The sequence below is a fragment of the Ensifer adhaerens genome, from assembly GCF_013283195.1.
Lineage (GTDB): Bacteria > Pseudomonadota > Alphaproteobacteria > Rhizobiales > Rhizobiaceae > Ensifer > Ensifer adhaerens_G.
On record NZ_JABEKT010000001.1, the window covers coordinates 856836 to 1080899 of the forward strand.

General features: G+C 62.4%; 209 protein-coding genes, 5 tRNA genes and 1 riboswitch (2 of these 215 running past the window's edge). Of the genes, 137 read left to right on the forward strand and 77 right to left on the reverse strand.

Annotated elements, in window-relative coordinates; genetic code table 11:
* The 4 genes from LPJGGPFB_RS04030 to LPJGGPFB_RS04045 form a co-directional block, all read left to right on the forward strand.
* A protein-coding gene (locus LPJGGPFB_RS04030) for a sterol desaturase family protein (protein WP_173418849.1) crosses the window boundary here: on the forward strand, positions 1-222 show its end. Its footprint begins 570 nt before the window's first position; only the last 222 of its 792 coding nucleotides appear in the window; its start codon lies beyond the left edge, outside the window; the stop codon is at positions 220-222.
* Positions 223-302: 80 nt separating this feature from the next.
* Entirely contained in the window at positions 303-1217 is a 915-nt protein-coding gene (locus LPJGGPFB_RS04035; protein ID WP_173418850.1) for a DMT family transporter, read from the forward strand.
* 75 nt (positions 1218-1292) lie between these two features.
* Positions 1293-2372 (forward strand): bifunctional transcriptional activator/DNA repair enzyme AdaA, encoded by a 1080-nt coding sequence (locus tag LPJGGPFB_RS04040; RefSeq protein ID WP_173418851.1) that lies wholly within the window; start codon positions 1293-1295, stop codon positions 2370-2372.
* On the forward strand, positions 2369-3136 hold the full coding sequence (locus LPJGGPFB_RS04045; RefSeq protein WP_173418852.1) for an isocitrate lyase/PEP mutase family protein: 768 nt from the start codon (positions 2369-2371) through the stop codon (positions 3134-3136). The genes LPJGGPFB_RS04040 and LPJGGPFB_RS04045 overlap by 4 nt, the downstream gene beginning before the upstream one ends.
* Positions 3137-3211: 75 nt before the next feature.
* Here LPJGGPFB_RS04045 and argB read toward each other — a convergent pair whose 3' ends face one another.
* Positions 3212-4099, reverse strand: a complete 888-nt coding sequence (argB, locus tag LPJGGPFB_RS04050; RefSeq protein ID WP_077502945.1) for an acetylglutamate kinase — start codon at positions 4097-4099, stop codon at positions 3212-3214.
* Positions 4100-4255: 156 nt separating this feature from the next.
* Between argB and LPJGGPFB_RS04055 the strand changes: the two genes are divergently transcribed.
* The 4 genes from LPJGGPFB_RS04055 to msrB all read left to right on the forward strand — a co-directional run bounded on the left by LPJGGPFB_RS04055 (position 4256) and on the right by msrB (position 6992).
* The gene (locus LPJGGPFB_RS04055) at positions 4256-4795 is read left to right on the forward strand and encodes a sigma-70 family RNA polymerase sigma factor (protein WP_173418853.1); all 540 of its coding nucleotides are present in this window, start codon (positions 4256-4258) and stop codon (positions 4793-4795) included.
* Positions 4792-5514 carry an anti-sigma factor gene (locus LPJGGPFB_RS04060; protein ID WP_173418854.1) on the forward strand — a complete coding sequence of 241 codons (723 nt, stop codon included), beginning with the start codon at positions 4792-4794 and terminating at the stop codon, positions 5512-5514. Before LPJGGPFB_RS04055 ends, LPJGGPFB_RS04060 begins: the two co-directional genes overlap by 4 nt.
* A 200-nt stretch (positions 5515-5714) precedes the next feature.
* Positions 5715-6272 (forward strand): fasciclin domain-containing protein, encoded by a 558-nt coding sequence (locus LPJGGPFB_RS04065; protein ID WP_173418855.1) that lies wholly within the window; start codon positions 5715-5717, stop codon positions 6270-6272.
* A gap of 219 nt (positions 6273-6491) precedes the next feature.
* Entirely contained in the window at positions 6492-6992 is a 501-nt protein-coding gene (gene msrB / locus LPJGGPFB_RS04070; RefSeq protein ID WP_173420944.1) for a peptide-methionine (R)-S-oxide reductase MsrB, read from the forward strand.
* A 60-nt stretch (positions 6993-7052) separates the two neighbouring features.
* Here the strand turns inward: msrB and LPJGGPFB_RS04075 are convergent, their stop codons facing one another.
* The 6 genes from LPJGGPFB_RS04075 to rpmH all read right to left on the reverse strand — a co-directional run bounded on the left by LPJGGPFB_RS04075 (position 7053) and on the right by rpmH (position 11865).
* The gene (locus tag LPJGGPFB_RS04075) at positions 7053-7592 is read right to left on the reverse strand and encodes a DUF1269 domain-containing protein (protein ID WP_173418856.1); all 540 of its coding nucleotides are present in this window, start codon (positions 7590-7592) and stop codon (positions 7053-7055) included.
* A 119-nt stretch (positions 7593-7711) separates the two neighbouring features.
* Positions 7712-8365: a ribosome biogenesis GTP-binding protein YihA/YsxC gene (yihA, locus tag LPJGGPFB_RS04080; RefSeq protein WP_173418857.1), complete on the reverse strand. Its 654-nt coding sequence runs from the start codon at positions 8363-8365 to the stop codon at positions 7712-7714.
* A 78-nt stretch (positions 8366-8443) separates the two neighbouring features.
* The gene (locus LPJGGPFB_RS04085; RefSeq protein ID WP_173418858.1) at positions 8444-9358 is read right to left on the reverse strand and encodes a DMT family transporter; all 915 of its coding nucleotides are present in this window, start codon (positions 9356-9358) and stop codon (positions 8444-8446) included.
* 157 nt (positions 9359-9515) lie between these two features.
* Entirely contained in the window at positions 9516-11312 is a 1797-nt protein-coding gene (gene yidC, locus LPJGGPFB_RS04090; protein ID WP_173418859.1) for a membrane protein insertase YidC, read from the reverse strand.
* On the reverse strand, positions 11312-11710 hold the full coding sequence (gene rnpA, locus LPJGGPFB_RS04095) for a ribonuclease P protein component (RefSeq protein ID WP_025425750.1): 399 nt from the start codon (positions 11708-11710) through the stop codon (positions 11312-11314). Before rnpA ends, yidC begins: the two co-directional genes overlap by 1 nt.
* A gap of 20 nt (positions 11711-11730) precedes the next feature.
* The gene (gene rpmH, locus LPJGGPFB_RS04100; RefSeq protein WP_077502936.1) at positions 11731-11865 is read right to left on the reverse strand and encodes a 50S ribosomal protein L34; all 135 of its coding nucleotides are present in this window, start codon (positions 11863-11865) and stop codon (positions 11731-11733) included.
* Between the two features lie 385 nt (positions 11866-12250).
* On the opposite strand from rpmH, the gene LPJGGPFB_RS04105 reads away from it, so the two are divergent.
* From LPJGGPFB_RS04105 to LPJGGPFB_RS04125, 5 genes are all read left to right on the forward strand, one after another.
* A complete protein-coding gene (locus LPJGGPFB_RS04105) occupies positions 12251-14254 on the forward strand; it encodes a methyl-accepting chemotaxis protein (RefSeq protein WP_173418860.1) in 2004 nt (667 codons plus the stop codon).
* A gap of 244 nt (positions 14255-14498) precedes the next feature.
* A complete protein-coding gene (locus LPJGGPFB_RS04110) occupies positions 14499-15299 on the forward strand; it encodes a TVP38/TMEM64 family protein (protein ID WP_173418861.1) in 801 nt (266 codons plus the stop codon).
* A gap of 16 nt (positions 15300-15315) precedes the next feature.
* The gene (locus LPJGGPFB_RS04115) at positions 15316-16740 is read left to right on the forward strand and encodes an FAD-dependent oxidoreductase (RefSeq protein ID WP_173418862.1); all 1425 of its coding nucleotides are present in this window, start codon (positions 15316-15318) and stop codon (positions 16738-16740) included.
* Between the two features lie 22 nt (positions 16741-16762).
* Positions 16763-18244, forward strand: coding sequence for a sensor histidine kinase (locus LPJGGPFB_RS04120; RefSeq protein WP_173418863.1), 1482 nt, complete (start codon positions 16763-16765; stop codon positions 18242-18244).
* 160 nt (positions 18245-18404) lie between these two features.
* Positions 18405-18481: transfer RNA gene (locus tag LPJGGPFB_RS04125), tRNA-Arg, on the forward strand.
* A 613-nt stretch (positions 18482-19094) separates the two neighbouring features.
* On the opposite strand, the gene LPJGGPFB_RS04130 is transcribed toward LPJGGPFB_RS04125, so the two are convergent.
* From LPJGGPFB_RS04130 to LPJGGPFB_RS33670, 7 genes are all read right to left on the reverse strand, one after another.
* Positions 19095-19529, reverse strand: a complete 435-nt coding sequence (locus tag LPJGGPFB_RS04130) for a DUF1810 domain-containing protein (RefSeq protein ID WP_173418864.1) — start codon at positions 19527-19529, stop codon at positions 19095-19097.
* 89 nt (positions 19530-19618) lie between these two features.
* Complete coding sequence (locus tag LPJGGPFB_RS04135) at positions 19619-20605, reverse strand: aldo/keto reductase (RefSeq protein ID WP_173418865.1); 987 nt, start codon at positions 20603-20605, stop codon at positions 19619-19621.
* Between the two features lie 93 nt (positions 20606-20698).
* The gene (locus tag LPJGGPFB_RS04140; protein WP_173418866.1) at positions 20699-21283 is read right to left on the reverse strand and encodes an IMPACT family protein; all 585 of its coding nucleotides are present in this window, start codon (positions 21281-21283) and stop codon (positions 20699-20701) included.
* A 326-nt stretch (positions 21284-21609) separates the two neighbouring features.
* Entirely contained in the window at positions 21610-25317 is a 3708-nt protein-coding gene (putA, locus tag LPJGGPFB_RS04145) for a trifunctional transcriptional regulator/proline dehydrogenase/L-glutamate gamma-semialdehyde dehydrogenase (RefSeq protein ID WP_173418867.1), read from the reverse strand.
* Between the two features lie 189 nt (positions 25318-25506).
* On the reverse strand, positions 25507-25821 hold the full coding sequence (locus tag LPJGGPFB_RS04150; protein WP_173418868.1) for a YkgJ family cysteine cluster protein: 315 nt from the start codon (positions 25819-25821) through the stop codon (positions 25507-25509).
* 40 nt (positions 25822-25861) lie between these two features.
* Positions 25862-26668: a 2', 3'cyclic nucleotide phosphodiesterase SpdA gene (gene spdA / locus LPJGGPFB_RS04155; RefSeq protein WP_173418869.1), complete on the reverse strand. Its 807-nt coding sequence runs from the start codon at positions 26666-26668 to the stop codon at positions 25862-25864.
* A 278-nt stretch (positions 26669-26946) separates the two neighbouring features.
* Positions 26947-27807 carry a tetratricopeptide repeat protein gene (locus tag LPJGGPFB_RS33670; RefSeq protein WP_173418870.1) on the reverse strand — a complete coding sequence of 287 codons (861 nt, stop codon included), beginning with the start codon at positions 27805-27807 and terminating at the stop codon, positions 26947-26949.
* A 231-nt stretch (positions 27808-28038) separates the two neighbouring features.
* Here LPJGGPFB_RS33670 and LPJGGPFB_RS04165 point away from each other — a divergent pair, with 231 nt between their 5' ends.
* Complete coding sequence (locus tag LPJGGPFB_RS04165; RefSeq protein ID WP_173420945.1) at positions 28039-28656, forward strand: FecR family protein; 618 nt, start codon at positions 28039-28041, stop codon at positions 28654-28656.
* A 112-nt stretch (positions 28657-28768) separates the two neighbouring features.
* Here LPJGGPFB_RS04165 and LPJGGPFB_RS04170 read toward each other — a convergent pair whose 3' ends face one another.
* A complete protein-coding gene (locus tag LPJGGPFB_RS04170; RefSeq protein WP_173418871.1) occupies positions 28769-30643 on the reverse strand; it encodes a CHASE2 domain-containing protein in 1875 nt (624 codons plus the stop codon).
* Positions 30644-30648: 5 nt separating this feature from the next.
* Positions 30649-31353 carry a Crp/Fnr family transcriptional regulator gene (locus LPJGGPFB_RS04175; protein ID WP_173418872.1) on the reverse strand — a complete coding sequence of 235 codons (705 nt, stop codon included), beginning with the start codon at positions 31351-31353 and terminating at the stop codon, positions 30649-30651.
* A 199-nt stretch (positions 31354-31552) separates the two neighbouring features.
* On the opposite strand from LPJGGPFB_RS04175, the gene LPJGGPFB_RS04180 reads away from it, so the two are divergent.
* On the forward strand, positions 31553-32044 hold the full coding sequence (locus LPJGGPFB_RS04180) for a DoxX family protein (RefSeq protein WP_345791033.1): 492 nt from the start codon (positions 31553-31555) through the stop codon (positions 32042-32044).
* Positions 32045-32111: 67 nt separating this feature from the next.
* Here the strand turns inward: LPJGGPFB_RS04180 and LPJGGPFB_RS04185 are convergent, their stop codons facing one another.
* A complete protein-coding gene (locus LPJGGPFB_RS04185; RefSeq protein WP_173418874.1) occupies positions 32112-32540 on the reverse strand; it encodes an RbsD/FucU family protein in 429 nt (142 codons plus the stop codon).
* Positions 32540-33772 carry an ROK family transcriptional regulator gene (locus LPJGGPFB_RS04190; protein WP_173418875.1) on the reverse strand — a complete coding sequence of 411 codons (1233 nt, stop codon included), beginning with the start codon at positions 33770-33772 and terminating at the stop codon, positions 32540-32542. The genes LPJGGPFB_RS04185 and LPJGGPFB_RS04190 overlap by 1 nt, the downstream gene beginning before the upstream one ends.
* A 284-nt stretch (positions 33773-34056) precedes the next feature.
* Here LPJGGPFB_RS04190 and LPJGGPFB_RS04195 point away from each other — a divergent pair, with 284 nt between their 5' ends.
* The 7 genes from LPJGGPFB_RS04195 to LPJGGPFB_RS04225 all read left to right on the forward strand — a co-directional run bounded on the left by LPJGGPFB_RS04195 (position 34057) and on the right by LPJGGPFB_RS04225 (position 40850).
* Positions 34057-35082, forward strand: a complete 1026-nt coding sequence (locus tag LPJGGPFB_RS04195) for a sugar ABC transporter substrate-binding protein (RefSeq protein WP_173418876.1) — start codon at positions 34057-34059, stop codon at positions 35080-35082.
* Positions 35083-35385: 303 nt separating this feature from the next.
* Positions 35386-36471, forward strand: a complete 1086-nt coding sequence (locus tag LPJGGPFB_RS04200; protein ID WP_173418877.1) for an ABC transporter permease — start codon at positions 35386-35388, stop codon at positions 36469-36471.
* Positions 36471-37253, forward strand: a complete 783-nt coding sequence (locus tag LPJGGPFB_RS04205; protein WP_173418878.1) for an ATP-binding cassette domain-containing protein — start codon at positions 36471-36473, stop codon at positions 37251-37253. Before LPJGGPFB_RS04200 ends, LPJGGPFB_RS04205 begins: the two co-directional genes overlap by 1 nt.
* A complete protein-coding gene (locus LPJGGPFB_RS04210; protein WP_173418879.1) occupies positions 37250-37870 on the forward strand; it encodes a nucleoside triphosphate hydrolase in 621 nt (206 codons plus the stop codon). Before LPJGGPFB_RS04205 ends, LPJGGPFB_RS04210 begins: the two co-directional genes overlap by 4 nt.
* Positions 37871-38073: 203 nt before the next feature.
* Positions 38074-39111 (forward strand): dihydroorotase, encoded by a 1038-nt coding sequence (gene pyrC / locus LPJGGPFB_RS04215; RefSeq protein WP_173418880.1) that lies wholly within the window; start codon positions 38074-38076, stop codon positions 39109-39111.
* 28 nt (positions 39112-39139) lie between these two features.
* Positions 39140-39832 carry an orotate phosphoribosyltransferase gene (locus tag LPJGGPFB_RS04220; RefSeq protein ID WP_173418881.1) on the forward strand — a complete coding sequence of 231 codons (693 nt, stop codon included), beginning with the start codon at positions 39140-39142 and terminating at the stop codon, positions 39830-39832.
* A gap of 91 nt (positions 39833-39923) precedes the next feature.
* Positions 39924-40850 carry a carbohydrate kinase family protein gene (locus LPJGGPFB_RS04225; RefSeq protein ID WP_173418882.1) on the forward strand — a complete coding sequence of 309 codons (927 nt, stop codon included), beginning with the start codon at positions 39924-39926 and terminating at the stop codon, positions 40848-40850.
* An 18-nt stretch (positions 40851-40868) separates the two neighbouring features.
* On the opposite strand, the gene LPJGGPFB_RS04230 is transcribed toward LPJGGPFB_RS04225, so the two are convergent.
* Both LPJGGPFB_RS04230 and LPJGGPFB_RS04235 read right to left on the reverse strand, forming a co-directional pair.
* On the reverse strand, positions 40869-41084 hold the full coding sequence (locus LPJGGPFB_RS04230; RefSeq protein ID WP_025425777.1) for a helix-turn-helix domain-containing protein: 216 nt from the start codon (positions 41082-41084) through the stop codon (positions 40869-40871).
* 3 nt (positions 41085-41087) lie between these two features.
* Positions 41088-41642, reverse strand: a complete 555-nt coding sequence (locus LPJGGPFB_RS04235; protein WP_173418883.1) for a DUF2975 domain-containing protein — start codon at positions 41640-41642, stop codon at positions 41088-41090.
* Between the two features lie 81 nt (positions 41643-41723).
* On the opposite strand from LPJGGPFB_RS04235, the gene LPJGGPFB_RS04240 reads away from it, so the two are divergent.
* Positions 41724-42317 carry a hypothetical protein gene (locus LPJGGPFB_RS04240; RefSeq protein ID WP_173418884.1) on the forward strand — a complete coding sequence of 198 codons (594 nt, stop codon included), beginning with the start codon at positions 41724-41726 and terminating at the stop codon, positions 42315-42317.
* 36 nt (positions 42318-42353) lie between these two features.
* On the opposite strand, the gene pgi is transcribed toward LPJGGPFB_RS04240, so the two are convergent.
* Complete coding sequence (gene pgi, locus LPJGGPFB_RS04245) at positions 42354-43979, reverse strand: glucose-6-phosphate isomerase (RefSeq protein WP_173418885.1); 1626 nt, start codon at positions 43977-43979, stop codon at positions 42354-42356.
* 128 nt (positions 43980-44107) lie between these two features.
* On the reverse strand, positions 44108-45808 hold the full coding sequence (locus LPJGGPFB_RS04250) for a long-chain fatty acid--CoA ligase (protein ID WP_173418886.1): 1701 nt from the start codon (positions 45806-45808) through the stop codon (positions 44108-44110).
* A gap of 339 nt (positions 45809-46147) precedes the next feature.
* Between LPJGGPFB_RS04250 and LPJGGPFB_RS04255 the strand changes: the two genes are divergently transcribed.
* The 8 genes from LPJGGPFB_RS04255 to LPJGGPFB_RS04295 all read left to right on the forward strand — a co-directional run bounded on the left by LPJGGPFB_RS04255 (position 46148) and on the right by LPJGGPFB_RS04295 (position 56970).
* Positions 46148-47371, forward strand: a complete 1224-nt coding sequence (locus tag LPJGGPFB_RS04255) for an MFS transporter (protein WP_173418887.1) — start codon at positions 46148-46150, stop codon at positions 47369-47371.
* Positions 47372-47539: 168 nt separating this feature from the next.
* Positions 47540-48706: an AI-2E family transporter gene (locus LPJGGPFB_RS04260; protein ID WP_210264349.1), complete on the forward strand. Its 1167-nt coding sequence runs from the start codon at positions 47540-47542 to the stop codon at positions 48704-48706.
* A gap of 230 nt (positions 48707-48936) precedes the next feature.
* Positions 48937-49023, forward strand: a complete 87-nt coding sequence (kdpF, locus tag LPJGGPFB_RS33675; RefSeq protein WP_173420947.1) for a K(+)-transporting ATPase subunit F — start codon at positions 48937-48939, stop codon at positions 49021-49023.
* 108 nt (positions 49024-49131) lie between these two features.
* Positions 49132-50841: a potassium-transporting ATPase subunit KdpA gene (gene kdpA, locus LPJGGPFB_RS04275; RefSeq protein WP_173418888.1), complete on the forward strand. Its 1710-nt coding sequence runs from the start codon at positions 49132-49134 to the stop codon at positions 50839-50841.
* An 11-nt stretch (positions 50842-50852) separates the two neighbouring features.
* Positions 50853-52979 carry a potassium-transporting ATPase subunit KdpB gene (kdpB, locus tag LPJGGPFB_RS04280; RefSeq protein ID WP_173418889.1) on the forward strand — a complete coding sequence of 709 codons (2127 nt, stop codon included), beginning with the start codon at positions 50853-50855 and terminating at the stop codon, positions 52977-52979.
* Between the two features lie 2 nt (positions 52980-52981).
* Complete coding sequence (gene kdpC, locus LPJGGPFB_RS04285; protein ID WP_173418890.1) at positions 52982-53551, forward strand: potassium-transporting ATPase subunit KdpC; 570 nt, start codon at positions 52982-52984, stop codon at positions 53549-53551.
* Positions 53552-53584: 33 nt separating this feature from the next.
* Positions 53585-56281, forward strand: a complete 2697-nt coding sequence (locus LPJGGPFB_RS04290; RefSeq protein ID WP_173418891.1) for a sensor histidine kinase — start codon at positions 53585-53587, stop codon at positions 56279-56281.
* Positions 56278-56970, forward strand: a complete 693-nt coding sequence (locus tag LPJGGPFB_RS04295) for a response regulator (protein ID WP_173418892.1) — start codon at positions 56278-56280, stop codon at positions 56968-56970. The genes LPJGGPFB_RS04290 and LPJGGPFB_RS04295 overlap by 4 nt, the downstream gene beginning before the upstream one ends.
* 77 nt (positions 56971-57047) lie before the next feature.
* On the opposite strand, the gene LPJGGPFB_RS04300 is transcribed toward LPJGGPFB_RS04295, so the two are convergent.
* From LPJGGPFB_RS04300 to LPJGGPFB_RS04315, 4 genes are all read right to left on the reverse strand, one after another.
* Positions 57048-58274, reverse strand: coding sequence for an alpha/beta hydrolase (locus tag LPJGGPFB_RS04300; RefSeq protein WP_234902764.1), 1227 nt, complete (start codon positions 58272-58274; stop codon positions 57048-57050).
* A 336-nt stretch (positions 58275-58610) separates the two neighbouring features.
* Positions 58611-58961, reverse strand: a complete 351-nt coding sequence (locus LPJGGPFB_RS04305; RefSeq protein ID WP_173418894.1) for a hypothetical protein — start codon at positions 58959-58961, stop codon at positions 58611-58613.
* A 117-nt stretch (positions 58962-59078) separates the two neighbouring features.
* Positions 59079-59154 (reverse strand) — tRNA-Thr (locus tag LPJGGPFB_RS04310).
* A 78-nt stretch (positions 59155-59232) separates the two neighbouring features.
* Positions 59233-60243: an NAD(P)H-dependent flavin oxidoreductase gene (locus LPJGGPFB_RS04315; protein WP_173418895.1), complete on the reverse strand. Its 1011-nt coding sequence runs from the start codon at positions 60241-60243 to the stop codon at positions 59233-59235.
* 413 nt (positions 60244-60656) lie between these two features.
* Here LPJGGPFB_RS04315 and LPJGGPFB_RS04320 point away from each other — a divergent pair, with 413 nt between their 5' ends.
* Entirely contained in the window at positions 60657-61832 is a 1176-nt protein-coding gene (locus tag LPJGGPFB_RS04320; RefSeq protein WP_173418896.1) for a biotin transporter BioY, read from the forward strand.
* 32 nt (positions 61833-61864) lie between these two features.
* Here the strand turns inward: LPJGGPFB_RS04320 and ppk2 are convergent, their stop codons facing one another.
* The gene (gene ppk2, locus LPJGGPFB_RS04325; protein WP_173418897.1) at positions 61865-62764 is read right to left on the reverse strand and encodes a polyphosphate kinase 2; all 900 of its coding nucleotides are present in this window, start codon (positions 62762-62764) and stop codon (positions 61865-61867) included.
* 147 nt (positions 62765-62911) lie between these two features.
* On the opposite strand from ppk2, the gene phoR reads away from it, so the two are divergent.
* The 7 genes from phoR to phoB all read left to right on the forward strand — a co-directional run bounded on the left by phoR (position 62912) and on the right by phoB (position 70775).
* On the forward strand, positions 62912-64168 hold the full coding sequence (phoR, locus tag LPJGGPFB_RS04330; RefSeq protein WP_210264429.1) for a phosphate regulon sensor histidine kinase PhoR: 1257 nt from the start codon (positions 62912-62914) through the stop codon (positions 64166-64168).
* 194 nt (positions 64169-64362) lie between these two features.
* Positions 64363-65397, forward strand: a complete 1035-nt coding sequence (locus LPJGGPFB_RS04335; RefSeq protein WP_173418899.1) for a substrate-binding domain-containing protein — start codon at positions 64363-64365, stop codon at positions 65395-65397.
* A gap of 96 nt (positions 65398-65493) precedes the next feature.
* Positions 65494-66978, forward strand: coding sequence for a phosphate ABC transporter permease subunit PstC (gene pstC / locus LPJGGPFB_RS04340; RefSeq protein WP_173418900.1), 1485 nt, complete (start codon positions 65494-65496; stop codon positions 66976-66978).
* Entirely contained in the window at positions 66975-68297 is a 1323-nt protein-coding gene (gene pstA, locus LPJGGPFB_RS04345; RefSeq protein WP_173418901.1) for a phosphate ABC transporter permease PstA, read from the forward strand. The genes pstC and pstA overlap by 4 nt, the downstream gene beginning before the upstream one ends.
* Before the next feature lie 13 nt (positions 68298-68310).
* Positions 68311-69126: a phosphate ABC transporter ATP-binding protein PstB gene (gene pstB / locus LPJGGPFB_RS04350; protein WP_115418563.1), complete on the forward strand. Its 816-nt coding sequence runs from the start codon at positions 68311-68313 to the stop codon at positions 69124-69126.
* 53 nt (positions 69127-69179) lie between these two features.
* Entirely contained in the window at positions 69180-69893 is a 714-nt protein-coding gene (phoU, locus tag LPJGGPFB_RS04355; RefSeq protein ID WP_112809004.1) for a phosphate signaling complex protein PhoU, read from the forward strand.
* A gap of 198 nt (positions 69894-70091) precedes the next feature.
* Complete coding sequence (phoB, locus tag LPJGGPFB_RS04360) at positions 70092-70775, forward strand: phosphate regulon transcriptional regulator PhoB (protein ID WP_025425800.1); 684 nt, start codon at positions 70092-70094, stop codon at positions 70773-70775.
* A 61-nt stretch (positions 70776-70836) separates the two neighbouring features.
* Here phoB and LPJGGPFB_RS04365 read toward each other — a convergent pair whose 3' ends face one another.
* A complete protein-coding gene (locus LPJGGPFB_RS04365; RefSeq protein ID WP_173418902.1) occupies positions 70837-71361 on the reverse strand; it encodes a GcrA family cell cycle regulator in 525 nt (174 codons plus the stop codon).
* Between the two features lie 420 nt (positions 71362-71781).
* Here LPJGGPFB_RS04365 and LPJGGPFB_RS04370 point away from each other — a divergent pair, with 420 nt between their 5' ends.
* The 3 genes from LPJGGPFB_RS04370 (at position 71782) to LPJGGPFB_RS04380 (ending at position 75258) form a co-directional block, all read left to right on the forward strand.
* Positions 71782-72981: an aspartate aminotransferase family protein gene (locus LPJGGPFB_RS04370; RefSeq protein ID WP_173418903.1), complete on the forward strand. Its 1200-nt coding sequence runs from the start codon at positions 71782-71784 to the stop codon at positions 72979-72981.
* A gap of 128 nt (positions 72982-73109) precedes the next feature.
* Positions 73110-74027 (forward strand): ornithine carbamoyltransferase, encoded by a 918-nt coding sequence (gene argF / locus LPJGGPFB_RS04375; RefSeq protein WP_173418904.1) that lies wholly within the window; start codon positions 73110-73112, stop codon positions 74025-74027.
* 241 nt (positions 74028-74268) lie between these two features.
* Positions 74269-75258 (forward strand): Hsp33 family molecular chaperone, encoded by a 990-nt coding sequence (locus LPJGGPFB_RS04380; protein WP_173418905.1) that lies wholly within the window; start codon positions 74269-74271, stop codon positions 75256-75258.
* Between the two features lie 104 nt (positions 75259-75362).
* On the opposite strand, the gene apaG is transcribed toward LPJGGPFB_RS04380, so the two are convergent.
* Positions 75363-75755 carry a Co2+/Mg2+ efflux protein ApaG gene (gene apaG, locus LPJGGPFB_RS04385; RefSeq protein WP_173418906.1) on the reverse strand — a complete coding sequence of 131 codons (393 nt, stop codon included), beginning with the start codon at positions 75753-75755 and terminating at the stop codon, positions 75363-75365.
* Positions 75756-75866: 111 nt separating this feature from the next.
* Between apaG and LPJGGPFB_RS04390 the strand changes: the two genes are divergently transcribed.
* A complete protein-coding gene (locus LPJGGPFB_RS04390; RefSeq protein ID WP_173418907.1) occupies positions 75867-76481 on the forward strand; it encodes a CDP-alcohol phosphatidyltransferase family protein in 615 nt (204 codons plus the stop codon).
* Between the two features lie 40 nt (positions 76482-76521).
* On the opposite strand, the gene LPJGGPFB_RS04395 is transcribed toward LPJGGPFB_RS04390, so the two are convergent.
* The gene (locus tag LPJGGPFB_RS04395; RefSeq protein ID WP_173418908.1) at positions 76522-77706 is read right to left on the reverse strand and encodes an O-succinylhomoserine sulfhydrylase; all 1185 of its coding nucleotides are present in this window, start codon (positions 77704-77706) and stop codon (positions 76522-76524) included.
* Positions 77707-77750: 44 nt separating this feature from the next.
* A riboswitch (SAM riboswitch) is annotated at positions 77751-77829 on the reverse strand.
* 74 nt (positions 77830-77903) lie between these two features.
* Here LPJGGPFB_RS04395 and LPJGGPFB_RS04400 point away from each other — a divergent pair.
* From LPJGGPFB_RS04400 to LPJGGPFB_RS04410, 3 genes are all read left to right on the forward strand, one after another.
* Positions 77904-79001, forward strand: a complete 1098-nt coding sequence (locus LPJGGPFB_RS04400; protein ID WP_173418909.1) for a 2'-deoxycytidine 5'-triphosphate deaminase — start codon at positions 77904-77906, stop codon at positions 78999-79001.
* Between the two features lie 80 nt (positions 79002-79081).
* Positions 79082-79156 (forward strand) — tRNA-Gly (locus tag LPJGGPFB_RS04405).
* Between the two features lie 185 nt (positions 79157-79341).
* On the forward strand, positions 79342-80175 hold the full coding sequence (locus LPJGGPFB_RS04410) for a transporter substrate-binding domain-containing protein (protein WP_173418910.1): 834 nt from the start codon (positions 79342-79344) through the stop codon (positions 80173-80175).
* Positions 80176-80230: 55 nt separating this feature from the next.
* On the opposite strand, the gene LPJGGPFB_RS04415 is transcribed toward LPJGGPFB_RS04410, so the two are convergent.
* From LPJGGPFB_RS04415 to LPJGGPFB_RS04430, 4 genes are all read right to left on the reverse strand, one after another.
* Entirely contained in the window at positions 80231-81043 is an 813-nt protein-coding gene (locus LPJGGPFB_RS04415; protein ID WP_173418911.1) for a sterol desaturase family protein, read from the reverse strand.
* Between the two features lie 97 nt (positions 81044-81140).
* A complete protein-coding gene (locus LPJGGPFB_RS04420; protein WP_173418912.1) occupies positions 81141-81551 on the reverse strand; it encodes a tellurite resistance TerB family protein in 411 nt (136 codons plus the stop codon).
* A 50-nt stretch (positions 81552-81601) separates the two neighbouring features.
* Positions 81602-82435: a thermonuclease family protein gene (locus tag LPJGGPFB_RS04425; RefSeq protein WP_173418913.1), complete on the reverse strand. Its 834-nt coding sequence runs from the start codon at positions 82433-82435 to the stop codon at positions 81602-81604.
* Between the two features lie 13 nt (positions 82436-82448).
* Positions 82449-83093, reverse strand: coding sequence for a S24 family peptidase (locus tag LPJGGPFB_RS04430; RefSeq protein ID WP_173418914.1), 645 nt, complete (start codon positions 83091-83093; stop codon positions 82449-82451).
* 182 nt (positions 83094-83275) lie between these two features.
* Here LPJGGPFB_RS04430 and LPJGGPFB_RS04435 point away from each other — a divergent pair, with 182 nt between their 5' ends.
* Positions 83276-84364, forward strand: a complete 1089-nt coding sequence (locus LPJGGPFB_RS04435; RefSeq protein ID WP_173418915.1) for a calcium:cation antiporter — start codon at positions 83276-83278, stop codon at positions 84362-84364.
* A 3-nt stretch (positions 84365-84367) separates the two neighbouring features.
* Here the strand turns inward: LPJGGPFB_RS04435 and LPJGGPFB_RS04440 are convergent, their stop codons facing one another.
* Complete coding sequence (locus tag LPJGGPFB_RS04440; RefSeq protein WP_173418916.1) at positions 84368-84877, reverse strand: winged helix-turn-helix transcriptional regulator; 510 nt, start codon at positions 84875-84877, stop codon at positions 84368-84370.
* 147 nt (positions 84878-85024) lie between these two features.
* Here LPJGGPFB_RS04440 and LPJGGPFB_RS04445 point away from each other — a divergent pair, with 147 nt between their 5' ends.
* Positions 85025-85498 carry an SRPBCC family protein gene (locus tag LPJGGPFB_RS04445; protein WP_173418917.1) on the forward strand — a complete coding sequence of 158 codons (474 nt, stop codon included), beginning with the start codon at positions 85025-85027 and terminating at the stop codon, positions 85496-85498.
* Between the two features lie 18 nt (positions 85499-85516).
* On the opposite strand, the gene LPJGGPFB_RS04450 is transcribed toward LPJGGPFB_RS04445, so the two are convergent.
* Positions 85517-86098, reverse strand: a complete 582-nt coding sequence (locus LPJGGPFB_RS04450) for a LysE family translocator (protein WP_173418918.1) — start codon at positions 86096-86098, stop codon at positions 85517-85519.
* 304 nt (positions 86099-86402) lie between these two features.
* On the opposite strand from LPJGGPFB_RS04450, the gene LPJGGPFB_RS04455 reads away from it, so the two are divergent.
* Positions 86403-87305, forward strand: coding sequence for a DMT family transporter (locus LPJGGPFB_RS04455; protein WP_173418919.1), 903 nt, complete (start codon positions 86403-86405; stop codon positions 87303-87305).
* Positions 87306-87364: 59 nt separating this feature from the next.
* On the opposite strand, the gene LPJGGPFB_RS04460 is transcribed toward LPJGGPFB_RS04455, so the two are convergent.
* Both LPJGGPFB_RS04460 and LPJGGPFB_RS04465 read right to left on the reverse strand, forming a co-directional pair.
* Positions 87365-88201, reverse strand: coding sequence for a methyltransferase domain-containing protein (locus LPJGGPFB_RS04460; protein WP_173418920.1), 837 nt, complete (start codon positions 88199-88201; stop codon positions 87365-87367).
* A gap of 203 nt (positions 88202-88404) precedes the next feature.
* Positions 88405-89037 (reverse strand): TetR/AcrR family transcriptional regulator, encoded by a 633-nt coding sequence (locus LPJGGPFB_RS04465; RefSeq protein ID WP_173418921.1) that lies wholly within the window; start codon positions 89035-89037, stop codon positions 88405-88407.
* Between the two features lie 99 nt (positions 89038-89136).
* Here LPJGGPFB_RS04465 and LPJGGPFB_RS04470 point away from each other — a divergent pair, with 99 nt between their 5' ends.
* Positions 89137-89835 carry a DAPG hydrolase family protein gene (locus LPJGGPFB_RS04470; protein ID WP_173418922.1) on the forward strand — a complete coding sequence of 233 codons (699 nt, stop codon included), beginning with the start codon at positions 89137-89139 and terminating at the stop codon, positions 89833-89835.
* 78 nt (positions 89836-89913) lie between these two features.
* On the opposite strand, the gene LPJGGPFB_RS04475 is transcribed toward LPJGGPFB_RS04470, so the two are convergent.
* The 4 genes from LPJGGPFB_RS04475 to LPJGGPFB_RS04490 form a co-directional block, all read right to left on the reverse strand.
* Positions 89914-92130: an FAD-dependent oxidoreductase gene (locus LPJGGPFB_RS04475; protein WP_173418923.1), complete on the reverse strand. Its 2217-nt coding sequence runs from the start codon at positions 92128-92130 to the stop codon at positions 89914-89916.
* 11 nt (positions 92131-92141) lie between these two features.
* Positions 92142-92555, reverse strand: coding sequence for a YbaY family lipoprotein (locus LPJGGPFB_RS04480; RefSeq protein WP_173418924.1), 414 nt, complete (start codon positions 92553-92555; stop codon positions 92142-92144).
* Positions 92556-92557: 2 nt separating this feature from the next.
* A complete protein-coding gene (locus LPJGGPFB_RS04485; protein WP_077502872.1) occupies positions 92558-93766 on the reverse strand; it encodes an acetyl-CoA C-acetyltransferase in 1209 nt (402 codons plus the stop codon).
* 64 nt (positions 93767-93830) lie between these two features.
* Positions 93831-95627 carry an acyl-CoA dehydrogenase C-terminal domain-containing protein gene (locus LPJGGPFB_RS04490; RefSeq protein WP_173418925.1) on the reverse strand — a complete coding sequence of 599 codons (1797 nt, stop codon included), beginning with the start codon at positions 95625-95627 and terminating at the stop codon, positions 93831-93833.
* Between the two features lie 433 nt (positions 95628-96060).
* On the opposite strand from LPJGGPFB_RS04490, the gene LPJGGPFB_RS04495 reads away from it, so the two are divergent.
* From LPJGGPFB_RS04495 to LPJGGPFB_RS04510, 4 genes are all read left to right on the forward strand, one after another.
* Positions 96061-99828, forward strand: coding sequence for a peptidoglycan-binding protein (locus tag LPJGGPFB_RS04495; protein ID WP_173418926.1), 3768 nt, complete (start codon positions 96061-96063; stop codon positions 99826-99828).
* Positions 99829-100075: 247 nt separating this feature from the next.
* Positions 100076-101002 carry a sulfite exporter TauE/SafE family protein gene (locus LPJGGPFB_RS04500; RefSeq protein WP_173418927.1) on the forward strand — a complete coding sequence of 309 codons (927 nt, stop codon included), beginning with the start codon at positions 100076-100078 and terminating at the stop codon, positions 101000-101002.
* A complete protein-coding gene (locus LPJGGPFB_RS04505) occupies positions 101002-101805 on the forward strand; it encodes a TIGR02186 family protein (protein WP_173418928.1) in 804 nt (267 codons plus the stop codon). Before LPJGGPFB_RS04500 ends, LPJGGPFB_RS04505 begins: the two co-directional genes overlap by 1 nt.
* A 184-nt stretch (positions 101806-101989) precedes the next feature.
* A complete protein-coding gene (locus tag LPJGGPFB_RS04510; RefSeq protein WP_053248765.1) occupies positions 101990-102226 on the forward strand; it encodes an Lrp/AsnC ligand binding domain-containing protein in 237 nt (78 codons plus the stop codon).
* A 7-nt stretch (positions 102227-102233) separates the two neighbouring features.
* On the opposite strand, the gene pdeM is transcribed toward LPJGGPFB_RS04510, so the two are convergent.
* Both pdeM and LPJGGPFB_RS04520 read right to left on the reverse strand, forming a co-directional pair.
* A complete protein-coding gene (gene pdeM, locus LPJGGPFB_RS04515) occupies positions 102234-102959 on the reverse strand; it encodes a ligase-associated DNA damage response endonuclease PdeM (RefSeq protein WP_173418929.1) in 726 nt (241 codons plus the stop codon).
* 150 nt (positions 102960-103109) lie between these two features.
* Positions 103110-105653, reverse strand: coding sequence for a ligase-associated DNA damage response DEXH box helicase (locus LPJGGPFB_RS04520; protein WP_427858198.1), 2544 nt, complete (start codon positions 105651-105653; stop codon positions 103110-103112).
* 110 nt (positions 105654-105763) lie between these two features.
* Between LPJGGPFB_RS04520 and LPJGGPFB_RS04525 the strand changes: the two genes are divergently transcribed.
* Positions 105764-106267, forward strand: a complete 504-nt coding sequence (locus LPJGGPFB_RS04525) for an Rrf2 family transcriptional regulator (protein WP_173418931.1) — start codon at positions 105764-105766, stop codon at positions 106265-106267.
* Positions 106268-106299: 32 nt separating this feature from the next.
* Positions 106300-106764 carry a carboxymuconolactone decarboxylase family protein gene (locus LPJGGPFB_RS04530; protein ID WP_173418932.1) on the forward strand — a complete coding sequence of 155 codons (465 nt, stop codon included), beginning with the start codon at positions 106300-106302 and terminating at the stop codon, positions 106762-106764.
* 65 nt (positions 106765-106829) lie between these two features.
* Here LPJGGPFB_RS04530 and LPJGGPFB_RS04535 read toward each other — a convergent pair whose 3' ends face one another.
* Positions 106830-107465 (reverse strand): YitT family protein, encoded by a 636-nt coding sequence (locus LPJGGPFB_RS04535; protein WP_173418933.1) that lies wholly within the window; start codon positions 107463-107465, stop codon positions 106830-106832.
* A 107-nt stretch (positions 107466-107572) separates the two neighbouring features.
* A complete protein-coding gene (locus LPJGGPFB_RS04540) occupies positions 107573-108511 on the reverse strand; it encodes a class I SAM-dependent methyltransferase (RefSeq protein WP_173418934.1) in 939 nt (312 codons plus the stop codon).
* A 153-nt stretch (positions 108512-108664) separates the two neighbouring features.
* Between LPJGGPFB_RS04540 and LPJGGPFB_RS04545 the strand changes: the two genes are divergently transcribed.
* From LPJGGPFB_RS04545 to LPJGGPFB_RS04555, 3 genes are all read left to right on the forward strand, one after another.
* Positions 108665-108931, forward strand: a complete 267-nt coding sequence (locus tag LPJGGPFB_RS04545; RefSeq protein WP_077502863.1) for a DUF6460 domain-containing protein — start codon at positions 108665-108667, stop codon at positions 108929-108931.
* Positions 108932-108933: 2 nt separating this feature from the next.
* A complete protein-coding gene (locus LPJGGPFB_RS04550; RefSeq protein WP_173418935.1) occupies positions 108934-109437 on the forward strand; it encodes a CAP domain-containing protein in 504 nt (167 codons plus the stop codon).
* Positions 109438-109787: 350 nt separating this feature from the next.
* Positions 109788-111146 (forward strand): MATE family efflux transporter, encoded by a 1359-nt coding sequence (locus LPJGGPFB_RS04555; RefSeq protein WP_173418936.1) that lies wholly within the window; start codon positions 109788-109790, stop codon positions 111144-111146.
* Here LPJGGPFB_RS04555 and LPJGGPFB_RS04560 read toward each other — a convergent pair.
* Both LPJGGPFB_RS04560 and LPJGGPFB_RS04565 read right to left on the reverse strand, forming a co-directional pair.
* Positions 111122-112210 (reverse strand): quinone-dependent dihydroorotate dehydrogenase, encoded by a 1089-nt coding sequence (locus LPJGGPFB_RS04560; protein WP_173418937.1) that lies wholly within the window; start codon positions 112208-112210, stop codon positions 111122-111124. The genes LPJGGPFB_RS04555 and LPJGGPFB_RS04560 overlap by 25 nt on opposite strands.
* Entirely contained in the window at positions 112207-112554 is a 348-nt protein-coding gene (locus LPJGGPFB_RS04565) for a DUF952 domain-containing protein (RefSeq protein WP_173418938.1), read from the reverse strand. The genes LPJGGPFB_RS04560 and LPJGGPFB_RS04565 overlap by 4 nt, the downstream gene beginning before the upstream one ends.
* A gap of 122 nt (positions 112555-112676) precedes the next feature.
* Between LPJGGPFB_RS04565 and LPJGGPFB_RS04570 the strand changes: the two genes are divergently transcribed.
* Entirely contained in the window at positions 112677-113096 is a 420-nt protein-coding gene (locus tag LPJGGPFB_RS04570; protein WP_173418939.1) for a hypothetical protein, read from the forward strand.
* Positions 113097-113171: 75 nt separating this feature from the next.
* The gene (locus LPJGGPFB_RS04575; protein WP_173418940.1) at positions 113172-113822 is read left to right on the forward strand and encodes a response regulator; all 651 of its coding nucleotides are present in this window, start codon (positions 113172-113174) and stop codon (positions 113820-113822) included.
* A gap of 17 nt (positions 113823-113839) precedes the next feature.
* On the opposite strand, the gene LPJGGPFB_RS04580 is transcribed toward LPJGGPFB_RS04575, so the two are convergent.
* Positions 113840-117343, reverse strand: a complete 3504-nt coding sequence (locus tag LPJGGPFB_RS04580) for a PAS domain-containing hybrid sensor histidine kinase/response regulator (RefSeq protein WP_173418941.1) — start codon at positions 117341-117343, stop codon at positions 113840-113842.
* A gap of 274 nt (positions 117344-117617) precedes the next feature.
* On the opposite strand from LPJGGPFB_RS04580, the gene mscL reads away from it, so the two are divergent.
* The 3 genes from mscL (at position 117618) to galE (ending at position 120663) form a co-directional block, all read left to right on the forward strand.
* Complete coding sequence (gene mscL, locus LPJGGPFB_RS04585; RefSeq protein ID WP_173418942.1) at positions 117618-118046, forward strand: large conductance mechanosensitive channel protein MscL; 429 nt, start codon at positions 117618-117620, stop codon at positions 118044-118046.
* 247 nt (positions 118047-118293) lie between these two features.
* Complete coding sequence (locus LPJGGPFB_RS04590) at positions 118294-119460, forward strand: pyridoxal phosphate-dependent aminotransferase (protein WP_173418943.1); 1167 nt, start codon at positions 118294-118296, stop codon at positions 119458-119460.
* Between the two features lie 180 nt (positions 119461-119640).
* Positions 119641-120663, forward strand: a complete 1023-nt coding sequence (gene galE / locus LPJGGPFB_RS04595) for a UDP-glucose 4-epimerase GalE (RefSeq protein ID WP_173418944.1) — start codon at positions 119641-119643, stop codon at positions 120661-120663.
* A 9-nt stretch (positions 120664-120672) separates the two neighbouring features.
* On the opposite strand, the gene LPJGGPFB_RS04600 is transcribed toward galE, so the two are convergent.
* The 8 genes from LPJGGPFB_RS04600 to LPJGGPFB_RS04635 all read right to left on the reverse strand — a co-directional run bounded on the left by LPJGGPFB_RS04600 (position 120673) and on the right by LPJGGPFB_RS04635 (position 128483).
* Positions 120673-120993, reverse strand: a complete 321-nt coding sequence (locus LPJGGPFB_RS04600) for a chorismate mutase family protein (RefSeq protein ID WP_173418945.1) — start codon at positions 120991-120993, stop codon at positions 120673-120675.
* Positions 120994-121385: 392 nt separating this feature from the next.
* Positions 121386-122390, reverse strand: coding sequence for a cytochrome d ubiquinol oxidase subunit II (gene cydB / locus LPJGGPFB_RS04605; protein WP_173418946.1), 1005 nt, complete (start codon positions 122388-122390; stop codon positions 121386-121388).
* A complete protein-coding gene (locus LPJGGPFB_RS04610) occupies positions 122380-123783 on the reverse strand; it encodes a cytochrome ubiquinol oxidase subunit I (protein WP_173418947.1) in 1404 nt (467 codons plus the stop codon). Before LPJGGPFB_RS04610 ends, cydB begins: the two co-directional genes overlap by 11 nt.
* A gap of 328 nt (positions 123784-124111) precedes the next feature.
* A complete protein-coding gene (locus tag LPJGGPFB_RS04615) occupies positions 124112-125281 on the reverse strand; it encodes a M20 aminoacylase family protein (RefSeq protein ID WP_173418948.1) in 1170 nt (389 codons plus the stop codon).
* A 1-nt stretch (position 125282) separates the two neighbouring features.
* Positions 125283-126107, reverse strand: a complete 825-nt coding sequence (locus tag LPJGGPFB_RS04620) for an ABC transporter permease (protein ID WP_173418949.1) — start codon at positions 126105-126107, stop codon at positions 125283-125285.
* Positions 126104-126829, reverse strand: a complete 726-nt coding sequence (locus tag LPJGGPFB_RS04625; protein WP_115418528.1) for an ABC transporter permease — start codon at positions 126827-126829, stop codon at positions 126104-126106. Before LPJGGPFB_RS04625 ends, LPJGGPFB_RS04620 begins: the two co-directional genes overlap by 4 nt.
* Before the next feature lie 60 nt (positions 126830-126889).
* Positions 126890-127672, reverse strand: a complete 783-nt coding sequence (locus LPJGGPFB_RS04630) for a transporter substrate-binding domain-containing protein (RefSeq protein WP_077502847.1) — start codon at positions 127670-127672, stop codon at positions 126890-126892.
* A gap of 37 nt (positions 127673-127709) precedes the next feature.
* The gene (locus LPJGGPFB_RS04635; protein WP_173418950.1) at positions 127710-128483 is read right to left on the reverse strand and encodes an ABC transporter ATP-binding protein; all 774 of its coding nucleotides are present in this window, start codon (positions 128481-128483) and stop codon (positions 127710-127712) included.
* Positions 128484-128769: 286 nt separating this feature from the next.
* On the opposite strand from LPJGGPFB_RS04635, the gene LPJGGPFB_RS04640 reads away from it, so the two are divergent.
* The 8 genes from LPJGGPFB_RS04640 to LPJGGPFB_RS04675 all read left to right on the forward strand — a co-directional run bounded on the left by LPJGGPFB_RS04640 (position 128770) and on the right by LPJGGPFB_RS04675 (position 137947).
* The gene (locus LPJGGPFB_RS04640) at positions 128770-129393 is read left to right on the forward strand and encodes a TetR family transcriptional regulator C-terminal domain-containing protein (RefSeq protein WP_173418951.1); all 624 of its coding nucleotides are present in this window, start codon (positions 128770-128772) and stop codon (positions 129391-129393) included.
* 17 nt (positions 129394-129410) lie between these two features.
* Positions 129411-130601, forward strand: a complete 1191-nt coding sequence (locus LPJGGPFB_RS04645; RefSeq protein ID WP_173420948.1) for a pyridoxal phosphate-dependent aminotransferase — start codon at positions 129411-129413, stop codon at positions 130599-130601.
* Positions 130598-132202: a 5-guanidino-2-oxopentanoate decarboxylase gene (locus LPJGGPFB_RS04650; protein ID WP_173418952.1), complete on the forward strand. Its 1605-nt coding sequence runs from the start codon at positions 130598-130600 to the stop codon at positions 132200-132202. Before LPJGGPFB_RS04645 ends, LPJGGPFB_RS04650 begins: the two co-directional genes overlap by 4 nt.
* A 171-nt stretch (positions 132203-132373) precedes the next feature.
* On the forward strand, positions 132374-132787 hold the full coding sequence (locus LPJGGPFB_RS04655; RefSeq protein ID WP_173418953.1) for a hypothetical protein: 414 nt from the start codon (positions 132374-132376) through the stop codon (positions 132785-132787).
* A 111-nt stretch (positions 132788-132898) separates the two neighbouring features.
* Complete coding sequence (gene secD, locus LPJGGPFB_RS04660; RefSeq protein ID WP_173418954.1) at positions 132899-135439, forward strand: protein translocase subunit SecD; 2541 nt, start codon at positions 132899-132901, stop codon at positions 135437-135439.
* Between the two features lie 510 nt (positions 135440-135949).
* A complete protein-coding gene (locus LPJGGPFB_RS04665) occupies positions 135950-136162 on the forward strand; it encodes a hypothetical protein (protein WP_077502841.1) in 213 nt (70 codons plus the stop codon).
* A 173-nt stretch (positions 136163-136335) separates the two neighbouring features.
* Positions 136336-136791: an RrF2 family transcriptional regulator gene (locus LPJGGPFB_RS04670; protein WP_053248737.1), complete on the forward strand. Its 456-nt coding sequence runs from the start codon at positions 136336-136338 to the stop codon at positions 136789-136791.
* 145 nt (positions 136792-136936) lie between these two features.
* Positions 136937-137947 (forward strand): KpsF/GutQ family sugar-phosphate isomerase, encoded by a 1011-nt coding sequence (locus tag LPJGGPFB_RS04675; protein WP_173418955.1) that lies wholly within the window; start codon positions 136937-136939, stop codon positions 137945-137947.
* A 33-nt stretch (positions 137948-137980) separates the two neighbouring features.
* Here the strand turns inward: LPJGGPFB_RS04675 and LPJGGPFB_RS04680 are convergent, their stop codons facing one another.
* From LPJGGPFB_RS04680 to LPJGGPFB_RS04700, 5 genes are read right to left on the reverse strand one after another with little or no spacing between them, the layout of a single operon-like run.
* Positions 137981-139309: a capsule biosynthesis protein gene (locus LPJGGPFB_RS04680; RefSeq protein WP_173418956.1), complete on the reverse strand. Its 1329-nt coding sequence runs from the start codon at positions 139307-139309 to the stop codon at positions 137981-137983.
* A gap of 13 nt (positions 139310-139322) precedes the next feature.
* Positions 139323-140957, reverse strand: a complete 1635-nt coding sequence (locus LPJGGPFB_RS04685; RefSeq protein ID WP_173418957.1) for an LTA synthase family protein — start codon at positions 140955-140957, stop codon at positions 139323-139325.
* A 55-nt stretch (positions 140958-141012) separates the two neighbouring features.
* Entirely contained in the window at positions 141013-141831 is an 819-nt protein-coding gene (locus tag LPJGGPFB_RS04690) for an SDR family oxidoreductase (protein ID WP_173418958.1), read from the reverse strand.
* Positions 141832-141880: 49 nt separating this feature from the next.
* Positions 141881-143296 carry an aminotransferase class I/II-fold pyridoxal phosphate-dependent enzyme gene (locus tag LPJGGPFB_RS04695; protein ID WP_077502836.1) on the reverse strand — a complete coding sequence of 472 codons (1416 nt, stop codon included), beginning with the start codon at positions 143294-143296 and terminating at the stop codon, positions 141881-141883.
* Positions 143293-150837: a type I polyketide synthase gene (locus tag LPJGGPFB_RS04700; RefSeq protein ID WP_173418959.1), complete on the reverse strand. Its 7545-nt coding sequence runs from the start codon at positions 150835-150837 to the stop codon at positions 143293-143295. Before LPJGGPFB_RS04700 ends, LPJGGPFB_RS04695 begins: the two co-directional genes overlap by 4 nt.
* Before the next feature lie 405 nt (positions 150838-151242).
* Here LPJGGPFB_RS04700 and LPJGGPFB_RS04705 point away from each other — a divergent pair, with 405 nt between their 5' ends.
* From LPJGGPFB_RS04705 to pncB, 3 genes are all read left to right on the forward strand, one after another.
* On the forward strand, positions 151243-152430 hold the full coding sequence (locus tag LPJGGPFB_RS04705; RefSeq protein WP_173418960.1) for a polysaccharide biosynthesis/export family protein: 1188 nt from the start codon (positions 151243-151245) through the stop codon (positions 152428-152430).
* A gap of 181 nt (positions 152431-152611) precedes the next feature.
* Positions 152612-153211 (forward strand): bifunctional nicotinamidase/pyrazinamidase, encoded by a 600-nt coding sequence (gene pncA, locus LPJGGPFB_RS04710; RefSeq protein WP_173418961.1) that lies wholly within the window; start codon positions 152612-152614, stop codon positions 153209-153211.
* Positions 153212-153341: 130 nt separating this feature from the next.
* Positions 153342-154646 (forward strand): nicotinate phosphoribosyltransferase, encoded by a 1305-nt coding sequence (gene pncB, locus LPJGGPFB_RS04715; RefSeq protein ID WP_173418962.1) that lies wholly within the window; start codon positions 153342-153344, stop codon positions 154644-154646.
* A 578-nt stretch (positions 154647-155224) separates the two neighbouring features.
* Here pncB and LPJGGPFB_RS04720 read toward each other — a convergent pair.
* Together LPJGGPFB_RS04720 and LPJGGPFB_RS04725 are read right to left on the reverse strand one after the other, a co-directional pair.
* Positions 155225-155434 (reverse strand): cold-shock protein, encoded by a 210-nt coding sequence (locus tag LPJGGPFB_RS04720; RefSeq protein WP_025425871.1) that lies wholly within the window; start codon positions 155432-155434, stop codon positions 155225-155227.
* Positions 155435-155716: 282 nt separating this feature from the next.
* A tRNA-Thr gene (locus tag LPJGGPFB_RS04725) sits at positions 155717-155791 on the reverse strand.
* A 158-nt stretch (positions 155792-155949) separates the two neighbouring features.
* Between LPJGGPFB_RS04725 and LPJGGPFB_RS04730 the strand changes: the two genes are divergently transcribed.
* The 10 genes from LPJGGPFB_RS04730 (at position 155950) to LPJGGPFB_RS04775 (ending at position 162114) form a co-directional block, all read left to right on the forward strand.
* On the forward strand, positions 155950-156189 hold the full coding sequence (locus tag LPJGGPFB_RS04730; RefSeq protein WP_173420949.1) for a hypothetical protein: 240 nt from the start codon (positions 155950-155952) through the stop codon (positions 156187-156189).
* Between the two features lie 160 nt (positions 156190-156349).
* On the forward strand, positions 156350-157642 hold the full coding sequence (gene murA, locus LPJGGPFB_RS04735) for a UDP-N-acetylglucosamine 1-carboxyvinyltransferase (RefSeq protein ID WP_173418963.1): 1293 nt from the start codon (positions 156350-156352) through the stop codon (positions 157640-157642).
* A gap of 106 nt (positions 157643-157748) precedes the next feature.
* A complete protein-coding gene (locus LPJGGPFB_RS04740; protein ID WP_173418964.1) occupies positions 157749-158189 on the forward strand; it encodes a DUF2948 family protein in 441 nt (146 codons plus the stop codon).
* Positions 158190-158226: 37 nt separating this feature from the next.
* Positions 158227-159531, forward strand: a complete 1305-nt coding sequence (gene hisD / locus LPJGGPFB_RS04745) for a histidinol dehydrogenase (protein WP_234902765.1) — start codon at positions 158227-158229, stop codon at positions 159529-159531.
* On the forward strand, positions 159528-160004 hold the full coding sequence (locus LPJGGPFB_RS04750) for a UPF0262 family protein (protein ID WP_115418517.1): 477 nt from the start codon (positions 159528-159530) through the stop codon (positions 160002-160004). Before hisD ends, LPJGGPFB_RS04750 begins: the two co-directional genes overlap by 4 nt.
* A gap of 14 nt (positions 160005-160018) precedes the next feature.
* Positions 160019-160486: an arsenate-mycothiol transferase ArsC gene (locus LPJGGPFB_RS04755; protein WP_173418966.1), complete on the forward strand. Its 468-nt coding sequence runs from the start codon at positions 160019-160021 to the stop codon at positions 160484-160486.
* A 267-nt stretch (positions 160487-160753) separates the two neighbouring features.
* Positions 160754-160972, forward strand: coding sequence for a translation initiation factor IF-1 (gene infA, locus LPJGGPFB_RS04760; RefSeq protein ID WP_004435948.1), 219 nt, complete (start codon positions 160754-160756; stop codon positions 160970-160972).
* 49 nt (positions 160973-161021) lie between these two features.
* A complete protein-coding gene (locus LPJGGPFB_RS04765; RefSeq protein WP_025425878.1) occupies positions 161022-161642 on the forward strand; it encodes a Maf-like protein in 621 nt (206 codons plus the stop codon).
* A 5-nt stretch (positions 161643-161647) separates the two neighbouring features.
* The gene (yacG, locus tag LPJGGPFB_RS04770) at positions 161648-161857 is read left to right on the forward strand and encodes a DNA gyrase inhibitor YacG (RefSeq protein WP_173418967.1); all 210 of its coding nucleotides are present in this window, start codon (positions 161648-161650) and stop codon (positions 161855-161857) included.
* Positions 161858-162038: 181 nt separating this feature from the next.
* Positions 162039-162114 (forward strand) — tRNA-Phe (locus LPJGGPFB_RS04775).
* A 665-nt stretch (positions 162115-162779) separates the two neighbouring features.
* Here the strand turns inward: LPJGGPFB_RS04775 and LPJGGPFB_RS04780 are convergent.
* The 6 genes from LPJGGPFB_RS04780 to LPJGGPFB_RS04805 form a co-directional block, all read right to left on the reverse strand.
* Positions 162780-163166, reverse strand: coding sequence for a DUF930 domain-containing protein (locus tag LPJGGPFB_RS04780; RefSeq protein ID WP_173418968.1), 387 nt, complete (start codon positions 163164-163166; stop codon positions 162780-162782).
* A gap of 121 nt (positions 163167-163287) precedes the next feature.
* Positions 163288-163749: a YbaK/EbsC family protein gene (locus LPJGGPFB_RS04785; protein WP_173418969.1), complete on the reverse strand. Its 462-nt coding sequence runs from the start codon at positions 163747-163749 to the stop codon at positions 163288-163290.
* 94 nt (positions 163750-163843) lie between these two features.
* Positions 163844-164032 (reverse strand): hypothetical protein, encoded by a 189-nt coding sequence (locus LPJGGPFB_RS04790; RefSeq protein WP_077504366.1) that lies wholly within the window; start codon positions 164030-164032, stop codon positions 163844-163846.
* Positions 164033-164109: 77 nt separating this feature from the next.
* Positions 164110-164364, reverse strand: a complete 255-nt coding sequence (locus LPJGGPFB_RS04795) for a GlsB/YeaQ/YmgE family stress response membrane protein (RefSeq protein WP_053250496.1) — start codon at positions 164362-164364, stop codon at positions 164110-164112.
* A 381-nt stretch (positions 164365-164745) separates the two neighbouring features.
* Positions 164746-166038 (reverse strand): L-rhamnose catabolism isomerase, encoded by a 1293-nt coding sequence (gene rhaI / locus LPJGGPFB_RS04800; RefSeq protein WP_173418970.1) that lies wholly within the window; start codon positions 166036-166038, stop codon positions 164746-164748.
* A 13-nt stretch (positions 166039-166051) separates the two neighbouring features.
* Positions 166052-168151: a bifunctional rhamnulose-1-phosphate aldolase/short-chain dehydrogenase gene (locus LPJGGPFB_RS04805; RefSeq protein ID WP_173418971.1), complete on the reverse strand. Its 2100-nt coding sequence runs from the start codon at positions 168149-168151 to the stop codon at positions 166052-166054.
* 202 nt (positions 168152-168353) lie between these two features.
* On the opposite strand from LPJGGPFB_RS04805, the gene LPJGGPFB_RS04810 reads away from it, so the two are divergent.
* The 21 genes from LPJGGPFB_RS04810 to visR all read left to right on the forward strand — a co-directional run bounded on the left by LPJGGPFB_RS04810 (position 168354) and on the right by visR (position 189380).
* A complete protein-coding gene (locus tag LPJGGPFB_RS04810) occupies positions 168354-169166 on the forward strand; it encodes a DeoR/GlpR family DNA-binding transcription regulator (RefSeq protein ID WP_173418972.1) in 813 nt (270 codons plus the stop codon).
* Positions 169167-169291: 125 nt separating this feature from the next.
* The gene (rhaS, locus tag LPJGGPFB_RS04815) at positions 169292-170281 is read left to right on the forward strand and encodes a rhamnose ABC transporter substrate-binding protein (protein ID WP_077504362.1); all 990 of its coding nucleotides are present in this window, start codon (positions 169292-169294) and stop codon (positions 170279-170281) included.
* A 257-nt stretch (positions 170282-170538) separates the two neighbouring features.
* Positions 170539-172035 carry a sugar ABC transporter ATP-binding protein gene (locus tag LPJGGPFB_RS04820; protein ID WP_173418973.1) on the forward strand — a complete coding sequence of 499 codons (1497 nt, stop codon included), beginning with the start codon at positions 170539-170541 and terminating at the stop codon, positions 172033-172035.
* Positions 172032-173012 carry an ABC transporter permease gene (locus LPJGGPFB_RS04825; RefSeq protein ID WP_173418974.1) on the forward strand — a complete coding sequence of 327 codons (981 nt, stop codon included), beginning with the start codon at positions 172032-172034 and terminating at the stop codon, positions 173010-173012. The genes LPJGGPFB_RS04820 and LPJGGPFB_RS04825 overlap by 4 nt, the downstream gene beginning before the upstream one ends.
* Positions 173012-174016, forward strand: a complete 1005-nt coding sequence (locus tag LPJGGPFB_RS04830; protein ID WP_173418975.1) for an ABC transporter permease — start codon at positions 173012-173014, stop codon at positions 174014-174016. Before LPJGGPFB_RS04825 ends, LPJGGPFB_RS04830 begins: the two co-directional genes overlap by 1 nt.
* Positions 174017-174023: 7 nt before the next feature.
* Positions 174024-174338, forward strand: coding sequence for an L-rhamnose mutarotase (gene rhaM / locus LPJGGPFB_RS04835; protein WP_173418976.1), 315 nt, complete (start codon positions 174024-174026; stop codon positions 174336-174338).
* A gap of 4 nt (positions 174339-174342) precedes the next feature.
* Positions 174343-175755, forward strand: a complete 1413-nt coding sequence (locus LPJGGPFB_RS04840) for an FGGY-family carbohydrate kinase (RefSeq protein WP_173418977.1) — start codon at positions 174343-174345, stop codon at positions 175753-175755.
* Between the two features lie 677 nt (positions 175756-176432).
* On the forward strand, positions 176433-178055 hold the full coding sequence (locus LPJGGPFB_RS04845; protein ID WP_173418978.1) for a globin-coupled sensor protein: 1623 nt from the start codon (positions 176433-176435) through the stop codon (positions 178053-178055).
* A gap of 41 nt (positions 178056-178096) precedes the next feature.
* Complete coding sequence (locus LPJGGPFB_RS04850; protein WP_077504355.1) at positions 178097-178390, forward strand: STAS domain-containing protein; 294 nt, start codon at positions 178097-178099, stop codon at positions 178388-178390.
* Between the two features lie 3 nt (positions 178391-178393).
* Positions 178394-178759 (forward strand): response regulator, encoded by a 366-nt coding sequence (locus LPJGGPFB_RS04855; RefSeq protein WP_065784641.1) that lies wholly within the window; start codon positions 178394-178396, stop codon positions 178757-178759.
* A gap of 19 nt (positions 178760-178778) precedes the next feature.
* On the forward strand, positions 178779-181076 hold the full coding sequence (locus LPJGGPFB_RS04860) for a chemotaxis protein CheA (protein ID WP_173418979.1): 2298 nt from the start codon (positions 178779-178781) through the stop codon (positions 181074-181076).
* Positions 181077-181081: 5 nt separating this feature from the next.
* Positions 181082-181552, forward strand: a complete 471-nt coding sequence (locus tag LPJGGPFB_RS04865) for a chemotaxis protein CheW (protein ID WP_173418980.1) — start codon at positions 181082-181084, stop codon at positions 181550-181552.
* Positions 181549-182457, forward strand: a complete 909-nt coding sequence (cheR, locus tag LPJGGPFB_RS04870) for a protein-glutamate O-methyltransferase CheR (RefSeq protein ID WP_173418981.1) — start codon at positions 181549-181551, stop codon at positions 182455-182457. The genes LPJGGPFB_RS04865 and cheR overlap by 4 nt, the downstream gene beginning before the upstream one ends.
* Complete coding sequence (gene cheB, locus LPJGGPFB_RS04875) at positions 182454-183512, forward strand: protein-glutamate O-methylesterase CheB (protein WP_077504352.1); 1059 nt, start codon at positions 182454-182456, stop codon at positions 183510-183512. The genes cheR and cheB overlap by 4 nt, the downstream gene beginning before the upstream one ends.
* The gene (locus LPJGGPFB_RS04880; protein WP_025425902.1) at positions 183512-183901 is read left to right on the forward strand and encodes a response regulator; all 390 of its coding nucleotides are present in this window, start codon (positions 183512-183514) and stop codon (positions 183899-183901) included. The genes cheB and LPJGGPFB_RS04880 overlap by 1 nt, the downstream gene beginning before the upstream one ends.
* Positions 183898-184452, forward strand: coding sequence for a chemoreceptor glutamine deamidase CheD (gene cheD, locus LPJGGPFB_RS04885; RefSeq protein ID WP_173418982.1), 555 nt, complete (start codon positions 183898-183900; stop codon positions 184450-184452). Before LPJGGPFB_RS04880 ends, cheD begins: the two co-directional genes overlap by 4 nt.
* Before the next feature lie 72 nt (positions 184453-184524).
* Complete coding sequence (gene cheT, locus LPJGGPFB_RS04890; RefSeq protein WP_173418983.1) at positions 184525-184917, forward strand: chemotaxis protein CheT; 393 nt, start codon at positions 184525-184527, stop codon at positions 184915-184917.
* A 461-nt stretch (positions 184918-185378) separates the two neighbouring features.
* Positions 185379-187055 carry a flagellar basal-body MS-ring/collar protein FliF gene (gene fliF / locus LPJGGPFB_RS04895; RefSeq protein WP_173418984.1) on the forward strand — a complete coding sequence of 559 codons (1677 nt, stop codon included), beginning with the start codon at positions 185379-185381 and terminating at the stop codon, positions 187053-187055.
* Positions 187056-187648: 593 nt separating this feature from the next.
* Positions 187649-187861, forward strand: a complete 213-nt coding sequence (locus LPJGGPFB_RS04900) for a hypothetical protein (RefSeq protein ID WP_173418985.1) — start codon at positions 187649-187651, stop codon at positions 187859-187861.
* A 22-nt stretch (positions 187862-187883) separates the two neighbouring features.
* Positions 187884-188624 (forward strand): transcriptional regulator VisN, encoded by a 741-nt coding sequence (gene visN / locus LPJGGPFB_RS04905; RefSeq protein WP_173418986.1) that lies wholly within the window; start codon positions 187884-187886, stop codon positions 188622-188624.
* Positions 188625-188636: 12 nt separating this feature from the next.
* Positions 188637-189380 (forward strand): transcriptional regulator VisR, encoded by a 744-nt coding sequence (visR, locus tag LPJGGPFB_RS04910; protein WP_173418987.1) that lies wholly within the window; start codon positions 188637-188639, stop codon positions 189378-189380.
* 12 nt (positions 189381-189392) lie between these two features.
* Here the strand turns inward: visR and LPJGGPFB_RS04915 are convergent, their stop codons facing one another.
* The 6 genes from LPJGGPFB_RS04915 to motA all read right to left on the reverse strand — a co-directional run bounded on the left by LPJGGPFB_RS04915 (position 189393) and on the right by motA (position 194735).
* The gene (locus LPJGGPFB_RS04915) at positions 189393-189833 is read right to left on the reverse strand and encodes a hypothetical protein (protein ID WP_173418988.1); all 441 of its coding nucleotides are present in this window, start codon (positions 189831-189833) and stop codon (positions 189393-189395) included.
* A gap of 5 nt (positions 189834-189838) precedes the next feature.
* Positions 189839-190918, reverse strand: a complete 1080-nt coding sequence (gene flhB, locus LPJGGPFB_RS04920) for a flagellar biosynthesis protein FlhB (protein WP_173418989.1) — start codon at positions 190916-190918, stop codon at positions 189839-189841.
* Positions 190919-191153: 235 nt separating this feature from the next.
* Positions 191154-192185, reverse strand: coding sequence for a flagellar motor switch protein FliG (gene fliG / locus LPJGGPFB_RS04925; protein WP_173418990.1), 1032 nt, complete (start codon positions 192183-192185; stop codon positions 191154-191156).
* A gap of 29 nt (positions 192186-192214) precedes the next feature.
* On the reverse strand, positions 192215-192844 hold the full coding sequence (gene fliN / locus LPJGGPFB_RS04930; protein ID WP_173418991.1) for a flagellar motor switch protein FliN: 630 nt from the start codon (positions 192842-192844) through the stop codon (positions 192215-192217).
* Between the two features lie 60 nt (positions 192845-192904).
* Positions 192905-193852, reverse strand: a complete 948-nt coding sequence (locus tag LPJGGPFB_RS04935) for a FliM/FliN family flagellar motor switch protein (protein WP_173418992.1) — start codon at positions 193850-193852, stop codon at positions 192905-192907.
* 4 nt (positions 193853-193856) lie between these two features.
* Positions 193857-194735: a flagellar motor stator protein MotA gene (motA, locus tag LPJGGPFB_RS04940; protein WP_077504340.1), complete on the reverse strand. Its 879-nt coding sequence runs from the start codon at positions 194733-194735 to the stop codon at positions 193857-193859.
* Positions 194736-194919: 184 nt separating this feature from the next.
* Here motA and LPJGGPFB_RS04945 point away from each other — a divergent pair, with 184 nt between their 5' ends.
* The 14 genes from LPJGGPFB_RS04945 (at position 194920) to fliP (ending at position 204666) form a co-directional block, all read left to right on the forward strand.
* Positions 194920-195699 (forward strand): DUF1217 domain-containing protein, encoded by a 780-nt coding sequence (locus tag LPJGGPFB_RS04945; protein WP_173418993.1) that lies wholly within the window; start codon positions 194920-194922, stop codon positions 195697-195699.
* A 2-nt stretch (positions 195700-195701) separates the two neighbouring features.
* Complete coding sequence (gene flgF / locus LPJGGPFB_RS04950) at positions 195702-196427, forward strand: flagellar basal-body rod protein FlgF (protein WP_173418994.1); 726 nt, start codon at positions 195702-195704, stop codon at positions 196425-196427.
* Between the two features lie 18 nt (positions 196428-196445).
* Entirely contained in the window at positions 196446-197846 is a 1401-nt protein-coding gene (fliI, locus tag LPJGGPFB_RS04955) for a flagellar protein export ATPase FliI (RefSeq protein ID WP_173418995.1), read from the forward strand.
* Entirely contained in the window at positions 197846-198403 is a 558-nt protein-coding gene (locus LPJGGPFB_RS04960) for a flagellar protein (RefSeq protein WP_173418996.1), read from the forward strand. Before fliI ends, LPJGGPFB_RS04960 begins: the two co-directional genes overlap by 1 nt.
* A 173-nt stretch (positions 198404-198576) precedes the next feature.
* A complete protein-coding gene (flgB, locus tag LPJGGPFB_RS04965) occupies positions 198577-198957 on the forward strand; it encodes a flagellar basal body rod protein FlgB (RefSeq protein WP_173418997.1) in 381 nt (126 codons plus the stop codon).
* Positions 198958-198962: 5 nt separating this feature from the next.
* The gene (gene flgC, locus LPJGGPFB_RS04970; protein ID WP_053250468.1) at positions 198963-199382 is read left to right on the forward strand and encodes a flagellar basal body rod protein FlgC; all 420 of its coding nucleotides are present in this window, start codon (positions 198963-198965) and stop codon (positions 199380-199382) included.
* Positions 199382-199723, forward strand: coding sequence for a flagellar hook-basal body complex protein FliE (fliE, locus tag LPJGGPFB_RS04975; RefSeq protein WP_077504336.1), 342 nt, complete (start codon positions 199382-199384; stop codon positions 199721-199723). The genes flgC and fliE overlap by 1 nt, the downstream gene beginning before the upstream one ends.
* A 10-nt stretch (positions 199724-199733) precedes the next feature.
* Complete coding sequence (gene flgG / locus LPJGGPFB_RS04980) at positions 199734-200522, forward strand: flagellar basal-body rod protein FlgG (RefSeq protein WP_115420949.1); 789 nt, start codon at positions 199734-199736, stop codon at positions 200520-200522.
* 17 nt (positions 200523-200539) lie between these two features.
* Positions 200540-201052 carry a flagellar basal body P-ring formation chaperone FlgA gene (gene flgA / locus LPJGGPFB_RS04985; protein ID WP_173418998.1) on the forward strand — a complete coding sequence of 171 codons (513 nt, stop codon included), beginning with the start codon at positions 200540-200542 and terminating at the stop codon, positions 201050-201052.
* Positions 201049-202164: a flagellar basal body P-ring protein FlgI gene (locus tag LPJGGPFB_RS04990; protein ID WP_173418999.1), complete on the forward strand. Its 1116-nt coding sequence runs from the start codon at positions 201049-201051 to the stop codon at positions 202162-202164. The genes flgA and LPJGGPFB_RS04990 overlap by 4 nt, the downstream gene beginning before the upstream one ends.
* Positions 202164-202697 (forward strand): MotE family protein, encoded by a 534-nt coding sequence (locus tag LPJGGPFB_RS04995; protein ID WP_173420950.1) that lies wholly within the window; start codon positions 202164-202166, stop codon positions 202695-202697. Before LPJGGPFB_RS04990 ends, LPJGGPFB_RS04995 begins: the two co-directional genes overlap by 1 nt.
* Positions 202694-203404, forward strand: a complete 711-nt coding sequence (flgH, locus tag LPJGGPFB_RS05000) for a flagellar basal body L-ring protein FlgH (protein WP_173419000.1) — start codon at positions 202694-202696, stop codon at positions 203402-203404. Before LPJGGPFB_RS04995 ends, flgH begins: the two co-directional genes overlap by 4 nt.
* A gap of 18 nt (positions 203405-203422) precedes the next feature.
* Positions 203423-203920: a flagellar basal body-associated FliL family protein gene (locus LPJGGPFB_RS05005; protein WP_077504330.1), complete on the forward strand. Its 498-nt coding sequence runs from the start codon at positions 203423-203425 to the stop codon at positions 203918-203920.
* Positions 203921-203928: 8 nt separating this feature from the next.
* Positions 203929-204666 (forward strand): flagellar type III secretion system pore protein FliP, encoded by a 738-nt coding sequence (gene fliP, locus LPJGGPFB_RS05010; RefSeq protein WP_173419001.1) that lies wholly within the window; start codon positions 203929-203931, stop codon positions 204664-204666.
* Between the two features lie 381 nt (positions 204667-205047).
* Here fliP and LPJGGPFB_RS05015 read toward each other — a convergent pair whose 3' ends face one another.
* Complete coding sequence (locus LPJGGPFB_RS05015) at positions 205048-206973, reverse strand: O-linked N-acetylglucosamine transferase, SPINDLY family protein (RefSeq protein WP_173419002.1); 1926 nt, start codon at positions 206971-206973, stop codon at positions 205048-205050.
* A 392-nt stretch (positions 206974-207365) separates the two neighbouring features.
* On the opposite strand from LPJGGPFB_RS05015, the gene LPJGGPFB_RS05020 reads away from it, so the two are divergent.
* The 17 genes from LPJGGPFB_RS05020 to flhA form a co-directional block, all read left to right on the forward strand.
* Positions 207366-208283, forward strand: a complete 918-nt coding sequence (locus LPJGGPFB_RS05020) for a flagellin N-terminal helical domain-containing protein (protein ID WP_173419003.1) — start codon at positions 207366-207368, stop codon at positions 208281-208283.
* A gap of 263 nt (positions 208284-208546) precedes the next feature.
* Entirely contained in the window at positions 208547-209464 is a 918-nt protein-coding gene (locus LPJGGPFB_RS05025) for a flagellin N-terminal helical domain-containing protein (protein WP_173419004.1), read from the forward strand.
* A 330-nt stretch (positions 209465-209794) separates the two neighbouring features.
* Positions 209795-210763 carry a flagellin N-terminal helical domain-containing protein gene (locus tag LPJGGPFB_RS05030; RefSeq protein WP_077504326.1) on the forward strand — a complete coding sequence of 323 codons (969 nt, stop codon included), beginning with the start codon at positions 209795-209797 and terminating at the stop codon, positions 210761-210763.
* 452 nt (positions 210764-211215) lie between these two features.
* Positions 211216-211869 carry a hypothetical protein gene (locus LPJGGPFB_RS05035; RefSeq protein ID WP_173420951.1) on the forward strand — a complete coding sequence of 218 codons (654 nt, stop codon included), beginning with the start codon at positions 211216-211218 and terminating at the stop codon, positions 211867-211869.
* Entirely contained in the window at positions 211866-213080 is a 1215-nt protein-coding gene (locus tag LPJGGPFB_RS05040; protein ID WP_173419005.1) for a MotB family protein, read from the forward strand. The genes LPJGGPFB_RS05035 and LPJGGPFB_RS05040 overlap by 4 nt, the downstream gene beginning before the upstream one ends.
* A 5-nt stretch (positions 213081-213085) precedes the next feature.
* The gene (motC, locus tag LPJGGPFB_RS05045; RefSeq protein WP_173419006.1) at positions 213086-214396 is read left to right on the forward strand and encodes a chemotaxis protein MotC; all 1311 of its coding nucleotides are present in this window, start codon (positions 213086-213088) and stop codon (positions 214394-214396) included.
* A complete protein-coding gene (gene fliK, locus LPJGGPFB_RS05050) occupies positions 214393-215850 on the forward strand; it encodes a flagellar hook-length control protein FliK (RefSeq protein ID WP_173419007.1) in 1458 nt (485 codons plus the stop codon). Before motC ends, fliK begins: the two co-directional genes overlap by 4 nt.
* Positions 215801-216358 (forward strand): transglycosylase SLT domain-containing protein, encoded by a 558-nt coding sequence (locus LPJGGPFB_RS05055; protein ID WP_173420952.1) that lies wholly within the window; start codon positions 215801-215803, stop codon positions 216356-216358. Before fliK ends, LPJGGPFB_RS05055 begins: the two co-directional genes overlap by 50 nt.
* Before the next feature lie 270 nt (positions 216359-216628).
* On the forward strand, positions 216629-217300 hold the full coding sequence (gene rem, locus LPJGGPFB_RS05060; RefSeq protein ID WP_025425938.1) for a transcriptional activator Rem: 672 nt from the start codon (positions 216629-216631) through the stop codon (positions 217298-217300).
* A 92-nt stretch (positions 217301-217392) separates the two neighbouring features.
* Complete coding sequence (locus tag LPJGGPFB_RS05065) at positions 217393-218625, forward strand: flagellar hook protein FlgE (RefSeq protein ID WP_173419008.1); 1233 nt, start codon at positions 217393-217395, stop codon at positions 218623-218625.
* A 23-nt stretch (positions 218626-218648) separates the two neighbouring features.
* The gene (gene flgK, locus LPJGGPFB_RS05070) at positions 218649-220064 is read left to right on the forward strand and encodes a flagellar hook-associated protein FlgK (RefSeq protein WP_173419009.1); all 1416 of its coding nucleotides are present in this window, start codon (positions 218649-218651) and stop codon (positions 220062-220064) included.
* Between the two features lie 2 nt (positions 220065-220066).
* Complete coding sequence (locus LPJGGPFB_RS05075; RefSeq protein ID WP_173419010.1) at positions 220067-221119, forward strand: flagellar hook-associated family protein; 1053 nt, start codon at positions 220067-220069, stop codon at positions 221117-221119.
* Positions 221120-221154: 35 nt separating this feature from the next.
* Positions 221155-221502 carry a flagellar biosynthesis regulator FlaF gene (flaF, locus tag LPJGGPFB_RS05080; RefSeq protein WP_025425942.1) on the forward strand — a complete coding sequence of 116 codons (348 nt, stop codon included), beginning with the start codon at positions 221155-221157 and terminating at the stop codon, positions 221500-221502.
* Positions 221499-221948 (forward strand): flagellar biosynthesis repressor FlbT, encoded by a 450-nt coding sequence (flbT, locus tag LPJGGPFB_RS05085; RefSeq protein ID WP_034800746.1) that lies wholly within the window; start codon positions 221499-221501, stop codon positions 221946-221948. Before flaF ends, flbT begins: the two co-directional genes overlap by 4 nt.
* Positions 221939-222349 (forward strand): flagellar hook assembly protein FlgD, encoded by a 411-nt coding sequence (flgD, locus tag LPJGGPFB_RS05090; protein WP_173419011.1) that lies wholly within the window; start codon positions 221939-221941, stop codon positions 222347-222349. The genes flbT and flgD overlap by 10 nt, the downstream gene beginning before the upstream one ends.
* Before the next feature lie 7 nt (positions 222350-222356).
* Positions 222357-222623 (forward strand): flagellar biosynthesis protein FliQ, encoded by a 267-nt coding sequence (fliQ, locus tag LPJGGPFB_RS05095; RefSeq protein ID WP_025425945.1) that lies wholly within the window; start codon positions 222357-222359, stop codon positions 222621-222623.
* Between the two features lie 111 nt (positions 222624-222734).
* Positions 222735-224064, forward strand: partial view of a flagellar biosynthesis protein FlhA gene (gene flhA / locus LPJGGPFB_RS05100; RefSeq protein WP_173419012.1) — the 5' portion only. It continues 758 nt past the right edge of the window; the window shows 1330 of its 2088 coding nt (coding positions 1-1330); it begins with the start codon at positions 222735-222737; its stop codon lies beyond the right edge, outside the window.

The window sequence follows — 224064 nt, forward strand, 5'->3', positions numbered from 1 at the left end:
ACGGCGCGCTATCCGTCGCCCCTGTTGTGCACCACGTTCCATGACCAGCATCATTCCAGCTTCCGGTACAACTACGGAAACTATTTCTCCTTCTGGGATCGCCTGCTCGGCACGATCGCGCCGACCTACGACCAGAGCGTGAAGTTCTTCGAAGAGGAGGGCCCGCCGCTCATCCTCCGGCGGGCCGGCGAACTGGCGGACGTTCAGGAAAAGCCGGACTGATATCGACCAGCGCTGGTATAATTCGCCTTGGCTGTACGGAGTTCTTGGCAATCTCAGGATCGGCATGCTAGCTCGCAGCCATGGAAACCTGGGTACTCATCACCGTCGCTGCGGCCTTCCTTCAGAATGTCCGCTCCGCCATGCAGAAACACTTGAAGGGCGTGATGGGCACGACGGGCGCGACCTTCGTGCGCTTCGGTTTCGGCCTGCCCTTTGCGCTTCTTTATCTCTTCGTGCTCTGGCAGGTGGTGGGCCGTCCGCTGCCGGTGCCGAACGGCACCTTCTTCCTCTGGGCGGTGATCGGCGGGCTTGCGCAGATCGCGGCGACCTTCCTGCTCGTCCATCTGTTCTCCTTCCGCAATTTTGCGGTCGGCACCGCCTATTCGCGCACCGAGCCGGCACAGGCCGCCCTCTTTGGCCTCATCTTCCTCGGAGAGCATGCGAGCCAGGGCACGCTGGTGGCGATCGCCATCTCGGTCGTCGGCGTGATGCTGATCTCGGTCGCGCGCACGACACTCAGCCCACGCTCGCTGGTCACGTCGGTTTTCAGCCGCACCGCCGGCATCGGCCTTCTCTCGGGAACGTTCTTCGGGCTTTCGGCCGTCGCCTATCGTTCGGCTTCTCTGGCGCTGGCGCCCAGCCTGCCGGCGCCCGACTACATGATGCAGGCGAGTTTCACGCTCGGCTTCGTCATCCTGCTGCAGACGATTGTCATGCTCATCTGGATCGTGGTGCGCGAGCCGGGCGAACTGAAGCTCATCGCCGCCGCCTGGAAGCCGGCCTTCGTCGTCGGCTTCGTCGGCGCCTCCGCCTCGTTCGGCTGGTTCATGGCGATGACCTTGCAGCAGGCGGCGATCGTCAAAGTGGTGGCGCAGGTCGAGATGCTATTCACATTCGCCTCGTCCTTCTTCATCTTCCGCGAATGGATCAATCGTCTCGAACTTCTCGGGTGCCTGCTGATCGTGCTCGGCGTGGTGACGCTCGTCCTGATCTGACAACGTGCTGATCTGAAAAAATAGACGCCCGAAAACCGGCGTCTCTTCGCCCTGCGGTCGTGGTAGAACCACGCCATGTTGTTCGATCTTCCTTCCGATGAAACGCTCTACGACGCCCTGATGGCGCGAAGCACCGAGTACGAAGGTTCAGCCTTCGTCTGCGTCAAGACGACAGGCGTCTTCTGCCGCCTGTCCTGCCCAGCCCGCAAGCCGAAGCGGGAAAACACCATTTTCGTGGGCTCGATCGGCGCCTGCCTGGAGACGGGGTTCCGTCCCTGCCAGCGCTGCCGGCCGCTCGCCACCTTCGGCGCCAAGGATCCGCTGGTGCAAGAGCTGCTGCAGGCGCTGGAGGCAGCACCTGAGCGGCGCTGGAGCGAGGATGATATCGTGCGCCGCGGGCTCGATCCGTCGACTGTCCGACGGGCGTTCAAACGCAATCTCGGCATCACCTTTCTCGATCTGGCGCGGTATCGCCGCCTGGGGCTTGCTGCCCGCCAACTCGCCGACGGAGGGCGCGTGATCGACGCCCAGCTCGAAGCCGGCTACGAATCGCCGAGCGGCTTTCGTGCCGCCTTCCAGCGATTGCTTGGCGACGCGCCGGCCGCCGCTTTCGGGCGGGAGCTGCTCTCCTTCGATTGGCTCGAGACGCCGATCGGCCCCATGGTCGCAATCGGCGACGCCACACATCTGCATCTGCTCGAGTTCCATGATCGCAAAGCATTGCCGACGGAACTCGCGGCGCTGAAGCGCGCGACACGCTCGGCGATTGTCCCCGGCAGGACGGCGCCGATCGACAGGATTGAAGGCGAGTTGAAGGCCTATTTTGCGGGCGATATGGGCGCATTCCAAACGCCGCTTGCGCCCGGCGGGACGCCTTTCGAGCGCAACGTCTGGGAGAAGCTTGTCAAAATTCCCGCCGGTGGGACGCGGTCCTATGGTGACATTGCCCGCGAGGTCGCTACGATCCAGTCCGCGCGTGCCGTGGCCAGTGCCAACGGATCCAACCGGATCGCCATCGTCATACCCTGCCACCGCTGCCTTGGCGCAGACGGTTCGCTCACGGGTTACGGCGGTGGGCTCTGGCGGAAACAGTGGCTGTTGCGGCACGAGGCGAAAGCGAAACCTGTCAGCCCGTTCGTGGAGGAAACGCAATGAACCAGAAGGAAAAGGCGCTCGCCTTTGCCGCCCTGCATAAAAAGGGCGATCCGGTGGTGCTCTACAACATCTGGGATGCCGGCAGCGCCAAGGCGGTCGCCGAGGCCGGAGCCAGGGCGCTTGCGACCGGCAGCTGGTCGATTGCCGCCGCCCATGGCTTCGGCGATGGCGAGAAGGTGCCGCTGGCGCTGCTGACTGATATAGCCCGGCTGATCGTCGGCTCGACGGAACTGCCGGTGACGGTCGATTTCGAGGGTGCCTATTCCGACGATCCGGCAACGGGGGCGGCCAACGTCTCGCGCTTGATCGACGCCGGCGCCATCGGCATCAATTTCGAGGATCAGGTGGTCGGCAAGTCAGGCGTGCATGCGATCGAGAAGCAGGCGGCCCGCATCCGTGCGATCCGCGAAATGGCGGACCGCCGCGGCGTGCCGTTCTTCATCAATGCCCGCACCGACCTGTTTCTGCAGGCAAGCGATGCGGCTGAGCACGCCGGCCTCGTCGATGAGGCGATTGCGCGTGGAAGGGCCTTTGCCGAAGCGGGCGCCAACGGCTTCTTCGTGCCGTGGCTGGTCGACGCGGACCTGATCGCCAAGGTCTGTGCCGCCTCGAGCCTGCCGGTCAATGTGATGATGCGGCCCGGCGCACCGGATCCGAAGACGCTGGCGGGCGCCGGCGTCGCCCGTGTCAGCTACGGGCCGTTCCCCTATCGGGCGATGATGGAAAAGTTGAAACAGGACGCTCAGGCCGTCTATCAGGCCTGAGCCAGGCGAAAAATGAAAGCGGGACACGGCCCGAAGGTCGTGTCCCGCTTTTTCATACGTCCTGGGTCGCGCCGATCAGGGAACGATCAGCGTGCCGGCGCCGCGCTCGGTGAAGATTTCGAGCAGCACCGAATGGGCCGTCTTGCCGTTGAGGATGACGACGCCCTGGACGCCGGCCTTGATGGCTTCGATGCAGGTCTCGACCTTGGGGATCATGCCGCCGGAAATGGTGCCGTCGGCGATCAGGGCGCGCGCCTGCGCCACCGAAAGTTCCTTGATCAGCTTTCCGTCCTTGTCGAGCACGCCGGGAACGTCGGTTAGGAACAGCAGGCGCGTGGCGTTGAGCGCGCCGGCGATCGCACCGGCAAAGGTGTCGGCGTTGATATTGTAGGTGTGTCCGTCGCGGCCGGGCGCCACCGGGGCGATCACCGGGATCATTTCCGAGCGGGCCAGCAGATCGATCAGCGTGCGGTCGACCTCGACCACTTCGCCGACGAAACCCAGATCGAGCACACGTTCGATGTTGCTATCCGGGTCCTTGATGGTCTTGCGCGCCTTTTCGGCGAAGACCATGTTGCCGTCCTTGCCGCAAAGGCCGATCGCCCATTCGCCGGTCTGGTTGATGAGGGCGACGATCTCCTTGTTGATCGAGCCGGCGAGAACCATCTCGACGATCTCGACGGTCTTCTCGTCGGTGACGCGCAGGCCGCCTTCGAACTTCGATTCGATGCCCATCTTGGTCAGCATGGCGCCGATCTGCGGGCCGCCGCCGTGCACGACGATCGGGTTGACGCCCGACTGCTTCAACAGGGCGATGTCGCTGGCAAAGGCGCGGCCGAGCTCGGCATTGCCCATGGCATGGCCGCCATATTTGACGACGATCGTCTTGTTCTCGTAGCGCTGCATGTAGGGCAGGGCCTGGGTGAGCAGGCGTGCCTGGATTTCACTTTCATTGGCGGACATGGCGGACCCTCGAAAAATACCGGCTGCTGTTTAACGCATGTTTCCCGTCGATGGAATGATCGGGGAGCAACATAAAACAGCAATGACGATGCACGCTGGCGGATGGCGATTTGTGCCCTATGTCCTGTCTCAAGAATGCATCGGGTCGGGTAGGCAATGATCGACGAGGAAATTTCCGGACTGCTCGGCCGTGTTTCGCTCAGGGATCGCGCGGCCTTTGCCGAGCTTTACCGGCTGACCAGCCCGAAACTTTTCGCCATTTGTCTGCGTATCCTGAGAGACAGAGGTGAAGCGGAAGAAACACTGCAGGAAGTCTACGTCAGAATATGGCAGCATGCCGACCGTTTTTCTCCGGGCCAGTCAACGCCGATGTCCTGGTTGGCAGCGATTGCGCGCAACCGCGCCATCGACCTGATCCGGGCACGCAAACCCATCGCCAACGCGATTGACGAAGCCTATGATTTGGCTGATCCTGCTGCCGATCCGGAAAAATCGGCAGTGGTGAGAGCGGAGGGCAGGCGGATCGATGCGTGCATGGAGGAGCTCGAGTCCGACAGGGCAAATGCCGTGCGGCGCGCCTATGTCGAAGGTCTGAGTTATCAGGAGCTGGCCGAAGTGTATGCTGTGCCGCTGAACACGATGCGAACCTGGCTGAGGCGCAGCCTGTTGAAGTTGAGAGAGTGCATGGAGCGATGACAGCGTCCACCCCAGACAAGGGAGACTTCCGCCGCGACGAGGTGATCGCCGGGGAATATGTGCTGGGCGTGCTGTCCGCCGACGACCGCCGCAAGGTCGAGGCTCGCCTTGCCTCCGACCGCAACTTTGCCGCCATGGTCACGCGCTGGCAGAACAACCTGTCGACCTTCGACGAAGCCTATGATCCCGTCGCGCCGCCCGCCCGGGCCTTTGCCGCGATCGAGCGCCGGCTGTTCGAAACCGGATCGCCGGTCGGGGCCCCGGTGCGCCCAAGTATCTGGCAATCGCTGGCGCTCTGGCGCGGGCTGGCACTCGCTTCGCTGGCTGTTGCCGGCATCCTGGGCGCCTCGCTGGCCGGATTGTTTGCGCTGCCATCGGGCGGCCGTCCGCTTGTCGCCGAGATGGCCGGCAAAGGCATCTCTGTCGATCTCGTTGCCCGTTTCGATCGGGATACGGGCCACCTCCGGGTGACGCCCGTTGCTACGCGACAGGCCGAGGAGAAATCGCTGGAGCTCTGGCTTATCAACGGCGACAACCCGGCCCTTTCGCTTGGCGTTCTGCCTCAGACCGGCGAGGGCGAAATCATCATCGCCCCGGCGATGCGCGAGAAGTTCTCGCGCGGCTCGGTCCTTGCCGTCAGCATCGAGCCGCTTGGCGGCTCGCCGACTGGTTCGGCCACCGGGCCGATCATCGCGCTCGGCAAGGCGCGCGACCTCTGACTGAGCACGTGCTGTTCTTCGTGCGCCTGTGCCGCGATCAGGACGCGTTTTCGCCCGGACGACCGGCAATCTGAAAAATTCCTGAAACTCTTTTTCGAAGGCTTCCGTTGCTTGTCATGTTCCCGAGGAGGGAATGGCAGTTTCAACGAGGCGGCTTGTTCGTCGCCTCCCTGACAGGTTCAACAGGAAGGAAGACTACGATGTTCACCTCTGGACTCCGTTCGTTCGCTACGATCGCCATACTGACGGCAAGTGCTGCAATCGCCCAGGCCGAGAACCCGATGGTCGGTGGCGCTGCGATGTATGCGGACAAGAATATCGTCGAAAACGCTGTCAACTCGAAGGATCACACGACCCTGGTCGCCGCGGTCAAGGCCGCCGGACTGGTCGAAACCCTTGAGGGCAAGGGCCCGTTCACGGTCTTTGCGCCGACGAACGAGGCTTTCGACGCCCTGCCTGCCGGCACGGTCGACACGCTCTTGAAGCCGGAAAACAAGGACAAGCTGGCGAAGGTGCTCACCTGCCATGTCGTCTCCGCCGACGCGATGTCTTCGGCCATCGCCAAGATGGTCAAGGACGATGGCGGCGAACACGATGTCAAGACGGTCGGCGGTTGCGTTCTCAAGGCCAAGGATGACGGCGGCAAGATCACGCTCACCGACGAGGCGGGCGGTACGGCCACGGTCACCATCGCCGACGTCAAGCAGTCGAATGGCGTGATCCATGTGATTGACAAGGTGCTCCTGCCCAAGGGCTGAGGTCTCTCTTCCTCCGGATCGCCGCGGCAGACATTCGCAGGCGATCCGTCGCCGGTGGTCTCATCCGTGGCACCGGCGCTCCTGCCACCGATCGCTTGCGATCGGTGGCCTTTTCAACTGGGCGCCATCACGGCGCTTTGATCGGTCTTGTTTTGCCGCCTGACCGGACGATGGTTATCTTCGACACGGCAGCGTCAGGGGCATGAAACGGAGGGTTCGATTGTGAACCGGCGGAACTTTCTGATCTTCGGCGGAACGCTGAGCGTGATCGCGATCGCGGCGGCGAAAGGGTTTCCGCTACCGGCGCGTGCGGCCTCTGGCGAAACCTTCGCGGTCACCAAGACCGACGCCGAATGGCGGGCAATCCTGACCGACGAGCAGTACCGGATCCTGCGCCACGAGGACACCGAGCGGCCGTTTACCAGCGCGCTCAATAACGAGAAGCGCAAGGGCATATTTCAATGCGCCGGTTGCGCGCTCCCGGTCTACTCATCCGAAGCCAAGTATGACAGCGGCACCGGTTGGCCGAGTTTTTGGCAATCCCTGCCCGGTGGCGTGGCAACGCGCGAAGACAAGTCGCTGTTCATGACACGCACGGAATGTCACTGCCATCGCTGCGGCGGGCATCTCGGTCACGTCTTCGACGATGGCCCGCCGCCGACAGGCATGCGCCATTGCATCAATGGTTTCGCGCTGACATTCGTGCCGGCAAGCGCCTAGCGGGCTGTTCCTGCGGGTTACTACTGTCGCCCGCAGGAAAGATCACACGGCCGAAGCGCCTCAGAACGTTCCGGCTTGCGGCGAAGGCGTCTGGGCGTCGGAGAGAGCCGCCTGGAGCTTCTGCTCCTGCTCGGGCGACAACGATGTTTTCAGCACACGGCCGCGCAGGCCCGAGAATTCCGCGAGAACCTTTTCCGGTTGGACCTTGCGCACCAGGATGAACAGCGCCGACGAGTTGTTCGGAATGGTGTTGCCGAGCGATTTGATGAAGTCATCGTCGATGCCATAGTCGGTGAGCGAGCCGGAGAGCGCGCCGGCGCCGGCGCCAAGCGCGCCGCCGATGGCAAAGCCGGCGAGCGGATTGAGGAACAAGAGCCCGACGAGCCCGCCCCATATCGAGCCGGACAGGAGGCCGGATGTCGCCCCGATCGCGGTCAGGTTGAGGCTCTGTTTCAGGTGAACCTTGCCTTCCGCGTCGCGCACGACGACGACGGCGTCCTCGAGGTCGATCAGATATTCCTTCTTGAGGCCGGCGAGCTTGACGAGAACCTTGTCGGCTTCGTCAGGCGTATCGAATCCCACAACGATCAAATCGGACATGTGTCTCTCCTATCCTTGACGCCATCGCGCAAGGAAACGCGCGACCGCACGGCAGAGATAGAGCGGTTTGCATGTCAGGGTAGTGACGGAGATCAAAGACTTGTCGGAGGTTTCCGCTATCAGCGCGAAAGTGCGAGCTCGATCGTCGCGCGCAGCTCGTCGATGCCCTCACCCTTTTCTGACGAGGTGGAGAGAACCTCGGGAAAGGCGGCAGGATGCTTCTTGATCTTCTCGAGCGTTTCGGCAATTAGCCGCGGCACGCCGGCGGCCTTGATCTTGTCCGTCTTGGTCAGGATGATCTGGTAGGACACAGCCGCCTTGTCGAGCAGTGACAGCACGTCCTCGTCGTTCTTCTTGATGCCGTGGCGGGAATCGATCAGCACATAGACGCGCTTCAGCGTCGCGCGACCGCGCAGGTAGTCGAACACCAGCTTGGTCCAGGCATCCACCTGTTCCTTCGGCGCCTGAGCATAGCCGTAGCCGGGCATGTCCACCAGCGCCATCGGCGGCAAGTCACCCGCCTCGCCGGAAAAGCCATCCGGCACGAAGTAGTTGAGTTCCTGGGTGCGTCCGGGGGTGTTGGAGGTACGCGCCAAACCCTTCTGGCCGACCAGCGCATTGATCAGCGACGACTTGCCGACATTGGAACGGCCGGCAAAGGCGATTTCGGTCGGGCCTTCCGGCGGCAGGAACTTCATCGCCGGGACGCCGCGAATGAAAATCCACGGCCGGCCGAACAGCGGCTTGTCGTCTTTTGTCTTTGTGTCGGCCATCGATGTCAGTTCCTTCGTCGAGATTGGACTTGGCTTCACGGTTTTGGCCGGCGATGTCAAGCTTTCGGCGGGCTGCGGCTACCGAACGGGCCGGATTTGCTCGCGCAGGAGCTCAACCGTCAGGTAAACCAGGAGGGCCGCAAGGACGATCAGTCCGCCGACGATGGTGTTGGTGCGCGGGATCTCGCCGTGGATCGCGGCGACCCAGAGTGGTGCCAGCACGGTTTCGAGCGTGCCGAGCAGGGCGGCAAGCGCCGAGGGGATGAGCCGTGCGCCAGTGACGAACAGTGCTAGGCCAAGGCCGAAGTTGAGAGCGCCGAAGGCGACAAGGATGGCAAGGTCGATCGTGGTGACGGCAAAGCCGGAAGCCTGCGTCGCCGCAATTGTGCCCGCGACGATGGTGCCGAAGCAAGCGGCCGGTGCCATGCGGACATGGGCGTAGCGGCGGGTGATCACAGTGGCCGAGGCAAAGGCGAAGGCAATCAGCAGCGCCAGTGCATCGCCGACCGGCGAGACGCCGCCGCCAATCGAATCCGATACCATCACGACGACGCCGGCGATCACCGCGGCGATTGCCGCCCAAGTGGTGGTCGAAATACGTTCGCGGAAGAGCAGCCAGCCGATGAGGGCTGCGATCAGCGGTACGCCGGCCTGGATGAGCACGATGTTGGCGACCGTGGTGTAGGCGAGCGCCAGGATGAAGCTGGTCGAGGCGATCGCAAAACAGCAACCGACCGCAATGCCCGGCCAGCCCATCTCGCGAAACAGCCGCGCCATGTTGGCGGCGCCATCGCGCACCAGCATGAAGCCAACCAGGAAAAGGGCCGCGAAGGTCGAGCGCCAGAAGACAATCGTCCAGCCGTCGGTGATATTGAGGAACCGCGCCAGCGTGCCGCCGAAGCTCCAGACAATGGCTGAGCCGAGCACGAGCAAAACGCCGCCTGTACGGCTTTGCGCTGGCGTCGTCGCTGGGCGGAGGGTCGACTGCGACATCGTCAGGATCCGGATGGCGATGGTCGGAGAATAAAGCACGATGTGCGCGCAGGCTCAGGTATCCGCGACAAAGGCTCGTCGCAAACAGGGATAGGTACCAACGAAAAAGCCCCGGACCTTTCGATCCGGGGCCTTGCAAGCGCTCTGTCTGCCGGCGTTATTCCGCCGGCTTGGGTTTCTTCGAGAACAGGTTCTTCAGATTGTCGAACAGCTCGATCTTCACGCCCTGGCGCTTCATGATGATCGACTGCTGCGCCACCGAAAGCGTGTTGTTCCAGGCCCAGTAGATGACCAGACCGGCCGGGAAGGAGGCCAGCATGAAGGTGAAGACCACGGGCATCCAGGTGAACAGCATCGCCTGGGTCGGATCGGGCGGTGTCGGGTTCATGCGCATCTGCACGAACATGGTGATGCCCATGATGATCGGCCAGACGCCGAGGTGCAGGAACGACGGTGCGTCGAACGGCAAGAGGCCGAAGAGGTTGAAGATCGTCGTCGGGTCCGGCGCGGAGAGATCGTGGATCCAGCCGAAGAACGGTGCGTGGCGCATTTCGATGGTGATGTAGATCACCTTGTAGAGCGCGAAGAACACCGGAATCTGGATCAGGATCGGCCAGCAGCCTGCAAGCGGATTGATCTTCTCTTCCTTGTAGAGCTGCATCATTGCCTGCTGTAGGCCCATGCGGTCGTCGCCGAACTTCTTCTTCAGCTCTTCCATCTTCGGCTGAACCTTCTTCATGTTCGCCATCGAAGCGTACTGCTTATTGGCGAGCGGGAAGAACAGGAGCTTGACCACGATCGTCGTGATCAGGATGGCGATGCCGAAATTGCCGATCAAACGATAGAAGTAATCCATCATTTTGAACATCGGCTTGGTGATGAAGTAGAACCAACCCCAGTCGATCAGCTTGTCGAAGTTGGGGATCGAATAGGCGGCTTCATAATTGTCGACGACGGGAACTTCCTTGGCGCCGGCAAAAACGAGGTTCTTGAGTTCCGAGGACTGGCCGGGGGCAATGGTGATTGCGTCGCTCTTGTAGTCGCTCTGGAAGCGGGCGCGACCGTCGGTGAAGTGCGAGAAGCGGGTCTCGAAAGGGGTTGCCTGCGGCGGAATGACCGCTGCGGCCCAATATTTGTCGGTGATGCCGAGCCAGCCGCCAGTCGCCTTGCCGGGCTCGATCGCCTTGTCGTCCTCGATCTTGGAATAGCCGACTTCCTGCAGGCCATGCTCGCCGATGTAGCCGATGAAGCCTTCATGCAGAACGTAGACGCTCGGTGTCGTCGGCTTGTTGAAGCGCGTCACGCGGCCGTAGGACGACAGCGATACAGGTTCAGCCGTAGCATTCTTGATGCTGTCGACCACCTGGAACATGTAGCGGTCGTCGATCGAGATCGTGCGGTTGAAGGTGATGCCCTTCTCGTTGGTGTAGGTGAGCGTCACCGGTGTCGCGGGCGTCAGCTTGTCGCCGCCCGAAAGCGTCCAGACGGTCTGCGGACCTGGCACGCTGCCGCTTGCCGCGTCGCCGACATAACCGATTTCGGTGAAGTAACCGTCGGTGGTCTCGGCCGGGCTGAACAGGGTGATGATCGGGCTCTGCTTGCTGACGGTCTCGTGGTAGGCCTTGAGCTTGAGATCGTCGAAGCGCGCGCCAGTCAGGTTGATGGAACCGGAAACCGCAGGCGTGTCGATCGCAACGCGGGCCGACTTTGCCAGCGCCTGGTCGCGGTTTTCGCCCGTACCGGGAACTGTGCCACCAGGCAGGGCCTGTCCGGTCGCCGGCTGTTGCGCCGTTGTACCCGGCTGCGATTGGGCCTGCTGAGCCTGTTGGGCCTGCAGCGCTTCCGCAGCGATGCGTTCCTTTTCAATCTTCGGATTGACGTAAAGGAACTGCCAGGCGACGAGGATCAGCACGGACAGGCCAATCGCCACGAAATAGTTGCGGTTTTTTTCCATCATTGTTTCCTGGAACCGGCCGGCGGCCGCTTCTGTTTCGGCTTGTTTTCGATGCGCTCGCCAAGCCCCCGGGTCAAGGCGTCGAAGGGGGCATTCAGGAGATCGCGTCGGGCGACAATCACATAGTCGTGTCCGGGTTTCATTGCAAACCCGGCGGAAAGCCGCACCGCCTCTTTCAGGCGTCGGCGCATCCGGTTTCGCTCGACGGCATTGCCGTGTTTCTTGGTGACGGTGAAGCCGACGCGGGCTTCGCCCTCCGGATCGTTGCGGTCGAGCACTTCGAGGAGAAACAGCGGGCCTCTACGGCTTTCTCCTGCCCGAACGGCCAAAAACTGCGGACGGCTTTTCAGCCGCCCGACAGTCGTTTTGTCTTTATCTGACGTCATGTGCCCGGACACTGGTTTCGGGCAACTTCGGCTTAAGCCGAAAGACGCTTGCGGCCACGAGCCCGGCGGGCTGCGAGGACCTTCTGGCCACCAGCGGTGGACATGCGTGCGCGGAAGCCGTGACGGCGCTTGCGAACAAGCTTGGACGGTTGGTAAGTACGCTTCATTTATTTAATACCGCGGTGTGCGGCCCTTCTTGGGTTTGCATGTAGCAAGGAGCGTTTACGTTCAGGACATAGCTCCGCCTGTCGGGCAGGCAGGCTTGGCCGGACGTGGGCGGCTTATAAAGGCAATTTTCCCGGAAAGTCAATCGCGCGGGCCGGTCCAACAGGCAAAAGTGATCGTAACCCGGTGTCGGCGCGACCTCGATTTCGCGCGCATGCACCGCGGCGCGCTATCTCACGTTGGTAAACAGAGAGCTAACACGCCCTCCCTAGAATGCCTGCTGTCCACGATGATCTTTATTAACCATGGATGTTTTAGCGTGGCCGCGGTGCAATAGCCGCGACCTTCCGATAACCGGGCAAGTCTCGCGGTGTCGTGGAGGCAGGGATGAAAATACGCGGTAAGATCAATCTGATCGTTGGGGTCATGAGCCTCCTGGCGATCGCGGTGACCGGCATGTCACTGTTGGTCGTTTCTCAATACAACAGCCGGTTCCATCAGTATCAGAACGCCTCAGAGCGTGCCTTCAACGGCGAGCACCTCAATCGACTGGTCACCGGCGTCGTGATGGAAGCGCGCGGAATTTACGCAGCGCCGACCACCGAAAAGGCAAAGCCCTTTGCCGAGGGCATTCTGAAGAATCTCGAAAAGATCGATGTGCTGTTCAAGGAATGGCGCCCGCTCGTGCCGGCCGACAAGCTCGGCTCGTTCGATGCGCTGACCAAGCGCGCCGAGGAATTCAAGGCGTTCCGCGTCGAAACCGCGCGTCTTAGCCAGGAAGTTTCGCCGCAGGCGGCCAACGAACAGGGCAACAACGACGCCAACCGCGCCAACCGCAAGGCCTTCCAGGCCGAGATCGACGCCGTCGTCGAAGCGAACCTCGCAACGCTTCAGACCGTCCAGGCCGACATCGCCTCGTTCGAGCGTTCTGTCATCGTCATCATTCTCGGCATCGCCGGGCTCGGGCTTGCCGTCGGTATCGGCACCGCCTTCTATATCGGCACCAACCATCTGAGCCGGCCGATCCTCGACCTGACGGGCAAGATGAAGCAGCTCGCCGGTGGCGACCTCTCCGCCGACGTGCCCTTTGCCGACCGCAAGGACGAAATCGGCGAAATGGCTGCGGCCGTGCAGATCTTCAAGCAGAACGGCCTTGCCGTTCGCGATCTCAACGCCCAGGAAGCGGCGCTGCGCGAAAAGAGCGCCGACCTACAGACCAGCATTGGCGTCGTCGTCTCGGCCGCCGCCGCCGGTGACTTTACCAAGCGGATCGGCAAGGACTACGAGAACGACGATCTCAACCGCTTTGCGTCGAGCGTCAACGAGCTCGTCGGCAGCGTCGATGCCGGCATCGCCGAAACGCGCCGCGTCATCGCCAGCCTTGCCGGCGGCGACCTGACCCAGAGCATGAACGGCCAGTTCCAGGGCGCCTTTGCCGAACTGCAGAAGAACGTCAACGAGACGCTGTCGACGCTGCAGAAGACGCTGCGCGAAGTGCGTGTCACCACGGACTCGATCAACGGCAACTCGTCCGAGCTTCGCTCTGCCGCCGATGACCTGTCGAAGCGCACCGAGCAGCAGGCGGCGGCCCTTGAAGAGACCTCGGCGGCACTCGACGAGATCACCGTGGCAGTGCGCAGTTCGACCGAGCGGGCGCAGGAAGCGACCGTGATGGTCAACGAAGCCAAGGAGAGCGCTGCCGAATCCGCCGCCGTCGTGCGCAATGCGGTCGAGGCCATGGGCCGCATCGAGCAGGCATCGAGCGAGATCGGTCAGATCACCAACGTCATCGACGAGATCGCCTTCCAGACCAACCTGCTGGCGCTGAACGCTGGCGTGGAAGCAGCGCGTGCCGGTGATGCCGGCAAGGGCTTTGCCGTCGTCGCCCAGGAAGTCCGTGAGCTTGCCCAGCGTGCGGCAAGTGCGGCCAAGGACATCAAGGCTCTGATCTCGAAGTCCGGCTCGGAAGTCGCAACCGGCGTCCGGCTGGTGCAGGAGACCGGCTCGGCGCTTGGAGAGATCGAGGAGCGCGTCCTCAAGATCAACGACCATATCCACTCGATCGCCACGGCCGCGCGCGAACAGTCGACCGGCCTTGGCGAAGTCAGCACCGCCGTCAACCAGATGGACCAGGTCACCCAGCAGAACGCCGCCATGGTGGAAGAGGCCAATGCCGCGACCCACAAGCTGTCGGCGGAGGCCAACAACCTGGCGAGCCTGATCGCCTACTTCAAGCTCGACGGGAACCAGGCCGCGCGCACGATCGCACCGGCGCGGGAAACCAGCCGTCCGGTGGAATCGCCCGCACGTCGGATGATGGGCAACGTCGCCCGCGCCTTCAGCGGCGGATCCTCGGCCGCTGTCGCCAGGGACAACTGGGAAGAATTCTGATCCGTCCGGTTTGACGGATCGCCGCCATCGACGCCCGCGGACGGTTGACGCCTCCGCGGGCGTTTTTCGTGGATAAACAGCGATCCTGGTACTGCCGTTGACGCAACGGCTTTCGTCTCACGGCAACGTGAGTTGTCTTGCCGGCCCGTTCACGCTGACGTTTTGCGACGCGACCATTCGTTATTGGTCGCCGGCGCGGATTGCCGATACTGCAAGGACAGAGTTTTCCAAGAAACGAAATCACATGTACCGAAGCGCCACCAACAGAGCCGGGGATACCCCTCCAACGCCATCACAGGCGCTTGACGAGGGTTCGTCCGAAGACCGCGGCAGGATTGCGTGGCGACTGGTACTGCTGATGCTTCTCGTCGCCGGCGGTTTTGCCGCCTACGCGTTCGGTCTGCAGCGCTATTTGTCGCTGGGCGCACTCGTCCATCACCGCGAGGCGTTGCGTCTCTATGTCGAAGCCTATCCTGCCCAGGCGGCCGGTCTGTTTTTCCTCGTCTACATCGCGGTCGTCGTGTTTTCGATCCCGGCCGCTTCGGTCCTTACGATCTTTGCCGGCTTTCTCTTCGGCTGTGCCGGCGGCGGGCTTCTTGCCGTGGGCGCCGCGACGCTCGGCTCCTGCCTCCTGTTTCTGGCGGCCCGCAGCATGTTCGGCGATCTCTTGCGCCGACGAGCCGGGCCATTCCTCGCACGCTTTGCCGACGGGTTCTGCCGCAATGCGTTTGTCTACCTTCTCGTGCTGCGGCTGGCGCCGATCTTTCCCTTCTTCATCGTCAATATTGCGCCGGCATTCTTCGAGGTGAGATTGCGGACGTTCGCCATGGCGACCTTGATCGGCATCATCCCCGCCACCTTCGCCTATGCCTGGCTCGGCGGTGGGCTCGATGAGGTGATCGCGCGCTCGGCCGCCGCCGGTCGCGAGCTGTCTTTGTCGGATTTTGCAACGCCGAAGCTGACCCTGGCGCTCGTGGCACTTGCGCTCATTGCGGCATTGCCACTCGCCTTCAAGCGGGTATGGTCGCGTCGCAAGGCTGTTTGAAGGGCATGGGGCAGGCGTGGCGAAGGTCATCAATCCGGATATCTGCGTGATCGGTGGCGGTGCCGCCGGACTTTCCGTTGCGGCTGGTGCCGCCGCCTTCGGCGTTCCGGTGGTCCTGATCGAGCGGGGCCTGATGGGCGGCGATTGCCTGAACCATGGGTGCGTGCCGTCGAAGACGCTGATTGCCGCTGCCAGGCACGCCCAGGCGATCCGCACGGCCGGCCGGTTCGGCCTGACGGCAAGCGAGCCCGTCGTCGACTATGAACACCTTCATGCTCGCATCCACGAGGTCATCGCCGGCATCGCCCCGCACGACAGCGTCGAGCGCTTTGCCGGCCTCGGCGTCGAAGTGCTGCAATCCTCCGCCCGGTTCGTCGATGAAAACACCATTGCAGCGGGCGACCACCTCGTCCGCGCCCGGCGGTTCGTGATCGCGACCGGTTCGTCTCCCGCGATCCCTGATGTTCCGGGCCTCGACAAAGTGGCGTTCCTGACCAACGAAACGCTGTTCGATCTGACCCGGCTGCCGGCTCATCTGATCGTTGTCGGTGCAGGTCCTGTTGGCACCGAGATGGCGCAGGCCTATCGCCGCCTCGGTGCTGAAGTCACCGTGATCGAAAGCCGACGGGCGTTATCGGGTGCCGATCCGGAACTGGCCGCGATCGCGATTGCCGCGCTTCGCAGCGAAGGCGTGGTCCTGCACGAGGCAACGACGATCCTGGAGGCCGTGCAAAGTGGCGGGCGGATCGTTCTGCGATGCGAGAATGGCACCGGCGCTTTCCAGGTCGAAGGCAGCGATCTCCTGCTCGCCGTAGGCCGTCGCCCGAACCATGCATCGCTCGGCTTGTCTGCAGCCGGTATAGACCACGACGCCAAGGGCATAGAGGTCGGGTCGAACCTTCGCACCAGCAATCGCCGCGTCTATGCGATCGGCGATGCTGCCGGCGGGCTGCAGTTCACCCATGTGGCGAGCTACCATGCTCGGCTCGTGCTGCAGCAGATGCTGTTCCGATTGCCGGCGCGGGAAGACCGCGCGATCGTACCGAAGGTCACCTACGCCGATCCTGAGATCGCCGAGGTCGGATGGAGCGAGACCAAGGCGCGGGAGGAATTCGGCGCCGTCGGGATCATCAGGACCGACCTCGCCCTGAGCGATCGCGCCCGCACGGACGGGGCCGAAGCCGGCCTGATCAAGATTATCGTCGGCCGCCGTGGACGCATCCTCGGCGTCGGCATTGCCGCCCCCGGCGCGGGAGAGTTGATCAACATGTGGTCGCTTGCGGTCGCGAATGCCATGACGCTCAAGCAGGTCCGCGGCTATGTCGCACCCTATCCGACCCTTTCCGAGATTGGAAAACAGGCGGTCATCTCCTATTATGCGCCCCTGGCGAAGAATGCCGTCGTGCGGTCCGCCATCAGGGCCTTGCGGGTTTTCGGCTGACGGACAGGGAATTTTCGGAACGATGAGCGAAGAGCCGCAGCCGACGACGGGGAGGGAAGCGCCGCGGGCTGCCGCGGGTTTCTTCCGTGGGCTCTCGGGCAAGCTGCTGCTTTTGACGATCGTTTTCGTCATGCTGGCGGAGGTGCTCATCTTCGTGCCCTCGGTTGCCAACATGCGCATTCGCTGGCTTCAGGATCGGCTGAACACGGTTGCCGCCGCCGCCGTCGTCGTCGACGGCCTGCAGAATGTCGAGCTGCCGCGCAACGTCCAGGACGACACGCTGATGGCGACGGGGACCAAGGCAATCGTCATTCGCCGCAAGGACGCCTCGCGGATGATCGCCGCCGCTGACATGCCATCGGAGATCGACGGCGAATACGACACGGCCAATTTTACCGCCTTTGCGGCAATCCACGATGCCTTCGATACGCTGCTCTTCGGCGGCAACCGCGTGGTGCGCGTCTACGGGCCGCTCGGCGAAAGCGACGCGGTGATCGAGCTGGTCATGGCGGATGCCAGCCTGCACAAGGCGATGCTGGTCTATTCCCGCAATGTCTTCTTCCTGTCGATCATCATCTCGCTGATCACCGCGACCTTGATCTTTCTTGCCATCAACCGGATGCTGATCGCGCCGATCCGCCGGATGACGGCGAGCATGCAGGAATTCTCAGACGACCCGTCCAATCCGGCGCGCGTGCTCGTTCCGCCGGAGGGACGTGACGAACTGGCGGTGGCCGGCCAGCATCTGGCCAGCATGCAGCGCGAGCTGCAGAAGACGCTGAAGCAGCAGAAGAGCCTCGCTGAACTCGGTCTCGCCGTGTCGAAGATCAACCACGACATGCGCAACATCCTGTCGTCGGCGCAACTGATCTCCGACCGTCTCGCCGATGTCGACGATCCCGTCGTCAAGCGCTTTGCGCCGACACTGCTGCGGGCGATCGACCGCGCCGTCGGCTATACCCGCGAAGTGCTCTCCTACGGGCGCACCACCGAGGCCGAGCCGCATCGCCGCTTCGTTGCTCTGAAGCCGCTGGTCTCGGATGTCGCCGAGCTGCTTTCGATCGACCCGCAATCCGGCATCGAGTTCCAGATCCAGGTGCAGGACGACCTCGAGGTCGATGCCGACAGCGAGCAATTGTTCCGCGTGGTGCACAATATCTGCCGCAACGCCGTCCAGGCGCTAACGAATCACGAGGCCGAGGATGGTCGGCCGCGTGTGATCAGTGTTTCGGCGATGCGCATGGGCAGCGTCGTCACCATTTCCGTCGATGATACCGGCCCGGGTATGCCGCCAAAGGCCCGCGAGAACCTTTTTGCCGCTTTTCGCGGCTCGGCGCGCTCCGGCGGCACGGGTCTCGGGCTGGCGATTGCCCGCGAATTGGTGCTCGCCCATGGTGGCACCATCGCCCTTGTGGAAAAGCCGACGCCGGGAACGCTGTTTCGCATCGAACTACCGGACCGCCCGGTTCCACTCGATGCATTTCGCTCCAAAGCCCGCCATTGAAGGGGTTTGCGGGTGAGATCGCGCGCCGATTTCGCCGTGAAAATCCACAGCTTGAAACCTCGCCGTCGTAAAAATGAAACTTTTTTGCCGAACGGCGCTTGCAATCCCCGAAAGGACTCTTTAGAGAACCGCTCACGCAAGCGGTTCGCCGCTTCGAGACGCACCCGTAGCTCAGCTGGATAGAGCACCAGACTACGAATCTGGGGGTCAGGAGTTCGAATCTCTTCGGGTGCGCCATTCTTCTCAATAACTTAGCAGTTCAAGTGATAGCACCGCAAGGTGCGGTGGCGGCGCGTTTGCGCCCGGGGTTCTGCCAACATTCCATTCCGTCTACCTCTCCAAGCTAATCCACTTGAGCGCGATACGTCTTTCGGCCGGCGGGCAAAAACGCCTGTGACAATCCTATATATATTAGTATAATGTGATTTATAAAAGTCGATTGCGTCGCGCCTGAGCAAGGGGCGGGCGGATACGATCCGGAGGCGCTTGCAGCGACCGGAAAAGGGAAGCGACCTCACAATTTTTTGAAGTCGGCGTGTCAAAACCGCCGCGTGCGATTCCCATATAGAGGGTGACACATCGCGGCTGCGTGAGTCTCCAGATCGGTTTCGATTGGAAGAAAAAATCATGCAGCGGGTGGAGCGTTGCCGTACCCGTCGCGCATTGGGTTTGCCGTGCGACGGCGGAATGGAAAGGAGGTGCCCGATGTATCGTTACATGATGAAAGAGCTGCTGGTGATTGTTGCCGGGCTATCTGTCTGCGCTTTCGTGATCCTGTTCTTCCTGGCGAGCGCCGCACACGGCGTCTGACGGGATGCGCGGGGCCGAAGCCCGTTGCGCTTGTGCGCACTCATGCCGAAGGCTGGCCGAGCAGGTCGAGCGTCCGCCGATCCATTTCCCCCGCGAAGTAAAGCTCAAGTGCCTGATCGAAGACGCTGCCGGCGGCTGAGGCCTTCGAAAACAGGGTCATCGACGAGCGAAACTTCATGTCGTCAGGGCTGGAGAAGATGTCGAGTGCTGAACGCCCGGTAATGCCGTTGACGGTCTCGGTGCAATCGATGAGCCTTGGCCCGAGGATCGACTGGGCGAGGTAGGCGCGAGCCTCCGGAAGGCCTGAAATGGCATAGCGCTGGGCCATGGGCGAGTGTCCGAGGCCCGCAAGCTGGGGGAAGATAAACCACATCCAGTGGGTCTCCTTGCGGCCGCGCCGCAGTTCGTCGAGCGCCGCCGCGTAAATGCGGTCCTGGGCGTCAACGAAGCGTTGCAGCGTGAAAGGGTCGGTCATGGTCCCTTCTTTCGCCCTGGCGCGTCTGTGTGCCCGCCAGGGCCGTGTCAATTGCCGCCGGTCATGCCCATTGGCGGCCGCGGTGCATTCTACCAGCGATGATGAACATGAACCTTGACCTGCCGCTCGTAAAGCGCAGCGATGGCGGCCTTGGTTTTCTCGTCGATGGCAGGCAGTGCGCTTGCAGCCGCATTGGACTGTGCCTGCGCCTCGTTGCGCGCGCCGGGGATGACGACGGAGACCGCCTCCTGCTCCAGGATCCAGCGTAGCGCGAACTGTGCCATCGGCACGCCTGCGGGCACCAGCGGGCGCAACTGCTCGACGGCGTCCAGTGCCGCGTCAAAGGGCACGCCGGCAAAGGTCTCGCCGACGTCGAAGGCTTCGCCGTGGCGGTTGAAGTTGCGGTGATCGTCGGCGGCAAAGGCCGTGTCACGGCTGATCTTGCCCGACAGCAGCCCGGAGGCGAGCGGCACGCGGACGATGACACCGACATTCTTCTTCTTCGCCTCGGCGAAGAACAGGTCCTGAGGCCGCTGGCGGAAGATGTTGTAGATGATCTGGACGGTGGCGACACCCGGATACTCGATCGCCTTCAGCGCTTCCTCGACCTTCTCGACCGAGACACCATAGTGGCGGATCTTGCCCTTGGTGACCAGCTGGTCGAGCGCGCCGAACAGGTCCGGACGGTAGTAGACCTCGGTCGGCGGGCAGTGGAGCTGCACGAGATCCAGCGTTTCCACACCGAGATTGCTCAAGCTGCGGTCGATGAACGCCTCGATGTTGGCGCCGGTGTAGCCTTCTGTCGCGTGCGGGTTCAACCGGCGCCCTGCCTTGGTGGCGACGAACGGCTTTTCGCCGCCACGTTCCTTCAGGACGGCGGCGATGATCTTTTCGGAGCGGCCGTCGCCATAGACGTCGGCGGTATCGACGAAGGTGACGCCGCTGTCGAGGGCCGCGTTCAGCGCGCGCTTGCCGTCCGCTTCGCTGACATCGCCCCAGGAGCCGCCGATCTGCCAGGCGCCGAAGCCGATTTCAGAAATCGTCGCGCCCGTCTTGCCCAGAACTCTCGTTTTCATGCTGATCATCTCCTTGGCGAACCTGTTACAGGATTGAATATTATCGAGTTTGTCGGTCGTTTTTATGATGATTTGGCCTGCAAAGGAAGCCGTTCAGTCTTCGGTCGAAATGACCGCACGGCCTCGGCTGAGGTCGGTGACCATGGCGAGAATGCCGTCCGCTTCGTCCTTGCGCATGTCGACCGTCATCACCGGCCCCTTGTCAGTGAAGGTCTCGCTGGCAATCGTCACGTCGCGGGCAAGCAGCCTTGCCTTGATCAGTGCCAGATCGGCAAAGTCGCAGGCGATGGTGGCACGCACCGTCTCGATCATCTCGATCTTCTCGGCTGCCCGCAGGCAGAGCGCAGCGGTGCCGCCATAGGCGCGGATCAGGCCGCCGCTGCCAAGCAGGATACCGCCGAACCAGCGGGTGACCACGACAACGACGTGATCGAGTGCCTGACCGTCGATTGCCGCGAGGATCGGCTTGCCTGCGGTGCCGCTCGGCTCGCCGTCGTCGTTGAAGCGGTACGCCTGGCCGATGCGCCAGGCCCAGCAATTATGATTGGCCGTCGGGTCGGAATGCTGAGCGAGGAAAGCCTTTGCCGCCTGCTCGTCGGGCACGGGGGCGCAGATTGCCACAAACCGGCTCTTCTTGATTTCCTGCGTCGAGGTTTCCGTGCGCTTGAGGGTGAACATCCGCTGCTTCCGTTTGGATAACGCTGATAACGGATTGTGCGGATTGGCGCCATCGTGGTTCGGCTTCGACCGGACGCGGGCATGCACATCAGCCTCACCAGCCCTCATTGCTGTGCCACGGCGCGTCTGCGCCGTGAGAAGATTCGGTTTGCGGTGTCGCGTTGAAAGGTTCTTTCGCGCCGCCGACACGGCGCAGCTGGATCTCTGTGACAAGCACAGAGATGAGGAGGAGAGGGGAGGGCCATCGCCACCGGGTTGACCCCAGCCCCTTCATCGCCTCTCCCGCGTTCGGGAGAGGCAGTCTTGTCTCGTGGACCCGGTTTTGATCAGCCGATCGCCATCAGGCTGGCGTTGCCGCCGGCAGCGGCCGTGTTGATCGAGGTGGAGACCTCTTCGAGCAGCCAGTTGAGGCAATAGGCGTCGGGGTTGCGGCCGATCTCGTCGGTTGAGGCCGCCTGGACCAGGACCAGCGGACCCGGCAGGCCGGCAATCACCTTGCTGACCTGACGGACGCGCTCGCCGTCGCCTTCGACCAGTGCCCCGGCGAATGGACCATCGGCAGACCAGTCCTTCGACCAGGACAGCCGGGTGGAAACACTGGCCGGCAGGCCCTTCAGTGAAGGCTGCAAGCCGGAAGCCGCGTCGATGACGACGGTGTTGCCAGTCGCAAGCGCCGCGCCGAGCTGGCGATAGAGGCCGGTTTCGGTCGCCGGCACCAAAAGCACGCGGCCGCGCGGATGAAGCGCATAGAGGTTGCGCTCGCCAACCGGCCCCGGAAGCTCGGAGATGAGGCCGAGGGCCGAGTTGCTGCCGGCGGTACGGGCGGCTTCCGCCTCGTCCTTGGCGCCTTTGCCGTCGAGCCACTTGGCGAAGTCGAGCAGCGCCGGATCGGTGTGCACGGAGCTGTGCTGCGGCGGCACCGGGGCGGTTGCGACCAGGCGGCCGAGATAGAGCGGGCCGCCGGCCTTGGGGCCGGTGCCCGAGAGGCCACGACCACCGAACGGCTGCACACCGACGACGGCGCCGATGACGTTGCGGTTGACGTAGAGGTTGCCGGCCTTCACCCGCGACGTAACGTGGGCAATGGTTTCGTCGAGGCGGGTGTGCAGGCCGAAGGTCAGGCCGTAGCCGGTCGCGTTGATATCGTCGATCAACCGGTCGAGATCGTCGCGGCGGTAGCGGATGACGTGCAGGACGGGGCCGAACACTTCGCGCTTGAGGTCGGCGAGCTTTTCAAGCTCGACGATCGTCGGCGGTACGAATGTGCCGAGGCCGGTTTCGGATGCGAGGCCGATCTGCTCGACCTTGCGGCCCATGCCGCGCATGGTCTCGATGTGCTTCTCGATGATCCCTTGTGCTTCTGCGGTGATGACAGGACCCACGTCGACGGAAAGCTTGTCCGTGCGGCCGATCTTCAGTTCGTGCAGTGCCCCCTTCAGCATTGCCAGAATGCGGTCGGCGACATCTTCCTGCAGGCACAGCACCCGCAGGGCCGAGCAACGCTGGCCGGCACTGTCGAAGGCCGAGGCGATCACGTCGCCGACGACCTGTTCGGCGAGTGCCGAGCTGTCGACGATCATGGCGTTCTGACCGCCGGTCTCTGCGATCAGCGGGATCGGCCGGCCCGACGGCGACAGCCGGTCGGCAAGCTGCGCCTGGATCATACGCGCGACTTCGGTCGAGCCGGTGAACATCACGCCGGCGATTTCAGGGGCAGCAACCAGTGCCGCACCGATGCGTCCGTCGCCGGGCAGCAGTTGCAGGGCGTCGGCCGGAATGCCGGCTTCGTGCAGGATGCGCACGCCTTCGGCGGCGATCAGCGGTGTTTCCTCGGCCGGCTTTGCCAGCACCGGGTTGCCGGCAACGAGGGCTGCGGCAATCTGGCCGGCGAAGATCGCCAGCGGGAAGTTCCAGGGGCTGATGCAGACGATGGGCCCAAGCGCCTTGTGGGCAGGACCAAGCGTGCGGCGGGTCTGTTCGGCATAGTAGCGCAGGAAGTCGATCGCTTCGCGCACTTCGGCAATGGCGTTCGGCAGCGACTTGCCGGCTTCGCGCACGATCAGGCCGAGCAGCGTCGGCATGCGGGCCTGCATGATGTCGGCGGCGCGCACGAGGATCGCCGCGCGCTCTCCCGGCGCAACCGCCGACCAGCTTGCAGCTGCCTTCGAGGCAAGGCTTGCCGCCTGGCGGGCGTCGGCTTCCGAAGCCTCGGTGACAGTGCCGACGACATCGCGGTGGTCGCCTGGGTTAAGAACGGGACGGGTCTCGCCGGATGCGGGGCCTGTTGCCAGCTGCGGAACGGCACGCCAGTCGACGGCAGCGCTTGCCTGCAGAGCCTCGGTCAACGACGCGAGCGAGGTTTCGTTGGAGAGGTCGAGTCCGCTGGAGTTCGGGCGTGCGTCGCCGAACAGGCCGACGGGCAGGGCGATCTGCGCATGCGTTGCGCCGACGACCGGCATGGCGCGAACGATGTCGACGGGATCGGCGACCAGTTCGTCGATCGAGACCTTCGGGTCGGCGATGCGGTTGACGAAGGAGGAGTTGGCGCCGTTTTCAAGCAGGCGGCGCACCAGATAGGCAAGCAGCGTCTCGTGCGTACCAACTGGCGCGTAGATGCGGCACGGCCGGTCGAGATTACCCTTGCCGACGACTTCGTCATAGAGCGGCTCACCCATGCCGTGCAGGCACTGGAACTCGTACTTGCCGACCTGGAAGTCCTTGCCGGCCAGTTCGTAGATGGTGGCGAGCGACTGGGCGTTGTGGGTGGCAAACTGCGGGAAGATCACGTCCGTTGCCGCCAGCAGCTTGCGGGCGCAGGCGATGTAGGAAACGTCGGTGTAGATCTTGCGGGTGTAGACAGGGAAGTCTTCCAGGCCGTCGAGCTGGGCGCGCTTGATCTCGGCGTCCCAATAGGCGCCCTTGACCAGGCGAACCATGACGCGGCGACCCGAACGGCGGGCAAGGTCGATGATGAAGTCGAGCACGAAGGGGCAGCGCTTGCCATAGGCCTGGACCACGAAGCCCATGCCTTCCCAGCCGCTAAGGTCCTTGTCGAGGCAAAGCTCTTCGAGCAGGTCGAGCGAGAGCTCCAGCCGGTCGGCTTCCTCGGCGTCGATGTTGAGGCCGATGTCATATTTCTTGGCGATGACGGCGAGCGCCTTCACCTTCGGCAGCAGCTCTTCCATGACGCGGGCGGATTGCGCGCGCACATAGCGCGGATGCAGCGCCGAAAGCTTGATGGAGATGCCGGGCCCCTCATAGATGCCGCGTCCGGCCGAAGCCTTGCCGATGGCGTGGATCGCGGTTTCGTAGTCCTTGTAATAGCGCTCGGCGTCTTCGGCCGTGGTCGCGGCCTCGCCCAGCATGTCGTAGGAGTAGCGGAAGCCCTTCTGCTCGAGCGCGCGCGAGCGGCGCAGCGCCTCGTCGATGGTTTCGCCGGTGACGAACTGTTCGCCCATCATGCGCATCGCCATGTCCACGCCGCGGCGGATCACCGGTTCGCCGCAGCGGGCGATCAGGCGCGTAAGGGCCGCCGAAAGGCTACGGTCGTTGACGGTCGACGTCAGCTTGCCGGTGACGACGAGACCCCAGGTCGCGGCGTTGACGAACAGCGAGCGACCGCCGCCCAGATGCGACTTCCAGTCGCCGTCGGCGATCTTGTCACGGATCAGCGCGTCGCGCGTTGCTTTGTCGGGAATGCGCAGAAGCGCTTCGGCCAGGCACATCAGCGCCACGCCTTCCTGGCTCGACAGCGAGTATTCGTGCACCAGACCTTCGACGCCGGAACCCTTGTGCTTTGCGCGCAGCGCTTCGATCAGCTTGCGGGCCGTCCGTGCGGCCGCCTTCTGTGTCTCGACCGGAAGCGTCGCGGCCTCGACGAGCGATGGCAGGGCTTCGGTTTCAGGACGGCGATAGGCGGCGGTAATCGCCTGGCGCAGCGTGCTCTGCGCACGGATCGGCGGCGCGAAATCGGCAAAGGGTGCCGGGGCCTGATCGGCCTTTGGGCTGGATTTGTGAAGCTGGTTCTGGCTCATCGAACGCTGTCCTTTGGAAGGCGGTGACAAGGCGCAATGCGCCCTGGGTATCGTGGGCAGAAAATACGCGTCGTTTCGCCGAACATCCATCCGGCAAATTTCGTGAATCTCGGAATGTTTCACTAGTCGCGTGTCCCAAAACCGATGGGAATGCGGAATGTCCGCTCGGGTGCCGGATGATCCGAAGTCTTAGGCGGCTTTCCCGAAGTGCCGTTCACGCGCCATCAGACACTCGTCGTCACCGGGCATGCAGGTGCGACAGACGATCGGCCTCACCGCGTAGATCTTGCAGGCGACGTGAACGCCGAGCTTGCCGCCGAGCGCTGTGCAACGGTCGTCCTCGCAGCGCATGCCGCCGAGATCGGCGGCGACATATTCCTCCGGTATCAGATCGAGTTCCTCATCCGTCTCCATCGAGAAACGCGGCCAGTCGGAGGAATAGGCGCAACAGGCGCCGCAGCTCTGACAGTCGAGGGTTTCATCGGTCGCGGTCAATTGGGTCATGCGCCAACCTAGCATGAAGGCCGGCCGGCCGAAATGCCCCTCAGGCGATGGCGGCGTCCCTGCAGGCGATTTCATAATCTTCGGTGTGAACCAGCACGCCGTCCCTCGTCACCACGGCAATGCCGTACGCGGCGGGTTCATCGACCGAGAGCGAGGGATCCGGCGCATCGAACGGCATCGGCTGCTGGTGCACAGGGCTCTTGAAAACGGAGAAGGGTATGCCGCGGCAAGAGCCACCGATCGTGCGATGCACGTGGCCGGCGAAGATGTGGCGCACATTGCCGTGCTTCTTCGCCAGCGCATAGAATTCCACCTCGTTGACCAGGCGGATCATGTCCATGCCGGTAAAGCCGGTCGCATGTGGCGGATGATGCATGAAGATCAGCACTGGCCTGTCGCCGGCATCAGCCAATTGCCGGTCGAGCCAGGCAAGGCGCTTCTGGCACAACAGGCCGGCATGGCTGTTGGGGTAGTCGTAGGGCGGCGCAAACAGCGTGTCGAGCAGGATCGCCCGGCAGTCGTCAAAGTCGATCACCTGTTGCACGAAGCCATCGTCGTCCGTCACAGCGTCGGTAAAGACGTCCAGGAACACATCGCGCCGGTCGTGGTTGCCGACCATGATCGCCGCGGGTGGGCCCAATTGATCGACAAGGGTCTTCAATCGCTCGTAGGAAACACGATCGCCGTGGTGGGCGAGGTCGCCGGTGAAGATCACCCGATCGGCATCCCCATGGTAGCGGTTCACATGGGCGATACCGTTGGCCAGTCGTTGATAGGGGTCGATGCCGATGATGGTCGTGCCTTCTGGCACCATGTGCAGATCGGTAAAGATAATCAGCTTCGTCATCGCATTTCCAGGGGCGGGGGTGTCTTCCCGTCCAAGCTGTCGTGCGCCCGGCTGGCCGTCAAGCTGCATCTTTGGGTGGGATTTGCTGGTCGCTCATCGCTGGCCGATGGCCGCTGAACGGAGAGCATTTGCTCGCCAGCCGGCCGACATAGCGCGATACGGACCCGCAAAATTCGCGCATTTTCGTAGGCGAGGCAGGATTTTCAGGGGGAGGCACCCAAGAGCGCTTGCGGGCAGTAGGCTTTGCGGGCCGACCCTTGCAGGTCGCCCCGCAAACATCACTTGATGCGGCTCGTCTTGTCGAGCATGGCCGTCTCGAAATCGCTGGCGCCACTCAGTTCGGCGACCTTGCGCTCCGCATAGGCGTCGCCTTCGGCTGCCGCCTTGCGGAAGACGGCGCGGGCTGCGGGCAGATCCCTTACAACACCTTCGCCGGTTTCCAGCATCAGGCCGAGGTTGACCATGGCGTCGACATTGCCGCGCTCGACGGCGAGACGATAGAACCGGGCCGCCTTGGTATTGTCTTCTGGTACCAGCTTGCCTTCATCCAGGATCACCGCGAGGTTGAACGCCGCGACGCCATCGCCTGCAAGTGTCGCCCGCTCGAACCATTCGATCGCAAGTCTGCCGTTTGCCGCGGTGCCCATGCCGTCGCGATAGGCGACGCCGAGATTGTAGGCGGCCAGGATGTTGCCGGCAGCCGCGGCCTTCTGGTTGAGCGCGAATTCGGTTTTGGTATCGCCCTGTTCGCCGACAAGCACCGCATAGTTGGTCATGGCCAGCGCATGACCATGGTCTGCCGCTTCGCCGAGAATATGGTGCGACTGGGTCTTCTGACCGGCCTTGTCGAGAACGCGCGCCAGCTGGAACGCGGTGCGGCCACCGGCATGCTGGTTATAGGCCTCGCGGCAAGCCGAAAGGGCGATGCCGATCTTCAGATCTTCGGTGGCAACGGCCGGGTAGGCCTGATTGCGCTGCAGGTCGAAGATGCTGCCCGCTTCACGGTCGCAGATGTCGGCGGCCGAGAGATCGGCCGCACGCGCAGAGGGGAGCGCGATCGCTGCCAGTGCCACGACGCTGACAATGGCAAGAAGCACGGCGTTGACGATGCGAATGCCTGTTTTGCGCTGGTTTTCCATGATGCTCTCCCGTCTCGTGAGGTGAAACTAGCGCGACGGGTTCCACCTGCCTGTTCCGGCGGGAACAGCCGGATTGTGAGGGCTCTGGCGAAATGACGGACACTGTCGGGCAGACCACCAAACGGCTGCGGCTTGTTTCCCCTGATATCGGGGATATCCTCTGGGATAGTCTGACGCTCGAAGGCACGACCACATCGAAAAGGAAGGTGGACCATGAAGGACCGGGAGCCGATGCGGCAGGTGCTGGTGAAGAGGCGCGTCGTGGTTGGCGGCCTGTTGCTGGCCGCCTTGGGCGGCGGCGTCGCAACGACGAGGGCGAGCCCCGTGATCGGCAAGGCGACGGAAATCCGTGGCGATGTTCGTCGCCGGCAGGCAGAGCAGGAAGACGCTCTGGCCGTCGGAGCACAGCTTTTCGACAACGACCATGTCCGCACGCAGGCCGAGAGTTTCGCCACTCTGGCGCTGGGTGCCGACACCCGCGTTCTGCTGGGTGCTGAGACCGATCTGCTGATCGATCGTTTTATCGCCGGCCAGGGCGGGACACTGGAACTCGGCACCGGCCGAATGGTGTTCGATCGCCCCGAGGGGCTGCCCAAGGTCGATGTTGCCGTCAGGACCGCCTTCGGCATGATCGGCGTTCGCGGCACCAAGTTCTTCTGCGGCCCGAGCAAGGTCGCCTTTGCCGTTTTCGTCGAGCACGGCAGCGTCGCGGTTGCGGCGGGCGGTGTCACGCAGATTGTCGCCGCCGGGCAGGGCGTCGAGTTCAAACAGCGAGGCGACGCGCCCAGCGCCCCGGTCAACTGGGGACAGGCGCGGATCCGCGAAGCCTATGCCAGCGTCGGGCTGTAGCAGTTCGTGAGGCACCGCAAGCGGAATGCGGCGAGGCGGCAACGCCACGACGCTCTAAATCTGCCCTCTGTCTTCCGTCAGATTTCCTGCCCCTTGCGCGGCGACTGGCACGCTAGACCTGTTCGGGATCGGCGACGGTGAAGAGCTCCATCGGGGCAAAGCCGCGGATCTCATGGCTGCCGAGCGAGCGAAGGTGCTGCTTGCTTTGCGCCGCGGCCGCCGGGCCGACGCAGATGGCCGTGCCCAGAAACTTGTTGGCCTCCTGCAGCCGCGCCGCAAGGTTGATGGCGTCTCCATGGGCGGTGTAGTCGAGTTTGCCGCCGGCGCCGACTTCGCCAACGACCGCCTGGCCTGTCTCGATGCCGATGCGCGTGCGGCCGAAATCCCTCATGGCAAACTGCGGCCGCCGCCGCATTTCCTCGGTCAGCGCGTGGATCGCCTTGGCGCATTCGATCGCCTTGTCGACATGATCGGCGAGATCCTCCGGCGCGTTGAAGAAGGCGTGCACGGCATCGCCGACCACCTTGTCGACCATGCCGCCATAGTGCGCCACCAGCGCGTTGACCTCGGTGAAATAGATGTCGAGCAAGGCGATGAGGTCACGCGGACCGAGCTTCTGCGACAGCGTCGAAAAGCTCTCGATGTCGGTGAAGAGCGCTGTCACCGCCCGTTCCTCGCCCGCAACCCGCTCAGCACCCGGATTGTCGATGTAGCGCGCGACGACGGATTGCGGCAGATATTGCGAGAATTTCTCCCGCGCCGTCGCCTCCGCCCGCCGGATATGGGCAAATTGCAACGTGCTCGTCACCGCCAGCACCGCGGCCAGCGCGACCGAAATGCTGACGGCATCCACCAGCCAGCCGCTGGTCCGGTAGATGGCCATCGTTGCCGCGACGACCGCTGCAACCGCGATGATGCCGAGCGCTGCCGAGGTCATCGGTCTGAGCCTTGCCGCGCCGTAGGCGGCCGCAATTCCGGCGGCAAGCGAGAACAGGGCTTCGATGACGGGAAGCCGTGCGTCGCGCCGGGGAACGAAGCCGGTGGCGATGGCGTTGGCGATATCGGCGTGGATCTGCACCGAGGGCTCGAGGGGCATCGAGGCGCTGGGCCTGAGGCCGCCGAGATTGGGCAGGCTGCTGCCGACAAAGACGAGTTTTCCCGAAAGCCTGTCCTTGCCTGCCGTCCTTGCCAGAATGTCGGCCGCGGAAATCGTCCGCGCGGCAATCCTCTCGGGATCGCTCGCCACGAAGCGCAGGCTACCGGTATCGTCGAGTGTCACCACTTGATGGTCGAGGCGCAGCCAGGCCGGGTCGCCGCCCAGGATCGGCGTTCCGGCGCCGACCATCAGCCGGGTCGCTTCGATGCCAAGCGTTGGAAAGGCTTCCTCGCCCAGGACCGCGAACGCTTGCACTCGCCGGATGCGGGCGTCTTCATCGCCGACCAGAAACGATGCGGCGGCCGCCTTGGCACGGTCCATGAAGCCGGGACAGGAGGTCTCCGCGCCGTCAAGGAACCAGAGTTCGGGGGCTGCGAAAGGGCGGCTCAACGCCAGTGGCGGAACGGGGCGCGGGCGCTCCTGCAGCGTGTCGGCAATGAGAAAGCCGAGGACGACGGGTACCTTCGAAAGCGCTTGCGAAAGCGGCCCGTTGCCCGGCAGGTCTGCCGCGCAATCGGAACTGAAGACGAAGTCGACGGCGACGATCTTGGCGCCGGCGTCGGACAGTGCGGACAGAAGCTCGGCCGTTGCCGCCCTGTCCCAATCGCCGCCCGGCCTGCTTTGATAGGCGGCGCGGTCAATGTCGACGACGACGATGTCAGGCGACTGGGGTGAGGGCACCCATTGGGTGAGGCTGTCGAAGAACAGTTCCCGCTGCGTTTCGAATACCGGTTCCGCATAGAAATAGAGTGCCAGTGCGACGACCAGGCTCGTCAGGATCCCGCCGGCGAGCGGTGTGAAGCGAAAGCGCCGGCGAGATTGAGCGGTCATGTCGCCTAATCCTCTTCCGGATCGGCGATGCTCAAGAGCTTGCCGACCTTGCAGGCGATGATGCCATCCATCCGTTTGATCGCGCCGCTTTCCTCGAGCCACAGGATGGCCCGGTTGACCTTGGGGCGGCTGGCGCCAAGCACGCCGGCGATATCCGTCTGGCTCATGGTCAGCCTGAGGTTGGCGCTTTCGGGAAGTTCGTTGCCGTGGATCTGACGGAGCGTGGCCAGGAAGAACCGGGCGACGCGGGCATTGAGGTCGTAAAGCGCAATGGTTTCCAGCCGCTCGGTGGTGTCGCGCAGCTGGGCGCAGAGAAAGCGGACGACGGATTCGGCTGCGGCCGGCCGGGTGGTCACCATGTCGAGAAACGCCTTCTTGCCGATCACATAGCCTTCCGCAGCCGTTTGCGCCGTGGCATCGGCCGACCGCGTCTGGCCGTCGAGCACCGCCATCTCGCCGAAGATCGCGCCAGCCTCGTGCTGGCGCAGCATCAGTTCGCGGCCCTGCGGCGTGATCAGCGACAGCTTGATGCGGCCCGATACGACAACGATCATATAGTTGCCTTCGTCGCCGCGCTGGAAGATCACCGTGCCCGCCGGCCACTTGCGATAGGTGGCGATCTCGGCAAGATCCTCGATGGACTTCTTGTCGAACCCTTCAAAGATCGCGAATGAGCGCCAGAAGGCCGGGCTCCTGTTGATTTCGTTCATGAGATGCCCCCGAGCGGCGTCCCCTGCCGCGCCTGAAATTCTTCGCCCACACGACCCGTCCTTGCAACAGAAAAGAACGTTCCGGGCCTGAGCAGGGGGTATGGTGCCGAAAAGGACTGCACAGATCGCGGCGTGACGCAAATGTCGGTTGACGATAATTCCCGGTTGTCTCTAGGTTGTGAACGATCTGTCGCCGGTCGTGCGGCTAGATGAATTTGAAAATGCTGATACTTCTGCTGCCAACACTCGTTTCTCACAGGAGCCTCGCATGTCTCAGAATGTCGTCGTCCTCATCGGGCGCATTCTTCTTTCGATCATGTTCATCACCGCCGGTTTCGGCAAACTGACAGATCCCGCCGGCACCGCCGGAATGATCGCCAATGCCGGCTGGCCTGCGCCGACAGTGCTCGCCTATCTCGCCGGTATCTTCGAATTGGTTGCGGGTCTCGCCGTTCTTGTCGGCTTCCAGACCAAAATCGCGGCTTACCTGCTGGCGGCGTTCACGCTTGTCACCGCTTTCGTCTTCCACAGCGGTGCGATCAACATCCCGACCTTCCCGCCGGAAGCAAACGGTCTGCTTACCGTCTTTAACGGCCTGATGATGATGAAGAACATCTCGGTCGCCGGTGGTTTCCTGGTGCTTGCAGCCTTCGGCCCGGGCGCACTGTCGATCGACGCACGTCGCGCCTGAGACATTTCAGACTTCAAACAAAAAACCCGCCGGTTCCGCCGGCGGGTTTTTTGTTCGTCTTGCGAAGTTACGGATAGATCACGCCCTTGCGCAGGATGACATTGCCGTAAAGCCGCGGCTCGCTGGTCTGTACCACCGTGTGAGCTCCCTGCACCCGGGGATAGAATTCGGGGCCGAGCAGGGGAACAACCGTTCGTGCGGGTTCATGCTTGCCGCAGCAATCGATGATCTCCCGGTGCACCGGGTCGAGCGCGTCCCGGTCGTGCTTGACCGTGGCACGGAAAATCGCGGCCGGCACGAAATCGTCGATCGGCATGACGCTCAGAATAGCGTCTAGCACCGGGATCAGCCCGTGGCCGTCCAGCCGAACCAACCGGCGGGCATGTTCCTGCCCGGGATAGTTGCCGTCGACCAGCGCGATCTCGTCGCCGTGGCCCATGGCTCGAAGCGTCGCCAGCAATTCGGGGCTGAGGATCGGGTCTATGCCTTTCAGCATCAGCTGAGCTCCTTGAAGAGGACATTGGTGTCGAGCAGGTAGCGGGAGAACAACGGCAGGCTGGCGCCGCCGATGGCGCGGGCGTGGCTGCCGACCATGCCTTCCACCAGTTCCGGGATCGTCACGCCCTGGAGGTCGAGTTCGTGCAGGGCCTTGCGCGTCGCCGTCAGCAACCGCGCGCGCACCCAGGGCGGGAAGCCGCCGTCGATGACGACGGCCGAGAAGTCGACGATCGAGACGGCGGAGACGACGGCCTGGGCAAGGGCCGCGGCGCTGTCGTCGATCCACACGGTCAGCGGTTGGCCGAAATCGATCCAGTCGTCGGCGGAGTACCAGAGCGGCTTCGGGTCGATGCCGCGATCGCGCAAGAGGTTTTCGAGCACGAACACCGAAGCGATCTTCAGGAGCTGGACGGTCTTGCCGTCTTTGCCCGACACCGGCAGCGGACCGACGGCACCGGCGGCGCCTGTCCGGCCGGAAAACAGCGCGGAATTGATGACGACGCCGCCGCCGATGAACGAGCCGATGTAGAAATAGACGAAGTCGGGATAGCTGGCGCCGACGCCGAAGGCGAGTTCGGCGCCGCAGGCGCTGGTTCCGTCATTCTGCAGAAACACCGGGTGACGGGTGCGTTGCGCAACGATCGCCTGCAGGTCGATATCGCGCCACCGGTTCATCTGTTCCCGCGGTGCGCCCACTTCTTCCGCCCAGTTCCAGAGCTCGAAAGGTGTGGCGATGCCGATGCCGGCGATCCGCTTGCGCTCGTCCGGCCTCAGTTGCTGCTCGAGCTTCTCGATGCCGCCGATGATGAAGTCGACGAGGTCGCCGGGCAGGGGATAGGCGTGGATCTGGTGCAGGTGCAGGCGGATGTTGCCGACGAAATCCATCAGCACCAGGTCCGCACTGCGCCGGCCGATCTTCACGCCGAAGGAGAAAACCGCATCCGGGTTGAGCCGCATCGGCGTCGAGGGCTGGCCGACGCGGCCGCGCACCGGTTCGCCGCGCACCAGCAAGCCATCGCTTTCGAGGGCGCGCATGATTACGGAGACCGTCTGCGCCGAAAGGCCGGAGCGCCGGGCGATGTCTGCCTTCGAGAGCTCGCCGTGACGACGCACCAGCGACATCACCAGCCGTTCGTTATAGGCGCGCACGCGTGTCTGGTTCGCCCCGCCGCTGGGGTCGATCACTTCAGGTTGCATCGGTCCCCTGTCGGGGCCGTCTGTCAATGACATGCCACCGTCTCCTCCCGTTGGCATTAGTGCCCGCTTGGCGCGGGTCTGTTGTTTCCGCTCTGGGCGGGCCTGTCAATTTGCGTGTCGGCCCGGATGGCTCCGGACCGGCGTTATCCCAAGAATGACACATCGAAATAATAATTCAATTTGATTTATTTATTGACACCCTCGAAATTTAGTGTTTGTTTTTGATCCGGAAGCGCCTGTTGCAGCGGAGGAGAAATGCTGCGGCGGCGAGGCCCCTGCCGGTCCGCCGGCGCGTTTTTCATCCTTGGGAGGATTACATGAAGAAGACTGTTCTCTCCGCCGCGTTCGGCGTGCTGTCGCTCGGCGTCGTTTTCGCCGCCCCGGCACAGGCCGCCGATGTCAGCGCCTGCCTGATTACCAAGACAGATACCAATCCCTTCTTCGTCAAGATGAAGGAAGGCGCTGCCGCCAAGGCCCAGGAACTCGGCGTCACGCTGAAGTCCTACGCCGGCAAGATCGACGGCGACCATGACAGCCAGGTGGCTGCAATCGAATCCTGCATCGCCGATGGCGCCAAGGGTATCCTGATCGCCGCTTCCGACACCAAGGCGATCGTCGATCAGGTGAAGAAGGCGCAGGAAGCCGGTCTTCTGGTCATCGCGCTCGACACGCCGCTTGATCCGGCAACCGCTGCCGACGCGACCTTCGCCACCGACAACCTGCTTGCCGGCAAGCTGATCGGCCAGTGGGCCGCCGCCACGATGGGCGAGGGCGCCAAGACCGCCAAGGTCGGCTTCCTCGATCTGACGCCGTCGCAGCCGACCGTCGACGTCCTGCGCGACCAGGGCTTCATGATCGGCTTCGGCATCGACCCGAAGGACCCGGCCAAGATCGGCGATGAAGACGATGCCCGCATCGTCGGCCACGACGTCACCAACGGCAACGAAGAAGGTGGCCGTAAGGCGATGGAAAACCTTCTGCAGAAAGACCCTGATATCAACGTGATCCACACCATCAACGAGCCGGCAGCCGTCGGCGCCTATCAGGCGCTGAAAGCCGTCGGCAAGGAGAAGGACGTGCTGATCGTGTCGGTCGACGGCGGTTGCCCCGGCGTCAAGTCGGTCGCAGAAGGCGTCATCGGCGCGACCTCGCAGCAGTATCCGCTGATGATGGCAGCGCTTGGCATCGAGGCGATCAAGAAGTTTGCCGACACCGGCGAAAAGCCGAAGCCGACCGAAGGCAAGGACTTCTTCGACACCGGCGTTTCGCTGGTCACCGACAAGCCGGCTGCCGGCGTCGAATCGATCGACACCAAGGTCGGCACGGACAAGTGCTGGGGCTAATCGCCTCAACTCTTAGAACGCATGGCTGAACAACGGAAGGGCGGCCCCGGCCGCCCTTCGCATAAGCGCCGATGTCTTTGACAAGGCGGCGAAAACCGCGCAGCTTCTAGAGCGCCGTGCGTTCCTATGAACGCACAAAGGACGCTCTAGCACTTTAGTTCTGGAGCACCTTTCTGCCCTCACGTGATTCCACTTGAAGACAGGGTGCTCTAGAGTGAGTGCTGATGCCCGCCACTGGTGGGCGGGCTGTGCACCAGATTGCATCGCAACCCCTTGGGAGTGGGGTTCACCGGAGGAAGGTCCATGGGCGAGCCCAACGCAGCCGCACAGCCATCCCAGGAATTCGAAAAAGTCCTGGTCAACAGTTCGACGCAGGTCGCGTCGTTCGACACGCATGACAAGACGCCGATCCAGAGGATCCAGCATTTCCTGCATTCGACGCCGGCGGCCGTGCCGTTCATCGTGCTCGTTGCAGCGATCCTAATCTTCGGTCTGGCGATCGGCGGAAAGTTCTTCTCGTCCTATACGCTGACGCTGATTTTGCAGCAGATCGCCATTGTCGGCATCCTTGGGGCTGCGCAGACATTGGTCATCCTGACGGCCGGCATCGACCTTTCGATCGGCGTGATCATGGTGCTTTCCGCTGTCATCATGGGCAACAGCGCCGTGACCTACGGCCTTCCGGCGCCGATCGCGATCTTTCTCGGATTCCTCGTTGGCGGTGCCTGCGGCTTCCTCAACGGTTTCCTCGTTTCCAGGGTCAAGCTTCCGCCGTTCATCGTGACGCTCGGCACCTGGTACATCATCATGGCGACGAACTTCATCTATTCGGCCAATGCGACGATCCGCGAGGCCGACGTGACGGCTGTCACCCAGATGCTTCACGTCTTCGGCGTCAGCTTCAAGATCGGCTCCGCCGTCTTCACCCTCGGCGTGGTCATGATGGTCGTCCTGGTTCTCGGCCTCTGGTACGCGCTCAATCACACCGCTTGGGGGCGGCATCTCTATGCGGTCGGCGACGACCCGGAAGCGGCCAAGCTTTCCGGTATCCGCACCAGTCGCGTGCTGCTCAGCGCCTATACGCTCGCCGGCCTGATTGCAGCACTTGCCGCCTGGGTCTCGATCGGCCGCAACGGCTCGATCTCGCCGTCGGCAGCGGTCACCGACTACAATTTGCAGGCCATCACCGCGGCCGTGATCGGCGGCATCTCGCTCTTCGGCGGACGTGGGTCGATCCTTGGAACCCTGATCGGCGCGATGATCGTCGGCGTGGTCTCGATGGGCCTCAACATGCTGGGCGCCGATCCGCAATGGAAAGTCTTCTTGACCGGCGTCTTGATCATTACCGCCGTTGCAATCGACCAGTGGATCAGAAAGGTAGCAGGCTGATGGCTCAGGAACCCCTTCTCACCGCACGCGGCCTGGTCAAGCGCTATGGCCGGGTTACGGCTCTCGACCATGCCGATTTCGACCTCTACCCGGGCGAAATCCTTGCCGTCATCGGCGACAACGGTGCCGGCAAGTCCTCGATGATCAAAGCGATCTCGGGCGCCATCACGCCCGATGAGGGCGAGATCCGGCTCGAAGGCCAGTTGATCAATTTCCGCTCGCCGATGGAGGCGCGCTCCGCCGGCATCGAAACGGTTTACCAGAACCTGGCGCTATCGCCGGCGCTGTCGATCGCCGACAACATGTTCCTCGGTCGCGAGATCCGCAAACCGGGCATCATGGGTAAGCTGTTCCGCACGCTCGACCGGGCGGAGATGGAGAAGCGGGCGCGGGCAAAGCTCTCCGAGCTTGGCCTGATGACGATCCAGAACATCAACCAGGCGGTGGAAACCCTTTCGGGCGGCCAGCGCCAGGGCGTGGCCGTGGCGCGTGCTGCGGCCTTCGGCTCCAAGGTGGTGATCATGGACGAGCCGACGGCAGCGCTCGGCGTCAAGGAAAGCCGGCGCGTGCTGGAACTGATCCTCGACGTGCGTTCGCGCGGCCTGCCGATCGTGCTGATCTCGCACAACATGCCGCATGTGTTCGAGGTCGCCGACCGCATCCACATCCACCGGCTTGGCAAGCGCCTCTGCGTCATCAACCCGAAGGAACACACCATGTCGGATGCCGTCGCCTTCATGACCGGCGCCAAGGAACCGCCGCGTGAGGCGCTCGCGGCATGACTGTTGTGCCGTTGGTTGACGAGCTTCTGGAACGGGCGGCAGGTGCTGCCCGTTTCATCGTCGCGATTGCCGGCCCGCCCGGCGCCGGAAAATCGACCCTGTCCGACGCGCTCGCCGAAGCGCTGGTGGCAGTCGGTGAAAAGGCGGCGGTGCTGCCGATGGACGGCTTTCACATGGACAACGCAGTGCTCGAGCAAAAGGGCCTGCTTGCCCGCAAAGGCGCTCCCGAAACTTTTGATCTGAGGTCGTTTCTGGCGACGATCGCGGCCGTCAGGGCCAATGACGGCGAGGTGCTGGTGCCGGTCTTCGATCGCTCGCGCGAACTGGCGATCGCCTCGGCGCGGGTGGTGGCCGCCGATACCCGCATCATTCTCGCCGAAGGCAATTATCTGCTGCTCGACGAGGCGCCCTGGACGAAGCTCGATGGCGCCTTCGACTTCTCCATCTTCATCAATCCCGGCATCGAGGAGTTGGAGCGGCGCTTGCTGAAGCGCTGGCGCGATCATGGTTATGACGAGGAGGCGGCGCGGCGAAAGGCGCTCGGCAACGATATCCCGAACGCCCATCGGGTGGTCGGTCATCAGCGCCCTGCCGACCTCGTGCTTGCGGATTTCTGAGCGATGGTCGGATTGCGGATTGTGTTTTCGGGCGCATTGGTGATATCGAGACGCGGTTTCACCACATGAGTAACCACCCGCCACCCGCACCTGCCGGCTCGCAAAGCCGCGCGCGCGGATCGGGTGCGAGCCGAGAGCGGGATGAGGAAAAATGTCTTCGGTTTTCCATCGGCATTCCGCTCTGACCTAGGAGAACGCTGACCATGCAAGACCTCGTTATCCGCCGGCCGGATGATTGGCACCTTCACCTGCGCGACGGCGACATGCTGAAGGGCGTCATCGCCGATACCAGCCGCCATTTCGCCCGCGCGATCATCATGCCCAACCTCGTGCCGCCGGTCGTCACCGCGGCGGATGCTGAGGCCTATCGCGAGCGGATCGTTGCCGCCATTCCGGCCGGCGACCGCTTCGAGCCGCTGATGACCCTTTATCTCACGGCGGGTACCAACCCCGACGACGTCGAGGCTGGCCACAAGAGCGGCCTCGTCAAGGCGGTCAAGCTTTACCCGGCTGGCGCCACCACCAATTCGCACAGCGGCGTTCGCAACATCGACGAGGCTATGCCGGTACTGGAGCGCATGGCGAAGATCGGCCTGCCACTCTGCGTCCATGGCGAAGTCACGGCGTCGGATGTCGACATCTTCGACCGCGAGGCAGTGTTCATCGAAACCGTGCTCGACCCCTTGCGCAAGCGCCTGCCGGAACTGAAAGTGACGATGGAGCACGTCACCACCAAGGACGGCGTCGACTACATCAAGGCGTCGAAGGCCAATCTCGCCGGCTCTATCACCACGCACCACCTGATCATCAACCGCAACGCCATTCTCGTCGGCGGTATCAAGCCGCACTACTATTGCCTGCCGGTCGCCAAGCGCGAGAACCACCGTCTGGCTCTGCGCGCGGCTGCGACCTCGGGCGATGCCCGTTTCTTCCTCGGCACCGACTCGGCGCCGCATGTCGATCCGCTGAAGGAATGCGCCTGCGGCTGCGCCGGCATCTACACCTCGATCAACACCATGAGCTGCCTTGCCCATGTGTTCGAAGAGGAAGCAGCACTCGACAAGCTCGAAGCCTTCGCGTCGTTGAATGGTCCGGCCTGGTACGGCCTGCCTGCCAATGACGAGACGATCACACTTCGCAAGCAGGCGGACGCCGTCAGCTATCCCGCCAAGATCGACACCGGCGCCGGCCCCGTCACCGTTTTTGATCCGATGTTCCCGCTGCACTGGGCCGTCGTCTGATCACCCGAAGTATTTGAAGGAGAGTTTGATGTTTTCCAACGCGTTCACCGACAAGGCCGTGATGGCCGAACTGGTCGCAAAGATGCTCTGGGAGATCAAGGCGGTGCATTTCAGCGCCGACAAGCCCTACAAGCTGTCATCCGGCATGGCGAGCCCTGTCTATATCGACTGCCGCAAGCTGATTTCCTATCCGCCCATCCGCTCGGCGGTGATGGATTTTGCTGCCGCATCGATCCTGCGCGAGGCGGGCTTCGAGCAGTTCGACGTCGTGGCCGGTGGCGAGACGGCGGGCATTCCCTTCGCCGCCATGCTGGCCGAGCGCCTGGGCCTGCCGATGATCTACGTGCGCAAGGCGCCGAAGGGCCACGGCCGCAACGCCCAGATCGAAGGTCACATGCCGGAAGGCGCCCGCGTTCTCGTCATCGAGGACCTGACGACGGCCGGCGGCTCGATGTTCAAGTTCATCGACGCCATTCGCGCTGCCGGCGGCGTCGTCGATCACGGCATCGCGCTCTTCTACTACGACATCTTCCCGGAAGCGGTCGGCGAGATGAAGGGCAAGGGCGTCGACCTGCACTGGATCGCCACCTGGCGCAATGTCCTGGCCGTTGCCCGCGAGCAGGCGCTGTTCGACGAAAAGACGCTTGGCGAAGTCGAGGCCTTCCTCAACGATCCGCTGGCCTGGTCCGGCCGCAATGGCGGCGTCAGCGCTCTTGCATAAAGTCTGGCGAGGCCCCGGTTATGCCGGGGCCCCGCAGCTCTCGATATCCAGTCTTTAAATCGATTGAAATTCTACCGAGGAGGAAGAGCCGATGATCGTATGTTGTGGTGAAGCGCTGATCGACATGCTGCCGCGGGATACGACCGCGGGCGAGAGTGCCTTTGCACCCTATGCCGGCGGGGCGATCTTCAACACGGCAATCGCGCTCGGCCGGCTTGGCATTCCCACCGGCTTCTTCACCGGCCTCTCCGACGACATGTTTGGCGATATCCTGCGCGAAACGCTGAAGGCGGCGAATGTCGACTTCGCCCCTTGCGCGACCTTGTCGCTGCACACGACGCTCGCCTTCGTCAAGCTCGTCAACGGCCATGCCACCTATGCCTTCTTCGACGAGAACACGGCCGGCCGGATGATCACGAAGGACCATCTGCCAGCGCTCGGCGACTTCTGCGAGGCGCTGCATTTCGGTGCGATCAGCCTGATCCCCGAGCCATGCGGCTCGACCTACGAGGCGCTGATGACCCGCGAACACGAGAAGCGGGTCATCTCCTTCGACCCGAACATCCGGCCCGGTTTCATCAAGGACCGGGACGCTCATCTCGCGCGGATGAACCGCATGGCGGCGATGTCCGACATCATCAAGTTCTCGGATGAAGACCTCGACTGGTTCGGCATGGTCGGCAGCCACGATGATCTCGCTGCCGAATGGCTGACGCGCGGGCCGAAGTTGGTGCTGATCACTAAGGGTGCCGATGGCGCCGTTGGTTACACCGCTCGCCACAAGGCGGACGTCGCCGGCGAACGCGTCACGGTCGTCGACACGGTCGGCGCCGGCGATACCTTCGATGCCGGTGTACTGGCGTCGCTGAAGCTGAGCGGGCTCCTGACGAAGGATGCCGTTGCGAGCCTCTCGGAAAGTGCCGTCCGCGATGCCCTGGCGCTGGGCGCCAAGGCCGCTGCCGTCACCGTTTCGCGCGCCGGCGCCAATCCGCCATGGAAACACGAAATCGGGCTCTGAGAAGAGCCCGATTTCAGTTCAATCCTTTTCCTCCGGGCGGTATTCGAGGATGTCGCCGGGCTGGCAATCGAGAACGGCGCAGATCTTTTCCAGCGTGTCGAAGCGCACGCCTTTGACCTTGCCGGATTTCAAGAGAGATATGTTCTGCTCGGTGATGCCGACCTGCTCGGCAAGGTCACGTGAGCGTACCTTGCGTTTTGCCAGCATGACATCGAGGTTTACGACGATCGGCATCCGCTAGACGAAGCTCCGGTTCTCGGCTTCGATCCCCGATGCGATGACCATGACGTGACCAAGCACCAGAAGCAGCCCGGCCATCAGCATCAAGATCAGCGTTCCGCCGTTGATGTCGATGAAGACCGAGTGCCCGGTTGCCGCCGGATTGTCGTAGGTGACGGCCATTATGCCGATCGCATTGCTGATGATCATGCACACGGATCCGATGATTGAGATGATCCCGATCCGTTTCAATAGCACGCCATTGCGGCTGGAGAGAATTTCTCCGCGCTCGAAGCCGTCGAACAACTGCCAGGCAAAGGCAAGCCCGGCGATAACCAGCGCATTGTTCAAGGCGGTCAGAAACACGACGGTTGCGATCGCGCGATAGGAGAGCGTGATGGCCGAGACCCTCGGGAAAACCACATCGCGGATGCCTTGCTCGAAGCCGGCTCTGTCGAAGAAGATCTGCCAGTGGCCATAGACCACGGCCGAGCAGAACAACGCGCCGCACAGGACGACCATCAGCTTCATGATGCGGCTCAGCTTCCGCAGTCGCTCCGGGGATCCGGTCATTAGAAAATTCCTTATCGGCTCACTTGTTTTTTTAATGTAAAACGATAATTAATTCGCGTCAATTGTGATTTGGTGCTTTTCATGTCGTTCCGTATTTTGATGAATCCCTGCCTTTTCCTGTCGCTCAATGTGCTCGCCGCCTGCGCAGCGCTCAATGTCGGCTCGTTTGAAAAACTGTCTGGTATCGATCCGCTCAGGTCCGATCCCGCGGAACTGCGCGTCGCGCTGTTGGTGCCGGAAGCGCTCTCGCTCAGGCGGGGCGATGCGACGCTCGGGATCTCCTGGAAGGCGGATGGTTCGCCGCTCGACACGCGCCGTTTCGCGCTTCAGGTCCAGTCCGGCAATGCCGGAGCGCCTGATCTGACAGAGCGGATGCGGGATGGCCAGACGCTCTATGTCCTGACCTTGACGCCTGCCGATGAAGAGCGCCTGCGCGATATGCAGGAGAAGATTGCGGCGACCAAGGGGACCGAAACAAAAGGCCGAGGCAGCCTTTCGGTCGGTTTTTCCGGCGGCTGCTGGACGGGTGCGTTCCCCACCGACCGGAAACTTACCGTCGATGCATGGATCCGCACCCGCTCAGACGAAAGCTATTTCCAGATCCTGTCGGGACTGGATGTGATGGACCTGCTCCACCAGTCCGGCGTAAAGGCATTGCCCGCCTGCGCCGCGTGAGAGGACAGGGCGCGCCACGCGCCCTGTCATTGGTTTTTAGCGGGCAGCCTTGAGCAGCACGGCCACAAGGCCTGCCGTCGACGAATCATGACCGGCAGCACTTTCCTTGCCCTCGACAACCGGCAGAAGGCCCGTTGCCAGCTCCTTGCCGAGCTCGACGCCCCACTGGTCGAAGGAGTTGATGTTGAAGAGCGCACCTTCGACGAAGACGCGGTGCTCGTAGAGGGCGATCAGACGGCCGAGCGCGAAGGGATCGAGCTGGTCGTAGACCAGCGTCAGCGACGGGCGGTTGCCGGCGAAGACGCGATGCGGCGCAATCTTATCCGCCTTGGCGTCCGCCATGCCCTTGGAGGTCAGCTGCGCCTTCGCCTCGGCAAGCGTGCGGCCCTTCATCAGGGCTTCGGACTGCGCAAGGCAATTGGCGATCAGCAGCTCGTGCTGGTGGCGCAGGGTCTTCTCGTGACCGTTGGCGGCGATCATGAACTCGGCCGGGATGACATCCGTGCCCTGGTGGATCAGCTGGTAGAAGGCGTGCTGGCCATTGGTGCCGGGCTCGCCCCAGACGACCGGGCCGGTCGAAAACTCGACCGGCTTGCTGTCGAGCGTGACGGCCTTGCCGTTCGATTCCATGTCGAGCTGCTGCAGGTAGGCCGGAAAGCGCGACAGGCGCTGGTCGTAAGGCAGGATCGCGCGCGAGGGGTAGCCGAGGACGTTGCGGTTGTAGAAGCCGAGGAGGCCGAGCAGCATCGGCAGGTTCTCACGGATCGGCGCGGTGCGGAAATGCTCGTCGATGGCGTGGCCGCCATCGAGGAAGCGGCCGAAATTCTCCTTGCCGATGGCAATCATCAGCGGCAGGCCGATCGCCGACCAGATCGAATAGCGGCCACCGACCCAGTCCCAGAAGCCGAAGACGCGCGCCTGGTCGATGCCGAAGGCCGCGACCTTGTCGAGTGCCGTCGAGACGGCAGCGAAGTGATGGCCGACGGCTGCTTCGCCGAGCTTGTCGGCGATGAAGGCGCGGGCCGTTGCCGCATTGGTCATCGTTTCGATGGTCGTAAACGTCTTGGAGGCGATGATGAAGAGCGTCGTTTCCGGTTCAACGAGCTTCAGCGTGTCGGCGATATGCGCGCCATCGATGTTGGAAACGAAATGCAGGCGCGGGCCGTCATGGAAGGGTGCGAGCGCCAGCGTCGCCATGACAGGCCCGAGGTCGGAGCCGCCGATGCCGATATTGACGACATCAGTAATCTTCTTGCCGGTCGCCCCCTTGAGCGCGCCGGAACGGATGCCGTCGGCAAATGCGCCCATGGTTTCGAGCACGCCGTTGACGTCGGGCATCACGTCCTTGCCGTCGACGAGCACAGGGTGATTGCCGCGGTTGCGCAGCGCCGTGTGAAGCACAGCGCGCTCTTCGGTGATGTTGATGATATCGCCGCGGAACATCGCGTCGCGCTTCTCTTCGACCTTGGCGGCTTTCGCCAGCGCTTCGAGGCCGTCGAGTACCTGTTCGTTCACCGCGCATTTCGAATAGTCGAGCAGCAGATCGTCGAGTGAGGTGCTGAAGCGCGAGAAGCGTTCGGCATCGCTCGCGAAGGCGGCGCGGATATCGGTCGCATTGGTTTGCGCGGCGGTTGCTTTGAGTTGATCGACAAGCGCTTTCATCGCGGGGCTCCTTGTGTCGGACAGTCGCCTGCGTAGCTATTCGCTTTGCATTGTCCGAATCAAGCCCGCAAAACCGCCGGAGTGGCGGTTTTCAGGATTTTTTAAATCGTTTTAAGTCGGGGCGGCCCTTAGCCCCGGAGGTCCTTGCGCAGGATCTTGCCGACATTGGTTTTCGGCAACTCGGTGCGGAACTCGACGAAGCGCGGCCGCTTGTAGTTGGTGAGATTGGCTGCGCAGTGCTTCTTGACGTCCTCTTCGGTCAGGGCCGGATCCTTGCGGACCACGAACAGCTTGACCGCCTCTCCCGAATGTTCGTCGGGAATGCCGATTGCCGCGCATTCGAGAATGCCGGGGTGCGTCATCGCCACTTCCTCGACCTCGTTCGGGAAGACGTTGAAGCCCGAAACCAGGATCATGTCCTTCTTCCGGTCGACGATCTTGACGAGGCCGACGGCGTTGATGAAGCCGATATCGCCGGAGCGGAAGAAGCCGTCAGGCGAGATCGCCTTGGCGGTCTCGTCCGGGCGCTGCCAGTAACCGGCCATGACCTGCGGTCCGCGAATGCAGATTTCGCCGACGTCCCCGATCGGCAAGGTGTTGCCCTGGTCGTCGCGGATCTCGATCTCGGTCGAGGGGATCGGATAGCCGATCGTGCCGGTAAATTCGGTCGAGTCGAGAAGGTTGGCGGTGGCGACCGGCGATGTCTCGGAAAGGCCGTAACCTTCGGCGATCGGGCATCCCGTCATCTTCTGCCAACGTTCGGCAACAGGTCTCTGGATCGCCATGCCGCCACCGAAGGTCAGCATCAGCGACGAGAAATCGAGCTTCTGGAATTCGGCGTTGTTCATCAGCGCGTTGAACAGCGTGTTGAGCCCCGGGAAGATGTTGGTCTTGTACTTGCCGAGTTCCGCGACGAAGCCTGGAATATCGCGCGGGTTGGGGATCAGGATGTTGTTGCCGCCGGTGGCAAGGCCCATCAGCGAGTTCACCGTCAGCGCGAAGATATGATAAAGCGGCAGCGCGCACATGAAGACGAGATTGTCGGGACGCGGGCGCGAACGGAACGCCGTGTCGAACCAGATTTCCATCTGCGCCATGTTCGACAACAGGTTGGAATGGGTGAGCGTCGCGCCCTTGGAAACGCCTGTGGTGCCGCCGGTATATTGCAGGAAAGCGACGTCACCAGGAGCGACATTGGGCTTGGTCAGCTTCCGACGACCGCCTTCGGCAAGCACGGACCTGAAGGAGTGATGGCCGGGGATCGACCAGGCGGGCACCAGCTTCTTCACCCGGCGCACGACCAGATTGACGATCACGCCCTTGAAGCCGAGCATGTCGCCCATCGTGGCGACCACCACATGCTTGACGCTGGTCTTGGCCGCAACTTGCTGGACGGTATGGGCGAAGTTTTCGAGAACGAAGATCGCCTTGGCGCCGGAATCGACGAGTTGATGCTCCAGTTCGCGCGGCGTGTAGAGCGGGTTGACGTTGACGACCGTGAAGCCTGCCCTGAGGATACCGTAGACGATGACGGGGTTTTGCAGGATGTTCGGCATCATCACCGCGACGCGGTCGCCCTTCGACAGCCCGCGTGCCTGCAGCCAGGCGCCGATCTTGGCGGATTCGGCATTGAGTTCTGAGAAGGTCAGCGACTTGCCCATGCAGGTAAAGGCGAAGCGGCGCGAATAGCGCGCGACGGCATGGTCGAAGAAATCACCGATCGATCTGTAGGGCAGTGGGCCGATCTCGGCAGCGATGCCCGGCGGATAGGACTTCAGCCAGATTTTCTCCGGGCTGGTGCCTGTTGGTTGCGTGTTGAGTTCCGCCATGACCTCTCTCCCTCTGGTCGCCACAGGCTGGCCTTGCTTGCGGCCAGAGAAGAAACCCTCCCGGTCTTCTCTTGCCGATGAAGATGATGCTTTTGCGACACCTCTTCAAGCCGAGATTCGGAATTATATAACTTTGACGTAAACGTCAACTCAGCTAACGGTTAACCGGCCTGCTGCGCGCGCACGAAAAAGTATGATGAGTGCCGCAAAGCCTTTGCTATCAGGGGTCAAAGCCTGTATTGCATTGCAACATACCCCCATCGGACTCCATCCGATATCTGCTGCCAGCACCCACAGATTTGTTCCGCTCCCAGAGAGCGGACGACACAGGTATTGCTCATGTGTGACGAAGCCTATTCTTCCGCCGTCGATCCGCGCCGGAGCCGCATTTCCGTTGCCGAGATTGCGCTCGCCGTCGGTGGGTTCGGGATCGGCACGGGAGAATTCGCCATCATGGGCCTGCTGCCGCAGGTGGCCGATGACGTCGGCGTTTCGGTGCCGAAGGCCGGCGCCGTGATCAGTGCCTATGCGCTCGGTGTCGTCGTTGGCGCGCCGCTGATTGCTGTGCTTGCGGCGCGGTTTTCACGTTTCCGGGTGCTTCTCGTGCTGATGCTTCTGTTTGCGATCGGCAATTTCGCCAGTGCCATCGCGCCGGATTTCTACACGCTGGTTGCCGCGCGCTTCTTTGCCGGTCTTCCGCACGGCGCCTATTTCGGCGTGGCGGCGCTGGTCGCCGCCGGGCTTGCCGCACCCAACCAGCGGGCGAGGGCCGTCGGGCGGGTGATGATGGGCCTGACGATCGCCACCCTGTTCGGAACGCCGCTGGTCGCCTGGTTCGGTCAGGCGCTCGGCTGGCGCTCGGCCTTTGCCATCGTCGGCGCCATCAGCCTTCTGACCATTGCGCTGACCTGGTCTTACGTGCCGCGCGACAAGGGCAATCCGCAGGCCACGCCGCTGCGTGAACTCGGCGCCTTGGGCAAATTGCAGGTCTGGCTGATGCTCGGCATCTGCGCGATCGGCTGCGGTGGCATGTTCGCCGTCTTCAGCTACATCGCCCCTGCACTGACAGAGGTCGCAGGCGTTTCCGTCGCCAATGTGCCGATCATGCTGTCAGTGTTCGGTGCCGGCATGATCCTCGGCAACATCGTCGGTTCGCGGCTTGCCGACTGGGCGCTGCTGCCGGCGATTGGCATCGCGCTCGCCTTCAACATCCTCGCCTATGTGCTGTTCTATTTCACCATGGGCAACCCGTGGATCGCCATCGTCAACGTGCTCTTCATCGGCGGCGGCTTTGCCGTCGTGCCGGGTGTGCAGACCCGGTTGATGGACGTGTCGGGCGAGGCGCAGACGCTTGCCGCAGCGCTCAGCCATTCGGCCTTCAACCTTGCCAATGCGCTTGGGGCTTGGCTTGGCGGCTGGTCGATTGCCGCAGGCTACGGCTGGACCTCGACCGGCCTCGTCGGCGCCGTGATGGGCGTTGCCGGTTTCGGCATCTTCCTCGCCTCGGTTTTCGTCGACCGCGCCGAGACGATCAAGCGCGCCACGATACGTGCGGCAGAATGACCGCCGCGATCAAATAAGGCCTTGGAGCTTGCGCGCCGCTAAATTTTTCTGTCATGTCCCGCCGCTAGCCTCGGTCGCGGCCCTGAAACTACCGTAAACCAGGGGCATGGGGCAGCCGAAGGCTGGCAAGGCCTCGGGTTTGCTGTAAAGTCGTTTGAAGACGGAGGAATGTTGGTGCAACTGGGCAATCGCGAACGAGAAAACCTTCCCGCAGAGCCGCGGCTCTTCGGGTATCCGGCGACGTCGCGCTCCGCACTTGTTGGACCGATCACGGCGGCGCGCTGGATGCTCGTCTTCGTTCTTCTTGCCGGTGTCTATTTCTTCAACGGTTTCGTGGTTCCAGTTCTGGCCGCCGTTGTCATCGGTTTTGCCAGCTGGCCGATCTACCGTCGGCTGCTGACGGCGGTCGGCGGCAATCGGACGCTCGCAGCGACCATCGCCATCATCAGCGTCGTGGCCTTCATCGTCGTGCCGATCTCGGTTGCTGCCGTCTATGCGGTCGACGAAGTGCGCGACTGGCTGGTCTGGGCCGTTGAAACCAATGCCAACGGCGCGGGCGTGCCAGTCTGGCTGACGACGATCCCGGTTGCCGGCGTCTGGCTCGGCGAACAATGGGTGAAATATGTCGGCCATCCCGGTGCGCTCGGCGAACTGGTCCAGCTCGTCAGCGGTTCCAACATCGGCAACATCTATCGCGGCGTGCTGGTCATCGGCGCTTCGGCGTTTCACGCCTTTCTGACACTGCTCTTCATGCTGATCACGCTGTTCTTCGTCTATCGCGACGGACATTCCTTCTCCAAGCAGCTCGACCATCTTGGCGAGCGCATCTTCCCGATGCGCTGGGAGCGGCTGTCGCGCGTGGTGCCGCTGACGATCAGCTCGACGGTAACAGGCATGGGCATCATCGCGATCGGCGAGGGCATCGTGCTCGGCGTCGCCTATTGGCTGGCGGGCGTTCCCTCACCGGTCACGCTCGGCATCATCACCGGCCTGATGGCGCTGATCCCCGGCGGTGCGCCGCTCTGCTTCACGCTGGTTTCCGTCTATCTCGTTGCCAGCGGTTCGCCGGTTCACGGCATCGCGCTGTTTGCCTGGGGCACGACGGAACTCTTCATCGTCGACAAGACCTTGCGTCCGCGCCTCGTCGGCGGCCCGATCAAGCTGCCCTTCCTGCCGACCTTTTTCGGCCTTGTCGGCGGGGTGAAGACTATGGGCTTTCTCGGCCTGTTCGTCGGCCCGGTGCTGATGGCGCTGCTCGTCGCCATCTGGCGCGAGTGGATGCGCGAAGTGACCAGCGAAGCCGCACCGACGGTCAGCCCGATCATCAAGGGCTGATGGTGCCGATCTGCCAGCCGCCTTTGGGCGGCGGCAGTGTCCTTATCTTTTCCTTATGCCCGCGCAAAACCATCCCAATCGATAATTGACCCGCCGAGGGTGCATCATCCGGCCATAACCAGTCCCGGAGAATGCACATGTCCGATCTACTTTTTCTCGCCGCCGGCATCGGCGGCCTTGTCGTGTTTGCGCTCTATGCGCGCACGCTCAGCCGGCTCTAGGAGGCATCGATGTTCGAAGCCTTCGTTGGCATCTCCGTCGCGGCCGCACTGGCGGTCTATCTCATCGTGACTCTCGTTCGGCCGGAACGGTTCTGACCCCAGGGTCGAGACTTCGTACCCGGGTCGAGACTTCGTACCCCGGTCGAGGCTTTGTACGGGGTCGAGACTTCGTACCGTCCGGTCGTCTTTCGTGGAGAATTCCTCATGTCTATTATCGGGTGGCTGCAGATCGGCCTCCTCTTTCTCGCCGTCTTGCTTGCGATCAAGCCGCTTGGCCTCTACATGGCCCGGGTTTTCGCCGGCGAGCGCAACTTCCTCTCTCCGGTGCTTGGACCCGTCGAGCGCGGGCTCTATCTGGCGGCCGGCGTTGATGCGAAGAAGGAGCAAGGCTGGCTCGCCTATACGCTGTCGATGCTCGCCTTCAGCGCTGCCGGCTTCGTGCTTCTCTACGCCATCCTGCGCTTCCAGGGGTCGCTGCCGGTGAACCCTCAAGGCTTTGCCGACGTGCCGGCGGACCTCGCCTTTAACACGGCGGTCAGCTTCCTCACCAACACCAACTGGCAGTCCTATGGCGGCGAGACCACCATGAGCCATTTCAGCCAGATGGCTGGGCTCACGGTGCAGAACTTCGTCTCTGCAGCGACCGGCATCGCCATTGCGCTTGCCGTGACCCGTGCCTTTGCCCGTTCCGGTGCGGCAACGCTCGGCAATTTCTGGGTCGATCTGACCCGTTCGACGCTCTACGTCCTCCTGCCGCTGGCCGTCGTCGTTGCACTCGCCTTCGTGGCGATGGGCATGCCGCAAACCTTCAATGGTTCCGTCAGCGCCACCACGCTCGAGGGCGTACAGCAGACGATCGCGCTCGGCCCGGTCGCAAGCCAGGAGGCGATCAAGCAGCTCGGCACCAATGGCGGCGGCTTCTTCAACGCCAATGCGGCGCATCCGTTCGAAAACCCGAGCGCGCTCAGCAACTACCTGTCGATCTTCGCAATGCTGTCGATCACCTCGGCACTGGTCTACACCTTCGGCCAGATGGTCGGTGACCGCCGCCAGGGCTGGGCCTTCATCGCCGCCATGGCGACCCTTCTGATCGCCGGCATCGGCGTCATCTATTGGGCGGAAAGCTACGGCAACCCGATCCTGCACGGCCTCGGCCTCGAAGCTTCGCTCGGCAATATGGAAGGCAAGGAAGTTCGCTTCGGCCAAGCGATGTCGGCAGCCTATGCCGGCGTCACCACCGGTATCTCGACCGGCGCGGTCAACGGCATGCACGGCTCCTTCACCGGCATCGGCGGTCTCGTTCCAATGCTCCTGATCCAGCTTGGCGAAGTGCTGCCAGGCGGTGTCGGCTCCGGCCTTTACGGCATGGTCGTCTTCGCGATCCTCGCCGTCTTCGTCGCCGGCCTGATGGTCGGGCGCACGCCCGAACTGCTCGGCAAGAAGATCGAGGGGCGCGAGATGAAATACGCCATGCTGGCGATCCTCATCCTGCCGGCCTCGATACTCGGCTTCACCGCGATCTCGGCTGTCATGCCCTCGGCCGTCGCCAGTATCGGCACCTCAGGTCCGCATGGTCTGTCGGAGATCCTTTACGCCTACACCTCGGCCACCGGCAACAACGGCTCCGCCTTCGGCGGCCTCTCGGCCAACACGCCCTGGTACAACACCACGCTCGGCTTTGCGATGCTGCTCGGCCGCTTCGCCTATGCGATCCCGGTTCTGGCGATTGCCGGCTCGATCGCCGCCAAGACCCGCGTTCCAGCTTCCACGGGAACCTTCCCGACGCACACGCCGCTCTTCGTTGGCCTGCTCATCGGCATCATCCTCATCCTCGGGGGCTTGCAGTATTTCCCGGCCCTCGCGCTCGGTCCCATCGTCGAGCAATTCGCCATGCTCTCGGGCCAGACCTTCTGAAGGAACAGACCATGTCTTCGAAACCCGTCGCCCCGAGCTTACTCGATCCGGCGATTATCCTGCCGGCCTTCAAGGCCGCATTCACCAAGCTCGACCCGCGCCAGCTCATCCGCAATCCGGTGATCTTCGTCACCGAGGTGGTGGCCGCCATGGTCACGGTCTTCTTCATCCGCGATCTGGCTACCGGGACCGGAAGCCCGCTGTTCTCAGGGCAAATTGCCGCCTGGCTGTGGTTCACGGTGCTGTTTGCCACCTTCGCCGAGGCCGTCGCCGAAGGGCGCGGCAAGGCGCAGGCCGACAGCCTGCGTCGCACCAAGTCCGAGTTGATGGCCCGCAAGCTGGTCTCGGCGGAAGGTCGTGAAACCCAAACGATCGCCGCCACCTCGCTGAAGGTCGGCGACCTCGTGCTCGTCGAAGCCGGCGAATTGATCCCCGGCGACGGCGACGTCGTCGAGGGCGTCGCCTCGGTCAACGAAAGTGCGATCACCGGTGAATCCGCGCCTGTGATCCGGGAATCCGGCGGCGACCGATCCGCCGTCACCGGCGGCACCCAGGTGCTGTCCGACTGGATCAAGGTGCGCATCGGCACGGCACCGGGCGACACCTTCGTCGACCGCATGATCGCGCTCATCGAAGGCGCGCAGCGCCAGAAAACCCCGAACGAGATCGCGCTGTCGATCCTGCTGTCCGGCCTGACGCTGGTCTTCCTCGTTGCCGTCGTGACGCTTTGGGGTCTTGCCGGCTACTCCGGCACGGTTCTGTCGGTCACGGTTCTTTCGGCCCTGCTCGTCACCCTGATCCCGACCACCATCGGTGGCCTCCTGTCGGCCATCGGCATCGCGGGCATGGACCGGCTGGTGCGCTTCAACGTCATTGCCACATCAGGCCGCGCAGTTGAGGCGGCCGGTGACGTCGACACGCTGCTGCTCGACAAGACAGGTACCATCACCTTCGGCAACCGAATGGCCGCCAATTTCATGCCGGTTCCAGGCGTCACCGATGCCGAACTGGCCGATGCGGCGCTGCTGGCAAGCCTTGCCGACGAGACGCCGGAAGGCCGCTCGATTGCTGCGTTGGCAACCGGTGAATTTGGCCGCCAGACGCCATCTGTCACTCTGCCCATTTCTGGTAAGCAGGCGAACCGTGAGGTCGTGGCTCTGGCCGTCGGTGGCGGCTCCGTTCAGTCAGGGGCATTGGCAATCGATGCTGTCGTGCCCTTTGCCGCCGAAACGCGCCTGTCGGGCGTCGACTTCGCCGGTCGTCGACTGCGCAAGGGGGCTGTCGATTCGATCCTGAAGTTTGCAGGCGTTCGCGACGAGAATGTGCCGGCCGAATTCCGCCGCGCCGTCGACCAGGTCGCACGCACCGGCGGCACGCCGCTCGCCGTTACCGACGGCAACCGCCTGCTCGGCGTCATCCACCTCAAGGACGTGGTCAAGCCCGGCATCAAGGAGCGTTTTGCAGCCCTTCGCGCCATGGGCATCCGCACCGTCATGGTGACCGGCGATAACCCGGTGACGGCAGCGGCGATCGCGTCGGAAGCCGGTGTCGACGACTTCCTCGCCGAGGCGACACCGGAAGACAAGCTTGGCTATATCCGTAAGGAGCAGCAGGGCGGCCGCCTGATCGCCATGTGCGGCGACGGCACCAACGACGCGCCGGCGCTTGCCCAGGCAGACGTCGGGGTGGCGATGCAGACCGGCACGCAGGCGGCGCGCGAGGCGGCCAACATGGTCGACCTCGATTCGAGCCCGACGAAGCTGATCGAGATCGTCGAGATCGGCAAGCAACTGCTGATGACGCGCGGCTCGCTGACGACCTTCTCGATCGCCAACGACGTGGCGAAATACTTCGCCATCATCCCGGCGCTGTTCATCACCACCTATCCGGCGCTGGCGGCCCTCAACATCATGGGCCTGACATCGCCGCAGTCGGCGATCCTGTCGGCGGTGATCTTCAACGCCTTGATCATTGTCGCGCTCATCCCGCTGGCGCTGAAGGGCGTCAAGTACCGCCCTGTTGGTGCCGCAGCACTCCTGCGCCGCAACCTGCTGGTCTACGGCCTCGGCGGCCTGATCCTGCCCTTTGCCGGCATCAAGCTCGTCGACGTCGTCGTCTCCGCTCTCAATCTGGTGTAATCATGTTGAACCAACTTCGCCCCGCAATCGTCATGGCCCTGCTGTTGACCGCGATCACCGGCCTTGCCTATCCCTTCGCCATCACCGGCGTCGCCCAGGCCTTGATGCCGGCGCAGGCCAATGGCAGCCTGATCCGCATCGACGGCACCGTCGTCGGCTCCGATCTGATCGGGCAGAATTTCGCCGCCGACAAATATTTCTGGCCGCGCCCCTCCGCGACTGGGCCCGAACCCTACAATGCCGGCGGCTCGACCGGCTCCAACCTCGGCCCGACCTCGGCCAAGCTGAAGGAGCGGGTGGCCGCCGATGTCGAGAAGCTGCGCGCCAGCGGTGTAACAGGCGAGATTGCCGCCGATGGCGGCACGGCGTCGGGCTCCGGCCTCGACCCGCATATTTCGCCGACCTTCGCCCGCGAGCAGGTGTCGCGTGTTGCCAAGGCTCGAGGGGTTGCCGAAGCCGACGTGGTGACGTTGGTGGAACAGGCAACGGAAGGTCGTCTGTTCGGGATCATAGGCGAGCCGCGCATCAATGTGCTAGAACTCAACCTTGCTCTGGATGCCCGGAGAAGCTGAGTGCGAAGCCTGAGATGCCACCAGAGATCTTGAATGCCTGAAACCGATCGCGAATCGAAAAGCCGCCCCGACCCGGATGCCCTGCTGGCGCTGGCCGGGCAGGGGCGAAGGGGAAAGCTGACGGTTTTCCTCGGCGCAGCCCCAGGCGTGGGCAAGACCTATACCATGCTGACGCGCGCGCGTCGGCTGAAGTCCGACGGCGTCGACATCGTCATCGGTCTGGTGGAGACCCATGGGCGCGGCGAGACCGCTGCGCTCGTCGAAGGACTGGAGATACTGCCGCGCCGCGATGTGAACCATCGCGGCCGCGTGCTTTCTGAATTCGACCTCGACGCTGCGCTCGCCCGCCGCCCGAAGATCATCGTCGTCGACGAACTGGCGCATAGCAATCCGGAGGCCAGCCGCCATCCCAAGCGCTTTCAGGATGTGGAAGAGCTGATTGCCGCCGGCATCGACGTCTGGACGGCGCTCAACATCCAGCATCTGGAAAGCCTGTCCGATGTCGTCGCCCAGATCACCGGTGTTGCGGTGCGCGAGCGCGTACCCGACACGGTTCTCAGCCGTGCCGACGACGTGTTGCTGGTCGATCTGCCGCCGGCCGAACTCATCGAACGGCTGAACCAAGGTAAGGTCTACCTACCCGACAGCGCCAAGCGCGCCACCGAGCGCTTCTTCCGCCTCGGCAATCTGACGGCGCTGCGCGAGCTGGCGCTCAGGCGCACCGCCGACCGGGTCGATGACCAGATGGTCGACTATCTCAAGCAGAACGCCATCGAAGGGCCCTGGGCCAGCGGCGAGCGCCTGTTGGTCTGCATCGGCCCCGATCCGCTGTCGGAAAAGGTCGTGCGCACTGCCAGCCGCCTGGCTTCCGGGCTGAACGCACCCTGGATCGTCGTCTTCATCGAGCGGGCCGACCGTGAAAGCGGCGACGGCGAGGCGGCGAAAAGGCTCGACGAGACCTTCCGTCTTGCCGAACAGCTCGGTGCGGAGACCCGCCGCATCGTCGGCAACGATTTCGTCGAAGAGATCCTCAAGCTTGCGCGCCGTGAGCACGCGACGCAGATCGTCATCGGCACGAAGCGCCAGCCTTTCCCGATGCGTCTCTTCCGGCAATCGCTTCCCGATGCACTGGCCGAGCGCATCACCGGTGTCGGCATTCATCTCGTGACCGACAAGGAACAGCCGCGCGCGAAGCGAAACGTCACCGGCAAACGGAAAATGCCCGAGGGTTTTGGGCGGGCACTTGCCATTGCCGCCGCCACCGTGGCAGCGGCAACGGCGCTCGGCGTGCTCATCGAGCGTTTCATCATCCTGCCGAACATTTCGCTGCTGTTCCTCCTGGCGGTGCTGGCATCGGCAACCTATGCCGGCCACGTCTCGGCAATCGCGGCAGCCCTTCTTTCGGTGCTTGCCTACAACTTCTTCTTCATCAATCCGGTCGGCACCTTCACCGTGGCGGAGCCGCACGAAGTCTTCGCGCTGTTCATTTTCCTGGTTGCCGCAGCCCTTGCCGGCAGCCTAGCTTCCCGGGTGCGCGAACAGGCAAAATCCGCCCGGCGCCGTGCGGCGGCAACGCAGGCGCTCTATGACTTCTCTCGCAAGCTCTCGGGCACGGCAAATGTCGACGACGTGCTCTGGGCAGCAGTCACCCAGATGCAGACGACGCTGAAGCGCAATGTCGCGGTGCTGCTGCCGGAGGAGGGAGACCTGCGCCTGAAGGCCGCCTGGCCGCCGGATACCGAGCTTGATGTCACCGACACCATGGCCGCACGTTGGGCCATGGACAAGAAGGAGGCGGCCGGAAACGGCACCGGTACGCTACCGAACAGCCCGTTCCATTTCCGGCCGCTGACGAGCCCGCACGGCGTCGTCGGCGTCTGCGGTTTCGCGCAGGCCGGCAAGCCGCTGGAGATCAACGAGGAGCGGGCGCTCGCTGCCATCCTCGACCAGACGGCGATCGCGATCGACCGGGCTCGCCTTTCGCGCGAAAGCCTGGATCACGCCGCCAAGCTGGAAGGCGAGCGGTTTCGCGCCGCCCTTCTGTCATCGATCTCGCACGATCTGCGCACGCCGCTTGCCACCATAACCGGCGCCGTTACCAGCCTGCGCCAGCTCGGCGACCGCATGCCGCCGGAAAGTCGCGATGACCTCTTGCAATCGATCGAGGAAGAGGGTGGCCGGCTCACCCGTTTCGTCGCCAATCTGCTCGACATGACCCGCATCGAAGCGGGCACGGTCAATGCCAAGCGCGATTGGGTGGATGTCGCCGATGCGGTGCGCGCTGCCGTTGATCGGGCGCGCAAGTATTTTCCGGACCGCGAGATCGAGACCAGCATCGCGCCGGAACTGCCGTTGATGCGCGGCGACAGCGTACTTTTGGGCCAGGTACTCTTCAACCTGCTCGACAATGCCAATAAATACGGCGGCGACGAGCCGATCAGCATCTATGCCAGACGCGACGGCAACGACATCGTCTTGTCGGTCACCGATCTCGGCAAGGGAATCGCTGAGCGCGATCTCGAACAGGTCTTCGAAAAATTCTTCCGCCGGGGCAAGGTGGACGGCCGCACACCGGGCACCGGTCTCGGACTGTCGATCGCCAAGGGATTCGTCGAGGCCATGGGTGGCCGCATCAAAGCCGAAAGCCCGGCATTGAGACGTCGCGGTACGCGCATCTCCATGCGCTTCCCTGCCGCCGAAGCTGAAATATCTGAAAAGGACCGTGCATGAGCGTGGAGCGCATCCTCGTTGTCGACGACGAACCCCAGATCCAGCGCTTCCTGCGACCGGCCCTGAGCGCTGCCGGATATGACGTGCTGGAGGCCTTGACCGGAACCGAGGCGCTGAAGGCGGCCGCGACCACCGCGCCCGACGTGGTCATCCTCGATCTCGGCCTTCCCGACATGGACGGCAAGGACGTCATCGCCAACATCCGCGCCTGGTCGCAGGTGCCGATCATCATCCTGTCGGCGCGCGACCGGGAGAGCGAAAAGATCGCCGCCCTTGACCTTGGCGCCGACGATTACATCGAAAAACCCTTCGGGATCGGCGAGCTGACGGCGCGCATCCGCGCTGCCCTTCGCCACCGCATCCAGATGGAGGGCGGGCATACCCAGCTTTCGGCCGATGGCGTGGCGATCGATACGATCAAGCGTCTGGTGACGCGTGATGGCGAACCGGTGCGTCTGACGCCGAAGGAATATGATCTGCTGGTCATGCTGGCGCACCATGCCGGACGCGTCGTCACCCACAAGACGCTGCTGACCTCGGTCTGGGGCGCGGCGCACGGCGAAGATCTGCATTATTTGCGCGTCTTCATCGGCCAGTTGCGCGGCAAGATCGAGCGCGACCCGGCCGATCCCAAGATCATCCGAACGGAACCGGGCGTCGGCTACCGCTTCGTCGGCGACGGCGACTGATATCAAGTCTCGATGTTCTATCATCGAGACTTGATACGAGGCCGCCAGGTCCGCCCAGCGGTCAGGCGCCATGGGGATCAGTTGGCCGCAACCGGCTTTGGTTTCTCGCCTGCGAGCGTTTCGCCGACGACGATCTTTTTCTTCGCTGCCGGCCGCGGATTTTCGATGATGTTGACCGGTGCGGACAACGTCGTCGCGGCGACATTGCCGACGCCTCTCGCCGTGCCGGCGACAACGGCGGCGATGCCTGTTCCCACGGAAATGTTCGAGTCGGTCAGCGTCTGGCCCTTGATCAGGCGTTGGCCGATCAGCTGCACGATTTCCGGGCTCTCGGCGAATTTTCCATGGTGCAGCCCGTCGTCGGTCTCGACCTTGGTCAGGTCGATGGCGGTGATGCCGGATTTTTCAAGGTCCGTACGATAGGGTTCCTTCGACGGGTCGATGGCGCCAAGGCGCGAAACGTCACCGGAAATGAAGCTCGAAAGCGCCAGAGCACGATCGTCCTGCGAGACGAAGATGGTGAATTTCGGCTTCTTCTTGCCCATCTCCACCCATTGCTTGGCAAAGACGTCGAGGTCGATATCCGGCGAGGCCAGGATCACGTTCTGGATCTTTGACGGCACGTTGCCGTCGCGAATGCCCATCTGCCGGAGCGATTCCATCGTCAGCCATGTACCCATGGAGTGGGCGAGGATGGTGATGTCCTTGACGTTGGGGGCCTGCGAAAGGATGCGTAGCGTGTCCTCGAGCGCGGTGCGCGAGTAGTTGGTGCTTTCCTTGTCGTAATTGTACTCGAACACATTGGCGCGCGAAGGCCACGTGAACAGGATCGGCGTCGTCTGGGCGCCGGAATCGTGGATGATCTGCGCCAACCGGAAGACCGAATCCTCGTAGCGGTTGTTGAAACCGTGAACGAAGACGAAGGCGTGGCCGCCGACATTGTGCTGCTTGAACCATTCACGGCCGTCGGCGAGCGTGTCCAGTTCCCGAACCCGCGTCACCGCAAAGTCGGTCGCCGGATCGGGCGGCAGCTTGCGCGGCCATTGCACCGTGCCGGCCTTGCGCACGGTGTCGGGCGGGATCGAGACCGCGACGTCGGTCATGAAGGTGTTGGCGTCCCGCTCGCCCGAAAACAGTGTCGCGGGGTCGCCCGAAGGCTGCCTTGTGGTTGCGACCAGCATCTCCACCTGCGCGGTTTTCGGTGTCTGTGCGGTGAGCGCAACCGGGGTCATGACGCCCTCGGGTTTTCCGGCGCAAGAGGAAAGCCCCAGCGACAGGGCAACAGCCGCCGCGATTGCCATCATTCTTCGCGTCCGTGCCGACGAGATCGTAACACGCGCATTGTCAATCATCGGCGCCCCACGCAGAAACAAGACCGAGCCGCATCAGACTGTGCGTTCGCGACAGCGCGATGACACCACTCCATGCCGGCAGATGCAAGCGGGTATTTCGCCATGTCTCGCGCTATGGTTTTGCTTTGAGATTGCGCCGGCTCGGCCGGGTCTCTCTGCGTGGCGTCTCCATCGGTCTCGCCGGGCAGGTGACCGCGGTATCTGCCGCGACAGGGCGAGCGTCGCCCACGAAATGCATTTGGTCACCGTCGGCGGCGTGAGCGGTTCGGGCGGCGCCTTTGTTGCCGATCAGGACGCGGTGGCAGGCAGAGGCAGGTTGATCGCCGGGCCGGGGCCGACGCCGTGCTGTCGGCGGACCTGCCGCGACGCGCTGCCGTCGAACAGTGACATCGGCAAGGTCCCGGTCAGGATCCAGCGATAGGGCGAGCGGGCATCCGGCTCGCGCACCTGATACGGTATTGAATTGAGCGGCAACACGTATTCCGGCCGGCGCAGGCCAGCCTCCCTGTTGCCGAGCCATGTCAGCACGACCAGCACTTCGCCGCCGATCTCAAGCGCTGACAAGGAACAGGTCCGGCCGGCGACATTGGCCTGAACGGCATCCTCGTGAACTTGAAAACGGCTAACTTTAAGCGACATCGTTCGGCTTCCTTGAAATGGACCTCTTGCCAGCCGCTCGTTCGCAGCAAGGCGCGCCGGCCTTCGGCCAGCTTCAGACTTTCATCCCGCTACAGTGCTCATTTCTTTGAAGGAAAATGGTGCCGCTTAGCAGACTCGAACTGCTGACCCCATCATTACGAATGATGTGCTCTACCGACTGAGCTAAAGCGGCCCTGAGGCGGTTCCGCGAAAAGACCGCGGAACGAAGTGTGAGGCGCTGATAAACGCAAAGCGCCAAGATTTCAAGCCATCAGTTTCGAGAACTTGAAAATTCCTTGTTGGCAGCGATCGTCGGCGCGGGGTGGAGCCCGAGACGGGCGCGTGCGGCATCGTATTCGCGCTCCCAGCGATCGACCATATGTGCGACCGAGGTGATCTTGCGCACGGCGCCGATGCCCTGGCCGCAGCCCCAGATGTCCTTCCAGGCCTTGGCGCCCTCGGTTGCCTGGGCAAAATCCATCTTCGACGGATCCGCTTCCGGCAGGTTTGCCGGGTCCATGCCGGCGGCTGCGATCGATGGTTTCAGGTAGTTGCCATGGATTCCGGTGAAGTAGTTGGAATAGACGATGTCGGCGGCATTGCTGTCGACGATCATCTGTTTGTAGGCGTCGCTGGCGCGCGCTTCTTCCGTGGCGATGAAGGGCGAGCCGATATAGGCCATGTCGGCGCCCATGGCCTGGGCGGCGAGGATGGCGCCGCCATTGGCGATCGCGCCTGAGAGAAGCAGAGGGCCGTCGAACCAGGAGCGGATTTCCTGGACGAGGGCGAACGGGGAAAGCGTGCCGGCGTGGCCGCCGGCGCCGGCGGCAACGGCGATCAGCCCGTCAGCACCCTTGCGGATCGCCGAATTGGCGTGGCGATTGTTGATGACGTCATGCAGCACAATGCCGCCATAGGAATGAATGGCGGCGTTGACCTCCGGCACGGCGCCAAGCGAAGATATGACCACCGGCACCTTGTACTTGATGCAGAGCATCAGATCGTGCTCAAGGCGGGTATTGGATTTGTGGACGATCTGGTTGACGGCAAAGGGCGCGGCCTTGCGGCCAGGGTTCCGGGTGTCGTGGTCGGCGAGCGTCTCGGTGACTTCGGCAAGCCACTCGTCGAGTTGCGATTGCGGGCGGGCGTTCAATGCCGGAAAGGAGCCGACCACGCCAGCCTTGCACTGCGCGATCGTCAGCTTGGGATGCGAGATGATGAACAAAGGTGCGCCGACAACCGGCAGTCTCGTCGTTCCGGAAAGAATTGGCGGCAGCGACATCGAGTTCTCCATCCCGTAGAAGTTTTGACGTTTGCGTAAACGTCAAAATAGATAGCAGCAAGTTGCGCGCTTGCAAAGATGCGGATTTTCGTGGCGGCGATGGTGGTCGGGCAGTTTTCCCCGACGTTGCCGGGGTCGCCCGCGCGTCGGACTTGCGGATTTTGAAAGCAGCGGTTACGCAATTGTTAACAAAACCAACGGCGTGCATCCGGAATTAACCGATAAGAGCTTGCGGATGACAAAGAAGGCGCCGATCGAAATGACGAGCGCCGGCGGGGCTACGGCATAATCCTTTAAATCGGATCCGATTTAAGGCTAGGATTATGCAGCAGATTTAAAGCGTTACAGCGTCCTTTGCGCGCCAGATTTGACGCGCGGTGTTGTAAGGCCCGGTATGCACAGAAGGATTTGACGTGAGCGGACTCGAGACTGCAATCCGAAATGCGCTGGAGCGCTCCGACAGGACCAACGCCGAGACGCGGGCGCGCATCTATCAATCCGCGCGCCAGGCGCTCGAAACCGGGCTGCAGAAGCAGGGGATCGAGGACCAGAACGTCGTCGCCCAGCAGCGCCATCGGCTGGAAGCGGTCATCCACGCGATCGAGACCGAGGAGCGCGCAGCCCTGAAGGCGCGCCCGGCGCCGGCCCCGTCTGTCAGCCTCGATGATGCTGTCGCACCGCGCGCTGCGGCAGCGGCAAGGTCCGAGCCGCAGCCGTCCGCGCCTTCCGATGGCCGCCGCGAGCCGGCTTTTGCCGGCCAGACGCCGCGCGACGGACAGAATGACGGTGGACTTGGTGGCCTTCGTGCCGACCGCGACGGCCCTGTTGTCTCTACGGCTGCGGCCGGCGAGGTTGCGGCCAGGCAGTCGAATGAAGGCAGGGGAGCGGTCGCGCCGGACGTGCGCGCAACCGACGGCCGCAAGCGTCGACGCAAGCGCGGCAGCCTGCTGTCGCTCGCCATGGTCGTCGCGACGCTGCTGGCTGCTGTCGTCGCCGCCGTCTGGTGGGTCGAGACCAACAATCTTCTGCAGTCGCCGGCCGCGCGCGACACCAATGTCGCCAATCCGCCGGCAACCGTGGCGTCACAGGATTTCGACGGGGCTGCCGGTCTGCCGACGCTCGGCGCCCAGGAAGGCTTCACCGGCGATTGGGTCGAGGTGTACACGCCCGGCAAGACAGGGGCGATCACGCCCGGCCCGCAGGCGACTGCCGAGCCTGTCAATGACGACGGCGGCCAGCGCGTCTTGTTGACCTCTGGCGATGCCGATGCGGACGGCGACGTGACCATCGAGATTCCGGCGGCGATCCTGGCCGAACTTTCGGGCAAGACGTCGACGCTGGCGCTGACGGTACAGGCCACGCCCGGCAAGTCGACAGAGTTCGCGGTGGAGTGCAACTTCTCTTCACTCGGTGAGTGCGGCCGACACCGTTTCACCCTGCATGATGAGCGGGTCGACATGCTGTTCAAGGTGACGTTCGACCGAAGCCTCGCGCCAAGCGCTGCCGGGCAGATCGTCATCAACAGCGACATCAGCGGCGGCGGCAAGGGCTTGAACCTTTACGCCATCCGCGTCCTGCCGGGCCAATAAGCCTGCACGAAAGGCCGGCTCGCGGGCTTCGGCTATTTCAGGAAGCCGGGGCCTGAACCGACGATCTTGTCGTCGATCTCGCCGATTGCATCCTTGTCCTTGCCCTCGTAATCGAGCTTGGACAGGATGTGGCGAATGAGATTGATCCGTTCGCGTCGTTTGTCGTTGCCTCGCACGATTGTCCACGGCGCATGGTCCGTGTGGGTCGCCTTCAGCATCTGGTCGCGCTTCTCGGTGTAGTCGTCCCATTTGTTAAGTGCTGCGATATCCATCGGCGACAGCTTCCAGATCTTCAACGGATCATGGCGACGGTCGTGAAAGCGCTTGAGCTGCATTTCGCGGCCGATATCGATCCAGAATTTGAACAATTGAATGCCCTCGTGCACGATCATCTTCTCGAAGCGCGGCACCTGCTTGAGAAATTGTTCGTGCTGCTCTGGCGTGCAGAAGCCCATGACCGGCTCGACGCCGGCGCGGTTGTACCAGGAGCGGTCGTAGAGCACGAGTTCGCCCGCTGTCGGCATGGTCGCGATGTAGCGCTGGAAGTACCATTGCCCACGCTCGGTCTCGGTCGGCTTCGTCAAGGCGACCACGCGGGCCCAGCGGGGATTAAGGTTGCTGCTGGTGGCATGGATGGCGCCGCCCTTGCCGGCCGCGTCCCGGCCCTCGAACAGCGCGATGATGCGCTTGCCGGTCGCCTGCTGCCAGAGCTGCAGCTTGACCAGTTCGATCTGAAGCGTTTCCAGCGTCTTCAGGTAGTCGTCGTCGTCGTCGAGCTTCTTCTTGTAGGGAAAGCCGCCGGAGGCAAAGGCCGCCTCGTCGATCCACTTCGGCAATTCCGGGTTGTCGACGTCGAAGAGCCGCTTCTTGCCGCCGATATCGAGCTCCACCGCCCGGCTTTCGGTCTTCGTTGCCGCCTGCGTTGACGCCATGTGGTCTTCCTCCAGCCCGAGCGATTTCCTGTGAGGAGGCCACAATTGCATTGCGGATTCAAGCGCGTCGTGAAAATCATGTCATGAAGCGTCGTTATCTCTCGACCATTTGAGGCCGGGAGGAAGACCAAAGTGATTCATGAGGATATGGTGCTGGACGGTTCCAAGGCGTTCTGGCGGACGCTCGTGCCGCGGTTGAAGGCGGAGCGCTGGCTGCTCGGCCTGACGGCGCTGCTGGCAGTCCTTGCGACCATTGCTGGCATTCATTTTCTCGCTGTCCTGCCGTTCTGGATCGTGCTTGCCGCCGCCCTGCTCAACCGCAGTGCGCCCTCGGCGCTGCCAAAGGCCGCAAAAGCGGCCAAGGTGGCAGCCGTGACGGGTGGCGCCAGCGACGCGCTGATCCCGGCCTTGAACGCGCTTGATATGCCGGTTCTGGTCGTGGCGGTCGATGAAACCGTCGTCTTCCAGAATATCGCGGCCGAAAAGGCTTTCGGCACCATTCCGCCCAACAGCTATCTCGCAGCCCGCGTCCGTTCGCCCGGCATTCTCGATATGGTTCGCGAGACGATCGCGACCGGCAAGATCAACCAGATCGAACACACCGAGCGTCTGCCGTCCGATGCGGTCTACGTGGTCAGGGTGGCGCCCGCCGAAATTGGCGGCGACGGTCCGTGGAGCCGGGTCTTCCTGCTCACCTACCGCGACATCTCGCAGGCCCGCCGCATCGATCGCATGCGCTCGGATTTCGTTGCGAATGCCAGCCACGAGCTGCGCACGCCGCTGGCATCGTTGCGCGGCTTCATCGAGACGATGCAAGGCCCGGCGCGCAACGATCTGAAGGCGCAGGAAAAGTTCTTCGGCATCATGCACGAGCAGGCGACGCGCATGAGCCGGCTTGTCGACGACCTCCTGTCTTTGTCGCGGCTGGAGCTGAAATCCCACATCGCACCTGACGATACGATCGACCTACGCCCGCTGCTCGGCCATGTCCGTGACAGTCTTGCGCCGCTTGCGAGCGATCTCGACGTGACGATCACGCTGACGATGCCGGATAGTCCCGTTGTCGTTCAGGGGGACCGCGACGAGCTGACCGAGGTGTTCGAGAACCTGATCGAGAACGCCTGCAAATACGGCCAGGAAGGCAAGAAGGTCGATGTCGAGCTTTCCGGCGGCGAAGGCGGGCAGGCCGAGGTCGTCGTCAGAGACTATGGCCCCGGCATTCCTGCCGAACATGTGCCGCGCATCACCGAGCGGTTCTACCGCGTCAATGTCGAGGCGAGCCGCTCGAAAAAGGGTACCGGTCTCGGCCTTGCGATCGTCAAGCACATCCTGACCCGCCATCGCGCGCGGCTCCTGATCCACTCGGAGCTGGGCAAGGGCACGGTGTTTACCGTGCGTTTTTGACATATTGGCGCTGGATAACGTTGCGCTGTTCATTTTTCATTATGATTTTCAATGACATGAGCTGTCATAAATGTTTCGCGAAACTGACATAAAAGGTGTGGCTATCGGCGGCTAGTTAGGGGCAGCCGATCAGACGGCGAAGAGCGCTGCAACGCTTGGCGCACTCAACACAAGCCCATTCCGGGAGAACTTTTATGAAAGCTCTTAAACTCACTGTCGCGGCGCTCGTCGCATCCGCCGCGTTCGCTGGCGTGGCTGTCGCGCGCGATCAGGTTCAGGTCGCCGGCTCCTCGACGGTTCTTCCCTACGCAAAGATCGTCGCCGAGACGTTCGGCGAGACCTTCCCGGACTTCAAGACCCCGGTTGTTGAATCCGGCGGCTCCTCGGCTGGCCTGAAGGAATTCTGCAAGGGCGTCGGCCCTGACACCATCGACATCGCCAACTCCTCGCGCAAGATCAAGGACAGCGAAGTCGAGGCCTGCAAGGCCGCCGGCGTCACCGAAATCCAGGAAATCCAGATCGGTTACGACGGTATCGTTTTCGCAACCGACGCCGGCAATGCCGACCTCGCTCTGAAGCCCGTCGATCTCTACAAGGGTCTGGCTGCTGAAGTCGTCGTCGACGGCAAGCTCGTCGCCAACCCCTACAAGAAGTGGTCTGAAGTCAACGCCGCTCTGCCGGACGCCGATATCGCCGCCTTCATCCCGGGCGAAAAGCACGGCACGCGCGAAGTCTTCGAAGAGAAGATCCTGGCTGCAGGCTGCAAGGAAGCCGGCGCCCTCGACGTCATCAAGGCTGCCGTTGCCGATGAAAAGCAGCAGCACAGCAAGTGCGTCGCAGTCCGCAAGGACGGCCTGGCTGTCGACATCGACGGCGATTACACCGAAACGCTGGCGCGTATCGCCGCCAACAAGAACGGCATCGGCGTCTTCGGCCTGTCTTTCTATGAAAACAACGCCGACAAGCTGAAGGTCGCCACCGTCAACGGCATCGTTCCGTCGACCGAAACGATCGCTTCCGGCGAATACCCGGTTTCGCGCCCGCTCTACTTCTACGTCAAGAAGGCGCACCTCGGCGTTATCCCGGGCCTCAAGGAATATGTTGAGTTCTTCCTCGACGATCAGATGATCGGCCCGGAAAGCCCGCTTGCCGAATACGGCCTCGTCGCTGCTCCGGATGCCGAGCGCGAAGAGATCCGCAAGGCTTTCGCAGCCGGCAACATGCTCTGATACTGACAAGCCCCGGCGCGACATTGCTCGCGCCGGGGCATGCCTCCATCCGAACTGCCGGCAGCGCCTTGAGCGCCACGCCGCGGAGACGTGCCGATGAGTACTTCATTTCTTCTTTTGCTCATTGTTTTAATTGGCTTTATTTCTTATTTTGCGGGCCGTGCGCGCTCCTTCGCGCAGGCTGGCGGCAAGCTCTCCAATCTGCATTCCTTGCCCGGCTATCATGGCAGTTACGTTGCGATCTGGGCGATCCTCCCGGCAGCCCTGGTGCTCGGTGCCTGGCTCGTCGCTGCACCTGTCTATATCGACTCCAGCACCCGGGCGGTGTTGCCAGAAACGGTGCAGGCGCAGGGTGGCGCGACTGTCGAACTGGCACTTGGCCAGGTCAAGTCGGTTGCCGGTGGACTGAAGCGGCTGACGGCCGAAGAAGTTTCCGCGCTTGAAAGCGGTTCGGCCAATCTTCGCTCCACGCTTGCTGCCAAGGGCGTGGCCCTGGCGGGTGAGGGTGAGCCCTACATGATCACTGCTGCCCAGCATTTCAACGCGATGACCGTCACCAATCGCTGGCTGATGAGCGCGGTCGTGCTGCTGATCGCCATTGCCGGCGGCGTTTATGCCATCCGCAACATCGCCACCCGTTTCCGCGCTCGCAATCAGGTCGAGCGCGTCATGCTCGGCGCACTGGTCGTCGCCTCGTCGATCGCCATCCTGACCACGGTCGGCATCATCGCTTCGATGCTGTCGGAAGCGGGCCGCTTCTTCACCATGGTTTCGCCCTTCGAGTTCTTCTTCGGCACCGTCTGGGACCCGCGGTTTGCGGCTGCAGGCAGTGGCGGCGCCTCCGGCCAGTTCGGCCTGATCCCGCTGCTCGCCGGCACGCTCTACATCGCCTTCGTCGCCATGCTCTTCGCGGTGCCGATCGGTCTTTTCGCAGCCATCTACATGGCGGAATATGCAAGCCCGCGCCTACGTTCGACGGCAAAGCCGCTGCTGGAAGTGTTGGCGGGCATCCCGACCATCGTCTACGGTTTCTTCGCACTCGTGACCGTCGGCCCGTTCCTGCGCGATATTTCCGCCCAGCTGAACGGTCTGGTCACCGGCAACTATCAGAACTTCATCCAGGCACAGAGCGTCCTCACCGCCGGCATCGTCATGGGCATCATGCTGATCCCGTTCGTTTCCTCGCTGTCGGACGACATCATCACCCAGGTGCCGCGGGCGCTGCGTGACGGATCGCTCGGTCTCGGTGCCACCCGTTCCGAAACGGTCAAGAAGGTCATCCTTCCCGCAGCACTTCCGGGCATCGTCGGCGCACTGCTGTTGACCGCCTCGCGCGCCGTCGGCGAAACGATGATCGTGGTGCTGGCCGCCGGTGTCGCCGCCCGCATGCAGATCAATCCCTTCGAGCCGATGACGACGGTGACGGTCAAGATCGTCAACCAGTTGACGGGCGACCTTGAGTTCACCTCGCCGCAGACGCTGGTCGCGTTTGCGCTCGGCATCACGCTCTTCGTCATCACGCTCGGCCTCAACATTTATGCGCTCTACATCGTGCGCAAGTATCGGGAACAGTACGAATGACCGACATCGCTTCCCCGGCCGTCCGGATCTCCACCCGTCCCGCATCCGCAAAGCGTGATATCGGCATCAAGCGCCGCTACGCCGCCGAGCGTCGGTTCCGTGCCTATGGCATCGGCGCCATAAGCCTCGGTCTATTCTTCCTCGCCCTGTTGCTGTGGACCGTGTTCTCCAACGGCTACACCGCGTTCCAGCAGACGACGATCACGCTGCCGATCGAATTCACCGAAAAGGTCATCGACCCCAAGGGTGAGCGTACGACCGACGGCAAGGTGCTAATGACCGCCAACTATCCGCTCCTGGTGCGCGATGCGTTGATCAAGCAGCTCGGTATCGACGCAAGCAAGCGTCCGCTGGTCAAGCAGGCGACCGACATGGTCTCGGCGAGTTCCCGCACGCTGTTGCGCGACATCGTTGTCGCCGACCCCTCGGTCATCGGCAAGACCATACCGGTGACGTTGCTCGCAGAAGCCAATGTCGACTCCGCCTTCAAGGGGCAGATCGACCTGGCGGTCGACCAGAGCAAGCGCAAGGTCAAGGACCAGCAGGTCACCTGGATGAACGAGCTGGCCAGCGCCGGCGTCCTGAAGAAAAGCTTCAACACCGGCATCTTCACCTTCGGTGCGTCCAGCCGTCCGGAAGCCGCCGGTGTGGGTGTTGCCGCTCTGGGCTCTCTCTACATGATGCTGATCGTGCTGGTGCTGTCGCTGCCGATCGGTGTCGCCGCCTCGATCTATCTCGAAGAGTTTGCGCCTAAGAACAGGCTGACCGACCTGATCGAGGTCAACATCAACAATCTCGCTGCCGTGCCGTCGATCGTCTACGGTCTCCTCGGTCTGGCAGTCTTCATCAACTTTGCCGGCATGCCGCGGTCTGCGGCGGTCGTCGGCGGTCTGGTGCTGACGCTAATGACGCTGCCGACGATCATCATCGCCACCCGCGCGGCGTTGAAGGCGGTGCCACCGTCGATCCGCTCGGCAGCTCTCGGTCTCGGTGCGTCGAAGATGCAGACCATCTTCCATCACGTGCTTCCGCTGGCGATGCCTGGCATTCTGACCGGCACGATCATCGGCCTTGCCCACGCACTTGGCGAAACCGCGCCGCTGCTGTTGATCGGCATGGTCGCCTTCGTCGTCGACTATCCCGGCTCGCCGATGGAACCGTCAACGGCCCTGCCAGTGCAGATCTACATGTGGGCCAACGAAGCGGAACGCGCCTTCGTCGAGCGCACATCCGGTGCAATCATCATTCTTCTCATCTTCCTCGTCGTCATGAACCTTGGCGCCATTCTGTTGCGACGTCGCTTTGAGCGCCGTTGGTAGTGAGGTAATTACTATGAACATCATGTCAGAAGCAGCAGTCGAAAAAGCCTTGGATCAGAAAATGAACACCGTGCCCTACAAGATGATCGGCAAGGATGTGTCGGTCTATTACGGCGAGAAGCGCGCGCTTTTCGACGTCAATCTCAACATCCGCGAGAACACGGTGACCGCGCTGATCGGCCCGTCGGGCTGCGGCAAGTCGACCTTCCTGCGCACGCTGAACCGCATGAACGACACCATCGAGAACTGCCGCGTCACCGGCAAGATCACGCTCGATGAAGACGATATCTACGATCCGACGATCGACGTCGTCGAACTGCGCGCCCGCGTCGGCATGGTGTTCCAGAAGCCGAACCCGTTCCCGAAGTCGATCTACGACAACGTCGCCTACGGCCCGCGCATCCACGGGCTTGCCCGCACCAAGTCGGAGTTCGACGATGTCGTTGAAACCAGCCTGCAGAAGGCTGGCTTGTGGAACGAGGTGAAGGACCGCCTGCAGGAGCCCGGCACCGGGCTTTCCGGTGGCCAGCAGCAGCGTCTGTGCATCGCGCGCGCCGTTGCCGTCAGCCCGGAAGTGATCCTGATGGACGAACCGTGCTCGGCGCTCGACCCGATCGCGACGGCCAAGGTCGAGGAGCTGATCCACGAACTGCGCACAAACTTCACCATCGTCATTGTCACCCACTCGATGCAGCAGGCAGCGCGCGTTTCACAGCGCACCGCCATGTTCCATCTCGGCAATCTTGTCGAGGAGAACGATACCGACAAGATGTTCACCAATCCGGATGACCAGCGTACCCAGGACTACATCATGGGCCGCTTCGGCTGATCGCCGAAGCTCGCCTTCACCCCGTTTCCTGAACGCGCCCGCAAGGATCACAGATTATGTCCATGCACATAATGTCCGCCTATGACGAAGAACTGAAATACCTGACACGCCGCATCTCCGAGATGGGCGGCATTGCCGAGCAGATGGTGGGCGAATCCGTCCGCGCGCTGGTCAATTCCGACCTCGCCTTGGCGCAGAAAGTGATTTCCGACGACACCATCCTCGATGAAGCCGAGCGCCAGATCGGCGAAAAGGCGATCATCACCATTGCCAAGCGTCAGCCAGTCGCTGCCGACCTGCGCGAGATCATGGGGTCGATCCGCATCGCCTCCGATCTGGAGCGCGTCGGCGACCTCGGCAAGAACAACGCCAAGCGCGTCATCGCCGTTGCCGGCTCCGGCATCCCGCGCAAGCTGGCGCGTGGCCTCGAGCACCTGGCCGAACTTGCGCTCGTGCAGCTCAAGGAAGTCCTCGACGTCTACGCCTCGCGCTCGCCGGAGAAGGCCAACAGCATCCGTGAGCGCGACGAGGAGATCGATGCGATCTACACCTCGCTGTTCCGCGAGCTGCTCACCTACATGATGGAAGATCCGCGCAACATCACGCCCTGCACGCATCTTCTGTTCTGCGCCAAGAACATCGAGCGCATCGGCGACCATGCCACCAACATCGCCGAGACGATCTATTACATGGCGACGGGCGCCCAGCCGGAAGGCGAACGTCCGAAGGACGACAATACGTCGACGCTGGGTGCCGTAAAGGACTAAGCCCGGATACGTTCGAGTGCCTGCTTTTGAACCTCATCCGGTCGCAGCCACGGTTGCGGCCCCGCTTTGCTGTGTCTGTAGCCACCCGATTTCGCGCGTGCGTTTGAAATCGCCCGGAACGCTTCAGATGCTATATGTTCGAGCATCACGTCGCGTTCGATCGAACACGGGATGCTCTGGGTAAGGAGACGTTACCTGATGTTGCCGAAAATCGCCGTTGTCGAAGACGAAGAGGCGCTGAGTGTGCTCTTGCGCTATAACCTCGAAGCCGAGGGTTTCGATGTCGATACGATCCTGCGTGGGGATGAGGCCGAGATCCGTCTGCAGGAGCGCCTGCCGGATCTCTTGATCCTCGACTGGATGCTGCCGGGTGTTTCCGGCATCGAGCTTTGCCGACGCCTTCGCCAGCGCCCGGAGACCGAGCGCCTGCCGATCATCATGTTGACGGCGCGGGGCGAGGAGAGCGAGCGGGTTCGCGGCCTTGCCACCGGTGCCGACGACTATGTGGTCAAGCCGTTCTCGACCCCTGAGTTGATGGCCCGCGTCAAGGCGATGCTGCGGCGTGCCAAGCCCGAAGTTCTGTCTACGCTGCTGCGCTGCGGCGATATTGAACTCGACCGCGAAACCCACCGGGTGCATCGCCGCACGCGCGAGGTCCGCCTCGGTCCGACGGAATTCCGCCTGCTCGAATTTCTGATGTCCTCTCCGGGTCGGGTTTTCTCGCGGTCGCAGCTTCTCGACGGCGTCTGGGGCCACGATATCTATGTCGACGAGCGCACCGTCGATGTGCATGTCGGCCGCCTGCGCAAGGCGCTGAATTTTTCGAGCATGCCGGATGTCATCCGCACCGTTCGCGGTGCCGGCTACTCGCTCGAGAGCTGAGCCATTCATCCAATAAAAAAGGGGCCGCGCGGCCCCTTTTTCATGTGTTGTCTTCGAAGCCTTAGCGAGCGCGGCGGCGCTCGGCGGACGGCTGGTAGGCAAGCCGCGCATGGAAAGTGCAATAGGGCGAAGCTTCCGGAGAGTCGTTGCCGCAGAAGTGGAACTCTTCCTTCAGCGGGTCGCCGATCGGCCACTTGCAGGTGCGCTCCGTCAACTGCGTCAGCTCAAGGCGGCGCGACATCGGCACGACCACATCCGTCCGAACGCTGAAATCCTGTTCGGCAACGAAATCGACTTCGACCTCTTCCTTGAGGACGGTGGCGCCAGCCGGGCGGGTAACCGTGCGGGTGGTGACGCGCGAAGCGTAGTTCGGAGCGCGCGGCGCCGAGGTGGCCGGGCGCTGCTTCGGCCGGGTCGCGGCGGCTGTGCCGCCAGCCTTGGCCCTGCCGGGCAGGCTCAGCCGGTGAACCTTGCCGATGACCGCATTGCGGCTGACGCCGCCAAGCTGTGCCGCGATCTGGCTCGCGCTCAGGCCCTCGGACCAAAGCTTCTTCAGTTTTTCCACCCGCTCGTCAGTCCAGTTCATTTCTGCACTCTCCGTTCTCAGCGTTGGCGATGACAGAATCCCTCACCACGCTCCGGACAGGCTCCGGAGCTGCAACGCGATAACACTTTTGGTGACTAGGTCCGCCGCATGCGTCTAGTAATTGAACGTTAACCTACTGACCGGCGGACTCCGTGGCAAGAGTCCGCGGAATCACGCCGAATCGATTTCTTGGTTTTCCCCAACTTGCTCGGTGGGCGTTGTATTTTTGCAAGCCCTGCCGGGTGATTTTTTCGTCGCATGGATGAGCCCGGTCCGACCGCACTGCAAGGCTTGGTTTTGTTGACATTGCGCTGCGAAATAGGAATAGTGCCTGCGCCGCCGCAAGGCGGCATTTTTAATTTTCTGCCGCGCTTAACAGGGCGCGGATCGATGCCGATAGCAATGAAGGAGAGGCTCGCCATGACTGCAACCACGCCGCTTTACGACACCTACATGCGTGCGCCGTTGCGTTTCGAGCGAGGAGAGGGCGTCTGGCTGATTGCCGAAGACGGCACGCGCTATCTCGACTTCGCCGCCGGCGTCGCCGTCAACTCGCTTGGCCATGCGCATCCGCATCTGGTCGAGGCGCTGAAGGCGCAGGCCGAGAAGGTCTGGCATCTGTCGAACCTCTACGAGGTTCCCGGCCAGGAGAGCCTCGCACGCCGGCTGGCGGCAGTGACTTTCGCTGATCGTGTCTTCTTCACCAATTCCGGTGCTGAAGCGCTTGAATGCGCGATCAAGACCGCTCGTCGCTACCACTATGCCAAGGGCAATCCGGAGAAGTTCCACGTCATCACCTTCGAGGGCGCCTTCCACGGACGCACGATCGCGACGATCGCCGCCGGCGGCCAGCAGAAGTATATCGAGGGATTTGGCCCGAAGGCTCCGGGTTTCTATCAGGTGCCCTTCGGCGACATCGCGGCGGTCAAGGATGCGATCACCGACGAGACGGCGGCGATCCTGATCGAGCCGATCCAGGGCGAGGGCGGCATCCGCCCGGTCACCAAGGAGTTCATGCAGGAACTGCGGGCCCTTTGCGACGAATACGGCCTGTTGTTGATCCTCGACGAGGTCCAGACCGGCGTCGGCCGGACCGGCAAGCTTTTCGCCTATGAATGGGCTGGCATCCACCCGGATATCGTCGCTGTCGCCAAAGGCATCGGCGGCGGCTTTCCGCTCGGCGCGTGCCTCGCGACGGAAGAGGCGGCTGCCGGCATGGTCGCCGGTACACACGGTTCGACCTATGGCGGCAACCCACTTGCCATGGCGGTCGGTAACGCCGTGCTCGACGTCATCCTGGCCGACGGTTTCATGGAGCATGTCCGCGACGTCGCCCTGGTCTTCCGCCAGGGGCTCGCGTCGCTCAAAGATCGTTTCCCCGATGTGATCGAGGATATCCGCGGCGACGGGCTGATGCTCGGCATCAAGGTCAAGGGGCCTTCGGCGGATCTCCTGAAGGCAATCCGTGCCGAGAAACTGCTGGCCGTTCCGGCCGGCGAGAACGTGTTGCGTCTGCTGCCGCCGCTGACCGTGACGGCCGAAGAGGCGCGTGAGGGTCTGGCGCGCATCGAACGCGCAGCTGAAGCGGTGAGAAGCGCGAGCGGCACTGCCGCAGCCTAATTTTTGAACCCGGAGATCGGCAGCGATTTTCCTAAGGGTCCATGCGTGAACCCGAGGCGTCGAAGCGTTTTTTAGTCTTCGACCCCGGCCGCGCTTCAGGACCATTCTGAGGACAGGAATTGACTACGATGGCAGGCACAAGACACTTCATCGATCTTTCGGCCATGACGGCAGCGGATCTCAGGACGATCATTGACGACGCGCGCGTGCGAAAGACGGCGACCAAGGCCGGAACCGCCGAAAAGCCGCTCGCCGGCAAGATGCTGGCGATGATCTTCGAAAAGCCGTCCACCCGTACCCGCGTTTCCTTCGATGTCGGCATGCGCCAGCTCGGCGGCGAGACCCTGTTTCTCTCTGGCACCGAGATGCAGCTCGGCCGCGCCGAGACCATCGGCGATACCGCCAAGGTGCTGTCGCGCTACGTCGACGCGATCATGATCCGCACCACCGATCACCGCCGGCTTCTCGAACTTGCCGAACACGCGACCGTGCCTGTCATCAATGGCCTGACCGACGACACGCATCCCTGCCAGATCATGGCCGACATCATGACCTTCGAGGAGCATCGCGGCCCGGTGAAGGGCAAGACCATCGCCTGGACCGGTGACGGCAACAATGTGCTGCATTCGCTCATCGAGGGCTCGGCCCGTTTCGGCTACCGCATGAACATGGCGGTGCCGCTCGGCTCCGAGCCGCATGACAAGATCCTCAACTGGGCGCGCAACAACGGCGGCGAGGTCCTGCTGTGCCACGAGGCCGAACAGGCCGTTGCCGGTGCCCACTGCGTCGTCACCGACACCTGGATCTCGATGAACCAGGAGCATCGCGCCCGCGGCCACAACGTCTTCCAGCCCTTCCAGGTCAACGAGGCCTTGATGAAACACGCCTCGTCGGACGCCCTGTTCATGCACTGCCTGCCGGCACACCGCGGCGAGGAGGTGACCGACGAGGTCATCGACGGCCCCCAGTCGGTGGTGTTCGACGAGGCGGAGAACCGGCTGCATGCGCAGAAGTCGATCATCGCCTGGTGCATGGGGCTCGTCTGACCGGCGAGCGCGCCCCTTGAAATTTGCCGCGTGCGACCCGATTTAGGCCGCATGCGGGACGTTCCTGGGTCGAAACCACGGACGCACCCTGACGACAGGCAGGGCATGACGGGCCGGAAAATGGCACATGCCTGCTGGACAAATCCGTTTATGGCGGGATCAAATAGGATGACGGGCAGGCTGCGCCGGGGGATGTTCATGTCCTTCGCGCGGCCTTCTCCGGTTACGTAAGGAGCTGCAGATGACTGAGATGGCGCCCGGACTTGGCGAATTCGATTTTGCCGGTGACGACCATGTCGTGCCCTTCCAGGTGGAAGGCCTCGATGTTCGCGGCCGCGCGGTCCAGCTCGGCCCGATGCTCGATGCCATCCTTGAGCGCCACAACTATCCGCTTCCGGTCGCCCGGCTCGTCGCCGAGACCGTGGTGCTGACTGTGCTGCTCGGCACGTCGCTGAAGTTCGACGGCAAGCTCATCGTCCAGACGAAGAGTGACGGTCCCGTCGATCTCGTGGTCGCCGATTTTGCCACGCCCGACAAGGTGCGCGCCTATGCCCGCTTCAACGAGGAAGCGCTTGCCGATGCCTTGAAGGACGGGCGCACGCAGTCGCACGAACTGCTCGGCAAGGGCATTCTCGCCTTCACCATCGACCAGGGCGCCCATACCCAGCGCTATCAGGGTATCGTCGCGCTCGATGGCGCCACGCTCGAGGAAATTGCCGGCGTGTATTTCCGCCAGTCGGAGCAGATCCCGACCAAGGTGCGCCTCGGCGTCGCCGAATTGCTCGACCGCGACGAGAACGGCAAGCCGCGCCATCGCTGGCGTGCCGGCGGCATGGTCGCGCAGTTTCTGCCGGATGCACCGGACCGCATGCGCCAGCCGGATCTTTCGGGCGGCGACGGTGACGACAACGACGATCTCTTCGACGAGGACGATCTGTGGGCGGAAGCCAAGGTCATGGTCGAGACGATCGATGCCGACGAGCTGACCGATCCGATGGTCGGCACGGAGCGCCTTCTCTATCGGCTGTTCCACGAACGCGGCGTTCGCGTTTATCAGCCGCAGGCCGTCTATGATCGCTGCAGCTGCTCGCGCGAAAAGATCCGTTCGGTACTGACCGGGCTGCATGCCGACGACATCGAGAGCACGATCGAGGACGGCTTGATCAAAGTGACGTGCGAGTTTTGTTCGACCACCTATCGCTTCGAGGCGAGCGAAGTCCGCCAGCAGTAAGACCAGAGCATTTTCAGGAAAAGTGCGAAGCGGTTTTCCGTACGGAAATGCGCCAGAGCAGACATGTCGAGCGGCGTTTCCGTTCAAATCGGAAACGCTCGATCCTAGTTCAGGGTTCGCACGAGCCCTGGTGAATCGAGCGAGAAGGCGGGGATGGCCACGTTGAAGTGTTCTCCGCCTTCCGATTCCATGCTGTAGTGGCCGAACATGACGCCAGACGGCGTATCGAGCGGGCATCCGGAAGAGTATTCGTAGGTGTCGCCCGGGTTCAGCAACGGCTGCTCGCCGATGACGCCGGGTCCGCTGACCTCGTCCACCTGACCGTTCTCGTCGGTAATATGCCAGTAGCGCGTCATCAGCCGGACCGCCTCGGTCGAATGGTTGGCGATGACGATGCGGTAGCCCCAGACATAGCGGCTGTCATCCGGATCAGATTGCTCTTCCAGATAGTACGGCTCCACCGTAACTTCTATGTCGCGAGTGAGCGCGCGATACATGGGCAACACCTTGTTTCAAGTCTTTCAGGGTATTCTACAGCAATATGGTTTCGTCAAGAATAACGGCAGGATTGCATGCGTTGCCTGCAACACGGCGGGAAGGCTGCGCCGATGCTTGATGGCGCGGTGAGAAAACATCTGGATCCGATGCTGGATCGCGTGGGCGCCGCGCTCGCCCGCGGGGGTATCAGCGCCAATGCTGTCACGATCGCCGGCCTGGCGCTCGGCCTCGTTGCCGCTGCCCTGATAGCCGGGCAATTCTATCTCGCAGGCGCCATCCTTATCGTCGTCAGCCGGCTTTGCGATGGGCTCGACGGCGCCGTGGCGCGAGCAACGCGCAAGACGGATTTCGGCGGTTTCCTCGATATCGTGCTCGACTTCGTCTTCTATGGCGCCATCCCGCTTGGCTTCATCCTCACCGATCCGCAGGCCAATGGGCTCGCCGGCGGGCTGCTGCTCTTCTCGTTCTACGTCAATGGTGCGAGTTTTCTTGCCTATGCCATCATGGCCGAGAAGCGAGCGATGACGACGGATGTGCGGGGGGAAAAGTCGCTCTACTTCACCACAGGGCTCGCCGAGGCGACCGAGACGATCGCCGTCTTCCTGGCCTTCTGTCTGTTCCCGGCGTGGTTTTCGGTACTGGCGACGCTGTTTGCCGTCGTCTGCCTCTACACGGCGCTCTCGCGCATCATGCTCGCGCGAATGGGTTTTCGCGACCGGCAGTAGTGGCCGCCCGCTGTCTGGGCGGCCATCCTGTCCGTCGATGTCAGGCCTTGACGCTCTTCAGCGCGCGGGCAAAGTCCTCGACGATGTCGTCGCTGTCCTCGATGCCGGCGGAGAAACGCACGGTGCCGGCGGAGATGCCGAGTTCGTCGCGCGCCTCGTCGGTCAGGTTCTTGTGCGTCGTCGTTGCCGGATGCGTGATCAGGCTCTTGCTGTCGCCGAGATTGTTGGAAATGCGGGCGATCTGCAGTGCGTTCTGCAGCGCGAAGGCCGCGTCCTTGCCGCCCTTGAGTTCGAAGGCGACGAGGGTCGAGCCGCCGGTCATCTGCTTGGCGATGATGTCGGCCTGCGGGTGGTCCTTGCGGCCCGGGTAGATCACCTTGGCGACCTGAGGCTGCTCGGCCAGGAAGTCGGCGACGCGGCGGGCATTCTCCGTCTGCTGCTTGACGCGCAGCGGCAGGGTCTCGATGCCCTTCAGCAGCGTCCAGGCGTTGAACGGCGACATTGCCGGGCCGGTGTGGCGGAAGTAATCGTGCAGATGCTCGTTGATCCAGTCCTTGTCGGACAGCACCACGCCACCGAGGCACCGGCCCTGGCCGTCGATATGCTTGGTGGCCGAGTAGACGACGATATGAGCGCCCAGTTCAAGCGGCTTCTGGAACAGCGGCGTGGCGAAGACGTTGTCGACCACGACCTTGGCGCCGATCTGGTTGGCCAATATGGCAACGCCGGCAATGTCGATGACTTCGAGCGTCGGGTTGGTCGGGCTTTCCAGGAAGAAGACCTTGGTGTTCTTCTGGATTGCCTTTTCCCAGTTGGCGAGATCGCGTCCATCGACCAGCGTGCATTCGATGCCGTATTTCGGCGCCAGCGTCTCGACCACCCAGCGGCAGGAGCCGAAGAGGGCGCGAGCAGCAACGATGTGATCGCCGGCCTTCAGCTGGCAGAGAATGGCGGCGGCGACTGCGGCCATGCCCGATGCCGTGGCGCGCGCATCTTCGGCGCCTTCCAGCATGCACATGCGCTTTTCGAACATGTCGTTGGTCGGGCTGCCGTATCGGGCATAGATGAAGCCTTCGGTCTCGCCCTTGAAGCGCGCTTCCGCCGCCTCGGATGTCTCGTAGACGAAGCCCTGGGTGAGGAAGATTGCTTCGGACGTCTCGCCGTGCTGGGAGCGGGTCGTTCCGCCGTGGACGAGTTGGGTTGCCGGGCGCCAGTTTTTGCTCATGTGACGGTCACCTTCAAAAACAAAAAAACCGGCCGCGTGAAGGGCCGGTTTGATACCCGGCCTTTTTAGCTACTTGTTTAACGTGGCTGCAAGCCGACCGGCCAAATCACCACGGGATAAAGCTCCAATACTGCTTGGGTGCGCTTGCGTCAATTCCTGGAGTTTGGTTTTGTCTCGCAACTGAAAAGAGGATCGAAATGGGCCGCGAGACTGGGATTTTGGCCGACCGCGCGATCGCCGCGCTGTTTGAAGCCGGACGCTTGAAAAGCGAGAAGGCGCTGGATGCCGATCAGATCCAGCCGGCAAGCCTCGATCTGCGCCTCGGCGCCAAGGCGTTTCGCGTGCGTGCAAGCTTCATGCCGGGCCCGTCGCACCTCGTTGCCGACAAGCTTGATCGGCTGAAGCTGCATGTCGTCGATCTCTCCGAAGGTGCGGTGCTGGAGACCGGCTGCGTCTATATCGTGCCGTTGATGGAGAGCCTGGACCTGCCGGAAACCATGTCGGCGTCCGCCAACCCGAAGAGCTCCACCGGTCGCCTCGACATCTTCACCCGCGTCATCACCGATCGCGCCCAGGAGTTCGACAAGATCCCGGCCGGCTATCGCGGACCGCTCTATCTCGAAATCAGCCCGCGCACCTTCCCGATCGTCGTCAGGCGTGGTTCGCGCCTTTCGCAGATCCGCTTCCGCACCGGCCAGGCGCTGCTCTCCGAGCAGGAACTGCTGGCGTTGCATGAAAGCGACGTGCTGGTTGCAAGCGAAAAGCCCAATGTCAGCGGCGGCGGCATCGCGCTGTCGATCGATCTCAAGGGCACCGGTCCGGACGGGCTGATCGGCTATCGCGGCAAGCACCACACCGCCGTCGTCGATGTCGACAAGAAGGCGCAGCACGCGGTCTTCGACTTCTGGGAGCCGCTCTATAGCCGCGGCCGTGACGAGCTGATCCTCGATCCCGACGAGTTTTACATTCTGGTGTCGCGCGAAGCCGTGCACGTTCCGCCGCTTTATGCTGCCGAGATGACCCCGTTCGATCCGCTGGTCGGCGAGTTCCGCGTGCACTATGCCGGCTTCTTTGACCCGGGCTTCGGGCATGCGTCAGCCGGCGGAACCGGCAGCCGCGCCGTACTCGAAGTGCGCAGCCACGAGGTGCCCTTCATCCTCGAGCATGGCCAGATCGTCGGTCGGCTGGTCTATGAGCATATGCTTGAACGTCCGGCAGGGCTTTACGGCCTCGGTCTCGGCTCCAACTATCAGGCGCAGGGCCTCAAGCTCTCCAAGCATTTCCACGCGGAGTAACAGAAAAAGTGCCGTTGCGCGTCGGCGCGGCGCAACGGTGCTTGACAGATGCATGCGGTTGAGGAAGTTTCCGAAACGCTGCGGGTGTAGTTCAGTGGTAGAACGCCAGCTTCCCAAGCTTGATGTCGTCGGTTCGATCCCGATCACCCGCTCCACTTTTCTCTTCAATAACAGCCAGCCCGGCTTTAAGCCGGCATCCCTGCGTGCGACGGACCGACCCGCAGCGCGCCGAAGCCAGTAGCCAGCCCGGTTCCATCCGGCTAATCTCCGCGTCACCCATGAATCATCCGCGGCTTTGCAGGCCGTATGGCATCACGAAGAGACGCGCTGGCCCTTGCCCATGAAAATTCACCGACTGCTGGCCCTCTGCGTCTATCTGATCGCGGCGCCGCTTGCCGCCCAGCCCAAGGACCTGCCCAATCTGTTCGATGCGCGTGAGCGCATCGCTAAGCCGGACCTTACCGGCCTTGCGCGGCTCAGGTTCCTGACGACGGTGGATTTCCCGCCGTTCAACTTCATCGACCAGTCGGGCAAGCTTTCGGGCTTCCATGTCGACCTGGTGCGCGAGATCTGCCGCGAACTCGATATCGAAGCCAAATGCCAGATCCAGGCGGTGACCTATGCCGAGCTGCTGCCGGCGCTGGAAGAAGGCCAGGGCGAGGCGGTCGCAGCCGGCATCGCCGTCAGTCCGGAACTGCGCCAGCGCTTCGGCTTCTCCAGGCCGTTCATGCGGCTTCCCGCGCGCTTCGCCGTCAACACCAAGGCGGCCGGCGCGGTCACGGACCCATCGGGCCTCAAGGGCAAAGTGGTCGGCGTTGTTTCCGGCACCACCCACGAGGTGATGTTCAGGGCTTTCTTCCCCAAGCTCGAGGCCAAGGTCTTTCCGGATCGTGATGCGATGCTCGCCGCCCTGCAGAAGGGCGAGGTAGCGGCCGTCTTTTCCGACGGCATGCAGCTTTCCTTCTGGGTGTCGGGCGGCGCTGCTGCGGGATGCTGCGGGCTTGTCGATGGTGCCTATTTCTCACAGCGCTTTCTGGGGGAAGGCCTGACGATCATGAACCGAAAGGCCGAGCCGGCGCTGACGCAAGCGATCGATCACGCCCTGCTGGCTCTTTCACGCAGCGGCAGGCTCGACGAGATTTACCTGCGCTATTTCCCGAACGGCATCTACTGAAGCCCGTATGTCGTCCGCGCAAAACCGCTGCGCACTTTTGCGCAACATGTTTTGATCAGTTACGCCGGAACGGCAGGAGCAACGACCACAACAACCTGGTCGGCGCACTGCGCCCATAGTCGGTGAGCCCCGTTTCGATCGCCTCGTCGCCCCGTCTGGGCCGGTCGGTATAGGTCGAGAACAGCCGGTCCCAGATCGCCAGGTTGAAGCCGTAGTTCGAATCTGTCTCCGAGCGCTCGGTCGAGTGGTGGATGCGGTGCATGTCGGGGGTGACGATCAGCGGCCGCAGTGCCCGGTCGAGGCGGGGCGGCAGCCGCAGATTGGCGTGGTTGAACATGGCAGCAGCGTTGAGCACGATCTCGAATAAGAGAACGGCGACGGCAGGCGCCCCGAGCGCGACGATGATCGCGATCTTCCAGGCCATCGAGACGATGATCTCCAGCGGATGAAACCGCAAAGCCGTGGTCAGATCGACGCCCGGGTCGGCGTGATGGACCCGGTGCATCCGCCAGAAGAGCGGAACCTTGTGAAAGGCGACGTGTTCCAGCCAGATGGCAAAGTCGAGCACGACGAAGGCGATCACGCCGGCGACGAGCGGGGGAATGCTCAGTGCAGGTAGCAGACCGTATCCCCGCGCCCCGGCCCAGAGTGCCGCACCGGTCGCCGCAGCCGGGAAGATCAGCCGCAGCGAAAGCGAAGACAGGACCAGAATGGAGAGGTTGGTAAGCCAGCGGCGTGCCTTCAGCGCCTTTTGCAACTCCGGCCGCTCCAGCCGCGGGTGCCAAAGTTCGAGCACCGCCATGGCGGCAAAGACCGAGAGAAAGGCCGCAAGGCGCCACAGGGGTTCTGTCACGCCGAAAAGCTGCATCCGTTACGCCCTCGCTGCCGTCTTTCTGTGAAGCGATATCATGCTTCGGCGGCGCTGCGCCAAGACACGTTGACGTGAGCAGGTCGCGTGGGCGCCGTTACTTGCGAAAACGGGCAAGAGCACCGCGCTCGATTGCAGCGCAGGTAAGCTTGTCGAGGCCCAGGCGATCGCGCAGCAGCTGAAGCAAACGGATTTCCTCGTTGCGGATGCGCTGGTCTGCGGCCGCAATCTCGACGGCAAGTGCATAGGCGGTTTCGTGCAGCCGCTCGGGCAGGGCTTCGCGCACGATCTCGAGCACGATGTCGAGACCCTCGGGGGCGGCGAGTTGTGCGGCGCATTCGTGGCCGACGAGCACGAGCTGGTCCTCGTCGAAGCCTTCGAAGGCGGGAAGAAACTGCACCAGCCTGCCGATGCGCGCGAACTCGTCGTCGCTCATCTCCCGGTCGACCGCCGACATCATCACCATGACATAGACAAGGGCTTCGTGCTGGCTGAGGCTGGGGGGCATGACGGCTTTCCGGCAAGTGGTTGCAAAGAACTGGTGTGCTTCGCCGTTCCTTACAAGTCCGGTGCCGGTTCGTCCATCGTCGCTGCCGCGCTCGGATCGTCGAACGGCATCGGCGTCTGGCGAAAATCGCGCGGATCGTCGCCGTAAAATCCGACCTTTGCCTTGCGCGCCGCTTCGGCTTGCTCTTCGAGCGCCGAGCCGGCCAACGGCGTCGCCCAGCCGTTGGCGACGAGCCAAGCTGCCAGGTCCTGGCCGCCGACGGTGCAGTGCGCGGTGACGGTGTCGCCCGTTCCGTCGCCGGGAATGTCGCAGCTGACCGCCCGGGCGCGCAGGAAATTGCGAAACGCCGTGCGGGCGACCATGCCGCAGGGCCAGCTCTTGCCGCCGCTTTCGCAGGTCCGTTCCGCCGCCTCCGGCTCGATGCTGTCGAGCTGCAACGTCATCTTGTCGAAGCGGATGAGACCGGCGGCGAGCGCCACCGGCTGCAGGAGGATCGTCGGCGCCTGCGGCTTGTCCTTGGACGTGTCCGACAGTGGTTTGCGCGGCTCGATGCGTTCGAGCGGCTTCGTCGTCACTTCGTCGGGCAGCCCGAACTGCTGCGGTTCGATTGCGCGGGCTGTGGTCTCGGTAGCGTGGGAGCTGCTTTTGCCTTGGCTGCCTGCATCGGGCGCCGTGTCGGCTCCCTGGGGGTCGGACATGTCGAACGGCACGTCTTCAGGCGCGACCGAAGGTTCCGCTTCCCCCATGTCGGGCGTTTCCAGCACGAAGTCCGGCGAGGCAGAACTTTCGCGGTCGCGGATCGTCGCAGCACCCGCATAGAGGATGCCGGTATAGAGCGCCAGGGCGGCAATCCCGCCTGCAAGAGTGATCAGTTGCTGCCGCATCAGGAAAGATGTCCTATTGGCTGGCCCAGATGATTCGGGCGATCCATTCGACTTCGCTCATTTCGAAACTCCGGTTGGGATGTTCCGGGTTGAGCGATAGCAGTTCGATGTTGCGCGGAGTATGCCGCACCAGGATTTTCGCCATGACCTCGCCTTCGCGGGTCTTGACCACGACGCGGTCGCCGCGCCGGACCTGCGCGCCAGGGTCGACGATCAGGACGTCGCCATCGCGATAGAGCGGCAGCATGCTGTCGCCCTGGATCTCCAGCGCATAGATGCCGTCGCGCCGCTCGGCGCCCGCCGGGAAATCGACGACGTCCCAGCCCTGGCCGGCGGGAAACCCGCCATCGTCGAAGAAGCCGCCGGCGCCGGCCTGGGCAAAGCCGATCAGCGGTATGGCGCCCTTGTAAGGTTCGCTTCGGATCGCGTCCGGCCGCATCAGCGCCATGAACTGGTCGATGGTGGCGCCGGTGGCATCCAGCACCTTGGCAATCGATTCCGTCGACGGCCAGCGCTCGCGGCCATCGGCGGACTGGCGCTTGGATTTGTTGAAGGACGTCGGGTCGAGCCCGGCGCGGCGCGCAAGCCCTGATGGCGAGAGCTGATGGCGCTCGGCCAGGGCGTCTATGGCGTGCCAGATTGTGTTGTGTGACAGCATGAATGTCTGGTCCGGGCAGGTGAGCGACGGCCGCTATGCCTGTGTTGGCCAGTAGATTAGCCAAGCGCGCCGGGATGGTAAAGAACAAGGAGGAAAATAATCCTTGTCCGCTCCGATTGAAATAGAGTTTCCTGCTTCTATAGTCCTTATCGTTGCTTGGGTTTGGCCGGCGAGGGGCTGATGTGTTGGCGGTGCTGAAATCCGAACGTCTGCTGCTCGCCGCGTTCCTTGCCGCGGTCGCCGGTTTTGTGCTGGAACACCGCGTGCTTGAGATGGGGCAGACCGCTTCCCTTGTCGGGGCGGCAGCGCTGGTGGCCGCCATCGTGCTGGCGTCGATGCGGGTTGCGCACCATGCCGAAGTTCTGGCGGCAAAGGTCGGCGATCCCTATGGCACGATGATCCTGACGCTTTCCGCCGTGCTGGTGGAAGTGATCATCCTGGCGATCATGATGACCGGCGAGAGCTCTCCAACGCTGGTGCGCGATACGATCTATTCCGCTGTGATGCTCGATATCAACGGCATTCTCGGTCTCGCCGCATTGCTTGGCGGGCTGAAACATGGCGAACAGCCCTACAACGACAATTCGGCGCGCACCTATAGTGTCATGATCCTGACGGCGATGGGGATTTCGATGGTCGTGCCGGAATTCGTGCCGGCCTCGAAATGGCATTTCTATTCGGCCTTCACCATCGGCGCGATGATCATGCTCTACACGCTGTTCCTGCGCATGCAGGTGGGGGTGCACAGCTACTTCTTCAGCTACAGCTATCCCAGGGAAAAAAGTGACGGAAATGCCGCTGCCGACGAACCTGACGAGCCGGTCGTGCCGTCGATCATCATCCTTCTGCTCGGCGTGGTGGTGATCGGCGTGCTTGCTGAAATCATGTCGGGGCTTCTGAATTCAGGGCTCAAGGGAAGTGGTGCGCCGCCGGCGATCGCCGCCATTGTCGTTGCGGCCATCTCGGCATCCCCGGAGATCATGACGGCCATGCGCGCGGCACTTGCCAATCGCATGCAGGCCGTCGTCAATATCGCGCTGGGCGCCTCGCTATCGACCGTTATCCTCACCGTTCCGGTGATGGAAGCGATCGCTCTTTACACCGGTCAGCCCTTCATCATGGCGATGTCGCCGGCGCAGACGGTGATGGTGGCGATCACGCTGATCGTCGCGGCGATCAACCTCAATGACGGCCAGACCAACGCCATAGAGGGCATGACGCATTTCGTGCTGTTTGCCGCCTTCGTCATGCTCTCGATCATCGGTTTGTAGCCGTCAGGCGACAACGCCCTCCAGGGTCTTCCTTGCGATGACATCCTCATAGGCTGCCTGCAGGGTGGCGCGCACGCGCGGCGGGCCGTCGAGGGGCAGGCCGAGATGCTCACATCGAAGCTCGTCCATGAAGCGGTCCCAGAGATCGGGGCCGCCGGTTTCCATCAGTTCGGCCCGGATGCTGAGCTCTTCGCTGACAGCTAAGTAGCGTCGCCCCCAGGCGCCCAGATGCGCCATGATCGGCACCAGCGCGATGGTCATTTCGGTGAGGCTGTAGATCGCCTTCTGCTTGTGCGTCGGGTCGTCGGTCTTGGTCAGCATGCCCTCGTCGACCAGCATCTTCAGCCGATCGGCGAGAATGTTCGAGGAGATGCCTTCCTGCGATCGCAGCAGTTCGCGAAAATGCCTTTTGCCGCCGAAGATCATGTCGCGGATGATCAGCAGGCTCCATTTGTCGCCGAAAACCTCGAGCGAGAGATTGATCGGGCAGCCGGAGCGATGATCGTCTTTCATGGGGACCTCTTCAAAACTGCTTGCATTATTGCAGCAGTGGAATTATCTTGCAACTGCTTTTGAAATGAAAGCAGTTTTCGATGGGGCGAATGCGGGCGATGGAACGCGTGCGCCGGCCCTTCAGGACGGAGCGTGGAGGAGACAATCATGAGCGTAAATTCCGTGGAACATGCGAGCTTCACCATCGAGCGGGTTTTCAAGGCGACGCCCGAGCAGGTCTTTCGTGCCTTTGCCGATCCGGCAGCGCACGACCGGTGGTTCGTCAAGGCCGATGGTTGGCCCGTTGCCGAATACAGCCACGACTTCCGCGTCGGCGGACGCGAGAGCGGCCGGTTCAGCAAGGACGGCAAGACCTTCTATACCAACGACACTATCTACCTGGACATCGTCGAGAACCGGCGCATCATCTCGGCCTATACAATGGCGGAGAACGAGCGGCGGATTTCTGCTTCGGTGGCAACGGTCGATATCCAGCCGCATGGTGCCGGCGCGCGCATCGTCTTCACCGAGCAGGCGGCCTTTCTCGACGGGTTCGACAAGGTTGAGTATCGCCGGCAAGGTTGGGAAGAATTGATCTCGGCGCTTGGCACCGAACTGGGCGAGGCTCAGGCTGCCGCCTGATCCGATTGGCGGCTCGTGTCAGGCGAGGGCGGCCAGCGCGCTGCCGGCAATGCCGAAGGAAAACACGGCGAGGCAGACGGCGGCAATGCGGCGCGGCAGACGCGACGTTCGCGCGCCACGCGAGAGCTGCACGAGCATCGCTCCGGCGCCGATCCAGAGCGAACCGCCGACAACGACCAGCAGCGAAAACCCGGCAATCCAGGGCAGCGTCGCTGCAAGGCCCGTCTGCGGCAGAAGCACCAGTGCCACGATCAGGGCCTTGGGATTGAGCAGCGTCGTCACGAACACGTGCCGAATGGTGATCTCGGTCGAGGTCCGGCTGTCGTCGCCGGTGGTCCAGAGTGCGTAGGCAAGGAAGAGCACCCAGCAGGCCGCAACGATCCTGAGCGCCAGCCCGATCTGCGGATGTGCCGCCAGAAACGGTGCCAGCAACGCCACGGCCGGAATGATCACCGAGAGATAGCCGCCGAGTTCGCCCAGAAGCAGCGGCGTCGAGCGCTTGAAGCCGGCGGATGCTCCCGAAAGCCAAAGCAACGTGTTGGTCGGGCCGGGTGTGGCCAGAAGCACGAGGGCGGCGAGGGTGAAGGCGAGCGGCTGCATCTTTGAAGACCCGGTTTCGCGGCAATAGAGCCGTCATCTACAACATTGCGCGTCAATCTGCATACCGTCCAGTTGGCGCGGGACTGAGACATTCTGCGGCACCCGGGACGGGCGACCCCGCCCCGTTTCTCCCTCTGTAGCGACGAGGTCGGCCCGAGGTCTTGATCTCCATCAAGTCCTGGCCGTAGCGCCACACCAAGATTTCGCGACAGGGCTGGCTGTCGGCACCTCTTCCACGCGCAACGGCGGCACGCTATCAGACGGGCGCTGCCGCCTTCTCTCCCGGCTGCCTTCGGGGTTTTCCATGAACAAGACAGTGCTTTCCGGCATCGTGATGACGACGTTTTCCTATTTCCTGTTCTCGCTGCAGGATGCGTCGGTCAAATGGCTGGTGGTCGGCTACTCGGTCTGGCAGATCCTGTTCACCCGCAGCATCACCATTCTCCTGCTTTGCCTGGTGATCGGCCGGGGCAAGCTCGTGCGCCGGGCGATCTCGTCGCCCGTCATCAAGCCGCTGTTCGTGCGCAACCTGTTGCTGCTCGCCGCCTGGCTCTCCTATTTCAATGCCGCCCGCGATCTCGGTCTCGCCGAGATGACGACGCTCTACTATGCCGCGCCGATCGTGGTGACGCTCTTGGCCGTGCCGATCCTGAAGGAAGACGTGCCGCCGATCCGCTGGTTCGCGGTGCTGCTCGGCTTCGTCGGCGTGTTGATTGCCTGCGATCCGCTCGGAACCGGCATGAAACTGTCTCTGCCGGTCTTCCTGGCGCTGATGGCCGCCGTCTTCTGGGCGATTGGCACGGTGATGCTGCGCAAGACCGCCCTTCAGGAAACGACGCTGACGCAGATGACGATCTCCAACGTCTTCTTCATCGGCATGACCGGTGTTGCCGTCGGCTTCTTCTGGACGCCGCCGGCGCTGTTCGACGTCGCGCTGATGGCGGGTACCGGCGTCATTGCCGGCATCGGGCAATATGCGATGTTTGAGGGCATGCGGCGGGCACCGATCTCGGTGATTGCCCCGTTCGAATACACCTCGCTCGTCTGGGCCTTCGGGCTCGGCTTCCTGATCTGGGGCGATATTCCCGCCACCAACGTCTTTGCCGGCGCCGGGCTGATCTTTATCGCGGGGGTGACGATCATCGTCGGCGAGCGTCTTGCGCATCGGCGTGCTGTTGCCGTTCAGGGTGTAGGCCCCCAGGCGTAACGGCCGACGCCTGCAGGCGTCGCATCAAAAAAGGAAAAGCAGCCGGGGCTTCTGGTCTTTCAGCGTCCCGAGGCCTCCCGCATGCCGGGAATATGACCGCTCACCCGGAAGAACAGGTGCGAGATGACTAGGACCGAGGGATCGGCGAGGTGCCGATCCAACGCCTGTAGTTCGACTTCGAGTTCGGCGCGGCCGATGAAGCCTTCATCGACAAGGCCCTCGCGGACATTGGCGATGAAATCGCGCAGGATCGGCCGCCGGTCATGCCCGGGCGGATAGACGTGGACGACCGCATCCGTGCTGAGCGCCTCGACGCCAGCCTCGCGGAAGAGCCGCTGTGTGCGGCGGCCGATATGCAGGTCGATGCCGCGCGCCGCCGAATACGCGACATAGGCGGCCAGAAGCCGATCCCAGGCGGCAAGCGGCGGATCGCAGACATGGGCGAGGAAATCGGCCTCGAAGCTGGCGATCCAGCCGCCCGGTTTCACCAGGGAAACCATCTCGCGCACGATGCGTTCCGGCTCGGGCACGTTTACGAGCACCAGGCGCATATGGGCACCATCGAAGGAACCGCGCGGCAGGCCGGTGGCGTAGGCGTCACCCTCTCGCACCTCGACCTGTCGCAAGGCATGGCTCGCGACGAACCGACGCGCCAGCTCGACGAAGTGGGCGTCGCGCTCGATGCCAAGCACAGAGCCGGTCGGCCCCACGCGTTTGCCGAGCAGGTGCAGCACGCCGCCGGGACCGCAGCCGAGATCGAGCACGCGTTCACCCGGTCGAATACCGATCCGCTCGAGCTGTTGGTCCGAGTCTGGGGCGAGATTGGCGATCTGCCGTTTCAACCGTTCTTCCTCGGGCCCGGCGCGTCCAAGCAGATAGAGATCAGGCTCGCTCATGGCGTCTCCCCCTCTGGTCGAGAGCAGGATGCGCCTGCACAATTCGCCCGTCAACGTTCGCGGCGTCGGCGGATTCTGGTTAGTGCGAAGGTCGTGGCGCACTGCTCGCGCGTGTCTCTGGGCCCGCAACTCCTTGCTCCGTTCGGAGGCCAAAGCCGCGTTGACGACAAACAAGCCGAGCGTCATGGCTTGCTCGTTTGGTCCTAGAGGCGCAGGAGCGCCAACGCCGCCTTGATCCGCGGACGGATATCCGTCGCCGGAACCGGGGCCACCAGACCGAGTGCCATGCGTCGCAGTGGTTCGGCGATCACCATGGACAGGATCAGGTCGCTCGCCATCGTCGCATCGGCCACATCGAGGAGGCCGCGCGCCTTGTGACGGGCGAGCCAGTCGGCCAGCAGCGCTCGCGAACGCTCGACCCCGTTGCGATCGTAGATCGAAAGGATCTCCTCTCGCGCCGGGATGTCACCGACGAGCAGCCGGAACAGTCCGACTGCGTCCTCGCAAAGCACCCGCTGCGCAATGGTCGACAGGATCGCCTCCAGGATCGCCGGCACCTCTTCGGCACTTGCCGCCTCGGTCGTGAAAGCGGGCAGGAACGTATCCGTCCAGTTTTTCACGATCAGGCCGAACAGCGCCTCACGATCGCCGGCAAAGCGGTAGACCGTCTTCTTGGCGACGCCGGCCTGTCTGGCGACCGCCTCCATCGTCATCGCGGCATAGCCGTGCTGGAGCATCAATTTCGTTGCGGCAGCGATCACGGCTGCGGCGAGTGCCTCTTCCGGCCTTGCCGGCCGGCCCCGTCGTTTTTGCGTCTCCGCCTCTGTCGTCGGCAAAGCATGGCTCCGTTTGACAAATCTCGCCGACAGGCATAGTGGATATTTAGGAAACGTTCAACGTTTCCTAAATGGATTTCTCACATAAGAGGATGAAACATGTCTGTCAGTACCGATCACGCCCGCGCCGGTATCGGCTTTGTCACCGACTTACTGGATCCTGCGCCGATGCGGCTCGAAACCGGCATCAGCCGGCTCGAGACCGGCGCCCTCGTGGTCGCCGTCAGGACCGAGCTTCCCGGCTGCAAGGGCCGAATGCTCGATTGGTGGTTCAAGCATTTCGACACAACGGAACATCTGTCCTGGTGGCACCCGCTCGATCACGTCGCCCACAACGGCTGGGACGCGCATCGCATCAAGGGAGAGCGTTATGTCGGCGCCACCATCCGCGCGGTCGAGAGTCTCGGCGATATTCCGCCGGTGCCCGCAGTCATCAAGTTTCATGAACCGGGCGAGGTTTTTGGTCAGAGAATGTTCGACCAGGCGATGACGACCGGCCGCGCCTCCGCCGCCGTTTACGCCCGCATTGGGTTCGGCGAGCAAGTGCGGCTGGATGAAAACGGCGATCCGCGCGACGGCCAGATGGTGCATGTCGTGCGCGATACCGACCAGGGCGCGGTGCTGCGCAGCCGCTTTGTTCTCGGCGTGGACGCTGGCGTAAGCCATCCTGTGCCGGATGCCATAGGCCTCGGCCTCCTGCAGCACTGCTACACCGAGTTCAGCTATCTCGCCAAAGTGCTGCCGTCGCTCTACTGGGCCGATCCGGCCAATCGCGCTGATGTGCCGGTATTGTGGTAGCCGAGGGCAGGTTATCCGTGCCCCGAAACGAAAACAGGCTCCGCGAGGAGCCTGTCTGCATGTTTGCCCAGAGGCTGCTTACGCCGCCTGCTTCTTTTCTCCATAGGGGTCGAAGCGGCCGTAGAAGGTCTCGCCACGCTCGGCCATTTCCTTCAAGAGCGCTGTCGGCTTGAAGTGGCTGCCATAGTCCTTGGCAAGCTTCTCGCACAGCGCGACGAAGGCCTTGGCGCCCATGCCGTCGATATAGGAGAGCGTGCCGCCGGTGTAGGGCGCAAAACCGAAGCCGAGGATCGAGCCGACGTCGGCTTCGCGCGGGTCGGTGACGATGCCTTCTTCCATGGTGCGGGCCGCTTCGAGCGCGATCGTTGCGAGGAAGCGGCTCTTCAGCACCTCGACATCGATCTTGTCGGCGTTCTTCTGCGGATAGAGCGTCTTCAGCTCCGGCCACAGATACTTCTTCGCCGGCTTTGCCGGATACTCGTAGAAGCCCTTGCCGTTCTTGCGGCCGCGGCGGTCGAGATCGTCGACCATCTTGTTGATCAGCGCCATGTGCTTGGGATCGACGGCCTTTTCACCGAGATCGGCGACGGTGGCCTTCAGGATCTTCTGGCTGAGGTCGATCGCCACTTCGTCGTTGAGCGACAGCGGCCCGACCGGCATGCCGGCCATCTTGGCGGCATTTTCGATCATCGCCGGCGGCACGCCTTCGATCAGCATGTCATAGGCTTCGTGGATGTAGCGGAAGACGCAGCGGTTGACGTAGAAGCCGCGCGTGTCATTGACGACGATCGGCGTCTTCTTGATCGCGGCGACATAGTCGAGGGCGACGGCGAGCGCCTTGTCGCCGGTTTCCTTGCCGAGGATCACTTCCGTTAGCATCATCTTTTCGACTGGCGAGAAGAAATGGATGCCGATGAACTGGCCGGCGCGCTTGGAGTTCTTCGCAAGGCCGGTGATCGGCAGCGTCGAGGTGTTGGATGCAAAGATCGTGCCTTCGCCGATCACAGCCTCGACCTTCTCGATCACGTCCTTCTTGACCTGGCGGTCTTCGAACACGGCTTCGACGACGAGGTCGACAGTCTTCAGGTCGTTGTAGTCGGCAGATGGCGTGATGCGGGAAAGCAGCGCTTCGCCCTCTTCCTTGGTCAGGCGGCCCTTGCCGACGGAATCCTTGACCAGGCCTTCCGAATGAGCCTTGCCCTTTTCGGCCGCTTCCATGTCGCGGTCGATCAGCGTCACGGCGATACCGGCGGCAGCGGTCACATAGGCGATCGAGGCGCCCATGAAGCCGGCGCCGACGACGCCCACATGCTTGAACTCGGATTTCGGCACGCCGGCGGGGCGGCGGGCGCCCTTGCCGAGTTCCTGCATCGAGACGAACAGCGAACGGATCATCGAGAAGGCTTCGGTCGTCTGCAGGATCTCGGTGAAGTAGCGCTGCTCGATCTTGAGCGCGGTGTCGAAGGGAACCTGCAGGCCTTCATAGACGCATTTGAGGATCGCGATGGCGCCGGGATAGTTGCCTTGCGTCTCGCGACGCAGGATGCCGGAAGCGGCCGGCCAGAGCTGGGCGGACGCCGGCGTCCAGATACCGCCGCCGGGCACCTTGTAGCCCTTTTCGTCCCAGGGCTGGACCGGCTTCAGGCCGTTCTTGATCATTGCCTTGGCGGCATCGACCAGCTTGTCGGGGTCGGCCACTTCATGCACCAGGCCCATCGCCTTGGCGCGGGCTGCCGTCAGCGACGAGCCTGTCGTCATCATCTGCAGCGCGTCCTGCGCATTGGTCAGGCGCGGCACGCGCTGGGTGCCGCCGGCGCCCGGGAAAATGCCGACCTTGACTTCCGGCAGCGCGATCTTGACCGACTTGGAGTTCGAGGCGACACGGCCGTGGCAGGCGAGCGAAAGCTCGAAGGCGCCGCCCATGCAGGTGCCGTTGATCGCCGAAACCCATGGCTTGCCGCAGGTTTCGAGCTTGCGGAAGAGACCGGTCATCCGGCCGACGAGGTCGAAAAGCTTCTGGGCGGCATTGGCCGGATCCTTCTTCTTTTCTTCCTGCTGGAAGGTGAACATCGACTTGATCATCGAAAGGTCAGCGCCGCCGGAGAACGACGACTTGCCCGACGTGAAGACGACGCCCTTGACGGCGGCATCGGCCGTCGTCGCGTCGACGATGGCGTTCAGCTCTTCCATCACCTCCTGGGTGAAGACGTTCATCGACTTCTCGGGCATGTCCCAGGTGACAAGGGTTATGCCGTCGGCATCGGTCTCGATCTTGAAATTGGTATAATTCGTCATGGTTCTCCCCCTCAGTAGAGAATGGGTTCGATGCGCAGCGAGATGTTCGATCCGCCGCTGTAACGTTGTTTGGTGGTGTTGGTGGCGATCAGCCTGCCGTCGCGCTCGACGCGGATGGTGAAGCCCGCATCGACCGCCTTGTCGAGTTCGGGTTTCGGCACCTGCAGCACAAAGGGCACGCGGTTCGCCTTGCCGTCGCTCGACACGGAAGTCTCGGCAATCAGCTTGGCGGCCACATCCATCACGCCCTGCTCCTCGAGCCGGATGGTGACGGTGCCGGCCGGAACCGGGCCATTGGCGACATTGGTGATCGCACCGGTCAGCGTGAAGCTGTCGCCGCCTTCCTCCTCGTCGGACACGCAAGCCGAGACTGCAAGCAGCCCCAGGCTCATCAGTCCGAGAAGTGTGCGGCGGGTCGCATCCATCGTCAGACCCTTTCGATGATCGTGGCGGTGCCCATGCCAGCGCCGATGCACAGCGTCACCAGCGCGGTGTTGAGATCGCGCCGCTCCAGCTCGTCGAGCACGGTGCCGAGGATCATTGCGCCGGTCGCGCCGAGTGGATGGCCCATGGCGATCGCGCCGCCGTTGACGTTGATCTTGTCGTGCGGAATGTCGAAGGCCTGCATGTAGCGCAGCACGACCGCGGCGAAGGCCTCGTTGAGCTCGAAGAGGTCGATGTCGGAGAGCTTCATGTCGGCGCGCTTGAGCAGCTTCTCGGTCACATCGACCGGGCCGGTCAGCATCAGCGCCGGATCGGAGCCGATATTGGCGAAAGCGCGGATGCGGGCGCGGGGTTTGAGCCCCATGCTTTCGCCGCCGGCCTTGGAGCCGAGCAGCACGGCGGCAGCACCGTCGACGATGCCCGAGGAGTTGCCGGCATGGTGCACGTAGTTGATCTTCTCGATTTCCGGATGTGCCTGGATCCCGACGGCTTCAAAGCCGCCCATTTCGCCCGGCATCTGGAACGACGGGTTGAGCGAGGCGAGCGCCTGCATGTCGGTGCCGGGACGCATGTGCTCGTCGCGGTCGAGAATGGTGAGGCCGTTCTGGTCCTTGAACGGCACGACCGATTTCTTGAAGTAGCCCTTTTCCCAGGAATGGGCGGCGCGCTTCTGGCTTTCGACGGCATAGGCATCGACGTCGTCGCGGCTGAAACCGTATTTGGTGGCGATCAGGTCGGCGGATACGCCCTGCGGCATGAAATAGCCCGGCAGGTTGACGGAGGGATCCATGAACCAGGCGCCGCCGGACATGCCGAGACCGACGCGCGACATCGATTCGACGCCGCCGGCAATGACAATATCGTCGGCGCCCTGGGCGATCTTCGCCGCGCCGAAGTTGACGGCATCGAGACCCGATGCGCAGAAGCGCGAGATCTGCATGCCCGGCGCGCGGGTGGAGTAACCTGCCTCGAAGGCGGCTGCCTTCGGGATCACCGCGCCCGCATCCATCACCGGATCGACGCAGCCCATGATGATGTCGTCGACGGTCGCCGTATCGAGCCCGTTGCGGTCACGCACGGCCTCCAGCATCTTGGCCGCAAGGCGAACGGACGGCACTTCGTGCAGCGATCCGTCCTTCTTGCCACGGCCGCGCGGCGTGCGCACGTGGTCGTAAACGAAGACTTTCGTCATGTCTCATCTCCCTTTCGGCAGCACCATCCGGTGCCGCCCGTCAAACAGTTTGAAATCGAACGGCTCAGAACGCGGCCGCGTCGAGCGCCATCACGGTGTCGGCGCCGGTCTCGATGCGGGCCTTGCGCAGCGCCGTTTCCGGCAGGATCCTTTCCATGAAGAAGGTCGCGGTGATCAGCTTGTTCTTCAGATAGTCCGCGCGTGCTGTTTCGCCAGAGGCCAGTTTTTCCTCTGCCGTCTTGGCGATCTTCGCCCACATGTAGCCGAGCACCACGAGGCCGAAGAGGTGCATGTAGTCGGTCGAGCCGGCACCCGCATTGTCGGGCTTGGCCATGGCGTTCTGCATGAACCACATCGTGGATGCCTGCAGGTCGTTGAGGCCCTTCTTCAGCGCCTTGGTATAGGTGGCGAGCTTCTCGTTGCCGCGGTTCGCCTCGCAGAAATCGCCGATTTCCTTGAACAGCGCCATGACGGCGCGGCCGCCGTTCAAGCCCAGCTTGCGGCCGACGAGGTCGAGCGCCTGGATGCCGTTGGCACCTTCGTAGATCATCGCGATGCGGGCATCGCGGACATACTGGCTCATGCCATGCTCTTCGATGTAGCCGTGGCCGCCGAACATTTGCTGCGCCATGACCGCGTGGTCGAAGCCTTTGTCGGTCAGCACGCCCTTGAGGATCGGCGTCATCAGGCCGAGGATGTCGTCGGCCGACTGGCGGTCCGCCTCGTTGTCGGAACGGTGGGCGATATCGGACTTGAGCGCGGTCCAGAGCGTGAAGGCGCGGCCCGCTTCGTTGAAAGCGCGGATCGTCATCAGCGTGCGGCGCACGTCCGGATGGACGATGATCGGATCGGCCTTCTTGTCGGGCGCCTTCGGGCCGGAAAGCGAGCGGCCCTGGATGCGGTCGCGGGCATAGTTGGCGGCGTTCTGGTAGGCGGTTTCGGCGATCGACAGGCCCTGGAGGCCAACGCCGAGCCGGGCTTCGTTCATCATCACGAACATGGCGTTGAGGCCCTTGTTCTCCGTGCCGATGAGGTAGCCCTCGGCTTCGTCATAGTTCATGACGCAGGTCGAGTTGCCGTGGATGCCCATCTTGTGCTCGATGGCGCCACAGGAAACGCCATTCCGCTCGCCCGGTTCGCCGTCACCGTTCAACTTGAACTTCGGCACGATGAACAGCGAAATGCCCTTCACGCCTTCCGGCGCGCCCTCGATACGGGCGAGCACCAGGTGGATGATGTTGTCCGACATGTCGTGTTCACCGGCGGAGATGAAGATCTTCTGGCCGGAAATCTTGTAGGCGCCGTTCCCATTTGGAACGGCCTTGCTGCGCAGGAGACCGAGGTCGGTGCCGCAATGCGGCTCCGTCAGGTTCATGGTGCCGGTCCAGGTGCCGTCCACCATCTTCGGCAGATAGGCCTGCTTCTGCTCATCAGAGCCGTGCACCAGGATCGCGGCGATCGCGCCCTGGGTGAGGCCGGGATACATCGTCAGCGCCATGTTGGCGGAAGACATGTATTCGCCGACGGCGGTGTGCAGCGTGTAGGGCAGGCCCTGGCCGCCGAATTCCTCCGGCACGGAAAGCCCGAGCCAGCCGCCTTCGCGGTAGAGGTCGAAGGCCTGCTTGAAGCCCTTGGGCACGCTGACCGAACCGTCCTCACGCCGCTTGCAACCTTCCTGGTCGCCGGAAAGGTTGACTGGGAACAGCACTTCTTCCGCAAGCTTGGCAGCTTCGCCGACGATCGCCTCGATCATGTCGGGCGTCGCATCGGCAAAGCCGGGCAGGTTGTTGTATCGCTCGATGCCGAGCACGTCGTTCAGAATGAAGAGGGTATCGTCGACCGGTGCCTTGTAGGTGGGCATTCTTTCCTCGCCTTTTTCGCTTTCGGATCGCCGCCTCCACGTGGCCGACGTCCGGTTGCAACATGCCGGATGCACCGCCATCGAAGGGCGGCCTCGCATCGTTGGCAGGATGCTACAAAATTTTGACGTTTGCGTAAACGTCAAAAATACCGCCCGATCGAAGTTTCGTTTTTCGCTGGTCGGGCGCTGAAGTCGCTGCCACGCCGCACTCTCCATCGCCTACCCCTGCCAAATCGTTAAAAAATCCGCAGCGGTTAACCGGTTGTTTACCACGTTTAATGAAAGGTGCGTGTTGAGATGGTCAAAGCTGCAACCGGTCCGGTCCTCGCATTGTTGTAGCTTTGCCCACGTCGGAAGTGCCGCAGGGGTGAAGGAAGCCGTTTCCTTCCGTGGCGACTTTCGAGATGGCCGACGGACAGGGGCGAAGAGCACAATGAATGGATCGCGATCAAATCCTCAGCGCGCTGGCACCCAGAGCTATGGCGAGCGACCCTCGCTGGACGCCCTGAACCGCACGATCGAGGGTCTGGAGGCCCGGATCGAAGGGTTGATGAACAGCGCGAGCCGTGAACAGCCGGCCCGTCCGGCCGAGCGCGAACGTGTCGCTCCCCGCGACATCCCGTCCCCGCGTGATGCCGTTTCCGAGATCATGCAGCGCCAGCGGGCCTTGAGCACGTCGCGCGAGCGGCCGCCTCTGAGAGACCGCGTGCCGCAGCGCGAGCCGGAACGCCTGGCCCATCGTGAGCCCGAGCGTTACGTCGACGATATCAGGTCGCAGCCTGCCCGCGCCCCCGTCGCCCGGCCACAAGCTGCCGTCAACGATATCGCCGAGGCGCTTGTCGGCCTGCGCCAGGATCTGAAGCGCGACATCACCGATGGCCTCACCCGCGAAATGAACTCCCTGCGCGCCGAAATTCGCGGCATCAAGGCGCAGGCCGAGGATCACAGCTTCGCCGAGGACGTGCGCGGCGACATGCAGCGCCTTGCCGACAGCATCCAGCAGCTCGGCCGCCAGGCATCGCCCGCCCAGGCCGATGCGCTGCGTGGCGATTTCGACGATCTGCGCACGATGATCGACGGGTTGGCGCGCGAAGACAGCGTTCGCCGGATGGAAAGCCGCTGGAACGGCGTCGAGGATCGGCTGATCGCCTTCGATCAGAACCGCGATGACGAGCTGGTGGCGCTGGCCTACAGGCTCGACGAAATCAAGTCGCAGATTGGTGCGCTCGGCAACAGCTCTGCAGTCGACGTGCTTGAAGACAAGATGATCGCGGTTGCCCAGGCAATCGAGATGCTCGGCCGCCAGATACAGCCCGATGACCGTCGTCTGGTGTCGCAGTTTGCCGATCTGGATGCGCGCCTCGACGAAATCAGCCGGGCGATCGCCGCCAACAGCCGCACCGCCAGCAGCGCGGACAGCGGGTTTACCAATCGCCTGGAGAGCCGCCTTGGCGATCTCTCGCGGCAGATCGACGGCCTTTCACGCCCAGTTGACACCGGTCTTGGTGCCCGCCTGGAGGCGCTGGCTGCCCGCGTCGAGGATCTCGCCAGCGAGAAAGCGGCCGCCGGCCTCGAAGAGCGCCTGGATCAGCTTTCCCTGATGATGGAGCGCAGCCACCGCAACGCCCAGCCGGATCTGACCGGTTACCTCAACGACATTTCCCGCAAGATCGAGGCCCTCGACCAGGGCAGCGTCAACGACGCGCTGGCCGAGCGGCTCGACTATCTTGCCCGCCGCATCGACGACCTCGACACGCTGAGCGCCCAACCGGTCTCCGATCCGCGTTTCGACCGGCTGGAAGACCGTCTCGCCGGCATCGCCCAGCGGCTGGAAGAAACCTATGCGGCGCCCTTCGACGACCGCGCCGCCCTGCACAATCTCGAAGCGCAGATCGCCAATCTGTCGACCCTCGTCAGCCAGCCTCGTGCCGAGGCCGCTGCCATGCCGGTGGAATTCGAGAGCCGCATGAATGCGCTCGAAGATTATTTCGCCACCAGCGACGAGTACATCGTCGAGGCCGCCCGTCAGGCGGCCGAAGCGGTGATGGAGGCCTACTCCAAGCGCGGCATGCCGCAGTCGTCAGGTGGCGGCGATCTCGCGGCGATCTCGGCCCTCGCCGACGACCTGCGCACCCTTGAAGATCTGAGCCGCTCCAGCGAGGAGCGCACGGCGCGCACCTTCGAGGCGCTGCACGAAACCCTCGTTCATATCGCCGACAAGCTCGAGCGTATCGAGGGACGCGAGCCCGCCATGGCTTCGGCGCATTACGAGGCGCCGGTGGCGCGCGAAATGCCTGTCATGCCCAAGGCGATGCAGCCGGAATTCACCGATCCGTTCACGGGCGCCGACCTCGATGATCGCTATCAGGATCTGAAGCGCAATGTCCGCGCCCTGCAGGCGGAAGACGACGGCGTCATCGCCGCCGCGACCGCCTTTGCCGGCGACGACGGCCAGGTTTCGACCATCGAGCCCGATGGCGGGCGCGAACAGCCGGCTTCCCCCCGCACCGGCCTGCTTGCCGGTCTGACCCGGCGCTTCTCGGCAAAGCGCGCCGAACCGGCTCCGGAGCAGACAAGACAGCTGGTCGAGCCCGCCCCGTCCATCGACCCCTCGGAGATGCTTGCGCCGGAAGAGGCCAATCAGTTGCTGGAGCCCGGCTCCGGCGTTCCCGACGTCAAGAAGATCCTCGAGCGCGTGCGCGCCGGCCAGATGAACCGTGGCGGCAAACAACCTGCTGACGGCGACAAGGCCGACTTCATTGCAGCGGCCCGCCGGGCAGCACAGCTGGCGGTCGAGGAAGCCGATACGCTCAACAAGACCAAGGACGGTGGGGCTGCCAGCGGCATCGGTGGTGCCTTTGCCCGTCATCGCAGGCCGATCCTGATGGCCGTCGGCGCCGTGCTGCTGGCGATCATGTCCTATCCGCTCGTCGGCACCATGCTGAAGGGCAGCAATGCGCCCGCTGCCGAACCGGTGGCGATCATCGAACAGAACGCAAGCCCCGTCGTCGAGCAACCAGCTGTCGCCAAGCCAGCGGAGATCGCCGGCAACGAGGCGCCGGCAGCCGCCGCCGTTGCGACCCAAACACCGCTCGAGGCGTTGCCGCCACTTCCAGGCGCGGCGCTCGATGAGGTCGAGCAGTCGTCCAGCGCCGTCCAGACACCTGCCGTCTCGACCCTGCCGGCAGACACACCCGCATCGACGACGGTGGCTCACGAAGCGCAGGCTCCGCTGCTTCAGCCGGTGCCGGAGGTCAAGCAGCCGACGGCCGCTTCCACATTCCAGGCAGCCCCTGCCGATGCCACGCGGGCAGGAACCTTCGCGCCGGTCACTAAGCCCGCCGACGTCGTTCTGCCTGAGGGCTTCGGCCCCGTTGCACTGGTGACGGCTGCCAAGGGCGGCGACCCGCTGGCATTCTATGAAATCGGCGCGCGCTTCACCGAAGGTCGCGGCGTCAAGGAAGATCTGGCGGAAGCCGCCAAATGGTATCAGCGCGCTGCCGACGCCGGGGTCACCCCGGCCGATTATCGCCTTGCCAGCATGTACGAAAAAGGCTCCGGCCTGACGCGCGACGCGGCCAAGGCCAAGGCCCTTTATCTGAAGGCCGCCGGTCAGGGCAACGCCAGCTCCATGCACAACCTCGCTGTCATGCTGGCCAGCGGTCGCGATGGTGCGCCGGATTTCGCCGAGGCGACAAAGTGGTTCGCCAAGGCGGCCGAACTCGGCGTTCGCGACAGCCAGTTCAACCTCGCTGTCCTCTATGCCCGCGGCAATGGCGTGCCGCAGGATCTCGAATCTTCCTACAAGTGGTTTGCCGCTGCCGCCCGCGAGGGCGATCTCGACGCAGCCGCCAAGCGCGACGAAGTCGCCAAGGCGATGAAACCCGAGCAGCTTTCGAGCGCCAAGGCCAAGGCTGACGCCTGGAAGCCGCAGGCGGTCGACGCCAAGGCGAACACGGTTGACGTGCCGGATGCCTGGGTCGGCCCGGCCAACAAGACCGCCTCGATCGACATGAGCAAGGCCATCCGCAACATTCAGGCGATCCTCAACAACAACGGCTTCGACGCCGGCAAGCCGGACGGCCAGATGGGCAAGAAGACGGTTGCCGCGATCAAGGCTTTCCAGACATCCGTCGGCCAGGAGCCGACAGGTGAAATCACCGACCAGCTGGTGAAGGAATTGCTCAAGCGCAATTCCTGATCCGGCAGGGTTCGACGCCGCAATAAAGCCGCAGAACCGGGCCACAGGCTCTGCGGAGCCGAAGCTGTCCGCCATGTCGCTGAAAAGGTTGACAGCTCCGGTTGAGGAGCGCATGACGGAAGCCTATGCCACCTCGCCTTCGGGAGGGGTGTCGGCTTTCTAAGATAATCCCCCTTCTGTGGTGAATAGCTTGCCACTGTGACGTTTTCGCCCGCGCCGCGGGCCGTTGGCATATCGAGGTCCCGGCGTGTCGATCTATCTGCCCATCGCAGAGTTGTCGGTGAACATACTCATCATCCTCGGCATGGGTGCGGCCGTTGGCTTTCTGTCGGGCATGTTCGGTGTCGGCGGCGGATTCCTGATCACGCCTCTCCTGATCTTCTACAACATCCCTCCCGTCGTCGCCGTTGCGACCGGCGCCAACCAGGTTGTGGCCTCCTCGATCTCCGGTGCCATCACCCACTTCCGCCGCGGCACGATCGACATCAAGCTCGGCACGGTGCTCTTATGCGGCGGTCTGGCGGGTGCGACGGTCGGCGTCTGGTTGTTCTCGCTGCTCCGCCGCGTCGGCCAGCTCGATCTCGTCATCTCGCTGCTCTATGTTGTACTGCTCGGTTCGGTCGGCAGCCTGATGCTGTGGGAGAGCGTGCGTGCCATGCGCAAGGCGGCCAACAACCAGGCGACACCGCTTCGCCGTCCCGGGCAGCACAATTGGGTGCACCGGTTGCCGCTGAAGATGCGGTTCAAGAAATCGAAGATCTATCTGAGCGTCATTCCCGTCGCGACCCTCGGCTTCTGCATCGGCATCCTGACGTCGGTCATGGGTGTCGGCGGTGGCTTCATCATGGTACCGGCGATGATCTATCTGCTGCGCATCCCGACCAACGTCGTCGTCGGCACCTCGCTTTTCCAGATCATCTTCGTCTCCGCCTACACGGTCATCGTCCAGGCCTCGACCAACTACACCGTCGATATCGTTCTTGCCTTCGTGCTGATGATCGCAGGTGTTATCGGCGCGCAATATGGCGTTCGCGTCGGCCAGAAGCTGCGCGGCGAGCAGCTGCGCGCGTTGCTGGCGCTGCTCGTGCTTGCCGTCGGCATCCGCCTGGCGATCGAACTGGTCATTCCGCCGAAGGACGTCTACTCCGTCGTATCCGCGGGGTTCGGCTTCTGATGCTCCGTCTCGCTCGCATCGTCCTTGCTGTCACGACGTTCGCCTTCGCCGCTCCGACCTTCGCCCAGCTGCAGGACGAGAATGCCAACGACTTCACCGAAAAGCTGGAGATCGGCATCTCGACTGACGAGATCGCCATTACCTCGGATTTCCGCGGCGCCGACCTGACGATTTTCGGTGCGGTCGACGGCTTCGACCCCAACCTGCTGGCGCAGGGCAAGTACAACATCATCGTCTCGCTCGAGGGCCCGAAGGACAATGCGACGGTGCGCAAAAAAGAGCGCGTCTTCGGCATCTGGGTAAACACCAGCTCCATGACCTTCGAGCTGGTGCCGGAATCCTATTCGCTGTCGAGCACGCGTGACATCGAGACCATCGCGCCCCCGGGCGAGATGGGCAACATGGGCATCGGCGTCGACCATATGCGGCTGGTGCCGCTCGGTTTCGTCGGCGACGGCAGCAATCTCGGCGAATTCCGCAATGCCTTCCGCCGTATCCGCGAGACCAGCGGCGTCTATGAGCGCGATCCGGGCGGCGTGCAATTCATCAGCTCCAGCCTGTTCAAGGCATCGGTGCGCCTGCCGGCCAACGTGCCCAACGGCGTGCATGTCGTGCGCGCCTATCTCTTCCGCGACGGCACCTTCGTCGCCGCCAAGGCGCTGCCGCTCCGCGTGGTCAAGACGGGTGTGGAGCAGGTGATCACGCAGACAGCGCATGAGCAACCGTTCTTCTACGGCCTGTTTGCGGTGCTGCTCGCCGTCATCACCGGTTGGGGCGCAAGCCTGCTCTTCCGCAAGGATTAGTCCCTGAGGTCGCCGGCCGCCGTTCCCTTTTGTGCGATGGACGGCTAAAGAAGGCCTGCTGCATCTTTCCTTAAGTCGGAATCGATTTAAGGAGAAAATCATGCCGCAGGTCTAGAGTGCTACAGCGGCCTTGGTGCGTCATATTTGAAGCGCGGCGTTGTAGGGCAGAAACAGAGGAAATTCCATGAAACCGATTTTCGTCCAGTTGCAGTGCGCTCCCGGCAAGACCTACGAGGTTGCCGACGAGATCTACCGCAAGGAGATCGTTTCGGAAATGTATTCGACAAGCGGCGACTACGACCTCTTGCTCAAGATCTACATCGAAGAAGGCCAGGATATCGGCAAGTTCATCAACGACAACATCGCCACGGTTCCGGGAATCTCGCGGTCGCTGACGACGCTGACCTTCAACGCATTCTGACGGATGCTCAAGCGATCAGGTTCGTAAAGCGGACCGAATAGATCCGGTCGCGGCCGAGCATATGCGCGACCAGCCTGGCGCGGTCGAACAGGCCGGTCATCGCCCGATGGCGCAGGTCGAGACCGCCGGTAGTGACACCGAAGGCCGGCATCAGCATGCGCGTTCCGTCGGTGGCAAAACAGGCGCGCCGCACCGACTTCTCCCGCCGGACGACGGTTGCCGCCGGATGCAGATGGCCGGCGATTTCGCCCGCGGCCTCGCCTCGCGACGGTTCATGGCGAAAGATAAGACCGGCGTGCCGGAACTCGTCCAGCGAAATGCCGGGCAGGCAACAGGCGCCATCGGGGTCGTGGTTGCCGTTGATCCAGATCCATTCCCGCCCCATGGCCATCGCGGCGATCATGTGACGGAACGTCTCGGGCATGGCAACGGATCCGACCCGGTCATGAAAATTGTCGCCGAGGCTGATCACCAGTTTCGGATCGTGGCGGCTGATCGCCGCTTCCAGAACGCGCAAGGTGGCAAGCGTGTCGTAGGGCGGGAGCATCATGCCGCGTCGCGCGAAGGCCGCTCCCTTTTCCAGATGCAGATCGGAAACGACGAGTGTTCTCGTCTCGGGCAGATAGAGGCTGCCGAGCGGATCGCAGACCGCTTCGACGCCGTGGACGATGGCGCGCGCCGAAACCAGCGTGCTGTCTGCGGGAGCTGATAATGCGTGGGCCAGCCTGTGCATGCGTTTCTTCACTGTCCTTCCAGCGCCGCGCGTCGGATAGGACGCGCAAGGGACGCTGCAACATTTTGGATCTGCTGCCTACTTCCCTAGATCGGATCGGATTCAAGGAACTATGCAGTCGTGTGTTCACGAGAACACGGGGGGCGCATCCTATAGTGGTTCGGCGCCCATCGCCTCGTTGATCAGGTCGTCGGCGGCCTCCGATAGCAGGAAGTCCTGCGCCTCGCCCTGAACCGCCTCCTTGCCGATTTCGAGCATCACGGGCACGGCGAGCGGCGAAATCCGGTCGAGCCGGCGATGGGTGATGTGGCCCTTGATTCGCTTCAGCATATCCCCGAGACGGCCGATGTCCAAAAGCCCCGTTGCCGCATCGTTGCGCGTTGCCTCGAGCAGCAGGTGGTCGGGCTCGTGCGCGCGCAATACGTCGTAAATGAGGTCGGCCGAGACGGTCACCTGGCGGCCGGTCTTCTCCTTGCCGGGATGTCGCTGGTCGATCAGCCCGGCAATGACGGCGCAGTTGCGGAAGGTCCGCTTCAAGAGAAAGGATTCGTTCAACCAGGCTTCGAGATCGTCGCCGAGCATGTCCTCGTCGAAGAGGTCGGCAAGCGCTTTCCGCCGCAGCTGGAACGTCGCGCCGAGATCGTCCAGAGCCCAGACGGCAAGCGAGTAGTCGGTGGCGACGAAACCGAGCGGCTTCAGGCCGGCACGGTCGAGCCGGCGGGTGAGCAGCATGCCGAGCGTCTGGTGCGCCAGCCGTCCCTCGAAGGCGTAGATCACCATGTAGTGGCGGCTGCCGCGGGGAAAGGTCTCGATCAAAAGCTCGTCTTCGCGCGGCAGCATCGAGACATTCTTCTGCAGCGACAGCCAGTCGCGCACCTGTTCGGGCAGGGCCGCGCGCCGCGCCGGATCGGCGAGCATCTTGCGCACCTGCTCGGCGAGGTAGGTCGACAGCGGAAACTTACCGCCGGCATAGCTCGGCACCTTCGGGTCGAAGGAAAACGCCTGGCTGACGAGACACTCGCTTTCGCGGATGCCTTCGAAGCGCAGCACCTTGCCGGAAAACAGGAACGTATCGCCCTGCGACAGCATCTCGAGGAAATACTCCTCGACCTTGCCGAGCGACATGCCGCCACGGCCAAGCGAGCCGCGCTGGTTGCGCTTCACCATGCGCACGTTCAGCATCGGCGATTCGACGATGGTGCCGACATTGAGCCGGTATTGCTGTGCGACCAGCGGGTTGGAAACGCGAAAGAGGCCCTCCTTGGTCCTGCGGATACGGGCATAACGCTCATAGGTCTTCAGTGCATAGCCGCCGGTCGCGACGAAATCGATGACGCGCTCGAAGGTTTCCCAGGGAAGTGAGGCATAGGGCGAGGCGCTGGTGATCTCTTCGTACAGCGACAGCGGATCGAAGGGGGCTGCGCAGGCCATGCCGAGCACATGCTGGGCAAGCACGTCGAGCGCGCCCTTGCCGACAGGAGGCGTATCCTGCGCGCCGATATAGTTGGCGTCGAGGGCCGCCTGGCACTCCATCACCTCGAAGCGGTTGGCCGGCACCAGGATCGCCTTGGAAGGTTCGTCCATGCGGTGATTGGCGCGGCCGATGCGCTGGGCAAGTCGGCTTGCCCCCTTCGGTGCGCCGACATGGACGACGAGGTCGACATCTCCCCAGTCGATACCGAGGTCGAGCGTCGAGGTGGCAACGACCGCGCGCAGGCGGTTCTCCGACATCGCCGCCTCGACCTTGCGCCTCTGGGCGACATCGAGCGAGCCGTGATGAAGCGCGATCGGCAGGTTGTCTTCGTTGATGGTCCAGAGTTCCTGGAACAGAAGCTCCGCCTGACTGCGGGTGTTGACGAACAGCAGGGTGGTGCCGTGCTCCTTGATCGCTTCGTAGACATCCGCAATGGCGTAACGTGCCGAGTGTCCCGCCCAGGGCACGTGCTCGTCGGTGCGCAGGATGGAGATCTGCGGTTTGGCGCCGCCCTTGACGGTCACGAGGCCGGCCAGGCCGGCTGTGTCGGGCGACTGCGGCGCCAGCCAGTGCTGCAGATCCATCGGATCAGCAACCGTCGCCGAAAGCCCGATCGTCTGCAGCGACGGCGCCAGTCGGCGCAGCCGGGCAAGGCCGAGCGACAGCAGATGCCCACGCTTCGACGTGACCAGCGAATGCAGCTCGTCGAAGACGACGTAACGCAAATCCTTGAAGAAGCGCTCGGCCTCGCCGTTGGCAAGCAGCAGCGCCAATTGCTCCGGCGTCGTCAAGAGAATGTCGGGCGGGTTGAGTTTCTGGCGCTGGCGCTTGGCCTGCGGCGTGTCGCCGGTGCGGTTTTCGACGCGCACCGGCAGACCCATCTCGTCGACCGGCTTCATCAGATTGCGCTCGATATCGACGGCCAGCGCCTTCAGCGGCGAGAGATAGAGCGTGTGAATGCCCCTGAAGGCCGAGCCCGGCGGAATTTTTCCGCGACGGGTAAGGTCGACGAGGGAAGGGAGAAAGCCTGCGAGCGTCTTGCCCGCTCCGGTCGGCGCGATCAGAAGCGTGCTTTCGCCAGCCTCCGCCCGTGCCAGCAGTTCCAGCTGATGGGCGCGGGGTTGCCAGCCCTTTTCGCCGAACCAGCGAAGGAAAGGGGTGGGCAAGGTTAGCGCATCGCCTTGCGGGCGCGGGGAATCGATCCTGTTCACGGAGAACAAAGGTAGATCAAATCCGGCAAAAGAGAAGACCGGAGCCTGGGCGATCATGCGGCGATTGACCAGTTGTCGAATCGCGGATAAAAAATATCCATGATTAAGAGGGTGGGCGAATGAAACTCGGGGACGGTGTCGAGCAGGCAATCCACAGCGTGACCATGCTGAGCTGTCTTCAGCCCGGCAGCACGCTGTCGGCGGCAGCTCTTGCCGAATTTCATGGGGTGTCCACGAGCTATCTCCTGAAGCACCTGCAGGCGATGTCCGGGGCAGGGCTGCTTGAAGCGGTCCCCGGCCCGAAGGGCGGCTATCGGCTCGCTCGCCTTCCGGCAAAGATCAGCCTGCTCGATATCGTGCTCGCGGTCGAAGGGCCGGAACCGGCGTTCCGCTGCAACGAGATCCGATTGCGCGGTCCCAATCCCTATGCCTGCAAGCCGAAGGCGCCGTGCACGATCAACGTCGCGATGCTGAAAGCCGAGCAGGCTTACCGTGCCGAGCTTCGGCGCGTGACCATCGCCGACATCAAGCAAGATCTGGGCGCCCTGGACGACGGCAGCATCTCGGCGCGAACCAACACATTCCTGGCGGCCAACGAGCGCAAATCGGCCGCCGGCGCCTGAAACCTCGATCCAGCTACCTGAAGGAGAAGACCATGCATCCGCGTTTGAACCCCGTCAAAGCCGCCCCTGACGCTTACAAGGCTGCGGCCGCTTTCGACAACTACATCATCAAGGACTCAGGGCTGGAGCCGCGCCTGATCCACCTGATCAAGCTGCGCGCCTCGCAGATCAACGGCTGTGCCTATTGCATCGACATGCATGTGAAGGAGGCGCGCCATAGCGGCCTCAGCGAGCAATGGATCCACCTGATCTGCGCCTGGCGCGAATCGCCGATCTACGACGCCCGCGAACGCGCGGTGCTGGCCTGGACCGAAGCGCTCACCAACCTGGCCCAGACCGGCGCGCCCGACGCGGATTTCGAACCGCTGAAGGAGCATTTCGACGAGGCAGAGATTACCAAGATCACCATGGCCATCGGCGTCATCAATGTCTGGAACCGCGTTGCCGTCGGCTTCCGCTCGCAGCACCCGGTCGATGCACCGGCAAAGGCCGCCTGAGACCATCCATCATCGAACAACGAAAGCCCCGGTCCTGGATGCCGGGGCTTTTTCGTTTCGGCGTCTCAGAGTGCGATGTACCGATCGGCGCGGTGGTTGATGGCGACGAACAGGTTGAGCACGACCGCGCCGAGCACCGACCAGGCGACGACCGAGGGGCTGGTGACGCCGAAGGCGGCGACCAGAACGACCATGTCGATCGCCAGCTGCACCAGCCCGGCGCGAACGCCGAAGCGCTCCTGTAGATAAATGCCGAGAATGCCGACGCCGCCGAGGCTGGCGCGGTGGCGGTAGAGTGCCAGCAGGCCGTAGCCGAGAAGCAGTCCGCCGATGAGGGCCGCCCATGCCGGGTGGATGTCACCGATCTGGAACAGGCGCGACTGGATGTCGGTCAGGAACGAGGTCACGCCGATGGCGATGAAGGTCTTGACCGTGAAGGCCGGTCCGAGCCGTTTCCAGGAGAGATAGAAGAACGGCAGGTTGAGCAGGAAGAAGGCAAGGCCGAAGTTCACGCCCGTCGCATAATGCAAGAGGAAGGCGACGCCGGCAGTGCTGCCGGTGAGCAGGCCGGCGCTGGCGAGGAAATAAAGGCCGAGCGCTGCAATTAGGCTGCCGGAGAAAATACCCTGCAGGTCCTCGATCGGCGTGTGCCGGGTCGGGCTGGTGTTCCAAAGACCGAAAACGCTGCTGCTCAGAGCCATGGCAAAAACCTCGATTGCGATGGCCAAGCAATGCTGCAATGCACAAAAACAATCAAGAAAAATACGTCAGTAATGCTGACGTATTTTTGCGAACCAGCCCTGCGTTTTTAGAGAGGCTTGCGGGCGAGAAACAGGATGCCGGTGATCGGCTGGCCTGCATCCATGCGGATGACGGTCCGCTCCACGGCCACCATTTCCAGGCCGTGTGAAGCGAGAAGGTCGCGGACATAGGCCTCGCTGTGCGCGTAGCGCAGCGACGGGCGCAGGACGAAGCCATCCACCGCGCCGGCATCCTCAACCGAGAAGGCAAACAGGCCCTGGCTGGAAAGCAGTTCGCCGACGATCCCGGCGACGCCATCGAGACCGCCGAGATACATCAAGACGTCGGCCGCACTGACGAGATCGGCGCGAGCGACGGCGAAATTGCCGAAGACACCGGATTGTTCGGGAGGCTGAGAAAGATCGGCCCGCGCCAGCCGGTCATAGACGGCCTTCGTCTCTGCCTTCGCCAACATGTTGGCGGAAATGTCGAAACCTTCGAGAAATGCAGCACGCTCGCGGATGCGCTCGCCGAACAGCCCGGTGCCACAACCGAGGTCGACCACATGCTCGAAATGCGCGCCCGCCGTCGATCGTTCGATCAACGCGGCAAGTTTTTCCGGCACGGTGTAGTCGAGCTTCTCGACCAGCGCATGGTCAAAGCGATCGGCGTAGTCGTCGAACAGCCGCTCGACATAGAGGCTTGGCGGTTGTTCCGGCATCTCGGTGGCACCCAAGAGCGCCAGTTTCAGCCCCGCGCCAAAAATGTCTTTCGGGTTGAGGACCAAGGTTTTGCGCAGCGCATCGATCGCCGCCTCTTTCCGGCCCGATTTTTCCTCATAGTCCGCCAGCCGGAACCAGCCGGCAGCCCACTCGGGTACGCGCTCGAGCGCTTGGCCCATGAGATCGGCCGCACTCTCGGGCTCGCCGGCCTCGGCAAGCATTTTTGCGTAGTCGGCGCGGCGGTCGGCGATCAGGTCGCCGGAGGAGAGCTGGTTGAGCGTCATCAATGTGAGATGTTGGTTGCGATCAGCGCTTCTGACGCCGGGCTGGGCAAAACACAAGCGGAATCTGAAAGGCGGGCGGATGCCCGCCCTTTCCGGTGACTTGCGAGGGTGCGAATGGCAGCTTATGTGAAGGGAAACAGGAGTATTTCGCCGATGTCGGACGGAGTGAACAGATTTTTGGGGGATTCGCCGCTGCGCGTCCTCGTCAAGCTCGTCGTGGTGTCGATCCTCGTCGGCTTCGTCATGACCGTTTTCGGCTGGTACCCCGCCGATATCTATTTCGGCATCCGCAACTTCCTGCTCGATCTCTGGCATACCGGCTTTTCTGCTCTCGGTCGTGTTGGCGATTATCTGCTCCTGGGGGCTGCCATCGTCATTCCGGCGTTTATCATCCTGCGTGTGATGAGCTACCGGCGGTGAATATGAAGGACCAACTTTTCGTCATCGAGCGGCGCGCTCTTTTGCGCGCCGGCGCCGTCCTGTCGCTCGGCATGCTCGCCGGCTGCACGACATCCAACGTCCTGACGCCGGCAACCGGCACCGGCAGCGACCAGACGGCAGTGAGCCTCGGTTATGTCAATGCGCTGCGCAAGACCAAGGGCCTGCCGCCACTGGTGGCCGACAAGGCCGCTTCGGTTGCAGCCATGAACCAGGCCGCGCGGATGGCCAAGGTCGGCAAGATGCAGCATCTGATCGGTTGGAACGACAGCTTCTACAACCGGATGAAAAGCGACGGCGTCACCTTGCCGGCTGCCGAAAACATCGCCGTCGGCCAGGACGACGCCGAGCGCGCCTATGACGCCTGGTATAGGTCGCCGAAGCATCTGGAAAACATGCTCGGCAACTATCGCGGTCTCGGCGTCGCCGTGGTGCAAAACGCCGCTTCCGGCAATCGACCCTATTGGGCCATGGTGCTTTCGGGCTGACTGCCTGTTTTTCTGTCTACGGCAGATGCTGCCCCTCATCCCCCTGTCGGGACCTTCTCCCCGCAAGCGGGGCGAAGGGGCGATGCCGCGCCGTTTCGCCTGCCATCGGCATGTCGCGCTTGTTTCAGAAGCCTTTTCGATAGAGCGGCAGCCCTGCCTGCAAACGGACCATACCGCGGGTAGCTGCAGCCGGTACATGTTCCCTCTCCGCGCGCGGGGAGAGGGTTAGGGTGAGGGGCTTTGCGCCGTTGCGTTGGTGTCGATTGCAACGGTCTCTCGCGACACCTTGCGTCCGCCTATGATCTTTCCCTAAAACGGTCGTCCCGCACTCATTCCGCCGGAACCGTTCGATGACCGCTGCTTCTCCCGCTTCGCCGAGCGATCCCGCCGGGCCATTCCATGTTACCCACCGGTTGATCCTTGCGATCGCGCTGCCGATGACGCTCGGTTTTCTCACCACGCCGTTGCTCGGTCTCGTCGATACGGCGGTCGTTGGCCGCATGGGGCAGGCGACGTTGCTCGCCGGGCTCGCGGTCGGGGCGATCATCTTCGATCTGATTTTCACCACGTTCAATTTCCTGCGCGCTGCCACAACGGGTCTCGTCGCACAGGCCTATGGTCGGGGTGACCGGCGCGAACAGCAGGCCGTGTTCTGGCGCTCGCTGGTCATTGCGCTTACCGCCGGTGTTGCGGTCGTCGCCCTGTCACCGCTGTTGCTTGCCGGTGGTCTCTGGCTCATGGACCCGCCTGCAGAAGTGGCGGCTGTGACGCGCACCTATTTCCTTTGTCGCATGCTCTCGGCTCCGGCGGCACTCGCCAACTATGCCATCCTCGGCTTTGTGCTCGGCCGCGGCCAAGGCACGACCGGGCTGTTGCTGCAGGCCCTGATCAACGGGGTCAACATCGTGCTGTCGATCCTGCTCGGGCTGGTTTTGGGCTGGGGGGTCCTGGGTGTCGCGATCGCAACCGTCACCGGCGAGGTCATCGGCGCCATGGCCGGCTTTGCCATCGTCTATAGCCGTTTTGACAGAAAGGACGCGCCGAGCTGGGCGATGATCTTCGACCGCGAGCGGCTCCGGCCGCTGTTCGGGCTTAACCGCGACATCATGATCCGCTCCTTCGTTCTCGTCGCGGCCTTCGCGCTCATGACACGCATAGGCACTGCTTTCGGCCCGGTGACGTTGGCTGCGAATGCGGTGTTGATGACCGTTTTTCTTGTCGCCGGCTACTATCTCGATGGCCTTGCCAACGCTGCCGAGCAACTGATCGGCCGTTCGATCGGCGCCCATTACCGTCCTGCCTTCGATCGGGCGCTGAAGCTGACGATGACCTGGTCGCTCGGCCTTGCCGTCGTGACAACCGTGGCGCTTCTGCTTTTCGGCCACGGGCTTGTCGACCTCCTGACGACGGCGCCGGATGTCCGCGCGGTCGCTTACGCGTATCTGCCCTGGGCCGCCCTGACGGCGATGACCGGCGCGCTTGCCTTCCTGATGGATGGGGTCTTCATCGGCGCCACCTGGTCGCGCGACATGCGCAACATGATGTTGGCGGCGCTTACCGGGTATGTCGCGGCCCTGGCGATCCTTGTGCCCGCCTTCGGCAATCACGGCCTATGGGCGGGGCTCAACCTGTTCCTGTTGATGCGCGGCCTGTTCCTGCTCGCCAGAATTCCGGCAAAAGCCGGTCAGACCTTTCGCTCGGCCCAGTAGTCGAGGCGGCTGTCGCGCAGATCGCGGATCGATGTCAGCCCCTCGCGATCGCAGAGATCGGAAAGCCCGCGCACGATCCTTCCTGGAAGCGCCGGTCCTTCGTAGACCATGCAGGAATAGAGCTGCACCAGATCGGCGCCGGCGCGGATCTTCTCCGCAGCGGTTTCGGCCGAGCTGACGCCGCCGACGCCGATGATCGGCAGGACAGGGCCGACGCGTTTGCGCATGCGGGCAAGAACAGCCGTCGATTTTTCAAACAGCGGCTTGCCGGAAAGGCCACCAGCTTCCTTCGCCTGGGCTTGGTCCTTGAGGCCATCGCGCGCGAGCGTCGTGTTGGAAACGATCAACCCGTCGAGCTTGTGCGCCAGTACCTCGGCGGCGATGTCGTCCATGCCTTCTTCGGTCAGATCGGGTGCGATCTTGAGGAAGACCGGCACGTGCCTGTTGCTGCGCGCGGCTTCCTCGTCGCGTGCGGCAAGCACGGCCGAGAGAAGTGCCGAGAGACTTTCGCGCGCCTGCAGGTCGCGAAGGCCCGGCGTGTTCGGCGAGGAGATGTTGGCGGTGAAATACTTGGCGACCGAATAGAAGGTGTGAATGCCGCTGACATAGTCGCCGATACGGTCGGCGCTGTCCTTGTTGGCGCCGATATTGACGCCGATTAGCGCGCTGCGCGAGCATGCCTTGAGGCGCGCCAAGGCGGCGCCATGGCCCTCGTTGTTGAAACCGAGGCGATTGATCACCGCTTCGTCTTCAACCAGGCGGAAGATGCGCGGCTTGTCGTTGCCCGATTGCGGGCGCGGCGTCACCGTGCCGATTTCGGTGAAGCCGAAGCCGATCTTCAACAGTGCTTCCGGCACTTCGGCGTTCTTGTCGTAGCCGGCGGCCATGCCGAGCGGATTGGGGAAGACGAGGCCGGCAACGGTCTGGGCGAGCCGCTTGTCCTGCCCGGTCGGACAGCTCGGCACGAGGCCGGTCTTCAGCGCCTTGATCGACAGGCCGTGAGCGGCTTCCGGATCGAAGAGAAAGAGGCCGCGGCGGGCGAGATTGGCAAAGGGATTGTTCATGCTTCGAGTTCCGGGAAGACGTGACGGCCGTCTGCGCCGAGCGGCAGCGGCTTTTCCCAGAGCACGGCCGACAGGAACAGCGGGGCATAGAGATGCGGGAAAAGGGCACCGCCGCGCGAGGGCTCAAAGACAAGCTCTTCGCCGAGCGCATCGCCATCGATCGCGACCAGCAGCAGGCCTTCCTGCCCTTCGAAGTGGCGGGCGGCGGTTTCGATTGCCTGCTCACCGGTCGAAAAGTGGATGAAGCCGTCTGTAAGGTCGATGGGTGCGCCATCGAAACGGCCGGTGCGCCTGGCTTCCTGCCATAGTGCGGCCGGAACGATCTTGTATATGATTGAGCTCATGATGCCCGCTTGTCCGTCGTGATATCCTGTCGTGGCCTTGCCGCAAATATCGGCGATTGTCCATTGCTGAAGGTCGTTCACCGGCGGATTTCCGCCCTGATGTCCGCAACGGAGAGGAAGCAATGAACAAAGCAATCGCAGTTCTGCTGGTCGCCGCTAGCTTTGGCGTAGCCGCAGGCGCGCGCGCCCAAGAGCCGGCACCCGGTCGCTACGCCATGCAGAAGTCTGACACCGGCATCGCCCGGCTCGACACCCAGACCGGCGAAGTCTCGCTTTGCCAGGAGAAGGACGGTCAGCTCGTCTGCCGCATGGCCGCTGACGAGCGCACGGCCTTCGAGCTGGAGCTGGATCTGCTGACCAAGCGGGTCGATACGCTCGAAAGGGTTGTCGAATCCGGTGGAGGCGTTGCAAAACAGGACCTTCCGACCGATGAAGAGATTGACCGGACAATGGGCATCATGGAAAGAATGATGCGCAAGTTCATGGATATCGTGAAGGATCTTGAAGGCAGCAGCGACCCCGCGTCGCCGCAGAAGACCTGACGGGTCGGACGGACCGTGCGGCGACAACCGGCGTGGGGACGCGGGTTGTAGCCGAAGCTCTTGGGAGGGAGCGACATGACGCCGGACATGACCATCATCATCGCAGACGATCACCCGCTGTTTCGTGGCGCGATGCGGCAGGCATTGAGCGGCATGGCCGGTGCGCCTGCCATCGTCGAAGCCGGCGACTTTGCCGCCGCCCGCAAAGCTGCCGCCGATTGTCCCGATGCCGACCTGATGCTGCTCGACCTGACCATGCCCGGCGTCAGTGGCCTGTCGGGCCTGATTGCGCTGCGCGCCGAATTTCCAAGCCTGCCTGTCATGGTGGTGTCTGCCCATGACGATCCCGCGACGATCCACCGGGCTCTCGATCTAGGTGCATCCGGCTTCCTGTCGAAATCGGCGGGCATCGAGGAAATCCGCGGTGGTATCGAGAAAGTCATGGCCGGCGAAGTCTTCGTGCCGGCCGGCTACACGCAGGGGCAGGAATACGAGCCCGAGGTGGCTGATCTCCTGCAGCGGCTGCAGACATTGACGCCGCAGCAATCGCGTGTGCTCAGCATGCTCGGCGAGGGCCTGCTCAACAAGCAGATCGCCTATGAACTCGGGGTTTCCGAGGCGACCATCAAGGCGCATGTCTCGGCCATCCTGTTGAAGCTCAACGTCGACAGCCGCACGCAGGCGGTCATCCAGCTTTCGAAGATAGGAACGGTCGCGGCGGCCTGAAGTCACCGGATCAGCGCTTACTCCGCCGCCGCTTTCGCCGCCGTTGAAAGCTGGGTCAGCCACGCGCGCATTGCGGCGGGGCGAACCGGCTTGTTCTGCAGGCCGACGCCGTCGCGTTCCGCAGCACCTCGGACTTCCGGCGATCGGTCGGCAGTGACCAGCAGGGCCGGGATGTTTTCGCCAAACAGCGCCCGGATGCGCGCGATCGCCTCGATGCCGGTGCCGTCGTCGAGGTGGTAGTCGGCAATGATGGCATGCGGACGCTCCTGCGCGGACGCCGACATTTGCGTGCAGGCGTCCAGCGATTCCGCCGTCGTGACGATACATCCCCAACCCGACAGCAGCACCCGCATGCCTTCGATGATGCGCGGCTCGTTATCGATGCAGAGCACGCGCAACCCGTTGAGCGCCTCGCTTGCCTTCGTCGTCGGGGCAGGCCCGACGGTGACCTGTTCTCCAGCGGTCGGATCGAGCGGCACGGTGACCTTGAAGCCGGTGCCCTTTCCGGGTTTCGACTGCAGGCTGACGGGGTGGTTGAGCACGCGCGAAATACGGTCGACGATGGAAAGCCCGAGGCCGAGGCCAGATGCGGTGCGCGCGCCCTCGTCGAGCCGTGCGAACTCCTTGAAGACCGTGCGGAACTTCGATGCGGGAATGCCGATGCCGGAATCGAGCACCTCGATCGTCACCATCTTGCCGCGCCGGCGCACGCCGACGAGCACCTTGCCGCGAAGCGTATATTTGACCGCGTTCGAGACCAGGTTCTGGACGACGCGCCTGAGCAGGTTCGGATCGGTGCGCACCACTAGCGATGTCGGCATCACCACCAGTTCGAGGTCCTTTGCCCGCGCCATCGGTGCAAAATCCGTTTCGACGCGGCGCAGGAGATCGTTGAGCGGTACGGACTGCAGCCGCGCCTTCATCGCGCCGGTATCAAGGCGGGAGATATCGAGTACGGCGCCGAGAATGGCTTCCACCGACTCGAGCGACGAATCGATGTTTTCCACCAGCGTGCTGTTGTCGGATTCTCCCAGTCGCTCGACCAGCGAGGATGAGTAGAGCCGGGCGGCATTGAGCGGCTGCAGGATGTCGTGGCCGGCGGCGGCAAAGAACCGCGTCTTGCCGATATTGGCCTCTTCGGCCGCAGCGCGCGCTTCGGCCAGCTCGTGGTTGACCCGGGTAAGTTCACCGGTACGCTCGGCGACACGCAGCTCCAGCGTCTCGTTGGCCTGTTTCAGCGCCATGTCGGCGGCGACCCGCTGGGTGATGTCGGTATAGGTCGTGACGATGCCCTTGTCGGGCATGGCATTGGTGCGCACTTCGATGATCTGCTGGCCGTTGCCGAGCTCAAGCAGGAACGGCTTGTCGAGCGTCAGGAAGTTGGCGATCAGCCGCTTCTCGTCCTCCTTGCGGATGTCACCGCGCTTGGTGAGGATGGCGACGATGTCGGCGAGCGGAAAGCCCACCTGGCCCGCCGCCTCCGGCAGGTCAAGCAGCTGGCGGAAGCGCCTGTTCCAGATGATCAGGTTGTTGGCGTTGTCGAAGACGGCAATGCCCTGGTCCATCTGCGAAAGCGCGGTCTGAAGCATGTCCTGATTGTACTGCAGCGCTTCGCTTGCCTGGTCGAGCAGCCAGGCCGTGTCCGACGAGGTGTCGTCGACCCGTTGCAGCACCAGCGAAAAGACGAGGCGGGCCGAAGACGAGCCGATGGCGCTGCCAAGCAGTTGTTCGGAAAAATGCACCAGTGCCATGTCGGCCGGCGCATTGTCGTCGAGCCAGCGCCCGGACTGGCGCTCATAGGTGTGGAACGAGCGCTGCATGCGCTCGTCGCCCATGTAGCGCGCGATCGTCGCCTTGAGATCGCGAACGGTGACCTTGGTCTTGCGGCCGCGAAACGCTCTTTCGCTGCGCGAGCGCCTGGTGATGAAGACCCCGGCCTGGTACCGTTCGAGCGGCTTGGGCGCGCGCGTCAGGGAGGCGAGCACATACATGGTCAGGTTGACGAGCAGGCTGAGGGTCGTGGCGTTGACCAGCGGGTCGGCGTCGGCTCCGGAAAAGACGTCGGTGAAGGGCAGCAGGAAGCTCAGCACCGTAGTTGCGACATGCGAATTGTCAGGCCCGCCGAGGCTTGGCAGGAACAGGAGATAGGCCCAGACGAAGAAACCCGAGACCATGCCGCAGATCGCGCCACGGGCATTGGCCTGGCGCCAGACCAGGCCACCGAGCAGGGACGGGGCCATCTGTGAGATCGCGACGAAGGACAGAAGGCCGAGCGAGGCGAGGCCGGCGCTGATGTCGGCGGAGCGGTAATAGGCATAGCCGAGCAAAAGCACGACGAAGATCGCCGTGCGCCGGATGTTGAGGAGGGTACCGGCAAGATTTTCCTGCAGCCCGCCGCGCTGGCCGAGGTTTCGACGCAGGAACACCGGCATGACGATATCGTTGGAGATCATGATCGACAGCGCCACCGACGCGACGATGACCATCGCCGTCGCGGCGGAAAAACCGCCGATGAAGGTGATCAGCGTCAACAGCGGCAGGCCGTTGGCGAGCGGCAGCGTCAGCAGATAGAGGTCGGCGTCGCCGGAGCCGGAGAAGGTCAGGATGCCGGCGATGGCGATCGGCAGGACGAAGAGGTTGATGGCGACGAGATAGAGCGGAAAGAGAATGCCGGCGGTACGCAGTTCGCCTTCCGTGCGGTTCTCGACGACGGTGACGTGAAACTGCCGCGGCAGCATGATGATCGCGAAGGCCGAGGTGACGATCAAGAGGATCCAGCGCGCGATCGGGGTTTCGTAGTGGAGCGCCTGCTCGACCGCCGGGCTTTGCTGGGCGAGTGCCCACAGGTGCGACGGCCCGTCGAAGATCACGAAGACGATGTAGAGACCGGCAGTGATCAGCGCCACCAGCTTGACCACCGATTCCATCGCGATCGCCAGGATCAGGCCGTCCTGGTGTTCGGTGGCATCCGTGTGGCGGGTGCCGAAGACGATGGCGAAGCAGGCGAGAAACAGGGTGACGAGAAGCGGCAGGTCGATGAAGCTTTGCCCGGCGCCGATGCCATAGTCACTGGTGTTGATCATGGCCGCGACCGAGCTTGAGATCGCCTTCAGCTGCAGCGCGATATAGGGCACGGCGCCGACCAGCGAGATCAGCGCGACGATCGCCGCCACCGCCGGGTTCTTGCCGTAGCGGGCGGCAATGAAGTCGGCGACGGATGTCAGCTTCTCGGTCTTGGCCAGCCGTATGATCTTGCGGATCAGCGGCATGCCGAGCGTGAACATCAGGATCGGGCCGATGTAAATGCCGGTGAATTCGAGGCCGCGCTCGGCCGCAAGCCCGATGCCGCCGAAATAGGTCCAGGACGTGCAATAGATCGCAAGGCTCAGCGCATAGACCAGCGGCCTGCCTTTGACCGCAGTGCTTTTTCTCCTGGCCCGCCTGTCGCCGTAGCTTGCGACTGCGAAAAGCAGCAGCAGATAGGCGAAAGCCGAGGCGAAGATGACCGAACCCGAGAGCATGCCTCATTCCTCCGGGCGTCAGCATAGGCCAAGTCCGGGAGGTTGAGAATTGCCTCCCGCATCAGTCTTAAGTCCAAGGCGAGACTGGAAAAAACGTGGCCGGCCTCAAGTCTTGGACCGCGTGCGGCCCGCGACCGCAGAACTCGCTTGCACGCGATTTGATCAAAGGCAAAGAAAGGTTTCTTCGCTGGCCGCTTTGGTTTAGATTTCGTGAACGGTTGCAGCGCGGGACAGCGCCGGCGGTCGCCTTCAACGGGGATATACGGAGAGACGTATGCTGAATGAGTTCAAAGAGTTTATTGCCCGCGGGAACGTCATGGATCTCGCGGTCGGTGTGATCATCGGCGCTGCCTTCAGCAAGATCGTCACGTCCATTGTGGAAGACCTCGTGATGCCGGTCGTCGGTGCTCTGACGGGCGGCGGTTTTGATTTCTCCAATTACTTCCTGCCGCTCTCGGCCAATGTGACGGCGACGTCTCTGGCTGCTGCCCGTGCTCAGGGTGCCGTCTTCGCCTATGGCAATTTCATCACCGTCCTCATCAACTTCCTGATCCTTGCCTGGATCATCTTCCTGATGATCAAGGCGGTGAACCGCGTGCGCGCATCCGTCGAAAAGAAGAAAGAATCCGAACCGGCTGCTCCGCCGCCGGAAGATGTCCGTCTGCTTTCGGAAATTCGCGACCTGTTGAAGCAGCGCGCCTGAGTTTTGTCTTCGCGGGCTCCGCCTGGAGCCGGACCCGCGAAACATCACAGAAATCAATAAACCGGTCAGATAAAGTCGTGTGATCGCAGCTGCGAAAGCAGCTAGAAGCGATGGGCAATTGCGGAGCAGGCTTAAGGAAAGGCATGTACGGCCTTCCGACCGCCTCGCTCTAACATATGAGAATCGTTCACGTTTATGATCTTGAGGACGATCCGTCCCAAGATCGTCGTGATCCAGGAGCCCGTCGATGACCATCATGACCACCATCAGCCCCCGTGCACTCGCAGCGCCGGAAAGCGGCATCGTCGAGGTTGTGAATTATGCCCGTGGGCGCGACGGTTTGATCCCGCTCTGGGTGGGTGAAGGCGATCTTTCGACGCCAGCCTTCATTTCCGAGGCGGCCAGCGAAGCGCTGCTCGCGGGTGAGACCTTCTACACCTGGCAGCGCGGCATCCCACCATTGCGCGAGGCGCTGTCGCGCTACTATCAGCGCCGGTTCCAGAAGGGTCTGTCTCCGGACCATTTCTACGTTACCGGCTCGGGCATGCAGGCGATCAAGCTTGCGATCGAGGCCATTACCTCGCCGGGCGATGAAATGGTGCTTCTGACCCCCGCCTGGCCGAACTTTGCCGCCGCTGCCGAACTATCAGGCGCCAAGCCGGTCCCGGTGCAACTCCGTTTCGAAAACGGCATGTGGCAACTCGACCTCGAGCGGCTCGAAGCGGCGATAGGCCCGAAGACCAAGGCCCTGTTCATCAACACGCCGTCGAACCCGACCGGCTGGACCGCGAGCCATGACGACCTCCGCGCGATTCTTGGCCTTGCACGCAAACACGGCCTGTGGATCGTCGCCGACGAGATCTATGCGCTTTATCATTACGCCGGCGGCCGGGCACCTTCCTTCCTCGACGTGATGGACGATGACGAGCGCATCATCTTCGTCAACTCCTTCTCCAAGAACTGGTCGATGACCGGCTGGCGTGTCGGCTGGATCGTGGCGCCGCCGGCAATCGGCCAGGTGCTTGAAAACCTCGTGCAATACGCGACCTCGGGCGTTGCGCAGTTCATGCAGCGCGGCGCCGTCGTGGCTCTGGACGAGGGCGATGCCTTCGTCGACGCCAACATTGCCAAGGCGGCACAGAGCCGTGACCTGCTTTGCGACGCGCTGATTGCCACCAATCGGGTCGAGACTCTGAAGCCCGACGGCGCGATCTACACGTTCCTCAAGATCGACGGCGTCACGGATTCGCGCGCAGCCGCCATCGACATCGTCGACAAGACGGGCGTCGGGCTTGCGCCGGGAACAGCCTTCGGCGATGGCGGTTCGCTGTTCATGCGCGCCTGCTTCCTGCGCGATCCGGCGCAGGTCGCCGAAGCGGCAAGCCGCCTGCAGAATTACATTCTCGGCCGCTGAGCCTCCGTCCTGGCCTCGGCCCGTGGGCGTTTCGGCCCGCGGGTTCCCGGTGTGACCCTTTCTTAACTCTACACCAAGGAATTGTAGCCACGCGACCGTGCGGGCGTGCCGCCTTTACCTATTCCGAAAGCATCGATGGGCTTTGCTGTCTGCGATGGTCTAGGGAATGGGACGCAGCGAATGGCCGTGTTGGTAACGGGCGGTGCCGGCTATATCGGCAGTCACATGACGTGGGCGTTGCTCGACGCGCATGAGGATGTGGTCGTGCTCGATCGGCTGTCGACCGGTTTTCGCTGGGCCGTACCACCCGAGGCACGCTTCTATCGCGGCGACGTCGGCGACAAGGCCTTGCTGGCGCGGATCTTTGAGGAACACGCGATTGACGCGATCGTGCATTTTGCAGGCTCTGCGATCGTGCCGGAATCCGTTGCCCATCCATTGGCCTACTACCAAAACAACACTGCCAATACCTGCACGTTGATCGAGGCCGGCGTAAAGGCGGGTATCGGTCATTTCGTCTTTTCGTCGACGGCCGCCGTTTACGGTAGCCAGGACGGTGAAGACCCGGTGCGCGAGACGGCGACACCCCACCCGGAAAGCCCATACGGACTGTCGAAGCTGATGGCCGAACTGATGCTGCGGGATGCGGCGGCTGCGCATGCATTCCGCTATGTGGTGCTGCGCTATTTCAATGTTGCCGGCGCCGACCCCAAGGGCCGAACCGGCCAGTCGACCACGGGAGCGACGCATCTGATCAAGGTCGCCTGCGAGGCTGCGCTCGGCAAAAGGTCGAAGATCGACATCTACGGAACCGACTATCCAACAGCGGATGGCACCGGTGTGCGCGATTACATCCACGTCACGGATCTGGTCGAAGCTCATATGCGTGCGCTTGCCTATCTCAGGGCTGGCGGGGAGCCACTGGTCAGCAATTGCGGCTATGGCGAGGGTTTTTCCGTGTTGCAGGTCATCGACACCATCAGGCGCCTCTCCGGTCGTGACATCACAGTCGAGCATGGGCCGCGGCGGCCGGGCGATATCGCTCGCATCGTCGCCGATCCGTCGCTGGCGCGGCTGAAGCTGGATTGGCTGCCAAGGCATGCAAGCCTTGAAGAGATCGTCCAGAGTGCATTCGCCTGGGAAGAACATCTTGCCCGCAAGAACAGCTACGATCTGGCGCGTCCTCTGATCCGACTGGTGTGAGTTGCTCGATCAGGGCGCTTGATCGTCGCCGTCCGTCTCGCCCAGTATCTTCTGCTCGTGCGCGATGGCGTGGTTGATCAGCCGTGCCCAGATATCCTCGTAGAAAGCTGGATCAAGACCCTGGCTTTCTGCATTCTTGCGGGCATTTTCCCGCACTTCCATCACCCGTGCCGGAATATCGGCCTTCAGCTTCAGTGGTCGTTTGATCTCGGCGGCGCGGTCGATATAGCCCCAGCGCTCGGCGAAAAGCGCCATCAGCGCCTGATCGAGCCGATCGATCTCGGCGCGCACATCGGCCATATCAGTGCATTCGGCTGGGGTCTTTTGCATCTGTCTCGTCCGGTTGCGGCACGGATGCCGTGCGCCCGCATGGGCACGCGGCGCTCTTGCGGCGCACTGCTAACAAACGGCGGGTGATCTGAGAAGAGGCAACAGGGTCGCACGGTCCAGGCGCCACCAGGATGGTGGTCACCTCAGCAGGCGATCGCTTGGCGGGGGAGGAGGGTGCGGTCCTGTCTCCGTCCGCGGCGATCGCCTGCTGACGTGTTGAGGAAAGCTAACCCGCCAAGCTTGAGCGAGGCTTTTTGCCCTGTCACCGAACGATTACAATCAGGTGCCGATCATCAGCTTGATCACGAGCCCGATGACGGTGACGGTAGCGACGCCCGCACACCACAGCCCGACGAACCAAAGAAGCTTTCGGCCGGTTCCCGTTTCGCTCTTCAATGGTAACCCTCCTCCGGGTCGATCTTGCCGCGGAAGACCCAATAGGCATAGCCGGTATAGGCAAGGATGATCGGCACCAGCACCAGGGCGCCGGCAAGCAGGAAGGACAGGCTCGCGTCGGGTGCCGCCGCATCCCAGATCGTCAGCGATGGCGGTACGATGTAGGGAAAGAAGCTGATGCCGATGCCGGCATAGCCAAGCACGAACAGCCCGAGCGCGGCAAGGAACGGCCTGCTGTCATGGCGGGTCCTGATGCCTGAAATCAAGAGGTATAGGCAGCCAAGCACCAGGAGCGGCACGATGATGCTGAAGATGGCCGTCGGCCAGCCGAACCAGCGCTGCAGATAGAGCGGCTCGAGGAACGGTGTCCACAGGCTGACGATGCCCATGGCGGCGACCGTGCCGAATGAACATTTGAGGGCCAGGCTGCGGGCGCGATCCGCAAGGTCCCCATGGGTCTTCATGACAAGCCAGGTGGCGCCGAGCAACGCATAGCCGACGACGACGGCAATACCTGTCATGATCGAGAACGGCGTCAACCAGTCCCACCAGCCGCCAGTATAAGCACGGTTCTCGACGGGGATCCCCTGAACCAATGCCCCGAGCGTGATGCCTTGCGCGAAGGCGGCGAGCATCGAGCCCCCGGCAAAGGCCCAGTTCCAGAGATATTCGGCGCGCCGCGTGCGCCAGCGATACTCGAAGGCGACCCCGCGGAAGATGAGGCCGATGACCATGGCGATGATGGGCGCGTAGAGAGCCGGCAGGATGGTGGCGTAGGCGAGCGGAAACACCGCCATCAGGCCGCCGCCGCCGAGTACAAGCCAGGTCTCGTTGCCGTCCCAGACCGGTGCGACCGAGTTCATCATCACGTCGCGATCGTGCTTCTGCGGAAAGAATGGGAAGAGGATGCCGACACCGAGGTCGAACCCGTCGAGGATGACATAGGCGAGCACCGCAAAGGCGATGATGCCGGCCCAGATCAGCGGCAGATCAATGTCCATGATGGCCTCCATGGGGGTTGGCGATGGCGGCACCGGCCGTGCGGATCGGGCCCTCGTCGAGATCGGGTGTCGGGTCACGCGGCAGTCGCGCCATCAGCCGCAGGATGTAGAAGGTGCCGGCGCCGAAAACGAAGAAGTAGACGATGATGAAGGCAAGCAGCGAAGCGCCGACGGCGGGTGCTGCAATCGGTGCGACCGAATCCTTCGTCAAAAGGTGTCCGTAGACCGTATAGGGCTGGCGGCCGACTTCGGTGGTGACCCAGCCGGCAAGCACGGCGACAAAGCCGGCCGGTCCCATCACGACGGCTGCGCGATGCAGCCAGGCATTGCTGTCAAGCGTGCCGCGATACCGACACCACAGGCTCCAGAGCCCGATCCCGAGCATGGCGAAGCCGAGGCCGACCATGATGCGGAAGGACCAGAAGACGATACCGACAGGCGGATGCAGCTCCTCGGCAATGGTGTCGAGGCCGGCAAGCGGCGCATTGAGATCGTGCTTCAGGATCAGGCTGGACAGCTTCGGCACCTCGATGGCGTAGTCGACGCGCTTCTCGGCAGAGTTGGGAATGCCGAAGAGAATGAGCGGAGCCCCTTCCGGGTGGCTTTGGTAGTGGCCTTCCATCGCCATCACCTTGGCCGGCTGATGCTCCAGCGTGTTTAGGCCGTGCATGTCGCCGGCAAAGATCTGGATCGGCGCGACGATCGCCGCCATCCACATCGCCATCGAGAACATTTTTCGCGCGCGGCGCGGCGCGGTCTTGCGGATCAGGTGCCAGGCGCCGCAGGCGCCGACGACGAAGGCTGTCGTCAGGTAGGCGGCAAGCACCATGTGCACCAGGCGATAGGGGAAGGATGGGTTGAAGACGATTGCCCACCAGTCGACCGGTACGAACTGTCCGACGTCGTTGATTTCAAAGCCTCTCGGCGTCTGCATCCACGAATTTGCCGAAAGGATCCAGGTGGCCGAGATCAGCGTGCCGATCGCGACCATCACGGTTGCCAGAAAATGCAGCTTCGGGCCGACGCGGTTGAGGCCGAAGAGCATGACGCCGAGGAAGCCCGCCTCGAGGAAGAAGGCGGTCAGCACCTCATAGCCCATCAGTGGCCCGATGATCGGTCCGGCCTTGTCGGAAAAGACGCTCCAGTTGGTGCCGAACTGATAGGACATGACGATGCCGGAGACGACGCCCATGCCGAAGGCGACGGCAAAGATCGTCTTCCAGAAATTGAAGAGTTCGAGATAGACCTCGTCTTTCTTCCACAGCCACAACGCTTCAAGCACCGCAAGGTAGCTCGCAAGCCCGATCGAAAAGGCGGGGAAGATGATGTGGAACGAGACGGTGAAGGCGAACTGGATGCGGGCAAGTATCGTCGCATCGAAACTTTCAAACACGGCACAATCCTTTCAGACATGCAGCGTCGTGCGCGTGTTCTGGCGCGCAAAGACCGCTGCAACTCTCTGTCTGCTGCACACTTTCAGCCTCGGATCATTGTGATCCCAGGCATTGCACAATGCCTTTCACGGCGGGGCCAATCCTGTGGTTGCATCCGCGTTTCAGCATGCGCTTGAATCTGCGCCAAAATTGCCAAAGGTCAATGTTAGACCGGCCGCCACGTTGTCACACTGCGGCAATGTCTCGCTTGCGGCAAAAGGGAGCGGGCGCGCCGGTGATGGACGGCGCGAAGAAATTCGACATGCATTGCGGTCGAAGGGCCGGCGTTCACCGGGTCGGCAGATAGGCCTCCGCGAGCTCGGTCCAGAAGGCGGCGCCGATCGGCAGAAGATCGTCGTTGAAATTATAGGCAGGATGGTGGAGCGGCTTTTCCTCGCCCGACACTTTCGAGCCAAGGAAGAAATAGGTCCCTGGCCGCTCCTGCAGCATATAGGCGAAATCCTCGCTGCCCATGAAGGGGCGCTCGAGATCGATCACCTTGTCGGCGCCAGCGAAACGAACGGCAAGATCGCGGACGAAATCCGTCTCTGCCTTGTGGTTGATCGTCGCGTCGTAGCTGCGCAGGTAGTCGACCGTTGCGCGCATGCCGAAGCTCGTGGCTTGTGCCTCTGCGATCATGCGGATGCGGCGCTCCAGTTCGTCGCGAACGCCGGGATCGAAGGAACGGATGCCGACGACGATTTCGGCGCGCTCCGGGATGATGTTGCTGGCCGAACCCGCATGGAAGGCGCCGACGGTGACGACCGACGGATCCATCGGGTGGATGTTGCGCGAGACGATCGATTGCAGCGCCATGATGATCGAGGCGCCGCAGACGATCGGATCCGCCGTCTCCTGCGGTTCGGCGCCATGGCCGCCGCGGCCGTGCACGGTGATGCGCGCTTCGTCGACCGCCGCCATGATCGGCCCTTCGCGCAGGGCAAATTGTCCAAAGGGCAGGCCCGGTTCGTTGTGGAGGGCGAAGACGGCATCGCAGGGGAATTTCTCAAACAGCCCTTCGTCCATCATGATCTTGGCGCCGCCGAAATTTTCCTCGGCCGGCTGGAAGATCAGGTGAATGGTGCCATCGAAATTGCGCCGTTCGGCAAGCGCGCGCGCCGCTCCGAGCAGCATCGTCGTGTGGCCGTCATGCCCGCAGGCATGCATCAGCCCTGGTGTCTTGCTGGCGTAGCCGAGGCCGGTTTCCTCCAGGATCGGCAGCGCGTCGATATCGGCGCGGATGCCGATCGAGCGCGATCCGCTGCCGTTGCGCAGGGTCCCGACGACGCCGGTTTTTGAAAGCCCAGTCGTCACCTCGTAGCCGAGTTCGGCAAGGTGCCGCCCGATGAAGGCCGAGGTCCGCGTCTCTTCCAGCCCCAGTTCCGGATGGGCATGCAGGTCGTGGCGGATGGCGACAAGCTCCGGCATGGCGTTGTCGATCGACGAGGAAAGCTTCATGTCAGGCACCACGGGTTGGTATGCGGTTTTCGAATGTGCGGAAGGCCACCACCAGAATGCCGGTGAGGCACATGTAGATGAGTGCGAGCAACAGCAGCGGCTCGTAGGTCAGGAACGTCTCCTGCCGCACCTTGGAGATGACGGCGTAGACGTCGACGACGGTGATCGTTGCCACCAGCGGCGTCGATTTCAGCTGCAGCACCGTTTCGCCGTTGAGTGTCGGCAATGCGCGGTGGATGGCGCGCGGCAGCCAGATGCGGCGAAACATCGTCCAACGGCTCATGCCATAGGCTTTCGCCGCCTCCAGCTCGCCGGCGGGAACGCCGGCGAAGGCGCCGCGCATCACTTCGCCTTCGTAAGCGGCGAAGGATATCGTCAGCGCCGCGACGCCATAGGGCCACGCCTCGCGCAGATAGGGCCAGAGGAAGGATTGGCGGATGGCGGGAAACTGCGGGAACAGCGAGCCTAGCCCGTAATAGAGCAGCCAGAGCTGCAAGAGCAGCGGCGTGCCGCGAATCACGGTGCAGAACACCTTTGCCGGCAGCTTGAAGAACCAGGGGCCGGTCACCTGCGCGAGCCCGATCGGCACGGCGAGCAGGAAGCCGAGGATCGCGGTGCTGAACAGCATCACCAGGCTGACGAGAATGCCCCAGCCGAGCCGTGGCAGGTAGCGGGGCAGCCAGTCCCAGCGCATGAAGACGGCGACGCAGACGACGAAGGCGGCGAAGACCAGCATCATCACGATGCGATGTGGCTGGAAGAAGCTGCGCGCGGTCGGCAGGTCTTCGGGGGTAAAGGCGACGGCGTGGGTGGTTTGATCCGTCATCGCTGCTCCGCGAAACCGCGCCTCGCATGCCGTTCCAGCATGCCGATGAAGATGTTGGAAACGAGCGTCAGCGCCAGATAGAGCGCGCCTGCGGCGAGGAAGAACAGGAGATAGGCCTTGGTCGTGCCCGCGGCCTGGCGTGTGACCAGCGTCAGCTCGCTGAAGCCGACGACCGCCAGAAGCGCCGTGTCCTTGGTGGCGATCAGCCAGAGATTGGAGAGGCCGGGGATGGCGTAGGGTAGCATCGCCGGCAGGGTGATGCGCCGCAGCACCTTCAGTGGTGACATGCCATAGGCGCGCGCGGCCTCTATCTGACCGGCCGGAACAGCCTTGATCGCACCGCGAAGCACCTCGGTGGAATAGGCGCCCTGCACCACGCCGATGACGAAGATGCCGGCCATCAGGCCGCTGATGTCGACGGGGCCGATCGAGAACAGTGCGAGCAACTGGTTCAGGAGATCGGTGCCGGCGTAATAGAGCAGGAGGATGAGCACCAGCTCTGGCACAGCCCTGACGACCGTGGTGTAGCATTCGAGCAGATCACGCAGGATCGGCCCGCCATAGAGCTTGCCGAAGGCGCCGCCGACGCCGAGCGTCAGGCCGAGCGCAAAACCGCCAATGGCGATCTGGATCGAGTTGACGAAACCCTGCAGCAGCACTCCGCCCCAACCGGGCGCGGAGAGCGCAAGCAGGCTCCAATTGACGATAGAATCCGATGCCATGCGTCTTCGACCTCCGAAGGCATCGGCCGGCAGCCTCAATGACTGCCGGCCGGCTGTGCCTTATTCGCCGTAGATGTCGAAGTCGAAGTACTTCTTCGAGAACGTGTCGTAGGTGCCGTTGTCGCGGATCGCCTTGATCGCGGCATTGAGCTTGTCCTTGAGCTCGGTCTCGCCCTTGCGCAGGCCGACGCCGACGCCCGGGCCGATCACGGCCACGTCTTCGGCGACGTCACCCTTGTAGTCGCAGCACTCCTTGCCCTGGTCGGTGGCAAGGAAAGCCTTGAGCGCGATCGCGTCCGCCTGGACAGCGTCCACGCGTCCGGCGGCCAGATCGTTGTTGGCCTCGTCCTGCGTCTGGTATTCCTTGACCTCGATGCCGGCCGCGGCGAAATGCTTGGCGGCATAGGCCTGGTGCACGGTCGAGACCTGGACGCCGATCGTCTTGCCGGCAAGGCCTTCCGGTGTCGGTTTGAAATCCACGCCCTTGGTGCCGATGACGCCGGTCGGCGTGTTGTAGTACTTGTCGGAGAAGTCGATCGTCTTCAGCCGCTCGTCGGTGATCGACATCGAGCTCATGATCATGTCGATCTTCTTCGATGTCAGCGCCGGAATGATGCCGTCCCAGGCGACCGGCGTCAGCACGCATTCGAGCTTTGCTTCCGCACAGACAGCGTTCATGAGTTCGACTTCCCAGCCTTCCCATTTGCCGCTGGCATCTGGCGCGGTGAAGGGCGGGTAAGGTTCGGCGGCGACGCCGACCTTCAGGGCTTCCGCCGAAGCGGCGATGCCGCCGCTGACGGCAATGGCGGCTGCGACCGCCAGGACTTTCAATGTCTTCTTCATGCTGTTCCCCTTTTTTGGTTGTTGAGCATTGCTGAATTCAGTGAATGGAGCTGATGAACTTCTTGAGCCTTTCGGATCTGGGCGCGCCGAAGATGGCCTCCGGTGGGCCTTGCTCCTCGATGACGCCGTTGTGCAGAAAGACGATGTGATTGGCGACGTCGCGCGCGAACTTCATCTCGTGGGTGACGAGGATCATCGTGCGCTTTTCGCGGGCGAGATCGCCGATGACCGAAAGCACTTCGCCGACCAGCTCCGGATCGAGCGCCGAGGTCGGCTCGTCGAAGAGCATGACCAGCGGTTGGATGGCAAGTGCGCGGGCAATGGCGGCGCGCTGCTGCTGGCCGCCGGAGAGGAAGGCCGGATAGGCATCGCGCTTCTCATAGAGCCCGACACGCTTGAGCAGGGTTTCGGCCGTCGCGATCGCCTCGGCCTTCGGTTTGCCGAGCACGTGGATCGGCGCCTCGATCACGTTTTCAAGGATGGTCATGTGCTGCCAGAGATTGAAGCTCTGGAACACCATGCCGAGCTGGCTGCGCAGGCGCTGGACCTGTTTGCGATCTTCCGGCACAAGTCCGCCGCGCCCGTCCGGCTTCATCCGGATCTTTTCGCCGTGCACGCTGACGGTGCCGGCAGAGGGCAGTTCCAGCATGTTGATACAGCGCAGGAAGGTCGATTTGCCGGAGCCGCTGCCGCCAATGATGGCGATGACGTCGCCCTGTTTCGCCGTGAGCGAAACTCCCTTCAGCACTTCCAATGGCCCGAAACGCTTGTGCAGGTCAGTGACCGCGATTGCCTGGGCCGCATCCGTCATCGGCGCGCCGCTCCCATGGCTCTGCGAGCATTTTTTGAAGGCATGAAACAGTTCCCCTGTCGTCTTTCCGCGCAGCATCTTTGGCTTGTCACGGTGTTTGTTGGCAGGCATGGTTGCACTTGTGTCGCTATTGTTCAAGCGTATAATAATGCGTATCGTCGTTTTTTTTATCGCCCGCCGCCTACCCGAATTTCCCTGAAGGAGCCTCCATGCGCCCGTTTCGCTCGAAGGATTTGACGAACCCGTTCGCCGGCCCCCGGGCCCGAATTGCAGCGCGGATGGCGGCATGAATCGCCGCACGTTTCACCGGGCCCCCGAGGGAGAACGCCGCCAGGAACTGATCGAAGCGACGCTCGACTGCATCGCCGAGTTTGGCCTGAAGGGCGCGACGGTCCGCCAGATTGCCATTCGTGCCGGGGTGACGGCTGGGCTGGTCCGGCACTATTTCGAATCGAAAGACCAGATGGTCGCCGAGGCCTACCGCGCGGTGATCGCTTCCTTGACCGACAAGGCGGCTCATGTCGAAGGCGATCCGGAAACACGGTTGAGGGACTTCATTGCCATCAACCTGACCGAGCCGGTTGCCGACAGCCGCAGCATATCGCTCTGGGCGGCTTTCATCAGCCAGGTGCGCGTCGACCCGATCCTCGCCGAAATCCACCGCGACGGCTATGTGACCTTCCGCAACACGCTGCAGGATCTGCTGGCCGACTTCCTCACCTTGAAGAACAAGCCGGCCGACGCAGAAACCTGCCGCGCCTACGCGATCGCGATCAACGGTCTTGTCGATGGCCTGTGGATCGAAGGATGCCTGGCGGGAGACCTGTTCCGCGAGGGCGAACTGGTCGCCATCGCCATGGCCTCGGTCGAGGCGCTGCTCGGCGCGTCGATCGGCAGTGACAAACAATGAAAACGGGAGAGAACACCATGCGCTACGCCTCGATCACCGATCGGCTCGCAGACCTCGGTTCGGGAAAATGGTCGCTGCACATCCGTGCGCGCCAGTTGAAGGCGGGTGGTGCCGATATCATCGAGCTGACGATCGGCGAGCCGGACGTACCGCCGGACCGTGCGCTCATTGACGAATGCCAGCGCGCCATGAATGCCGGTCGTTATCGCTACTCCAACGGCCGCGGCGAGCACGCGGTCGTGGCCGCGCTCGTCGAGAAGTATCGCCGTCGTCGCGCCGATGTGACGATGGAAAACGTCCTCTGCTTCCCGGGCACGCAGACCGCACTTTTCAGCGTCATGCTGGGCTTGGTCGAGGCTGGCGATGCCGTCCTCGTCGGCGATCCGCTCTACGCCACTTACGAGGGCGTCATCCAGTCGACGGGTGCGCATCAGGTGCTGGTGCCGCTGAAGCCGGAATTCGGTTTCCACATGCAGGCCGCCGATATCGAAAAGGCAATCACGCCGGAATGCCAGGTGCTGCTGCTCAACACGCCGCACAATCCAACGGGCGCCGTGCTGACCGCTGCCGAAATCGCCGAGATCGGCGAGGTCGCGCGCCGCCACGACCTCTGGATCGTCTGCGATGAGGTTTATGAGGAGCTGGTGTTCGACGCCGTGTTCGCCTCTCCGTTCGACAATCCGGATCTGGCCGAGCGCACCATCGTCGTCTCATCGATCTCCAAGTCGCATGCAGCTCCAGGTTTTCGCAGCGGCTGGGCCGTCGGACCGGCGGAATTTACCAGCCGGCTGCTGCCGGTGTCGGAAACTATGCTTTTTGGCGTGCAGCCGTTCATTGCCGATATGACGGCCTATGCGCTGACACATGACATCGATACGGCGCGGCGGATGCGCGAGAGCTACAAGTCGCGCTCGCGCCGCGTCGTCGATGGCCTTGCCAGTGCACCAGGCATTCTGGTCCTGCCTCCGGAGGCCGGCATGTTCACGCTGATCGATGTCTCTGCAACGGGCATGTCGGGCGAGGCCTTCGCCTGGGCGCTGCTGGAGGAAGAGGGGGTCGCGGTGATGCCCGGATCCTCCTTCGGCGATGAGGCGCAGAACTACCTACGGATGAGCCTGACCGTGCCCGACAAGGACATCGACGAGGCCTGCCGCCGCATCACCGCGCTTGCCGAGCGCGCCACACTGCGAAAGGAGCGCCGCGCATGACCACGAAAACGGTAGGCGAAGCCCTGGTCGATCTGCTCGAGGCCAATGGCGTCGAGGTGGTCTTCGGCATTCCAGGCGTCCATACGGTCGAGCTCTATCGCGGCCTGGCCGCGTCGAAGATCCGTCACGTTACGCCCCGACACGAGCAGGGCGCCGGCTTCATGGCCGACGGCTATGCCCGCGTCAGCGGCAAGCCGGGTGTTGCCCTTGTCATCACCGGGCCGGGTTTGACCAACACCATCACCGCCATGGCGCAGGCGCGGCAGGATTCGATCCCGATGCTGGTGATCTCTGGCGTCAACCGTCGCGATTCGCTCGGCCATGGCCGTGGGCTGTTGCACGAGCTTCCCGACCAGCACGGCATGATCAAGACGCTGGCGCTCTATTCGCACACCTTGCTCAATCCAGACGATCTGCCTTTCGTTGTCGACCGGGCTTTCTCGGTGCTTCTGTCCGGTCGGCCAGGGCCGGTGCATATCGAGATCCCGACGGATGTCATGACGGCGCGTATCGAGCCGAAGACCATCCGCTCGGCCGCAGCCACGCGCCCGCGCTCCGACAGCGAGACGCTGCAGCAAGCCGCCATCCTCTGCGCCGACGCGAGCCGTCCCGTCATCATTTGCGGCGGCGGTGCCCTCACTGCCGAGGCGGAGGTGAGGTCGCTTGCCGAACAGATCGGCGCGCCCGTCGTTACCACGGTCAATGCGCGCGGCATGCTCGCCGGCAGTCCGTTGCGGGTTCCCGCAAGCCCCAGCCTCAAGGCGGTGCGATCGCTGCTGAAGGAAGCCGATCTCGTTCTGGCACTCGGCACCGAGATGGGGCAGACCGACTACGACATGTACGCCGATGGCGGCTTTCCGGTGCTGCGCAACCTGATCCGCACCGACATCGACGCGGCACAGCTCGCCCGCGGCCCGCATGCCGCACTTTCGATCCTCTCCGGCGCCAAGACGGCAACGGCGGGCATTCTCGCCTTCCTGCCGGGGCATGCGCCGAAGGATGGGGCAGCCCGCGCCGAGGTCGCGCGAAAGGCGGCGCTGAAGGAACTGACGGCCAAGATGCGGGCCGAGATCGCCGTGGTCGATGCGGTCTACAAGGCGCTGCCCGATTGCACCATCGTCGGCGATTCCACCCAGGCGGTCTACGCCGGCAACCTTTATTGCGATGCGCCGCGTCAGCGCAGCTGGTTCAATTCGGCGACCGGTTACGGCGCGCTCGGCTACGCCCCGCCGGCTGCCGTCGGCGCTGCCGTGGCCGATCCGTCGCGACCCGTTGTCTGCCTTGTCGGCGACGGCGGTTTCCAGTTCTCGCTTGCCGAAATCGGCTCTGCCGTCGACGTTCAGGCGCGGGTGGTCTTCCTCGTCTGGAACAATGACGGCTACCAGGAGATCGAGTCCTACATGATCGAGACCGGGGTGACTCCCGAGGGCGTCAGGCCGTCCGCGCCGGACTTCATTCTCGCCGCCAAGGCTTATGGCATCGAGGCGGAAAGGCTGGGCTCGGTCACCGACCTTTCGCGGGCGCTGGCCGATGCCGGTGCGCGCAACGGGCCGTCTCTGATCGAGATCCATCAGGTCACCACGACCGGCGCAACCGCGTAAACTGACGACCCAGACACCTTTTGCGCGGCGCGAAATTTGACATTTCGCGTCCGCAATGGTGTTAAGAGCGCCTCGTGCTCGATTCCGGCCATGTTCTTCGGCTAGATTTGCTGCATTCCGGCTGAATTGAACTTTCAGGCGCCAAGCGCCGAGGAAGGGGCGGCGTCCCGAATGGACCCAGTGTGTGGTGGCAACAGAGGCAAGTTTGCCGGCCGGCTAATCGCCGTCCTGTGGCTGTTCTGTGCTTCTCTGGCCATGCAGCTGATCGTCGTGGGGCAGGGGGTTTCCTCGCGTCTTTCGGCCGAACAGCAGGCGGGCAATCTCGCCTCCACCGATACCGTTCCTTCAGACCACCCCGCCGCGCGCCAGATTTCGCGCGCGACCCCGGTGTCGGACCTGCGCTTTACCGCCGAACGCAAGGATGCCAAATCCGCGACCGGCGACGGCGCCTCACCGATGCTGTTTGCGTCGGTCATCCTTCTACCGTTCGAGCCGCTGGGCGAAGATCTCGCCTTTGGCCGCGTTGCCTTCACCGACGGCTTGTCGAACCGCGGTCCGCAAATCCGCGCGCCTCCGCGCGCCTGATCGACACCGATATTCGGGCACGACGATCCCTGCGATCCTGCTCGTGCCCCCAATGAAACAAAGTCCTGACGATGCGCTCGACGCCCGCACAGGCTCTCTTGGAACCACAACATGCGTACATCCAAATGGGCGATTTTCGCCTATGTCGCTGTCATCCTTTTCGGATGCATAGCGGCGCTACCAAACGTTCTCTCGCCGGCACAACGCGAGCAATTCGGCGCCTGGCTGCCGGTCAAGCCTGTCACCCTCGGTCTCGACCTGCGCGGCGGTTCCCATCTCGTCCTTGAGGTCGATGGCAACGGGCTGCGGCAGGCCAGATTGAACTCGCTCCTGGACGACGTCCGCCGGGTACTTCGCACCGAGCGCGTATCGGCCTCCTCGGCGCGCATCAGCGGCAATACGATCACCGTGACGCTTGCGGATCCGGCTGATCGGGAAAAAGTCCAGCCGAAACTGCAGGAGCTGGCAACGCCGGTTAGCGCGATCGGCTTCGGCGGTTCCGCTCCGGAGATCGAGGTGGCGACAAGCGGTGATGTCATCACCGTCGCGCTGACGGAGGCAGGCATTTCCGACCGCATGACCAAGGCGGTCGAGCAGAGCCTCGAGATCATCCGCCGGCGCGTCGATACCGTCGGTGTCGCCGAACCGCTGATCCAGCGCATCGGCGCAAACCGCATCCTTGTCCAGCTCCCGGGTCTCCAGGACCCGACAGGCCTGCGCCAGCTCCTTGGCTCGACCGCCCAGATGAGCTTCCACATGGTCGATCAGACCACGGACCTGACCCAGCCTCCGCCGCGCGGCGTTGATATCCTGCCGGGCGCCAACGACAACAACCGATATGCGGTGGAGAGCCGTGTCGCGCTTTCTGGCGAGCGACTTTCGGACGCCAAGGTTGGCTTCGACCAGCGGACGAACCAGCCGATTGTCGATTTTACCTTCGATTCACTCGGCGCCCGCCAGTTTGCTGAAATCACCCGCGACAATGTCGGCCGGCCCTTCGCCATCGTGCTCGACGGCAAGGTGTTGACGGCTCCCGTCATCAACGAGCCGATCATCGGCGGCCGCGGCCAGATCAGCGGCAACTTCACGGCGGAATCGGCAACGGTTCTTTCGGCGCTCTTGCGCTCGGGCGCTCTGCCGGCCCCGCTGACGGTGATCGAAGAACGCTCGGTCGGCCCGAACCTCGGCAGCGATTCCATCCGCATGGGCATCTTCACCGGCCTTGCCGGTTTTGGCCTGGTCGTCACCCTCATGGTCGTGCTCTACGGCGCATGGGGCATGATCGCCAATGTCGGTCTGGTGCTGCACACCATCCTGACGATCGGTGTGCTGGGCATGATCGGCTCGACGCTGACGCTTCCCGGTATCGCCGGTATCATCCTCGGCATCGGCATGGCGGTTGACGCCAACATTCTGATCAATGCCCGTATCCGTGAAGAAACCGAAGGCGGTGCCGGCGCCATGAAGGCGCTCGATATCGGCTTCAACAAAGCTTACGCGACGATTATCGACTCCAACGTCACCACGCTCTCCGGCACCTTGCTGCTGTTTGCCTTCGGTTCCGGACCGGTCAAGGGCTTCGCCGTCACGATGATGCTCGGCATCGTCATCTCGATGTTCACGTCGGTGACCGTCGTGCGCCTGATGATGCGCGAAGTCGTCGTGCGCCGGAAGATGAAGAAGCTCGAGATTCCCTCGCTCTTCGGCAAGGTTCCGAAGCTGCCGAGCTTCTCCTTCATGAAGGGGCGCTTTGTCGCCATCGGCATGTCGGCGTTCCTGTCGATAAGCTCGGTCGTGCTGTTCTTCACGCCGGGCCTCAACTACGGCATCGACTTCGTCGGCGGTATCCAGGTGGAGGCGACGTCGAAGCAGACGCTCGACCTGCCGGCGCTGCGCCACAGCCTTGAATCGCTCAATATCGGCGAAGTGGCGCTGCAGGAGTTCGGCCAGGACAAGTCGGTCCTGATCCGCGTCCAGCGTCAGCCGGGCGGCGAGCAGGAACAGACGGTAGCCCTCAACAAGATCAAGGACGCGGCGGTACAGACCATCTCCGACGTGACCTTCGAGCGGACGGAAGTCGTCGGCCCGACGATCAGCACGGAACTGGCAAAATCGGGCTTCCTGGCCGTCGGTCTCGCGATGGTGGCGATCCTGCTCTACATCTGGTTCCGCTTCGAATGGCACTTCGCCGTCGGCGCGATCGCGGTCCTGCTGCTCGACATCACCAAGACGATCGGCTTCTTCGCGCTGACCGGTATCGACTTCAACCTGACGGCCATCGCGGCGCTGCTGACGATGATCGGTTACTCCGTCAACGACAAGGTCGTGGTCTATGACCGCATGCGCGAGAACCTGCGCAAGTACAAGTCGATGCCGTTCTCCGATCTCATCGACATGAGCATCAACCAGGTGATCGCGCGATGCATCTTCACTTCGATGGCCACCGCGCTGTCGCTGGTGCCGATGGCGATCTGGGGCGGCGACGCGGTCAAGAGCTTCGCCTGGCCGATGATCTTCGGCGTTATCGTCGCGACGACGTCTTCGATCTATATCGGCGGGCCGATTCTGTTGTTCCTCAATCGCTGGTGGAAGGATCGCGAAGCGACCCGCACCGGCACGGGAAGCACGCAGCCGGGTGCTCCGGCAGCCTGAACTCAGGTCCAAGGATACAAAACGTGAAGGGGCGGCCTCATGGGCCGCCCCTTTTTTGTCCGAAAGTGCTGTCTTTATCACCCTCGCCCTTGCAGGTTGATTCGACGCTTCCTAGATAGTGAGGGCCTCCGGTTTCGGATCGGGAGAACGGATATTGCATCCTGACCCCCTAAAATTTGATGGGTTGAGAAATATTTTTCGCAACATCATCTTTTTAATTGACGGAATTGGTAGATTATTCTAGTTTGCAGCTCTGTGAAGCGGATGAGTCCGCCTCACGGTTGTTCATGAACCGCTCCGGCATTGCGATGCCGGACACAAGCCAAAGGAGTGTGACATGTCCGAAACCGTCTCGACCGCCGCCTTCTTCGGCACGCGTTCCCATTGTCGTGCAACAGTGAAGAAACGTCTCATTCGCCTCTGCCGAATGTGATCCTCGAACTCTCGAAATTCATCCTTTGCCGAAATTGAAATGTCCGCGCCTTCGGGTGTGGAAGGAGCGTTATTTGCATGAGCAAGCAGGTTATCGAATATGGCGGCGAAGCCGTCGGGGTCGTCGTCCCGGACGAAGGCCGTTTCAAGTTTCTCGCAGTCAAGTACCATGTCTGGGATCTGGACGCACAGCGGTTCCGCTCGGCTGACGAAGCCCGCGCGGCCATCCGCCATCTGCTCGCCCGCCAGACCATGCCAACCGAGCGTCATGGTGATGCGGCCGCGGCGTAGTACAGACGGCGGCCGTATCCCGCATGTCGGGCAGGTTTAAAGACCAGGTTTTGCGTTGATTCCGCGCCACAATTGTGTGTTGGCCGCACGTTTCTTGTGCTATGCCAAACACACGATTGCGTTTGCGCGGATGATTCCCGTTTTTGAGGGAGCCGCAGGGGAAGCTTGCCGGAATGCTGACGAAGAAGGGAAAGTACGGATTGAAGGCTCTTGTCGACCTGGCGCGACTGGAGCCCGGAGAGACGGCTTTCATCACCGAGATCGCCCAGCGCAACAACATCCCGAAGAAGTTTCTGGACACCATCCTGCTGGAACTGCGCAACGCCGGCATGCTTCGCTCGAAGAAGGGCCCAGGTGGCGGCTATTCGCTGTCGCGCCCGGCGGCAGAAATCCGCATCGGCCATGTCATCCGTACGCTTGACGGCCCGCTCGCGCCGATCCGCTGTGCCAGCCGCACGGCCTACGAGGTCTGCGAGGATTGCAACGATCCGGAGACCTGTCAGGTCCGCGTCTCGATGACCACCGTGCGCGACGCGGTTGCCTCTATTCTCGATTCCATGACGCTTGAAGAGTTTGCGGCCGACAAGTCGATGCCGCTCGAAGCGCCGGAAGAAAAGCGCGTCGGCTGACGAAAACGTCTTCTTTGCGGGATTTCCTGCGCAAACTCGACGGCTTCGGCTTGGTTTGCCAAGAAAAAGCGCCTATCTGCCTGCAATGGATCTGAGAAACGCCGCTACTAGCCGGCGCAAACGTCTTTGCGGGAATGGAAACACAATGGGTTTGAGACACGCATCAGCGGATGAGCGGCGCGGTTTGGCTGCATTGGAGTCGGTCGGCAGGACTTTGACGACGGCGATGGCCGGTATCAAGGCGCTCTCCGATCACCTCGGCGCCGATACGGCGTTTGCCCAAAGCATGGTCGAGGCGATCGAACTCATCGGCGAAAGCCAGGGCCGCGTTGTCGTTTCCGGTATCGGCAAAAGCGGGCATATCGGCCGCAAGATGGCGGCGACCATGGCGTCGACAGGCACATCGGCCTACTTCGTCCACCCGACCGAAGCGAGCCATGGCGATCTCGGCATGGTGACGTCGCAGGACGTGCTGATCCTGTTGTCCTGGTCGGGCGAGACGGCGGAACTCGCCAACATGCTCACCTATGCCAAGCGCTTCAAGGTGCCGATCGTTTCGATCTCGTCCAACCGTGATAGCGTGCTGGCGCGCAACTCCGAAGTGCCGATCGTTCTGCCGAAGGTTCAGGAAGCCTGTCCGCATGGGTTGGCGCCGACGACGTCGGCGATGCTGCAGCTTGCGGTCGGCGACGCGCTTGCCATTGCTCTGCTCGAGCGCCGCGGCTTCTCGGCCGAAGACTTCAAGACGTTCCATCCGGGCGGCAAGCTCGGCGCACAGCTGCGCCTCGTGCGCGAGCTGGCGCATGTGGGCGAACAGGTGCCGCTCTTGAGCGTCGGTCACCCGATGAGCGAAGCGGTCATCGAAATGTCTTCCAAGGGCTTTGGCGTTGTCGGCATTGTCGACGAGGACGGCAAGCTTGCCGGCGTCATCACCGACGGCGACTTGCGTCGCCACATGTCGGGCGATCTGCTGGCGCAGACCGTCGAGGCGGTGATGTCGCGCAACCCTCGCGTCATCAGGGGCGATGTTCTGGCAAGCGGTGCGATGGAGTTCATGCAGGATCACAAGGTGACCGTGCTGTTCCTCGTCGACGAAGAGGGCCTTCCGGTCGGCATCCTGCACATTCACGACCTGCTCCGCGCCGGCGTCGTCTGACCCCTGTCAACGTTTTGATCCCTGACGGCCGGCCTAGGCGGATAGCGAGGCTGGCCGTTGTTTTTTCAGCGGCTTGCGCCGTGGCGGGGGATCGACGAAGGCGCCCGGCTGATTGACCGTGTTCTCGTGCAGGCGCTCGGCGATCGCCTGCGCACCGGCATCGGTTCCTGCTTTCGAATAGAGATTGCCGCGAACCTGGATCGAGGCGGCAAGCAGCCGGAACATGGCGGTGCTTACCTCTGCGTCAGGCGCAGCAGGCGCTTGCCAGAAGTCGTCCAGCGGCTGCTGGTCCGTCAAGCCGGCAATGTCGAACACCGCGGTACCCAGCACCTTGACCGGTCGCCCCTGTTTCAACGCATGCAGACCCGCGGTCGAGTTGACCGTGACCATGCCCGCGCTAGCCTCCGCCAGCACATCCAGATTGCCGCCATCGAGATAGAATACGCGCCCGGCAAGGCCAAGCTTGGCCGCCCCATCATCGATGAACTTGCGCCAGGCAATCAGGTCGTTGTCGAGCGGATGGACCTTGAAGACCAGGCTGGCTTTCTCAGCCGCGTGATCTGCAAACGAGCGCAGAATCTCGCCGATTGCATCTTTCTGACTGTGGAACGGCGAGTGGGCGCGCAACTGGAAATCGGTTTCGAGCTGCAGCGGATAGACGAAGTAAGGCACGCGTCGCGAAAGCAGTGAACGCACGGTCTCCTCGGCCTCGGCTGTGCGCCGCTTTCCGGTCAGAAGGCGGCGGATCCAGCCGGCATACTCGGCCAGCGGATGAAAGATCGCATGACGCCGGTAATGCGGAAACAGGAACCACAGGAAGACATTGGGGAGATTGTAGAGGAGGTCGTAGCTGGCGTCGGCCAGAAAGGTCTGGCTGTAATGCTTGCGCCAATCCGGCTCCGGCAAATCCTTTGCGGCATCTACGATCAGGCCAGCGTCGGCCGGAAAGTGGGAGTTCGATGACATGCCGTCGCGCTCCAGTGTCAGCCAGTCCGGCCTGAGATACCCCATCTCGACGATCGATATCGCAACCCCCATACGCCGCGCGACCGCCGTGGCTGCCTGATGATAGGGCCGCTCCTCACCAAGCAGGATCATGTCGGTGACTTGGTGGGCGCCGATGAAGCGGTCGAGATAGGCAGGCCAGTCTTCCGGTTTTCCGCGGTAGTTGAACGCCCCTCTGCGCCGCCAGATAATCTGGTCGCCGACATTGAGGTTGATCCGCACGCACGTGTGGCCGTAACGCTCGAGCCGATCGGCAATCTTGCGGAAGATCGGCGATGACGGGCCTTGAAGGAACAGGAACACCCGCCGGCTTGGCCGCTGGGTTGAACCGCGAGTGTCGGGCGCAGCGTTTTCCATGGTCCCGCCGCCGCTAACGCAGCGTGTCCTTCTTGAGGTTGGCGTGGTTGAGCAACGCCTCGATCAGATCCCAGGCGGCCACATCCTGTGGTTCGGCCGGTCGATGATGCGCCGATTTTGCTTTGGCGAGCGGCACGATGAAATAGTCTGTGCGCGGATCGGGGAAGGGGTCGGCGAAAGACTTCAAGAGCGGCGCATGATCGCCATAGAAGACGAACCAGACGGGACGGTCGAGCTTGTCGAGACGATCTGTCAACTGCTTCAATGCCGCGTCGGATTGCTCCAGGATCGCCAGGTAGATTTCCACCGGATTGGTGAGGTCGCCAACGCGGCCCGGCTCCCACGGGCCGTGGTTTGCCATCGAGGCGACGAAAACGAAACCGCTCGTGTCTTCCGGCAACTTCTCACAGGCATCGATGACCTTGGTCGCGAGCTTCTCGTCGGAGACATAGGGTCCATCACGGGCGGGCACATGGTCGAACCCGTCGAGCATCGTCAACTCGGCAAAGCCGAGTTGCGGCATCGCCTTGTGGCGCAGGAAGAAGGTGCGGTCGTAAGGATGTATGAAATGGGTGTGCCAGCCGGCACGCTTCATTTTTCCCGGCCACACGACGTCGGAATAGTGCGATGCCCGCAGGTAGGGGTAGCTCGCATCCACGTGGATGTCGTCGGGCACGAGGCCGCTGATGACGGCAAATTCGGTGCGCAGTGTATAGCCGCCCTCAAAGACGCTGCTGAGGCGGCCCCATTGGGCGGCCTGTCGCCGCAATCGGTCAAGCGTCGGCATCTTCAGGGTATCGACACCGAAGTGTCGCATGTCGATGAAGGACTCCGATTGCCAGACGACGATCAGCGGCGAGCCATCGTCACCGATCAGGTCCTGGACGGCGGCCCGCACGATTTCCGAGAGTTCGGCGACGATCTTCTCGCGCTTGACGCCGAGCCAGATGATGAAGCGGAAGATGACCGATCCGAAGGTGCCGAAGCGCACCGTGTTCATCTTGACGTCGAGCACCTTGACGAGCCGTTGCACGAGCGCCGCCGTCGGTCGGTTCACCGGGCCGTAGAACAGGAGAAGCCACGGTCCGGCAGCGACCGCCACCATGACCATTATCCAGAACGCCTTGCCGCGGTCGGGCAGAACCGTCGGTTCGAAATACAGGTAAAGCCCGGAAACGCCGAAGACATAGAGGAATGCGACCGTCCAGAAGACGATGTTCAGCGAGCTGGCATAGAAGATCGTCTTGTATTTGAAGACATCGACGACAAGCGCGATGTCGGAGAAGATCAGCGGCTCTCGGATGAACTTGAACTTGGCCCGCGAAATCCCGGTGAAGATGATGAAGAAGCTCATCGTGCCTGCGGCGGCATAGAGCGGCCGCCAGGACCCTGCAAAGAAGCCGGCAAACACCAGTGCGATGACGGGCAAGCGGGCGAGGACGTCGATGACGTCCTGTTTGCGCCCGAAGGGGGAAGGGTTCGCCCGGCGCTCGCGCTTCGGCAGTGCGAAGCGATCGGTGAAGAAGATCACCGCGCAGGACAAGATGAAACAACAGATCGTCAGCGTTATCGGATAGTCGTGCAATTGAACGGGGAGTAACGCCAAGCGGAAACCTTCATGCTTTCTTGCACGCCGACACCGCCTCATGCAGCACGGGAACGGTCTGAGACTTAGAACCTATCGTCGGCACGCACAAGCGCCGTCACCGACCGCGCTTTGATACTCCACCGCTACGGCGGGCGATCGCTCGGTCGAACCACCAGTTGAGAACCGGTCTGACCGCCGGGCCGAACCGGCCAAGGAGAAAAAGTGTGAGGCCAAAATAGATCTCGAACCGCCCGCGCTCGATGCCGTCGACGATCTTGCCGGCAACCGCTTCTGCCGGCCACGGGCTGACCGTACCCATGACCGCGGTCGCCTCGGCGGGGCGAAAGGCAAGTTCGCGCTGAAACTGCGGCGTCTCAGTGTCGGGTGGAAAGCAGACGGAGACGTTTACGCCGTGCCCGCGTGCCTCCGAACGAAGCGCCTGCGCAAATCCGTGAACGGCGAACTTCGACGCACAGTAGGCGGAATAGCCGTAAATGCCGAGAAGGCCGGCGCCGGAAGAGATCATCATGATTTTTCCACGCCCGCGTTGCGTCATTCCGGCGTAGACCGCGCGCACCGCATGGACGGTGCCGGAAAAATTCGTGTCCATTTGCCGCTGGAACGCGGTGCTGCCAAGCTCTTCGAACCGGCCGGGCTCGACGACGCCGGCTGAGGTCACCAGGATGTCGCAGGGTCCGAACGCGGCTTCGCAGCGATGGATGGCAGCGGTGATTTCGTCCTCCCTCGCAACGTCGGCCGTCTCGATTCGGATGTCCCCGACTGTCGATGCCTTCGCGGCGAGTTCATCCTGTGCCTGTTTCAGGATCTCGGCGGAGCGTGCGATCAGCGAGAGGCGCGTGCCGCGACTGGCATAGATCGATGCGATAGCCAGCCCTATGCCGCTCGAGCCGCCGGTGATGATCACATGGGTCATGTCGGGTTCCGCCTGCGGCATCCGGCCCTTGGGGGGCGCTTGCGCTTCGTCAACGCGCCGAGAGCGCCTTCATCATCTGATCGATATCGATTCCGCCGAGACCGAAGTTGCGTTCGGTCAGATCCTTCAGGCGCTCGGCCGTCAGCGTCACCGTCTTGCGGATCTGCTCTTCCGTATGGTCGCTGGTGATGAAGAAGCGCAGCCGCGCCAGCCCTTCGGGAACCGCCGGGTGGATGATCGGCAGCGCATTGACGCCGGCCGCCAGCAGATCGTTGGAGAGTTGGACGGCGCGCAGAGAATCGCCGACCAGAACCGGCACCACGGAAAAGCCGCTGCTGAGACCGGTGTCCAGACCTGCCTCCTTGGCAAGCTTCAGGAAGAGCGCACCATTGCGCCTGAGGGCGGCTGTGCGCGACGGCTCGCGCGCAAGCACGTCGAGGCTTGCGGCGGCCGATGCGGCCAGAACCGGAGCAAGGCCGACGCTGTAGACGAAGCCTCCAGCCGACGCCTTGAGCACGGCGACGAGCGCTTCGCTGCCCGCGATGTAACCGCCGCAGCTTGACGTCGTCTTCGACAGCGTACCCATCCAGATGTCGATCTCATTCGGATCGACGCCGAAGTGTTCCGCAAGGCCGCGGCCATGTTTGCCGACGACCCCCAGGGAATGGGCCTCGTCGACCATCAGCCAGAAGCCGTACTCGGCCTTGAGTTTCAGGAGGGCCGGCAGATCGGCAACGTCGCCGTCCATCGAGTAGATACCCTCGACGATGACAAGGATACGGCGATAATCGCCCGAGACCGTGCGCAGCACATGCTCAAGGTCGCTGGCGTCGTTGTGCTTGAACAGGCGGCGCGTGGCCCCGGAAAGCTTGATGCCGGCCAACGCGCTGTTGTGGATGAACTCGTCGTGGACGACGAGGTCCTTCGGTCCCATCAGGCAGCTGATGGCCGCGACATTGGTCAGATAGCCGCTGACGAAGCAGACGGCGGCATCGACGCCATAGAAGCGCGCGATCTTTTCTTCCAGCTCGACATGAACAGGCCGCTCGCCGGCGACAAGCCGGCTGGCCGAGGCGGAGATGCCGAAGGTCTCGACGGTTTCCTTTGCCCTTGCCAGCACCTCCGGGTGCCGGTTGAGGCCAAGATAGTCATAGGACGCAAAGTTGATCAGCTTGCGGCCGTCGATAACGGTCGTGGCGCCGGCCGCGGTCTGATGCGCCCGGTAGAACGGGTTGGCGATCCCAAGCTGTTCGCTGGCAAACTTCTGGGTCTGAACCTGTTTGTATTCCGGCAGATCCTCGAAACGGGCCTGCTGCCGGCGGGCCGGCGGCGGCATCTCTCGCTCCGACCGCGCCATGCGGTTGCGCTCGGAGGATTGATGCGTGTTTCTCATCCGGTCCAGCAGGTTCTCCTTGAGGCTGCTGGTCATCTTGGATGAGCCGGGACCGTTTCCGTTCGTGCTCATTGGCTCTGTGCTTTTTCCTTTGCCGTGCCGACATGCCGTTGCGCCAACTCGGTGACCAACTTGTCATCCGCACCGTCGCTGTCGTCGCCCTGGTCGCGCTTGCTGACCTTCTCATAGAGCTTACGGGCGACGTCGCCAACCGTCGTGTTGTCTGCGACGCCACTCAGAGGCATGTCGAAGCCGGTGTTCTGCTGGAAGCTCATGCCGAGTTCGACGGCCATCAGGCTGTCGAGGCCGATTTCCTTCAAGACCTTGCTGCGCGTGACCGTATCCTTCGAGACCCGCAGGATCGCGGCAATTTCGCCTGCGACCAGATCGAAGAGAATATCCTCGGCTTCCTGAGCAGACTTGCCCTCGATCATCGCGACGAGGTCCATCTTGGTGCCTTCGCCGCCGGACGAATGCTGATCGGCACTGCGCAGGATAACCTCGAAGAGCGCGTTGCGGGCGACCGGCAGGTTGCGGGCGGCCGACCAGTCGAGCTCTGAAATCATAACGACGGCGGCGTCGACCGTGCCGGGGTCGCCGGCAAGGTGGCTTTCCACCATGTCGAGCGCCGTCTGCGCCTTCAGCGCCGTCTTGCCGATGCGCTTGGCCAAGAGGTCGTTGACGTCGGTGTTCTGTACCAGATAGCCCTTGTCGGCGATCGCGCCGAACCCGACCGCAAGACCGGCAAGCCCTTCGGCGCGCCGGGCACGGGCAAGACCTTCAAGGTAGCCGTTGGCAGCAACGTAGTTCGCCTGGCCGGGATTGCCGACCAGCGTCGTTGCCGACGAGAACAGGATGAAGTTATCGAGCGCGTCGCCACGGGTCAGTTGATCGAGAACAGCGGCACCCTTTGCCTTGGTGTCGATGACCGGCCGGTTGCGCTCGCGATTGAGATTGCTGATGAGCGCGTCGTCCAGCACCATCGCTGCGTGAACGATGGAGCGCAGCGGCGCAATGTTTCGCAATTCTGCAAGCAGGCCGTTGGCTGCCGTTGCATCCGTGATGTCGCAGGCATGAACCGTCGCCGAGATGCCGGCCTTGGCCCAAAGCTCGATCATCGCCGTCGTTTCCGCGTCCGCAAGGCCGCGCCGCGAGCAAAGGGCGATATTCTTCGCACCCTTGTCGGCAAGCCAGTTGGCAGCGGCCAGGCCGAAGCCGCCGATGCCGCCGACGACGAGGTGCATGCCTTCAGGGTCGATCGTGACGCCACCGCGTGGCTGGGTTGCGACCTGGTGTTTCCCGGCCACTGGCGGCAGCACGACGATCTTGCCGATATGGCCTGCGTTCTGCATCAGGCGGAACGCATTGCCGATCTCGTCGAAATCGAAGGCGCGGTACGGCAGCGGTGTCAGCTTGCCGTCTTCAAACAACGCGCCGATCTCGGTGAAGATGCGCTTGGTGAGCGCCGGCGCGTTGACCAGCAATTGGTCGGCGTCGATGCCGAAGTAGCTGACATTGCGACGGAACGGCCGAAGGCCGATCTTGCTGTCTGCGTAGTAGTCGCGCTTGCCGAGTTCGAGGAAACGGCCGAACGGTTTGACGAGCGCCAGGCTCTGCTCCATCGCTTCGGCGAAGAGCGAGTTCAGGACGAGGTCGACGCCTTCGCCGTTTGTCACGGCGCGCACGTCGTTGACGAAACCGAGCGAGCGCGAATCGAACACATGGTCGGCGCCGAGCATCGAAAGGAAGCGGCGTTTCTCGCGCGTGCCGGCCGTGGCGATGACTTTCGCGCCCTTCAGCTTGGCAACCTGCAGTGCTGCAAGGCCGACGCCGCCGGCGGCACCGTGGATAAGGATGGTTTCGCCGGCCTGGATGCGGCCGAGTTCCACCATGGCATAGTAGGCGGTGAGGAACGCGACCGGCACGGTGGCAGCCGCGACCGGGCTGACCGATTGCGGCAACCGGGCGACACCGGCGCGCGAAACGACCGCGTGGGTGGAGAAGGCCGCCGAGGCGATCGCCATGACGGCGTCGCCGACCGAAAGATCGTCCACGCCCTTACCGACGGCAACGACGTGACCGGACAGTTCCATGCCGATCGTCGCACCGGCAAAGCCGTCTTCAAGCGCTTCTTCGGGCAGAAGACCCATGGCCCACATCACGTCGCGGAAGTTGAGGCCGGTGGCAGCCACCTTGACGACAACGTCGCCTGGGCCCGCGGTCGGCACACTGCTTTCTTCCCAAACGATGCTGCCGACCTGAGAGGCGACCCGTTGACGGATTGTGGCTGCGTCGAAGGACGCCGTCGAGCCATGGGCGCTGTCGGTCGGACCGGAAACTGCGCGGATTTCCGAGAGCGATCCGTTCGGCCCTTCCAGCAGCCATTCACGATTGGTGCCGGAAACGGCAAGCAATGGAAGCGCCGCAGCAGTCTTCTGCTCGTCAGACGTCGCGCTGTCTGCGGCAAGATCCAGAGCGTGGACGTCGAGGAACTCGTACTCGTTCTGCAAAACGCGGGCGAAAGCCCAAAGGCCGGCATTGGTGCCGGAGCTTACCGCCGTCGTGCCCGACACACGGGCGGCAACCGGCGCCCCGTCAGGTGCGACAAGAACGAGCCTGGGGCGTGCGTCGCCGTTTGGATCGGTGTCGCCGACGTGCTGGCGCAGCACTTCTGCCAAGGCGCTGAGCGCCAGAACCTGAGCCTGCAAAGAGGCGGAGTCGTCAGTCCGGCTTTTCGGCGCAGGCGACGATAGGAAGACGGCCCGAACGGGTCGATCGCCGAAGGTCTCGAGCGCATCGCGAAGCAACGCCGTATCCGTAGACGTGTCACCCGTCAGATTGACCGGGACGGCGCCTGCGGACGGCTGCGTTTTCTGGCGCAGGCCGACCTGCAGCAGCAGGTAGGTCCCAACTGCTGCGACGGCAGCATCGGTACCGGTCTCGGCAGGCACCGGCGTTTCCACGCCGCGTGCTTCGAGAACGATGATGTTGCCACTGGCGCATTCGCGATCCGTAACGTCGATCTCGCGAAGGTCGAGATCAGCCAGACATTTCTGCCAATGCGGAACGGCTGCGAGATTGCCGATCGGGAACTCCGCGGCCTGGCTGCGGGCAAACCAGCCGTCCGACAGTCCGAGCGCAAAATCGTTGAAGAGCGATGGCGCGCCGACTGCGGCGACAAGGCCACCGGTGCGGCGGAGCGTCGAGCGAAGCGCCGCGCGAACGTCGATATCGTCTTCAATCAGACCGTAGAGGCGGTCGGATGCGCTGATGGCGAGATCGAACGGCGCCTGGGTCGCAAGCTCACCCTTCTTGAGAATGCGGACATGGGCATCGTTTTCAAATGCGAGTTCCAGGCCACGTTGCGCGTTGTCACGCGGTTCGACCACGCTGAGGCTCGCGCCGTGTTTGGCGGCAAGCGCCGACAGGCGACGGGTGAAGCCGGCGGAAACGCTGCCGAGTTCGACAATGCGCAGGCGCATTCCGGCTGGCTGAGTGCGCAGCGCCGCTTCCACGGTGTCGAGAACGAGCGCCATGCGCTGGCGGCTTGCCTCGGAGTGCACGGCCTGATGGTCTAGCGTCGCATCGCTGATGAAGCCGGAATTGGCGACGGTTTCGGTATCGCCGCCGGCTGGAGCCGCCAGCAGGACATCAAGACGCGCCAGAGCTTCGGCGTAGGCGTTGTTGATCAGAACCGCCTCGACGGCGCGATCCGGGCGCTCGCCATAGAGTTCGCGCAGGATTTCGGAAACGCTCGGGAGGCTGAATTCCTGCGCGACGGTCCAGACGCCGTCCTTGTGTTCGCAGAGACCGGCATCCTCAAGTACGTAGAGGCAACTCGCCAGGAAACACTGGAAGGCGAATTCGCCGGGCAGACTGTCGCTGCGCACGACCGATCGTCCCCTGCCGAGCTTCAGCGCAATTTCCTGGCAGGCGCGATAGATGGCTGCGTTGAACAGCAACGTCGTGTTGTCGATACCGGTATCGGCCGCGGTCGCGACGCTGAGGGTCACCGGCGCGTGGGCGCCAGCATCAACCGTCGGCAGGAGCGCTTCGGAAAGCACAGTCTCGTAGTGGAACGACAGGGCGTCTAGCGTCTTGTGCTTGCGCAGATAGGTACGCCGGAAGCGGCAATCCTCGAAATAGGCAACTGGTCCGCCGGACTTGTCGAAGAAGTGGAACTTGGCCTTGATCGAATTGGCGCTGACACGCTCGATCTCGATCGTGGCGCGCGCAATCGGCTTGCCGGCATTGACGACGCGCACGGAACCGAACCGCACCGGAATATAGGGTGCACCGCTCTTGTCGCCGGTAAAGCGGTCAAAAAGCGCAACAAGCCCGTGGAACGTGGCGTCCACCGAGATTGGGTTGAGGGCATAGGTGATCAGTGGATGACCGGACTTGTCCGGGCTCTTCAGCTCGACGTCGACGAACCGATCGTCATAGGCGACGGCCTTGGCGAGCAACTGGAAACGCGGACCGTAGTCGAGGCCGAACTGCCGTGCGGTATCATATGCCTTGGCCGGAGCGACGGTTGCCGTCTTCTGCATGCCGGCAAAGGACGGCAGCGGGCGTTCTTCACTCGGCAACGGCTTGCGGGACCGGGCAACCGCGTGAACGGCCCAGTCGTCTTCCGACAGCCGTTCGCGCGAGCGGATTTCGATGTCGCCGGTTTCCGGCGACAGGACGGTCGACAGCTCCATGATGCGGCTGTCGCTGAGCTCCAGCGGCCGGACGATCTCCAGATTGGTGATCTCGACCTCGTCGGTACCATAAAACTGCTGTGCGGCTGCGACGGCGATTTCGATGAAACCGCTGCCCGGCAGGATCGCCTTGCCGTCGACGACATGCTCGGCCAGATCCGGAAACAGCGGCGCATCGATGTGGTTCTTCCAGCTGCCGCTGTTCGGATCGCTGCGCCAGCCGGTCAGGCGGTAGGGTTTTGCGGTGCGGCCGAAGAGGTCCGTGGCGTCGGTGGTGGCAGCCGGTCGCAGTTCGACCGGCTCGAACGGCAGGCTCGGCAGCGAGATCGCCGCATTGCGTTTGCCGAAGACGCGTGTCGTATCGACGATGGCGCCGTGGGCGACGGCTCGCGCCATGGCGGCCGAAATCGGATCCTGACCGGTCTCTCCGACGTCTCTGAGCAGTGTCGGCACGACCATGCCCGGAGAGGCCGCTTGCTTGATTGTTTCCTTGACGTAGGAAGAGAGGATCGGGCGCGGAGAAATCTCGACAAAGAGCCGGCAACCGAGCTCGATCGCCGCCTCTGCCGCTGCCTGGAAACGAACCGGCTCGCGGACATTCTTCCACCAGTAGTCCGGATCGAGGTGCGTCCCGTCAAGGGCTGCACCCGTAACCGTCGACAAGTAGGTGACTTCCGCCCGGCGGGGCGCGATGTCGGGAATGTCCGACAGGAACGCGTCCTTTGCCCGGTCGATGATCGGGTGGTGGAAGGGGTAGTTGATGTCGAGAATCTGGACCGGGATCTTGGCCTTGCGCGCCGCGTCGCGGAAAGCGGAAATCTGATGCGCCGGGCCCGAGATCGTCACTGAATTATGGGCGTTGACGGCAGCGACGCAAAGCTCGTCGAGGCCGCGGGCCTCGGCAAAGGCGCGTGCGGCATCTTCACCCAGCATGACGGCGGCCATGGTGCCATGGCCGGCGAGCAGATCCTGGTGCAGCGACCGCTTGGCGACGATCGAGACGGCATCGACCATCGACAGCGCGCCTGCCGCATAGGCAGCGGCGATTTCGCCGACCGAATGACCGAAGACGGCGACCGGCTTGATGCCCATGGCGACAAGCGAATCGGAAAGGGCGGCCTGAACCGCAAAGAGCAGCGGTTGGGCGATCTTCGTATCGGACAGCTTCTTGTCCAGGTTGGGATCCGTCAGAAGCTCGGTCAGCGAGATGTCGGAATGGAACTTGAAGAGCGCACTGACCGAGGTGAAACACTGGCGGAAGTGAAGGTTTTCACGGAACGCTTCGACGCCCATGCCGGCCCATTGCGAGCCGTTGCCCGAAAAGACGAAGGCGACCTTGGCATCTCTGGTGACAGCTTCGCCCACTTCGCCGATATCGGAGCCCGGTTTTTCCACATGGCTGGCGATCGCGCGTACGATATCTTCGGGATGGTCGCTGCGGGCTGCGAACCGATAGCGCATATGCGTGCGGTTGGCGCCGGAAGCCGCGACCATCGAGCGGATCTCACCCTTGGACGCGTTGGCAAAGCGCGTCTTGTAGTCCTTCAGCAGGGCTTCAAGGCTCGATGCGGTGTGGGCGCTTGCGAGGAAGACATGCCCTGACGACGGCGGATTGTTGATCTTGTCTTCGGAAATCGGCTCCGGGTCGCTGATGACCACGTGGGCGTTGGCGCCGCCGAAACCGAACGAGTTGATGCCGGCAAGCCGGGCACGCTTGCCACGCAGCAATTCGATCGGGCTCGCCGTTACGCGCACGTTCAGGCCGTCGAAATCGATATGTTCGTTCGGCGTGTCGAAGTGCAGCGATGCGGGCAGGTAGTTGTTCTCGAGCGCCAGGATCGCCTTCATCATGCCGAAGAGGCCGGAAGCCGGCTCGGTGTGGCCGATGTTCGATTTGATCGATCCGATCGGGACTGGTGCCCGACGGTTGGCGCCGATGACCGTGCCGATCGACCAGACTTCTGCGGGATCGCCGACCTTGGTGCCGGTGCCGTGACCCTCGACGAAGGCGACCTGGTTGGCATCAATGCCGTTGCCTTCGTAGATCGCCCTGAGCAGGTTTGCCTGGGCTTCGCGCGAAGGCAGGGAGATGCCGTTGGTCCGGCCGGCCGAATTGACGCCCGACGCAACGATCCGGGCGTAGCTCCGGTCTTTTTCCTTGCGGGCGCGGTCGGAGCGGCGCAACACGAACACGACGCCGCCCTCGGCGCGCACGTAGCCTGCGCCATCGTTGTCATAGGCGCGGCAGAGCCCTTCGGGCGAAAGCATGCGCGCCTGCGCAAAACCGACGAAGGGCAGGGGGTGGGCGAGAATATTGACGCCGCCGACGATCGCCGTATCGATTTCGCCGGCGTTGAGTGCCCGCATCGCCTGATCGAGCGCGACGAGCGAGGAGGAACAGGCCGTATCGACGGTCATGCTCGGGCCGCTTAAGCCGAAAATGTGCGAAATGCGATTGGAGACGATCGACAGAGTGTTGCCGGTCATGAAGTACGGCCCGGCGGCAGCCGGATCCTCGACCGTCAGGTTGGCATGGTCGAGGCTCGATGCGCCGATATAAACGCCGACATTCTCGCCATGCAGCGAGGTCGTCGAGATGTTGGCGTCTTCGAGCGCGCGCCAGGCAAGCTGCAGAAGCACGCGCTGCTGCGGATCCATATACATGGCTTCGCGCTGCGACATGCCGAAGACGGCCGGGTCGAAATCATAGAGTTGATCGAGTACGCCGGCAGCAAAGGAATAGGTCTTGCCCTGCGTGCCCATGACCGGGTGCCAGAAACGCGCAACGTCCCAGCGATCGGAGGGGATGCTGGTAACAGTGCACTTGCCCTGACGAAGAAGTTTGAACAACGCCAAAGGCGATTCTGCTCCAGGGGCGAGGCATGCACGCCCAATAATCTCAACAGCCATGTATGATCGAACGCTCTAAACTGACGTTAAAGTTGCATCTGCGATTGCGGCTCCAAACGGAAAACGCAACCGCCAATCGTCCCGCCCCAGGGTTATCCCCATGTATATTCGTTCCGCCTCATTAGTCAGCTTTTAACTTAAAGTGCCTAGCTTTCAAGTCCAAAGGCCTAACATATACATGCCAAGAACCTTCATCCAAGACAAATCGGGCGGCAAACCCGGCAAGGTGTAGGAGGTATGACCGGAAAGGCGCAGGGCCAATTATTTTGCTCGTCATCGTCTGCAAGTGACTTGTTGTGAGACGGCTATTGTGCTTTTCAGAGACCGGCGGATTCCCGACCGGGAGATCATGCGGCGCAGAACTATGAACAGAATCATACCTGTGCCGAATTCGGAGTATCTTAGTTGAAACGTGTAGCTGCCCTTCTGCTTTCTACCGCACTTGCGGGATGTCAGGCTGTTCCGGGCGAAGGGCCACTGGCCGGAGCCATTGTTGCGGATGCTGGTCAATCCGGCGCCGAAATCGGTCGAAAGAATGCCACTGTCTTTGATATCGTCGATGTAACCGGTCAGTCGGCGCGCCTTGTTTCCGACTATGTGTCGTCGACGCTCAACCGCCGGTTCGGCGTTGGCGGCGGCGTCGGCCGCGTCGTCATCGGTGTCGGTGACGCCCTGAAAGTGTCGATCTTCGAGGCCGGCAGCGACGGTCTCTTCTCGACGCAGGATTCCAAGCAGACAAGCATCGATCTGGTCGTTCAGCCTGACGGCAAGGCAGCCATTCCCTATGTCGGGCCGGTCCAGTTTGCCGGCTTGACCCTGGAGCAGGCGCGCCAGGCAATCCTGGAAGCGCTGAAGCAGAAGGCGGTGGAGCCTGACGTCATCGTCACGAGCATGAGCACCGCGTCGCGCAACGTCACCGTTTCGGGTGCCGTCGGCAAGTCCTCGGTCGTGCCGCTCAGCCTCGTCGACGAAACGATCAACGAGGTCATCGCCAAGGCAGGCGGCCCGGTCGCTCAGCCCTACGAGACCTATGTGACGCTGGTGCGCGGCAAGAAGACCGGTACGGTCCTGCTGAAGTCGATCATCGAGAACCCGTCGGAAAACATCCATGTGAAGCCGGGCGACCAGATCTTCGTCGCGCGCGATCCGCGCCGCTTCACGATCCTCGGCGCCGTCAAGGCGAACCAGCGTGTCGAATTCGGCGCCAACGATCTCAATCTGCTGGAAGCGATGGGGCTTGCCGGCGGTGGTTCCGACTACGCGCTCGACATGAAGGGCTACTTCATCTTCCGTTACGAAGAGCCGGATGTGGTCATGAGCCTTCTCGGCCAGCAGCGCTTCAACGAGATGTTGCGCAAGGGCATGAAGACCGACAGCCAGGGACGTTACCCGATCGTCTACCGCTTCGACATGAGCAAGCCGGACAGCCTGATCGTCGGCCAGACATTCCCGATCAAGAATCGCGACGTGATCTACGCATCGCGCCATCCGTCGGTCGATTTCTCGAAGTTCCTGAACTTTGTTGCTCAGCCGGTCGGCATTGCCAATTCCGGCTTCTCGATCGCAGACAACATCAACAGCATCAACAACTGATCCATTCGAAATACAGTATAAGAGGGGCGTCGACCGCGGTCGGCGCCCTTTTTCTTTTGCGTTCGAGGAACGGGCCGCGAAGCGTTCGAAGCGGGTTGCCGTCACTCAAATTCTGTGATTGATCTTGGACTTAAATCGATTTTGGTGATCGATAGGGATTGGTCCGGTCGAAGGAAAAGCGATGGCTGGTGAAGCGTTGATCGTCGTCGACGTGCAAAACGATTTCTGCCCGGGTGGAGCGCTCGCCGTCGCCGGCGGCGGTGAGATCGTGCCTGTGGTCAATGATCTGATCCGGACATTCGAACATGTGGTGCTGACGCAGGACTGGCATCCCGACGGACATTCGAGCTTCGCCTCCGTCCACTCGGGAAAGGCGCCGTTCGAAACGATAACGATGCCCTATGGTGAGCAGACGCTTTGGCCTGATCATTGTGTTCAGGGCAGCGCAGGTGCTGATTTTCACCCGGCGCTGGAATGGACGCGTGCCGAACTGGTGATCCGCAAGGGCTTTCGCACCGGCATCGACAGCTACTCCGCCTTCTTCGAGAACGATCGCCTGACGCCGACCGGCTTGACCGGCTACCTCCGGGACCGCGGTATCGACAGCGTCACCCTGTGCGGTCTGGCGACCGATTTTTGTGTGGCCTTTTCAGCGCTCGACGCGGTTGCGAGAGGGTTTTCGACCTCGGTCGTGCTCGATGCCAGCAGGGGCATCGATCTGAACGGCTCGCTCGCCGCCATGATCACGCGCATGCGGCAAGCCGGCGTGCGGATGCTTTAGCCCTGCGGGCCCTCTGCATATTTCCTTAATTCGCATTCGGATTAAGGAAATATGCTGAAGTTCAACGTGTGGCAGCGACCTTTGCGCGTCTCGTAAGACGCGTGGCACTGCAGGAGGAGCAATTCCTGAGATGACCAAGACCGATATCGCCAGGCGCGTCTACAACCACGCCTGGAAGCTCGACCCGATTGTGCGTAGCCTGCTCGACACGGATTTCTACAAGCTGTTGATGCTGCAGATGATCTGGCAGCTCTATCCGGATGTGGACGCGACCTTCTCGCTGATCAACCGCACCAAGACCGTGCGGCTCGCCGACGAAATCGACGAGCACGAGCTGCGCGAGCAGCTCGACCATGCCCGCGACCTGCGGTTCTCCAAGAAGGAAATGATCTGGCTTGCCGGTAATTCGTTTTACGGCCGAAAGCAGATCTTCTCGCCCGAGTTTCTGGCCTGGCTGGCAAAGTTCCGCCTGCCGGACTACGAGCTGTCGCGACGCGACGGCCAGTTCGAGCTGACCTTCCGCGGGCGCTGGGCCGAAACCACCATGTGGGAAATCCCGGCGCTTGCGATCATCAACGAGCTGCGCTCGCGCTCGGCGATGAAGGGCCTTGGCCCCTTCACGCTCGACGTGCTCTATGCCCGCGCCAAGGCGAAGATGTGGTCGAAGGTCGAGCGCCTCAGGCAATATCCCAGCCTCAGGATCTCGGACTTCGGCACCCGAAGGCGCCACAGCTTCCTGTGGCAGCGCTGGTGCGTCGAGGCTCTGAAGGAAGGCATCGGCGCATCCTTCTCAGGCTCCAGCAACGTGCTTCTGGCAATGGACACGGATCTGGAAGCGCTTGGCACCAACGCGCACGAGCTGCCGATGGTGGCAGCGGCGCTCGCCCGCAATGACACAGAGCTCGCCCAGGCGCCCTACAAGGTGCTCCAGGACTGGAACCAGCTCTACGGCGGCAATCTGTTGATCGTTCTTCCCGATGCCTTCGGCACGGCAGCGTTCCTGCGCGATGCGCCAGCCTGGGTGGCGGACTGGACCGGTTTTCGCCCGGACAGCGCCCCGCCGATCGAAGGCGGCGAGAAGATCATCGCCTGGTGGAAGAAGATGGGGCGAGACCCGCGCGAAAAGCTGCTGATCTTTTCCGACGGCCTCGATGTCGAGACGATCATCGAAACCTACCGGCATTTCGAAGGGCGCGTGCGCATGAGCTTCGGTTGGGGAACGAACCTCACCAATGACTTTGCCGATTGCGCGCCGACAGAGATCAGGGGCCTCAACCCGATATCGATCGTCTGCAAGGTCAGTGATGCCGACGGCCGGCCGGCGGTCAAGCTGTCGGACAACCCCCGTAAGGCGACCGGTGACGCGGCAGAGGTTCAGCGCTACCTTAAATTCTTCGGAAGCGAGGATTTCGTCGAGCAGGCCGTCAAGGTCTGATGGCGGCGAGAAGGCTGCGCAACGCGAAGACCGGACAAAAAGAAACCGGCGAGAGCCGGTTTCAAAAGGGGATTTAAGCGTTGCGATTGTCCATCATCGCAATATCAAATCTAGGGGGCGAATCTTAAGGTTGCGTTAAGGCGCATTCTTCGCCGTCTGCAACTACAAATTAAATCTTCCGCTTGAATGCTTTGATAGCCGGATAGCCTCGGCGAGCGGTTAAAACACGAACATGTAAAGCAGGATGATGGCGATTAAGGGTACGCCCATGAGCCAGAGTACGATGCCTTTCATTTCAAAACCTCCACGTCATTGCCGTTGAAGAGGTAACGCCGGCTGTCGCAAAACGTTCCGTGTGTGCGATCGAGGCCTGGTCGTGTCGTCGCTGTTCAGCGCACGCTCGTGATGGGGTAATGTCTTGAGTACGATGCATATTCCAGCTTGGACCGCCGCCGATTTTTAAGGGGATCTGTCCGTCGCCGGTGACATCAGGGCAACAAAAAAGGCCGGGCGAACCCGACCTTCCCATTCGCTGTGCCGCCGCCCGCACATCTGCGTTCGGCAGCGACGCGCGAAAATTACTTGGCCTGCAGGTTGTCTGCAGAAGACTTGCCGGTCTTGCGGTCGCGCGTCAGCTCGTAGCTGATCTGCTGACCTTCGTTGAGGCCGGAAAGGCCTGCGCGCTGAACGGCCGAGATGTGAACGAACACGTCCGGGCTGCCGTCGTCAGGCTGAATGAAGCCGAAACCCTTGGTGCTGTTGAACCACTTTACTGTGCCTGTAGCCATGACGATTCCCTTTCAATCGTTCGTAATAGACATTCCCGGAAACAAACCTCCGGATCAGGATAACCGATTTTGAAGAGGGAAGTCCGTCTCTCACGCGCTTAGGGCGCCGACACAAAGTTCGTCAGCAATATCGATTTCCGCCAAATAAGAGCTGAATGTGACGATTGCAAGGCTTTGTTTGTCGATGCCTAGGCGGGCTGTGCGGCTATGCACATATGAGCGCCCAGCGCGGTTTGGCGCCGCCGAATACTGGCAATGTTTCAAGCATGTCTAAGAGGGAAATGGTGCTGCTAGAGAGATTTGAACTCTCGGCCTCTCCCTTACCAAGGGAGTGCTCTACCCCTGAGCTATAGCAGCATCTCGCGGCCGGTTCGTTGACAAGCCGCATCAAGCGAGGCGGCTATTGCCATAGCTGGACGGGGAGCGCAAGCAGCATTTTGAAGTTTTCGCTGTTGTCCTGTGAGAAAATCCGTTTCGGCTTCCGAACCCCCTGCTTTTGCGCTAATGCATCCACCATGCAAACAGACGACAAGAAAAGCGCTGAGGGCGAAGCTTCGTTGACCGAGCCGGAGAGCGCGCCGGCAAAGCGCCGGCAAAAGGATACGACCGAGCAGGACCTGAGGAAGGCGCGCCTCGCCAAGACGCTGCGCGACAATCTCCAGCGCCGCAAGCAGCAGATGCGCGCGCGCCGGTCCGGGGCCCCCGACGAGGCGATCGGCCTGCCTGCCGCAAAAACGGACGAATCGGAAGATTAGTACGGGCAGGGCGCCGTTCGGCGGTCTTTCGTGGGAGCAGGCGGCCGTGGCTGCCATGCGTTCAAGGCACTTCTAATTTCGCGGCGTCTCCCCTAAAGAGGCGCCTTCAGATACACTTCACTTTTTTGGAAAGGCGGGCCAAGCCCGTTCGAGAGGCCTCATGGATCGCATCAGGATTGTAGGCGGGAATGAACTTCACGGGGTCATCCCGATTTCCGGCGCGAAGAATGCGGCCCTGCCGCTGATGATCGCATCGCTGTTGACCGACGATACGCTGACGCTGGAAAACGTTCCGCATCTGGCCGACGTCGAGCAGCTGATCCGCATCCTCGGAAACCATGGCGTCGATATCTCGGTCAACGGCCGGCGCGAGCGCCAGGGCGAAAGCTACGCCCGCACGATCCATTTCACCTGCCGCAACATCGTCGACACCACGGCGCCTTACGAGCTCGTGTCGAAGATGCGCGCGAGCTTCTGGGTCATCGGTCCGCTTCTGGCGCGTGAAGGCAAGGCCCGTGTTTCGCTGCCGGGCGGCTGCGCCATCGGCACGCGTCCGGTCGACCTGTTCATTGAGGGCCTGCAGGCGCTCAGCGCCAACATTGAGATCGACAGCGGCTACGTCAACGCGACGGCCCCGGCCGGCGGCCTGATCGGCGCGCGTTATACCTTCCCGAAAGTTTCCGTCGGCGCCACTCACGTGCTGATGATGGCAGCGACACTTGCCAACGGTACCACCGTGCTTGGCAACGCCGCGCGCGAGCCTGAGGTTGTCGACCTTGCCAACTGCCTGAACGCCATGGGCGCAAAGATCACCGGCCAGGGCACCGCGACGATCACCATTGAGGGCGTGCGCTCGCTGTCGGGCGCCCGTCACCGCGTCCTGCCTGACCGCATCGAGACTGGCACCTACGCCATGGCCGTTGCCATGACCGGCGGCGACGTCATCCTCGAAGACACCGACATGGCGCTGCTCGACACCGCGCTGGAAGCGATCCGCCGCGCCGGCGCCGAGATCACCGAGACCAACAGCGGCATCCGCGTCGTGCGCAACGGTGCGGGCATCAAGCCGGTCGATATCGTCACCGATCCCTTCCCGGGCTTCCCGACCGACCTGCAGGCGCAGTTCATGGGCCTGATGACCATGGCGAAGGGCACGTCGCATATCACTGAGACGATCTTCGAAAACCGCTTTATGCACGTGCAGGAGCTTGCCCGCCTTGGCGCCAAGATCTCGCTGTCGGGCCAGACCGCCAAGATCGAGGGCGTCAGCCGGCTGAAGGGCGCGCCCGTGATGGCAACCGACCTTCGTGCCTCCGTCTCGCTTGTCATCGCCGGCCTTGCGGCGGAAGGCGAAACCATGGTGTCGCGCGTCTACCATCTCGACCGCGGCTTCGAGCGGTTGGAAGAAAAGCTCACCCGTTGCGGCGCCCATGTCGAGCGCGTCAGCGACTGATTTTACCCGTCGCGCCTGATGCCGTTGCGGTTTCAGGCGCGACGTCCTATGTCCATTTCAATTGTGGCACGCAAAATGTGCGACGAAAGCGAAAGGAATGGATGGCATGGATGGTCTGAAGCTGCTGGCGCTCGATGAAGAGGATCTGGCCGTCGTCTCCGCCCACGTCCAGGATGCCGTGTTCAAGGTTTCCGGGCTGGAATACGATGCGCGCCGCAAGCAGTTTTCGCTCAGCGTCAACCGGTTCGTCTGGGAGATGGCCGATGGCAAGCGCCGTTCCTTCGAGCGTCGACGGGCCGTGCTCCTGTTCAAGCGGGTGGGTGCGGTGCGTTCGCTCGGTTTTGATCGTGGCAATGGCGAGGCCGTGCTCGACCTGCTGGCGGTAACATTCAAGGTCGCCGGCGAGGGGCCGGAAGGCACAGTCGAACTCGTTCTTGCCGGCGACGCGTCCATTGCCCTTGATGTGGAATGCATCGAGGTGCAGCTTGCAGATACCGGCGGGGCATGGGAAACCGCTTTCAAGCCCCGGCATCCCGAAGGCGTTTGAGCTCCGCGACACAGGCATACGACAAGGACATTTTGCGTTGGCAATCAGGCTGAACTATCTCGACGGTAACTTCGAACAGCAGTTCGCGGCGTTTCTGACCACCAAGCGTGAAGTTTCCGAGGACGTCAATGCGGCGGTGAAGGCGATCATCGACGATGTGCGTCTGCGCGGCGATGAGGCGGTGGCGGAATATTCCGCCCGCTTCGACGGTATCGACTTCGCGACGACGCCGATGCGCGTCAGTGCCGAGGAAATCGATGCGGCGATCCAGGTGGTCGAGCCGGAAGTGCTGGGCGCGCTCAAGGTTGCGGCCGTTCGCATCGAGTCGCATCATGCCCGCCAGCGGCCGAAGGACGATATCTACGAGGATACGATGGGCGTCGGCCTCGGCTCACGCTGGACGGCGGTCGATGCCGTCGGGCTCTACGTGCCCGGTGGCACGGCGAGCTATCCAAGCTCGGTGTTGATGAACGCGCTGCCGGCCAAGGTCGCCGGTGTCGAGCGCATCGTCATGGTTGTGCCGGCCAATGGCGGCAAGATCAACCCGGCTGTGCTGGCGGCAGCGCGTCTTGCCGGCGTCGAGGAAATCTACCGCATCGGCGGCGCGCAGGCCGTGGCAGCCCTTGCCTATGGCACCGCCACCATCGCGCCGGTCGCAAAGGTCGTCGGCCCGGGCAATGCCTATGTGGCTGCCGCCAAGCGCCAGGTCTTCGGCACCGTCGGTATCGACATGATCGCCGGCCCTTCGGAAGTGCTCGTCATCGCCGACCGCGACAACGATCCGGACTGGATCGCCGCCGATCTTCTGGCGCAGGCCGAGCACGATGTCGGCGCCCAGTCGATCCTGATCACCGACGACGCCGCCTTCGGCGAGGCCGTCGAGGCGGCGGTCGAACGGCAGCTGAAGACGCTGCCGCGTGCCGAGACGGCTTCTGCGAGCTGGCGCGATTTCGGAGCGATCATCCTGGTGCCGGATCTGGAAAAGGCGATACCGCTTGCAAACCGCATTGCCGCCGAACATCTGGAGCTGGCGCTTGCCGATCCCGAGCCGATGGTCGCGAAGATCCGCAATGCCGGCGCCATCTTTGTCGGACGCCACACGCCTGAAGTTATCGGCGATTATGTCGGCGGTTCGAACCACGTGCTGCCGACCGCCCGCTCGGCGCGGTTCTCCTCCGGCCTCGGTGTTCTCGATTACATGAAGCGCACGTCGATCCTGCGGCTCGATGCGGAGCAGCTGCGCATCCTCGGGCCGGCGGCGATCGCTTTGGCGCGCTCCGAAGGGCTTGAGGCCCATGCGCGCTCGGTCGCGATCCGCCTCAATCTCGGGGATGCGGGATGAAGGCAGACCGCAATCAGCGCCTCTGCGATGTCGTACTGGACGAGACGATCGGCCGTTCGACGCCCGACGTGGAGCATGAGCGCGCGGTTGCGATCTTCGATCTTCTCGAAGAAAACCTGTTCGAGCCGGTCGGCCATCCGGGCGGCCCCTACAAACTCAACCTCTCCTTGATGGACGCAAAACTGGTCTTTGCGATCTCGACCGAGAAGGGATCCGACGTCGCCACCCATATTCTCTCGCTGACACCGTTTCGCCGGATCGTGAAAGACTATTTCCTGATCTGCGAAAGCTACTACGAGGCGATCCGTTCGGCGACGCCGAGCCAGATCGAAGCGATCGACATGGGGCGTCGCGGCATCCACAACGAGGGTTCGCAGACGCTGATGGATCGCCTGTCAGGCAAGATCCGGCTCGATTTCGACACCGCCCGCCGTCTGTTCACGCTCGTCTGCGTGCTGTACTGGCGCGGATGACGGCGGAGACCGGAATGACGGGAACCGCGACGCGCCAACTGACAACGCCACGCTCCGTTCTCTTCATGTGCGGTATGAACGCGATCCGCTCGCCGATGGCAGAGGCGCTCGCCAAGGCGGCCTTGCCGGCGGGGACCTATGTGGCGTCGGCCGGCGTGCGCCACGGCGAGCGCGATCCCTTCGTCGACGTGGTGCTGGACGAGGTCGGGCTGTCCATCGGGCGGCATCAGCCGCGCACGCTGGACGAGCTCGAGGACGATTATTTCGACCTCATCGTCACACTGGCGCCGGAGGCTCATCACCTGGCGCTGGACCTGACGCGCTCCATGGCCGTCGATGTGGTCTATTGGCCGACGCCGGACCCGACGGTTGCCACCGGCACGCGCGAGCAGATCGTCGATGCCTATCGCGCCGTTCGCGATCATCTGGCCACGCTGATTAATCGCCGTCTGGTAGTGGCGCCCGCGGACGAAAAGGCCTAATACCAACCTCGGCCGACGCTTTTGGTGCACGGACGCGCCGACAATCCCGACCGGACGGCTTGGCACCGGTTGCGGTTTTCTCCTTGGCAAAGAGCTAAATCGCTCCGGCGCAATCGTTCAATATCAGCGCAGGTTGGTATCAGGCAGTACAAAAGCGGAAAAGCCGGCGCAAAGCGGTTCACAAATCCTCGTCGATTGTGTAGTTTCCGGCGAATTTTTCGGGATGCGTGTCGTATCGCCGAACAAACACAGAAAGAACAGTCCTACATGGCGAAAGAAGAAGTCCTCGAATTCCCGGGCGTGGTCACGGAATTGCTTCCCAATGCGACCTTCCGCGTGAAGCTCGAAAATGAACATGAGATTATTGCCCACACCGCAGGCCGCATGCGCAAGAACCGTATCCGCGTTCTGGCCGGCGACAAGGTGCTCGTCGAAATGACGCCCTATGACCTGACCAAGGGTCGCATCACCTACCGCTTCAAGTAAACCGCCGACAGGTGGCTTCATCATATCTCTGGGGTGACGGCGCGTTCCGATGACAACGGCTCAAAAACTGATATTGGCGTCCGGTTCGCCGCGTCGCGTCGAGCTTTTGGCCCAGGCAGGCATCGAGCCTGCGCGCCTGATGCCGATGGATCTCGACGAGACGCCGAAGCGTTCCGAGCATCCGCGCTCGCTGGCGCGTCGTCTTTCGGCCGAGAAGGCGAAGGCGGCGCTGGCCGCGATCAAGGGTGAGGCCGGTTGGGATGGCAGCTATATCCTGGCGGCCGACACGGTCGTCTGCGTCGGCAGGCGCATCCTGCCGAAGCCCGAGCTCGTCAGCGAAGCGTCGAGCGCCCTGCATTTGCTGTCTGGCCGCAGCCACCGGGTCTATACGGGCGTCTGCCTGATCACGCCCGACAAAACGCTGCGCCAGAAGGTGGTCGACACCAAGGTCCGCTTCAAGCGTCTTTCCGGTTTCGACATCGAGAGCTATCTTGCCTCCGGCCAATGGCGTGGCAAGGCAGGCGCCTATGGCATCCAAGGGATCGCCGGCAGCTTCGTCGTCAAGCTCGTCGGCTCCTACAGCAACGTCGTCGGCCTGCCGCTCTATGAGACCGTCGGCCTTTTGGTCGGTGAAGGCTACGACGTTCACAATCGTTGGCTGGAAGGCTGAAGGCAGTGACGGACGAAGACAAGAAGACGGGCTCGAACGTCGCACCCTTGCGCGCACCGCGTCCTTGCCCCGAATGCGCTCGCCCCTCGCACCGCGAGCACTATCCCTTCTGCTCGGATCGCTGCCGCAATGTCGACCTCAACCGCTGGCTCTCGGGCTCCTACGCCATTCCTGTGGCAGACGACGAGTCGAAAGCCGACGACGACGATCGCTGACCGCGATCTGCCTGAATATCCTCAGTTTTTCGGCTTTTTCCACACTCTTTGAAATAACTGCCAAAAAACTTTCATTTGGTGCTGGACACCGCCGAACATCATGTTATAACCCCGCTCGCTTCCGGGGCACAAACAACGCCCCGAGGGTTCCGAAAGGAACCGCTGCCCGCAACGGCAGGATGCCCGGATAGCTCAGTTGGTAGAGCAGCGGATTGAAAATCCGCGTGTCGGTGGTTCAAATCCGCCTCCGGGCACCATTTTTCCCAATGGTCCCATCGCATTCGAAATTTCTGGTTCCGCGGAGCCTGCTGCCTGCGTCAAGGCCGTCTGCCTTCGCAAACCATGGCGCTCACTCTGCCTTTGCCGGTCGCCGATCGCTCGGGCTAGATCCAGGGCGAAACACCTATCTTTAACCAATTGTTAACTATGTCGGCGCAACCTCAGTCGTTGATAGCAGATTGTGCACGGATCCCGTGGGACCGTACCAGCAGGGCGTTTCGAGCTCGGGATCAACCGGGCATGCCGCGCCCCAAAAGCAGACGCATTCGTTCATTCCTGAGGGAGTAGAGGCAAGGATGTACGAAATGGCAGATCACATGATGAAAATGCTGATGAGCATCATGGCAGCGCTGTCGCTCGGTTCGCTGCTGTTTCTGATGGCTGTTCTGTAAAGCGCGTCGCGATCATAAGGGCCCGCGCTTCAAGCTTTCGTTCCTTCGCGATACCGCTATCGCGAACACGCTGAACATTTTTGCACGAGACGACGTGCGGCTGCGAGAAGGCAGGTTCTGCCTTCATGTCTGCGTCTCATGCAGCGCTGCGTCTCTTCAAGAGACGTTAGGCTGCGATAGCAGGTTGAATGGTTGAATATTCGGCCTCTTAGCCGGACAGGATCCATCGGCCGTATCTGCCGCCCGCCTGGTCATGGGTAGAGATAAAACTCGTCCCAGCTGTCGCGCGGCACGAGTTCGCCGATCTTGTATTCGAAGGACAGGATATCCAGGTGCTCGGCGTCGGTCAGGCACTTGAACTTCAGCTTGTACCATTCGCCCTTGCTGCGGAACACCGCGCCCGGCGCCTTCATCTTGTCTTCTTTCATGACCGGTTCGGCGAAGGTGTAGGCGATCACCTTGTCCGGCTTGAAGGTCGACTTGTCGGCGTTGATGCGCTCCATCGCCTCGGTGTCGCAGCGCTGCTCCAGCCGGGTCTGCGGGTCGAGCTTTTCGAACTGGCGCACCAGGGACTGATCCATCGCCAGCGCCGGGGAAAATGTGGCGGCGAAGATGAGCGGGTACGCGACTGTCTTCATGCTGGACGGTTTCCTGATTGTGCAAGGGGCGGCCGCGGCAAATCACCGCCGTGGCGCAACGTCGGTTTCAGGTAAGCTTTGTGGCCATACCAAGGCACGGACCACGTTTCCGAAAGGTGGATCACGTTTCGGAAACATCGATCCATTCGGCGCCGGTCAATTCGACGATGCGCTGCGGATTGATATGAACGGCCGCATTGGTTGCGCCGGCGGCGGGAACGACGATGTCGTAGGCCTTGAGCGACAGGTCGCAATAGATGCTGTGGGGCTTGGCAAGGCCGAACGGGCAGACGCCGCCGACCGGATGCCCGGTTTCCGCCTCGACCTCGTCGAAGCCGAGCATGCGGGCCTTGGTGCCGAAGCGGGCCTTGTATTTCTTGTTGTCGAGCCGCGCATCGCCGCGGGTCACGATCAGGATCACGTCGTCGCCGACGCGAAGTGCGAGCGTCTTGGCGATCTGGGCGGGTTCGACGCCGTGTCCTTCGGCGGCCAGCGCCACGGTGGCCGTGCTCTGTTCGAGTTCGATGACGTCGATATCCGGCGCGCGCTCGGAGAAGAACTGTTTGACGGAGGTAAGGCTCATGATGGGACTTCAGGCTCTGGCAATGGTTTGGGGATGGCAAAAGAGCGGACGAACGCCTTCAGGCCGCGGCAGCGCTGCCGACGGCGAGGCTGTCTCAATCGTCGTTGGAGGCGTCAAGGTTTTCGGGGCGCGTGCCTTCCTGCTGTGTCGGCAGGTAGCCATGGGTGGTGAACCAGTTTTCGAGGATCGCCGCGATTGCCTGCTCGCGCGTCAGTTTGCCGGGATGATCGGCCATGAACGCCTTCAGCGCCGTCTCGATGTTGTCGGTGTGGAGCTCGCTCATGATGTCTTCCTTCCGTTGGTCTCGGCACGGCCCGCCGGGTGGCGAGCCGTCCGACTTGGATGCGTGGCGCTATGTCGTCACGCCTGTTTGACGATGCGGATCAGCACCAGGAGGATGACCGCGCCGATCGTCGCGTGCAGGATCGCGGAAAGCACGCCCGTTCCAAGGCTGATGCCGATGGCGGGAAAGAGGAAACCGGCGATGAAGGCGCCGATGATGCCTACGACCATGTTGCCGATCAGGCCGAAGCCGAATCCCTTGACGATCAGGCCGGCAAGCCAGCCGGCGATCGCACCGACAATCAGGAATACGAGAATGCTTTCGATACCCATGAATGGTTCCCTTTGCGTTGGATCTACTGCATGTTTCGTCTAGCCGGTTTGCGGATAAAACACGCAGCATTCAAAGTGCTACAGCGACCTTTGTGCGGCCGCAGGACGCGCGGTGCTGTAGAGGGAAAGATAGACCAGGATTTCAAATCAGATAGGGGGCAATTTCATCGCGCGGCGATTTTTTGGATGAATACGGAGATTTGTTCCAGGCAATCCAATGCCACGCGTCGAAAAGGGCCCTCAAAGGATGCTGTTACACACGCCGCATGAACCTCGCCTGAGGTCGATGCCGATCCATGGAAGCACGCGGAGGTAACGAAAACATGCAGAGCAGCGGTCGTTGCTCTGCATGTTGTTTTTGAGATGCGGCCGAGAAGCGTATCAGACGATGCCGCCGCCACCGCCGGCGACGGCCGGTCGCTCACCGGCCACCCTGGCGCGGTAGCCGCTCGCCCGATAGGTCGCAACCGGTGCGATCGCCCCACCGCCTTCGAGGCGTGCCATCGCGAGGATTGGTTCGACGTCGGTGCGAAACGCTGCCTTCAGCGTTTCCGTTGCCATCAGCGCGTCGTTGTCCTGCTGGAAACCGTCGAGTGCCGCGCGGTCGACGAGGAGCGCCTGCGTATAGGCGCGGCAGACCTCCATCGCGCTGGTCATCAGGCTTTCGATCGGATCGGTGACATTGTGGCTCTGGTCGAGCATATGGGCGGGCTCAAACCCTTCCGCGCCACGCGCCTCCGCATCGACGAGTTCGTTGAAGACGAGAAACAGGCGATAGGGGTCGATTGAGCCGGTATCGAGGTCGTCGTCGCCATATTTCGAATCGTTGAAGTGGAAGCCGCCGAGTTTCTTGAACTGGATCAGCCGGGCGACGATCATCTCGATATTGACGTTGGGCGCGTGGTGGCCGAGGTCGACAAGACAGAATGCCTTGGGGCCGAGTTCCTGGGCGATCAGATAGTTGGTGCCCCAGTCCTGGACGACGGTCGAATAGAAGGCCGGCTCGAACATCTTGTGTTCGGTAAAGACGCGCCAGTCGTCCGGCAGTGCGGCATAGACCGATTTCATCGCATCGAGGTAACGCTCGAACGACTTGGTGAAGTTGCTCTGGCCGGGAAAGTTGGAGCCGTCGCCGACCCAGACGGTCAGCGCCTTCGAGCCGAGCTGCCGGCCGATGTCGATGCATTCGAGATTGTGCTCGACTGCCTGGGCGCGCGTGGCCGCGTCGCTGTGCGACAGCGAACCGTACTTGTAGGAATGCGCCTGTCCGGGTGCGTCCGAAAAGGTATTGGAGTTCATCGCGTCGAAGCCGAGGCCGAGGGCGGCGCCATTCTGCTTCAGTTCGGAGATGTCGCTGACCTTGTCCCAAGGGATGTGCAGCGAGACGTTGGGCGTTGCCCGGGTCAACTGCTGGATGACGGCGCAATCTTCGAGCTTGTCGAAAATGTTGCGCGGCTCGCCCTTGCCGGGAAAGCGGGCGAAACGCGTGCCGCCGGTGCCCACGCCCCAGGAAGGCACGGCGACGCCATAGGCTGCGACCTTGCGCTTGATGGCGTCTATGTCGACGCCGCGGCGGGCCAGTCTTTCGCCAAGGCTGGCATAATCCTCGCGAAGAGCCGCCTCGCGCCGTTGGTTTTCCGCTTCGACGACGGTCTTGCCGATCATGGTATTCATCAAAATCTCCGGCTCAGCGGGTGAACGACTGGGCGTTGCCCGCGTCGACGTTGACGATGTTGCCGGTCGATTTTGCCGACATGTCGGAGGCGAGGAAGTAGATCGCCTCGGCGATATCCTCCGGGAACACGCTGAGCTTCAGCATCGAGCGTTCGCGGTAATGCGCTTCGAGATCGTCGACATCCATCTTGTAGGCGGCGGCGCGCTGTTCTTTCCACTCGCCGGTCCAGATTTTAGAGCCGCGCAACACGGCGTCCGGGTTGACGACGTTGACGCGGATCTGGGCAGACGCGCCTTCGAGCGCCAGGCAGCGAGCGAGATGGATTTCGGCCGCCTTGGCCGTGCAATAGGCCGATGCGCCGGGCGAGGCGGCAAGGCCGTTCTTCGAGGCGACGAAAACGACGTTGCCGCCAGCCTTCTGGTTACGGAAGACGCGGAAGGCTTCACGCGAAACGAGGAAATAGCCCGTCGCGAGAATGTCCATGTTCTTGGTCCAGAGCGCCAGCGTCGTGTCCTCGATGGTGGCGGAGGAGGCAAGGCCGGCGTTGGAGACCAGGATGTCGAGGCCGCCGAAGGCAAGCAACGTGTCGCCGAAGCCGGCTTCGACCGCCGCTTCGCTGGTCACGTTCATGCTGATCGAACGCACGAAATCCTTGCCATGGCGGCCCGCAAGCTCGTTTTCGGCAGCAGCCAGCGCCGCCTCGTCGATGTCCGCGATGACGACGCAGGCGCCCTCCTGCATCAGCCGATGGGCCGTCGCCTTGCCGATGCCGCCGGCGCCGCCGGTGACCAGCGCGATGCGGCCGGCCAGGCTCTTCGGCTTCGGCATGCGCTGAAGCTTGGCCTCCTCGAGCAGCCAGTACTCGATGTCAAAGGCTTCCTGTTCCGGCAGGCCGACATAGGTCGAAACCCCGGAAGCGCCGCGCATGACATTGATGGCGTTGACGTAGAACTCGCCGGAGATGCGGGCCGTCGCCTTGTCCTTGGCAAAGGTGATCATGCCGACACCGGGCACGAGATAGACGACCGCGTTCGGATCGCGCATGGCAGGGCTGTCTGCGTGCTTGCAGCGTTCGTAATACGCGGCGTAGTCGGCGCGATAGGCGTTGATCGCATCGGGCAGCCCGGCCAGCGTCGTGTCGACATCCGGGTTTGCCGGATCGAAATCGACGACCAAAGGCCGGATCTTGGTGCGCAGGAAATGGTCCGGGCAACTGGTGCCGAGCGCTGCCAGCGGCTTCAGGTCGCGCGCGGCAACGAAATCGAGCACGGCCTGGCTATCGTCAAAATGGCCGACTTTCTTCTCGTCGGTGCTGATAAGGCCGCGGATCACCGGCATCAGGCGTTTGGCGATTGCCGCCCGCTCAGCCGCCTCAAGCGTCGGCTTGATGGCGCCGCCGAAGGCTGGGCCGACATTGTATTCCTCGAACCAACCGATCGCGACATTGATGATCTCGATCGTCGTCTCATAGGCCTCTTTTGCCGTGTCGCCCCAGGTGAACAGGCCGTGGCTTTCAAGGATGACGCCGCGCGCCTGCGGGTTCTTGGCGCAGAAATCGCTAAGCCAGAGGCCGAGCTCGAAACCGGGCCGCTTCCAGGGCAACCAGCCGATCTCGCCGCCGAACAGGTTGTCGGTCAGGTTCTGACTGTCCTTGCTCGCCGCAATCGCGATGATGGCGTCGGGATGCATGTGGTCGACATGTTTTTTCGGCACATAGGCGTGCAGCGGCGTGTCGATCGAGGCGGCGCGCGGGTTGAGATCGAAGGTGCAGTGGGGGAGATAGCCGACCATCTCGTCTTCGAACGCGACGCCGCGATAGATGCCCTTCAGTGCATTGAGCTTGTCCATGTAGAGCGTGGCGAAGCCGTCCAGCTTGATCGTGCCGACGTCGCCGCCGGAGCCCTTGACCCAGAGAACCTCGACCATTTCTCCGCTCAGCGGATCCTTTTTCATCACCTTGGCCGAGGTGTTGCCGCCGCCGTAATTGGTGATGCGCTTGTCGGAGCCGAGCAGGTTCGAGCGATAGAGCAGACGCTCAGGCTCGCTCATGCCCGCAGCCTTCGCATCATCCCAAAGGTTTGCAAGTCCCGCGCCCTGCTGCTTGTCGAGCATCTCGAATTCCTCCCGGTCCGTTGCCTCGCAGCTTGGCGGCCGCGTGGAGATGTGGTTGGCATCAGATCACATGGGTCGAAAGTCGTTGTCAATCAAAAACGATCAAATTCGCGCATATCGCACTGCACAATGAAAAAATATGATTGATTGTGATTGACAATGTTTGGTCGTGATGGAAGCATGCACATTATCGGAGGAGCGGATGCACGAGAAAGAAAGACATCGGATCATTCTGTCGGCGGTTCAGGAAAAGCCCGTCGTCACGGTGCCGGAACTGGTCGACTTGACCGACAGTTCCGAGGCGACGATCCGGCGCGATATCGCAGCACTCCATGTCCAGAAGCGACTGCGACGCGTGCGCGGCGGGGCCGAGGCGATCAATCCGCCGCAATTCGTCGGGCTGGCTGGCCGCCCCTTCAAGGTCAATGAGAGCCTGCATGCGCGGGAGAAGCAGGCGATCGCCAAGGAGGCGGTTGCGCTCTGTGAAGACGGCGAGCCGATCATCATCAATGGCGGTACGACCACCTTCCAGATGGTGCACTTTCTGACCAATCGCCGGATGCAGGTCTTCACCAACTCGTTCCCGATCGCCGAGCATCTGCTCAAGCATTCGAAGAACACGGTGATGCTGTCGGGCGGCACGATCTACCGCGAGCAGAACATCATCTTGAGCCCCTTCGACAATGACGTGACGCGCAATTTCTATGCGCGCCGCATGTTCATGGGCGCCCAGGGGCTCGGTCCGCTCGGCCTGATGGAGGCGGATCCGCTGCTGATCCAGGCCGAACAGAAATTGATCGATCAGGCCGACGAACTCGTCGTGCTGGTCGACTCCTCGAAATTCCACAAGCGCTCCAGCCTCATCCTGTGCGGGTTGAAACGGATCGCCACTGTGATCACGGATTCGGGCATCGAGGACAGGCATGCCGCGATGCTCGAAAATGCCGGCGTGCGCCTGGTGGTCGCCAGTGCCAGGGCCGGTACGGATGCGGAGACTGCGTCCTCGACCGCTTGAGACGGCCGAGGGGAGGGGAAGATCGGTATCGGTTGCAAAAGGCCGGGCCGGTTTCGAATTGGAGAAGGTCAGTACCGGACGATGCGGTCATCCCGATCGCGTTCCGGTCCATGGGAGGAGTGGAAATGAAGATCCTGAAATCATTGATGGTCACGGCCGCCGTTTCGCTGGCGTTGATGGCCAATGCCGCGCATGCGGAAAACAAGAAGATCGCGCTCGTCGTCAAGGCGCTCGGCATCGGCTTCTTCGAGGCCGCCAACAAGGGCGCGCAGGAAGCCGCCAAGGAACTGGGCAATGTCGAGGTGATTTACACCGGCCCGACGACGACGACCGCTGAAGGCCAGATCGAAGTGATCAACTCGCTGATCGCCCAGAAGGTCGATGCCATCGCCGTTTCCGCCAACGACACCGACGCGCTGGTTCCGGCGCTGAAGAAGGCGATGGATCGCGGCATCAAGGTCATCTCCTGGGATTCGGGCGTCGCCAAGGACGGCCGCCTGATGCACCTCAACCCGTCTTCGAGCCCGCTGATCGGCAACATGATAATCAAGCTCGCCGCCGACAATCTGCCGGAAGGTGGCGATGTCGCCGTGCTCTCGGCAACTGCGACCTCGACCAACCAGAACGTCTGGATCGAGGAAATGAAGAAGGTTCAGGGCAACTACAAGGGCATCAATGTCGTTGCGACCGTCTACGGTGATGATCTGGCCGACAAGTCCTATCGCGAAACGCAAGGGCTCATTCAGTCCTATCCGAACCTGAAGGCGATTATCGCGCCGACCTCGGTCGGTATCGTCGCCGCGGCGCAAGCTGTCACCGACGCTGGCAAGGTTGGCCAGATCAACGTCACCGGCCTTGGCCTTCCCTCGGAAATGGCCGGCCACGTGAAGTCGGGCGCATCCAAGTCCTTCGCGATCTGGAACCCGATCGATCTCGGCTACTCTGCAACGATGATCGCCAACGATCTCATCAACGGTGCGGAAGCCAAGCCGGGTGCGGAACTGAAAATGGGCCGAATGGGCGCCGTCAAGCTCGACGACAACAATGAAGGCGCTATGGCCGACCCGTTCGTCTACGACGCCTCGAACGTCGAAGAGTTCGCCAAGATCTTCTGATCGGCGAGGGGCGTTTGATCGCATCCGCCCCTCATCCGCCTGCCGGCACCTTCTCCCCGCTTACGGGGAGAAGGGACAAGCGGCATACTCGCCCGTCCCCCTGCCACCAGTGAGTGGCTGGTTCCCAACGGACCCCCTCTCCCCGCGAGCGGGGAGAGGGTTGGGGTGAGGGGCCATTTTCAGACTGCGGTGCGCTCGGTGTGAGGCACACAAATCAGGCGGAACTGAACTTGCTGCAGGATACGACCACATCGCGGATGAAACCCGCCATCGCGCTCGAGGGGATTTCCAAGTCTTTTCCCGGCGTCAAGGCATTGTCCGATGTTTCGCTGTCGCTTTACCCGGGCTCGGTCACGGCGCTCGTCGGCGAGAACGGCGCGGGCAAGTCTACCCTCGTCAAGATCCTGACAGGGATCTACCAGCCTGATGGCGGCAGCATCCGTGTCGCCGATACGGAAACGACGTTCCCGACAGCGCTTTCGGCCGCACGCGCCGGTGTCACCGCCATTCACCAGGAAACGGTGCTGTTCGACGAGTTGTCTGTTGCCGAAAACATCTTCCTCGGCCACGCCCCGCGCAACCGTTTCGGCCTGATCGACTGGAAGAAGCTGAATGCGGATGCGCGCGCGCTGCTGCATCGCGCCGGTGCCGATTTCGATCCGACCATCCGCCTGCGCGATCTCGGCATCGCCAAGAAACATCTGGTGGCCATCGCCCGGGCGCTCTCGGTCGACGCCCGCGTCGTGATCATGGACGAGCCGACGGCGGCGCTGTCGCACAAGGAAATTCACGAGCTCTATGCGCTGGTCGAACGGCTGAAGGCGGACGGCAAGGCGATCCTGTTCATCAGCCACAAGTTCGACGAGATCTTCCGCATCGCCGATCGCTACACCGTGTTTCGCGACGGAACGATGGTGGGCGAGGGGCTGATCGCCGACGTCGCCCAGGACGACCTCGTGCGCATGATGGTCGGCCGCGCCGTCGGCTCGGTCTATCCGAAGGAGGATGTCGCTATCGGCGAACCGGTGCTGACGGTCTCCGGCTACCGCCACCCGACCGAATTCGAGGACATCAACTTTGAACTGCGGCGCGGCGAGATCCTCGGTTTCTACGGGCTGGTCGGTGCCGGCCGTTCCGAATTCATGCAGTCGCTGATCGGCATCACCCGCCCGTCGGCGGGCGCCATCAGGCTCGACGGCGAGATCCTGGTGATCCGAAGCCCGTCGGAGGCGATCAGGAGCGGCATCGTCTATGTGCCCGAAGAACGTGGCCGACAGGGCGCGATCATCGGCCTTCCTATCTTCCAGAACGTGACGCTGCCGTCCTTGTCTCGCACCTCACGCTCCGGCTTCCTGAAGCTTGCCAACGAGTTCGCGCTTGCACGGGAATATACCTCGAGGCTCGATCTGCGCGCCGCGTCGCTTGACCAGGATGTCGGCACGCTTTCGGGAGGCAACCAGCAGAAGGTGGTCATCGCCAAATGGCTGGCAACCAAGCCGAAGGTGATCATCTTGGACGAGCCGACCAAGGGCATCGACATCGGCTCGAAGGCCGCCGTGCACGCCTTCATGAGCGAACTTGCGGCCCAAGGCCTCAGCGTCATCATGGTCTCATCGGAAATTCCCGAGATCATGGGCATGTCGGATCGCGTCATCGTCATGCGCGAGGGTCGCATCGCCGGCCGCTTCGAGCGCAGCGAGCTGTCGGCGGAAAAGCTGGTGCGCGCGGCCGCCGGCATCACGGAGGCCGCATGATGTCCAAGCTTCTGAAAAACCGTGAACTGCTCCTCGTCGGCGCGATCCTGGTGTTGATCGCCCTGATCGCCTGGCGCTTCCCACCTTTCGTCGCGCCCGCCAATCTGGCGCGTGTCTATAACGACACCTCGATCCTGATCATCCTGGCGCTCGGCCAGATGGCCGTCATTCTGACGCGCTGCATCGACCTTTCGATGGCGGCAAACCTGGCCCTTTCCGGTATGGTCGCGGCGATGCTGAACGCGGCCTTTCCCGGCCTGCCGATCCCGGTCATCATCCTGTCGGCGATGGCGCTTGGCGCGGTCCTCGGGATGGTCAACGGCGCGCTGGTCTGGAAGCTCAACATTCCGCCGATCGTCGTCACGCTCGGCACGCTCACCATCTATCGCGGCCTGATCTTCCTCTTGACCAACGGCAAGTGGATCAATGCCCATCAGATGAGCGATGCCTTCAAGAGCTTTCCACGCGCTGATCTTGCCGGCATTCCGGTGCTCTCCTGGCTGTCGGTCGTGATGGTCGCGGCGATGTTCCTGGTGATGACCCGCACCCCGCTCGGGCGTGCCTTCTTTGCCGTCGGCGGCAATCCGCATGCCGCGGTCTATACCGGTATCGATGTCGGCCGCACCCGCTTCTTCGCATATTGCCTCTCCGGCACGCTGGCCGGCCTTTCCGGCTACCTCTGGGTGTCGCGTTATGCGGTCGCCTATGTCGATATCGCTGCCGGCTTTGAGCTCGACATCATCGCCGCCTGCGTCATCGGCGGCATCTCGATTGCCGGCGGCATCGGTTCGGTGCCGGGCGCAGTGCTCGGCGCGCTGTTCCTCGGCGTCATCAAGAACGCCCTGCCGGTGATCAACATCTCGCCCTTCGCCCAGATGGCGATCTCCGGCATGGTCATCATCATTGCCGTTGCCGTCAATGCGCGGGCCGAACGGCGCAAGGGTCGCGTCATCCTCAAAAAGGCGGAGGCTGTCTGATGGCCGAAACGCATCTCTCCCCCCGCAACATTCCCGATCGCCTGGAAGGGCGCGGTGTGCGCCTGCTGAAGAGTTGGGAAAGCCTGCTGCTCGTCGTCGCGTGTCTCATCTTCCTCGGCAATTCGCTGGCTTCGCCCTATTTCCTCGATCCGTGGAACCTGTCCGACGCCACCTTCAACTTTACCGAAAAGGCGATGATCGCCTTCGCCATGGCATTGGTGATCATTTCCGGCGAGATTGACCTTTCGGTCGCATCGATCATTGCGCTCGCCTCGACGGCGATGGGTTATGCCGTCCAGCTCGGCTTCGACACGCCGGCGTTGGTGATTGTCGGCCTGTCTGTCGGGCTGATCTGTGGTGTCGTCAACGGGCTGCTGATCACCGGCCTCGGCCTGCCGTCGATCGTCGTCACCATCGGCACCATGAGCCTGTTTCGCGGCCTGTCCTTCATCATCCTCGGCGACCAGGCGTTCACAGGCTATCCCGACAGCTTTGCCTGGTTCGGGCAGGGTTATGTCTGGTGGGTGTTCTCGTTCGAGTTCACGCTGTTCGTCGTGCTCGCCGTCATCTACGGCGTGGTGCTGCACAAGACCAATTTCGGCCGCGCCGTGTACGCGATCGGCAACAATCAGACCGCAGCGCTGTTCTCCGGCATCCGCGTCAACCGGGTGAAGTTCACGCTGTTCCTGCTGACAGGCCTGATGGCCGGGCTCGCCTCGATCTGCCTGACCTCGCGCCTCGGCTCCACCCGTCCGTCGATCGCGCTTGGCTGGGAACTGGAGGTCGTGACCATGGTGGTGCTTGGCGGCGTCAGCATTCTCGGCGGTTCCGGCACCATTCCGGGGGTGGTGCTCGCCGCCCTGATCATGGGCATGGTCACCTTCGGGTTCGGCCTTTTGAACGTGCCGGGCATCGTCATGTCGATCTTCATCGGTTTGCTGTTGATCTCGGTGATCGCCCTGCCCATCCTGTGGCGCCGCGCCCGCCGCCGTCTCGCCCACTGAGGTTTTCATGGAAAAATACGCCTTTCGCATGCGGCTCAATCCGGGAATGGCCGCCGAATATACCGCGCGCCACGACGCCATCTGGCCGGAACTGGTGACGCTGCTGAAAGATGCGGGCGTCACGGATTACTCCATCCATCTCGACGAGGAGAACGATCTGCTCTTCGGCGTTCTCTGGCGCACGGATGATCATGGCATGGCCGATCTGCCGTCCCATCCGGTCATGCAGAAGTGGTGGGCCCATATGGCCGACATCATGGAAACCCATGGCGATAACGAGCCGGTCGCGGTGCCGCTCAAAACCGTCTTTCACATGAGCTGAGCCGATGCGGATCGTGGGCGTCATCGACATCGGCAAAACCAATGCCAAGGTCGCAGCGGTTGATCTCGATCGTTTCGAAGAGATTGCCGTGCGCAAGACTGCAAACGGTGTCGTCCGGGGCGATCCCTATCCGCATTTCGATGTCGACCATCTCTGGGCCTTCGTGCTCGATAGCTTGAAGGCGCTCAACGCCGAGTACCCCTTGCAGGCGATCTCGATCACCACCCACGGGGCGACGGCAGTCGTTCTCGACCAAGCCGGCGGACTTGCCTTGCCCGTGCTCGACTACGAATTTGGTGGGCCGGATATCCTGTCGGAAGCCTATGAGCGCGTTCGCCCGCCCTTTACTGAAACCGGGTCCGCCCGGCTGCCGATGGGGCTGAACGTCGGCGCGCAATTGTTCTGGCAGCAGCAGACCTTTCCCGATGCCTTTGCCCGGGTCGCGACAATCCTGACCTATGCGCAATACTGGACCTTCCGGCTGACGTGTGTGCGCGTCAACGAACTGACCTCGCTCGGTTGCCACACCGATCTCTGGAACCCGAGGGCCGGCACCTTCTCGACCCTGGTGGACAGCCAGGGTTGGGGCCAACTGTTCGCGCCGGTTCGCAGGGCAGACGAGATCGTCGGTGCGCTGCTGCCCGAACTTTGCGCCGCCACGGGCATTCCCGAGGGCATACCCGTCTATTGCGGCATCCACGATTCCAACGCATCGCTGTTGCCGCACCTCTTGACCCGAAAGGCGCCGTTCTCGGTCGTATCGACCGGCACTTGGGTCGTGATGCTGGCGGTGGGCGCCGCCAAGGTAACACTCGATGAACATCGCGACACGCTAATCAACGTCAACGCCCTTGGCGACCCGGTTCCCTCGGCGCGCTTCATGGGCGGTCGCGCTTTCTCGCTGCTGCTCGGCGACAATCCGACGCCCACCTCGTTCAAAGACGAGCAGGCCATCGTTGCGGCCGGGCACATGCTCTTGCCTTCGCTTCCCGAAGGCTCTGGGCCTTTCCCGTCAGCCAAGGCCCGCTGGAGCGTGGATGAAGAGACGTTGACGCCAGCCGGCAAAGTCGCCGCCGTCTCATTCCATCTGGCTCTGATGACGGCGACCTGCCTCGATCTCATCGGTGCGCGCGGCGATATTGTCGTCGAGGGACCGTTTGCCGCAAACGCCGCCTATCTGCGCATGCTGCAGGCGGCAACCGGACGTCCGGTCCTTGCCGACAGCCAGAACGTTACCGGCACCAGCCTTGGCGCCGCAAGCCTTGTCGACGGCAGCCACGTGCGGACCGGGGTGCAAGCTTTTGACGGCGCGGTGCCTCAGAGCTTTGCGCGCTATGCAGAAGATTGGCGATCGCTCACGAAAGACCATTGCAAAATGGCACAGGCGATCAGCTATCCTGAAATATTGGAAGAGTAACGGCGTCCTATGAGAGACGCTCGCGACAAGACGAAGCGCGTTCTTCCGCTCAGAAAACCGAGCTGCGGTTTGCCGAACGGTTATGCTCGAGATTGAGCACGATGGATACGGCCATCATTGTCAGGATTGCTGTGAGAGCGGCGCCAATTCCAAGAACAATCATTGTTCGTTTCCCGTCAGCGCATCGTCATGATGTCGCTTTGCTTGCTGCAAAGGTTTCTTTCGCGCGACACGCGCCCACTTCACTTTCGCTTCGATACGCGAGCGCAAGTAGAAGTACAATTCTAAACTCTTGTGAGTGAAAACCTGTTGAAATTCGCCGCTAATAGTGCGGCATTGCTGCGTTGCAAAAACACTGCCCAAAAACGTCCGGCGAATTTTAGTGATTCCGGTTACAGGCTATCAACCGTTAACCTTCAGGCAAGGAATTAACCATAAACATTGTCCCACACGTCGGAATGGGAAAATTCACAGTCTCCTCAAGGCATGATGCCGCCCCGCCGTACCGGTTCCGGTCCGGTATCGATTCTTCACCGAATTTACTTGCGGGATGGACGATAGCAGACGCCAGATGGCGGAGGCTGATCGCATCGATGTGGCGTGCACGTCCGGTGGACCGTGGACTGTCCTGTTCCTCCCCAGGTGAATTCCAAGCATGAAAAACCGGGGATTGAGCGTTGAGGCAGGAACCATCGTCAGAACAGGCAAGGAAGGGCCAGGCAGGCAGTCTGCTGGAGCGCTTGCGTTTTGCCGGGCTCGACGACGAGAGCTGTTCCCGCATCCGTGACACCCGGCAGAAGCTTTCCCCCCGTATCGACGCAGCGCTTCGCGATCTCTTCCAGCGCCTGCAGAGCTATCCCGACGCAGCCCGCCATTTCGACAACGACCGGCAGCTCGATCGCCTGCAGGACATCCAGTCCTCCCATTGGAACGTGCTGACCGATGCGCGTTTCGACGGCCTCTATGCCGAGCGCGTCAAGGTGCTGGCCGACACATCGAACCGCATGGGCCTCGACCCGCGCTGGCAGATGGCAAGCCATGCCGTTGTGTTGGAACACTTGCTGGTCGGCCTCATCGAAGAGGCCTGGCCGAAGTCCTTCCTGCCGATGGGCCGGGGACGTCGCAAGGAATTGTGCGACCTGGTCGCGGCCCTCGTCCGCACCGTCTTCGTCGATACAGAGATCGGCGTCTCGCTCCGCTTCAACGGTCTGCGCCAGCAGCACCAGCGCCAGCTCGCCGAACAGCACAGCGCCGACGAGCAGGCTGTAACGACGCTTTTCGGCGATTTCGCCAAGGGTTTGAACGAGGGAGACCTCGGCGTACGCCTTTCGCAGACGGCGCCCGACGCCTATCAGCCGATCGTTGCCAGCCTGAATGCGGCGCTCGACACGATCCAGCAGAGCCTGCAGTCCGCCGATCAGCGCGGCCAGGCGGCCGAGGCTTTTGTCGGACGCCTGCGCGAAGGTGCTGCCGGTTTCTCCGATAAGGCAGCCGCGGAAGCCGATGCCCTCACGGGCCATATTGCGGCACTTTCCGACATGACCGAGCGCATGGCCACCGGTTCGAGCCGCATCAGCGCCACCGAGACGAAGGCCAACGAGACCCGGGTTGCCGTCGAGCGCAGCGGCGAGATCGCCGGCCAGGCTATTTCCGCCATGGCCGACATCGAGGCATCGGCCGAAAAGATCGGCCAGATCATTGGCGTCATCGACGAGATCGCATTCCAGACCAATCTCTTGGCGTTGAATGCCGGCATCGAGGCTGCAAGGGCGGGCGACAGCGGCCGTGGCTTTGCCGTCGTGGCCCAGGAAGTGCGTGCGCTTGCGCAGCGTTCCGGCGAGGCCGCGCGTGAAATCAAGCAACTGGTGTCCGGCACTAAGTCGCAGGTCGAGACCGGCGTCGAGATCGTTGGCCGCACGCAGGATGCGATCAGCAGCATCGTCCAGCAGGTCACATCGATCAATGCAGCGGTCTCCGGCATCGCCCGCGAGGCCGAGCAACAGGTCGGCGACCTCAAGGGCGTGACATCCGACATCGGGGCGATCTCGCGCGCCGTCACGGCAAGTGCGGCGATGGCGGGCGAAACGGTTCGCTCCTCCGACGATCTGCACAATGTCATCGTCGAGCTTGGCGAGACGATCCGCAGGTTCCGTGTCGAACGCCGCCACGCGGCGTCGCCAATACCGGCTGCCAGCCAGGGACGCAGCCTCACGGCTCGTCTTGATGTGGTCGACGATGAAATCGTGGCGCCATTGTTCGATGACGCTCCGCAACGTCAGTTCGCCGGTTGGCAACGCTGATCCCAGGGACACTCAAGAGTTAGCAGTCGAGGAAAACAGGAATGGCCAGCAAGAAGACCGCCCGGAAAACGCTCAGCCTCGCTCCGGTGTTGGACCTGAACGAAGCGACGACGCTGCACGAGAAGCTTTTGGGCCTGAAGGGCAGCGATCTGACGATTGACGCCTCCGCGGTCGAGCGCGTGGGAACGCTTTGTGTCCAGGTCCTGATGGCTGGTGCCAAGACTTGGGAAGAAGAACATTTGTCTTTCACCTTCAGCAAGGTGTCGGACGCTTTCGAGAAAACGACACAGCTCATCGGGGTCGACATCGACCACCTGATGGCAAAGGAGATTTGAAGAATGAAAAAGCGAGTTCTGACAGTCGACGACTCCCGAACGATCCGGAACATGCTTCTGGTCACGCTGAACAATGCCGGTTTCGAAACGATCCAGGCAGAAGACGGTGTCGAGGGCCTCGAGGTTCTTGAGGAAGCCAATCCCGATGTCATCGTCACCGATATCAACATGCCGCGTCTCGACGGCTTCGGCTTCATCGAAGGCGTGCGCAAGAACGACCGCTATCGCGCTGTGCCGATCCTGGTCCTGACCACGGAAAGCGATGCTGAAAAGAAGAACCGTGCCCGTCAGGCCGGTGCCACCGGCTGGATCGTCAAGCCGTTCGACCCGACCAAACTGATTGATGCAATCGAGCGCGTAACGGCCTGAAGTCCGAGGATAGCCTCCAATGGATATGAACGAAATCAAAGAGATCTTCTTCCAGGAATGCGAGGAACAACTCGCCGAACTGGAATCGGGTCTGCTGAAGCTCAATGATGGCGACCGCGATCCGGAAACGGTCAATGCCGTGTTTCGCGCGGTGCACTCGATCAAGGGTGGCGCCGGTGCTTTCGGGCTCGACGACCTCGTCTCCTTCGCTCACGTGTTCGAGACGACACTTGATTGCGTTCGTTCCAACAGGCTCGATCCCGGCCCCGAGGTTCTGAAGGTGATGCTGAAGTCGGCCGACGTGCTGGCCGACCTGACGAACGCTGCCCGCGACGGCGGCAGTGTCGACGAGGCGCGCAGCCGCCAGCTGATCAAGGAGCTCGAGGCGCTCGCCAATGGCGAAGTGCCCCAGGCATCGGCCGTTGCCGAGCCGGTTGCCCCGGTTTCCAAGGCAGCGCCGGTTGCCGTAGCACCGGTCGTCAACGACGAAGGCTTCCAGCCTGTCGCCTTCTCCTTCGACGATTTCGAGACGGACGAGCCGGCCTCGATGGAGATGCCGACCTACGAGATCGTTTTCAAGCCGAAGTCCGATCTCTACGCCAAGGGCAACGACGCCACTTTGCTTCTGCGCGACCTCTCGCGCCTTGGCGAGATGAGCATCCATTGCGACATGGACACGCTTCCGTCGCTTGATCGCCTGAGCCCGGAAACGGCCTACTTCTCCTGGAAGGTGTCGCTGAAGACGGACAAGGGTGAAGACGCGATCCGCACCGTGTTCGAATTCGCCGAGTGGGATTGCGACCTCGATGTTTCGCTGGTCTCGGGCGAGACCGCGCCTGTCGGCGAGGAGCTGCCGATGCAGCCGGTACCGTTCGATTTGTCGATCCTCGACGACGAGCCGGTAGGCCCGATCGGCGTGATCGAGGAAGAAGAGCAACTGGCCGCACAGCAGGAGATCCGCAACGCGGCCGTCGCTGCTGCCGGTACCGCCAGCAATGTGTTGCAGATGGCCCAGTCCGCCGCCCGCGCGCCCGCTGAAAAATCGGCCGGCGCCGCCGCCAGCGCCGCTGCGCAATCCGCAGCCGCGCAACAGGCAGCAGCATCTGCCGCCACTCCGACCATCCGCGTCGATCTCGATCGCGTCGACCGCCTGATCAACCTCGTCGGCGAACTCGTGATCAACCAGGCAATGCTGTCGCAGAGCGTGGTCGAAAACGACGCCAACGGCACCTCGTCGATCAACATGGGCCTCGAAGAGCTGCAACAGCTCACCCGCGAGATCCAGGACTCGGTGATGGCGATCCGCGCGCAGCCGGTAAAGCCGGTGTTCCAGCGCATGTCGCGCATCGTTCGCGAAATCGCCGACATGACCGGCAAGTCTGTCCGTCTCATCACCGAGGGTGAAAACACCGAAGTCGACAAGACGGTCATCGACAAGCTGGCCGAACCGCTGACGCACATGATCCGCAATGCCGTCGACCACGGCCTTGAAACGCCCGAGAAGCGACTTGCCGCCGGCAAGAGCGCCGAAGGCACCGTGCGCCTGACCGCAAAGCATCGTTCTGGCCGCATCGTCATCGAGCTTGCCGACGACGGCGCCGGCATCAACCGCGAGAAGGTGCGCCAGAAGGCGATCGACAATGACCTGATCGCCGCCGACGCCAATCTATCCGATGAGGAGATCGACAACCTGATCTTCCACGCCGGCTTCTCGACGGCCGACAAGATCTCTGACATTTCCGGCCGCGGCGTCGGCATGGACGTGGTCAAGCGTTCGATCCAGGCGCTCGGCGGCCGCATCAACATCTCGTCGAAGCCCGGCCATGGCTCGGTCTTCACCATGAGCCTGCCGCTGACGCTGGCCGTGCTCGACGGCATGGTGGTCACGGTCGCCAACCAGACGCTGGTGGTGCCGCTGACGGCGATCGTCGAAACCCTGCAGCCGGAAGCCGCTGCGATCCATTCGTTCGGCTCCAACCAGCGGCTGATCTCGATCCGCAACTCCTTCTGCCCGCTGGTCGATGTCGGTCGCATCCTCAACTTCCGCGCCAGCCAGGCAAACCCGGTCGAAGGGGTCGCCCTGCTGGTGGAATCGGAAGGTGGTGGCCAGCGCGCGCTGATGGTCGACGCCATCCAGGGCCAGCGCCAGGTCGTCATCAAGAGCCTCGAGGCCAACTACACCCATGTGCCGGGCATCGCAGCCGCGACCATTCTCGGCGACGGTCGGGTGGCACTCATCCTCGACGTCGACACGATCGTGGCTGCTTCGCGTGGCCAGTCGCTCAAGCCTGAAATGTCTCTCGCTGCTGCTGGATGAATGTGATGACCTATGCCGCAAAGAATCTGACCACGGACGGACGAGAGCTGATCGCTTTCCGCGTCGGCGATCAGGAGTTCTGCGTGAACGTGATGTCCGTGCGCGAAATTCGCGGGTGGACACCGGCGACTGCGATGCCACATGCACCGTCCTACATGCTCGGCATCATCAATCTGCGCGGTGCGGTGTTGCCGATCATCGATCTGTCGGCACGCCTCGGCATGAAGCCGGCCGAGCCGACCGTCCGCCACGTCATCATTGTCGCCCAGGTGAAGAGCCAGGTCGTCGGTCTGCTCGTTGACGCGGTCTCCGACATCCTGACGATCACCGACGACAAGATCCAGCCGACGCCGGATGTCATCTCGTCCGAATTCGAAAGGAGCTTCGCCCGTGGCGTGCTCGCGATCGAAGGTCGGTTGATCTGCCTAATAGAACTCGAATCTGTCTTCCCGCAGGAAGAAAGGGAAGCAGCATGAGAAACCAGGCCGTTCTCGAACAGAAGCAGTCGCCCGACGAATGCCTGGCAAGCGGCGAGTATCCGCTGACGCGCCGCGATCTCAATGAAATCGCAGCGATGATCTACGCCGATGCCGGCATCTACCTCAACGAGACCAAGGCATCCCTGGTCTATTCCCGGCTGTCGAAGCATATCCGCAACCTCGGTCTCAAGGGCTTCCGCGAATATTGCCAGCTCGTCTCTTCGCCTACGGGTGCCGCTGCCCGCCGCGATATGCTCTCGCACTTGACGACGAACTTCACCCGCTTCTTTCGCGAGAACCATCACTTCGAACATCTGAAGACGGATGTTCTGCCGGAGTTGATTGCCCGCGCCAAGGCCGGAGGTCGCGTGCGTATCTGGTCTGCCGCCTGCTCCGACGGGCAGGAGCCCTATTCGATCGCGCTGACGGTGCTGTCGCTGTTGCCGAATGCGGCTGACTACGACTTCCGAATTCTCGCCACCGATATCGACCCGAAGATCCTGGCGCTGGCCCGGGCCGGCGCCTATGACGCCACCGCGCTTGAGACAGTCAATCCGGCCATGCGCAAGCAATGGTTCGACGAGGTCAATGCCGGCGGCCGCTTCAAGTGGCAGATCGACGATCGCGTCAAGCGGCTCATCACCTTCAACGAACTGAACCTGATGGCGCAATGGCCGTTCAAGGGGCCGTTCGACGTCATCTTCTGCCGCAACGTGGTGATCTATTTCGACGAGCCGACACAGATGAAGATCTGGTCGCGCTTTGCCGGCATGCTCGGCACCAACGGCCATCTCTACATCGGTCATTCCGAGCGCGTGTCGGGCGACGCCAAGTCGCAGTTCGACAACATCGGCATCACCACCTACCGCCATACCGGCAAGTTTCATGGAGGACGGGTATGACAGCACCCGCTCGCGTTCTCGTCGTCGATGACTCGGCCACCATGCGTGGCCTGATCACCGCAGTTCTCAATTCCGATCCGGGTGTAACCGTCGTCGGCCAGGCGGCCGATGCGATGGAAGCGCGCCAGGCGATTAAGCAGCTCGATCCTGATGTCGTCACCCTCGACATCGAGATGCCGAACATGAATGGCCTGGAATTCCTCGACAAGATCATGCGCCTGCGGCCGATGCCGGTCATCATGGTCTCGACGCTCACGCACAAAGGTGCCGAGGCGACGATTGCAGCACTTGAAATCGGTGCGTTCGACTGCGTCGGAAAGCCCCTTCCGGGCGACCCCAACCCTTTTGCCGGTCTCGTCGACAAGGTAAAGGCGGCCGCGCGCTCGCAGCGCAAGTTCATCATCACCGGCAACAAGACGGCCGCACCCGCTGCAGCCAATGCCAATGGTGCTTCTGATTATCGGGCCGGCCGCAAGATCATCGCGATCGGTGCCTCCACCGGCGGCGTCGAGGCGCTGATCACCGTGCTGCAGAAATTCCCGGCGAACTGCCCGCCGACGGTGATCACGCAGCACATGCCGCACACCTTTACCAAGAGCTTCGCCGAGCGGCTCAACCGCCTGTGCGCACCAACGGTACAGGAAGCAACCGATGGCGCGCGGCTGGAAATCGGCAAGGTCTATCTGGCTCCAGGTGGCGAGCGCCACCTCCAGGTCGCCAATCCGACAGCACCCTGCTGCCGTCTGGTCGACCGCGATCCCGTCAACGGTCATCGTCCTTCGGTCGACGTGCTGTTCGATTCGGTCGCCGAACTTGCCGGTCGCAACGCGATCGGCGTCATTCTGACCGGCATGGGCCGTGACGGCGCATCCGGTCTCCTGAAAATGCGGCATGCCGGAGCAAAGACCTTCGGCCAGAACGAAAAGACATGTGTCGTCTACGGCATGCCGAGAGTTGCATATGAATTGGGTGCCGTCGAAACGCAGCTCCCCCTCGGTTCCATCGGGGAAGAGATACTGAAGACAGCGGCGCTCCGGAAGGAAGGAAGCGAATAATGTCCATCGCCGAAAAAATAAAAGTACTGATCGTCGACGATCAGGTCACGAGCCGCCTGCTTCTGGGCGACGCCTTGCAGCAGCTGGGCTTCAAGCAGATCACGGCTGCTGGTGACGGGGAACAGGGTATGAAGATCATGGCCCAGAACCCGCATCACCTCGTCATCTCCGACTTCAACATGCCGAAAATGGACGGCCTTGGCCTGCTCCAGGCCGTGCGCTCCAACCCGGCAACGAAGAAGGCCGCATTCATCATCCTGACGGCGCAGGGCGACCGCGCGCTGGTCCAGAAGGCGGCCGCGCTGGGGGCGAACAACGTGCTGGCAAAGCCGTTCACCATCGAAAAGATGAAGGCCGCCATCGAAGCCGTATTTGGGGCATTGAAATGAACATGGAAGCCGGCGGCAAGCGCGTGCATGTCATCCAGGGCGAGTACAAGGTCTTCAACGATCCCAATGTGGTGTTGTCGACCATTCTCGGTTCCTGCGTGGCAGCCTGCATGCGCGATCCCGTGGTCGGAGTCGGCGGCATGAATCATTTCCTGCTGCCGGGATCGGCGTCATCGCCCGCTTCCGGCGGCGACGCTACCCGCTACGGTGTTCATCTCATGGAGCTGTTGATCAACGGCCTGCTGAAGCAGGGCGCTCGCCGCGATCGACTCGAAGCCAAGATCTTCGGCGGTGCCAAGACGATCGCGCGGTTCTCGAATGTCGGCGAACAGAACGCCGCCTTTGCCCGCCAGTTCCTGCTCGACGAAGGCATTCGCATCGTCGGTGAGAGCACGGGCGGCGAACACGGCCGCAAGCTCGAATACTGGCCGTCTTCGGGGCGCGCCCGACAGTACGCACTGACTGGCGTGGAAACCCAGCGCACCGTGCAGCTGGAAGAGCGTCCGGTGGTGGCACCGCGTCCGGTCGAAAGCTCCATCGAATTCTTCTGATCCTGCGGGGGGTGTCCCGCAGGCCGACCATACACCTGCGCTATCGCTGGAATAACCACGTGAGAAACGACAATGCAGACTGACTACCAGGGCCACATGCCACACGTGGAAGAATCACTGCCCGAAGTGCTGATGCGCGTGGTCACCGAGCTTCACGACGTCGCTTATCTCATCGAACGGATCGAGCCGCAGCTGCTCGGTGGTCGAGGCGCCTCGGCGCTGGACAGCCCCGAAGAGATGATGGTGCTGCAGGGCATCGATCTGGCCGTGCAGAAGACCCGTGGACTTGCCGAGTTCATCGATACGATCACGGCGGCGATCCCTGATACCTGCCTCGTCGACGTCACGACCGCCGTCAATCTGGTCAAGCTCGCCGACATGAAGAAGGCGCTCGGCAACGGCATGTTGCGTCACGGCCATTCTCAGCCGCTGACGAAAGCGGCGGGCGACTTCGAAGTGTTCTAGGTCGCCGCGCGTTCGGAAGAGCGCGCCAAGGACGTTTCGGCACTTTCGTGCCAGCGCATCCTGTCCGCCTTCGGTGGATCCGCTCGAAGGCGGGATGCTCGAGAGCATTTCCAGGAAGCGCGCGAGGCGGCTTTCCACCAGGAGATGTTAAAAAACAAAGGGATAGAACGTCCCCACGCCCCCGTTCAAGACGGAGGCGCACCCGCGATCGAAACCGTATCGATCTTCGATACAGCCAGAATTCTCTACAGCGATATCCCCCGAATTCGCCGAAACTGTCGACAAAAGCCAAGTTCGCACAAGTTTCGTTTCCTACGGTCCCGATCGGGGCTGATGGATTCGTGTGTATTGCAAGCCGTTACGGGGCACACGACACCCATCAAACCCGAATGTTGGAACTGCGCAGGGCGCTCGTCGGATGACCGGCTTGAACGTTCTGCGATACTGGGTGCGGAAACAGAATGAGTCTGTTGAATCAATTTTCGATGTTCACGAAGAACCTCGCCGGGCTGGGGCAAGGCAAGCTGATAGCGCTGGCCGCCGCCGGCATTATCGCTGTCGGCATGGTCCTGGGCGCCGGCATCTACGTCAACAGGCCATCGTTCGAGACGCTCTATGTCGGGCTCGAGCGAAGTGACGTCACTCAAATCAGCATTGCGCTTGCAGAAGCCAATATCGACTTCAATGTCGGTGCCGATGGTGGCAGCATCCAGGTTCCCGTCGGCATGACCGGCAAGTCCCGTCTGCTGCTCGCCGAGCGCGGCCTGCCGAGCAGCGCCAATGCCGGCTATGAACTCTTCGACAATGTCGGCTCGCTCGGCCTGACCTCCTTCATGCAGGAAGTCACCCGGGTTCGCGCGCTTGAAGGCGAAATCGGACGCACCATCCAACAGATCTCCGGTATCGCCGCTGCCCGCGTCCACATCGTCATGCCCGAGCGCGGCAGCTTCCGTAAGGCAGACCAGAACCCGACCGCCTCGGTGATGATCCGTGCCAGCGCCACGGTCGGCCGCAATGCCGCAGCCTCCATCCGCCATCTCGTCGCCTCGTCCGTACCGGGGCTCGATGTCGATGACGTGACCATTCTCGATTCGACCGGTCAGCTTCTCGCCTCGGGCGACGATCCGGCCAACAGCGCCCTCAACCAGTCTCTGGGTGTGGTTCAGAACGTCCAGACCGAGCTTGAGAAGAAGATCGACAACGCGCTCGCTCCATTCCTCGGCATGGACAACTTCCGCACCAGCGTCACGGCACGCCTCAACACCGACACGCAACAGATCCAGGAGACGATGTTCGATCCGGAATCGCGAGTCGAGCGTTCCACCCGCGTCACCAAGGAAGAGCAGAAGTCCAGCCAGCAGCAGCCGGACAACGCTGCGACCGTGCAGCAGAACATTCCTCAGGCCGCCCCGAAGGGTGGCGCCGGCCCGCAGTCGAGCGACCAGGCAGAGAAAAAGGAAGAGCAGACCAACTACGAGATCAACAGCAAGACGATCGCGACCGTGAAGAACAGCTACACGGTCGAGCGCCTGTCGATTGCCGTGGTCGTCAATCGTGGTCGCATTGCCGCCATGGTCGGCGAGCCCGTCGATCAAGCCAAGGTCGACGCCTACCTGCAGGAGATGCAGAAGATCGTGTCGTCCGCCGCCGGCATCGATGCGAACCGCGGCGATGTGGTGACCCTCAACGCAATGGACTTCGTCGAGACGCAGCTGCTCGACCAAGCCGTCGCCGGTCCGGGCATCATGGAGACGCTGACGCGCAATCTCGGTGGCATCATCAATGCGCTCGCCTTCGTCGTCGTCGCCTTCCTGGTGGTCTGGATGGGCATGCGGCCGCTGGCTCGCCAGCTTGGCCTTGGTGGAAGCTCCGGCCAGCTCGCCAATGAGTCCGCCGGTCTCGAACTGCCCGATTTCTCCCCTGCGACGGCAGGTGCCGGTGGCGCCCTCATGGACGGCTTCGGTTCCGACTTCGGCTTCGACAGCACCGACGACCTTCTCAGCATGGGCGAGGACGCCGGCAGCTTCAACCGCCGCGTCAAGGAAGGGCCGGAAAGGCGCCTTGCACGCATGGTCGAGATCAGCGAAGAGCGCGCCGCCAAGATTTTGCGCAAATGGGCGATCGAGAAAGCCGCCTGATTACACACGGAAATCGTCTGACAGGGGAAAATCCCGCCACTTCGGCGGGATTTTTCGTTTCCGTGGTGATGCGGATGCCATCATGTCCGGCGCAACTATTGTGCGAGTCTCTGCGGATTCTGCGGTCAGTCGCTCGATGCGCGGCAAGAATCGTTGATCATTCGTCAGAGTCATGGGTGTGGCCGGCGATCGTATTGCTTTAACGAGATCTTAATTTGTAGATTCCGCAGTCGCCGTCGACGTGCTCCAGGCGGGCTGGTTTACTGCTTCGGCCATGATCAATACATAGATAAATTGTAATATAAATTTGACTATTCGATAATAATCAATGTCGTACTCTGTTTTTATATAGTGAAAGACTACGGTTGTTCGATCAAACAACTGATGCATTTCCGCAACAGGCGCTGCTCTAAAGTAAAAAATGCATCTATTCGACGATTTTCCCGACTCCCTCGAGCGGCGGCATTTCCGTTGGAATTGTGCTCAGCACTGTATCCGGCGCTGCGCGAAATCGATGCGGCAGCGGAGCAGGGGCAATTCGAAAACAAAAACTCTTTTAAATATCAACGCTATGTCAAAACACATGCTGCTGGATGCCGGAATTCGGAAAAGCCGATGCGGCATCTTTGCGAATCGTTTCACGAAAGGTGGGTGAAGTAAATAGCGAGAAGATGGCGGTGGTTTTTTTTGAGGACGGATGTACATTTTTAACAGTTGATTCGCGTCCTGAATTGCGACTGGTGGTGATGTTCGGCTTGAGCCGGCTGTCGGCGGCGACAGTGCAAGCACAGGTTCCAGGGCGGTGAATCCGGCACGGGGGCTGACATCATGGACATTTCGCAAGCAGACATAACTGTCTGGCCTTTGCCGACAGCGTCGACACGCATACGCGGTGGTGGGCTCACACGTGACCAGTTGTTCCGGCGGCTGGGCGACATGGCCGGGCGCGCCAACCTGGGAGCCGGGCTTGCGGCCCTGACCGAGTATGTCGGCGCGAGCCATTACCTCCTGGCACGATACGATCTCTCGCAAGATAACGGCCTCGACTTCGTCGTCTGTTCCGATTGGCCATTCGATATTGTCCGGCGCCTTTCGGGCATCGTCACCGGGCTTCACGCCAAGACTACCGAGCTAGAGAAGTGCCTCTCGGTGTTGCAGCCGATGTTCTATTCGCTGCCCGACGACATCGATCTGCCACGCGGCATCAGCCGGGAGTATTGCGCGGTCACCTTCAATGTCGGGCGGCTGCGCTTCTCGTTGATGCTGCTCGTTCCCGAGGACGTGATCCTCTCGCAGGAGAATCTTCGCGATGTGACCTTGCTTGCCGGATACCTGGCAAGCTTCACCACGCGCGCTGAAGTGCGGCACGATCGCGACTTCGAACTTACCGATCGCGAGCTGGAATGCCTCTTCTGGATCGCCGAGGGCAAGACGAGCGAAGAGATCGCGGTCATTCTCGGGATTTCCCGCAACACGATCAACAACTACATCACCAGCGTCATGCGAAAGACGGCGACGCGAACCCGCTCCGAAGCGATTGCGTACGCCGTCCGAAACAACCTTGTCTGAGAGGCGAGACTGATGACCCATTTCCTCGCCAATGGACGTAACGACGACGACCAGCGGCACAGCCGCAGCGGCAGAGCGGCGCGCGCGGCGACGCTGATCACGCGGTTGCAGGCTATGCAGCGTCAGATCAACGCCAAGCATTTCGCTGTCCTGCGCCTCAATAGCAAGGGCATGGGCGCGGTGCGCAAGATGACCTGCGTGCTCGACAATTGGGGTGTTTCCTCGGAGGCGAATGCCCACGATCTCATAACCGTCTACGGCGAGGAACTGACGGTCCATCTCGATACGTCGCTGCTGCCCGTGCTTTGGAATGGCTCAGGCGAACACCAGGCGGCGGAGATGTCCGAGTTCGGGCACTTCGCTCACCGTCTGAAAGGCCGCAAGCTTCCCTATTCCGGTATCGCCTTTCCTGTGCGCCTGGGTGCGCAGGGCAACGGATACGTCGTCTTCGCCGGCAGCTATGTCGACGCGACGACAGAGCAGGTCGTCGACCTGCACGGCCGCAGCTGCACGATCATGACCGACCTTCTGGCTGCCGACGAGAAACGTATGGTGCAGGCCGAAACGCTCAGCGATCGTGAGATCGCTTGCCTGCAGATGGCGGGCGACGGCCATATCAGCGAGGAGATCGCCGAGCGGATGGGTCTTTCCGTCCACACCGTGAATGCCTATCTCGGCGCCGCCACGACCAAGCTCGATTCGGTCAACCGGATCCAGGCGATCGCCAAGGCCATTCGCCTCGGCTACATCAGCTGACGACACAGCGGTTCAGCTTGCCAGCGGCAGCTGATACGAGGTTATGAACTTCGCTTCCGCGAGGCTCTTTGCAAGAAAGGCCGTGTTCTCGTCCGGGTCGGCCGACGGATTCTGGAACGTGATATGGCTGATCTCGATGCCGGCCGTTTCGTTGCCGAGAGACAGCCGCACATAGATGGTCACGCCGCGAAGCTTGAGCTCAAGATCGAGCACGATTTCCGGCTCGCTGTCCCAGTCGAGATTGTAGTTGCCGCCGAGACCGAAATTGACCGCCCCGGGCAGGAAATACAGCTCGGCGGCCGATTCAACGAGGTCAGCAAGGCTGGCGTAGGATTCGAACCGCAGGAGAGCGATGAAGTCCGCAGCGTCGATGAGACGCAATTCGGTCGCCACTGGGCGGATCGCTTCAGCTACTAATTGTTCCCGTCTCTCGGAGAATTCGCACTTTTTCATCGGCGTTACGTCATCCGTTTTGGTTGCGATTGCGCGTGCACCCTGTGAATGAGTTCGGCGACTGCCTTGTAAAACACGGGTGGAATCACACTATCGACCGAGACTTGTGCAAACATGGAGCGTGCAAGCGGCGGATCCTCGAAGACGGGGATGCCGTTTTTCTCAGCAATTTCACGGATTTTCAGGGCAACCAGGTCCTGGCCGAGCGCAACGACCACCGGCGCGTCGCTTTCTTCGCGGACATAACGCAGCGCGACCGCATAGTGAGTCGGGTTGGCGATCACCAGCGTCGCGCGCGGCACGGATGAAATCATGCGCTTGCGCGCCCGATCGCGCTGCATCGAGCGCAGGCGCGACTTGACGATCGGGTCGCCCTGCGCCTGCTTCATCTCCTCTTTCACTTCCTGCTTGGTCATCATCAGTTCGGTGTACCAATGATGGCGAGACCAGAAGATGTCGGCGATCGCCAGAACGGCCGTGGCCAGCATGATGACGATCATCACCTGGTTGAGATCGGACGTCATCGTCGCAAAGATCGTCACCGGATCGGAGAACATCAGGTCGAGCGTGGCGAAATAGTCGTTCCAGAGAACCAGCACGACGAAGATCGACACGACGATGATCTTGAACAGCGACTTTCCGAATTCCACTAGGCCCTGAACGCCGAAGATGCGCTTCATGCCCGCCATCGGCGATATCCGGTTCATCTTTGGCTGGATGCGATCGAGCACCGGCCGAGGCAGGTTCTGGAAGATCGACGAGCCGACACCGAAGAGGATGAGCAGCACGAAGGCGGGAATGAGCAGTGCGGTCGATTTCCAGGCGAGATGCGTCATCAGCGCGACGACATCCGTGGCGTTGTTCAGCCGCCAGGCCTCCGGCTGTTCGAAAATGTCCTTGAGCGCCTCGGCGACCGTGCCAGCGCCATCGGCGAGGAAGAAGACGAAAAAGATATAGATCGCCACCGTCGAGGCGAAGGTCGTCGCCTCGCGGGAAAAGGGCAGATTACCCTTGTCGGCGGCGTCGGAGATCTTCTTCTCCGACGGGGACTCTGTTTTACTGTCCTTATCCTGATCGTCCGACATGCGACAGGAAGTCTCCCGACCGGTTCCACAAGCCAGCGCTGATCTTGCGCTGCCTGTAGTGAACCCGGAAAACAGGCCAGACAAGGGCCTCGTCGGGGCAATCATGCGGGGTCAACAGGAAATGCGACCCGCCGATCCCGCCAACGCAAAAACGCGGGCCCCGGGGACCCGCGTCATCGATCTGTGATTGGCAATCGTGCCTGCCTCTGGAAGCGTCCCCGGCGGCCGGGGTCGATCAGGCGGCCCGCGCTTCCTTGTCCTTCAACTCCAGCTGGCCGCTGGCGGCGAGACGGATCGCCTCCTGCGTGATCGAGCGGCGGGCAATGGCGATATCGCGCGGGTTGATGCCGGCGTCGCCCATGGCGAGATCGGATTCGATCATGCGGCGCTGACGCGCGCCGATCGAGGCGAGTACCGATTCGCGCAGGTCCGAGGTCGAGCCACGCAGCGCCATGGTGATGATGTCGGTCGAGACATCGTTGAAGAGCTGAACGCGGCTGCGCTGCGGCATGTATAGAACGTCGTCGAAGAGGAAGATCTTCGGGCGAACCTTCTTGGCGGATTCCGTGCTGAGCGTTTCGAGCGAGGCAAGCAGGGTGTCGACCTGCGGCTTGTCGAGTTCGTTCATGACCTCGGCGATCTTTGTCGGGCCGGCGGAGTTGCGCTCGGCTTCCATCTCGCCGATCATTTCCATGACGCGGTTCTCGATTATGGATGCCGCCTTGGGGCTGACGTCCTTCATGTTGACGGCACGCTTCAGGATGTCGGGTCGCTGCTCTTCGGGGAGCTGCAGCAGAACCTTTGCGCCGAAGCTCGAAGGCATCATCGACAGCACATAGGCGATGGTCTGCGGATGTTCCTTGGCCAGTTGCAGCGCGACTGCCACCGGGTCGCATTCCTGCAGTCGGTCCCAGATATTGGCTTCGTAGGACTGGAAGGTGGCGCGGCGGCCGAGCAGGCCGTCGACTTCATCCGGCGTCAGGCCTTCCTCGAGAATGCTCTCGATCGCCTTGGCGTTGTCCATAAGGCCCGCGCCCTCGGTGAAGAGGTCCTCGAACTCGTTGACCAGCGCTTCCAGCTCGTGGGGAGGGATGGCCCGCAGCGACTGCGCCGAGGCGATGATCGCCTGCAGTTCGCTCTGGGTGAAGAACTTCAGCAGCTTTCCGGCGACGGTCTTGCCCATCGCCAGCAGAACGGCCGCTGCCTTATCCGTCTGGTTGAGAGGCCTGGAAAGTGCCTGAGCCTCAAAACTTTCGAAATCCATCATGGATTCATCCCTCGCCCAATAATTGGGTTCTATGACTTCTTGCTGCCCTTGATCTCGATGAGCTTGACGCCGAACCGGGTGTCGTCGCCTTCGAGAACGGTAATTTCACCACGGCCGATAATGCGGCCGTTGACCATGATTTCGACCGGTTCGCCGATCCGCCGGTCGAGCGAAATCGTAGCACCTTCGGTCAGGTTCATGAGGCCCGATACCTGCATCCGGCTGGTGCCGAGAACGATCTGGACATCGATCGGAATGTCCATGATCAGGTCGAGATTGGCGGTCATGCCGCTGCCGGGCGGCGTATCGGTGACAGCTTCACCGGCATCGAACGTCGACGCGCCGAAATCGCTTGCACCGAAGCTGCTGCCGCCGCCGAAATCGGTGGAGGCCGGGGCAGCCGACAGGTCGCTGCCGAAAGTGTCCGAGCCGAAGTCGCCGCCAAAGGCGCCGAGGCCATCGGCAGGAGCCGCGAAATCGCCGCCGAATTCGGCGGTTCCGCCGAACGTGTCTTCGCTGCCGAACTCCGCGCCGAAACCAGCCGGTGCGTCCGTGTCCTTCTTGAGAACACCGCGCAGATCGTCGATCGCCTGGTCGAGTTCCATGTCTCCGACAGCGACTGCGGCCTGTTCGTTGATTGGTGCTTTCTTGGGTGCCATGTGCGAACTATTCCAGTTGAAGCTTGCCTCAGGCCTACTGCCTGTCGACGGCGAGCCGAATTAACTCATGATGTGGCGAAGGATGTCCTGCTCGGAACCGTGGGTATCCTTGACCCGCACGGTATATTTCGCACCCGAACGGCCGAACTCGCAGACGTAGAGGTCGCGGCCGTTGGCGTTTACGTCGACGCGAACGTCCTGGGCATCGTGGAAGGGAATGACGTCACCTGCCTGGAGACGGCTGATCGTCTCGAGCGTCAGGCTCTCCAACCGGATCCGCGCCTCGATCGTGACGGCGGAGCGACGAACCTGCTCCTCCATCTGCTCGGTCCATTCGGTCTTCTGCTTGCGGTGCTGTCCGGCGCCCTTTGGAAACACGACCTGCGTCTTCAGGAGCACGCTTTGCGGCACGATGATCGAGAAGGTAGACAGGACAGGACCGAACCCGATCGTCATGTCGATTGCCGCCGCATGCACGTCCTCGACCGTCGGGTCAGGTTTGCCGCGCGCAGCGCTGTTCTGTGCGCGCGCAACGATCGGCTCGAAGCCGCCCGGCGCGTTGACCGCGGTGCGCAGCACGTCGGCAATCTTCTCCAGGATCGGTTGGGCGACGTCGATTTCGATCGGGGAAAGCGTGCGCGGTTGCGGCTCTTCTATATCCGTCGGCTCAGCCCCCAGCAGCGCCTCGACCAGGGTGATAATGATCGGGCTGTCGCAGCTGATCTGAAAGTCGGGGCACCAGTTGCGCAAGGAGACGTCGCCGATCAGCACGCCGCTGCCGAGCTCGGCGATCAGATTGTTGCGAAGTCCGGTGCGGAAGCCCGCATAGGCGATGGCGATGTCGAGGCCGGTTTCCGCCTTGCAGATGTCGGGAAGGAACTCGCCGAATACGTGGCCGAGATCGAGTGCGACCCGGCCGATCGCGCGGTCGTCGCCAAGCGCGCCGGTCATGCGTGCCAGCAGTTTCCTGTCGAAGGGGTGAACGTTTGTTGTTGTACCTGACATCATCGGATCAAGCCGCCTTGCTTTCGCTGCCGCCGCCGGGGTTCATCATTTCCTGCTCGACTGCATCGATCGAAGGACGCTCATAGGCCGAAATCGTTTTGCGGCCATATTCGAGCGCGACCTGCGGAACCGAGCCGTTCATGTAGGCAAGCAGCGTCTGCTTGACGATGATGTAGAGGCGGTTCTGCTTTTCACGCACCGATTTGATGTTGGCGACGATGGGCGCAACGATCGAGTAGGAGAGGAACACGCCGAGCAGGGTGCCGACGAGTGCGGCGGCGATCTTGGCGCCGAGAACCTCAGGCGCCTCGCTGATCGCGCCCATGGCTTTGATAACGCCGAGAACAGCCGCGACGATGCCGATCGCCGGGAAGGCGTCGCCCATGATCGTCAGTGCGTGGTAGGACTTCATCTTGTCGTGGGTGATGGTCTGGATTTCTTCGTCCATCAGCGCCTCGATCTCGTGCGAGCGGGCATTGCCGATGATGATCAGCCGGACGTAGTCGCAGATGAAGGCCGTCAGTTCCTTGTTCTTAAGGACGGTTGGCGCCGACTGGAAGATCGACGATTCCTCGGGGTTGTCGATGTGGCTTTCGATCTCGTTGCGCGACTTCGTTCTGAGATCGCGCATCAGCGAGTAGAGAACGCCGAGCGTATCGAGATACTCCCGCTCCTTGGGAACCTTGTGGCGAAAGGCTTCGCCGAGAGCTTTGCCGGTATCCTTCACCACCTTCATGGAGTTGGCCATGATGAAGCCGCCGATACCGGCGCCGCCGATAATCAGCAGTTCGAAAGGCTGGTTGAGGACTTCCATATGGCCGCCCATGGCCACGTAGCCGCCGAGAATACAGCCGAAAGTCACAAGAAGCCCGATGATGATGTTCATTTTCGATACCCGTCACGATCCCATTTTCGTCTATCGGGATAAGGTCTCTTCCTTGTGTGAGGCTGGCCGCCTAGGTCGCGGGAATCATTGCATGGAACAGGTTCGCGCAAGCCAATCCAGGCAGGGTTTGCTATGGCCGGCTGTCCAGTCGCGCCCGTCTCATTCCGCTAAGGGCGATCCGACCGTGACCACGACCTATACGAGCTACAAGCTGATCACAGCCGACTTGGGCAAGTCGCTGGAGCGTGTCGCCAAAGAGCCTGATGTCGCTCGCGAGACCGAATATTACCTCTCGAAGATCGGCGACATCAAAACCATCGACCAGTTCTTCGCCGACACGCGGCTGTATAATTACGCGATCAAGGCGCACGGCCTGGAAGACATGGGCTACGCCAAGGCATTCATGCGCAAGGTGCTGACCGAAGGCGTCGATAACGAGGATGCGTTCGCCAACAAGCTGACCGACAGCCGTTACAAGCAGCTGGTCGAATCGCTGAATTTCGCCCGCCAAGGCGAGGCCGCCACGTCCTTCGATCGTGCCCAGAAGGGTGTCGTCGACAAATACGCCCGCGAGACGCTCGAGCAGAGTGCCGGCGAAGAGAACGCCGGTGTGCGCCTTGCGCTCTATTTCGCGCGGATGGCGCCGTCGATTAACAGTGGCTATGCCATCATTGCCGACGAGGCACTGGCGCAGGTGGTGCGCACGACGCTGCAGCTCCCCAACGAATTCGCCGGAACCGAAGTCGATCGTCAGGCGGCCGCCTACGAGGCCGCAATCGATCTCAAGGACTTCCAGGATCCGGCCAAGCTGACGGATTTTCTCGATCGCTTTACGGCTCTCTGGGAAATCGACAATTCAACGGACGGTTATGACCCGCTTGCGGTTTTCGGTGCGTCGAGCGGCTACGGCATCTCTTCCGACCTGCTTCTGTCCATCAACAGTCTGAAACTCGGGGGACGCTGAACGTGCAGACCGGTCTTTACGTCGCGATTTCGTCGCAGATGGCGCTTGAAAAGCGCCTCAACACCCTTGCCGACAACATCGCAAACTCCGGCACTGTCGGTTTCCGCGGCACGGAAGTGAAGTTCAACCAGATGCTCGGCGACACCAAGCCGACGAAGGTTTCCTACGTCAGCAAGGGCGAGGAATTCCTCAATACCAACAATGGTTCGCTGACGCGCACCGGGGCCGCGCTCGACTTTGCCGTCAAGGGCGACGCCTGGTTCCAGATTGACACGCCTTCCGGTCCGGCGTTGACGCGCGACGGTCGCTTTACCCTGACGGAGACCGGCGAACTGGTGACCATTCGCGGTTATCCGGTTCTCGACGCCGGCGGCGCGCCGATCCAGATCAACGGCTCGGGCGGTGAGGTAACCGTCGGCGCTGATGGCGCCCTGCACCAGAACGGTGTCGCCGTGGCATCGCTCGGTCTCTACCAGGCGGACTTCAGCAAGGGTTTCATTCGCCTCGACAACAGCGCCGTGCTTCCGACGGTACAGCCCGAACCGGTCGTCGATCGCTTCGATGTTGGCGTCATGCAGGGTTTCCTCGAGGAATCCAACGTCAACGCCGTCGCTGAAATGTCGCAGCTGATCATGGTCACCCGCGCCTTCGACAACATCACCGCGCTGATGCGTGACAGCGAAGGATCGCTCAGTGAAGCGATCAAGACGCTCGGTGGCAGCCGCTAAGGCGTGACAGGAAACGGCATGGAACGCGAAGGCCTGAAGACGAGCGCCGCATCGACATCGCTGGCTGCCCTTGCCGGCCTGGTCGAGCGTTACGCCAAACCCGAACATTCGATCGCGCCGGGCGGCCATGTCCAGACGATCTCGCCGGGCCACTACACCGTGACCGGCCTGTCGCGGCATGTGCGGCTAGGCGATTTCGTCGCGCACAAGAGTTCGACCGGTACGCATCTCGGCGAAGTCGTGCGGGTCGAGCCCGAGCGCGTCGTCGTCTGCCCGATCGAGCCCGGCGACCCCATCGGCATCCACGATACCGTCATCCGCAAGGGCGCCTTCCGTGTCGCGCCGACAGACCAATGGTGCGGCCGGGCGATCAATGCCCTTGCCGAGCCGATCGACGGCCTCGGCCCGCTGTTGCAGGGTGACGTTCGCCGCTCGATTTCCAACACGGCACCGCCATCGATGACACGCAAGCGCGTCGAGCAGGGCTTCCGTACCGGTGTGCGGGCTATCGACATCTTTTCGCCGCTCTGCCTTGGGCAGCGCCTCGGCATTTTTGCCGGTTCCGGCGTCGGAAAATCGACGCTGCTGTCGATGCTGGCGCGCGCCGATGCGTTCGACAAGGTGGTCATCGCGCTGGTCGGCGAACGCGGCCGCGAAGTGCGCGAATTCATCGAAGACACGCTCGGTGACAATCTCTCCAAGTCGGTGGCAGTTGTCGCCACCAGCGACGAGAGCCCGATGCTGCGCAAGATGGCACCGCTGACGGCCGTCACCATTGCCGAGCATTATCGCGACAACGGCGACAACGTGCTGTTGATCGTCGACAGTGTCACCCGTTTTGCCCACGCCATCCGCGAAGTGGCGACCGCATCTGGCGAGCCGCCGATCGCCCGTGGTTATCCCGCGTCGGTCTTTACCGAATTGCCGCGCCTGCTCGAGCGCGCAGGCCCAGGCGCCGAGGGCGCAGGCACCATCACCGCGATCATCTCGATTCTGGTGGACGGCGACAACCACAACGACCCCATCGCGGACTCGACGCGCGGCATTCTCGACGGGCACATCGTGCTCGAACGCAGTCTGGCGGAAGAAGGGCGTTATCCGCCGATCAATCCGCTGGCATCGATCTCCCGTCTGGCGCGCAAGGCCTGGACGCCGGACCAGGAAAAGCTGGTGTCACGGCTGAAGTCGTTGATCCACCGCTTCGAGGAAACGCGCGACCTGCGCCTGATCGGCGGCTACCGCCCCGGCGGCGATCCCGATCTCGACATGGCGATCAAGCAGGTTCCTGTCATCTACGACGTTCTGACGCAAACGGCGGGCGAGCCGCCGACGCAGGATGCATTTTCCGATCTTGCCGGCGCGCTGAAAGCCGCTGCGATGGGCAATCAGCCGGGTGCTGCAGGGATGAGGCCGAGGTGATGGGTGTGACGGATTACGACGCGGACGAAACGATCCATCAGCGCAAGCGTGAAGGCGGCATGCCGATGATCGACAAGGCGCTGGCGGCAACCGGCATCATGCTGGCGGCACTTGCGACCTTCTTTCCCTGGTATGCCTTCTTCAACCAGGACAAGTTCACGATGCCGCCGTTGTGGCAGGGGTCGACGCGCGATCTGCCGGAGAAGCCGGCACGCAATGTTCTGTCCGTCTCGCCGTTGGCGATGTCCGACATGGACGGCGAGACCGTCGCCGCAATCGACCACCTGACGACGGCAACCGTTCCAAGTCTTGGCGGCGGTCCTGCCGCCGAGGGTAAGGCACCGCAGGAAGGGCTAGAACAGCCGTTCCCGGGCAAAACTGGCTTCAAGCTGATGCACGTCGCCAACGGGCGCGCTCTGATCGAGGACACGACCGGCATGTATATCGTGCGCATCGGCTCGATCCTGCCCGACAACAGCCGCCTGGCGACGCTTGAAGAGCGCGATGGCCGCTGGGTGATGATCACCTCGAGCGGCGACATCTACCGGGCCGACTGACCAGCCATCGCATTTTCCGGATATCTTGTCCGTTGCGGGTTCATCGCGATCCGCAACGGACAATGTCGTGCGCAATCCGAATGCGCCCGGCCTCCGAGGCAGGCTTGTTTCTGACGACAAGTCCCACGCAAGATTACCCACCTAGGTTCGCATCACCAAGCATGGAGCTTTTGATGCAACCGATTCAGCTTTTCGAACTCGCGTCCCGGCAGGCCCAGTGGCTGACCGTCCGCCAGAACGTGGTGGCCGGCAACATCGCTAATGCGAATACGCCGCACTACAAGGCCAAGGACGTCAAGCCGTTCGAAAGCGTGTTGCAAAACACCGGCATTCAGATGGCTGCGACCAACAAGGCCCACTTCACCGAGAGCCTTGCAGCCTCTCAGGTGGCCGAGGTCGGCATGCTCGACGGCGTTCAGATCCAGCAATCCGGCAACAGCGTCGCGATCGAGCAGGAAATGATGAAGACAGGTGAGATCAAGCGCGACTACGAGCTCAGTGCCGGGCTCGTCAAGGCGTTTCACCGTATGATGCTCATGACGGTACGGAAGTAACAACCATGGATCCTTTGACTTCGGCCATGAAGGTCTCGGCATCCGGTCTGCAGGCAGAATCGACCCGCCTGCGCATCGTTTCCGAAAATATCGCCAATGCACGCTCCTCGGGCGACGTGCCCGGCGCCGATCCGTACCGGCGCAAGACCATCAGCTTTGCAGCCGAAGTCGACAGGGCCAGCGGTGCGTCGCTCGTCGAAATCGAGCGGCTCGGCACGGATGATTCGAACTTCACCATCGAATTCGATCCGGGCAACCCGGCGGCCGACGAGAAGGGCATGGTCAAGATGCCGAACGTCAACATCCTGGTTGAAATGGCCGATATGCGCGAAGCCAATCGCGCCTATGAAGCCAACCTGCAGACGATCAAGCAGTCGCGCGACCTGGTTTCCCAAACAATCGACCTGTTGAGAGCATCACAATAATGATCGACGCAATTAATTCAGTCGGCGCATTTTCGGTCATGAAAGAGGCCGAGGGTACCCGCCTTACGTCCTCTTCGTCGTCGGTTTTCGGCGCAGCTGCCGCAGCGCCCGCAGCCCCCCAATCCCAGAGCTTCGCTTCGGTTCTCGGCGACATGGCGACCGACGCCATCGGTGCCATGAAGAAGGCCGAAGGCGCCTCGCTCGACGGCATCCGCGGCCAGGCCAACACCCGTGAAGTCGTCGATGCGGTGATGAACGCCGAACAGTCGCTTCAGACCGCAATCGCGATCCGCGACAAGGTGGTCACCGCCTACCTCGAAATCGCGCGCATGCAGATCTAAGGAACGAGACATGAAGGCCCTTTCCATTGCCGCAACCGGCATGAACGCCCAGCAGCTGAACCTTGAAGTGATCGCGAACAACATCGCGAACATCAACACGACCGGCTACAAGCGTGCCCGCGCAGAGTTTTCCGACCTGCTCTATCAAACCGAACGCGCCCAGGGCGTGCCGAACCGCTCCAACCAGGCGATCGTTCCGGAAGGCGCGATCATCGGTCTTGGCGTCCAGACGGCCGCTGTGCGCAACCTGCATATCCAGGGCAGCCTAGTCAGCACCGGCAACGACTACGACCTCGCGCTCGTAGGCCGCGGCTGGTTCCAGGTGGAAACGCCCGATGGCGAAACGGTCTATACCCGTGCCGGCGCCTTCAACAAGAATGCCCAGGGCCAGCTCGTCACCATCGACGGCTACACCGTCGTGCCCGGAATAACGGTTCCGCAGGACGCCACCGAAATCGCCTTCACCAGCTCCGGTCAGGTCATGGTGCGTGTCGGCAACGATCCGGCGATGCAGGAAATCGGCCAGCTGACGGTCGCCAACTTCGTCAATGAAGCGGGCCTCGAGCCGCAGGGCGAAAACCTCTTCAAGCAGACGCCTGCCTCTGGCGAGCCGATCGTCGGCACGCCGGCTGATCCGGGCTTCGCGCTGATCAAGCAGAAATATCTCGAAGCGTCGAACGTCGATCCGGTCAAGGAAATCACCGATCTGATCTCGGCCCAGCGCGCCTATGAGATGAACTCCAAGATCATCCAGGCCGCAGACGAAATGGCGGCTACGGTGAGCAAGAACCTCAGGTAACGGAAGAGGGGGCAAACATGACGTTTCGCCAAGCCGCTGGCATGACAGCTCAGAAAGACGGTTCCGCGCCAGGTGCGCGGCACGTGGTGGCGGGCATTTTGCTTGCCGCCGCTTTCCTGTCGCCTTCGGCAGGCTTTGCGGAACGGCTGACGGCAGTCATCCCCAAGCAGACGATCTACCCCGGCGAAGCGATCGACGCGAGCCGGCTCGAGGTCGTCGATGTGACCAACCCCGATCTGACGGACGGCTATGTCAGGACGTTGAGCGAGATCGACGGCAAGGTAAGCAAGCGCACGTTGCTGCCCGGCCGCGTCATTCTGGCATCGGCCCTGCGCGAGCAATATGCAGTCGAGCGCGGCTCCACCGTCCGTCTGGTCTTCAGCAATGGTGGCCTCACCATCAGCGCGGCCGGTTCGCCCCTTCAGGACGCCGCGATCGGCGATCTGATCCGGGCTCGTAACATTGATACTGGCGTTATCGTCTCCGGAACGGTGATGGCCGACGGCACGATACATGTGGTGGCGAAATGAAAATGCTTGCCTGCAAATGGTTCCTGACGCTGGCCGTCGCGCTGTCTACAGCGATGACGCCTGCCTTTGGCGCGTCGCGAATCAAGGACGTCGCCTCGCTGCAGGCCGGCCGTGACAACCAGCTGATCGGCTACGGCCTCGTCGTCGGTCTCCAGGGAACGGGCGACAGCCTGCGCTCGTCGCCGTTCACCGATCAGTCGATGCGCGCCATGCTGCAAAACCTCGGCATCTCGACCCAGGGCGGAGAATCGCGCACCCGCAACGTCGCGGCTGTTCTCGTCACCGCGAACCTGCCGCCCTTTGCCAGCCCCGGCAGTCGAGTCGACGTGACGGTCGGATCGCTCGGCGACAGCACCTCGCTTCGTGGCGGCACCCTGGTGATGACCTCGCTTTCGGGCGCTGACGGTCAGATCTACGCGGTGGCCCAGGGCTCTGTCGTCGTCACCGGCTTCACGGCTCAAGGGGACGCCGCATCGCTCAACCAGGGGGTTACCACCTCCGGCCGCGTGCCGAATGGCGCCATCATCGAGCGCGAACTGCCGTCGAAGTTCAAGGACGGCTTCAACCTCGTGCTGCAGTTGCGCAACCCCGACTTTTCCACCGCGGTCGGCATGGCCGCCGCGATCAACAAATATGCCGCCGGGCAATATGGCGGCCGTATCGCCGAGGCCCGCGATTCTCAGGCCGTTCTCGTCGAAAAGCCGAAGATGGCGGACCTGGCGCGGCTGATGGCGGATATCGAAAACATCGTCATCGAGACCGATGTTCCGGCAAGGGTGGTGATCAACGAACGCACCGGCACGATCGTCATCGGCCAGGATGTGCGCGTCAACGAGGTGGCTGTCAGCTACGGCACTTTGACCGTGCAGGTCACCGAGACGCCGACAGTGGTTCAGCCGCTGCCGTTCGCGCGCGGCCAGACGGCAATGGAGCCGAACACCACGATCGAGGCCCAGTCCGACGGCGGCACGGTCGCGATCCTCAACGGGTCCAGCCTCCGGTCTCTCGTTGCCGGTCTCAACAACATCGGCGTCAAGCCGGATGGCATCATCGCCATCCTGCAAAGCATCAAAACGGCTGGGGCCCTTCAGGCGGAGCTTGTCCTGCAATGATGAACATCGACCGCTTTCTCGGAAAATCCCGCAACATCCTGCTCGCGTCGGCCGCCGTCGCGTCGATGCTGGCGATGCCCGGCGCCTTTGCCCAGGACGTCACGGCGCCGCCAGCCGCCAACGCCACGGCCAACGAGATCCAGCAGTTCTGCACCAACATCGCTGACGCTGCGCGCGACCAGCGCTATGTCCTGCAGCGCAAGGAACTCGAAACGCTTCAGGCGAATGTCGACGACCGGATCGCGACGCTCGAAAAGCGGCGCGAGGAATACGAAGACTGGCTGAAGCGTCGCAACGACTTCCTCAAGCAGGCCGAGATCGGCCTCGTCGGCATCTACAAGACGATGAAGCCGGACGCTGCCGCGGGCAAACTTGAAATGGTCAGGCCGGAGATTGCGGCCGCAATCGTCATGCAGTTGCCGGCGCGGCAGTCGTCGCTGATCCTTAGCGAAATGAGTGACGAGAAGGCCGCCGCTCTTACCAACATCATCTCGAGTGCCAGCGATCCGAACACCTCGAAGGAACCATCATGAAAATGCGTCTAACGGCCGTTTTGGCCGCGGGCCTCCTCGCAGGATGTCAGAACCAGGCTTTCAACGAGATTGGCCGGGCCCCTGCCATGAGCCCGATCGGCAGTGGCCTGCAGTATACGCAGACGCCGCAGCTTGCGATGTATCCCAAGCAGCCGCGCCAGGTCTCCAACGGCTTTTCGCTCTGGAACGATCAGCAGTCGGCGCTCTTCAAGGATGCGCGCGCATTGAACGTCGGCGACATCCTGACGGTCGAGATCGCCATCAATGACAAGGCCTCGTTCGACAACAAGACCGATCGGAGCCGCAAGAACACGAGCGGCTTCAACATCGGTGCGAGCGGCCAGTCGGAGGCCAGCGACTTCGGCTGGTCGGGTGATCTGAAATATGGTTCGAACACCAAGACGGAAGGCGACGGCTCGACCGAGCGTTCCGAAAAGCTGCAGTTGCTCGTCGCCGCCGTCGTTACCGGCGTGCTCGAAAACGGCAATCTCCTGATCAGCGGCTCGCAGGAAGTTCGCGTCAACCACGAGCTTCGCATCCTCAATGTTGCCGGTATCGTGCGCACGCAGGACGTCGACGCCAACAACGTGATCTCCTACGACCGGATTGCCGAGGCACGCATTTCCTACGGTGGCCGTGGCCGCCTGACCGAAGTGCAGCAGCCGCCTTACGGCCAGCAGGTCATGGATCTGATTTCGCCGATCTGATCGGCAGGGAATGGCAAGATGGAAGAACTCGACACAGCCGCGCCTGCCAAGTCACCGTCGAAGGTGATCACGATCGCCATCGTCGCCGTCCTGACGCTCGTCGCCGGTGGCGGCGGCTGGCTGGTCGGCGGCATGCTGGCGCCGCCGCCGCCCAAGGAGCAGGTGGACGCGGCGAAGGAAGTCGCCCCGAACGCAACAGGCGAGGAGGGCGTGCCGAAGATCGCGACGGAGGCCAACGGCGTCGTTCAGCTGGAGCCGATTACCACGAACCTTGCCTACCCTTCTGAAAATTGGGTCCGGCTCGAGGTGGCGTTGCAGTTTGACGGTATCCCGGACCCGGCCGTGGCCGAGCAGATCCACCAGGATATCGCCGCCTATCTGAAAACCGTATCGCTGCAGCAGATCCAGGGACCGCGCGGGTTTCAATATCTCAGGGATGACATCCAGGAACGGGTTGACCTGCGCTCGGATGGGCGCGTAACCAACGTTATGTTCAGAACCTTCGTCATTCAATGATTCGCTAAATGATCCGGCTCATCGCCTTCATAGTCGCCATGACGGCGATGTCCGGAATTGCCGGCGCCCAGAGTTTTCCCTCTGACATCCTGAACACGCCTATCGACGGCTCTGCTGCGTCCTGGATCATCCGGACCTTCGGCCTTCTGACCGTTCTGTCGGTCGCGCCCGGCATCCTGATCATGGTCACCAGCTTTCCACGCTTCGTGATCGCGTTTGCCATCCTGCGCACCGGCATGGGCCTGGCAACGACGCCGTCGAACATGATCATGGTTTCGCTGGCGCTGTTCATGACGTTCTATGTGATGGCACCGACCTTCGACCGCGCCTGGCGCGATGGCATCGACCCCTTGATGAAGAACCAGATCACGGAAACGGAGGCGTTGCCGCGCATCGCGGAGCCGTTCCGTGAATTCATGCTCGCCAACACTCGCGACAAGGATCTGCAGCTCTTCATCGATATCGCCAAGGAAAAGGGTCAGACCGTCGTCGTCGACGACAAGGTCGACCTGCGCGCCGTCGTTCCCGCCTTCATGATCTCGGAAATCCGCCGCGGCTTCGAGATCGGCTTCCTCATCATGCTGCCGTTCCTGGTGATCGACCTGATCGTCGCCACCATTACTATGGCGATGGGCATGATGATGCTGCCCCCGACGGCAATCTCCTTGCCGTTCAAGATCCTCTTCTTCGTGCTGATCGACGGCTGGAACCTGCTCGTCGGCAGCCTGGTGCGCTCGTTTAGCTGAACAGTTTTCGCCTGTTCTGGCCGCAGCAACGGCATCGCCTTGCCGACATGTGGCGCGCTCCATATGGGATCTCGGCACGTCGGTCTTTCCGTCATGGCTGTCTCGTTTTACAGATTTATCCGGTCCGTCCAGAGTGACGTGCGTTCAGAAGAACGCACCAAGGACGCTCCGGCGCTTCGATTCCAGAGCATCTGATCCGCGTTCAGAGAACTCGCTCGATAGCGGCATTCTGCAAAGCGTCGCCGCGTCCTTGCCGCGCAGATGCGAAACTATGGCGCGGTGTACCCGCTTCCGGTCCGCGACCCCGAACGAAAAAACCCCGCCGTGTGGGCGGGGTCAAGGGGAGACAAGGCGTGTCGGCGGTTGCGCCGCCGTGGTGCTTTACTGAGCAAATGTCCCTGTTCGCGCCGGCAGGGCCGGCACGTCGATCAGCGCGGGTTCCAGTCCGTCCCTGGCGCGTTCGGCCATCATCTCGTAAGCCTGCTCGAGGTGGCGGCAGAAGCGCTCTGAATCGAAGAGCGGCTTCAGCATTCGGTTATCCGTGAGCCGCTCTCTGTACTCGGCGACCTTGTCACGGTTCTCGTAAAGAGCGACCGCCTGCTCGATATAGTCCTCGATGTCTGCTGTGACGAGTTCCGGCACGCCGATCGCGTGCAGCAGGCTTTCGCTGACGCGTGAGGCGAAGTGGGTGCCCTTGGGCGTCAGGACCGGCAAGCCCATCCACAGCTGTTCGGAGGTTGTGGTGTGGCCGTTGCAGGGGAAGGTATCGAGGCCGAGATCTGCCGCCGGGATACGGGCAAGGTGCTTTTCATAGTCGACCTTCGCGCAGAAGATGATGCGCTTGGTGGTGATGCCGTAGCTTTGGAAGCGACGGAGAATATGAGCCTGGGCTTCGGGCTTCGGGCACATGAGCCAGAGCACGCTATCGGGCGTTCTGCGAAGGATTTCCGCCCATGCCTTCATCGTCTCAACCGTGATCTTGCGGTTGGCGTTGAACGAGGCGTAAACGAACGCGTCTTCCGGCAAACCGATCTCGGCGCGGCTCGTCGTTGCGGGCAGGGGACGGCCGGCGGGGTCGTTCGGCTGGTAGGTCTCCGGCAACCGGCAGAACCGCTCATGGTAGTGTTCCTCGCTGCCATCCGGCAGGACGTAGTGGTCGCCGATGATATAGTCGAGGTCGGTGTTGACGGTGGTGCCGGGGAAGCCGAGCCAGGCGACCTGAACCGGAGCGACCTTGTGGTTGAGAATGGAGACGCGACTGTTCATCGTGTGCCCCTTGAGGTCGACGAGGATGTCGATCTTTTCGTCGCGGATCACCTGGGCCGCGTGCTCGTCGGAAAGGTGTTCGACGCGCACGATCCTGCCCCAGCTCTCCCGCCCTTCGCCGACGACCTTGAGATATTTTTCCGGCGTGTAGCAGAACAGGACGATCTCGAATTTTTCAGGATCATGGGCGGTCAGCACGGCCCGCAGCAGCTTCATGGTGGCGTGCAGGCCCCAGAAGTCGTTGGACAGATAGCCGATCCGGATTTTCTTGCCCCAGCTATGGGGCATGGAGCGACGCTCCTTTGGCAGGCCGGGCGGGAATGGCTGATCGAGTGCTGCAGCCAGGCGGTTCAGCTTTTCGTCGCGGCACCAGTGGATATTGTAGAATGGCGTTTCCGCGCGCAGGAATTTGCTGTTGTTCGACTGAATCACGCGCTCCAGCGCTTGCGCATAGTTTTCGATTTCATTGAAGTTGTTCACTTCCTGCATGAAAACGAGATAGGCGGACAACAGGACCGGGTTCGAAGGCGTCCGCCGGAACAGGTTGGTGACGATCTCTCGGTCTTCGTTGTTGCCGACGTCCGACGTCAGCAGCTTGGCCGCAAGCACCTGATGTTCCTGCCGGGCGCTCGCCGAGAGCGTCGACTTGAAGGGGCCGAGGATATCGGCCTGGTCGCGCTTCAGGAACAAGGTCACGATGATGTAGGCAAGTTCGGGATCAGTCTTGGCCTGCTCGAGCAAGGGTCGGCCGAGGCTCAAGGCCTGATCGTCATTGCCGCAGGCGAAATGCAGCTTCATGGCCTCTGCCAGGAAATGCTCCGAACGCAATCCGCCTTCTTCACCCGCCAGTTGATAGGCTTGCGCCGCATCGCTCCGGAAGCCGAGCTTCAGCAACACCTTTGCCAAGAGCGCATACGTCTTGGCATCACGGGTAAGATCGAGCAGCTGATTAAGGGAATCGAGGGCCTCGGTATACTGGCCTTTTTGATACTGCCGAGAAGCGGAAGAAAAGATGGTGTGGGCGTTCAAGGGAAGCTCCATGGAATAAGCGCAACCGTTGTCACCGCGCAAGCCTGTGCAACGTCAATGTACCAAGATACCGTTTTGAAGCAGAAACCTTGCCCGAGGCGGGATTGCCGGGCGAATAGCGTATTGTTTTCCAATAAATCCAGTGTCGCTGAAGTCATTCTCGCGAGCTAGGGTGAAGCGAAAGTAACGTACTGTTAACCATAGGATTTTGCTTCGAAAATATCTTGCCGCCTTAATGAAATCGCAAGCATTGGGGGCGATATTCACCCTCACATGACGGGTTTGGTTTCCTTCACTTGAGTGAGCGGAGCCGAGTGGCATGAAGCCGGTCCGTCATTACCGGTAGACGTTTTAGTCCGGTATGTCCCCAACCATGTAACCTTGTAAATTTGAGGGACAGTCTCATGACTTCTATTATGACCAACAACTCGGCAATGGCCGCACTCTCCACGCTGCGTTCGATCAATTCCTCGATGGAAACGACGCAGGACCGTATTTCGTCCGGCTTCCGCGTTGGTAACGCTTCCGACAACGCTGCTTACTGGTCGATCGCAACGACCATGCGTTCGGACAACAAGGCCCTCGGCACCGTTCAGGACGCACTCGGCCTCGGCGCTGCCAAGACCGACGTTGCTTACACCGGCATGAAGGCTGCGATCTCGGTCGTTGACGAAATCAAGGCAAAGCTGGTTGCTGCCAGCGAGCCGGGCGTTGACAAGTCCAAGGTCCAGAAGGAAATCACGCAGCTTCAGGATCAGCTGAAGAGCGTCGTCAAGTCCGCTGGCTTCTCCGGCGAAAACTGGCTCTACACCGCTTCTGGCGCAACTGCTCCGGGCACCAAGTCGATCGTCGGTTCGTTCAACCGCGACTCCAACAGCAATGTCAGCCTGACGACGCTCGACGTCGACACGACCAAGACCATGCTGATCGACGAAGCTGCAACGGCAAACGGCCTGCTGACGGCAGAACTCAAGGATGCAGGCGGCACGGCTATCGCTGGCGTCAGCGTTCTGAACCTCAACATCACTGCTGCCGACACGACCGCGCTGAAGAACTACCTCAGCGGTGTTGACACCGTGCTGAAGAGCATGACCGATGCCGCTTCGGACCTCGGTGCTATCGACAGCCGCATCGACCTCCAGAAGGACTTCGTCGACAACCTGATGGACTCGATCGAATCGGGCGTCGGCAAGCTGGTTGATGCTGACATGAACGAAGAGTCGACCCGCCTGAAGGCTCTGCAGACGCAGCAGCAGCTCGGCATCCAGGCTCTCTCGATCGCCAACAGCAGCTCGCAGAACATCCTGTCGCTGTTCCGTTAATCGGTCCAGACACCGGCGATTTCGGTCCCGGTCTGCAATACGAAAAACCGCGTCTCGATCGAGGCGCGGTTTTTCTTTTGGCTATACGATTTTTTTGGGTCGTGGCTTCAACGTTCGTTAACCATCTTGGTGTTTTCTATGCCTATCGAAACGGCGGGTTAACCAACAAGATTAACGCGTTAGCAGGCATGAAGCTGGCCGCCGTTTCCCGGTAATCCCGGAATGTCCCTTTCAATCCAGAATTCCCAAGGGGCACTCAGCCAATGACTTCTATCATGACCAACAACGCCGCGATGGCCGCACTCTCCACGCTGCGTTCGATCAATTCCTCGATGGAAACGACGCAGGACCGTATTTCGTCCGGCTTCCGCGTTGGTAACGCTTCCGACAACGCTGCTTACTGGTCGATCGCAACGACCATGCGTTCGGACAACAAGGCTCTCGGCACCGTTCAGGACGCACTCGGCCTCGGCGCTGCGAAGACCTCGGTTGCCTACACCGGCATGAAGGCTGCGATCTCCGTCGTTGACGAAATCAAGGCAAAGCTGGTTGCTGCCAGCGAACCGGGCGTTGACAAGTCCAAGGTCCAGAAGGAAATCACGCAGCTTCAGGAACAGCTGAAGAGCGTCGTCAAGTCCGCCTCGTTCTCCGGCGAAAACTGGCTCTACACTGCTTCCGGCGCAACGGCTCCGGGCACCAAGTCGATCGTCGGTTCGTTCAACCGCGACGCCAACGGCAATGTCAGCCTGACGACGCTCGACGTCGACACGACCAAGACCATGCTGATCGACGAAGCTGCAACGGCAAACGGCCTGCTGACGGCAGAACTCAAGGATGCAGGCGGCACGGCTATCGCTGGCGTCAGCGTTCTGAACCTCAACATCACTGCTGCCGACACGACCGCGCTGAAGAACTACCTCAGCGGTGTTGACACCGTGCTGAAGAGCATGACCGATGCCGCTTCGGACCTCGGTGCTATCGACAGCCGCATCGACCTCCAGAAGGACTTCGTCGACAACCTGATGGACTCGATCGAATCGGGCGTCGGCAAGCTGGTTGACGCTGACATGAACGAAGAGTCGACCCGCCTGAAGGCCCTGCAGACGCAGCAGCAGCTCGGCATCCAGGCCCTGACGATCGCCAACACCAACTCGCAGAACATCCTGTCGCTGTTCAAGTAATCAGCGCATCGAGCGTGGGGGCGCATTTGCCCTCATGATCATCCACTCCAGGAAACCGCGTCGCCCGAGAGGGCGGCGCGGTTTTTCCGTTTCCGGTCTGTGGCTTGTTGCCATTAACGCCTGCTTCATATTTCCTTATTTTTGTTCACCTTCGTTACTGACTTATGAATGGCGTTAACCGTTTGTTAACCAAACAATCGTTACACATTCGTTAAGAGCGAAGGGTCGCCCCCAGGGCAAAACAGGGGCGGTTCGCATGACGCTGGTCCCGTCGCTGCCGGTCATTCACACCGGGATGTTCTCAAAAAAATCATTCGGGGCAAGTGACCAATGACCAGCATCATGACCAACACGGCCGCCATGGCCGCACTCCAGACGTTACGCTCGATCAACACGAACATGGCCGAAGTGCAGGACAGGATCTCGTCCGGCTACCGGGTGCAGACCGCAGCGGACAATGCCGCCTACTGGTCGATCGCAACCACCATGCGATCCGACAACGCCGCTCTGTCGACGGTACAGGACGCGCTCGGCCTCGGCGCAGCCAAGGTCGATACCGCCTATGAAGCGATGAAAGCTTCCATCGACATCGTCACGGAAATCAAGACGAAACTGGTTGCCGCGCGCGAGCCAGGTGTCGACAAGCTCAAGATCAACAAGGAAATCACCGAGCTGAAGAACCAGCTCATGTCCGCCGCGCAATCGGCGTCGTTCTCGAGCGAGAACTGGCTCTACAACACCAATACCGCCGCCGTCGGCACAAAGTCGATCGTCGCCTCCTTCAACCGCGACGGAAACGGCAACGTTTCCATTACGACGCTTGATTTCGACACGGCGCAATCGATGCTGATCGACTCAGGCAGCTCGGCACGCGGCCTGCTGACCAGAGGCTATGATGCCGATGCGCTCCTGGGAACGCCGACCGGCACCGCGGCTCCGTACTATCTGATCGTCGCACCGCCCGCAGCTCCTCCGACCGGCACCGAAATCAAGCTGTCCGCATCCACCACGCCTGCCGACATGGACGCGATGATCCGCGTCGTCGACAAGATCCTCGGACAGTTGACGGACGCCGGCTCGACACTTGGCGCGATTACCAAGCGCATCGACATGCAGGAAAGTTTCGTCGCCAACCTGATGGATACGATCGACAAGGGCGTCGGCCGTCTTGTCGATGCCGATATGAATGAGGAATCGACGCGGTTGAAGGCGCTGCAGACGCAACAGCAGCTCGGCATTCAGGCGCTCTCGATCGCCAACACCAATTCCGAAAACATCCTGCGTCTCTTCCAGCAGTAAGGTTTTCCAGCCGGTGGCGCTCTGGCCCGCCGGATTGAGATCGCTCGGCCGCATCCGCTGAGAAGCGGATGCCGGAACGGGTTGAGTTCTGCCATGTCGTCGGTCACGGCACCCGGTGGAAACGGTTGGACCGCGCTAATTGCCCTGGCGCGGTCCAACACATTCATTTTCGCACAAGTTTGACCGAATAGCCTTCCCTCGCAGTCCTGTCGGTTGACTGCCGGCCAATATGAGATTTGCGCCGCCGCCTGCATTGGTCCGCCGCTTGGACGAGAGTTTTCGAGCGCGACCTGTGTAAGTCCAAGCATGCAGGGTTCGCCGCTATCGGCGACCGGACCCGAGGGAGACATTTCAGCAGTGTCAGCATCATGGGAATTCTGCGCCGTAAGGCGGCGCCTGTCGGGCAGACGGGGATCGCCGGCTGTCGGTCTGCGCGCATCGAGGTTCCAGCCATGAGCGCGATGCTGTCCCGCTATCTCAAGGATTTCAGCGCGCCAAAAGTCGAACTGTCGATGATGCCGCCGAAATATTTTCCCGATCTGGATATCGACTACTCCGATAGTGACCGGTCCGCGCCGCGGTCGATCGCCCCTCAGATCGATGTCGATGCCGAGCGTCGTGAAGCATTCGAGCAGGGCCGCGCGGAAGCGCAGGCAGAGCTTGCCTTTGAACACGCCAACCAGATTGCCGACCTCCAGGCCGCCCACGCAGCCGAAATCGAAGCCCTGACCAAGCGCTTCGAGGATGAGGCGGCAAGCCGCGTTGCCGAACGATTCAACGAGATGACGGACCAACTTGCCGTTTCGCTGGGTGACCAGACCGCCCGTGTGCTTGCTCCCGTCATGGAGGATGCGCTCTTGCAGCGGGCCGTTGCCGATATGGCCCAGATGATCCGGCAGGGGATCGTCGCCGGCGAAGGGTGTGCGATCACCATCAAGGGGCCGCTTCCCCTGTTCGAAGCGTTGAAGAGCAGCCTCGGCGACGACATGCCGGTGTTCCGCCACATTGAAACAATGGACGTCGATCTCGCCATCGAAATGGATGGCACGATCCTCGTCACCAGAATGGCGGCTTGGGCCGACACTGTCCGGAAGGTTCTCGCATGAGCGACGAAAGCCACCACAACGGCAAGAACGAAATCATCATCGTCAAGCGCGTGAGCGGCCATCATGACGGCCATCACGGCGGAGCGTGGAAGATCGCCTACGCCGACTTCATGACCGCGATGATGGCTTTCTTCCTCGTCATGTGGCTGATCAATGCTGCCAATGAAGAGACCAAGGCGGCGATCGCCTCCTATTTCAACCCGGTTCAGTTGACCGACCAGAAGCCCGCCGAACGTGGCCTCAAGGACCCCGCCAAGGATGCGCAGGGTGAAGAGACGCAACAACGATCGAAGGTGGACGGCGAGCAGGAAAAGTCCGGTGGCTCTGCCAAGACCGGCGACCAGCTGACGGCGACCTCGGGCGAGGAAACGAAATATTCCGACGCCGACTTTTTCGAAAATCCCTATTCCGTGCTTTCCGAGATCGCACAGGAAGTGGGACAGCAGGCAAACATCAGCGTCAAGGGTGACGGCGGCGCGGCGCAATCCGGGCCATCGACCGGTGCGGAGGGCGGCGAAGCCTATCGCGACCCGTTCGACCCGGATTTCTGGACCAAGCAGGTCGAAGTCAAGGATGCCGGCAACACGGCCGAGACAGATGTAGCCCTAGCGTCCAAGTCGGCCATGGAAAGCGGCGCAGCGCCGCTGCAGAATACCGCGGAAGACCAGAAGACCAAGGATGGCGCGAAGCCTGCCGATGCCGGCAAGAGCGATGCCGAAAAGGCCGAGCTGCTGAAGCAGGATGCCGCGGCGCAAGCGGAAGCGCTGAAAGCCGAGATCACCAAGGAGCTCGGCGGCGATGCCGGCAAACTGGCGGAAGGCCTCGTCGTGACGCCGGCAGAGGGCGGCCTGCTGGTGACGATCAGCGAGCAGACGGATTCCCAGATGTTTGCCGTCGGTTCGGCCGTGCCGCAGAAGGAACTGGTCATGGCGATGGAAAAGATCGGCAGGCTGTTGTCTGAGCGCCAGGGCGCCGTTGCCATCCGTGGCCACACCGACGGTCGGCCGTTCAAGGATGGCACCTATGACAACTGGCGCCTTTCGGCAGCGCGAGCCCAGAGCGCCTACTACATGCTCGTTCGCGGGGGTCTGAAGGAAGATCGCGTCAGCCAGATCACCGGCTTTGCCGACAGACGGCTGCAGATCCCTGGCGATCCCTACGCGCCCGGCAACCGCCGTATCGAAATCCTGCTGCAGTCGGCAAAGGGCTAGGACCGATGCTGCGACGCCTGAGATCCGCCTTGATGATGTCGGTCCTTGCCATCCCGCTTTCGGCGGGAATGGCCGGTGCCAACGATCTCGAGGAGCTTGCACCGTTCAAGATGATCCGATCGCTGCAGTATGTGCAGGATTCGGTGGTGCTCGGCGATCATTCGGCCATCGAGATGCAGCGCTTCATGCTGGGGGCGATCGACAAGCGGCTGAGGGCCGCAGACGCATCCGTGTTCCGCGATCCGCGCAACGTCGATGCCGCACTTGTCTACGCCATGAGCGGCGGCAATCCGGAGACGCTCAACTATCTCGCCGACCACGATGTCGACGGCAATTTCGATTCGCGCGTTACCGATGCGCTGCGCCAGTATCTCGGCGGCAAGGGCGGCCTGATCGTCGAGAGCCTGTCGAAGGCGGCGCCCGAGTACCGCAACTCCCGTGTGGGTCCCTACCTGTTTCTGATCCTGGGCAATGCCGCCTCACAGCAGGATCCGGTTGGGGCGATGAAATTCTACGACTGGGCGCGATTGATGGCTCCGGGCACGATCATCGAAGAGGCGGCGCTTCGCCGCTCCGTCTACCTCGCGGTGCAAGCGAACTTGCCGGAGAAGGGCTTCCGCTACGCGCTGAACTACGCCCGCCGCTTCCTGACGTCGCCCTATGCGAGCCAATTCGCCGATGTCTTCGTCGAGCTGGCCGTGGGGCATTTCGAAGAAGGCGCGCATGAGCGGATTTCCGAAATCCTGACTTTCATGGACGCGCCGCGCCAGCGGGAGGTCTATCTGCGCGTCGCGCGTCGCGCCGCCATCAGCGGCAAGCAGACCCTGGCGAAGCTTGCATCCGAGCGAGCCGAACAGCTTGCAGCCGATGGCGCCTCCGAGCCGCGCGTGCTTGCCAATTTTTATGCTGGGCTGGCGGCGGTACCGTCGTCCGACGTGTTTGCCGCGACCCAGAGCATCGCCGCGATCCCGGACGCGGAACTCTCACCGCGCGACCGCGCCCTGCGCGATGCCGCCAAGGCGGTTGCAGATGCGGTCGTCAGACCACCGGACGATGAAAGCCTCACGCAAGCGTTCTCCGCTAGACCGGTTGTACCAGCCACGCCGAACGAAGATGTCGAAGGCGCGGAAACGGGAAGCGGCATGAGCCCGTTCGGGAAACCGACGGCGCAGGCCAGCGCCCCGACAGCGGAAGAGACGACACAGGTCAGCGCCGACGCTGCCGCCGCCTCCGACCCCGCCCACGATGGTTTCGTGGCGAAGGGCCGGTCAAAGGTCGACGAGATCGATGCGCTGCTTAGGGGGGAAGGCAAATGAGAGCTCTGGATGAAAGCCTGCGCGCACCGCCTCAAACGCCGACGGGCAAGGCGGGCGCCCGCGCGGGTGGCAAGGACCAGGCCCCAGGTGCCTTCGAGGATGCCGTCGCAACCGCCGGGCGCCAGAAGGCGAACGGGCAGGGCGCACAGGGTTCGATCGCGGGAGCCGGCGATGCCGCAGAGGGCGACAATTCGGGAGCTGCGGCTTTGATCGGTAACGGTGGCATCAAGGGCGGTGACGCTCAGATCTCGATCTCCAAGCCGACGCACAGGGCGCCCGGGGATCTCGAAGATCCGTCGCCCGAGAATCAGAATGGTCAGAACGAACGCTTCTCGCTCGCTGCGCGTGACAAGGACGCCAAACGTCTTGCTGCCGCCAGGGCAACGCTGGCGCGCGAGAATGCGGGCGCGTCCGACCCGGCCGGCAACACGGACGACGTGGCTGCGCACTTAGCTTCGCTGTCGCACGGACTTGGCAAAGCCCAGGCCGGCGGCACTCAAGGCGTCGAAGGCAGCGGCGAGGCGACTGACGGGCAGGCGGCTTCCGATGCCAAACAATCGCCGAACGCCAGCGTGGACGATCTGCTGACGTTGCTCGGCGGCAGCGCGATGCCGTCGGCGCGCGCGGATGCGCAGGGCGGTGCAGCCGGAACGGCCGGCGTCCATGCGCTCGGCGACGGCAAGGCCAAGGGCACAGCGATGGCCGATGTGCATGGTACGAACGGCGAAGGCGGCGAAGGCGAACAGGGCACGGACAGGCTGTTTCGCTTTGCCCGCGCCGATGGCAAGGGCCAGGAGATCTCGATGAGCATATCGAGGGACGGTGAACGCGCGACGGTCGACGCGGCGCGGTCGTCGGCCAAGGCCGAAAACGTCACCGTGCTCGAGGCACGCCGGTATCTCGGCATTTCGATGAACACGAACTCCAGCAATGTCACCAGCGCGATCGCCGGAGACACAGGTTTTGCCCAGTCGTTGCAGCCCAGTGCGGCCCTTGGCCAGCCGGGCGCATGGACCCAGGCAGGCAAGACCTTGAACACGCTCAAGATCCAGATGCATCCGATCGAGCTCGGCCTTGTTACCGCGACGTTGCGGTTGAAGGACGACGAGCTGCAGGTGGAGCTGAAGGTCGAAAACGCCGACGCTTTCCGCCAGTTGCGCGACGACCAGAGCGAAATGGTCAAGGCACTGCGGGCCCAGGGCTTCGCAGTCGATCAGATCAACGTCGTGTTCAATTCGGGCGGCGATGCCTCTGCAGGCGGCGGCAGTTCGCAGCAGCAGGCTCAGGCGGGCCAGCAGGGCCGCGAGCGCGCCGAGGACGGTGGCGGCCAGGGACGGCAGCGACAGGATGGCGACAGCCAGGCTTCAATGGCGGAAAGGCGAGTTGGCAATGGCGGTACGGATGATGCGGTTGCCGGCACTGAGCGTTCTCGCACTGGTCACGTCTACATGTAGCGCATTCGCCAGTGCTGACTCCGGCATCTGCGAGCGCGAAATCATCTCGGCAGCGTCGAAATACGGCGTCCCCGCAGGCATTCTCTATTCCGTCGGGCTGACGGAGACGGGCCGCAAGGGATCGCTGCAGCCATACGCGATGAACATCGAGGGTAAGGCCTACTTCGGCAACAGCACCCAGGACGTCCTGGTCCGCTTTGCCAACGCCCAGGCGCAGGGTGCCAAGCTCATCGATCTCGGTTGTATGCAGATCAATTACTACTTCCATGGCGATCAGTTCGCATCGCCGACGGAGATGCTTGACCCGCGCAAGAATGTCGAATATGCCGCGCGCTTCCTGTCCAACCTCCGCGCGAAGCACGAGAGCTGGACCATGGCCGTTGCGCGCTATCACGCCGGCCCGAACAACGACCCGGCGCAGAAGAAATATGTCTGCCGGGTGATCGCGAATCTGGTCGCGACGGGCTACGGCAAGTGGACGCCGAACGCCACGCAGTTCTGCCAATAAACAACCATTGAGTGCTTGATCGCGAGCCTTGCCGCATTGTGGCGACAATGCGCGGAGAATGTGACGGCAAGTGGTTTTGTCGCGGACCGTTAACTTTTCCACATTATTTTAGTGTGATCATTAACGTCAAGCCACTAGATGTAGATCAAATCGGTGCGACATGGTTAATCAATTATTAATTCCACCCATTAACTTCCTCTAGTTGTTCATGAATCCCTCGATTCGTACCTCTCAATCAGTGCGGTGCCATACTGATTCGGAGGCGGACGAATGATCGTAGTGGTTGATGATAGAGAACTCGTGAAGGACGGCTATACGTCGCTTTTCGGGCGTGAAGGAATTCCCTCGACGGGCTTCGATCCCAAGGAGTTCGGTGAGTGGGTGAATGCGGCGGCGGATTCGGATATCGATGCGGTCGAAGCGTTTCTGATCGGTCAGGGTGACAGCACCTTTGCCTTGCCGCGCGCGATCCGCGACCGGTCGATGGCGCCCGTCATCGCCGTCAGCGATACGCCCTCGCTCGAAAACACGCTGGCGTTGTTTGACTGCGGCGTCGACGACGTCGTTCGCAAGCCCGTCCATCCCCGCGAAATCCTGGCCCGGGTGGCGGCGATCCGCCGGCGTCTGAAGGCCATCAACAACTACACCGATATCGGTCCGATCCGCGTCTTTGCGGATGGCCGCGATCCGGAGATCAACGGCGACGTGTTCGCATTGCCGCGCCGCGAGCGCCGCATTCTCGAATACCTGGTCTCGAACCGCGGTCGCCGCGTCTCCAAGTCTCAGATTTTCAACGCGATTTACGGCATCTTCGATGAAGACGTCGAGGAGAACGTCGTCGAGAGCCACATCAGCAAGCTGCGCAAGAAACTGCGCAAGAAGCTCGGCTTCGACCCGATCGATTCCAAGCGTTTCCTTGGCTACTGCATCGACTGGAACTAAGGCGCGCTCAAGCGGTCGAATGCGGCACCTAAGACAGGTTCACGCAAGGCCCGCTTCCTAGTGTCGCTGCAACGTGGAAATGAGGATCCGATATGAGTCTCTATGGCAGCATGAGAACGGGCGTCTCCGGTATGAACGCTCAGTCGAACCGTCTCGGCACAGTGGCTGAAAACATCGCCAATTCGAACACGACGGGCTACAAGCGCGCCTCGACGGAATTCTCATCGATGATCCTGCCCTCGGGCGGCGGCAACTACAATTCCGGTGGCGTCGAGACCCAGGTGCGCTACAGCATCTCGCAGCAGGGCGGCACCAGCTACACGACGTCGGCAAGCGACCTTGCGATCAACGGTGGCGGCTTCTTCATCGTCCAGGGCAATGGCGGCGAGAACTTCCTGACCCGCGCCGGCTCGTTCGTTCCCGACAAGGATGGCAACCTCGTCAACACCGCCGGCTTCAAGCTGATGGGCTACGAATACAAGGCTGGCGCCGACCCGACGGTTGTCGTCAACGGCTTCGACGGCCTGACGGAAGTCAAGCTCAAGGACGAGGGCCTGGTGGCTTCCGGCTCGACCAAGGGTGCGATGGAAGCGAACCTGCCGTCGGGTGCTGCCATCGGCGACGAAAAGCCGACGTCGCTCGTCGTCTACGACAGCCAGGGCAACACCCGCATCCTCGACTTCGTTTACAAGAAGACCGGCGTGAACCAGTGGTCGGTTGAGATCAGGGACCGTTCGACATACACGGCTGGCCCGCCGGCAACGGGCGTGATCGGCTCGCAGAGCATGACTTTCGATGCGGCCGGCAAGCGCATTTCGGCCACGCCCGCTACGCTGACGACGACGCCTATAAACAACCTGCCGGGCACAGGCGCCAATCTCGGCGCCCTGACGATCGACACGACAAAGACGTCGCAGCTCGGTGGCGATTTCACCAGCACCGGCGGCGGCATCGACGGTTCGAAGCCGAGCAAGATGTCGGGCTTCGAGATCGACAAGGAAGGCATCGTCTACGTCAAGTACGGCGACGGCAACCTCATCCCGAAGTTCCGTATCGCGCTTGCCACCGTACAGAGCCCGGACAGGCTCCTGCCGCAATCTGGCAACGTCTATTCGCAGGGCACCGATTCCGGCGTCATCGTCACCGGTTTTGCCGGCTCCGGCGCTTTCGGCAACATCCAGTCCAAGGCGCTCGAGAACTCGAACGTCGACATCGCCAACGAGCTGACCTCGATGATCGAGGCGCAGCGCAACTACACGGCAAACTCCAAGGTGTTCCAGACCGCGTCTGACTTGCTTGAAGTTCTGGTCAACCTGAAACGGTAATTGAAAGAGATACGGTCCGCGTCATGTCGCTGTCCTCCGCAATATCCATCGCACAACAGGCCTTCAGCAACACGGCGCAGCAAACCGCGATCGTGTCGAAGAACATCGCGAACGCGGGCAACGCGGACTACTCGCGTCGGCTTGCGCTGCTCGGGAGCACGGCGAACGGAGCGCAGGTCGTATCCATCTACCGTGCCCAGAACGAGGCGTTGCTCAAACAGGGCATCGCCGGCATGGGCGCGGCCTCCGGTCAGGCAAGGCTCCGCGAAGGCTTGGAGCTGATGAAGTCAGCGCTCGGCGGCAACAATTACGAGATGGCGCCGTCCAAGCTGCTGGCCGACTTCCGCAACAGCCTTCAGACCTTTGCCGCAACCCCGGGCAACAAGACGATTGCAGCCGCCGCAGTCTCCGACGCCGGAGACCTGGCGGATTCGCTGAACAAGGCCTCGAAGGCCGTTCAGGACATGCGTGGGGACGCTGACAAGGAAATCGCGCTGGAGGTCGACAAGCTGAATGGCTTGCTGGCGGAGTTCGAAAAGGCCAACAACGCGGTCAAGGCGGCAACGGCGCAGGGGACCGACCCGAACGACGCGCTCGACCAGCGCGACAAGATCCTGAAGCAGGTTTCCGAGATCGTCGGTATCTCGACCACGACGCGCAACAACAACGACACGGTGATCTTTACCACCGACGGAACCGTTCTGTTCGAGACCATTCCGCGGTCCGTCACCTTCGCTTCGCAAAACACCTATGACGCAACGACTGTCGGCAACAAGATCTATGTCGACGGTGTGCCGATCGCCGCCGGCACCGGCGCCGATACGACGGCCAAGGGCAAACTTGCCGCACTCGTGCAGCTGCGCGACGACGTCGGTCCGAAATTCCAGTCGCAGCTCGACGAGATCGCGCGCGGTCTGGTGACCTTGTTCCAGGAAAGCGGCCAACCCGGTCTGTTTACCTGGGGTTCGCCCGGTATTCCGCCTGTCGGCATCGCGCCTGGCATGGCATCGAAGATCGCGGTCAATGCGCTGGCCAAGGCTAACCCGCTGATGCTGCGCGACGGCGGTTTCGACGGCACGTCGAACAACCCGACCGGCAATGCCGGCTATACCGATCTGCTGGATGGTTTCGTCAACAAGATGGGCGAGAACATGGCGTTCGACCCCTTGTCCGGCCTCGACAACAGCAGCAGCATCATGAACTTCGCCACCAGCTCCGTTGGCTGGCTGGAGCAGTTCCGCAAGACTGCGTCGACAGCCGACGACAACAAGTCCGCGCTCTTGTCACGCACGGCGGAAGCACTGAGCAAGCAGACGGGAGTGAGCATCGACGAGGAACTGTCGCTGCTCCTCGATCTCGAACAATCCTACAAAGCATCGGCCAAGTTGGTCAGCACGGTGGACGCCATGATGGCGGCCCTTATGGAAGCTGTGAGGTAATCATGAAGACGTCCTTCGTTTCGAACCTGGCGATCCAGAGCGCCATGCGCCTGACGATTCAGCAGACTCAAGCCGAGTTGCTGAAGCGGTCGCAGGAACAGACAACCGGCATCCATTACGATCTCGGGCTGACGCTCGGCGCAACGACGTCGCGATCGCTGAACCTTCAGCGTGAGCTGGACAGGATGTCGGCGATGAAGAGCACCAACGCCGTCGTCACGCAGCGCCTTTCGGCGTCCCAGGGTGCGCTCGAAACGATGCAGAAGGCGGCCGAGAAGGTGCGCGATACGCTCGTTACCTACAAGGGTAACGACGGCGTTGACGCGATGAAGATCCTGAAGACGGAAGTGAACGGCGCCCTTCAGATCTTTACGTCGGCGGCCAATACCTCCTTCAACGGCGAATTTCTGTTCTCGGGCATCAACACCGACGTCAAGCCGTTGACCGAATACAACTCCGTGCCTCCGTCTGCGGCAAAGGCCGCTTTCGATACGGCGCTGACCACCTACATGTCGGCGAACAGCCTCACTGACATGAGCCAGTTCACACCGGCGCAGATGCAGGATTTCATCAGCAACACGCTGGAGCCGATGTTCACCGGCCCTGGCTGGGATGCCAACTGGTCGGATGCGTCGAGCCAGAACATGACGAGCCGCATCAGCGCGAGCGAGGTCATCGAGAGCTCGACCAACGCCAACACCAAGAGCTTCCGCATGTTCGCGCTTGCAAGCGTGATTTCGTCGGAGCTGATGGACAAGAACGTCAATTCGCAGGTTCGAAACACGATCAGCAACGCGGCATTCGGTTACGCAGAGCAGGCCATTGCCGGTCTGAATGGCGAACGCAGTTCGCTCGGCATCTCCGAATCGCGCGTCAAGAAGGCGACCACGTCGCTCGAGGCGCAGCAGAAGCTGCTCAATACCCACATCTTGGACATCAATGGCATCGATCAGATCGAAACGGCGACCCGTGTGAACACCTTGAAGACCCAGCTCGATACATCCTACGCGCTGACGTCGAGACTGCAGCAGATGAGCTTGCTCAACTACCTCTGAGAAGAGGCGACCGGACAAACATGAAGGATGTCTGAATGTACCAATTTTCCTATGCCGAGATCATGGAGGACGGTGTTGCCGACTCCAAGAATCGAGAACGGCAGGTACTCGATCGCTCGATCGCGCTCCTGGAAGCCGCGAGACAGCAGAACGGGTATTCGAGAGAGGCCATCGAGGCCATCTATTTTACCCGGCGCGTCTGGATCCGCTTCATCGAGGATCTTCGCGCACCGGAAAACCAGCTCAACGAAGAGCTGCGCGCCAATCTGATTTCGATCGCCATCTGGATACTCAACGAGACGGAAAAGATCCGCAAACGCGAATCCTCCAACTTCCAGGGCATAATTGACATTACCACCATCATCAGGGATGGACTGAAATGAAGAGCACACTGCGTATCTCGCTGAAATCGGGCGAAAGAATTTTTGTAAACGGCGCGGTGCTTCGCGTTGACCGCAAGGTCGCCGTCGAATTCCTGAATGACGTGACTTTCCTTCTGGAAAACCACGTCCTTCAGCCGGAAGATGCAACGACGCCGCTGAAGCAGCTCTACTTCATCGCCCAGATGATCCTGATCAACCCGGAAGGTGCCGAGCAATCGACCGCCATGTTCCGCAAGTCGATCGTCATGCTGCTTAACTGCTTCAAGAATGAAGAGATCCTGGCGGAGTTGAAGCGGGTCGACGGCCTGGTCACCAATGGCCGCGCCTTCGAGGCGCTGAAGGCGATCCGCGGGCTCTATGCAATCGAAGACCGCATCCTCAACACGCAGGAAATCACGCCGGCCACGGTCGAGCAGATTCGCAAGGAGATTGCACCATGGCGGTAAGTGGCGTCAGTAACAATGACTACAGCCCGATCGTCTCGGGTGCCGATTCCGGCAACGACGCCAGCAAGGCGTCGCTGAACTATGAGAGCTTCCTCAAGCTGCTCGTCGCCCAGATGAAGAATCAGGACCCGACCCAGCCGATGGACGCCACGCAGCAGATCGCGCAGCTTGCGACCTTCTCGCAGGTCGAGCAGACGATCAAGACCAACAAGAACCTCGAGAGCCTGCTGCAACGCACGTCGCTTAGCGAGGCGGATGCGGTGATCGGCAAAACTGTCACCAATGCAGACGGAACGGTCACTGGCGTCGTCAAGGAAGTCAAACTATACTCTGACGGAATCATTGCAGTGCTGGATAACGGCAAGGAGCTCGTTATCGGCCCAGGCGTCAAGGTAAAGTGATACCCGAATGAATGAGGCGGATGCCCTCGATATTGTGCAGGCTGCGATCTGGACCGTGATCGTGGCCTCAGGGCCCGCCGTTCTCGCCGCGATGATCGTCGGCGTCGTCATCGCCTTTATTCAGGCGCTGACCCAGGTTCAGGAAATGACCCTGACCTTCGTCCCGAAGATCCTTGCGGTGATGATCACGGTCGCCGTTTCCGCGCCCTTCATCGGCGCTCAGATCTCGATTTTCACCGACATCGTCTTCTCCCGAATCCAATCTGGATTCTGATCGCGCGTTCGCGCTACCACCTTCGCGCAAGCTTGGGCCTCTATCTCCAGTCTTAGATTGGGGCAGCGCGTGTGAATGCTGCCCGACCTCTCATGAAGAGACGGAAGAGACATGGCACAGCAAGCAGCGTTGATTATCCCGAAAGTAGCACCAAAGGGCCGGGACATCGGCTTTGCGCTCGGGATCGTGGCGATCCTCGCAATTCTCTTCCTGCCGATCCCGCCGTTCCTGATCGACATGGGGCTGGCGTTCTCGATCGCCTTCTCGGTCTTGATTCTGATGGTGGCGCTGTGGATCCAGCGGCCCCTCGAATTCTCGTCCTTTCCGACGATTCTGCTGATTTCGACCATGGTTCGCCTGGCGTTGAACATCGCAACGACCCGCGTCATCCTTTCCCACGGTCATGAAGGCCACGGCGCTGCCGGCGGCGTCATCTCCGGTTTCGCCAGCCTCGTCATGTCCGGCGATTTCGTCATCGGCCTGATCGTCTTCCTCATCCTGATCACGGTGAACTTCATCGTCATCACCAAGGGTGCGACGCGTATCGCCGAAGTCGGCGCGCGCTTCACCCTCGATGCCATCCCCGGCAAGCAGATGGCGATCGACGCCGACCTTTCGGCCGGTCTGATCGACGAGAAGGAAGCGCAGCATCGCCGTCGCGAGCTGGAGCAGGAGAGCTCGTTCTTCGGCGCCATGGACGGTGCCTCGAAGTTCGTCCGCGGCGATGCGATCGCCGGCTTGATCATCACTGCGATCAACATTTTCGGCGGGATCATTATCGGCTATCTGCGCCATGACATGCCGATCGGCGAAGCTGCCGACGTCTTCGTCAAGCTTTCCGTCGGTGACGGTCTGGTCTCCCAGATCCCGGCGCTGATCGTTTCGCTCGCCGCTGGCCTGCTCGTGTCGCGCGGCGGAACCGCCGGTTCCACCGACCAGGCTGTTGTCGGGCAGCTCGGCGGCTATCCCCGCGCCTTGATGGTTGCCTCCGGCCTGATCATCCTGCTCGCGCTGGTTCCGGGCCTGCCGTTCTTCCCGTTCGCGGTTCTCGGCGGTGGCATGGCGTTCCTGAGCTGGATCATTCCGCGGCAGATCGCAGCGGAAAACGAGGCGCGCCGGATGCAGGAAGCGGCGACGGCCCAGCAGACCAAGGATGGCGAAGCAGACTCGGTCAAATCGGTGCTGAGGACCGCCGAGATCGAGCTGCTGCTGGGCAAGCAGGTGTCGACCCGGTTGCTCGGCGCCCACCAGGAACTGGCGTTCCGCGTCGGGAAGATGCGCCGCAAGTTCGCCGGTCAATACGGCCTCGTCATTCCGGAGATCAAGGTCTCCGACGATATCAGCATTCCCGACAAGGCCTACCACGTCCGCATCCACGGCACGACGATCGCCTCCAACACGGTGCGTGTCGGTGAAGTTCTTGTCGTTACCGGCGGCGGCC

What these genes read in the sequence shown, in the direction of transcription:
- LPJGGPFB_RS04555 (WP_173418936.1), top strand. Translation starts at nt 109,788, where the DNA reads ATGACCGCTGCTTCTCCCGCTTCGCCGAGCGATCCCGCCGGGCCATTC.
- LPJGGPFB_RS04165 (WP_173420945.1), top strand. Translation starts at nt 28,039, where the DNA reads ATGCGGCAGGTGCTGGTGAAGAGGCGCGTCGTGGTTGGCGGCCTGTTG.
- LPJGGPFB_RS04580 (WP_173418941.1), bottom strand. Translation starts at nt 117,343, where the DNA reads ATGCTCTCGGGTTCGGTCATCTTCGCCTCGGCTTTCGCCTATCTGCTG.
- LPJGGPFB_RS05075 (WP_173419010.1), top strand. Translation starts at nt 220,067, where the DNA reads ATGAAGACGTCCTTCGTTTCGAACCTGGCGATCCAGAGCGCCATGCGC.
- LPJGGPFB_RS04410 (WP_173418910.1), top strand. Translation starts at nt 79,342, where the DNA reads ATGAAAATTCACCGACTGCTGGCCCTCTGCGTCTATCTGATCGCGGCG.
- LPJGGPFB_RS04450 (WP_173418918.1), bottom strand. Translation starts at nt 86,098, where the DNA reads ATGCAGCCGCTCGCCTTCACCCTCGCCGCCCTCGTGCTTCTGGCCACA.
- LPJGGPFB_RS04860 (WP_173418979.1), top strand. Translation starts at nt 178,779, where the DNA reads ATGGATATGAACGAAATCAAAGAGATCTTCTTCCAGGAATGCGAGGAA.
- LPJGGPFB_RS04615 (WP_173418948.1), bottom strand. Translation starts at nt 125,281, where the DNA reads ATGAAGCTTTCCTCGTCGATCGACAACGCCATGCCGGAGCTTGTCGCC.
- LPJGGPFB_RS04185 (WP_173418874.1), bottom strand. Translation starts at nt 32,540, where the DNA reads ATGCTGAAAGGCATAGACCCGATCCTCAGCCCCGAATTGCTGGCGACG.
- flgK (WP_173419009.1), top strand. Translation starts at nt 218,649, where the DNA reads ATGTCGCTGTCCTCCGCAATATCCATCGCACAACAGGCCTTCAGCAAC.
- LPJGGPFB_RS04225 (WP_173418882.1), top strand. Translation starts at nt 39,924, where the DNA reads ATGATCGTATGTTGTGGTGAAGCGCTGATCGACATGCTGCCGCGGGAT.
- LPJGGPFB_RS04085 (WP_173418858.1), bottom strand. Translation starts at nt 9,358, where the DNA reads ATGTCGCAGTCGACCCTCCGCCCAGCGACGACGCCAGCGCAAAGCCGT.
- LPJGGPFB_RS04550 (WP_173418935.1), top strand. Translation starts at nt 108,934, where the DNA reads ATGAAGGACCAACTTTTCGTCATCGAGCGGCGCGCTCTTTTGCGCGCC.
- rhaS (WP_077504362.1), top strand. Translation starts at nt 169,292, where the DNA reads ATGAAGATCCTGAAATCATTGATGGTCACGGCCGCCGTTTCGCTGGCG.
- LPJGGPFB_RS04790 (WP_077504366.1), bottom strand. Translation starts at nt 164,032, where the DNA reads ATGAGCGAGCTCCACACCGACAACATCGAGACGGCGCTGAAGGCGTTC.
- pstA (WP_173418901.1), top strand. Translation starts at nt 66,975, where the DNA reads ATGACCGACATCGCTTCCCCGGCCGTCCGGATCTCCACCCGTCCCGCA.
- LPJGGPFB_RS04720 (WP_025425871.1), bottom strand. Translation starts at nt 155,434, where the DNA reads ATGGCTACAGGCACAGTAAAGTGGTTCAACAGCACCAAGGGTTTCGGC.
- LPJGGPFB_RS04560 (WP_173418937.1), bottom strand. Translation starts at nt 112,210, where the DNA reads ATGAACAATCCCTTTGCCAATCTCGCCCGCCGCGGCCTCTTTCTCTTC.
- LPJGGPFB_RS04260 (WP_210264349.1), top strand. Translation starts at nt 47,540, where the DNA reads ATGTTGGTGCAACTGGGCAATCGCGAACGAGAAAACCTTCCCGCAGAG.
- LPJGGPFB_RS05035 (WP_173420951.1), top strand. Translation starts at nt 211,216, where the DNA reads ATGAGCGCGATGCTGTCCCGCTATCTCAAGGATTTCAGCGCGCCAAAA.
- flgG (WP_115420949.1), top strand. Translation starts at nt 199,734, where the DNA reads ATGAAGGCCCTTTCCATTGCCGCAACCGGCATGAACGCCCAGCAGCTG.
- pncA (WP_173418961.1), top strand. Translation starts at nt 152,612, where the DNA reads ATGGCTGGTGAAGCGTTGATCGTCGTCGACGTGCAAAACGATTTCTGC.
- LPJGGPFB_RS04805 (WP_173418971.1), bottom strand. Translation starts at nt 168,151, where the DNA reads ATGCTCGACAAGCAGCAGGGCGCGGGACTTGCAAACCTTTGGGATGAT.
- LPJGGPFB_RS04105 (WP_173418860.1), top strand. Translation starts at nt 12,251, where the DNA reads ATGAAAATACGCGGTAAGATCAATCTGATCGTTGGGGTCATGAGCCTC.
- LPJGGPFB_RS04825 (WP_173418974.1), top strand. Translation starts at nt 172,032, where the DNA reads ATGATGTCCAAGCTTCTGAAAAACCGTGAACTGCTCCTCGTCGGCGCG.
- rhaM (WP_173418976.1), top strand. Translation starts at nt 174,024, where the DNA reads ATGGAAAAATACGCCTTTCGCATGCGGCTCAATCCGGGAATGGCCGCC.
- fliI (WP_173418995.1), top strand. Translation starts at nt 196,446, where the DNA reads ATGGAACGCGAAGGCCTGAAGACGAGCGCCGCATCGACATCGCTGGCT.
- LPJGGPFB_RS04370 (WP_173418903.1), top strand. Translation starts at nt 71,782, where the DNA reads ATGACTGCAACCACGCCGCTTTACGACACCTACATGCGTGCGCCGTTG.
- LPJGGPFB_RS04130 (WP_173418864.1), bottom strand. Translation starts at nt 19,529, where the DNA reads ATGACCGACCCTTTCACGCTGCAACGCTTCGTTGACGCCCAGGACCGC.
- LPJGGPFB_RS04600 (WP_173418945.1), bottom strand. Translation starts at nt 120,993, where the DNA reads ATGCAAAAGACCCCAGCCGAATGCACTGATATGGCCGATGTGCGCGCC.
- LPJGGPFB_RS04060 (WP_173418854.1), top strand. Translation starts at nt 4,792, where the DNA reads ATGACAGCGTCCACCCCAGACAAGGGAGACTTCCGCCGCGACGAGGTG.
- LPJGGPFB_RS04590 (WP_173418943.1), top strand. Translation starts at nt 118,294, where the DNA reads ATGACCATCATGACCACCATCAGCCCCCGTGCACTCGCAGCGCCGGAA.
- LPJGGPFB_RS04395 (WP_173418908.1), bottom strand. Translation starts at nt 77,706, where the DNA reads ATGAGCAAAAACTGGCGCCCGGCAACCCAACTCGTCCACGGCGGAACG.
- LPJGGPFB_RS04040 (WP_173418851.1), top strand. Translation starts at nt 1,293, where the DNA reads ATGTTGTTCGATCTTCCTTCCGATGAAACGCTCTACGACGCCCTGATG.
- pyrC (WP_173418880.1), top strand. Translation starts at nt 38,074, where the DNA reads ATGCAAGACCTCGTTATCCGCCGGCCGGATGATTGGCACCTTCACCTG.
- LPJGGPFB_RS04755 (WP_173418966.1), top strand. Translation starts at nt 160,019, where the DNA reads ATGACGGGAACCGCGACGCGCCAACTGACAACGCCACGCTCCGTTCTC.
- kdpA (WP_173418888.1), top strand. Translation starts at nt 49,132, where the DNA reads ATGTCTATTATCGGGTGGCTGCAGATCGGCCTCCTCTTTCTCGCCGTC.
- LPJGGPFB_RS04795 (WP_053250496.1), bottom strand. Translation starts at nt 164,364, where the DNA reads ATGGGTATCGAAAGCATTCTCGTATTCCTGATTGTCGGTGCGATCGCC.
- LPJGGPFB_RS04505 (WP_173418928.1), top strand. Translation starts at nt 101,002, where the DNA reads ATGCTCCGTCTCGCTCGCATCGTCCTTGCTGTCACGACGTTCGCCTTC.
- LPJGGPFB_RS04565 (WP_173418938.1), bottom strand. Translation starts at nt 112,554, where the DNA reads ATGAGCTCAATCATATACAAGATCGTTCCGGCCGCACTATGGCAGGAA.
- LPJGGPFB_RS04840 (WP_173418977.1), top strand. Translation starts at nt 174,343, where the DNA reads ATGCGGATCGTGGGCGTCATCGACATCGGCAAAACCAATGCCAAGGTC.
- LPJGGPFB_RS04530 (WP_173418932.1), top strand. Translation starts at nt 106,300, where the DNA reads ATGCATCCGCGTTTGAACCCCGTCAAAGCCGCCCCTGACGCTTACAAG.
- phoB (WP_025425800.1), top strand. Translation starts at nt 70,092, where the DNA reads ATGTTGCCGAAAATCGCCGTTGTCGAAGACGAAGAGGCGCTGAGTGTG.
- LPJGGPFB_RS04785 (WP_173418969.1), bottom strand. Translation starts at nt 163,749, where the DNA reads ATGAGCCTTACCTCCGTCAAACAGTTCTTCTCCGAGCGCGCGCCGGAT.
- LPJGGPFB_RS04250 (WP_173418886.1), bottom strand. Translation starts at nt 45,808, where the DNA reads ATGGCGGAACTCAACACGCAACCAACAGGCACCAGCCCGGAGAAAATC.
- LPJGGPFB_RS04235 (WP_173418883.1), bottom strand. Translation starts at nt 41,642, where the DNA reads ATGACCGGATCCCCGGAGCGACTGCGGAAGCTGAGCCGCATCATGAAG.
- LPJGGPFB_RS05020 (WP_173419003.1), top strand. Translation starts at nt 207,366, where the DNA reads ATGACTTCTATTATGACCAACAACTCGGCAATGGCCGCACTCTCCACG.
- fliG (WP_173418990.1), bottom strand. Translation starts at nt 192,185, where the DNA reads ATGATGGATTTCGAAAGTTTTGAGGCTCAGGCACTTTCCAGGCCTCTC.
- LPJGGPFB_RS04525 (WP_173418931.1), top strand. Translation starts at nt 105,764, where the DNA reads ATGAAACTCGGGGACGGTGTCGAGCAGGCAATCCACAGCGTGACCATG.
- pncB (WP_173418962.1), top strand. Translation starts at nt 153,342, where the DNA reads ATGACCAAGACCGATATCGCCAGGCGCGTCTACAACCACGCCTGGAAG.
- LPJGGPFB_RS04205 (WP_173418878.1), top strand. Translation starts at nt 36,471, where the DNA reads ATGGCTCAGGAACCCCTTCTCACCGCACGCGGCCTGGTCAAGCGCTAT.
- LPJGGPFB_RS04195 (WP_173418876.1), top strand. Translation starts at nt 34,057, where the DNA reads ATGAAGAAGACTGTTCTCTCCGCCGCGTTCGGCGTGCTGTCGCTCGGC.
- fliQ (WP_025425945.1), top strand. Translation starts at nt 222,357, where the DNA reads ATGAATGAGGCGGATGCCCTCGATATTGTGCAGGCTGCGATCTGGACC.
- LPJGGPFB_RS04470 (WP_173418922.1), top strand. Translation starts at nt 89,137, where the DNA reads ATGTCTGTCAGTACCGATCACGCCCGCGCCGGTATCGGCTTTGTCACC.
- LPJGGPFB_RS04995 (WP_173420950.1), top strand. Translation starts at nt 202,164, where the DNA reads ATGAACATCGACCGCTTTCTCGGAAAATCCCGCAACATCCTGCTCGCG.
- yidC (WP_173418859.1), bottom strand. Translation starts at nt 11,312, where the DNA reads ATGGAAAAAAACCGCAACTATTTCGTGGCGATTGGCCTGTCCGTGCTG.
- LPJGGPFB_RS04740 (WP_173418964.1), top strand. Translation starts at nt 157,749, where the DNA reads ATGGATGGTCTGAAGCTGCTGGCGCTCGATGAAGAGGATCTGGCCGTC.
- rhaI (WP_173418970.1), bottom strand. Translation starts at nt 166,038, where the DNA reads ATGAATACCATGATCGGCAAGACCGTCGTCGAAGCGGAAAACCAACGG.
- fliN (WP_173418991.1), bottom strand. Translation starts at nt 192,844, where the DNA reads ATGGCACCCAAGAAAGCACCAATCAACGAACAGGCCGCAGTCGCTGTC.
- LPJGGPFB_RS04640 (WP_173418951.1), top strand. Translation starts at nt 128,770, where the DNA reads ATGAATCGCCGCACGTTTCACCGGGCCCCCGAGGGAGAACGCCGCCAG.
- LPJGGPFB_RS04140 (WP_173418866.1), bottom strand. Translation starts at nt 21,283, where the DNA reads ATGTTCACCCTCAAGCGCACGGAAACCTCGACGCAGGAAATCAAGAAG.
- LPJGGPFB_RS04175 (WP_173418872.1), bottom strand. Translation starts at nt 31,353, where the DNA reads ATGAACGAAATCAACAGGAGCCCGGCCTTCTGGCGCTCATTCGCGATC.
- LPJGGPFB_RS05065 (WP_173419008.1), top strand. Translation starts at nt 217,393, where the DNA reads ATGAGTCTCTATGGCAGCATGAGAACGGGCGTCTCCGGTATGAACGCT.
- LPJGGPFB_RS05055 (WP_173420952.1), top strand. Translation starts at nt 215,801, where the DNA reads ATGCGGTTGCCGGCACTGAGCGTTCTCGCACTGGTCACGTCTACATGT.
- yihA (WP_173418857.1), bottom strand. Translation starts at nt 8,365, where the DNA reads ATGGCCGACACAAAGACAAAAGACGACAAGCCGCTGTTCGGCCGGCCG.
- LPJGGPFB_RS04900 (WP_173418985.1), top strand. Translation starts at nt 187,649, where the DNA reads ATGCCGGAATTCGGAAAAGCCGATGCGGCATCTTTGCGAATCGTTTCA.
- LPJGGPFB_RS04625 (WP_115418528.1), bottom strand. Translation starts at nt 126,829, where the DNA reads ATGGCATCGGATTCTATCGTCAATTGGAGCCTGCTTGCGCTCTCCGCG.
- flgH (WP_173419000.1), top strand. Translation starts at nt 202,694, where the DNA reads ATGAAAATGCGTCTAACGGCCGTTTTGGCCGCGGGCCTCCTCGCAGGA.
- LPJGGPFB_RS04540 (WP_173418934.1), bottom strand. Translation starts at nt 108,511, where the DNA reads ATGACGCTCAACCAGCTCTCCTCCGGCGACCTGATCGCCGACCGCCGC.
- LPJGGPFB_RS04620 (WP_173418949.1), bottom strand. Translation starts at nt 126,107, where the DNA reads ATGACGGATCAAACCACCCACGCCGTCGCCTTTACCCCCGAAGACCTG.
- LPJGGPFB_RS04190 (WP_173418875.1), bottom strand. Translation starts at nt 33,772, where the DNA reads ATGTCATTGACAGACGGCCCCGACAGGGGACCGATGCAACCTGAAGTG.
- flaF (WP_025425942.1), top strand. Translation starts at nt 221,155, where the DNA reads ATGTACCAATTTTCCTATGCCGAGATCATGGAGGACGGTGTTGCCGAC.
- phoR (WP_210264429.1), top strand. Translation starts at nt 62,912, where the DNA reads ATGGTGCTGGACGGTTCCAAGGCGTTCTGGCGGACGCTCGTGCCGCGG.
- LPJGGPFB_RS04830 (WP_173418975.1), top strand. Translation starts at nt 173,012, where the DNA reads ATGGCCGAAACGCATCTCTCCCCCCGCAACATTCCCGATCGCCTGGAA.
- LPJGGPFB_RS04365 (WP_173418902.1), bottom strand. Translation starts at nt 71,361, where the DNA reads ATGAACTGGACTGACGAGCGGGTGGAAAAACTGAAGAAGCTTTGGTCC.
- putA (WP_173418867.1), bottom strand. Translation starts at nt 25,317, where the DNA reads ATGAGCCAGAACCAGCTTCACAAATCCAGCCCAAAGGCCGATCAGGCC.
- fliE (WP_077504336.1), top strand. Translation starts at nt 199,382, where the DNA reads ATGATCGACGCAATTAATTCAGTCGGCGCATTTTCGGTCATGAAAGAG.
- kdpB (WP_173418889.1), top strand. Translation starts at nt 50,853, where the DNA reads ATGTCTTCGAAACCCGTCGCCCCGAGCTTACTCGATCCGGCGATTATC.
- flgB (WP_173418997.1), top strand. Translation starts at nt 198,577, where the DNA reads ATGCAACCGATTCAGCTTTTCGAACTCGCGTCCCGGCAGGCCCAGTGG.
- LPJGGPFB_RS04490 (WP_173418925.1), bottom strand. Translation starts at nt 95,627, where the DNA reads ATGCCCACCTACAAGGCACCGGTCGACGATACCCTCTTCATTCTGAAC.
- argF (WP_173418904.1), top strand. Translation starts at nt 73,110, where the DNA reads ATGGCAGGCACAAGACACTTCATCGATCTTTCGGCCATGACGGCAGCG.
- LPJGGPFB_RS04850 (WP_077504355.1), top strand. Translation starts at nt 178,097, where the DNA reads ATGGCCAGCAAGAAGACCGCCCGGAAAACGCTCAGCCTCGCTCCGGTG.
- LPJGGPFB_RS04390 (WP_173418907.1), top strand. Translation starts at nt 75,867, where the DNA reads ATGCTTGATGGCGCGGTGAGAAAACATCTGGATCCGATGCTGGATCGC.
- LPJGGPFB_RS04210 (WP_173418879.1), top strand. Translation starts at nt 37,250, where the DNA reads ATGACTGTTGTGCCGTTGGTTGACGAGCTTCTGGAACGGGCGGCAGGT.
- LPJGGPFB_RS04690 (WP_173418958.1), bottom strand. Translation starts at nt 141,831, where the DNA reads ATGACCCATGTGATCATCACCGGCGGCTCGAGCGGCATAGGGCTGGCT.
- ppk2 (WP_173418897.1), bottom strand. Translation starts at nt 62,764, where the DNA reads ATGGCGTCAACGCAGGCGGCAACGAAGACCGAAAGCCGGGCGGTGGAG.
- LPJGGPFB_RS04460 (WP_173418920.1), bottom strand. Translation starts at nt 88,201, where the DNA reads ATGAGCGAGCCTGATCTCTATCTGCTTGGACGCGCCGGGCCCGAGGAA.
- LPJGGPFB_RS04335 (WP_173418899.1), top strand. Translation starts at nt 64,363, where the DNA reads ATGAAAGCTCTTAAACTCACTGTCGCGGCGCTCGTCGCATCCGCCGCG.
- LPJGGPFB_RS04655 (WP_173418953.1), top strand. Translation starts at nt 132,374, where the DNA reads ATGGACCCAGTGTGTGGTGGCAACAGAGGCAAGTTTGCCGGCCGGCTA.
- cheB (WP_077504352.1), top strand. Translation starts at nt 182,454, where the DNA reads ATGACAGCACCCGCTCGCGTTCTCGTCGTCGATGACTCGGCCACCATG.
- LPJGGPFB_RS04110 (WP_173418861.1), top strand. Translation starts at nt 14,499, where the DNA reads ATGTACCGAAGCGCCACCAACAGAGCCGGGGATACCCCTCCAACGCCA.
- LPJGGPFB_RS04415 (WP_173418911.1), bottom strand. Translation starts at nt 81,043, where the DNA reads ATGCAGCTTTTCGGCGTGACAGAACCCCTGTGGCGCCTTGCGGCCTTT.
- LPJGGPFB_RS05025 (WP_173419004.1), top strand. Translation starts at nt 208,547, where the DNA reads ATGACTTCTATCATGACCAACAACGCCGCGATGGCCGCACTCTCCACG.
- LPJGGPFB_RS04665 (WP_077502841.1), top strand. Translation starts at nt 135,950, where the DNA reads ATGAGCAAGCAGGTTATCGAATATGGCGGCGAAGCCGTCGGGGTCGTC.
- LPJGGPFB_RS04495 (WP_173418926.1), top strand. Translation starts at nt 96,061, where the DNA reads ATGAATGGATCGCGATCAAATCCTCAGCGCGCTGGCACCCAGAGCTAT.
- LPJGGPFB_RS04240 (WP_173418884.1), top strand. Translation starts at nt 41,724, where the DNA reads ATGTCGTTCCGTATTTTGATGAATCCCTGCCTTTTCCTGTCGCTCAAT.
- LPJGGPFB_RS04290 (WP_173418891.1), top strand. Translation starts at nt 53,585, where the DNA reads ATGCCTGAAACCGATCGCGAATCGAAAAGCCGCCCCGACCCGGATGCC.
- visR (WP_173418987.1), top strand. Translation starts at nt 188,637, where the DNA reads ATGACCCATTTCCTCGCCAATGGACGTAACGACGACGACCAGCGGCAC.
- LPJGGPFB_RS04075 (WP_173418856.1), bottom strand. Translation starts at nt 7,592, where the DNA reads ATGTCCGATTTGATCGTTGTGGGATTCGATACGCCTGACGAAGCCGAC.
- LPJGGPFB_RS04535 (WP_173418933.1), bottom strand. Translation starts at nt 107,465, where the DNA reads ATGGCTCTGAGCAGCAGCGTTTTCGGTCTTTGGAACACCAGCCCGACC.
- LPJGGPFB_RS04960 (WP_173418996.1), top strand. Translation starts at nt 197,846, where the DNA reads ATGGGTGTGACGGATTACGACGCGGACGAAACGATCCATCAGCGCAAG.
- LPJGGPFB_RS04695 (WP_077502836.1), bottom strand. Translation starts at nt 143,296, where the DNA reads ATGAGCACGAACGGAAACGGTCCCGGCTCATCCAAGATGACCAGCAGC.
- LPJGGPFB_RS04670 (WP_053248737.1), top strand. Translation starts at nt 136,336, where the DNA reads ATGCTGACGAAGAAGGGAAAGTACGGATTGAAGGCTCTTGTCGACCTG.
- secD (WP_173418954.1), top strand. Translation starts at nt 132,899, where the DNA reads ATGCGTACATCCAAATGGGCGATTTTCGCCTATGTCGCTGTCATCCTT.
- spdA (WP_173418869.1), bottom strand. Translation starts at nt 26,668, where the DNA reads ATGACGAAGCTGATTATCTTTACCGATCTGCACATGGTGCCAGAAGGC.
- flgD (WP_173419011.1), top strand. Translation starts at nt 221,939, where the DNA reads ATGGCGGTAAGTGGCGTCAGTAACAATGACTACAGCCCGATCGTCTCG.
- pstC (WP_173418900.1), top strand. Translation starts at nt 65,494, where the DNA reads ATGAGTACTTCATTTCTTCTTTTGCTCATTGTTTTAATTGGCTTTATT.
- LPJGGPFB_RS05015 (WP_173419002.1), bottom strand. Translation starts at nt 206,973, where the DNA reads ATGGAGCTTCCCTTGAACGCCCACACCATCTTTTCTTCCGCTTCTCGG.
- LPJGGPFB_RS04545 (WP_077502863.1), top strand. Translation starts at nt 108,665, where the DNA reads ATGTCGGACGGAGTGAACAGATTTTTGGGGGATTCGCCGCTGCGCGTC.
- cydB (WP_173418946.1), bottom strand. Translation starts at nt 122,390, where the DNA reads ATGGACATTGATCTGCCGCTGATCTGGGCCGGCATCATCGCCTTTGCG.
- LPJGGPFB_RS04990 (WP_173418999.1), top strand. Translation starts at nt 201,049, where the DNA reads ATGAAAATGCTTGCCTGCAAATGGTTCCTGACGCTGGCCGTCGCGCTG.
- LPJGGPFB_RS04440 (WP_173418916.1), bottom strand. Translation starts at nt 84,877, where the DNA reads ATGAAAGACGATCATCGCTCCGGCTGCCCGATCAATCTCTCGCTCGAG.
- LPJGGPFB_RS04255 (WP_173418887.1), top strand. Translation starts at nt 46,148, where the DNA reads ATGTGTGACGAAGCCTATTCTTCCGCCGTCGATCCGCGCCGGAGCCGC.
- LPJGGPFB_RS04685 (WP_173418957.1), bottom strand. Translation starts at nt 140,957, where the DNA reads ATGAGGCGGTGTCGGCGTGCAAGAAAGCATGAAGGTTTCCGCTTGGCG.
- murA (WP_173418963.1), top strand. Translation starts at nt 156,350, where the DNA reads ATGGATCGCATCAGGATTGTAGGCGGGAATGAACTTCACGGGGTCATC.
- rem (WP_025425938.1), top strand. Translation starts at nt 216,629, where the DNA reads ATGATCGTAGTGGTTGATGATAGAGAACTCGTGAAGGACGGCTATACG.
- LPJGGPFB_RS04485 (WP_077502872.1), bottom strand. Translation starts at nt 93,766, where the DNA reads ATGACGAAAGTCTTCGTTTACGACCACGTGCGCACGCCGCGCGGCCGT.
- LPJGGPFB_RS04855 (WP_065784641.1), top strand. Translation starts at nt 178,394, where the DNA reads ATGAAAAAGCGAGTTCTGACAGTCGACGACTCCCGAACGATCCGGAAC.
- LPJGGPFB_RS04935 (WP_173418992.1), bottom strand. Translation starts at nt 193,852, where the DNA reads ATGATGTCAGGTACAACAACAAACGTTCACCCCTTCGACAGGAAACTG.
- galE (WP_173418944.1), top strand. Translation starts at nt 119,641, where the DNA reads ATGGCCGTGTTGGTAACGGGCGGTGCCGGCTATATCGGCAGTCACATG.
- pgi (WP_173418885.1), bottom strand. Translation starts at nt 43,979, where the DNA reads ATGAAAGCGCTTGTCGATCAACTCAAAGCAACCGCCGCGCAAACCAAT.
- LPJGGPFB_RS04820 (WP_173418973.1), top strand. Translation starts at nt 170,539, where the DNA reads ATGAAACCCGCCATCGCGCTCGAGGGGATTTCCAAGTCTTTTCCCGGC.
- LPJGGPFB_RS04135 (WP_173418865.1), bottom strand. Translation starts at nt 20,605, where the DNA reads ATGAAAACGAGAGTTCTGGGCAAGACGGGCGCGACGATTTCTGAAATC.
- LPJGGPFB_RS04220 (WP_173418881.1), top strand. Translation starts at nt 39,140, where the DNA reads ATGTTTTCCAACGCGTTCACCGACAAGGCCGTGATGGCCGAACTGGTC.
- LPJGGPFB_RS04455 (WP_173418919.1), top strand. Translation starts at nt 86,403, where the DNA reads ATGAACAAGACAGTGCTTTCCGGCATCGTGATGACGACGTTTTCCTAT.
- LPJGGPFB_RS04730 (WP_173420949.1), top strand. Translation starts at nt 155,950, where the DNA reads ATGCAAACAGACGACAAGAAAAGCGCTGAGGGCGAAGCTTCGTTGACC.
- LPJGGPFB_RS04300 (WP_234902764.1), bottom strand. Translation starts at nt 58,274, where the DNA reads ATGATGGCAATCGCGGCGGCTGTTGCCCTGTCGCTGGGGCTTTCCTCT.
- flgC (WP_053250468.1), top strand. Translation starts at nt 198,963, where the DNA reads ATGGATCCTTTGACTTCGGCCATGAAGGTCTCGGCATCCGGTCTGCAG.
- rpmH (WP_077502936.1), bottom strand. Translation starts at nt 11,865, where the DNA reads ATGAAGCGTACTTACCAACCGTCCAAGCTTGTTCGCAAGCGCCGTCAC.
- LPJGGPFB_RS04865 (WP_173418980.1), top strand. Translation starts at nt 181,082, where the DNA reads ATGACCTATGCCGCAAAGAATCTGACCACGGACGGACGAGAGCTGATC.
- LPJGGPFB_RS04380 (WP_173418905.1), top strand. Translation starts at nt 74,269, where the DNA reads ATGACTGAGATGGCGCCCGGACTTGGCGAATTCGATTTTGCCGGTGAC.
- LPJGGPFB_RS04680 (WP_173418956.1), bottom strand. Translation starts at nt 139,309, where the DNA reads ATGGAAAACGCTGCGCCCGACACTCGCGGTTCAACCCAGCGGCCAAGC.
- LPJGGPFB_RS04880 (WP_025425902.1), top strand. Translation starts at nt 183,512, where the DNA reads ATGTCCATCGCCGAAAAAATAAAAGTACTGATCGTCGACGATCAGGTC.
- flbT (WP_034800746.1), top strand. Translation starts at nt 221,499, where the DNA reads ATGAAGAGCACACTGCGTATCTCGCTGAAATCGGGCGAAAGAATTTTT.
- LPJGGPFB_RS04400 (WP_173418909.1), top strand. Translation starts at nt 77,904, where the DNA reads ATGGGCCGCGAGACTGGGATTTTGGCCGACCGCGCGATCGCCGCGCTG.
- flgA (WP_173418998.1), top strand. Translation starts at nt 200,540, where the DNA reads ATGACGTTTCGCCAAGCCGCTGGCATGACAGCTCAGAAAGACGGTTCC.
- LPJGGPFB_RS04645 (WP_173420948.1), top strand. Translation starts at nt 129,411, where the DNA reads ATGCGCTACGCCTCGATCACCGATCGGCTCGCAGACCTCGGTTCGGGA.
- cheD (WP_173418982.1), top strand. Translation starts at nt 183,898, where the DNA reads ATGAACATGGAAGCCGGCGGCAAGCGCGTGCATGTCATCCAGGGCGAG.
- LPJGGPFB_RS05040 (WP_173419005.1), top strand. Translation starts at nt 211,866, where the DNA reads ATGAGCGACGAAAGCCACCACAACGGCAAGAACGAAATCATCATCGTC.
- cheR (WP_173418981.1), top strand. Translation starts at nt 181,549, where the DNA reads ATGAGAAACCAGGCCGTTCTCGAACAGAAGCAGTCGCCCGACGAATGC.
- LPJGGPFB_RS04295 (WP_173418892.1), top strand. Translation starts at nt 56,278, where the DNA reads ATGAGCGTGGAGCGCATCCTCGTTGTCGACGACGAACCCCAGATCCAG.
- motA (WP_077504340.1), bottom strand. Translation starts at nt 194,735, where the DNA reads ATGAACATCATCATCGGGCTTCTTGTGACTTTCGGCTGTATTCTCGGC.
- LPJGGPFB_RS04765 (WP_025425878.1), top strand. Translation starts at nt 161,022, where the DNA reads ATGACAACGGCTCAAAAACTGATATTGGCGTCCGGTTCGCCGCGTCGC.
- fliP (WP_173419001.1), top strand. Translation starts at nt 203,929, where the DNA reads ATGATCCGGCTCATCGCCTTCATAGTCGCCATGACGGCGATGTCCGGA.
- LPJGGPFB_RS04635 (WP_173418950.1), bottom strand. Translation starts at nt 128,483, where the DNA reads ATGACGGATGCGGCCCAGGCAATCGCGGTCACTGACCTGCACAAGCGT.
- LPJGGPFB_RS04035 (WP_173418850.1), top strand. Translation starts at nt 303, where the DNA reads ATGGAAACCTGGGTACTCATCACCGTCGCTGCGGCCTTCCTTCAGAAT.
- LPJGGPFB_RS04200 (WP_173418877.1), top strand. Translation starts at nt 35,386, where the DNA reads ATGGGCGAGCCCAACGCAGCCGCACAGCCATCCCAGGAATTCGAAAAA.
- fliK (WP_173419007.1), top strand. Translation starts at nt 214,393, where the DNA reads ATGAGAGCTCTGGATGAAAGCCTGCGCGCACCGCCTCAAACGCCGACG.
- LPJGGPFB_RS04570 (WP_173418939.1), top strand. Translation starts at nt 112,677, where the DNA reads ATGAACAAAGCAATCGCAGTTCTGCTGGTCGCCGCTAGCTTTGGCGTA.
- LPJGGPFB_RS04475 (WP_173418923.1), bottom strand. Translation starts at nt 92,130, where the DNA reads ATGACGAATTATACCAATTTCAAGATCGAGACCGATGCCGACGGCATA.
- LPJGGPFB_RS04700 (WP_173418959.1), bottom strand. Translation starts at nt 150,837, where the DNA reads ATGGCTGTTGAGATTATTGGGCGTGCATGCCTCGCCCCTGGAGCAGAA.
- apaG (WP_173418906.1), bottom strand. Translation starts at nt 75,755, where the DNA reads ATGTATCGCGCGCTCACTCGCGACATAGAAGTTACGGTGGAGCCGTAC.
- LPJGGPFB_RS04055 (WP_173418853.1), top strand. Translation starts at nt 4,256, where the DNA reads ATGATCGACGAGGAAATTTCCGGACTGCTCGGCCGTGTTTCGCTCAGG.
- LPJGGPFB_RS04445 (WP_173418917.1), top strand. Translation starts at nt 85,025, where the DNA reads ATGAGCGTAAATTCCGTGGAACATGCGAGCTTCACCATCGAGCGGGTT.
- LPJGGPFB_RS04915 (WP_173418988.1), bottom strand. Translation starts at nt 189,833, where the DNA reads ATGAAAAAGTGCGAATTCTCCGAGAGACGGGAACAATTAGTAGCTGAA.
- LPJGGPFB_RS04230 (WP_025425777.1), bottom strand. Translation starts at nt 41,084, where the DNA reads ATGCCGATCGTCGTAAACCTCGATGTCATGCTGGCAAAACGCAAGGTA.
- LPJGGPFB_RS04315 (WP_173418895.1), bottom strand. Translation starts at nt 60,243, where the DNA reads ATGTCGCTGCCGCCAATTCTTTCCGGAACGACGAGACTGCCGGTTGTC.
- mscL (WP_173418942.1), top strand. Translation starts at nt 117,618, where the DNA reads ATGCTGAATGAGTTCAAAGAGTTTATTGCCCGCGGGAACGTCATGGAT.
- LPJGGPFB_RS04780 (WP_173418968.1), bottom strand. Translation starts at nt 163,166, where the DNA reads ATGAAGACAGTCGCGTACCCGCTCATCTTCGCCGCCACATTTTCCCCG.
- LPJGGPFB_RS04150 (WP_173418868.1), bottom strand. Translation starts at nt 25,821, where the DNA reads ATGACCCAATTGACCGCGACCGATGAAACCCTCGACTGTCAGAGCTGC.
- fliF (WP_173418984.1), top strand. Translation starts at nt 185,379, where the DNA reads ATGAGTCTGTTGAATCAATTTTCGATGTTCACGAAGAACCTCGCCGGG.
- cheT (WP_173418983.1), top strand. Translation starts at nt 184,525, where the DNA reads ATGCAGACTGACTACCAGGGCCACATGCCACACGTGGAAGAATCACTG.
- LPJGGPFB_RS04810 (WP_173418972.1), top strand. Translation starts at nt 168,354, where the DNA reads ATGCACGAGAAAGAAAGACATCGGATCATTCTGTCGGCGGTTCAGGAA.
- LPJGGPFB_RS04650 (WP_173418952.1), top strand. Translation starts at nt 130,598, where the DNA reads ATGACCACGAAAACGGTAGGCGAAGCCCTGGTCGATCTGCTCGAGGCC.
- motC (WP_173419006.1), top strand. Translation starts at nt 213,086, where the DNA reads ATGCTGCGACGCCTGAGATCCGCCTTGATGATGTCGGTCCTTGCCATC.
- LPJGGPFB_RS04045 (WP_173418852.1), top strand. Translation starts at nt 2,369, where the DNA reads ATGAACCAGAAGGAAAAGGCGCTCGCCTTTGCCGCCCTGCATAAAAAG.
- LPJGGPFB_RS04420 (WP_173418912.1), bottom strand. Translation starts at nt 81,551, where the DNA reads ATGCCCCCCAGCCTCAGCCAGCACGAAGCCCTTGTCTATGTCATGGTG.
- LPJGGPFB_RS04425 (WP_173418913.1), bottom strand. Translation starts at nt 82,435, where the DNA reads ATGCGGCAGCAACTGATCACTCTTGCAGGCGGGATTGCCGCCCTGGCG.
- LPJGGPFB_RS04630 (WP_077502847.1), bottom strand. Translation starts at nt 127,672, where the DNA reads ATGAAGAAGACATTGAAAGTCCTGGCGGTCGCAGCCGCCATTGCCGTC.
- LPJGGPFB_RS04675 (WP_173418955.1), top strand. Translation starts at nt 136,937, where the DNA reads ATGGGTTTGAGACACGCATCAGCGGATGAGCGGCGCGGTTTGGCTGCA.
- argB (WP_077502945.1), bottom strand. Translation starts at nt 4,099, where the DNA reads ATGTCCGCCAATGAAAGTGAAATCCAGGCACGCCTGCTCACCCAGGCC.
- LPJGGPFB_RS33670 (WP_173418870.1), bottom strand. Translation starts at nt 27,807, where the DNA reads ATGGAAAACCAGCGCAAAACAGGCATTCGCATCGTCAACGCCGTGCTT.
- LPJGGPFB_RS04750 (WP_115418517.1), top strand. Translation starts at nt 159,528, where the DNA reads ATGAAGGCAGACCGCAATCAGCGCCTCTGCGATGTCGTACTGGACGAG.
- pstB (WP_115418563.1), top strand. Translation starts at nt 68,311, where the DNA reads ATGAACATCATGTCAGAAGCAGCAGTCGAAAAAGCCTTGGATCAGAAA.
- kdpC (WP_173418890.1), top strand. Translation starts at nt 52,982, where the DNA reads ATGTTGAACCAACTTCGCCCCGCAATCGTCATGGCCCTGCTGTTGACC.
- visN (WP_173418986.1), top strand. Translation starts at nt 187,884, where the DNA reads ATGGACATTTCGCAAGCAGACATAACTGTCTGGCCTTTGCCGACAGCG.
- LPJGGPFB_RS04120 (WP_173418863.1), top strand. Translation starts at nt 16,763, where the DNA reads ATGAGCGAAGAGCCGCAGCCGACGACGGGGAGGGAAGCGCCGCGGGCT.
- LPJGGPFB_RS04430 (WP_173418914.1), bottom strand. Translation starts at nt 83,093, where the DNA reads ATGCTGTCACACAACACAATCTGGCACGCCATAGACGCCCTGGCCGAG.
- LPJGGPFB_RS04065 (WP_173418855.1), top strand. Translation starts at nt 5,715, where the DNA reads ATGTTCACCTCTGGACTCCGTTCGTTCGCTACGATCGCCATACTGACG.
- LPJGGPFB_RS05030 (WP_077504326.1), top strand. Translation starts at nt 209,795, where the DNA reads ATGACCAGCATCATGACCAACACGGCCGCCATGGCCGCACTCCAGACG.
- LPJGGPFB_RS05005 (WP_077504330.1), top strand. Translation starts at nt 203,423, where the DNA reads ATGGAAGAACTCGACACAGCCGCGCCTGCCAAGTCACCGTCGAAGGTG.
- pdeM (WP_173418929.1), bottom strand. Translation starts at nt 102,959, where the DNA reads ATGCACAGGCTGGCCCACGCATTATCAGCTCCCGCAGACAGCACGCTG.
- infA (WP_004435948.1), top strand. Translation starts at nt 160,754, where the DNA reads ATGGCGAAAGAAGAAGTCCTCGAATTCCCGGGCGTGGTCACGGAATTG.
- flhB (WP_173418989.1), bottom strand. Translation starts at nt 190,918, where the DNA reads ATGTCGGACGATCAGGATAAGGACAGTAAAACAGAGTCCCCGTCGGAG.
- LPJGGPFB_RS04575 (WP_173418940.1), top strand. Translation starts at nt 113,172, where the DNA reads ATGACGCCGGACATGACCATCATCATCGCAGACGATCACCCGCTGTTT.
- LPJGGPFB_RS04510 (WP_053248765.1), top strand. Translation starts at nt 101,990, where the DNA reads ATGAAACCGATTTTCGTCCAGTTGCAGTGCGCTCCCGGCAAGACCTAC.
- LPJGGPFB_RS04170 (WP_173418871.1), bottom strand. Translation starts at nt 30,643, where the DNA reads ATGACCGCTCAATCTCGCCGGCGCTTTCGCTTCACACCGCTCGCCGGC.
- LPJGGPFB_RS04480 (WP_173418924.1), bottom strand. Translation starts at nt 92,555, where the DNA reads ATGGATGCGACCCGCCGCACACTTCTCGGACTGATGAGCCTGGGGCTG.
- LPJGGPFB_RS04305 (WP_173418894.1), bottom strand. Translation starts at nt 58,961, where the DNA reads ATGTCGCTTAAAGTTAGCCGTTTTCAAGTTCACGAGGATGCCGTTCAG.
- kdpF (WP_173420947.1), top strand. Translation starts at nt 48,937, where the DNA reads ATGTTCGAAGCCTTCGTTGGCATCTCCGTCGCGGCCGCACTGGCGGTC.